This is a genomic window from Prevotella sp. lc2012 (assembly GCF_900107065.1).
Classification (GTDB): Bacteria; Bacteroidota; Bacteroidia; order Bacteroidales; family Bacteroidaceae; genus Prevotella.
Genome location: NZ_FNUF01000003.1, coordinates 230,686 through 461,371 on the forward strand (window position 1 = coordinate 230,686; position 230,686 = coordinate 461,371).

Here is a 230,686-nt window from a genome sequence, read left to right on the forward strand (position 1 = left end):
ACCCGCTGTGTCTGACCATCCACCAGGCCATCTACCCTGTGGGCAAAGGACCGGACAATGTCAATGCCACCTTGCGACAGGCCTACGACTCGGTGATGTCGGCGCTGGTACCTGAATACCAAGGATACGTGGAAAACCCTGACCAGTAATCGCGTTCATGATTGCCAGAGCTCCTTATCTCTTTCTGCTGCTGATCATCGTTCCGGATCTTTATCTGGACTATCATTACTGGCGTCGCAGACACGCCATGTGGCAACGCCTACTACGCTGGTTGCCCACCATCGTACTGGTGGCCTATACGCTGTTCCTCACCTACGAGAAGAGCTTCATCCCCGACAACCCGATCATCGTCTATATATACATCCTGCTGCTAGGTCTGATTGCCATCCCAAAGCTGGTGTTCGTGCTGTTCTCCATGGCAGGCCTAGGACTCTGTAAGCTGCTGCATCGGCGTATCAACATCGGCAATCTGATCGGTGCGCTCTGCGTGCCGCTCATCTGGTATGTGGTCATCTACGGCAGCTTCGTCGGTTTCGGGAAGCTGGAGGTCAACCGCACCGTGTTCGTCGCGCCGGACCTGCCGGAGGCCTTTGACGGTTACCGACTGGTGCTGTTCGCCGACGCCCATGTGGGCACCTACGCGAAAGGGAGGCAGTGGATACTCAAACAGGCCATCGACAGTATCAACGCCCAGCGCCCCGACCTGATCGTGTTCGCCGGCGACCTGCAGAACATTCACCCGCAGGAGGTCTACCAGCACCTGGACATCCTGAGTTCGCTCAAGGCCAAGGACGGTGTCCTCTCGGTGCTAGGCAACCACGACTACGCCGAATACCTGGCGTGTGACGAGGTGACGAAGGTGGCCAACTGCCGTGAGACCAGGAGTCTGGAACAGCAGATGGGGTGGACCCTGCTGCTGAACGAGAACCGTACCATCGCACGAGGCAACGACCAGATCACGATAGCCGGCATGGAGAACGACGGCGACGGGAAGCGGTCGCCACGGAAAGGAGATATCACCAAGACACTGGACGGTGTGGCCGACGGTGCCTTCATCGTCATGGTAGAGCATGACCCTTCGGCCTGGCGACGGAAGATCATCCCTGACCACCGGGCTCAGCTGACCCTCAGCGGTCATACCCACGCCGGACAGATCAAGCTGTTCGGATGGTGTCCGTTGTCACTGACGGGAAAAGAGGTCAACGGCTGGTACCAGGAAGGACGGCAGTCGCTCTTTGTGACAGCCGGTCTGGGCGCTCTCGTCCCCTTCCGTTTCGGAGCCACGGGCGAGATCGTCGTGATCACCCTGAAGAAAGGTTAGAGGTTAGATGCGAGGAAGCGACGGACGACCTCAACAGGAAGACCACGGCGGGAGGCATAGTCGCGGAGCTGGTCTTCGCCGATCTTTCCCAGATTGAAATAGCGGGCCTGGGGATGAGAGAACATGAAACCGCTGACACTGGCATGGGGCTTCATGGCCCCACTCTCTGTGAGACGTATCCCGATCTGTTTCATATCCAACAGTTCATCGAGCATGAAGTTCAGACTGGTATCCGGTAAGGACGGATAACCGACAGCCGGACGGATGCCCTGGAACCTCTCTATCTGCATCTCCGCAATCGTCAGGCACTCGTCCTTGGCATAGCCCCAATACGTCTTTCTCACCTCCTCATGCATACGCTCGGCGGCCGCCTCGGCCAGACGGTCGGCCAGGAGCTGCACCATCATCTTCTGATAGGGATCGTTATCAAAATCGGTCTCCAGTCCCATATCCACGGACGTGGCAAAGACCCCGAGACGGTCTTTCACACCGGAGGAAAGCGGCCGGAGATAATCGGCCAGACAGAGATTAGGTTGTCCGACAGACGTCGGACGTTGTTGGCGCAACAAAGGGATCCGGGAACGCCCGATGACAATATCATCGCCATCGCCATTGGCATCGCATATCTCGAACAAGGCATACACATGATAACGGTCTTCCAACTCGGTGAGACAGGTCTCTGCCTCACGCTGCAAGCGGGCCTTCTCCGTGGGATCCTTCACCTGCCAGGCGAAGAAGAAATAAGGCCAGTTGACATAAGGCGTCAACGTTGAGATATCGTAAACCAGTCTCATCTGTCAACGCCATTGTCACCTCGTTCCCTGGAAAACAGCACCGGTTGACCGATATAATCCGTATCCACCTGACCCTGTCGGTAGACGGTGTGTCCATTACACAGGGTCTGTTCTACACGCCACAGATACATGTGACCTTCCATCGGACTCCAACCGCACTTGCTCTGGATATGCTCTTTCGTCACCGTCCAACCGGTATTCGGACGGACCAGGACGATATCTGCCTGATAGCCCTCGCGCAGGAAGCCCCTGCGCTGCACATCGAAAAGACGTGCGGGACGATGGCACATCAGTTCGACCAGTCGTCCGATACTGAGTATCCCCTGATCCACCAGTTCTAACATGGTGACCAACGAGAACTGGATCATGGGCATGCCACTAGCCGCCTTCACGCAGCCGCCCTCCTTCTGCGAAAGCAGATGAGGCGCATGGTCTGTGCCGATGACGGCGATACGTCCATCGCTCAACGCGTCGCGTAAGGCATCACGGTCACGCTGGGTCTTGACAGCCGGGTTACACTTGATACGTGTTCCAAGAGAGACATAGTCTCTGTCGCAGAAATACAGATGCGAGACCGTGGCCTCGGCGGTGATCTGCGGGCATCGGGCGCTGTTCACCGTCCACGGCTCGAACAGCGACAGCTCCCTGGCCGTCGTCACATGAGCGACATGAAGACGGGTATGATGCTTCCTGGCCAGTTCGACAGCCAGACGGGTACTCTCATAGCAGGCCTCCTCACTACGGATCTCCGGGTGATGGGTCACCTTCGGGTCATCGCCATACTTCTCGACCGCCAGTGCCATATTCCGGTTGATCATCTCTGTATCCTCGCAATGCGTCATGACTGGAAGCGCTGCCGACGTGAAAATACGGTCTAACGCATCCCGACGGTCGACCAGCATATTCCCCGTCGAACTGCCCATAAAGAGTTTGATACCGGGAATCCGGGTCGGGTCAAGACGGTTGAAGAGCTCCACATTATCGTTGGTCGCACCAAAGAAGAACGAATAGTTCACATGACTCTTCGCTGCCGCCAACACGAACTTTTCCTCCAGAGCCTCCAGCGTGGTGGTCTGCGGAACCGTGTTCGGCATATCGAAATAGGTGGTCACCCCGCCCGCTGCTGCCGCACGACTCTCGGTGTCGATATCGGCCTTGGCCGTGAGTCCCGGCTCACGGAAATGGACATGATCGTCGATCACACCGGGCATAACGAAACATCCCGAAGCATCGATCACGTCGTCGAACGATGCTTCGGGAATTGTATGTCCTTGAACAACACGGGCTATCCGCTCATCCTCTATGATTAAGGAGCCTTCGAATATCTTCCCCTCGTTGACGAGGGTTCCCCCGTGTATGAGTATCTTCATTTCTGAGGCAGATTGAGAGACGGCATCTGCAATGAGTCGGGAGTCTGCGGGGGCGTCTGCGACGCCGGAGCCTGAGAAGTAGCAGCATCCTCTACCAGCCCATTCTGACGGGCCTGTATCTCGTTCGCCGTCTGGTAGTACTGCTTCACATATGGGTCGTCCTTGAATTTCTTCGTGGCCTTGCTCATGATATCCTCGATCTGTGGGGTCAGCACAGGATAAGCATAGCTGCTGGTCATCATCATGAAGACTCCAGGACCCAATATGTTGTCAAAGTTCTCTACAATGAAATTCGTCACCAGACTGTCCTCCTGTTGTGACAGGCGGGCTGCCTCGACAGAGAGCTGACGGTTGATGACCTCCTCGTCGACGCCATCGAGTAACATCTGACTCTGCTTATGAGAAAGCTCGTTCATCTCACTGCCCAACTGATCGTGACGGTGGATAAACTCATACAGCTTATCGTTCAGAGGCGTACCACTGACCACCCGACTGGTATTATCAATACGGATCTCGATCTCGCCTTTCTCGATGACTACCGGCATCATCAGCGGTTCGTCATCCATATACAGATTGGCTAACTTGACTGTATCCAGAATACCAGAGAAATGGAACTTGCCATGCACGACATCGCACGAATCCATATTCTTCAACTCCTGATCCTTCACCGTCTTCAGATAAAGCTTACTGCCATCGAGAGACGATACAGAGGAGGAACCCTGGATAGAATAGGACTCAGCACAGGATGCGAACACAACTATGACGACGAATGCATATAGAATCTTGCTCATAAATATTTATTTCGTGGCGCAAATGTACAACGATATATTGAAGTAGAAAAAAAAATTTGCGCATTTTAAAACAAATGCGCAATCTTTTATAGTTTTTTTGCCTCTTTAGCCAGCTCTTGGTCTATTCTGTGCATAGAATACAGCTGCAGGATGGCTGCAATCAGAAGCGTGATGACCCACTTGTTATAAACATACTGGGCATAGACGATCTGACTCAGACCGAAGAAATTCGCGATGTTAGCGAACATCAGAAGGGCAGAAAGCAGGAACAGGAAATCGCTGATAAGCATCATCCGACGCAGACGACGGATCACCAGATTGTTCCCCTCATAGCGCTGCAGCATCTGCATGGACGTAAAACAGATGGCTCCTACCGCATATATGTATGGTGCACTCTTCCATGCCAACAGACTGGTGCCGGCACCGATCACCATCAACACGGCGCCCAACAGGAACACCGCATTCTGTATATTACTCAGTTTCCTCATGATCAACAATGGATTTAGGAGCACGATCGTCATCGCTCAATACAAAGATATCCTCGTCGTCGGCTTTCATGAAATAACGCTCACGGGCGATCTTCTCCATCGCCTTAGGATTGGTCTCCAACTCCCGGATCTGCGCCTGATCGCGCTGGAAGTCAGCATTGTACCTCTCCGTCTCCTCCGTCAGCTCGTCGATACGCTGGAGATTCTTGATGTGACTCCAGACGCTGTTCTCGTCAAGGAAGCCAACGATCAGTACACCAGCGATACACACCACCGAATATTTCAGGAACTGCGACCGCCAGAGACGTAACAGGAAAGTCTTTATACGACCCAATACTTTCATTCTCCTACTATTTTGACGGCAAAGTTACATAAAAATGAGAGCAAAACAAAATAAGTCCACTTATTTTTTTGCCGAATGCATGTAACTTCGCGACTTTTTGTCGCAATGTTACATAAAAAAGAGTGAAATGCAAAAAGGTTTTATCTTTTTTTGCTACATAAATACTAATATGTTTGTTAGTTTAAAAATAAAATACATATCTTTGCACAAGAAACGTCAATTGATAAAAGAAATGAAAATCAGAACGATACTTGGGTATTCTTATCGGGTGATAGAGGTTTTGTTTATACTCTATATTTCCGCTTGTGTGTTTGCTGGGTGCAAAGGCTCTTCGAAAAAGAATCTGTTAAAGATTGCGGCAATGACAGAAGAGGACTACAGACTGAGTGATGAACAAAAGATAATGGTTCGTAACAGCAATGAATTCGCTGTCAATCTTTTCAAGAAAATTTGCGAGGAAAGAGAAGATTCGAATGTCTTCGTCTCGACTACTGGCATGTTATATTCATTGAACATCATCAACAATGGTGCATCAGGTCAAACCCAACAAGAGATATGCCATGCCTTAAACATTGTACCAACTGATGTGGAGCGTATTAATAATCTCTGCCGCAGATTCATGATTGGTCAGGCAAAAGTGACAGAGCACGAATTCCTTGGTCCCACATCGTACATGAGAACCGCCACTCTATTCCAAGCAGGGGAGGACATAGACATCAGCAAATCCTTTCAAGAGGTTTTGGAATATGACTATTTTGCAGGTATCATCAAAGGCAAAATAGATCAAGGCAAACGAATGTCTAGCATCGTTGGGCATCAAGAAGCTGTTTAGTAATGATTCTCAATTGACCCGCATTCAATCACGTCCGATGAAGGTAATAGAAATCTTACAAAGCAGCAAAGTCATTCTGGACGAAGACGGAACGCGAGCTGGTGCCATTACATCTACTTCATTTGCAACTTTGAGTTCGCTCATGCATCCCACAGAGGCTTATTTCTATGCCGACCATCCCTTTGCCTATATCATAGCCGATCCCTTTGGCAACTACTGCTTTATGGGCACCTTCTGGGGAAATGAATAAAAGTACAATCATTATAAGAGCTTATATGAAGAGAATCGGGCTTGTTACTATATCAGTGTTACTGGGCATAGGAATATTTGCCCTTTCATTACAAGGCTGTAAGAATAAAAAGAAATCAGATGAAGCAAATGATCTTGTAGTCAACAAAAAGCCCCAAATAAAGGTAACAAAAACTTTTCATACGATAAAAAATAGTCACGGAGAAATCTCATATCAATGGAAGAAATCCGACAGCTTATATGCCCATGCTTCTACTAAGGAGCTAATAGAACTTGCTGCGAATCATGATGATAAGATCGAACGCTTGGTAGCTTTTCGTGCTCTTTTAATGAAGAATCCACATGAGGCAGTTAACTTGGCCATTTCTGAGATAGATGACACTACTAATGTGACAACGACAGACGGCAATTGCGGACAAGAGGATATTGTATCTAATGTAAGAATCGGTATGATACAATATGAAAGAAATCATTATAAAGTATCTCTGGCAGATTCTATGCGCATTGATAGTGCACTACTGTTTTCAAATCATTCTCCAAAATTTGGTTACATGTCTCATCTTTACCACAAGCTACCTGCAAAGCCAGAATTTGAGAAACGCCTGCTACAATTACACGAGCAGGATCAATATGCATTGATAGCTTTGGCAAGATATCATAGAGAAGATATAAAACAAGAGATTATCCGATTGATTTCCCAAATAGACAAAAAGATTAATATCTCTAATCGTGATACTATCCGCACTGCATTAGATGCTGTTACAGCATGGCCGTCGGAATCATACAAGCAACAAGTACGAAAAAAATGTCAGTATATACTTAATAAAGCTGATACATATGGTTGCTATCGTAGCGCTTTGGGAGCTTTAATGGCCTATAATGATAAGTGGAGCTACAATTTTATAGACAAGACTTTGTCAAAAGCCAAACAAGATAAACAAGTATTCTACGGCATTAGATTGGATTTTCTTATGGCATATAAAGACAATCCTCTTCCATTATTCAAACCATTGATACAGAAATATAACATCACAAAGGATTAGAAATATTTAAAATAAAAAAGGAAAAGGCAAAGTGGTCAAAATGACCATTTTGACCACATTTTATCACCCCCACCCCATGCCCGAAGGAAAATGGAGGTTTGAATAAAATAAAGCAGGACTTTGCTCGGAGGAAACTGTATTCGGGGCCGGATGCCGAGGAATAAAAAGCACCACGACGGCATAACACGCATGATTCAGCCCCAAACATCATAGTGACGGATGGGGTTTGATGGGGAAAGTGAAATAGGTATCGGGGAAAGGCTCGTCCTTCAGGGTAAAGTGCCACCACTCGGTGTCGAAAGGCTTGAAGCCGTGACGGAGCATGGCTTGACGTAGGATCATGCGGTTTCTGAACTGCTGCTCTGTGATGCTGCGTTTCGGATTGGCAGGACTCTTCGAATTGTCGCCTGTGTATTCGCCCGTCTCAGGATTGCCGCAGAAGTCGGGATGACTCTCAGGACCGAACCAGTCGAAGGTGCCGCCCATATCGATTTCTTTCTCCGTATTCATGTCGAAGAGCGTCAGGTCGAGGGTAGAGCCACGGGTATGACCACTCTTCAGACAGATGTAGTCTTGAGGAAAGAGTACGCTCTTGTCGAGGTCGGGATAGAAGTAGGGCTTCATCAGTGTGTCGGCGATGTCCTCTGCCCAGCGCACGAAGTGGTCTACACCCTTCTGCGGGCGGTAGGCATCGTAGATCTTCAGTCGATACCCTAGTTTCATAACGTCATCACTCACAGCCTTCAGACTGTCAGCAGCCTGCTTGGTGAGCAGTGCTATCGGTTCGTCATAGCCATCGATACGGGTACCCACAAAGTTGTACGTTCCAAAATAACGTATCTCCAGAATGGCATCGGGTACCACATCCGTAATTGTCACAAACTGACTGGCATCGTCAGTCGCGCTGACCGTCGTACTTTTCTTCGTGTCCGAAAAGCAGGACACCATCGTCATGCCGCAGATTGTCAGGATGGCGGCGATCATCCATCGCTTTGTCTTATTCATCTCCATATTCTCGCATGCTTTTGTGTGCAAAGATACAAATAAAAATGAGAGAAAAGGCATAAGAAATAAGTGAACTTATTTTGTTCTGCGCTCATTTTTATGCAACTTTGCGACAAAAGTCGCGAAGTTACATGCACTCGGCATAAAAAATAAGTGAACTTATTTTGTTCTGCGCTCGTTTTTATGTAACTTTGCAGGGAAATTAAATCTGCAATTCATGGAATATATCGTTTCTGCCAGGAAATACCGCCCGATGACCTTCGACGCGGTTGTCGGGCAAGCCGCCCTGACAACGACGCTCAAGAATGCCATCAAGAGCGGGAAGTTGGCACACGCCTATCTGTTCTGCGGACCACGAGGCGTGGGTAAGACCACCTGCGCCCGTATCTTCGCCAAGGCCATCAACTGCCAGAACCCGACAGCTGAGGGAGAGGCATGTAATGAATGTGAGAGCTGTCAGTCGTTCAACGAGCAACGCTCACTGAACATCTTTGAGCTCGACGCTGCCAGTAACAACTCCGTGGAGCACATCAAGACGCTCATGGAACAGACCCGGATCCCACCGCAACTGGGCCGTTACAAGGTGTTCATCATTGACGAGGTACATATGCTCTCCACAGCAGCCTTCAACGCTTTTCTGAAAACCCTTGAAGAGCCGCCCGCACACGTCATCTTCATCCTTGCGACGACCGAGAAGCATAAGATTCTGCCAACCATCCTCAGTCGTTGTCAGATATACGACTTTGAGCGGATGACCATCAGGAACACGGTCGACCACCTGAAGCATGTTGCCGAGAAAGAAGGTATCACCTACGAGGAACAGGCCCTGGCCGTCATTGCAGAGAAGGCCGACGGTGGTATGCGCGACGCCCTGTCGATCTTCGACCAGGCCGCCTCTTTCTGTCAGGGTAACATTACCTATGATAAGGTGATCGAAGACCTGAACGTGCTCGACTCGGAGAACTATTTCAAGATCATAGACCTGAGCATCGAGAACAAGGTCAGCGACATCATGATACTGCTCAACAGTGTGATCAACAAAGGCTTTGACGGTGGTCTGCTCATCCAAGGCCTCGCCAAGCACGTGCGTAATGTGCTGATGGCCAAGGATCCACAGACGCTCTCATTACTGGAGGTCAGCGACCAGCAGCGCCAGCGCTATCAGGAGCAGGCCAAACGATGCGAGACACCGTTCCTCTACCAGGCACTCCGACTGATGAACCAGTGCGACATCAACTACCGCCAGTCGTCTAACAAGCGGTTGCTGGTGGAACTGACACTCATAGAGATCGCCCAGATCACACAGTCGGATGACGACGGTGCCAGTGCGGGGCGCCGCCCCAGAAGATTAAAAACCCTGTTTAAGAACCTGATACGACAGTCTCAGTCCAAGGCAGCAGCTCCGCAGGTGGCTGCGGCTGAGCCTGTCGTGTCTCCCCAGACTGTTGTCTCCCAAGTCTCGGAAAAGTCCGAGCAACCCAAGAATGCCGCTAACCCCGTAAAGCCAGGCATCTCCCTGAAAGGGCTCGGTTATTCATGGAGAAACCTTCGTCAGCAAGGTAAGCCGACGAAGATGAATATCATCCCTGGAACCGTTAACACGACCATCAAGCAAGAGACAGATGCCGTCTTCTCTCAGGAAGACCTGGAACTGCAATGGATGTCTATGTGCAATCGCATGCCTCAGAAATACAGCAGCATTGCCACACGCATGAAGAACATGACACCTGTCGTCTCCGACACGTCTCAGGTAACCGTCACCGTTGACAATGATCTCATCAAGGACGAGATGGAGCAATTCAAGAATAGGATTGTCAGAACACTGGCGGATAATCTGCATAACAGTCAGATCACCCTGACCATCCTCGTTGCCGAGCGTCCTGAGCATGTAAAGGTGCTCACCCGTCGTGAGCAGTTCGAGCTGATGAGCAAAGAAAATCCTGCCGTAGAGAAACTACGGCAGGCATTCGGATTGGAACTGGCCTGACAGAGGCCCGTTCCTTATTCCTTCAGATACTTCTTAATAGTCTTCAGACAGACCTCTCCGCTGACAGGCTTTGAGAGGAAATCATCACACCCTGCTGACAAGGCCAACTGACGGTCGCTATCGAAAGCATTAGCCGTCAAGGCGATGATCGGGAGATCAGGATGCTTCTCCTTGATGATCTTCGTGGCCTCCAGACCGTCCATCAAAGGCATCTTCACATCCATCAGCACGATATCGAAACCACCTGCCTCGATCATGTCAACAGCCTCCTGACCATTCTTGGCCCTTTCATACTGATAGTCCTTCTTCAAGATGTACGACATCAGGATGAAGTTGCTGTCATTGTCTTCTGCTACTAATATTCTCTTCATATGGTTTTGCTTTGATTAGTTTTTCTTCCACAACTTGCTCATATCCTCCAAGGTCTTTCCCTTTGTCTCAGGAACAAGACGCCATACGAACAGGGCGGCGATCACACAGATAATGCCATACAAACCATAGGTGAACCAATGGCCGAAGTCATCACCTGCCGTCAGATGCATATTGAACATCGGAACGAACGTCGAGCTGACGATGAAATTGAAGATCCACTGGAAAGCGACGGCAATGGCCACCGCAGCGCCACGAATGGTATTGGGGAAGATCTCTGCGATAAGCACCCAGGTGATGGGGCCCCATGAGAACATAAACGATGCCGAGTAGATAAGCAGTGAGGCGGCAGTCACCAACTCCAGTCCTGCGTGACCAAACGTCACCGCAACACCGAAGGCACCAAGAGCCATACCCAACGAGCCACAGATGAGCAGCGGCTTACGACCCAGCTTCTCAACGGTGAAGATGGCAACCAGCGTAAACAGGATGTTGATAACACCCATGAACACGGTGATAACCATCGGGTTCTCCATACCCATATCGCCGAAGATACGCGGAGCATAATAGAGCACAGCATTAATGCCGACAGCCTGCTGGAACACGCTGAGCATGATACCGATGAAGATACACATGGCACCATAGGTCATCAGCTTCTCGGTCTTCACGACCATCGTATCCTTGATGTCCTGCAGAATCTGGGCAGCCTTAGCCGTACCGTTGATCTTTGCCAGGATTCCCTCAGCCTTCTGGTCCTGACCGATGCTCACGAGGTAACGCGGTGTCTCAGGCACGAAGCAGATGAGCAGGGCGAAGAGTCCGGCGGGAACAGCCTCGGAACCGAACATATAGCGCCAGCCGGTCGTCACGGTCCACTGAGCGGCGGGATTGATGGATGCGAGACCCTTTCCCATCTCCTCTACCAACGGCTGGATATGATCGCCAAGGATGAAGAAGTTCACAAAGTATACCACCAGCTGACCGAAGATGATAGCGAACTGGTTCCAGCTGACAAGCATACCACGTATGTTAGAGGGGGCGACCTCACCGATATACATCGGACAGATGGCCGAAGCCAGACCGACACCGATACCTCCGATCACCCTATATATATTAAAGGTAATAAGCAATGAGTAGGTAGGCTCTCCATGCTTGAAGAACAAGAACTCTGGTTCCATGCTTCCCAAAGCGGAAATGAAGAATAACAGGCCTGCGACGATCAGTGACTTCTTACGTCCCAGGTTAGTAGCCAGGAAGCCAGAGAGGGCAGAACCGATGATACATCCGATGAGTGCCGAAGCCGATGTGAAGCCATGCCATCCGTCTGTATAGGTGAAATCCTTTGATTCCATGAAGAAAGCCTGAAGTCCCTTCTCGGCGCCAGAGATCACCGCCGTATCATATCCGAACAACAGACCGCCCAACACGGCGACCATCACAATTGAAATCAGGTAGGCCTTGCTACCTTGTTCTGTTTTTTGATTAATCATATCTATTTGTTTTAAGTTTATCTTCTCCCCCTCTTCTTTCAATTGTTTGCAAAAATAAGCCTTTTTGATGAAATCACCAAAATAAATCGCCTTTTAACCTTATTTTTTTGATAAAATTTTCGCACATCAGGTTTTTTACGTAATTTTGTAGCCACTAGCAACTAATCGAAAACGAAATGAAGAAATTAACAACAATCTCACTGTTGGCCATCAGTCTGACCGCAGCAGCACAGATACATGTCATAGACGTCAACACTAAAAAACTTGGAGCCCCCATACAGCCGACCATGTACGGACTCTTTTTTGAAGACATCAACTACGCCGCCGACGGAGGTCTTTATGGCGAACTTGTCAAGAACCGTTCTTTCGAATTTCCCGACAGGCTGATGGGCTGGGAGGCTTTCGGAAATTTTGAGATAAAGGACGACGGTCCCTTCGAACGCTGTCCCCACTACATAGAATTACGCCATCCCGGTCACGGTGATCGTCGTTCAGGTCTTAGCAACGACGGATTCTTCGGTATCGGTCTGCACGAAGGAGAAGACTACCGTTTCTCCGTCTGGGCCAAGGCGCCACAAGACAGTGCACGGATCATCGTACAGTTCATCGATCGTGCCACGATGGAGGAGCATCAGGAGTTCGCCGAAGCCAGACTGAGCATCGACGGTAACACATGGAAACAATATGAGATCGTACTGAAGTCGCCCCGTACCATCCAGAAGGCACAACTGCGCATCTTCCTTGACGGAAAGAACACGGTAGACCTAGAGCATATATCACTCTTTCCTGTCAACACCTTCAAGAACCGCAAGAACGGCATGCGCCGTGACCTTGCCCAAGCTCTTGCCGACGAGAAGCCCGGGTTGCTGCGCTTCCCCGGTGGTTGTATTGTAGAGGGTGTTGATCTCGCCACACGCTACCAGTGGAAGAACACCATCGGTCCGGTGGAGAACCGTCCTCTGAACGAGAACCGTTGGGAGTATAGTTTCCCTTATCGTTTCTTTCCTGACTATTTCCAGAGTTATGGCCTCGGTTTCTTCGAGTTCTTTCAGTTGTCAGAAGATATCGGAGCAGAACCGTTGCCCGTGCTCAATGTGGGTATGGCCTGTCAGTTCCAGAACTGGAACGATGAGAGTGCCCATGTTCCCTTGGATCAGTTGCAGCCATACATCCAAGACTGTCTCGACCTGATTGAGTTCGCCAACGGTCCTGTCGATTCTGAATGGGGAAAGAAGCGTGCAGAGATGGGGCACCCGGAACCATTCAACATGAAATACATCGGTGTGGGCAATGAGCAATGGGACGATATGTACTTCAAGCGTCTGGAGCCCTTTGTGGCGGCCATCCGCGCCAAATATCCCCATATCAAGATTATCGGTACCAGCGGTCCCGACTCCGAAGGCAAGATGTTCGAGAAAGGTTGGGAGGCTATGAGGAAACAGAAGGCCGACCTCGTCGACGAGCATTTCTACCGTAACGAAGACTGGTTCCTTGGTAATGCAGCCGGCAAAGCCAGATACGGCGACAATTGCGGCGGTCTGCGTTACGAGAACTACGACCGCAAGGGGCCGAAGGTCTTTGCCGGAGAATATGCCTGCCATGGAAAAGGCAAGAAATGGAACCACTATGAGGCCTCTATCCTTGAGGCTGGTTTCATGACCGATCTGGAGCGCAATGCCGACGTGGTCTATATGACAGCCTATGCCCCACTCTTCGCACATGTAGAGGGCTGGCAATGGCGCCCCGATCTCATCTGGTACGATAACACCCGTATGTTCAAGTCGTGCAGCTACTACGTGCAGCAGATGTATGCGACGAACAAAGGTACCCATGTGTTGACGACGACCATGGACAAGCAGTTTGTGGCCGGTCAGGAGGGACAAGACGGTCTTTTCGCCAGCAGTGTGTTCGATAAGAACACCGGTGAGATCATCGTAAAAGTCATCAATACCTCCAAGCAGACGCAGTCTGTCGCATTGAATCTTCTGGGGCTCAAGGGTGAGCATACCGCGAGAACCATCACCTTATGCCACGATGGTATGGACGACGAGAACACGCTTGACAATCCTGAGTTGATCACCCCCCAGGAAGGCACCATTCTGTGTGAGGCCGGCAAAAAGAACACCATACTCAACGACCATCTGCAACAGATGTCCTTCCGTGTTTACAAGATTAAATAACTTACACTATGAATACTAAGTTTTTTTCTTTACTTCTAAGTCTGCTGTTCTGCTGTGCCGTTGCCCATGCACAGGAAGCGCAGAAGAGTGCCCTGCAGCAACGCGCTGAGGCCGACAATGAGAAAGGCGATATCGCCAGTGCCCGTTTTCATTTCATCCGTGCCTTCGAGGATTATGCCGGCAAGGGACAAATCAGACAAGGTGTAGAGTGTGGAACGAAGGCTACAGCCCTGTACTACAAAGAGAACTATTACAAGGAAGCCTTCGACTTGCTGCAGCGTATCGAACAAGCCATCCAGTCAAAAGAACAGGATGGTTCTAAGAAGGCAGCATTGAAATATCTGACTGTCAAGGAGCGTCTGGAGATGTATATCAGGATGAGGCGCAGCGCCAGCGCACTCGACCAGATTAACGCCATGGAAGTCCTGGCCAACGCGGCAGGGGATGAGAGCGTCAAGAACGACCTGCTCTATAATAAAGCGATCTACTATTACACCTTCGGACAGAATGCACAAGGTAATGCAGTCTTTAAGGAGATGGCCGACAAGTTGACCGCCTCGAAAGAATACGACAAGGTTGATCAGGTTTACCAGACGCTTATCGCCAACGGGCGCAAAGCTGGCAACGCCAATCTCGTGGCACAGTCATATAGCAGTTATCTCGCTTGGAAAGACTCTGCTAATGCCCTGAAGCATGCCGACGAGATCGGTGCTCTGAAGAAACAGATTGCCGACAACGAAGCCGCTATCTCAGAGAAAGACAGTTCGTTGACCTCACGTCAACTGATTATCATCGGACTCTGCATTCTGGCTGCCGCACTGGCTGCCGCATTGGCGATAGGTGCTGTCGTACTCCTCCGTTTCATTGCCTTGACCCGCAAGCAGAAGAAAACGATCCGTCAGGCAAACGAGAACAACGCACTGAAGGCTAAGTTTATCAGTAACATCTCCGCCCAGTTGGACCCGACCCTCCAGAAACTCGACAGTCGAGCTCCAGAAGTAAAGGCACTGATGGACTTCTCCAAACATATCCAGACACTATCGGAGTTGGAGAATACAGCCGGAGAGGTGGAGTTGGAAGAAACCCAGGTTCAACAGTTCTGTGAGAGTCTGGCCGACAAAGTGCGCGACAAGGTTAAGAGTGGAGTCACCCTGACAGTGAACGCGCCAAGCATGAGTGCCATGATCAATCAAGATTACGTATCCCACATCCTGTTGCATCTTCTGAACAATGCCGCCGAATATACGCCAGAGGGCGGAAAGATATGGCTGGACTACAAGAAGCGTGGCGCACATGTACACCAGTTCCTTGTGTCGGACACAGGACAAGGCATACCAGAAGAGAAACGAGAAGAGATATTCAAGCCTTTCCGTGAGATCAGAGACCTGACGACCGGCGACGGTCTTGGGCTACCGATCTGTAAGCAGATGGCTATCAACATGAATGGAGACCTTGATATCGATCCTGAGTTCACCAAAGGAACCCGTTTCGTGCTGAACCTGCACACCTAAGATCTCAGACAGATATTGATATGATACTCGCCAATCAGTCATCTGCTGATTGGCGAGTCTTTATTTATCCAGATTCTTTCTCCTATACTCCCATAGTTCCAGAGAGTTGATAATGTTCTGCCATAACACGTAGCACCCGGCACCGACCGAAGCAACAGGGTTCAGATACATATAGGCCACCCATATACTCAAGGCCGTATTCTTCTGGAAGAGAGCCTGTCCACTATTGATTTCCTCACCAAGATGTCGCCCGATACCACGTCCTACCAGGAACTGTACGAAACAGAGTATCAAGCTGAGCACGGCAATCATCACAAGCAGTGTCAGGGTGGCCTGACTATGAACGATATTACGAACCGTGACGCCCGACGTGATACATAATGAGACCGACCATAGATAAAAGGAGAGATCTGGTATCGAGACAATCCACTGACAAAGCCGTTTGGCGTAATGCTGCACCAGCCAACCAAGGATAAGCGGTAGAACAAGCACGATTGCCACTTTCTCAAGAATCATAGCAAAAGCGCTCCAGAAGTCAACATGAGCCGTATGTTCTAACAACGGGAACACTGCAGGAATCATAACAGCGGAAGTCAGTGAGGAGATAACGACAAACGCCGTCATCGTATTGATATTGCCTCCTAATTTGCCCGTCACAACCGGTGATGCGGAAGCCGTCGGACCAATGATACAGGTAAGCACACTCTCCCATAGGATTTTCTGTTCCGGAACGGCATCGACAAGGAATACGATCCAACAATTTATGGCAACAAGCAGCATTTGGGCCACTAACACACCGACATGCCAACGATGGGGTTTCATCTGATGGAAATCCACCCGGCAGAAAGTAGAAAACAAGGTCAGGAAGACCGCCATGGGAAAGACGGCATCAATGACTGGTCCCATGATGTTACCCACGGTATCGAGTTGAGGAACCCAGTAGAAGGTTAGATAGACCAACGAGCCGACAGCTATCGCCACAGGCAGGGTCCAGTTCTTAATAAATCGTATTATACTCATAAAACCGATTGCAAAAGTACGAAAATTAAAGAACTTACATTCAGAAACAACAGCTTTTTCTTTGTTTTACTATCCTTTTTTAGTAACTCTGCGGTCATTCGACCGCGAAGTTACATGCACTCGGAAATGAAAAGAAAACAAGTTTTTCTTTTGCATTTCTCTCGTTTTTTCGTAACTTTGCACACAAATAGACATTTCCACCAATGAGCGTAACAGGATTTATCCACCAAGATATAGACACTCGGCGTTTTTCTTTTGAAGTGCTTCCACCCCTGAAAGGGACAGGCACGGGAAAGTTGTTTGCCGACATTGATAAGCTAAGGGAATTTGATCCTGCCTATATCAATATCACTACACACCACTCAGAGTTTGTATATAAAGAACTGGCTAACGGACAGTTCGAGCGTCATCGCATTCGTCGTCGACCAGGGACAGTGGCCATTGCTGCTGCCATACAACAGAAATACGGGATCCCCGTACAACCACATGTGATCTGTAGCGGTGCCACCATCGAGGATATCGAATACGAGCTGCTCGACCTGCAATTCCTCGGCATCAGTGATCTGCTGTTGTTAAGAGGCGACAAGGCAAAGGAAGACAGTCGTTTTGTGGTTACCCCCGGTGGTCATGCCCATACGACAGACCTCATACAACAGGTCGTGCGCTTCAACGAGGGTTTCTTCGCAGACGGCACACCTATCAAGAATCCTGGGAAGCCCTTCGATTATGGCGTTGCCTGCTATCCTGAGAAGCATGAAGAAGCGCCCAATCTGGAGATGGACATGCAGTATCTGAAAGAGAAACAGGATCTGGGTGCGCAATACGCGGTAACCCAGTTGTTTTACGATAACGACAAGTTCTTCGCATTTGTGGAGAAAGCCAGAGCCATGGGCATCACCATTCCCATTATCCCCGGTATCAAGCCCTTTGCTAAACTCAGTCAGCTAACGGTTGTGCCCAAGACCTTCCACTGTGACATTCCCGAGCCACTGGCCAGGGAGATTGTGAAGTGTAAGACTGACGAGGATGCCAAACAGTTGGGCATTGAATGGACCACGGCACAATGCAGAGAGTTATATGACCACGGCATCCATAACATACATTTCTATACCGTCTCGGCAGTAGACAGTGTATGTGAGGTCGTCAAGGAATTAAACAAGCGATAAGCCTGATGAAATTCAGTGAGGTAATCGGTCAGGAAGAGGCGCAGAAGCGACTGATACAGATGGTTGAAGAAGGCCATCTGCCACATGCCATGATGCTCTGCGGTCCACAAGGAAGCGGCAAACTGGCGTTGGCGACAGCCTTTGCCTGTTATCTGCTGGAACGGCCGACGGCCAACGGGCAACAGGTCTCTGACAGTACCAAGGCGATGCTGGCAAAGTTGGAGCACCCCGATCTGCACTTCACATACCCCACCATCAAACTGCCCTCGATGAGCACCGAGCACAAGCCCGTGAGCGACGACTTCGCAAAAGAGTGGCATGAGTTGATCATGGAAAGCCCCTATTTCACCATGGATGCATGGATGCAGGCTATGGGTGGCGAGAATCAGCAGGCCATCATCACCGCCGGCGAGAGCGACGATCTTGTACGCAAACTGAGTCTGAAGTCCAGTCAAGGCGGCTATAAGGTGAGCATCATCTGGTTACCAGAACGCATGAACATCGAATGTGCCAACAAACTGTTGAAACTCATTGAAGAGCCACCACAGCAAACCGTATTCATTATGGTCTGCGAGGAACCAGACAAGCTTCTGGAGACCATCCGTAGTCGCGTTCAGCGCATCGACATCCGCAGGACCGATAATGAGGATATCCGTCAGGCACTCATCACGCAAAGAGGCATTGACGAAGAGGCAGCCCTCCGCATCAGTCGGTTGGCTAACGGTGACTGGCTAAAAGCTCTGGAAGCGCTGCAGGCAGGGGCTGAGAACGAACTGTTCCTTGATATGTTTATCACGCTGATGCGACTGGCATACCTGCGTAAGATCAAAGACCTACGCAAATGGAGTGAGCAAATGGCAGGTATGGGGCGTGAGAAACAGAAACGATGGCTCAGTTTCTTCCTTCGCATGACAAGGGAGAATTTCATGTATAACTTCCAGAACGAGGAACTGTGTTACATGACCCAGCGAGAGGAGGAGTTTGCGAAGAATTTCGCACGTTTCATCAACGAGAAGAATATCCTGCCCATCAGCGATCTGGCCAATCTCGCCATCCGTGACATCGGACAGAATGCCAATGCGAAGATCGTGTTTTTCGACTTCGCACTACAGATGATCGTTCTGCTCGTACAAAAGTGATAATATAATTATAGCGATATATATGACAGAAAAGACAAAGGAATTGCCCGTCAAGGTCGGATGTGACCGAGGACTGTGCCACGCGGCAGTTGGTCGCCAGGACCGCCAGTTGAACACTTACGACTGGCTGGCTGATGTACCAGGCAATGCCGATACCACCGATCTGGTGGAAGTACAATTCAAACACACCCGCAAGGGATACTATCATAATGTTAACAACCTGGAGCTGAAGAAAGGCGACATCGTGGCCGTTGAAGCCAGTCCCGGACATGACATCGGTGTGGTGACCCTGACCGGACGACTTGTGAAGTTACAGGTGAAGAAGGCAAATCTCAAGTCGGCCGACGACATCAAACGAATCTACCGTCTGGCCCGTCCTGCCGACATGGAGAAATACCACGAGGCCAAGGCGCGTGAGCATGCAACCATGATCGAGAGTCGCCAGATTGCCAAAGGTCTGGGGCTCGACATGAAAATTGGTGACGTGGAATATCAAGGCGATGGCAATAAAGCGATCTTCTACTATATCGCAGATGAACGAGTGGACTTCCGTCAGCTTATCAAAGATCTGGCAGCCGCCTTCCACGTACGAATTGAGATGAAGCAGATCGGTGCCCGACAGGAAGCTGGTCGTATCGGAGGAACAGGTCCCTGTGGACGTGAACTCTGTTGTGCCACATGGATGAAGAACTTCATCTCTGTAAGCACGAACGCAGCTCGTTTCCAGGATATCTCCTTGAATCCCCAGAAACTGGCGGGTATGTGCGCCAAACTGAAATGCTGTCTGAATTATGAGGTCGATGATTATGTTGAGGCAGGCAAGCGACTTCCCAGCAAAGAAGTGATCCTTCAGACACAGGATGCCGACTACCACCTGTTCAAGAGCGACATTCTCGCAGGGTTGGTCACCTACTCCACCGATAAGAATATCGCCGCAAATCTGGAAACGATTTCTGCACAGCGTGCCAAACAGATTATCGAGATGAACCGCAGAGGTGAGAAACCACTCTCTCTACAGGAAGACGGTGGTAAACCTGCGGAGGTGAAACACCATATTGATCTTGCCGGCGGCGACATCAGCAGATTTGACAAGGCCAAGAAAAAGAAAAAGAAGAAGTCTGGCAACGGCCGTCCTAATAATGGTAACAACGGCAATAACAGAAGAAGAGACGACAGAAGAGAGCACGGGCAGCGTCATGACAACCCATAGATACCGGACGATCTTTCTGATCCTTGCGGTTGCCCTGTGCATGATTGCCTGCAACCGCAGGACAGTCTACAGCCACTATGAGCATACCCCCATCAGCGGCTGGGAAAAGAACGACACGCTCCACTTTAGCATCAATCCTCTGGAGGAACCAGGCACCTATCACGAAGAGATTGGGCTTCGTATCGACAACTCCTATCCATTCATGGGACTCAGTCTTGTTGTCGAAGAAACGATCTTTCCTTTAGGATATACCACCAGGCATGTCGTCAACTGTAACCTGATAGACAAAAACGGCATTATCAAGGGGAACGGTGTCAGCTATTTCCAATACAACTTCCCCGTCAACGACTTACAACTGAACAAAGGCGACTCGCTTCAGATCTGTGTGATGCATAATATGAAGCGTGAGATCATGCCAGGCATCGCCGACATCGGCATCAGTCTGGCAAGGAAATAGCAGAAGAAAGTGTTATGTTCGTATCAGATTCCTGCCCGCATCAATACGTAGGAAGATAAAGAGCAACAACGTGAATCCCCATAGGGAGGAACCGCCATAACTAAAGAATGGCAGTGGAATGCCAATTACCGGCGTCAAGCCCAGCACCATGCCCACATTGATAAAGACATGGAAGAGGAAGATGCTCAAAACACAATAGCCATAGACACGTCCAAAGCGATGGTTCTGTCGCTCTGCCAAATGAATCAGTCGTAGGATCAGAGCCAGGAAGAGCAATAAGACCCCTGCAGACCCAACGAAACCTTCCTCCTCACCTACCGTACAAAAGATAAAGTCTGTATCCTGCTCCGGCACGAACTTTAGTTTCGTCTGCGTTCCATTCAAGAACCCTTTTCCCTCCAGTCCACCAGAGCCGATGGCTATCTCACTCTGATGCACATTATAACCGGCACCTTTCAAGTCTTCCTCCAGACCCAGCAACACGTTGATACGTACACGCTGATGCGGTTCCATGACCTCGTTCAGCATATAATCGGCCAGATTGAAGAACACCATTGAACCAAGGGCAAACAACGCGATCCAGGCGTAGTTCCTGATGCGGGTGGCCAGTGCCATCCAAAGCAGATAGCCAATCAACAGCACACAAACCACCAATTCAATATATGTGACATCAAAAGGTATCACATATATAGAGAAGAGGAGTCCCACAACCGTCACCCCCAAACATATCGAGAAGAGACGGATCGCATGACGGTTCTCCTTACAGTATATCCACACCATAGCGGCAGAGAATAGCTGGATCAAGAGAAGAACGACGAATTTTCCAACTGAAGTAGGTGTCTGCCACAACATCGTATCAGCATATCGGATACCGACCACGAAATAGATCACCATCGCCAATCCTGTGAACAACACACTCCCAGGCATTCCCTCACGGTAGAACATCAGGAAGAAGGCCAGATAGACAAGGGCCGAACCCGTCTCACGCTGCAGCACGATAAAAAGCATCGGCACCAATATCACAGCCAGCGTAGCAGCAAAATGCCGCCAGTTCTGGATATTATAGCCATAGGTACTCATCAACTTCGCCAACGCCAACGCTGTGGCAAACTTGGCAAACTCTGCTGGTTGCAGACGGAGAGGTCCAAGCACCAGCCACGATCGGGATCCCTTGATAGAATGCGGGTTGAAAATTGTGGCAAAGAGGAGTAGTAGCATGAATCCGAAGATGATGAAGGCAAACATATCATAATAACGGTCATCAAGCATCAGCAGTACAAATCCCAGTACGATCGACGTACCAATCCATACAATCTGCATGCCAGAACGGGTGTCAAGACTAAAGATGTCTGCATCGCCATAGGTATAGCTTGCACCACAGACGCTGACCCATCCGAAGGTGAGCAAGGCCATATAGATAATGATTGTCCACCAGTCAAGAGAGCGTAACACCCCTTTCTGCTTATCTGTCCGTTGTACCATATGCTATTCTGCGCTCCTGAATAGACTTCGCCTTTGCTTGCGAGGCCTCTGAGAGCTTACCTTTTAGATATTGTTCCATGATCAGGCCACCGATAGGCACACCATAGGTAGCGCCCCAGCCGCCATTCTCCACATAGACCGCCACGGCAATCTTCGGCTGGTCCATCGGAGCAAAACCCATAAAGACAGAGTGGTCATGCCCACGGTTCTGAGCCGTACCGGTCTTACCACATGCCACAAAATCATACTTACCCAGTTCGTGACATGTACCGCCAAGCACCGACGACCGCATACCCTGTACCACATAGTCGTAGGCTTTACGATCAGCCTTGGTGACATGACGACGCGTGTAGGTCGTATCAAGAGGTTCCCCCTGTACCTTCCGCACAACGTGAGGTACATAGTAATATCCCCGGTTGGCAATGGTAGCACCAAGATTGGCGATCTGCAAGGGGGTTGCCGTCACCTCACCCTGACCGATGGCGATACTGATAATCGTCAGTCCGTTCCAGGAACCCTTATATGCCTTATCGTAGAACATGGCATTAGGAATCATGCCACGCTTCTCACTAGGCAGGTCTATGCCAAGCTTATAACCGAATCCCATGCTCACCATATAGTCACGCCATGTATTCATGGCATTCTGCACTGACCCGTATTTCGCCTTATTGCCAATCATATGATAGAGCCCCCAGCAGAAGAAACCGTTACAAGAGGTACTCAGAGCCGGCACAAGAGGCAGAGGAGCTGCATGACCGTGACAACCGACATGAAGTCCTTTGAAGTTAAAACCATGGGAACAAGGATACATCGTCGACTGAGTGATGATACCCTCCGACATAAATGTCAGTCCTTGTGTCGTCTTGAAAGTAGAACCAGGAGGATACTGACCCATCACACTACGGTTCAGAAGTGGTTTCCACACATTCTGACTGAGTTGACGATGATTCTTACTGCGCTGGCGACCTACCATCATGCGAGGATCATACGACGGCGACGAGACCATACAAAGCACCTCACCAGTAGACGGTTCGATGGCCACGATACTGCCGATCTTGCCCTCCATCAGGCGCTCTCCCAACTCCTGCAGACTGGCATCGATACTAAGCGTTAGGTTCTTTCCTGGTACGGCACGATGATCGAGTTCTCCGTTCTTATATCTTCCTTGGACACGGCCATGCGCATCACGGAGCAGAATCTGGATGCCCTTCTCACCACGCAGTTCCTTTTCATACCTACGCTCCACGCCCGACTTCCCGATATAGTCACCAGGCTGGTAGTAATCGTCCTCCTCGATATCCGCAGGAGAGGCCTCAGCCACGTCGCCCAGCACATGAGCCGCCATGGGATACTGATACTGTCGCACGCTACGCTTCTGCACATAGAAACCAGGAAAGCGGAACATCTTCTCCTGAAAGACACTAAAGTCCTTGTCGCTAAGCTGACTGATAAACAACTGCTGAGTGAAACGCGAGTAACCAGGATTACGGTTACGATCCTTCATGATGGTCATCCGACGATCGAACTCTTCCTTTGTAATGCCCAACGCATGACAGAACTCCGTCGTATCAATTCTGTCCTTTGCCTCGTTCATCACCACCATAATGTCATAGGATGGTTGGTTATACACCAGCAGCTTCCCATGGCGGTCAGTGATATTACCGCGTGAAGGATACTCGATCTTCTTCAGGAAGGCATTGGAGTCGGCACTCTTCTTATAATCGTCGCTCGTAATCTGGAGTGTGAACAGACGGATGATATAGATGACCACAATCAGTACAGCCACCCCGCCAATCACATAACGCCTATACCCAAGACCGTAATCCTTCACTTCGAGCGAACACTTTCAATAGCTACAATCAACACTAACGTCAGGATGGCACTGCCGGCGGCACGCAAAAGCCAATGTGCCCAATTGAAGAAATTGAATGTCTCCAAGGCATAGAACACAAGACAATAAAGCGATACCATGACAGTACAGAGAATAAAAAACTTGCCCACACCTAAGGTTGCTGCCGACGAGGCCAGGTTATCCGCAGAATCCCTCGGGACAAACAGTTCCAACAAGTATGGCTGGACAACGGCCATCAGTGTCATCGTGCCCGCAGCCAGTCCCGGTGTGTTAGAGAACACGTCGATGAGCAGTCCGAGGGCAAAACACCATAGCAAGATCTGCCATTTCGGTGAACTGCGCCGAAAGGTAATGACAAAGAACACGTAGAGCAACGGTGTTGCCACATCAAACAGATGAATACGGTTCAGTATCAGCACCTGAGCCAGCCACAACGCCACAAACATGATCAACCGGTTAAGTAATTCTATGGCCATGTTACTTGTCTATTTCTGTTTGATATTGATAGAATCACGAGCGGCCTGCATCAGTACAGCACGCTCAGCAATACTCTTGTCACTGATAACACAGACATCACGTACACAGCCGAAATCAGTGCTGAGTCGCACCTTCAACTTATACGACAGTCCGTCATGAGAGTTATATACCTGCTCGATCTTACCGACCAGTACGCCGGATGGAAATATCGACGAGAAACCACTGGTGACGACCCATTCACCCAGACTGAACTTCGCATGACGAGGCACATCCTCCACATATGCCACAGAAGGATCGCCGCCATACCAGCGGAGATAACCGAAATAGCCGCGGTTACGGATCGAACAACTGATGCGCGACGAAGAGGCGTTCAACACGGGGATTACCACAGAGTAGTGCTCAGAGACGAGATAGACCACGCCTACCACACCGTTTCCGCAGGCCACTCCCATATCCACCTCCACACCGTCGGCGCGGCCCTTATCGATGGTCATCAGGTTTTCTTCCTTATTCAGGGAGTTGTCAACCACCTTGGCAGGAATCAGTTTATACTGACTCAGGAACTGAAGCTCATCGCGCTCCATCACCGTTGTATCCTTCGTCAGATCCGTATACAGTCGCCGTAACTGGTCTACCTGACGTTCCAGATAGATGTTACGAAGTGCCAGTTCCTTATTGGCCTTTGACATAGAGAAGAACGAGGTCACCTCACTCTCCCACTGATAGATCTTGCCGACCATGGCATTGGCCGACGACAGCCAGACACTACCCTGATAGCTGTTGTACTGAAACAACAGAACACCACTGGCCACTTCCAATAAGATGAAAATAAACCAGTGATGATACTTTCTCAGGAAATCCAGCAGGTTGCGCATTTCCGGATTATCTCATCAAGAACGAGAACCTATCTACATTCTTCAATGCGATACCAGCACCCTTAGCCACGCTGTGGAGAGGATCCTCAGGTACATGGAACTGGATATGCATCTTATCGGTGAGACGCTTGTCAAGACCACGCAACAGAGCGCCACCACCTGCCAGATAGATACCGTTCTTCACGATATCAGCATAAAGCTCGGGAGGTGTGTTCTCCAATGCCGACAGTACAGCGTTCTCAATCTTCGAGACCGTCTTGTCAAGACAGTGAGCAATCTCCTGATAGCATACAGGCACCTCCATAGGCAGGGCTGTGATACGGTTAGGACCGTGTACCACAAAGTCCTCAGGAGCATCCTCACCCAGATCGGTCAAGGCAGAACCCACATGAATCTTGATACGCTCGGCCATACGCTCACTGACCTTCACGTTATGCTGACGATACATATACTCCTGAATGTCGGCTGTCAGGTCGTCGCCAGCCGTACGGATGGAGTTATTGCTGACGATACCACCGAGTGAGATCACGGCGATCTCCGTCGATCCACCACCGATATCGACAATCATATTACCTTCTGGAGCCTCCACGTCGATGCCAATACCGATAGCAGCAGCCATCGGCTCGAAAATCAGATAGACGTCACGCCCATCGGCATGCTCTGCAGAGTCGCGCACAGCACGGAGTTCCACCTCGGTAGAACCAGAGGGGACACCGATTACCATACGGAGTGAAGGTGAGAACAGACGGCTACCCGTGTGCACCATCTTAATCAGGCCACGCATCATCTGCTCACAAGCAGAGAAGTCGGCAATCACACCGTCGCGCAGCGGACGGATGGTACGAATGTTCTCATGAGTCTTCTCATACATCATCTTTGCCTCATTACCGACAGCGATCATCTTATCGGTACGGCGGTCAAGAGCAACGACCGACGGCTCGTCAACTACGATCTTATCATCGCTGATGATGATCGTGTTGGCAGTACCCAAGTCCATTGCAATCTCCTGGACAAAACTAAAAAATCCCATTATAGTCTTTATATTTCTATTCTAAATACTTAATCTCAATTATTTTGCGAACCAGCTATGGATGGCGGTATCGTAATGTGAGCTCACGCCGAAGGCACGGGTGGCAAACATACGGCGATCTTCGATGTCTGTCTGAGCGCCTTTCTTGTTAAGGATATCCAACAGCACACCATACTCAGCCTTGCTCGGCACGATCACCACGTCCTTGAAGTTCTTGGCTCCAGCGCGGATCAGAGAGATACCACCGATATCAATCTTCTCGATGATGTCTGCCTCAGACGCGCCACTGGCAACCGTCTGCTCAAAGGGATAGAGGTCCACGATCACCAAGTCAATCTCAGGAATCTCATACTGCTTCATCTGCTCAATGTCGCCTTCGTTCTCACGACGCGCCAAGATGCCTCCGAACACTTTCGGGTGAAGCGTCTTCACACGTCCGCCGAGGATAGAAGGATAGGTTGTCACATCCTCTACCTTCTGGCACTCATAGCCAAGTGACTCTATAAACTTCTGTGTACCACCGGTTGACAGGAACTTCACGCCCTCATCATTCAGTTTCTTAAGCAACTCATCAAGTCCGTCTTTGTGGAATACCGACACCAATGCGGTCTTAATCTTCTTTGTATCAGCCATATTTTTTCTTATAACGTTATAATAAAATGCGCTATTTTAATTTCGCGTGCAAAGATACAAAAAGAAAACGGATTAATCCTCATTTTCAGTATGAAAAATAGATTAACCCGTGTTAAAAATAAGATACGTCAATCAGGCCACAATGCTAATCAAGATGGAACACCTCCTGAATGGGTATCGTGACAGGCGAATTGTCTGGATTCACCTCCATGATATCGGCCATCATATCCCACCATTTCTGCGTGATGGGATCCACATTATCCGTATCCTGAGAATTACCATCACCACTGCATTCCTGATAGCCGAAGAGGATGTTAGTGTCCTTATCCCAATAGATGGAATAATTGCTCACTCCACCGTCCTTAATCATTCTGACCAGTTCGGGCCAGATGGCCGCATGGCGCCGTTCATACTCTTTCTCACAACCAGGTTTCAAGTACATCTTAAACGCGAATCGTTTCATATCTATTATCTCTTTTGATTGTTTTCTGCTGCCTACAGGCCTCATCTAATTCCCGTCAGGTTTCGTCATATCCATTCTATCGGCAGGGTACCAGATAAAAGCTCTAGGACTGTCAGGATATTTTGGGCTGTAATCTATCCAATCCGACCGAAGATCCCTCACGATAGGGAGCGCCAATTGCCTCATCCCCATCACCACCATCTTCGACACCTCATAGGCACCATAAGGATTAAAATGCGTATTGTCTGCCAAAGCCTGATCCTGCCCCGGGAATGTTCCGGCCGGATAGTGCACCAAGGCCCTTTTGCTGCCCTCGTAACCCAGTGTCTCAAAGAAATCGCGCGTCATCTCATGTAGTTCTATCACCGGAACGCCCTCACGCTGAGCCACAGCACGCATCGCATCAGGATAGTCAAGGTGTGTTTCCAGAATCCGACTTCTGGTCGCCTCGTCAAAGAAACGACGCTGAGTTGGCGTTACGAACACCAGGTGTCCGCCCTTCTCCCTGACCCGATCCACGAAGATCTTCAACAGATAAGAGAAATGGTAATATGCGCCATCGCCCGGCCCTTTCTCCTTCTGGTCATTATGTCCGAACTCACAGAACACATAGTCATCTTTTTTCATCATAGAAAGAACCTTCTCCAGACGATTACCTGCAATAAACGTACGAGCACTCAGTCCACTCTCCGCATGGTTGGATATAGCGACCTTATCTGTAAACCAGCGGGGAATCATCTGTCCCCAACTGGCATATGGCTCCTGCTCCTGATCGACCACCGTGGAGTTTCCACATAGGAAGACGGTGACAGCCGTGGTGTCACGTTCTATACGAACAGATCTTACCGCAGGTCTTGCGCCATTGAACTCCAGCGTCAGCTGGTCGTCCCAGTTCAGATACGTCAGTTCACGAGGCTTCAGTCTCACCCTCATCGCATCCGTAATCCTTGGCGATCGTTTGTTCACGATGAAGCTATAAGTCTCGTATTCCCCTTTCCGCGTTACGGCGCTCTCCACCATCAGACGACGCGACTCAGCCCTTACCACGGTCTGCGCCGCCCTTTTCCGAGAGCCCAGCGTCACCGTCACCTTGTAGTTTCCGTCCTCCACAGGCACGGAGAAGTAGAATGGCTTATCGCTCACCTTATTCAATATGCTATCCACGATTGTCTGAGCATACGTCCCCATCGGACACGCCAATACCAACAGACACAGCATTGCAGGTCGTGTGATCATCCTCACACCCCTACAATGCCGTCTGCCATCAAAACCTAAACGTTTCATTCCGTTATCTCACTCATCATAACAATTCATGGCAAAGATACATCATATCCGCAGAAACGAACTTTGTTTTTTGATATTCTAACTCGAAACTTTGTTCCGATTGACATTTCCTCATGGTTGGCCACTCCACGAAGCATCACAAAAAAAGCCCCACACTCACCAAGGAGTGTGGAGCCTTTCTTCTTTATGGCTTATGTAATTAATATCCAGGATTCTGCATAGCCTGTTTCTGTTCTGCAGTCAGACTAGAACCATCCTCGTTTGTAATATCATTGAGGAACGACTGCGGAATAGGACGATAGTAGTGCTTTGAGGGATCGAAGTTACCAATACCCTGACCTGCGCCATCGTTGAATGCATGCCAACGGGCATCGAGCGTACGAGTACGTACGAGATCCTCATAACGGTGTCCCTCGCCGATCAACTCACGGCTACGCTCGTCGAGCAGGAAGCACATCATCTTCTCGGCATTAGAGTTACAGTTAAGAGCCTTGTAGATACGCTGCTCGTTAGGCATGTTATAGACATCATCAACACTGTTCAGATGCATCACGCTCTTAGTCTCTGCCGTGGTCTCTGCAATATTGTTCGACTCATAGTAGGTATTCTCGTCAGTGTAGATGGCACCATCAAGATTGGCGACACCTGTTCCAAGAGAATTATTCTTATAAGCCTGACCACCATCAGGACTCTTCGAACGATCTTCGCCAGCATAGTATCCAGCACGGTCGCGAAGCATATTCAGATAAACGAGAGCATTAGCATACTGAGCCTCTCCCTGACGGATATAGGCCTCGGCAACCATCAAGGCGTCCTCTGCCGAACGGGCTGTGATGGCATCACGACAACCGAACTGAGAGTTATAACCATTACGAGAACCGTCACGATACTTTGAGAGAGCCACACTGCGGTTATGAGGATAAAGCGTGTAGTAGTTACCTGTACGCTCCTCCTTCTTAACGTTCCAGCTGAACGACTCGTCAGCATAGTAACGGATGAAGGTATGGGTATTCTCCAGCTTACCCTCTTTCAGCACACCGAGTTGAGAACGCGTTCCGTCAATATCGGTGAAACGCTTATCCTCAGGAGCATTGACGATATACTTGATGCCGATCTCGCCACCCTTGAAACGCCCTTCACTGGCCTGAGCACCTTCAGGGAAATAGGCAGCCTGCGAGGCATCCCACTTAGGAGCGTCACCACTCTTGTTGCAGCCGTAGCAAGTGATGAACGACTTCCAGAAGCGAGAGTCGTTCACACGGTCAAACACTTCCATGGCATATTCCGTAGCACTGACATAGCAGAACTCACGACCACCAGAGATATCACGTACACAACCTGCGAGGTTCTGGTAAACAGAAGGATAGCAGAGGCTCATCTGGTTACCGAAACGTCCCCAAGAGTCGCTATTGTCAGAGAACTGGGCAGCCAGCACCACCTCACTGACGCTCTCATTGACATCATTGGGCTTGGTGTAGTTCCACAGATCGAGGAAATTAGCACACAAGGGATGAGCAGCAAGCACCTCCTTACCATACTTGATCACAGCTTCGAGGTCACCACTCTTATAGGCGCCATTCCAACTGTCGCAGCCCTCAGAGGCACGGAAGAGGTGAGCCTTTGCCAGGAAGTGGGCGGCAGCACTCTTGGTGATACGACCGATCTGACTGGCAGTGGTAGGCAACAGATTGTAAGCCTGCTCAAAGTCTGAGATAATCTGTTTGTAGCACTCCTCCTCAGAAGCACGTGTGAAGTAAGTCTGGATCTTTCCGTTGGCTGGTTCCACTTTCAGGGGAACACCACCGAAAAGCTTCACAAGCTCGAAGTAGCCATAGGCACGCAGGAAGTAACCTTCACCCAGACGGGTGTTATAGTTTACGTTCGACTGATTATAATACAGAGGCGTATTCTGAATAACGATGTTAGTCTGCTCTATCAGTCCATAATAGGTGTTCCATACCGTAGCCAGATCACCCTGAGTAGAGTTCAAGGATGAACTATAGTGGTTGTAGTCGGCCATATCGTTGTTACCGCCTGTAAACTCGTCGATACCCATGTGCCACATCTTATAGGCCCACTGGTACTCATAACGGAACTTCAAGGTCTGATAGGCACCTGTCACAAGGGCATCGATGCCATCCTGTGTCTTGAAGTACTCAGTATCGTGCTGAGTAATCTGTGTCTCATCGAGGAAATCCTCCTTACAAGACGACACCCCCACCGTACCGGCAATCAGTGCCGCAAGAAAAACTTTATTGAGTTTCATATCACTATCTTCTTTTAGAATCCAACATTAAGACCAAAAACCCAGCTTCTGATAGTAGTTGTAGTACCAAAGTTTCTGGCATTGTTATCATAGTTCATCATATCTGTATCCAGCCAGTCGCACTTTGAATAAATTGTGAATGGGTTCATGGCCTGGACATAGAGCTTCAAAGAGTTGATGCCAAGAGGAGCCAACTGCTTTCCGGTAAAGTTGTATCCTAAGGAAATGTTACGCATCTTAATGTAAGAGCCATCCTGATAGTTCATCGAGCTGGCATAGGTATCCTCCGACTGACCATTGGTACCTGGGCCATAATACTCGGCATTCTCATTCTCACCGGCTACCCAGTAGTCGAGCTTACGCATCGCATAGCGACCATCCAGATTGACACGTCCAGCAGGCACTGTGAACTTCCAACGGGCAAAGATAAAGCAAGAGAGTTCCCACTCCTTATACGTGAAGGTATTACGCCAACCGCCTGACCAGCGAGGGCGGACCTTACCAACGATCGTGCGGTCGTTGTTTCCATCAATTTTGTCATCTGGATTCAGGTCCTTGACGCGGATCTGACCAGGCTTACGGCCATACACAGCAGCCTGCTCAGCCTCAGAGGTCTTCCAAATGCCATCATAGACATAGTCATAATAGACACCGATTTCCTCACCGACGAACCAGTTCCGGTTGATATTCTCAGTTACGCCGTTAGCCAGTTTCTCGATCTTATTGCGATCAAGCGACCAAGAGAGAATGGTGCTCCACTCGAAGTCCTTGGTCTTCACGGGCAGGGCATTAATCTGCAGGTCGATACCCCAACCAGAAGTCTCACCAACGTTAGCCATTGTAGAAACATAACCATTGAGTGAAGGAATGGTGGTTGCCATCAGCAGGTCCTTTGTCTTCGTGGTATACACGTCAACAGCACCACCCAGACGTCCGGAGAGGAAGCTATAGTCAAGACCGAAGTTCCACTGATAAGTCTTTTCCCAACTCAGGTTTTTGTTAGCCATAAGAGCAGGATTCTTCGCGTTCGGGTCAGAAGGAACATAGCCCACATCCGTCTTATCGCCCCACGTATATGTGAGGTCCTGAACAGAGCCCTTCGTAGCATAAGGAGTAATGGCAGCATTACCAGAGACACCCCAGCCGACACGGAATTTCAACTGGTCAATCCATTTTATGTTCCGCATGAACTTCTCCTGTTCCATGCGCCAACCAAGAGATAGTGATGGGAAGCTAGCCCACTTGTGACCCTCAGACAACTGAGAGGCACCATCCCAACGCATAGAAGCAGTAAGCAGATAACGGTCCATCAACGAATAGTTGATACGAGCCATATAAGAAGTCATCGAAGACTCTGTCAGACCTGTAGAATAGTCAGTAGGATCATTCTTGGAGTGAGCATTGTACCAGAGTTCCTCTGCAGTAGCCACGTTAGCACGGATATTACCTCCCTCATAATGATAGTCGGAAGCCGACTGCAACAGAGTGACACCAATGCTGTGGATGTCGGCGATCGTTTTGTTATAGTTGACGATATTATCAAGCGTCCATGCCACACGCTGATAGGGATTATAGACAATCTGGTTGCGACCTGCGCCGTTAATACCCTCAGCGGCATTTGCTGTACCAAGACGGAAGTACTGGAGTTCAGGTCCGAACTGGATACGATAGTTCAGGCCCTCCAGCGGAGACCAGATCTTTCCGAAGTCAACTTGTGCATAGGCACTACCGTTGATACGGAAGTTCTTTCGCTGGTTCTTGGTATAGTTCAACTCGTCAATGGGGTTCTGGATATTCACATCACCTGTAGGATACTCGATGAAATTGCCATTCGCATCGTAAGGCACAGACCAAGGCAGCATACCACGCAGAGCGTTGTAGTAGTCGCCTGCGCCAGTGGTCGACTTCGTGAAGCTATAACCATACTCCTGCGTACCATAAGAAGCATTCATCGTCACGCCCATGGTGAAGTAAGGCAGGACCTTTCCCTCGAACGAGGTGTTGAATGTGAAGCGCTGATAGCTCTGACCAGGTGTGACACCTTTCTCATTCAGATAGCCAAACGAGCCATAGCCCTTGAACTTATCCGTACCACCTGAAGCACTCAGTGTATGCTCCTGGGCTATACCCGTGCGCTTACCTTCGCTCTCCCAGTCATAAGAACCCACCTTTGAGTAGTCGAAAGAAGAGTGGTCTGCACTCCAGCCCTTCTCGATATTGGCCCAAGAAGCAGGCACATTACCATAGATCTTGTAGTCAAGGTCGTAATTAGGTGTACCGTCACCGTATGCACCACTATTATAATAGGCATAGCGAGAGTACTTCAGCCATTCGGCTGCGTTCATCATCTCAGATACATTATGAAGTGAGGAGACGGTCAGAGTTCCTGAATAGTTCAGAGTCACCTTACCCTCCTTACCTTTCTTGGTCGTCACGAGTACCACACCGTTAGCACCACGGCTACCGTAGATAGCTGTTGACGAAGCGTCCTTCAACACCTCGATCGACTCGATGTCGGCAGGGTTGAGATTCTCGATACCACCATTCTGGATGGTCATACCATCGACCACATAGAGCGGGCCGTTTCCTGCATCGATGGAACGCTGACCGCGAACCGTAATGGAGCCCACCTCACCAGGACGCTGGCTATTGGTGATATCCACACCGGCAGCCTTACCCTGCATAGCCTGCAAAGCATTGCTCACAGGCATCTGGGTCAGTTCCTTGGAATCGATGTGTGCCAGCGCACCTGTCACGTCGCTTTTCTTCTGGACACCGTATCCTACCACGACGACCTCGTCGAGCAGCTGACGGTCTTCCTCAAGCGTCACGTTGATCTGTGTCTTTCCTGCCACGGATATCGTCTGGTTGCGATACCCCACATAGGAGATCAAAAGGTTAGCATTCTCGGGTGTGTTCTTAATGATAAAGTTTCCGTCAAGGTCGGTCACTGTACCAGTAGAAGTTCCCTTCACAATGACGCTGGCTCCGATAATCGGTTCACCGGCAGCATCAACTACAGTTCCCGACACCTGCTTCTGGGCAAATGCACTAGACGTGCAGAGCACCATCAAGGCCAAGAACATCAGTCGGTGGAGCACAGATACGCCCCTCCCGAACTTGTCTGTAACATAAAGTTTTCTCATACAGTTAATGGTTAGTAAAATTAGTAAGAGTTGTTAAAGTGAAGGCAAAGGTAACATTTTCTCCCAATTTCCATATACAATATTTCTGCAAATACCCAAATAAATCAAAAATCAAAGAAGAAAATCAAAAATTAGGGGTCGGCTCCTATGAACCGACCCCATTTGGTCTCTATACCTGATAATGATGATGACTAAATCAGGTTCATACCCAGCTTTTTGCAGGCCTGACGCATGTCGTCGGGCCAGATGCTGGCCTGTATCTCACCGATATGTCCTTTGTGGAGCAACACCATGCACAGGCGACTCTGTCCGATACCGCCGCCGATGGAGAGCGGCAGCTTGTCGTTGAGCAGTTGCTGATGGAAGTAAAGCTGTTCGCGCTCCTCCTTGCCCTCCATCTTCAATTGACGGAGCAGGGAGTCCTTGTCGACACGGATACCCATCGACGACAACTCGAACGAGCGTCCCAGCACAGGATACCATATCAGGATATCACCGTTGAGTCCCTGCTTGCCGTTCTCGGCCACCGTCGACCAGTCGTCATAGTCTGGTGCACGTCCGTCGTGCTTCTCGCCATTCGACAGTTTACCGCCTATACCTATTATAAATACGGCACCGTAAGCCTCACAGATGGCATCCTCACGCTCCTTTGGCGATTTATCCGGATACATCTTCAACAGTTCCTCGGCATGGATGAAGTGGATCTTCTCAGGCAGGAAAGGCTTGATCTGCGGATACGTCTCACAGGTGAGATACTCCGTACGACGGATAGCCGCATAGATACGCTCTACCACATTCTTCAGGAAGGAGAGCGTACGATCCTCCTTGCGTATCACGGCCTCCCAGTCCCACTGATCCACATAGAGCGAGTGCAGGTTGTCGAGTTCCTCATCGGCACGGATAGCATTCATATCTGTATAAATGCCGTAGCCAGGTTCTATCTTGTATTCGGCCAGACTCAGCCGCTTCCATTTGGCCAGCGAGTGAACCACCTCAGCCTGTGCGTCACCCAGATCCTTGATAGGGAACGACACTGCCCGCTCCACGCCATTCAGGTCGTCGTTGATGCCAAGTCCCTTAAGCACGAACAGAGGAGCCGTCACGCGGCGCAGTCTCAGTTCGGTGGAAAGGTTCTGCTGAAAGAATTCCTTGATTAGTTTGATACCCTGCTCAGTCTGCTTCATATCAAGCAGCGCCTCATATTTCACAGGTTTGATGATTTGTCCCATATGTCAGATGATACTTAATTCTAGTTTATAGCTGTGGCATTTGCCGCTGCAAAGGTACACATTTATTATTAAAACGCAAGCGAAAAGAAACAATTATTTTGCAAAATGACACAAATTGATAATATCCGCTAACATTTTGCACGAGCGGAAGCCCGTTAACAAATCATAATTCTTAATTCCTTATTCTTCATTCTTAATTAATAGTCGTACCTTTGCATACGCTTTTCAAAAGCAGGGTCCCGTAGCTTAGCTGAATAGAGCGTCAGATTCCGGTTCTGAAGGTCTTGGGTTTGAATCCCAACGGGATCACAAAGGGAAAAGGAGTTTTAAATATGAAAGTTCACTTTCAGATATTTAAGGCTCCTTTTCCCTTTGTAGGATGGCAGGCGCCAGCCTACGGGAAAGACGAAGTCAATCCCAACGGGATCACAAAAGATAAAGAGTCGCGAACGATGAAAGATTGCTTTCAATCTTCGAGGCTCTTTTTTACTTTCTCTTTCCTTCGTATTGACAGTGCAAAGATACGATAAATCGAGAGCAATACGATATTGCACTTTTAGTCTGTTCGGCGTAGAGACAGGGCCTACTCTGGGTAGAGGGGCCTTCTATCAGTCAAAGAGATTATCTCCACGACTGTAAGGAATGGCACTTACGAGAGAAGGAGATAATCCCTTATAGGGTATAGAGATAATCCCTTTCACTCGTAAACCCTATCTCCACGACTCATAGACCCTATCTCTTTGAGGGAAAGATTCCGCCTCTTTCTTACATAGGCATAATCACCTCATAATCAACTAATTGCCAAAACCGCCCAAAACTCGCACCTACGCCTCCAACTCCGATGTTCCTACCACCACGCAAGTTATGAGCACCACTCTGTCCGGGAAATTCAAAGAAATCATTTCCTTCCCTATGATTTTATGTACACAAAGATTCTTTATAAAGTGCCCAATTATATACGTCACATCATAACTCTTTCCAGTTTTGTCTTCCACTTCTCCCAATGAGGCATCTCTTTGGTAAGTAAAGCATAAAAATCTTTAGTGTGATTACGATAAATGAGATGACACATTTCATGAGTAATCACATATTCAATACAACATCTTGGAGCGCAAATAAGCCGTGGATTGAGAGAAATACGCCCATCAGTGGTACAATATCCCCATCGTTTTTCCATCTTCTTAATGGAAAGACTTTGGGGTTTTACGCCATAGACAGAAAATTGTTCAATGATTGGCTGAGCATACTCTTGAAACTTGACGTTGGCCCGTTGGCGATACCATGTTTGTAACAAGATACCAGCATCTTTCTTATGGCGACACTCTATCTCAATGATGTTATTCTGATAATGGACTGCATTCACATTACTTTCTTTGACTCTGAGCATATACTGACGCCCTAAGTAGAGATGCGACTCTCCACTAATATACAGGCGCTTTGTCGTAGATGTGCCAAACGACTCAAAAAACCGTTTCTGTTTGAGAATCCAACTGGCCCTTTTATGTACTTTCTGTTGAATCTGTTCCAAGGTCGCATCTATAGGCGCTTTCAGGCAGACACGACTATCCGGATTAACACAAATGCTTAGAGTCTTTCTATGGGCAAACTCTATATCATAATCGATGACAGTCGCTCCATATTGTATATGGTCATGGGCAACCGCAAGGGATGCCTCTACAGTTATTTGATCCATATCTTTGCCACATCTACACAACCGTCAATGACGACATCCATATCGTCGAATGAGAAGTCAAGTCCATACTTACGTTTGATGTTGTCAATCAACTCATCTTCCAAATCAATCTTCATCTTTCCGATGATATCACTTTTTAATTGCCAATCCACTAAAACCGCATTGTCAACAACAACTGTTTTACGAATAATCTCATCGAAAGCCTTTGTCGTAGCAAGAGCCATTTCTCTGATAGGCTGATCAGGGAATAGTCGTTTGTAGTTTTCTATGGCAATACCATAATAGGCTTTTGCAGCATTATTATGTTCCAGTTCTGCCGGCAGTTCACTGTCCGTATGGTTCAGTACATCCTCCTTGAACTGCAACATCTTTTCCAGATATTCATTATCGCTAAGTCGTCCCTGCTCATATGCTTCAATCGCCTCACGAATTAATTGTGAGAACTTCTTATAGAAAGCAGGATCAGAATCCATATTCTCCTTAATATATTTAGAGGTACGCGAAGCAATAGTATCAGCCTTAGCTGCTGTTCCAACAATACTGTCGACCTCCTTCTGGAAACTTTCAGTATCGAAGATATTGACCAATTGAGTGATGACTTTTACTTCGTCACTCTCCACATGACGATTGATTAACTTCTCAATTCTTGCCTCGTATTTCTTATAGTCAACAGCATCAGAATAGCGCAACTGGACAGAAGTACGTAGTTTGGCAAACATACGCAAATCTTCTTTGTATCGTTCAATTGTCTTTTCATCGGTATGATCATGAAATTCTTTGGTAGAAAGAGCCAGCTGAAGCACAGACGAGAAAGCCGTCAGACGATCATAGAACTCATGACGCCTGTCTTCCAGTCGCAATGATTGGGCGTAGGCTTCCAAATCACGTTTGTTTGGAATAGCCTTAAACAAATCCCATAGTTCTGCATTCTTCTGAGGCAATTCTGCAATCTTATCACTAACAGGTGCCAGCGTCTCACGGAACACATCTCTATCTTCTTCGTCATACTCAGAATAAATGCTTAACGCATCATCTAACTCTGCTAATACACCATAGTAATCGATGATATAGCCATAGTCTTTCCCATCACAGTTACGATTGACGCGAGCGACAGCCTGCAGAAGTGTATGTCCTGTCAGATGACGGTCAATATACATGACAGCCACTTTGGGCTCGTCAAATCCTGTCAGCAATTTATCCACAACAATCATAATCTCAGGATCCTCCTGACCTTTGAATCTGGCAATCAGATTCTCCTGATATTTATGTGGAGCCCCGTGCTCGTCCATCATCTTTTTCCAGAATGCCTTCACCTCCTCAGAGCTTTCTCCGTAAGCCGTCTCCTCACCCTCGCGGTCGTCAGGTGCTGTGATCAATACATCTGATGTCACCTTACCGATCTCATCCAAATATTTCTTATAGAGGATCGCCACTTTTTTCTTGGGAGTTACTAGCATGGCCTTAAATCCAGTACTCTTCCAGTTGTCTGAGTAATGTTCTGAAATATCTACTGCAATCGAATAGATACGCTGTTCCGTCTGGTTGAGAATATCCGTACGTGAAAACTTTTTCTTGAGATCAACCGATTGCTCTTCTGTTAAGTCATCGCACACACGGTCAAAGAAACTGTCGATGGGCCCTTCCGTTACAAACTGTGGCACGATTCTTCCCTCGTATAACAGGGGTACCACTGCATGGTCTTCTACTGCCTGCTTCACTGTATAGACGGGTTTGATGATTCCACCAAAAGTGCGAGCTGTATTTTTGTCCTTCTTCATCAAAGGCGTACCCGTAAAGGCTATTTTACAAGCATTAGGCAGAACACGATTCATCTGGATAGCCATCTCTTTATACTGGCTACGATGAGCCTCGTCAATCAGAATAAAGATATTCGGATCTGTCAATGGCTGCTTGATTTTCTTGATGGCTGTTGCAAACTTATTGATGATGGTTGTAATCACAGAATCTGTATTGCTTTCCAACAACTCCACCAGTTTGATGCCAGTTGTCGCATTCTCCACATCCTTACCGCATTTACGGAAAGTCTTAGTGATTTGTGCATCCAAGTCTGTGCGGTCTGTTACCAATACGATGCGAGGATTCTGCACGACAGTGGCAATCTTCTGAGCCAACATCACCATCGTCAGAGACTTTCCGCTACCTTGCGTATGCCAAACTACGCCACCATTACGCTTGCCTGCTTCAATGCGTTTTACTCGCTCCACCGTTTCCTTCACGGTGAAGTATTGCTGATAACGGGCCAGTTTCTTGATGCCTGCATCATAAATCGTAAAGTGGTAAATCAATTCTAACAATCGTTTGGGGCGACAGAGGTTATAGATGTATTCATCTTGTATCGTTGGAGTGCGCACTACTTCTTCGTCCTTGTTCACTATATCCAGGAGTCGTTTCTGGTAATCCAATTCCTCTTCCTTATTAATGTGCATCTCATGCCACTTACACCAGAACTTCTGTGCAGAACCCGTTGTGGCATAACTGCCGAAGTTATTTCCAACAGCCAATAACAGCGCACTATAGACATACAGTCCTCTGATGCCATCATCCTGCTGATTACGCAGATGCTGGGAAATAGCCTGTTCTTCCGCTCCTTTGATATCAGGACGCTTACACTCTATTACTACCAACGGAATACCATTCACAAACAAAACAATATCAGGACGATAGGTGTCTGCAGAGCCTGTACGGGTCACAGCAAACTCCTCTGTCACATGATAGACATTATTCTCTAGATGCTCCCAATCGATATATCGCATGGTGTAACTCTTCTTGTCACCATCGATGCTCTGCTCAAAAGCCTTACCTAATGTCAACATGTTATATATGGCCTCATTGCCACTAAGGTATCCACCCTCCATCGGCACATTACGCATGGCTATCACTCCGTTCTCGATGTTCTGCTCTGAGAAACGTTCCTCTTTACGGTTACCTATCCGAATGGAATTCAGTTCCCTCAGTTGCCGTCTCAGCACCTCTTCCAACAGCACGTTGGAAGTCTTTCCACCCCGCATAGCCAATGCCTCTTCTGGCGATAGATACTGATAGCCCAACTTCTGCAACAGCTCCAAAGCCGGCTTCTGGCTTATATCGTTTTCTTTGAATGATATTCTATCCATATTTGCCCTATTTTTCTATTTCCCAGTGCCCACTATAACCACTTTCAGTATCACCTTGAGTATCATCTTGAGTGACATCTTGAGTGACATCTTGGGTGACATCATCAACAGTTGAGAAAACATTGACTTCAAAAACGGTTAACATACTATCCATTTTTTGACCACCTATTTGACCACCTATTTGACCACCTATTTGACCACCTGCATTATAATTGTTTCAAAATAATGAAGTAACTTCCACGAGTGCGTCCTTTCCTAGCAATATTACCATTATTAATAAGCACTTCAATATGTTTTTGAATAGCAGATTGATTAATTCCAATGGTATCAGCTAGCTCTCGGCGAGTAATATGAGTATTATCCATAATTAAATCAAATATTCGTTTCCTAATATCAACTGCAGTTGCAACAGACAGTTTACGCTCACGAATATGTCCGTCATCATCAACGACTAGTTCCTTGCAGACGAAGTCTTTGTGGCATGGAATGGATACATAAAAATAGGTTCTATCTTCGTCTGACTCGTATGATGCATCATCTGAGCCGTTCTTTTCCAACTCTTTCTTGACGGTTGGGATTCCTGTTCCGCGTCCTTCTGTCAAATCCAGTTCTTTCAGGAAATCACCTAATCGCCTGTTCCTATATCTTCTTGCATGGATTCGTTTGCCTGCACGAAGGTCTTCCAGTCTGATACTTCTATCGGCACCACTGTAACTGATAATTTCTATTTGCTCTGGCATAATAGAGATCTCAACAGGCTCCCGTTCCTGGTAGGAGCGATGGTATAAAGCATTTACGATAACTTCTTCCAGAGCCTGATAAGGGTAATTGAAAGTTCTATCAGCCTCTGCTTTTGTTGCTACTTTGGCAACTTTCTGCCTAATCACCATTGTCTTTACATAGTCAAGAGTCCGTCTGATAATCTGATGCACAGGTCCTTTTATGGGATCTATTTCTATGAAATTATCTGGGTCTGCATCCTTGCCTTTAGGATAAATGACAATATCCACTTGGGTACTAGGGAAAAACTTCTCAGGATGATATGAGAACAGCATCAAGGCTATATTTTTGATTCTTACATTCTCATTTGGACCCTCTACCAAATCCATTTGTCGAAGAATTTGTAGAGGAGAGCTTGTTTCAAGTTGCTCAACTAATTTGCTGCCTGTTTGTGTCAGGAAGTCCCTTACCAGTAGCATCGACACATCTTTTATGGAAGCTGATGTGTTCCCCCTGTCATCGAAAGGAACGCGGTTGGCCATATTCAACAGCTCCACCTCATAATCCCCTTTTGCTACGATTGAGCTGGAGTTATATCGAATATAGTAATTATACTCTTTATGCTTGGCTGTTACATTATCAGGAACTTTGTAGGGGCGTCTGTCGCCTGCTGTTACCCATATTACAAACACTTTCTTCCCGTCAACATCTTCAATGGCAGTTCGTGGCTGGTAGTAGGGCATGATGAGATTATTGAAGCCAATCATAGATTTCTGAATATCATCCAGATCATCTATGTCAACTCCGCAGACGGGTCTTTTTGCTCTGCCGTTTTCTTCTTCTACTCCCACTACGACATAACCGCCACTAATGTCTTCGAAATCATTGGCAAAGGCACAAATGGTCCTATAGATGGCATCAGGATTCCACCCTTTCTTAAACTCGATTCTGTCACTCTCAACGACTCTTCCGTCAATCAGCGACTCAATGTTTATGGGTAGTGTCATATGTTACTGATTTTTATCTTTAAAAAAACATAGTGAATTCAATATCAGAGCTTTCCCGTTATGAGATAATTGCCAATAAATGGATTTGCACTCCGGTATCGTACACATCTCTATTAATCCCAATAACTTCAGATGAAGTCTTATCTGCTGATATGTTTTTAATTCTATCTGACAATTGTCGTTTCTGTCAAAATTCTTACCAGTAGATTCAAATGATATTCTAGCAATTCTATTCCTAACTTGGGTATCAGACAAGCTATTATCTATCATGTAAAGAGCTAATTTTTCAAAAATCTCTTTTATAGATAATTGCGCTTTCCATGTTGTAACAGCATCTTTATGTTTTTTATAATCAAAGTGTTTGTTTTGGCCTGGAATAGTAGCAATTGTTTCTAATCCTGCAATTCTGTCTTTCAGATTATTTTCTAATTGACTTAAGTCCTGATCCTGTTTTGCTTTAAATTCACGAAGTTCCGATAATTCTTTTTGTAATTGGTTTATCTCTTGTAAGGATTCCGCATTAGTCTGCAAATTTGCTCGAACCCATCCTGTTCTTGGGAACATCTTTATTGTTTTGGGTAAGCTAATTGCGACTAATGCATTAAGTTCATCTGCATTATCCCAATATTTTACAAGTTTTCCTGTCTCCACTTTTTTACGGAAGTTCTCCAATTTTTGTTTTAATACTGCATCAGTATCTGCTTTTCCTAAAGGAATAGAAGAAATATCCTTATGAAGGAAAGCCATTACAGGAATACCCTTTTCTTTTGCATAATCATATTCCTTTTCTGTATAGCTAACACCATTATCATCCATACTACCATAGCGAGCACCTACAATTAGTAGATAGTAGTCACAATCATCTATAACTCTCTTTATGAAATCAAATTGTTCTTCATCCATCGCTGGAAACAACTCCATACCAGCAGGAATGCAATCCAAACTCATAATAGTCTGCATCACTTTGTTACGTTCTTCTTTCAGATCAGAGAACGTGGAACTGATAAATATCTGATATCGTTTATCCATAGATTATCATATTAGAAAAAAGAAAGGACTATATCTAAATATGAACGTAATGTCTCCGGACTTTTACAAAGTCTCCTTAATTCCTCATTCTCTTCTAAATATGTAAAAAGTCTATCTGCAAAGAAACTTGGATCTTCTTTTAAAGCCCGATATGGTACGTCTTTCTCTTTGCAGAATTGTCCAATACCAGAATGTATAATAGATTTAATTTTCTCGTTCTCCAAAGTACTTACCATAACATTTTCTCTTGTATTTATGCGTCGCTCCATTCTTGATAAATGGTAAGCCATTTCCTCTATTTTAGATAATAAGACTTCATTCATAGAGCCTTCTTTTTTCTCCACATGTGCCACTTCGAATTCTCCGAAGTTTTTCAGAAACGTAGTGTAATTCGGATCATTTTTTGCTTTTTCGACAGTAGCAATGATCTTTGTTTTTAATTGTTCTTTGAAATTAAGAATGTTGTAGTATCGTAGATCACGAGGATATGATAGATGTTCTATGGGGGAAGTATCAAATGAGTAATCTGTTTTATCGTCTATAACAATAATTGCAGGCTTGTCAAAAGCCAAACGCATGCCCAACTCAAACATTACGTTAGGATTTTTGCCACTCACATCACAGACAACAATGTCGTTGTCATAGATATTCTGAATGATTCTTTTTTGTATAATACCTATATCATCAGCATTGCTTACGAGATTAGGTTTATAACCAGCATCGCAGATGGCTTCTGATATGATTTTTTTTACTTCTGCCCAATGTTCCATCGAACAATTGTCTATTGATGAAATCGGCATAATGATACCACATACAGGCTTCTCGTTAATTGCTTCGACTTTGTTTTCTTCTTTTTTCATACTATTCAATTTTTGTTTATTCGTTTTTTACCAGTTAATAATTGCTGCATTAAGCCTCTCTTTTGAGATAGAAGATTTGCTAATTTCTTTTCGGCGAGTTCTATTTCTTTGTCTGCGCTATTTAGAACATTTGCAATCGCCTCCTGTTCTTCAATAATAGGATAAGGCATTTTGAGTGACATAAAGTCCTCTGAATTCACATTTAATAATCCGTCGCCTCGTGCCCCTGATGTGATGATCCGTTTTAATTGTGAATCCAACCCATGATTGATAAAGAAGTGTTTGTAAAACTCACTACAAGTATTATCTTTAGTCCTAAAACAAATATATACAAACGGGACCACCGCAGATTCTTCTTTGAGTCGGTAGATACACCCCATCTCATAAAGATTTGAGTTCCCTTTATTATATGCGAAATCCCCTTTTCTTAAAAGAGTATATTTCTCCAAACTATTTCCTGCAACAACTCGATCAAATTTATCCTTTTGTGACACTAAACCATATTTAGCAGAAATGGTCATAGGGATGTGTCCCTTGCCGTCATTTCTGTCTTCGATTTGCATAAAATGATCTTTGATCCTTTGCACTTTCCACTCTTCACTAAATCCTGGCAGGCGTTTTTTGCCAGTAAGGAGTTGCTGCATCAATGCGCGTTTGCGCAATTTGAGCTTTTCAATCAATTCTGATTGTTTCTCTATGGCGGTGTCCCAAAGCTTTAAGACACTATTAATTAGTTCTTGTTCCTCATAAGGTGGATAAATGACAAACATACGCTTTAGCATTCCTGCTGTTATTAGAGGTTGTCCTGAACCAAATACCATTTTGTTAAGATTAGCGGCAATCAATTGTTGATATGCAAAATATAGTGAATAATAATCTTTGTTTTCAACAATAATGGTATTATCCGAAACGTCATATTTACCTGAGGCCAAACCAACTTGTCCGGCATGAGCCCCAACACGAGCTACAAGAACTTTCTCCCCCTCATATTGATATTCGTTAGTTTTTCCAATAATTCCAGTAGATCCGTAAACGGGATAAGTTCCAGAATCAATACGTGTTTTATTTCTTCCAGAATATATATCAAGACATAAGTCTCCCAGCCTCTTCACTTCCCATCCCTCTGGAATGATGCCAAGTGGAGATTCTTTATATCCTTGTGGTATATGTTTATCCATTGCCAACCTTTACTTTTGCGTTGAAATTTATATAGATTTCCTCATATCGATCTTTTATGAGATTATAACCAGATGATATTTTAATATCATTATTATAGGTGGAAATTTCCTCTGTTTTCGAAGGTTTAAAATCATTCTCTTTACTTATGTTTTTATTAATTTGCTCCAACCCTTTTAACAATAATTCGACATTTAGTGGAGAATCCAATTGCATACTATATCTCAATGATGACATAAAAAAACGAAAGGCATCTAAATATCTTTTTTCTTTATACGCTTCGTTTCCCAGTATATATGATATTAAGTGTTGAGACTTTCCTGTTACCTGATTAATATTTTTTTCTTGAACATTTATTATTTCTTTTAAGGCACTTAACTCTTCAATCTTTCCCTTTATTTCTATACTATTATATATCTGCCACCCAACAACAAAGGCTACGATAATCGCAAGCAAGGCAACAATGACTCCAACAAAGGAATCAAGGCTAACTACAGTAAACCCACCAACATTGCAACACCATAAAACCAATAAAGTGATGGATATGGCTAATGATAAATATGCACAAAAATGTGCTAAACTCCATTTCTTCATACTGCCGTTTTTTTCGTTATTCTTCAGTTCCTTCTTTCTTTGAATTGAGCAGCTTTTGCTTCTTTTTCTCAACGGCCTTGATGCTCTCTGCTGTTGGAAGGTCTTCGGGCATAGTGCCACCAAGTTCCTTGATGGTCTGACGGACTTTCGCACCAACTTCGTAGTGGGTCATGTTTGCCTGCTGTTTACCTTTGATATTCTCTCGTCGAAGCTTTTCTTCAGTCTGGGTTGCACGGAACAGGTTAGCAGCTAATTCTGTGCTTCCCATATGATCCAGTATCTTCTGGCTTTTCTTCAGGCCTTTCTTAGCATGAATGTCTTTTGCCGTCATTCCACCATAAAGGCCTTGATACCCATAGTTTTGGAAAATAGCATAATCTCTTGAGTCTATGACACCAGCATCCTTCGCAGCACTTGCTAATTGAGAATTGTGCTTCTGAAGTTCTGTGCGAAGGAACAAACGTTTCTCTTCTTCGCTGGAAAGTTCCTGGTACTCTTTCATCTGCTGAACCTCAGCGATACGGGTCTGAATGGCGAAATAGGTCTGACCCTGTGCCACAATCGGCTTGCTTGGGTCTGCATTTTGCACTATCAGGTAGCAAGCATATCTTGAGAGTTTGACGGAATCGAGGGGACGTCCTGCACCTGATCCTATTTCAACCATTTCGAGGATATCCTCGAAATGGTCTTCAATATTCTGACCACTATTTTGGCAAGCAATTTTAGCTTTTTCTATAACAGGGAGGAAATGCCTGTATTCTGTGTATTCTAAGATTTTCCATAAAGTTCGTGCTGTCCAATATTCATTTCCGTTTGGATCAACATGTTTAATACTCTCGAATAAAGACATTGTCTTTTTTGTAAGTCTTTTACTCATATTTTTCTTGATTTTAAATCGTTTACGCTTTTATACCATTTCGAGGATGTCCTCGAAATGGTTGTTTAATACCCTAACTGTTTCAAATACTCTTTCATCTTGGCTTGAACCTCTGCCAGTTCTCCCTCTAACTGCTCTATTTCTTTTTGCACAGCAGGGATGTCGATTTCTGCTTCTTCCTCGTATGTATCAACATAGCGAGGGATGTTGAGGTTGAAATCATTCTCGCGGATATCACCAGGAGTGGCGACAAAGGCATATTTGTCTTCGGCTACACCTGGCGTGAATTCACCATCGACAAACTTCTGATAGGTCGTTACGATATGCTCGATATCTTTTTCACGAAGTTTATTCTGATTCTTGCCGTTCTCATACTCTCGGCTGGCATCGATGAACAAAACGTTTTCTGAATTACGCCCTTTACGAAAAATGGCAATAGCGGCAGGGATGCCTGTTCCATAGAAAAGGTTGGCAGGTAAGCCAATGACAGCCTCCAACGTGTGTTCGTTTTCAAGGATATATTGACGAATCTTTCCTTCACTGCCTCCACGAAAAAGAACACCATGAGGAATAATGACACCAACCTTGCCACCATTATCGTCTGCTACTTCCAGCATGTGACTGATAAAAGCCCAGTCGCCCTTACTCTTAGGAGGTATGCCGCGCCAGAAACGGTTGAAGGGATCACTGGCAGCTTCTTCTGCTCCCCATTTATCAAGAGAGAAAGGAGGATTAGCTACTACGGTATCAAACTTCATCAACTTGTCGTTAACTTTCAGCTTGGGGTTACGCAACGTGTCGCCCCAACGGATAACGGCATTATCGAATCCATGCAGGAACATATTCATCATGGCTAATGCCCATGTACTACCGTTTACCTCTTGGCCATAGAGTGAGAAGTTATTGTTGCCCACTTCTTTGCCTGCCTTAATCAACAAAGAGCCTGAACCACAAGTGACATCACAGATACGTGCACCTGGCTTGCTTTTGGTCAACTTTGCGAGTAGCGTAGAAACTTCTGCTGGCGTGAAGAAATCTCCCGCCTTCTTACCTGCCTCCCCTGCAAAAGTGGAGACAAGGTACATATAGGCATCGCCAATAATATCGTTGTTCTCTAAATGGGACTCATCCAAATCCAATTCGTGGAAATCCTGCAACAGATTCTTCAAACGGGCATTCTTTTCTTTGGGCTCGCCCAAATTGGCACTATTGAAGCTGATGTTGCGGAAGATACTGCTGCCATCCTCGCTACTCATCTTCTCGCGGTTGGCATCTTCAAGGTCTGCCAGTGCCTCGTCAATAAGCTCACCAATATTGGTCGCATTCCTATTCTTGTACAGAAAATCAAATGAACTCTTTTCTGGCACCACAAAACGCTCATGGCGCATAGCACGTTCTGAACGCTCTATATCACTATTATATTTAATAAGGTAGTCGTTCAATTTAGACTTATATACGTCACTTACATACTTCAGGAAAAGCATGGTAAGGATGTAGTCTTTGTACTGACTCGGATCAATCACACCTCGGAAGGTGTCACATGCCTTCCAAACTGTGCGGTTAATGTCTTCTTGAGCAATCTTCTTAATCTCCATATCTATTATTTTTTTATTTCGTTGATAAGTATCTGATTGGTGACTTGCATGCGTTTTTCTGCAATTACCTTCATAAGGTGGGTTTCTTGTTTCTGAAGTTCTGCCACCTCAACGATACACTTTTGTGTCTCCTTGTCTGGAACAATTATTTCCAAGTTCTCTAATGTTGGCTTATGAATCAATGGTGTTCCAGAGCCTACCTGAACAGTTTTAATGGCAGCCACGACACTTGGATGATTCATATACCAACAAAGGTATTCAGGACTAACGACATCCGTATGTAGTCTTATATAATATAAGGTGGTAGAAGGTACAGCTGCAATATCATAGTCAAAGACCTGACACAGATACGTAGTACCCTTCCCTGCAAACAACAAATCACCCTTTCTGAGCAAATAGCTATCCAATTTGGGAGTATACTCTATACGGGTGGCTGTTGTTTCCGGCGAAGACATCTGCAAATCCCTTACCTGCAGACATGCTATAGCTCCTGCCGGCGACCCTTTTGCGTATATACCAGACTGGATATCCGCAATACACCTTAGAGGTGTTTTTATCCTAGTAAATCTATTACTATTTAAATTCATACCGCAAATATAAAGAGATTATTTTATATTTCCAAACTTTTTGGTTATTTTTTAGTAATACGTGTACCTTTATACGTCAAAACTATAACACACGCGTTCTAAAATAAGGATAACATATTGTTTATCAATAATAAAAAAAGATCTTTCCTTTACTTTTCCAGAAAAAACTGAATCAGCAAGGAAAGATTTTGTGTTTGGGGAATCATTCAGGCGGCCGATAGGCACTGCCAAGACTGTGTCAGTTCTTCGCTCCCGTCAGGCGAAGGAACTCGGCACGGGCCTTGGCCAACTGGTCGAGGAAGTCCCGACTGGTGTGGAGGGCGACACAGGCGGCACCTGCGGCCAGACGGCCTGCATCGACGTCGCTCTGCCAGTGGGCGCCGACGATGACACGGCTGTCACCATACATCATGCCACGGGCCAGGATGGTGTCGGCTGCTGCCGGATTGATCTCGGAGAGCAACAGGGCGGCACTCCATCCGCGGATGGTATGACCAGAGGGATAGGAGCCGTTGTGGACGAGGCCGGGCTCCTCGTGGCGGGTGAGCATATGCTCGTGCATGCGCTGGAACGGACGCTTACGTCTGTAGAACCACTTGGCCTTGCCGCCTATCTGGTCGCAGGTCTTGATGCTTCTCTCCATCAGGGTATAGATCTCGGGGGTCTTCTCCTTGGTGATCTCCATACCGAAGGGCACATCATAGTCTGTTTCGGGGTCATTTGGCAGTCGGCCGAGGTGAAGGCTTCAAGCCCCCATACGTACTTCTCTCATCGAGAGAGAAGGTAGTATGAGGGGCGGTTTGAAGCGACCTTCACCGAGGCCCCAACCAACGAGAACGGCTAAAAAGCGTTTTTTATCATTCGACGACGGTTTTCCTATGACTTGGCCGGTTTCAACACCCCGACAGGGGCTCTTGGAGGGGGTCAGAAGGGGTCCAATTGTTAAACTTTGCTAACAGAAATGAAAGTTTTCGGGTTTCTTGCCATTTTCCGTGATAACTGTTGTCACGGACCCTATTTTTGTTTGTTGTATCTTTGCAGCGTGAACAGAATAGCTATGCTGTCTGACAACAAAAAATGGGGGTGATGACAACCGGGGCAGAAAAGCGATGTTTGACATTCTGAGACAATATCCATATGACTTAGGGGATGCAACCCTATGACTTAGCACGCCTAAACCTATGACTTAGGGGACGCAACCCTATGACATAGCTGGCCTGACCCTATGACTTAGGGAGCGCACCCCTATGGCATAGCAGGCCAATACGCGACGGCTACAATCATTTCATTCCATTGACGAATCACAACATGCGCTCCGAGCACGAGCCTCGTCGTTCCCACGCTCATCTGCCTGCTGTTCTTCGCCCTGCTGAACCACTGGCTGGCACGACAGTACCACCAGAAGGGTCACGCCTGATGTCAAGAAAAAGTTCATTTTCAGTTCAGTCGCAATAGACTTTTAGTTTGCCCGGAGTAACGATTGGGTTTACTCCGACCAAACCCGCCTCTTTATAGTTGACGAGATAATCTCCAAGACTGTAAGGAATGGCACTTACGAGAGAAAGAGATAATCCCTTATAGGGTATAGAGATAATCCCTTTCACTCGTAAACCCTATCTCCACGACTCATAGACCCTATCTCTTTGAGGGAAAGACCCCCCCTTCTTACATAGGCATAACCGCCTCATTATCAAGCTAATAGCAAAATCACCCCAAACTCGCGCCTACGCTCTCATCTCCGATGTTCTTGACCTCGGCCCAAGTCATAAGCAACACTTTGTCGGGGAAATTCTAAGTAATTTCCCCTTTCCTAAGATATTATGTACACAAAGATTCTTTATTTCACCAAAAAATTTGTATATTTGCGATGATTTTCACGAGTTGATCCTAAAACATATATCATAACACATGTCAACAGAAGATTTACAGAAACGAACAACCGTCAATATACAGGAGAAGGCCAACCTCATTTGGGCCATAGCCGATAAACTGGTGGGAACCTATAAACCCCACGAGTATGGCAATGTCATCTTGCCCATGTGTGTCATCAAGCGCTTCTCTGATACGCTGGCCCCCACCAAGGAGGCGGTGCTGAAGGCCAATGACCTTTGCGAGCAGCGGGGACTGGCCGTAAGAAAGGGCTTTCTGACTACTGCCTCCGGCTATGACTTTTATAATGTCTCTCCCTTTACGTTTGAGGGGTTGCTGTCAGATGCAGATAATATTGCCGACAACTTCCGCAGTTACCTGAACCATTTTTCTGAGAATGTGGTGGATATCATCGAGAAGTTCGATTTCGACAAGGAAATCACAAAACTCGACCACAACGGCATCCTCTACAATGTGATTCAGGAGTTCTGCTCAAAGAAAGCCTATATGGGTGCCGACGAGATCAGCGCGGTCGATATGGGATACATCTTCGAAGAACTGGTACGTAAGTTCTCTGAGAGTTATGACGAGCAGGCAGGAGCCCACTTCACCGCTCGCGACATCATCTATCTGATGGCAGAGATGCTGGTGGCTCCGCAACGCGACCAACTTGAAAAAGAGGGTGTAACGGCTACTGTCTACGATATGGCGATGGGTACCAGTCAGATGCTCGACTGTCTCTCTGAAAAGTTGTTGGCGATCGACCCTGAGGCACAGATCACCGAGTTCGGACAGGAGCTAAACGAGCAGACCTTCGCCATTGCCAAGGCCAATGTGCTGATCAAGGGTGGCGATGCAGAAAATATGCGTCACGGCAACACCCTGAGCGATGATAAATTCGAGGGCTACACCTTCGATTATATCATCTCGAATCCGCCCTTTGGCATTGAGTGGAAGAACGAGAAGAGCAAGGTGGAGGAAGAGCACAAGCGTGGCGATGCAGGTCGCTTTGCCCCTGGCTTGCCTGCCATTGGCGACAGTCAGCAGTTGTTTATGCTCAATGGCATTGCCAAGCTGAAAGATACGGGGCGTATGGCGATTATTCAGAACGGTTCACCATTATTCAAGGGTGATGCTGGTAGTGGCGAAAGCAATATCCGTGGTTATCTGCTCGACAACGACTGGCTGGAAGCCATCGTGCAGATTCCCAACGATATGTTCTACAACACGGGTATTGCCACCTACATCTGGATTGTCACTAAGGACAAGCAGCCAAAGCGTACAGGCAAGGTGCAACTGATTGACGCCAGCAAGTGCTGCGAGAAGCGTCGCAAGTCGTTGGGCAACAAGCGCAATGAGTTTACCGACCGCTGCATCGACCTGATAGCCAATGCTTATATGGCTTTTGAGGATGGCGTGTATGAAGACGGTGAACTGACTGTAGAAAGCAAGGTGAAGGACTGCGACGACTTCAAGTTCACCAAGGTGGCTATCAAACTGCCCAACAAGGGAAAAGACACAGAGAATGTGCCCTTCAAGGAAGACATCGAGGCCTATATACAGAAGAATGTCTATCCCTATGCGCCAGAGGCGAAGGTGGATATGAAGGCCAGCAAGATAGGCCACGAGATTCCCTTCACTCGCGAGTTCTATAAATATGAGGCACCTCGCAAGAGCGAAGAAATCTTTGCCCACCTGCAGGAGTTGGAGCAGCAGGAGAGTGCGTTAATGGCTAAAATCATGGGACGATGAGCAAGAAGTCAATACGTTTTTTCAACGACCGCGAGGTGCGTGCCGTGTGGGACGATGAGAACAACAAATGGTGGTTCTCAGCCACAGACATCGTGCGTGCCATCAACGATGAGGATGATTATGTGAAGGCTGGTAACTATTGGCGTTGGCTCAAAAGGAAACTTAATACAGAGGGCATTCAACTCGTGAGTGTCACTCACGAGTTGAAATTCCAAGCCCCCGACGGCAAACAGCGTGCAGCTGATGCGCTTGATGCCGATTGTGTTCAGACATTAGCCAAGCACTATCCCAACAACCGTGCCCATGCATTCCTGGAATGGTTCACCTATAGCGATACCACCATCGACGGACAGAGTCAGAAGAAGGCCTATACACTGTTTGAGAGTGGACTGATGGAAACGCTAAAGCCTGGCACCATCAAAGCACTACAGCAGATTCATGCTTATCTGTTTGGCGGTCTCTACGACTTTGCAGGTAAGATTCGCACAAAGACCATTTCGAAAGGCAACACTCTGTTCTGCCTGGCAGAACATCTGCATAACTATTTACAAACCGTTGAGCAGATGCCAGAGAACACGTTCGAAGAGATAATCGATAAATATGTGGAGATGAATGCGGCCCATCCGTTTATGGAAGGCAATGGCCGCTCTACGCGTATTTGGCTCGATTTAATCCTAAAAAAACGAATAGGATTATGCGTGGATTGGAGTAAGGTTGGGAAGAAGGAATACCTGAACGCCATGATTGAAAGTCAGACGGATAGCACCCATATCAAGCAACTGCTCAAGCAGGCCCTGACAGATAAGATTAATGACCGTGAGACATTCATGAAGGGTATCGATTATTCTTATTATTATGAACAAGCCGATTAAGAGAGAGCAAAGCCAAACTCGTTTGAGCTTTGCCGAACGAGAGGTTTGTCGAATAAAAATTCAACAGAAGGATTAAGACGATGAGCAGAGAGATGCGACATAGCGGCATAGAGTGGATTGGCGAGATTCCAAAGGAGTGGGAAGTGATGCCTTTCAAGCAGATGTATGAGTTAAGCAAAGGTTTATCTATCACAAAATCCGATTTGGTTGAAGAAGGTATTCCTGTGATTAGTTATGGCCAAATACACTCAAAAACAAATACAGGGACGACCATTAAAGATGAATTAATTAGGTATGTTCCTGATAGATTCCTTGATGGCAATGCATCCTCATTGGTGAAAAAGGGTGATGTGATTTTTGCAGACACATCAGAGGATCTGGATGGTTGTGGTAATTGCGTATATATTGATAGGGATAATGCCATATTCGCAGGCTATCATACAATTATCGCAAAATACCAATCTTCAACGCCAAATAATTATCTTAGTTATCTCTTTAAAACAGATTGCTGGAGGTCACAGATTCGTTCTAGTGTTAATGGCGTGAAGTTGTTTAGTGTTCCGCAAAGACTTCTAGGAAGTACTACAATTATTTTTCCTCCTCTCTCCGAGCAGCAAAAGATAGCCAACTATTTGGATAAGGTATGTGGAGAGGTGGATGAGATGATAGCCCTGCAAGAGCATATGATAGAGGAATTGAAAGCGTATAAGCAATCTGTTATCACAGAGGCTGTCACCAAAGGCCTAAATCCTGATGTGCCTATGAAGGATAGTGGGATTGATTGGATTGGAGAAGTGCCAGAGCATTGGAACCTACATCAATTTAGAAGAATCTTTGTGATTAAGAAAATCATAGCGGGCACATTGGGATATGATGTTTTATCTGTAACTCAAAATGGTATAAAAGTTAAAGACCTTACAAAGAACGAGGGACAAATAGCTCAAGACTATTCAAAATATCAGTTAGTAGATGTACATGATTATGTTATGAATCACATGGACTTATTGACTGGTTACGTTGATTGTTCAAAACAAGTTGGAGTGACGAGTCCTGATTATCGTGTCTTTAGAGCAATAGATAAAACTCAAATATCCCTGTCTTATTACTTGAAAATTTTCCAAACATGCTATAAAGAAAAGATCTTTTATCATCTTGGACAAGGTGTTTCTGGTATGGGAAGATGGAGACTTCCAGCAGACCAATTGAAGTTGTTTTATTTACCAATGCCTCCTCTCTCCGAGCAACAATCCATCGCCTCCTATCTTGACACTAAATGCGCAGAAATCGATGCTCTGATAGCTATTAAGCAAGCGAAGATAGAGGAGCTGAAGGACTATAAGAAATCTGTCATCTACGAGTACGTAACTGGTAAAAAGGAGGTGATATGAATACGGAAACGGTTATAGTCTTGGGAAACGGCTTTGATCTGGATTTAGGCTGGGATACTAGCTATAAATCTTTCTATGAAAAGCATGATGGATGGAGAGCATTCCGTACTAATGAAGATGATTTGTTCCAATTTGTAGTTGAGAAAGTTCCAGGCAATTGGTTTGATTTTGAACGCACTCTACATGAGTATGCTTTGCTTAGAGCTGAGAAACCATACCTCAAATATAAAACTAGTAAAATAGAGAGAGATATTCAAGATTATAATACTTTTAAGACCCAATTGGCAAGTTTTATTGCGGAGGGTTCAAAGTCGTCTGTCAAGAAGGATTCATATGCTTATAGGCTACTAGAAGCATACGTCGGAGCGAAAAAAGATAAAACATCGGATAGATATTTCCCTATTAAACTGTTTTCATATAATTACACACCATTATCGAGAATTCTTTCGGATATAGACCCAAATTTCAAGGCAGGCTATATCCCTGTGCATGGAACGGTTGAAAGAAATAATATCATATTTGGCTTTCATGATGATCCTAATATACCCAAAGAATATCGATCCCTCCAAAAGTCAATGGATGAAAACTACAAATCAAGCGCAATCGTTACTGAATCATTACAGGCTAAAACCATAATATTTTTTGGCTTATCATTAGGATATATTGATGGTGTGTATTTTAAAAATCTATTTGAGCAAATATCAAATTTTGCTAATCCACAAATGATTAACAAACGCATCGTTTTCATTACTCTAAATACAGCTACAGGGAGTGATGTCAAGAATAATTTGCTTGATATGGGAATAAACTTGCAGCTTCTTTATAATTCCAATCGTATAGATTTTATATATACTGATAAAGAACAAAGAGAAAAAAATGAGAGTATTTTTGAAGGCCTACTAAATAACCTCGCAACATAACCATATTATTTCTAAAACGGACAATAAATATGAGCAATAATCCCCAGATATTTCATGGTGAATGGTGGGTTCCAGCAGTGGCAGACCACGACACCCGTATGACGTTCCTTCAACCAGAAGGAATGATGGGCCATGAGCGTAAATATACTGGCACTTTGACGTATTATGGGGATAAAAACAGCACATTGGAATTATACCATACACCCAGTAACTTTCATTCGAGGCATTACCATCAAAATGCTGTAATTTGGGGAAAAGATGCCAACGGGCATATCTTTACGCTATTCAACGTGATGATGAATGAACAGCAGTTGGATGACTTTAGCTGTTCAAAATTTGTTGTAGATATGATACTTATGGGCGAACATGTCCTATCTTTGGATTACAACAAATATAGTCGGTGTATTGTTACATATTCGCATTTAGTAAATTGGACTTTTTACGAAACACAAAATGTAATAAATACTTATTATCACCATGAGGACAAGTTTTTCTATTTAACAATTCCTTTTCAGACAATCAACATTTTTGAAGCTTCTGTTGATAAAGCCTCACTATGGGTGTTGAACCAAAACAATTCAATTGTTAATGATATTCGAGGTTATCAGATTAAGCCATCGCCCTATTTCGAAATTCGTGCTACAGAGCCTATTCCTTTGAAATCATATATTAGACAGATTAAAGAATTTACGCAATTCTTGTCTATTGCATTATTTGGTATACAAGACCCTCAAAATGTTGAATTTGTTATTGAAGGCGATAATAATACGCGAAAGTTACTATTCAAGAAAGAAGCGTCATATGATCCGGGATTCCGTTCAGTAATAAAATTAAAGGAACTGAAGGTAAAACTTCCATCAATGCTACAACTATGGCATTCAAATTTTGAGGAAGTGGCTCCTATAAGTCATTACTTAATTAACTCGCTCAAAAATAACAATAGGTTTGACATCCCTGATTTCTTGATAATAGCACAAGCATTAGATGGTTATCATAAGAGGTTCATAAATAAGAAAGACGGGAAAAACATTAAAAAATATGAAGACCAAATTAATGTCTTGCTTAATCAGTTTAATGACATAGAAGCAATACGAAAATGTAATATCAATGCCAAAGTACTAACAGACTCTCGGCACAAGTATTCACATTTATTCCCTGACGAAGAAAAGTCTTTGGCCGTAGAAGGCGAAGATCTTTATTGGCTGACAGAGAAATGCAAGATACTGCTTACTTGCTGTATATTAAATATGTTGGGGCTGACGAACGAAGAGATTAATCTTTGCTGTGAGCAATCGCCAATATCACAGATAATAGATTCATTTCCTCTTGAAATAGATTAGCGTATGGAAACGAAAGAGAAGAACTTCGAACAGGATATTGAGAGCTGGCTGCTGGGTGAAGGCGGCTATGTGAAGGGCAATATGTGGACCTATGACAAGAAAAAGGCCATAGACATGTCTACCCTTATTGAGTTTATCGAGAAGACACAACCCAAACAATGGGAACGCTATATGAATATCTATGGCGAACAGGCTCGACAGCAGCTCTATAAGATATTCCAGAGCAATGTGGCGCAAAATGGTTTGATATATGTGCTGCGAAATGGTATCAAAGACCGCGGCATCGGATTGAAGTTCGTCTATTTCGAGCCTGCATCAGGACTGAATGAGGAGTTGGTTGAGAAATACAAGGCCAATATCCTGACAGAAACCCGTCAGTTCTTTTATTCGGCAGAGAACAAAAACTCCATCGATATGGTGCTGTCTGTAAACGGAATCCCCCTCGTGGCCTTGGAACTGAAAAACCAGTTCACTAATCAGACGGTGGAGAACTCCAAACACCAATATATGTACGATCGCGACCCCAAAGAACCCTTGTTCCAGTTCAACAACCGCATACTGGCTTACTTCGGCGTGGATCTGGAGGAGGTGATTATGACCACCGAGTTGAAAGGCGAAAACACGTTCTTCCTGCCATTCAATCAGGGCAGTAATGGTGCTGGTAATATTGGTGATGGTGGCAATCCAGCCAATCCTGATGGCTATCCAACAAGTTATTTGTGGGAAAAGGTGCTGCGTAGGGATATGCTGCTGGCACTGCTGCAACGCTATATCAGTCTGCAGGTAGAGAAGAAGGTGAAGTTGGTGAATGGCAAGAAGGTAACCACAGAATCGAAGAAGATCATCTTCCCACGTTATCATCAGTTGGATGTTGTAGAAAAGCTGATTGCCGACACGAAGGCCCAGAAGGAGGGCAAGAGTTGGTTGCTCCAGCATAGTGCCGGTAGTGGAAAGTCGAACTCCATTGCCTGGCTCACCTACAGGTTGGCATCGCTGCATAACCTGGAAGATAAAGAGATGTTCCAGTCGGTGTTTGTGGTGACAGACCGAAGGATTCTGAACAATCAGTTGCAAGACACCATCCTGGGCTTCGACCATAAGTTGGGACAGATAGAGACCATCACGGATAGCGATAACTCTTCGAAACTGAAGGATGCCATCAACGACAAGAAACGTATCATCATTACGACTATTCATCGTTTCCCACTCATCTATAAAGAACTGGACGGACATGCTCAGAAGAATTTTGCTATTGTGATTGACGAGGCTCACAGTTCGCAGAGCGGTAAGAGTGCAGAGAAACTGAAAGAGGCGCTGGCCGATACTGACGAGGCGCTGAGAGAGATGGCGGCATGGGAAGAGAAGACGGAAGAAGAGCTGAAGGACAGCATGGATGTGATGACAGAAACGCTGTTGGCACAGGGCAAGCACAAGAACCTCTATTTCTACGCCTTCACGGCTACGCCCAAGCCAAAGACGCTACAGACCTTTGGCGTGATGAAAACTGATGGTACCTATGATGCCTTCCATCATTATTCCATGCGTCAGGCCATCGACGAGGGCTTTATCCTTGATGTATTAAAGTACTATACCACCATCGAGACGAGTTACGAGATAGCCAAAGCCATATCGGAGAATCCTGAGTATGAGGAAATGCCAGCTACGAGGGCCATCAAGAACTATCACGACACGCACGGCTTTGTGTTGCAGCAGAAAATAGAAGTAATGGTGGAGAAGTTGCGTGATATTACGCTTTCGAAGATTGACGGCCAGGCCAAAGCCATGATTGTGTCGCCATCGAGAGCTCATGCGGTGAGGTATCTGTTCCTACTGAAGGAGTATTGCAAGAAGATGGGCTACGATGATGTGCGTCCGCTGATTGCATTCTCTGGTACTGTGAAATATCAGGGCGAGGAATATACGGAGAGCAAACTGAACAGCACGGATGAGCAGAAGATATCGGAGAAGCAGTTGCCGCTGTTCTTCAATAGCGATATGTATAATGTGTTGATTGTGGCTGATAAGTACCAGACGGGCTTTGATGAGCCGTTGCTGCATACGATGTTCGTGGATAAGAAACTGCGAGGCGTAAAGGCCGTGCAGACGCTGTCACGACTGAATCGGAGTCATAAGGGAAAGACGGACACTTATATTCTGGACTTTATCAATACGGCTGATGACATCAAGAAGTCGTTCCAGCCGTTCTATGAGGAAACCCTGCTGAGCGATGCCGTGGATGTGAACGTGGTGTATGAATACGACACGGAGTTGAAGAAATATCATCTGTGGAACACTGACGATGAGGAGAAGGTCTATCAGATCTACGCCAAGCGCAAGCAAGGCGACAAGGATATGGGTAAACTGGCTTCGGCTCTGAAACCAGCCCTGCAAGCGTATGAAACTCTGGTGGAGGACGAACAGTTTAAGGTCCGCTCGTTGCTGAAGAACTTCATCCGCTTCTATGCCTATATGGCGCAGGTGGTGCGCACGTTCGATAGAGAACTGTATAAGTCTTATATCTTTGCGGAGTTCTTCTATCGGATTATTCCAAAGAAAGCGCACGAGAAAGTGGATCTGAGCAACAAACTGGCACTGATCAATAACAAACTGACTGAGACCTTTTCTGGATCCATTGAACTGAAGCCAACGGAGAAAGACAAGACGGTGAATCCTGAAAAGGGCACACAAGGTAAGAAACCTGAAGAAAAGACAGACTTGCTGGCAAATATCATCGAGAAGATTAACATCATGTATGCCGGCAAGTTCACGGAGGCCGACAGGGTGATTGTGGAAACCATCTACGACAAGATGGTGAGATCTGGCAAGGCCCTGAAGAAACAGGCCAAGAACAACGACGCCCAGATGTTCGAGACCAGCATTTTCCCCAAAGAGTTCGACAAGGTGGCGCAGAAGTGCTATATGGAACAGATGGATGCCTTCTCGAAACTCTTCGAGGATGAACAGTTCTATAAGCGTGTGATGAGCGAAATGGCCAAGGCCATGTATCTGAACTACAGGAACACTCCTATCGGAGAGGTGAAGGAGATCAACATGCAGGATGTTGAAGAAGACTCTCTTCAAGGAATGGCTGCAGAGCCACTCTCTAAACCCAAAGAGGATTAATGAGATTGATTGCTCAAGAGATATAGTGCCCCCGAAAGATAAATCACAATCTTTCGGGGGCACTATATAGATTAAAGAATACTAATCTTTCTTGCCCGTCAGGCGAAGGAACTCGGCACGGGCCTTGGCCAACTGGTCGAGGAACTCCCGACTGGTGTGGAGGGCGGCACAGGCGGCACCTGCGGCCAGGCGGCCTGCGTCGATATCGCTCTGCCAGTGGGCGCCGACGATGACGCGGCTGTCGCCATACATCATACCACGGGCCAGGATGGTGTCGGCTGCTGCCGGATTGATCTCGGAGAGCAACAGGGCGGCACTCCATCCGCGGATGGTATGACCAGAGGGATAGGAGCCGTTGTGGACGAGTCCGGGCTCCTCGTGGCGGGTGAGCATATGCTCGTGCATGCGCTGGAACGGACGCTTACGTCTGTAGAACCACTTGGCCTTGCCGCCAATCTGGTCGCAGGTCTTGATGCTTCTCTCCATCAGGGTATAGATCTCGGGGGTCTTCTCCTTGGTGATCTCCATACCGAAGGGCACATAATAGGCTGCAAGGGTGGAGTCGATATCCCAGACGGCATCGCGGATGGCGATGGCAGCACGGACGGAGTCGAGACGCTGGGTCTTGCCCCACATATAACGCATGATATCGTGAACGAACGCCTCGCTGGTAGTATCAGGAGGGGCAGGCAACCACTTCAGAAGGTCGGGCAACTGTCTCACTGACAGATAGGGCTTGGATTCTTGTTTGTCGGCACTCTGGGCCTGAGCCGTCATACCGCAGAAAAGAAGGATGACAATAAGCATCCAGAGAGGTTTCTGTTTCATCGTTATTGTTTTTGTTGTTTTAATATTTAATAGTTGACTGTGAGTTGCAAAGATACGACAAAAAAAGATCTTATTTCACTTTTCCCCCAAAAAACAGATAAAAAGAGGATTTTCCTCGTTTATCTGATTCCTTTTTCGTATTTTTGCAACCGATATGGATATTACTGAACGTTTTTTAAACTATACGAAGTTCGACACGCAGTCATCGGAAGAGAGCGACAGCGTGCCCAGTACCCCCAAACAACTTGTTTTCGCAGAATACCTGAAGAAAGAGCTTGAGGACGAGGGTCTCAGCAACGTAGAGATGGATGAGAAAGGTTATATCTACGCCACACTGAAGGCCAACACCAAGGACGACATCCCTACCATCGGCTTCATCTCCCACTATGATACCAGTCCCGACTGTTCTGGTGCCGACATCAGACCCAGCATCGTCAGAGCCTACGACGGCTCAGACATCCTGCTCTCCGAGGGCATCATCAGCAGTCCGAAGAGATTCCCGGAGCTGCTGAAGCACGTGGGCGAAGACCTGATCGTCACCGACGGACACACGCTGCTGGGAGCCGACGACAAGGCCGGCATCGCCGAGATCGTTCAGGCGATGTGCTACCTGCGCGACCATCCGGAGATCAGACACGGCAATATCCGCATCGCCTTCAACCCCGACGAGGAGATAGGCATGGGCGCCCACCATTTCGACGTGGAGAAGTTCGGCTGTGAGTGGGCCTACACGATGGACGGCGGCGACGTGGGCGAGCTGGAGTTCGAGAACTTCAACGCTGCCAGCGCGAAGATTCATATCAAGGGCGTGAGCGTGCACCCGGGCTATGCCAAGGGGAAGATGGTGAATGCCAACAACCTGGCTGCCGAGTTTGCCAATCTGCTGCCCGAGGACGAGACGCCAGAGGCCACAGAGGGCTATCAGGGCTTCTACCATCTGCTGGGCATCCAGTCGAACGTCGAGGGGGCCAAGCTGAGCTATATCATCCGTGACCACGACCGTGAGCAGTTCGAGGACCGTAAGCGCATGATGCTGTGCTGCGTCAACCAGATGAACGAGAAATACGGTGAGGGAACGGTGACAGCCGAGATCAAGGACCAATATTACAATATGAAGGAGAAGATCGATCCACAGATGCATGTGATTGACCTGGTGTTACACGCCATGCAGGACTGTGGTGTGGCGCCTAAGGTGAAACCTATCCGTGGCGGTACGGATGGTGCCCAACTGTCCTTCAAGGGCCTGCCCTGCCCCAACATCTTCGCTGGAGGCGTGAACTTTCACGGGCCTTATGAGTTTGTGAGCATCCAATCGATGGAGAAAGCCATGCAGGTCATCGTGAAGATCTGCGAGCTGACGGCTGGCTTCAACGACTGATCGTCAGGTGTCGAGGAGGGCGGCCAACGAGTCGCGCTCTCCTACCACCCAGATGATATCGCCTACCTGGAACTTCCTGTTGGGTCTGTAGGCCGAAAGACTTTCCTTTCCCTCTTCAAGACCCACGACCATACAACTGTAGGTCTCACGGATACCACTCTCGATGAGTGTCTTTCCGATAAACGGACTATCGCTGGCAATGATCAGTTGGCGTAGCTTCATCTCGCGCTTCTCCAACTCAGGGTCAACGCCCCACTGCTCTCTCTCCATGGCTTCGCGGAAGGCCGTAAACTGCGCATCACTACCAATCACCTGAAGGACATCACCAGGGAAGATGACACAGTCGCCATCAGGGATATTGATGCGACGACCACCACGCAGAATGCTACTCACATGGACACCATACTTCTGACCGAAGTTCAGCTGCTTCAGCGTACTACCCATCCAGGTCGAGTTAGACGGCACCTCGAAGTCGGCGATGTGAATATCACGATCCAGCAGGCGCCCCTCATAGAGCGGACGTTTCTTTCCATGCACCTGGGCCTCGATATCACGTGAACGGAGGTTCTGGATAAAGAGCCGCTCCAGAGCGATGCTACGATGCTTGATGCGGCGCGACAAGATGATCAGGATGATGACCACGAAGCCGATGGTGATCATCAGAGCGTTGGTGAAACGACTCAGATAGTTACAGATATAGAAGATGAAACTGACGGCAATCAGTATGCGCACCAGTATCGTGAACAGCAACGGGAAATAGTTGCGGCTGCTCTCCTTCCACAAACCCTTGAACTCCTCGCTATGATTCTTCTTCATGACCATGGCACGGAGGAAGGGAGAGATCATAAGTACGGTGAGGATGCCTGTGATGGCATTGGCATACCAATGCAGTTCCCATCCTGGCAGCAGTTTCCGCATAAAGGGCAGCACGAAGGTGAACATCAGGACGATGGTGGCCGACGACAGGATGGAATAGATCAGTGTGTTGATAGTCATCTGCGTGAGCAAACGCTTCCACTTGCTCTGCTCCTGGGTATGAGGATGACTCATCGACATATGGTTAAGCGAACGGACCATTCGTTCGGACAGATGATGCTCCAGATGGTTATAGGCTGGGGTGGCCAAGCGTATCATATATGGGGTGAGGAACGTGGTGATGACGGAGACGGCCACGACCACAGGATATAGGAAATGACTGATCACACCCAACGACAAGCCCAACGAGGCGATGATAAACGAGAACTCACCGATCTGCGACATGGAGAAGCCACAACGCATGGCCGACTTCAGCGACTCACCGCCCAGCATGAAGGAGAAGGTGCCGAACACGGCCTGACCGATCAGGATCGTCAGCACCAGCACGACTATCGGCAGGGCATAGTCGACCAGGATCCTCGGATCGACAAGCATACCCACCGACACGAAGAACACAGCACCGAAGAGGTTCTTCACTGGCTCGACCAGGCGCTCGATACGCTCGGCCTCGACGGTCTCGGCCAAGATGCTTCCCATGATGAACGCACCAAAGGCGGAACTGAAGCCGACCTTCGTGGAGAAGACGGCCATGGCACAGCACAGTCCTAAGGAGACGACCAACAGCACCTCGCCATTGATCAGACGACGGACAGAACGCAGGAACAACGGTACGGCGAAGATGCCCACGACCAGCCATAGCACCAGGAAGAAACCGATACGCACCACGGCCTCAAGCATCTGACCACCCTCGAGGTCCTGTCCTCGGGCGATGGCACTAAGCATCACCATCATCACGATGGCCAGAATATCCTCGAGTATCAGCACACTCATTACCAGTCCAGCAAACTGCTGCTGGCGCAGACCCAGATCGTCGAAGGCCTTATAGATAATCGTCGTCGACGACATGGCCAGCATACCGCCCAGGAAGATACAGTCCATCTTCTCCCAGCCGAAGGAATGTCCCACACAGACTCCAAGTATCGACATACAGAAGATGATGGTACAGGTAGAGATGACAGGCGAGGCGCCCATCTTCAGGATCTTCTTAAACGAGAAGTCCAGTCCTAAGGAGAACAAGAGGAACATCACACCGATGTCGGCCCACAGATGGATATTGGCAGAGTCGACCACAGAGGTCGTATAAGGCATGTTAGGACTCACCAGGAAGCCGGCCACGATATAGCCCAGCACAAGCGGCTGTCTTAACTTCTTGAATATAAGCGTCACGATACCGGCCACCATCAGGATCAGGGCCAGGTCTTGAATCATCGTCGGGAGTGCTGCCATTCTTATCAGCTATCAAGTAGGATCTATCAATACCACTGCACGGCGTTCGAGAAGCCACTGCGCTTGTCGTACTTCAGAGCATCGGTGAGCGTCGAAGCGTTACACCTGAACGAGAAGTTATAGCTGGTAATAGGAGCCAGCGTAACACTACACGACATGTTGAAGCAATGCAGGTCGCGGTTCAACGAGGCCGTGGTCATGGATATCTTCTTATAGTCAAAGTCATAACCTGAGGAGAAAGAGATGTTCCATCCATCACTGATTCGCAGACTACCGCTGATGTTCAGGTTCTGGGAGAACGTATATGGATAGCGCATCGTCTTCTTGTTGAATCGCTTCACGTCGGTATCCTCACGCATGGTCACACCATAACTGAGGCTGATATTCCATGGCATCTTGAATGCCAGATAGCCATCCTCGTCGGTCTCGGCCTTGGACGACTCTTTCGACTGGACGTGCTTGGCTCGCTCCATCTCCTTGTCGATGTTGGAGTCGAGGTCGTCAAGATCGTCGTCGTCCTCTTCTTCCGCCTTTTTCTTCTTCTCTACCTTCTCGCCTCTCAGCCATTTGAAGAGGTTGCCCACCTTCTCGTTGTTGAGCGTATAGCTGATATTCTGCGATATACCCTGGAAACGACCGATCTTTCCACGCTCCCAATAGGTCCTGGTGTCGCTCAACCGGGGATTGCCCACACTGTCGAGTTCATAGACATACGAAGCGAATGAACCTTTCAGACTCAAGGTATAACTCTTCGAGAGCTTCAGGCGCAGGGAGACATCAAGCGGACTCAAGGGTTGGATCTTGGAAGAGAAGTTATAACTCATACCAAGACCGAACTCGTCGATCAGACTGATCTTCTTATAACCCGTAGAATCATCATCAGACTTGACCTTCATCTCCAGATTGTTCGACAGATTCACGGAAAGAGAACCGCTCTTACCTTTACCCGGCACACCGTAGAGACCATTCTGGAAAGGCGAATACTCCACCTCCGTCACATTACCGTCCAAGTCGGTCTTCATGTATTTCTTGTAGTAACCATAACGACTGGCACTGAAGTCGGGAGCATGACTATAGCTGATGGTCGGTGTAAACACATGGCGGATAGCCTGGACCTTATCTCCGAAGAGCTTACGGTTGGGAATCCAGAAGCCGTACACATCGGTCGTCGCAGTCACATTGAAGTTCCAGTTGTATACGTTATAGAAACCGCTCAACGTATCCGTGACCTCTCGCTGATGCTCCGTATCCCACGACTTATGTATCTTATTGAGATAGGTACGGTCGGTCAGGTTGAACGAAGGACTGATATTCAGGAAACCGAAGAGCGTGAGATCGGCCTTGATAGGTATCGAGTGCGACATGCCATTCTTCCAGTCCTTACTCAGACTGGAGTTCAACAACAGGTCTTCCTTGGTGAGAATCTTGTTCTCCAAGCGCCCGGTATATGACATCGAGATCTTCTCGTACCATCGTTGTGCGCCTGCCGCCTTCTTCCGTTTGAAGGGATAGAAGCGCGAGATGAAGATATCCAGACCAGGCAGTGTCACACCGATAGTAGAGTCACGCATATTCTGTTCAAGGTTCATCGTCGAGCTGAGTGTCATGCCAATGCTGGAGAAGCCCGTGCTCCACGCTACAGAAGAGGTGCGCTTCGACTGTGCCAGTCTCTGCGGGTTATACAGCGATGTCAGGTTATTCCGCTCATAGCCGACAGAAGAGAAATTGACGTTTGCAGAGAGCGTGCTGAAGGGGTTGGCCTTCGGATCCTGCTGATGCCGCCAAGTCAGCTTGAAGCTGTTCGTCTTCATATAATCCGGCATATTCTTCTCGCCAGTGACCGTCGATTGATAACTGGCAAAGAAGGATCCTGAATAGCGATAGCGCTTCTTATAGTTCGAGGCTGCCGACAGGCCCCATGAGCCTTTCGTATAGATCTCGCCCAAGAGCTTCAGGTCCACCTTATCGCTCAGCGCAAGGTAATAACCGCCATCGCGCAGATAGAAACCTCGCGACATCTCATCGCCATAGGTCGGCATGATGATACCACTGGAATAGCTCTTCGTAAAGGGGAAGAAACCGTAAGGGATGGCCAACGGCAGCGGCACATCGGCCACCACGAGATAAGCCGGACCGAACACCACGTCCTTGCCCGGACGTACCTTGGCCCTCGACAAGGCCAGATAGAAGTCGGGATGGGGATCGTCACAGGTCGTATAACGGCCATGTTCGAGGAACATCTCGCCATTGGCACCACGTTTCGACAACTTACTGGTCAGGTAACCTTCCTCCTGCTGGGTATACACCTCGGTAATCAGGCCCTTCTTCGTCTTGAAGTTGAAGGCCATGGTATCGCTCTCATATTCGTCGCTGCCCATCTTGAAGACCGGTGTCTTGGCCAACTGGTGTGTCGTGCTGTCTATCGAGCCCGTCGCATGCACCAGGCTACTGTCGAGGCTCATATAGATCTTATCGCTCGAGAGGTCCATATTCTGGTATTTCACCGTCGACTCTCCAAAAAGGTGAGCCAGACCAGACTCCGCCTCATAGGTCAGGGAATCGTTGGCCGAATACTCTACAGGAGAGTCGATACCACTCTTCCGGCTCCGGTTGATACTGTCAAGCGCCAACGAGTCGTCTATAGCCTTGTTATGCCTGTAAATAGCCAATTCCAGAGAGTCCATCGTGGTGGTATCGCGTTTCATCCTGGCTGCGGCGGCGGCACTCCGCCTCAACAGGGTATCAACAGGAACGGACACCGTCGTATCAGTCGGGATGCTGTCATTGGTCCCATAGACAGGTGCCTTGGAGACAAAAGACAACGATCCTTCCGCCATCACCACGATGATGACGAAAAGCATCAGAATCAGGGCTGATTTCCTTTTCACGGTGCAAAGGTACTAATAAAATAAGAATTAAGAATTAAGAGTTAAGAAAAATTGCCTCAGCAGTTGTAAATTTCTTAATTCTTAACTCTTACCTCTCGACTATTCGAACATGTCTACCCAACGGAAGAAACGCTTCAAGCCGGCCTCACCAAACTTCTCCAGACTACGGGCCGTCTGCTCTACCGTGCGTTCCATCTCAGGATGACTCTTGGAATAGAACTTGTCTGCATAGCAGACCACTTGCTCCTCCAAGGTCTCGGGCTCATAGCAGCCGTCCAAGGGAAGGGGCAGCTGCTGACGGATGATCTGCTCCCTACTGATGCCTGTTCCTGTATGGCGCTCACAGACCTGAGCGTGGCGCACGAATCCCTCTTCACGTAACATCCGTCCACCGATAATACCATGACAGATATAGGGCTCCGGACCAAAACACTCGATGGCAGGCGCATCACAAGCCAGAATACCAATGTCATGGAGCATGGCAGCCTCGTACAGGAAATCCACGTCGAGCTTCAGCTCCGGATGGGCACTGGCGATACGCCGACAACGATCGGCCACCTGTCGGCTATGTGTAAGCAATATCCGCCGGAGTTCATTCTCCGACGGATAATACTTGTCAATGATTTTCTGATAGTCCATATTTTCTGCTTAACACAGATCACGCCTCACGCTCTATCCAAGCGATGGTGTCACCCTGACGGATATTCTGTCCGGGCTTCACACTGATGTCAACCAGCTTACCGCCAAGGGCTGCGGGAATCTCAACGATTTCACCCCATTTCGTCTGCAGGTAGCAGAAGGTATCTCCCTCCTTGTATTTCTGACCGATGAACGGCTCCACGCACGGTGCCATCACACCTTCACCACCGAAGCTCCAGAAGAGCTGTCCGGCCAGAGGCGACTTCACGGCATCGGCCTTGGCATGCTTCAGGGCATCGATCTCTTCCTTCGAGATCTTACCACCACCAAGCTTCGCATCCTTCGCCTTCTGCAGGTCGGCCAGGAACTGCTTCTTAGCCTGTCCGCTCTTGAAGGCACGATACTGTTCGGGGTGCATAGCCAACTCGAAGAGTTCCTCGTTGTCTTTGCCGTAGTCCCATCCGTTCTCGTCCATCTCCTTCTTGAAGTCGTCAAGGGCATTGCTGAGCAGAGTATGGGCATCGACATCGGTAAACTCGCGACCCTGCTTCTTAGCCAGTTCCACAAGCTCCGGATCGATGGTACCAGGAATCTTTCCGCTCTTACCGAGGATCATACCCCACATGGCATCGTCCATCATCACGAAACGCCCCTTGCCCTGTTCGATGGTGAGCAGGTTCATCAGCGCGATGTTCTTCACATACTGAGAGAACGGTGTCACCAATGGGGGATAACCCACGCGCGGCCAAACATATTCCACCTCGTTGAAGAGCTTCACGAGCATATCGTCCATCGTCAACTCGGCCTCACCCTTCTGCTGGCGCAGCTTGTTGATCATAGACTGGATGCCTCCCAGGTCGGCCATCATCGATCCCATCATACCACCGGGGAGTCCGCAGCCGAGCAGCAGGCTCGACATATGCTTGTTGGCAGGATTGATGAAGTAGCCAAGCCATTCGTCGATGAACTCCTGGGTCAGCGTACGGGCCTGCATATAGGCATTCATATTCAGATCAGCCACCTCGAAGCCTTCGTTCTTCAGCATCGACTGTACTGAGATGATATCCGGATGAACCTTACCCCAAGAGAGCGGCTCAATGGCGGTATCGATGATGTCGGCACCGTTATTGCACACCTCCAGGATACTAGCCATAGAAAGGCCAGGACCAGAATGACCATGATACTGGATGATGATATCGGGATGGTTGGTCTTGATAGCCTTCGTCAGTGCGCCCAGCATGGCAGGCTGACCGATACCGGCCATATCCTTCAGACAGATCTCCTCTGCGCCTGCGGCAATCACCTCATCGGCGATCCTGCTGTAGTACTCTACCGTATGTACAGGTGAAGTGGTGATGCAGAGCGTAGCCTGCGGTGTCATACCACCCTCCTTGGCCCACTTGATACTTGGGATAATGTTTCGGGTGTCGTTCAGACCACAGAAAATACGGGTGATATCCACGCCCTGTGCGTGCTTTACCTTGTACATCAAGGCACGTACATCATCGGGCACAGGATACATACGCAGTGCGTTCAGACCACGATCGAGCATGTGGGTCTTGATGCCCACCTCGTTGAATGGTTTACAGAATGTGCGCACGGCATCATTAGGATTCTCACCGGCCATCAGGTTCACCTGCTCGAAGGCACCACCATTAGTCTCAACGCGACTAAAGCAGCCCATATCAATGATTACCGGAGCGATGCGCTCCAACTGATCCTTACGTGGCTGGAACTTACCTGAAGACTGCCACATGTCCCGATATACGAGACTGAACTGTATTTTCTTCTTAGCCATAATTATACTGACAATAGTTTTTTGAGGTGCAAAAATAACAAATAAAATCGAATTGGGCGAATTTTAGTCATTTTTTTTTTCAAATATCGCTCTTTTTCAGGCACAGACAGAAAAACGGCCTCCCTTCTTTCGGGAGACCGTCTGTCTGTCTTAGCGAGCCTGATAGTTGAGCAGGCGCTGCTCTGCCATCTGTTCGTATTTTGTGCCTGGACGTCCGTAGTTGGCATAGGGATAGATGCTGATGCCACCACGGGGTGTGAAGAGTCCTATCACCTCTATATACTTCGGATCCATCAAGCGCACCAGATCTTTCATAATGATATTCACACAGTCTTCGTGGAAGTCGCCATGGTTCCTGAAACTGAACAGATAGAGCTTCAAGCTCTTCGACTCCACCATCCGCTCACCCGGGATATACATGATCTTGATTTCCGCGAAGTCGGGCTGTCCCGTGATAGGACAGAGCGAAGTGAACTCCGGACAGTTGAACTGAACCCAATAGTCGTTATCCGGATGCTTGTTGACAAAGGTCTCTAACACCTCTGGTGCATAGTCCATCCGATAGGTCGTATTCTTACCTAATGCCTGTAACTTGTCTTCTCTCATATCAGCTCTTGATCTTGAAAATATTGTAGTTGATATCCTTGTCGTACACATCCTCATGGTCGTGGGCCTTCGTGAACTTCACGACACGGATGGTCATAGGCAGAGCCACGATCTCATAAGAGGTCTTGAGCAACACCTGCGAGATGACCAGCGACGGCATCTCCTCCCAGGGAATCACCCACCCCAGAGCCAGAGGGAAGAAGATAAGGGAGTCGGTCAGCTCACCGAACACCGTACTTAAGATGGCACGGGCCGAGAAGTCTCTGATGAATCCATTCGAGTCGGCAGACCGTCTTTCCTTGGCCGACAGCTTCATCCGGCTCATCACATACGCATTGATAAACGAGCCTGCCAGGAAGGCGATAAACGATGCGGCCGCGATACGGGGTGCCAATCCGAAGATCTGATGGAACCCCTCCTGACCATCCCAATAGGAGGCACCGGGGATGGCATCGGCAATGGCTCCGAACAGCACAAACAGGAAGTTCATGGCGAACCCGAGCCAGATGAGCAGACGCGTACGACTATAGCCCCACACCTCGCATACGACATCGTTAATGATATAACTCACGGGGAACACAATCAGTCCCGCCGTCACATTCACCGGACCAAACGAGATTTGCTTGGTCTCTAACACGTTTGCCGTGATCAGGCAAACGCAGAACAGTATGCCGTAAGACATGAACAGCACACTGACCTTCTGATCATTCTTTTGTTTCATTATTCTTGTTTTGTTTAAGGGGGTTCTACAAGTACCCCTGTGTTTTTTTTACAACAGATAGAGCAGCCAAGCCATATAGGCAAGGAATCCCAATACCAGCAAGGCACCCTCACGGCGCGAGACGGCATACTTTGTATAAGCGAACAGCCAGAGGATGCCGACACTCACCAGCATCATCATCAGATCGACAATCGTGATACCCATGATGCGCATCGGGTGAACCACTGCCGTCGTTCCCAGAATCAGCAGGATATTAAACACGTTGGAGCCTATCACATTACCAATGGCAATAGACGAGCGTCCCTTGTAGGCTGCGACGACACTCGTGGCCAACTCAGGCAACGATGTACCGCCTGCCACGATGGTCAGACCGATAACACTCTGACGAACACCATAGCGATGAGCCACATACGAGGCCGCATCGACAAACAGGTTACTGCCGATAATCAGACAGGCAAGTCCCAATGCGATGAAGGCAAGATTCCGCCATAGTTTGGAATAGTCCTTGGGCAGTTCACTGTTCTCGTCCAGTTCCTCGGGAGTAGGCATCAGACCGTCGTTCTTCGCTGCCCGGAACGTATAAATCATGAAGACCAGGAAACCTGCCAGCAGGATGATTCCGTCGGAACGGCTGATATCGTTTCCCCACAGGTGAGGAGAGTCCATATCGTCAAAGCACAACGCAAACAGCATAAAAGAGGCCACCACAGCAAACGGGATATCCTTCTTGACTGTTGTCTTCGACACGACCATCGGAGCCACCAGCGCCGAACAGCCTACGATGAGCATGGTGTTGAATATGTTCGAACCGATCACATTACCCACAGCCAGATCGGACGTGCCTTTCAAGGCAGACACCAGACTGACAAAGAGTTCGGGTGCCGACGTACCGGCAGCCACGATCGTCAGACCAATCACGATCTCCGGCACACGCATACCACGGGCCAAGGATGAGGCTCCCTCCGTCAGACGGTCCGCACCCCAGAGCACAAGAGCCACACCAACAATAATGTACACAATATTCAGCAACATACCCTATTCCATTTCGTTGATAAACGCATCCATCGCACGACGGTCTTTCTTGGTTGGCCGTCCCGTGCCCCTTGCACGATCCACAAAACCACTGATACGATTCATCTCCAGTAGTTCGTACTGATCAGGGGGCGTCACATTCTCATAGATCTCAGGCAAGAGTTTTGCACCTACCCGCTGTTCTATCGTCTTCAGAATCTTAAAAGAGTAAGTCACCGGCGGCTTACGCACAGAGACTGTCTCACCAGCCTTCACCATATGCGAGGGCTTTACATTCACACCTCCAATTGTGACCCGACCGTTCTTACACGCATCGGCAGCAATAGAACGTGTCTTAAAGATCCGTGCGGCCCATAGCCACTTGTCAACTCTGGCCTCGTCCATGCTTTCCCAATTTATTAAACTGGTTCATGGTGATATCTATGCCTGCCAAGACAAAACTACGGATAATCTCCACGCCCAGATCGATGGCAGGCTGAAGCTCCTTGAGCTCATCCTCGCTATAACGCCCCAGAACCCAGTCGACCTGCATGCCACGGGGAAAATCGTTTCCGATACCCATACGAAGGCGCGCATAGTTCTGTCCGATTAACTGTTGGATATGTCCTAAGCCGTTATGACCACCGTTTGAGCCATTGCCCTTCAAACGGAACTCTCCCAACGGGAGCGCTACGTCATCACTGATGACCAGCAGACGGTTCTGTTCGATGTTTTCCTTATTCAGCCAGTACCTGACTGCATTCCCACTGAGGTTCATGAACGTAGAGGGCTTGAGCAGAAACACTTTACGCCCCTTGACCGACGTCTCGGCCACAAAACCGTACCGACGGTCTTCAAAATGAATATTGGATGCCTTCGCAAAAGCATCCAATACCATAAATCCCGTATTGTGGCGGGTCAGTTCGTATTCATCACCGACATTGCCCAGACCAACAATCAAGTATTTGTCCATTCCCTACAGTACTAAGGAATTCACACTTAACCAGCGTTCTCAGCTGCGGCAGCTGCAGAACGTGAAGCACGTGTAGCCTTCACAGAGCATACAACAACCTGTGCAGGAGTAGCAATCTCCAGACCCTCGAACGACAGGTCGGCAACCTTAATGGCCTTACCCAGGTTCAAGTTGGTCACGTCGATATTAAGTACCTCGGGGATCTGCTTGTAAGGAGCGGTAACGTTCAGCTTACGCTCAGCCAGATTCAGCTTACCACCGTCACGAACACCCTGTGCCAGACCATTGAGCTTAACAGGAATACCAATGGTGATGGGCTTCTCCTCGCTTACCTCATAGAAATCCACATGGAGCAGAGCATCGCTTGTGGGATGGAACTGAAGCTCCTTCATAACAGCCTTGTGGGCCTCACCGTCGATGGTCAGGTTCACAACATAGACATGAGGAGTGTAGACAGCCTTGCGGAGCTGGGATGCAGGGATAGCAAATGCCAGAGCCTCAGGCAGACCATTCTCGCCTTTCTTCTCACCATAGAGGTTACAGGGAACAAGACCCTCCTTACGCAACTCTTTCGTTGCCTTCTTACCGGTAGTGGCACGCTTCTGACCACTTACGCTAATTTCTTTCATAATTGTGTTACTCTAAATTAAGTTTAAAACTGTTTTGCTTAATTCGCCATCACACGAGCATATCGTAGTGCTTTGAGAAAAAGCGGTGCAAAGGTAGCACTTTTTTGCTTACCAACCAAATATTTGCCTAAAAAACAACATTTTTACTCTATTTTATGGTATCTTTCTTGCATGGTAGCGGAAAAATAACTATCTTTGCACTTAGATTCAATCATTTTAAAGGTAAAAAACTAAATAAAAAGCATCAAGTGAGATGATTAATAGGGAAATTATTAGAATTAAGATTGTTCAGTTAACCTATGCTTACTATCAAAACGGTAACAAGAACATCGACTCGGCTGAAAAGGAACTTTTCTTCAGTCTCTCAAAGGCATATGACCTTTACAACTATCTGCTAGCTTTGATTGTCGCTGTCACTAAAGAAGCCGGACGCAGGTTGGAGGTGGCACAGGCGCGCGCCAAGCGTGAAGGGACAAAAGAGCCGTCGCAGAAATTCGTATACAACCGATTCGCACTGCAGTTGAGTGAGATCAAAGCTCTTAACGACTTCATGAGTACTCAGAAGATGACGTGGGAAGACTCTGCCATGTTCTTGGGACAACTTTTCGAGCAGATTGAGTCTAGCGACATCTATCAGGAATATATGAACAGCGAGGAGGACAGCTACGAGGCCGACCGCGAGTTGTGGCGCAAGTTGTATCGTACCTTCATCCAAGACAACCAGGATCTGGATTCACTCCTGGAAGACCAGAGCCTGTACTGGAACGACGACAAGGAGATCGTCGACACCTTCGTCCTGAAGACCATCAAGCGCTTCAATGAGCAAAACGGTGCCAAGGAGGAACTCCTGCCGGAATGGGACAGCGAGGAAGAGAAGGAGTTCGCACGCAAACTATTCCGTTCGGCCATCCTCAACGCAGACGAATACCAGCACTACATGAGTGAAGCCTCTCGCAACTGGGACTTCTCCCGTCTCGCCTATATGGACGTGATCCTCATGCAGATTGCCATTGCTGAGATGATGACCCTTCCCAATATTCCCATCAGTGTCACCATCAACGAATATGTAGACATTGCCAAGTTGTATTCTACCTACAAGAGCGGCGGCTACATCAACGGTATGCTCGACAGCATCGCACGTAACCTGATTCGCACCGGTCGACTGATGAAACACATTGATCCGATCAAGAACCAGAAATACGGCAAGGAGAAGACGGTCAGCGCAAGGGCACCTCACAAGCAGGGCAAGCCCACCAAGACAAGACCCCGCATCAAGAAAGAAGAGCCAACGGGAGAGACGATCTCTGATGTCACAGACATTCAGGAGATCAAAAAAGAGATTGAAGAACTCAAAAACAATAAATAAAAACAAAAAACATGACAAGTATTGTATTAGCCGCACAGGCATCACAGGGAGGTGGTATGAGTTTTATCATCATGATGGTCGCTATCTTCGCTATCATGTGGTTTTTCATGATCAGACCTCAGCAGAAGAAACAGAAAGAGATCCAGAAGTTCCAGAACGAACTGGCAGAGGGTCAGCAGGTCATCACTGGCGGTGGCATCTATGGCACTGTCAAGAGCATCGACCTCGCCAAGAACACTGTTGAAGTGAAGATCGCACGTGATGTCGTCATCACGGTCGACAAGAGCTATGTCTTCAAAGACACAGCCAACACGCCTGTGCAGAAATAACACAAGCAAGGGATGAGAATCGGCAAGATATGGCGGTTCATCAGAGGTTTCCTGTTTAGTAACACCAACAGGGAATTTCTGGTATTCTGCTTCTTTCTCGCATTGTCGGGCGTCTTCTGGCTATCACAGACGCTGAGCGATACCTACGAGAAAGAGTTCGCCATTCCCGTGTCTGTCATCGGCATCCCCAAGAACGCCGTGCTTACCTCCGACGAGACTGACACCGTCAAGGTCACCATCCGTGATAAGGGTATCACACTCCTTACCTACCAATATAGTGACTTGTTCAAGAAGCTGAACTTCGACTTCAAGACGTTCTCTCACAACAACGGCAAAGGCAACGTGACCGCCTCAGACATCCAGAAGGTTGTATATAAACAACTGAACGCCAGTTCCAAAATCATCAGCATCAAACCTGAGAAGTTGGAATTCTATTACAACTATGGCAGTAAGAAAAGGGTACCTGTCAGATGGAGCGGACGTGTCATTCCTGAAGAGCTCTACTTCATCTCTGGAGTAGAGTATTCTCCTGACAGCATTACCATCTATGCGGCCAACGAGAAGCTCGACAGCATCAACATGGTATACACCGAGTCGTTGAACTATGCGAACTTCCGCGACACGCTTGTCGTGAACTGTCAGTTGGCTAAGATGAAAGGGGTCAAGATGGTGCCCGACCACATCAAGGTTAGTTTCCTGACCGATGTACTGACGGAAGAGCGTATCGAGGGTATTCCCGTCAAAGGCATCAATATGCCGGAGGGAAAGACCCTGCGTACTTTCCCAGCGAAAGTCGCAGTCAGCTTTGTTACAGGTGTAAGCGTCTATCGGAATCTTCGTCCAGAAGACTTCACCGTTGTCGCCGACTATCGTGATCTGACGAAACACCCTTCGGAGAAATGTCACATCTATCTGAAGAACGTGCCCAACGGCATCTCACGCGCTCATCTGGAGACGACACTTGTTGACTACCTCATCGAATCGCAGGAAGAATGAAGATCGGGATCGCCGGAGGGATCGGAAGTGGAAAAAGCTACGTATGTAGCCGTTTACAAGAGAGAGGCATCACTGTCTATGACTGCGATCGGGCTGCCAAGCATCTGATTCGCACATCACCAGATATCCGTCAGAGACTCTCAGCCCTCATCGGACCAGAGACCTACGGCACAGAAGGACAACTGAACAAGGCGGTCGTCGCCAAGTTCCTGTTAGCCTCCGAGGAGAATGCCAAAGCCATTGACAGCATCGTGCATCCTGCCGTATTTCAGGACTACTTAGCCAGTGGAATACAGTGGATGGAAAGCGCACTGATGTATGAGTCTGGCATAGCGCACCTCGTCGACCGCGTCGTAGTAGTCACAGCACCTAAGGAGGTCCGTATCCGACGTGTGATGAAACGCGACGGCATCTCACGACAGAAAGTGCTGGAGTGGATGGGAAGACAGATGTCACAGAAAGAGGTGCGCAGATTGGCCGACTACGAGATCATCAATGACGGAAAGGCAGACGTAGATGCACAACTGGACCATCTCCTGTCTGACCTTCAGATTCAAACAGATTATTAACAACAACTAATTAGAGAATACATGCAACAGACAATTTTAGCAATTTCCGGGAAGCCCGGTCTTTACAAACTCGTATCAAGAGGAAAGAACAACCTGATTGTCGAGGCGCTCGATGCGACACACCGTCGTCTGCCAGCCTTTGCCACCGACAGGATCACATCACTGGCCGACATTGCCATGTTCACTGAGACAGACGATGTTCCCTTGATGGACGTACTTGAGAACCTCAAGACACTCGAAGGCGGAAAGAAAGCCAGCATCAACGAGAAGAAAGCCTCTGGCGCTGAGTTGCAGGACTACTTCACGAAGGTTCTGCCGGAGTGGGATCGTGATCGCGTGCATAACAGCGATATCAAGAAGCTCATCACCTGGTATAATATCCTTGTGGAAAATGGTGTCACAGACTTCAAGGAAGAGATGTCACCCACAGAAGGCGACAACGTCGACGACAGGAAATAAAGAACAGAAACAGATTACAAAAAGAATCCCACCAATTGGTGGGATTCTTTGTTTATATTAGAAGTTAGAAGCGTCCTGGGCCACCGAAGCCGCCACCACGAGGACCGCCGCCACGAGGACCTGCACCGCCACGAGGACCTGCGCCAGGAGCACCGCCACGAGGACCGCCACCGAAGGGACCGCCAAAGCCACCACGGGCTCCTCTTCCGCCGAAGACATTCAGACGATAGATCACGTGCACCATGCCATAGCTGGTGATAGCATTATACTCCGTATCACTACGCTGCATCTCAGAGATCATACGACTCACGGTAGACTGCTGCTTCAAGATATCATAGAGCTGCAGCGAGATGGTCAGTGCATTTCCCTTAAGGAAGCTCTGTGAGATCTGTGCATTCCATATCAGCTCATTGGTGTTCATCGACTTGTCACTATAACCACGACGGCTCTGCATATTCATGTTGGTTGTGAGCGACGTACCCCAAGGAGCCGTCACGCCTACCATACCGCCATAAGAGAACATCCAAGTATCGAGGTTGTTGTTCGGCTGGAGCTTACTGCGAGAGTGGTTGTAGTTCAAAGAACCGTTCAGCTCCACCTCCAACCATTCGTTACGATAGCTACCTGCCAGACGCTCACCGATGCCCATCGTATTAGTAGAGCTCTTCTGAGAATCAGACTTCATATCGACACTGACGAATCCCACACGACGATTATAGCTCAGATTCGTGAAGGTGTTCATATTGAAGAAGCCGGCAGAGTCGATAGCCGTATTGAACATGAAGCCCATATTACCATTCCAGTTACCATTCACATTCACCGGTTGTGTGATCGTAGCACCTCTTAACTTGTCAAGCGTCGTCTTGTTGGCAATAGAATTGCTGGTTGTCGAGAAGTTCACGAAGGTCATCACGGCCCGCTGGTGCTTCTGGAAATAGTCATTATAGAAGAGGGTGAAGTTCTGGGTGAACGAGGGTTTCAGACCAGGGTTACCCTTTGTGACACGCAGATTGTCGCTGTCGTCCTCGATATCAAGCAGATCGCTCATCGACGGCTGCTGACTACGTCCACGATAGGTGAAGCGCAACTGACCCGTCATAGACTTCTTCCAACGGAAGTCAAGAGTCGGCGTGAAGTTGACCACCGTACGCGTCGTATCTGCATGAACGCCCTGATAGTCTTGCATGAAATGTGTCTTCTGAGGAATCACCTGGAAACCGATATTGAAATTATAGGCAGGACGAACGATGCGCAGCATCACCTCACCAGTATGAATATAGTTCTTATATTCCGACTTACGACTCAGTTTCACATCCTCATACATATCAAGAGGATTAACCAGACGACCCAGATATGCATCCCAGTTACGATAGGAAGGAGTAATACCGGAATAGTCGACACCAGTCAGACTATAGGTAGCACGGTCGCTCTTCGTAAAGCTGTACTGGTATGTATAGCTGAACTGCAAGTACACCTGACGCATGATAGGCTCACTGTAGGTCATTCTCGCACTATAGCCCCAGCGATCCTCTGGCGTCACACTATAGCGGTTAGTCTGTTTGATAGAGTCGCTCGTACCCAAATAGTTCATCAGTTGGAACATCTCCGTGAAGTCATTGCTCATCGACTTGCTCCTACCCTCGCTCCAGTTACCATTCAACTGCAAGGTGATGTTACGCCCCTTGTTATTCAGACGTCTGTTGAACTGCAACATACCACCGAGGTTCTTCGATTCATCATAGCTGATACCATCCTGCTCACTGAAGTTCTTCACGAAGCCATACTTCTGTACAAGTTCCTTCACCGATGCCAAAGGATCGTCAACATAGTCATAGGGGTTCTTGTCGAAAGTAGCTGTCGTGCTGGAGTTAGCGCCATCACTGACGTTATATCTGAAGTTCGGACGGAACAAGATGTTCGTCATTGAGTCGGGCTGCCACTCCAGACGCATCTGCGCATTCCAGCCGTCTGAGCGCGAATACTGGTTCCGTCGGCTGTTACCAAACTGAGACACTTTCTCGCCGAAGATATCTTCCGTAGAACTCTTGGAGAACACGTCACCATCACTGTGGTTCCAGCGCACACTACCATCCAACCTCAGCTTATTGGTCTTCTCGTAGTTGATATTGACACCTGTCATCTTCATGGCAGTCAGTCCCTGACGTCCCATGCCGAAACGTCCACCTCCTCCACCACCAGGGAAGCCCATATCGTTGGTGTTATTGGCATTGGTCATCATCATCAGGTTCAAGCCGTCACTCATCAAGCCACCGAAGATACGACCTGCATAACGATGCTCCGTACCAGCTCCCAGGTCGGCGTTCAACATGAATCCCTTGTTCATACCCGGTTTAACGCCGAAGTCGAGCACGGTCTCCTCCTCACCGTCCTCAATGCCTGATACACGAGCAAGGTCACTCTGTCTGTCGTAGGCCTTGATACGATCGATGATGTTAGTGGGCAGGTTCTTCAAGGCCGTCTTGGTGTCGCCCGTCATGAACTCTTTACCCTCCACGAGGATTTTCTTCACCTCCTTACCATTAATCTTAATAGAACCGTCGTCGCTGACCTCGGCACCAGGCAGTCGTCTCACCAGTTCCTCAACCACCGATCCCTCTGGAGTACGGAAGGCATTGGCATTATAGACAAAGGTATCGGCCTTCAGTGTCACCTTCGATGCATGAGCCGTCACTGTGGCACCCTTCAACATGATGGCATCCGGAGCCAGTGAGATAGTGCCGGCATGATAGTCCTTACCATCCTTGATGGATATCTTCTTCGTATAGGTCTTGAAGCCCACGAATGTTACTCTCAGCGTATATGTACCATCGCCAGGGGCTGTAATGGAAAAATAACCTTCTGTGTTGGTTAATGCATTGGATACTACTTTCTCACCACTCAACAGAGATGCGGTCGCCTGTATAACGGCTTCTTTTGTGTCTTGTTCAATAACCTTTCCCGTTACCTTGTGCTGGGCGAACAGCGTGACTGTCATCGACAGAAAGACAGTCAGAATCATTAGTTTTCTCATTCTATCTTTAGTTTTTTTTGAACTTTTGACGCAACCCGCAACGGAAAGTTTAATAAGCGAGTTGCATTTTTTTCTTAAATATGATGTAATTTATGAAAATTTATCGTATCTTTGTCGGCGAATCAATAAAGACAGACCCGAACCATTAAAAGATGACCCGACAAGAAGTCGTTATATCCGATCAGCTTGAACAAGCACTCACAACAGCCATGAAAAAATGTGAGTACGACCGTGTGTTTATTCTTGCAGACGAAACGACGGAAAGACTCTGTGTCCCCGCCATCGAGAAGGTCGACGGTCTGGGGAGTGCTTACCATATCGTGATCGGAGCTACCGATGCCTGTAAGACACTCAGTTCACTGACGCACGTGTGGGAGGAACTGGGCAAGGGCGGCGGCACACGTCACTCCTTATTAATAAATATAGGTGGAGGTATGGTGACGGATCTTGGAGGTTTTGCAGCCTCAACCTTCAAACGAGGTATCAGCTATATCAACATCCCTACCACGCTTCTTGCCATGGTTGATGCCTCTGTCGGCGGAAAGACAGGCATCAACTTCGGAGGACTGAAAAACGAGATCGGCGTATTCGGCAATGCGCATACCGTCATTCTCGACACTCAGTTCCTTCAGACACTCGACAGAGAGAATATCTGTTCCGGCTATGCAGAAATGCTTAAGCACGGTCTGATCTCTGGCGAACAGATGTGGGCAGAACTCATCACCTTCGATCTGGAGCAGCCAGATCTTGCAAAGCTCAGACAGATGGTGGCCGACAGCGTTGCTGTGAAGGAGCGCATCGTCGAGGAAGACCCCACAGAACAGGGCATCCGTAAGGCTCTGAACCTCGGCCACACCGCAGGTCATGCCTTTGAGTCTTTCGCCCTCAGGCATAAGCCTGTACTCCATGGCTACGCCGTTGCCTGGGGCCTGATATGCGAGCTCTACCTGAGTACTGTCAAGACAGGATTCCCTTCGGACAAGATGCGGCAGACGGTCAGCTTCATCAAAGAGCACTATGGTAAGATGACCATCACCTGCGACGACTACCCCGATCTCTTCGAGCTCATGACTCACGACAAGAAGAACACCTCGGGCATCATCAACTTCACGCTGCTTGGAGGTATCGGAGACATCCGCATCAACCAGACGGCCACAAAAGAAGAAATATTCGAGGCACTCGACTTCTACAGAGAGTGCTGACAACCCGATAAGTTACCAATCAACTTAATAATAGACCTAATCATATTACTAACTAATCGCAGATAGGGTTGCTCGTGAGAGTGACCCTATCTCACTTTATATCATGTAACCTTTTCTTTTGCAAAGTATCGTTTTTCTGCCTTCTGATACAGAGATGAGACAAAACCCACTATTTTTGAGCCCATTTTGAAAGTCGTTTACCAACCTTTATTGTATTTTTGTGGTCATAAGCACAACCATATCTTTTCATTCACTTAAAAACCAAGACTTATGAAGAAACTTCCTACCCTTACCCTCGTGCTACTCACCTGCTTAGGAGCATCAGCACAGGTTCTCTCACCTCTAAGCGGCAAGACAAGAACAGCCACAGACATCCCCCTTGTTTACGAGGTGGAGAACACAGGTGAGAATGTTCATCCCGTCCTGCCGACCAAGGCTGAGGGACGCAGGATTGACCCTCTGCCAGACCCTCTGGAGTGGTCTGACGGCAGCGGACGTGCCACAGACTTTTCCGACTGGGCACAGCGAAGAGGCGAGATTGCCAAGGAGATCCAGCATTACGAGATCGGCACCAAGCCTGCCGTCGCTTCCTCGGCCGTCACTGCCAAGATGGATGTCGACACACTCAGGGTGACAGTCACCATCAATGGCGAAGCACTGGAGCTCAGTGCGACCATCCACTACCCCTCGACAGGAGAGGCCCCCTATCCTTTGATGATCGGCATGGATAATATCAGTCTGACGAACACGCTCATCACGTCAAGACCTATCGCCTACATGAACTTCTCGTCGTCACAGGTCAATGGCTACAGTCAGTTCTTCGACTCTGGCAAGCGCGAGTTCGAGCGCCTCTATCCTGAGCTGGTAGGAAATGGAGCCTACAGCGAGTGGGCATGGGGACTGAGTCGTCTGATCGACGGTCTCCAACAGCTTAGTCCTGAGGTCTCCAAGATCGATACCAAGCATATCGGCGTTACAGGATGCTCCTATGCTGGTAAGATGGCCCTTTTCTGCGGAGCCTTCGACGAGCGAATCGCCCTGACCATCGCCCAAGAGCCAGGAGGTGGCGGTGCCGCCGCATGGCGTTTCTCACGCGTACTCAACAAGGATGTTCTCGATGCTGGTGATTCTGGTGTGGAGAGTCTTGACCGTACCGACTACCACTGGTTCATGGAGAAGCTGAAGAACGAATACGGAGGCAAGGATGTCTCCTACCTTCCCTACGACCATCATGAGCTGGCTGCGATGGTGTGCCCACGTGCTCTGTTGATGCTTGGCAACCCCACACAGATATGGCTGGCCGACCAGTCGGGTTTTGTCTCCATGAATGCCGCAGCAAAGGTATGGGAGCAATACGGCATCGGCGACCGTGTAGGCTATTCCTTCGTTAGCGACCACGGCCATTGTCAGTTGCCGGAGACTCAAGAGCCTGAGGTCGAGGCCTATCTAGACCGTTTCCTGCTCGGCAAAGAAGATGTCAACACAAACGTACGTATCGCCTCCGACTTCTACCTGTCTACTGCCAACGGCACAAAGGTGGTTGCACCAGAAGCCGATCTCGACTGGTGGATGGGCTGGTGGGGCATCCGTGAACCAGGAGAGTTTGTGGAGCAGACCTACGTGCCCAACGGTCCTGCCATCGGCACCAAGGAGCAACTGCCACTACTCACGAACTGGTCGAGTTCCGTCACAGGTGATGCTGCCGCCGATGGCAAGATCTACAGCGGCACCGCCACGTTCTCTGGCCAATGGGGCGAGATCGGAGGTTCCGGCTGGGGCTGCGATGTCAACCAAGGCACCAAGCACATCATCACCGTCAAGACCTCAGAGCCACTGCCAGAAGGTCTGCAATGGAAGATCTCGCTCAGAGACGAGTTCGGGGAAGCACAGGCAGAGATGTATCCACCCATCCAGGCAGGTGTCAACGAACTGGTCTATGAGTTGACCACCAGCTACTCCTATTTTGCCATTCAGCGCTATGGACAGGAACGGCTCACCGTTCCCTTCGAGAGCGTCACACGTGAGGTCGTGGAGAACACAGAAAGCAGTATCCGCACCATCGACAACGACGATCAGAAGAAGGTCGTCAGTCGACAGATCTATTCTGTCGCAGGCATGCCCCGTAAGAGTCTCGCCAAAGGAGTTAACATCTGCAACGAGCAGTTAGAAGACGGGCATACGCGCACTAAGAAAGTTATTGTAAAGTAGAGTGTCTCGCAATCTCTAATATCCGCTGGCGGGCAGGCTTTCCAGTCTCCGTCAGCGGAATTTTGTCTACATGGATATAACCACGAGGACGGAGATATCCGCTCAGCACCGTCTCACAGACGGCGCGCGCCTCGTCAGCCGGCCCTTCTGTCAGCAGTACCACGATCTCGCCGAACTTTGTATCCGCGCGCTTGGTGATGATATAAGGCGCCGAGAGATGAGGGCGCAAAAGACGCTCCACCTCCTCCGCCTGGATCTTGATACCACCAGAGCAGATTACGTTATCCTTCCTTCCGAGGATACGGAAGCGAGTCCCCTGTTCCGTCTGTACCAGTTCGACGATATCATGGGTCACAAGACATTCCGCACACACCTCTGGCGCATCGATGACCAGACAGTCGTCGGCCGAGACACTGACACCCACCGAAGGGAACGGCGTATACCAGTCTGACGCCTCAGGCCCGTTGATGCGACGGAGTGCGATATGCGAGAGGGTCTCCGTCATACCATAGGTGCTCCACACGGCATTGGGGAAGTCCTTCAGTCCTTCAGTCAACGACACGTCGATAGCCCCACCTCCGATAATCAGATGTCGTATCCTTCTCAGACGCTCGCGCTCCTCGTCAACCTGTAATGCGTTGTAAACCTGCAAGGGCACCATGGCAGCGAAGGTGAGCACATCCTCCTCAGCGACAGCCTTCTGGAGCGGATGTCCCGAGGGTGGAACCGTCACCAGTCGCAGACCGCGTTCCAAGGCACGCACCACCATCATCTTACCAGCGATATAGTCAAGCGACATACAGAGCAGGGCCGTGTCACCTTTGCGCAGACCGAGGAAATCGTTCGTGCGACGGGCCGAGGCCAGCATCCGTTGCTTCTCCACGAGCATCGGCTTCGGTGCGCCCGTACTACCACTGGTCTGCACGTGCACATAAGGTGAGGCGTTATTCCACTCCTCGAGGAACTGCTCTAACGACATCGCCACAGTCTGTCGCCACGTATCTCGAGTGGCATCGGGATATTATCCGTGAACAACTGGCCCGTACCCAACCCCTGCGGCATACCGATATGGTCGCCATACACCTCCGAAGCAAACTGAGCGATGGCGTTCAGACCGACATTACTCTCCAGCGCCGAGGTGATCCATGAGCCGATACCCAGGTCGGCCGCGATGTCGATCCACTCCCTGCACCCCATCATACCACCGTGGAGCGAGGGTTTAAGGATGATATATCGTGGTTTGATCATCCCAAGCATATGACGCTTCATTTCCGGATCATTCATACCTATCAGCTCCTCGTCGAGCGCGATGGGCAGGGGCGACTCCCTACAGAGGTCAGCCATATACCCCCACTGTCCGGCCTTGATGGGCTGCTCGATGGAATGGATATTATACTGCGACAACAGCTCCAGCTTATAGAGCGCCTCCTGATAAGGGAAGGCCCCGTTGGCATCCAGTCGCAACTCCACCTCATGATGCGTGAAGCGAGTCCGTATTCGTCTCACCAGATCCAGCTCCTGCTCGAAGTCGATGGCTCCGATCTTCAGCTTCACACAATGGAAGCCCTGTTCGAGCTTCTCCTCCATCCGACGGAGCATCTCTTCATAATTACCCATCCAGACCAGTCCGTTGATGGGTATGCCCTCCTCACCCCGACTGAAGGACGTGTCAAAGAGTCTGTCTCCCAACTTCAGATTGAGCAAGGCCGTCTCCAGTCCGAAGAGCATCGAGGGGTAGTCGCGCAGGTAGTCGTAGTTCACGATACCCGTGTCGCAGACCTCCTCGCACACCTTACTCAATATACTCTGATACCTCTCATCCTCCAAGGCATCACAACTCAGATCAGGCAGGGGCGCACACTCCCCTACTCCCTGACGCTCCCCGTCAGAGAGCAGCACCAGCCAGATTTTACGCGTGGTATACACACCTCTGGATGTCCCTGCTGGCTGCTTAAAATGCAGCACTCTTTTCTCTATTCTGTATTTCATTGTTATAAGTTTTCTGGAGTCGGGAGACAGCTCCCTGAGATCAACATCCTATGGCAGCTTCGGATATTTCTTGAAGTCAGGCTTCCGCTTCTCGAGGAACGCCTTTCCTCCCTCCTGCGCCTCGTCGAGGAAGTAGTACAGCATCGTACAGTCGCCAGCCAGCTCCTGGATGCCCGCCTGTCCGTCGAGCTCGGCGTTCAGTCCGGCCTTGATCATACGCAATGCCAGCGGCGAGCGCTCCATCATAATCTCCGCCCACTCCACGCACTCGTCCTCGAGACGCTCGATGGGTACCACCTTGTTCACCATCCCCATCTCCTCGGCCTCCTTGGCCGTGTACTGCCTACAGAGGAACCATATCTCGCGGGCTTTCTTCTGTCCCACGATCCGCGCGAGGTACGACGAGCCGAAGCCCGCATCAAACGAGCCCACCTTAGGTCCCGTCTGTCCGAAGATGGCATTCTCCGAGGCGATGGTCAGGTCGCACACCAGATGCAGCACATGACCGCCGCCGATGGCATAGCCGTTCACCATGGCAATGACGGGCTTGGGCAGGCGCCGTATCTGCATCTGCACGTCGAGCACACTCAGACGTGGTACACCCTCCTCGTCGACATAGCCGCCCCGTCCCTTCACATGCATATCGCCCCCCGAGCAGAAGGCATGCTTCACGTCGGCGAGCTGCTGTCCCTCTGGCACCTCCGACATGGCACCTGTCAACAGCACCACACTGATGTCCTGCATCTCCCTGCACAACGAGAAGGCCTGCGATAGCTCCCAGGTGGTCTTCGGCGTAAAAGCGTTGCGGTAACGCGGTCTGTTGATGGTGATCTTCGCGATACCGTTATATTCCTCGAACAGTATTTCCTTAAACTCCTTGATAGTTTTCCACTGTCTCATAGCTTCAAATTTTTACTTGTTTCAATGATTCATAATAGTCCTTGACGACACGCGTATCCTCATCGACATCCGTGAACACCTCCAGCAGCATGGGGCGTCTGCTCTTCGAGTCGACCAACTTTTCGATACCCTTCTTCAGATCCCTCATGCTTTTTACCTTCATGTAGTCCACCTTGTTCTGCGCACAGATACCCTCTGCCGTGGTGTGGTGCTTGGCAGCCACGAGCGTGTCGCGCGCCTCACTGTTCTCCAGACCCTTCAGCGTGTTGAAGATACCCCCACGTCCGTTGTTCAGCAAAAGGATACGCAGGTTCCCGCGCAGGTTCTGGTTCCACAGCGCATTCTGGTCGTAGAAGAAACTCAGGTCGCCGATGACACAGAACACCTTCTTGTCCGTCACGCACGAGAAGCCAGCCGCCGTCGACAGCGACCCGTCGATGCCGTTCACGCCCCGATTACAGAACACCTCATGCTCGGCATAGGTGTTCGCCAGACGGATGGCCGTCGAGTTCGCGTAATGCACGTACATATCCTCAGCCTGGCCGATCTTCTTCTCAAACAGTTTCACGGCCGCCATCTGCGAATAGTCAGGCTGGTAGGCATTCACGTGATCCCTGATCCTGTCCAACAAATCTTTCCACTTCTCCACGAAGTCAATCTTCCGCACTTCCAGCACCGTAGTCAGATAGTCCTCCACATCACTGCGGCAACCCTCGATGACATATGTCAGGTTCATGAATGGGTCGGCCATCGTTCCCGCCTCGTTCACCAGCCAGCTCTCCTTGGCCCTTCTCAGGTATTGCTTCAGGCGCTTGCTCACGACAGAGCCACCCATGTTCAGCACGAAGTCGGGTGTGTAGCTCTCATCATCGGCCACGAGATACACGGCCTCGTCCATCAGCGCGTTCAACGGCTGCCCACTAAGCAGCAGCGGTCGTTCGGCCTGCAGGAAGTGCAGGGTGACAGCGGCAGCCTCGTCTTCCGAGAGTTCGTTGGCTGTGCAGTCGATCTCCCGTTCCTCAGGCAACTTCTTGACGGTGAACTCGAACAACGGCTCCGTAATGGGCACGTTGATATGTACGGGGCCACCGCCGTGATGCAATGTCTCCAGCAGCGCCTCGTTCACCAAACGGTTACAATACCAGTGTTCTTCCTCATTGTGCGGCTCAGGCAGCGTCACCGCCTTGCGCACGAACCGTCCGAGAGCATCAGGCTGTGGCAACGTCTGTCCGTCCAACTGGTCTATCCACTGCGGCGGACGGTCGGCCGATATCACGATCAGCGGCGCGCACTGGTAATACGCCTCCGCAACGGCAGGTATCAGGTTTAACAAGGCTGTGCCACTGGTCACACACACGATCACAGGCAAGTTCTCACCGAGCGCCATGCCCAAGGCATAGAAGCCCGCTGAGCGCTCGTCAGTCACAGGGATGCACGTGATCTCAGGGCACTCGTTGAGGTTGTGCACGATGGCTGCGTTCCTACTACCTGGGCACACTACGGCGTGCCTCACTCCAAACGTCGACAGCAGTGACGTCAGGATGTTCACATTTTCTTTATTGCTATACATAGTATCACAATTTAAAATTTAACAATAAAATGAATTAATATGATAATTGATTATCCAATATTCGTCTCATGGTCTCCATCTTCGCCTCTGTCTCCTGCCACTCCAGTTCCTCGGAGCTCTCCTTCAGCAGTCCACCACCGGCATAAAGCCGATAGCCGTCCCTCGCGATGTTCATGCACCGCAGCGACACATAGAGGTGTGTCTCCATCTCACCGATCATCCCCATGAATCCCGAGTAGTAGCGCCGAGGGGTATGCTCGTTATGGGTGATGAAACGGAAGGCCTCGCGCTTGGGCAGTCCGCAGACCGCCGGAGTGGGATGGAGCACCTGCAACAGGTCGCCGATATGCTGGTTGTCAGGGAGCGTAAACGTGAAGTCGCTCCTCAGGTGCACCAGGTCGGCCGCCCGAACCGTCCGAGGCCCCTCCTCGTGGAATTCGCTGGTAAACTGCTCCAGGCACTCCGTGATATATGTGGTCACGATACGCTGCTCCTGGATGTTCTTCGTGGTCCACGTGGCTGTCTCTCCCTCGCCTGCCAGACTCTCGCCTTCCAGTCGCATGGTACCAGCCAGAGCGATGGTGCGCCAGTGGTTATCCTGTCCTTCCAACAAGATCTCAGGCGTGGCCGTCAGCCAACAGCCGCTCTTGGCCGTCCAGACAAGGGCGATGAACATACGCGGATAGCGCTCACAGGCCCTCATGAACAGCGCCTCGGGCGACAGCGCCTCTGTCTGCGGCTCGTCGGCACACCGTGCCAGCACGATCTTCTGGAAAGTGCCCATGCACAGCTGCGCGTGGAAATTAGCAAAGTCGATAGCGTACGAGTCTCTGCTACCCCCGGCCGTCGGAACTGCGTCCAAAGGCGGTATCGCCCCTTGCAGTCCCGTGATGCCCTCGCGCAGATCGACGATCGTCACCTCGTCAGGCTGTATCAGCAGGATGGGCTGCCCCGTCTTCACCTCAAAGGGCGCCATCACGAACCCCTGTCGCCCGTTCAGCTCCTGACAGGCCTTCAACTCCGTGGGCTCCCCTGTCGTCTGACGGACGCAGGTTGCCTCCATGGCATAAGGCAGTCGGAAAAGTGCGAATCCTGTCATCCCTTCTTCTGTCTGATGATATAGTTCGTCACTCGGACATTCGAGATCAACTCTCCCGAGGTATCTTTGATATCCACGTTCCACACATGCAGGGTCTTGCCTTTATGCAACATCCGCGCATAGGCCGTCACGGTATCCCCTTCGGCTACGGCCTTCACATGACTGCCGCTGACCTCTATGCCCACACAAGCGCAGTGCGGACAGAGCGCCGACGAGCCCACGCCCGCCACGTTCTCCGCCAATGCCAGCGATGCACCGCCGCTCAGGAAGCCGAAAGGCTGCCTGTTGCGCTCGTCGACTCTCATCCTTGCCATACAAGTATCAACCTCGGGAGTGGAGATGAACTCCATCCCGAGGGCGGTACTCAGATTCGGTTTCTGCTCTATGATTTCTTTGATTCTATCTACGTTCATTCTTATTTAAACAGTGAATATTCTGGTACGCTCCATGCCAGAGCACTCGCTCCCAGCACATCGCGCTCACGATCGTCCAGTTTCGATGTCAGCAACTTCACCTTTCCGCGAAGGTTGCCAAACACATGTTCCTCCATCGACTCATAAGCCGGATCCGTCAGCCATCTGCCAGCCTTCGAGATGCCACCCGTCAGGATGAACGCCTCAGGGTCGATGAGCGAGGCATAGTTGGCCAGTCCGATGCCCAGCATGTAACCCGTGCGCCGGAACACCTCGATGGCCATTTCGTCGCCCTTGTTACAGCAGTCGCAGATGGTACGCGGCGACAATTTCTCCAACTCGCGCAACATTGACGGACCACTGTTCTCGGCCAACACCTCCTGGGCGGTGTTCACGATGCCTGCAGCACCCACATACGACTCCAGACAGCCCTCGTGCCCACAAGCACACTTTCGTCCGTGATCCACGATACACGTATGACCGAACTCACCCGCGAAGCCCAGATGCCCCTGATGGTCCCTACCCGACGAGAAGAAACAGCTGCCCACACCCACGCCCAGGCTCACCAATACGAAGTTCGACATGCCGTGCGCATTGCCGAAGGTATACTCGCCCAGCGCCGATATATGCGCGTCGTTCGATAGTCCCACGGCCAGTCCCAGTCTGTCGCGCAGCATCGCTGCCAGAGGTATCATCCCCTTCCACGGCAGGTTGGCCGCATTCTCGATACAGCCCGATACCGGACTGGCACTCGGCGAGCTCACGCCGATCGAGCGGATGGTCTCATAGCCTCCGTTCTCCTCGACCTGCATCACGATGCGCTCACTGAGCACTGTCACAAATTGGTTAATGTCAGGATAGTCTTCCGTAGAGAAGGAATTCTCCGCCAGGATATTCCCGCGGATATCCACGATTGCATAGGTAGTACGTTCATTGCTGATATCGACACCAACAACTCTTGTCTTGATATTAAACTCTTCCACAGTTTTAGTAAAGTATTATGATATAGTTGACTTATTTGAACAGCGAGTACTCCTTCACGTCCCATGCCAGAGCACTGGCGCCCAGCACGTCGCGCTCGCCTTCCTTGAGGATCGAGACGAGTATTCGTGTCTTGTTTTTGATATTCTGGAAAACGTGCTCATCAAACGAGGCGCGCATGGGCTTGAGCAGCCATTTGCCTGCCGCCGTCATGTCGCCCGTCAGAATGATGGCTTCCGGATTCAGTATCGAGGCATAGTTAGCCAGTCCGAGTCCCAGCATATCACCCACGCGACGGAAGGCCTCGATGGCCAGTTTGTCACCCTTGTCGCAGCAGGCCGCTATCGAGGCAATATCCTTCTGGCACAAATCGCTCAGCATCGTGGGCTCGTCGGCCTCCGCCATCAGCTCGTCGATGGTGGTCAGCAGTCCCCTGACCGAGCAGTAGGTCTCCAGACAGCCCTTGCGCCCGCAGCCGCACTGGCGTCCGTTCACCTCGACACAAGTATGTCCGAACTCACCTGCAAAGCCGTTATATCCCAAGTGCGGATGCCCGTTACTGAAGAAGCAACTTCCCAGTCCGCCGTGACTAATCGACACCACGACGAAGTCCTGCATCCCATGCGCACTGCCGTAGGCCTTCTCGCCCAGGGCCGTGATATGCGCATCGTTGGCCACAGCCACCGCCAGTCCCAGTCTGTCGCGCAGCATCGCTGCCAGTGGTATCACGCCCTTCCATGGCATGTTCGCCGCGTTCTCTATACAGCCCGTCACCGAACTGGCGCTAGGCACGCTCACGCCGATGGAGCGCACCGTCTCGTAGCCGCCGTTCTCCTCGACCAGCATCATCACCTTGTCGCTCAACACCTTCACATAGTCGTTGATATCCGGATAATCAGCGGTGACAAACCGATCCTGAGCCACAATTTCTCCCCTGACATCCACCACCGCGAAGGTAGTCCTTGAAAGACGGATATCGATACCTACCACACGTGTCTTAATCTGATCCACGATCTCAACACCATCTACTTGATCCATTGCCACCATAACTGAATTAGATTACTGTTTACTACTTAAATAATGAATACTCTTTCGCCTCCCATGCCAGCACACTGGCGCCCAGTACGTCGTGGGTCTCGTCGTCTAGCTCCGAGAGGAGGAACTGCACATGTCCAGAGATATTGGGGAAAACATACGATTCAAACGCCTTCTTGGCCGGCTCGAGCAGCCAGTCGCCCGCCTTCGACACGCCCCCTGCGAAGATAAACGCCTCGGGGTCTACGAGCGACGCATAGTTGGCCAGGCCCATGCCCAGCACCTCGCCTGTACGACGATACACCTCCTGTGCCAGTTTGTCACCCTGCTCACAGAAGGCTGTGATCATCTTGGGTGTCAGCTCTTCCACGCCCCTCATCAGCGAGGGCTCAGCGGTCTCGCTCATCAACTCACGAGCCGTCTGCACGATCCCACGCGCACCCGTGTACGTCTCTAGACACCCGTGGTTGCCGCAGCCGCACTGTCGACCGTCCAGCGCCACACACGTATGTCCGATCTCACCGCCCATACCGTCGTTGCCCTGGTGCGCTACACCGTTCGAGAAGAAGCAGCTGCCCATGCCACTACCCAGCGTGATCAGCACGAAGTTCTGCATGCCGTGAGCGCAGCCGAAAGCATGCTCACCTAAGGCTATCGCGTGCGCATCGTTGGCCACGGCCACAGCCAGTCCTAGTCGTCCGCGCAGCATCGCTGCCAAGGGTATCACCCCTTTCCACGGCAGGTTGGCTGAGTTGATGATACACCCCGTCATATAACTAGCACTGGGTGCACTGATGCCCACCGCGCGGATGGTCTCATAGCCCCCATTCTGTTCCACCAGATCGAGGATATGTCCGCTCAATGCGCTCACGAACCCATGCACGTCAGGATAGTCATTGGTAGGAAAACTCTTCTTGGCGAAGATATCCCCTTTGGCATCCACGACAGCATAGGTTGTCTCCTCCAGACTGATGTCTACGCCGACAACACGCTTTTTGACCGCTGCTTGATCCATTATGATTTTTTAGTTACTGTTTGGCAAATATATACATTTTTCACAAACCCACCAAATCTTTCGTCTATTTTTTTTATTTTTCACAAATATCTTCCCGCTTCCTAAGCCTGTCGTGCTCATCCTCAGGTCGCTCGCGACCAACGGGATGCCATATCCGAATCATGATTTCGGACGAGCAAGAAAAAACGGATATATTTTTTTGAAAAAGATTATTTCTAGGGAAGTACATTCCGCCTTGATTGGACAATTGGACAATTGGACAAAATGTTTTTTCTTTGTCGTAACCAAGACAAAGAAAGGATATAATTAATATTATATATATATTATATTAATTATATTATATATTATAATATATAATATAATTAAATTATTGTCATTATTACTGTCTATTCCAATCGAATTTTAGTTTTGTCCAATTGTCCAATTTTGATTCAACGTTTTTCAGGGCAAGACGGTCTAAGGCCTCAGTAAAGCAAATATTGGTAGAATAAATTTACAAAATCGTCACTTCCGAAGGTGCGGCTACAGAAGGCTCCCTGCAGCGTCGCAGTTGGCTCGGAGGAAAACGGGTGTTTCATCGGTGGAGATTCCTACTTTCCCCGAAGGAAACTCCGAGGGCGCTGAAACGCCCTGAAATCGGGGCCTTACGCTCCTCCAAGCACCTGATAAATTTTGTTTACTTCCGTTAGGAACGTACGATTATTTTCCTTCGCGGTCATGTTTATAATATAAAAATGTTTGGTACTTACCCTGGAAAAATGTATCTTTATGATAGAAATCGCGAAGTTACTTGTACTCGGCATAAAAAATAAGTGAACTTATTTTGTTCTGCGCTCGTTTTTTCGTAACCTTGCCATCAAAGATGGCGAAGTTACCCCGTCTCGGCAAAAAAAAGAAACGAGTTTCTTTGTTTTGCGCTCGACTTTTCGTAACTTTGCACCCAAATAGCAAATATTCGAATATTAGACATGAACGTTTTAGAGTTAAGTGAACAAGAAATCGGCAGGCGACAGAGCCTGCAAGAACTACGTAACATGGGTATCGACCCGTACCCTGCCGCAGAATATCCCACCAACGCCTTCAGCACCGACATCAAGGAGGAGTTCAAGGACGACGAGGAGCGCGAGGTGGTGATCGCTGGTCGTATGATGAGCCGTCGTGTGATGGGCAAGGCCAGTTTCGTGGAGATTCAGGATAGCAAGGGGCGTATTCAGGTGTATATCACGCGCGATGACATCTGTCCCGGAGAAAACAAGGATCTTTATAACAATGTATTCAAGCGCCTGCTCGACATCGGTGACTTCATCGGTGTGAAGGGTAAGGTGTTCCGCACTCAGACGGGTGAGATCAGTGTACACGCCGCAGAGCTGACACTGCTCTCGAAAAGCCTGAAGCCGCTGCCGATCGTGAAATACAAGGACGGGGTGGCATACGATAAGTTTGACGACCCAGAACTGCGCTACCGTCAACGCTATGTGGACCTCGTGGTGAACGATGGTGTGAAGGACACGTTCCTGCAGCGTGCCACCGTGCTGCGCACCCTGCGCCGTGTGCTCGACGAGGCTGGATACACCGAGGTGGAGACACCGACGCTGCAGATGATTGCCGGTGGTGCTTCTGCCCGTCCGTTTATCACCCATTTCAATGCCCTTGATCAGGATATGTATATGCGTATCGCGACGGAGCTCTACCTGAAGCGTCTGATCGTGGGCGGCTTCGAGGGCGTGTACGAGATCGGCAAGAACTTCCGCAACGAGGGTATGGACCGTAACCATAATCCCGAGTTCACTTGCATGGAGCTGTATGTGCAGTATAAGGACTACAACTGGATGATGTCGTTCACCGAGAAACTGCTCGAGACCATCTGCATCGCCGTGAACGGTAAGCCCGAGCGCGAGATCGACGGGAACATCGTGAGCTTCAAGGCGCCCTACCGCCGACTGCCGATCCTCGAGGCCATCGAGGAGAAGACGGGCTTCGACTGCAATGGTAAGAGCGAGGAGGAGATCCGTGACTTCTGCAAGTCGAAGGGCATGGACGTGGATGAGACCATGGGTAAGGGTAAGCTGATCGACGAGCTGTTCGGCGAGTTCTGCGAGGGCACGTTCATCCAGCCGACGTTCATCACCGACTACCCCGTGGAGATGTCGCCGCTGACGAAGATGCACCGCAGTAAGCCGGGACTGACCGAGCGTTTCGAGCTGATGGTAAACGGTAAGGAGCTGGCTAACGCCTACTCGGAGCTGAACGACCCCATCGACCAGGAGGAGCGCTTCGTGGAACAGATGAGACTGGCCGACAAGGGCGACGACGAGGCGATGATCATCGATCAGGACTTCCTGCGCGCACTGCAGTACGGCATGCCTCCTACCAGTGGTATCGGCATCGGCATCGACCGTCTGGTAATGCTCATGACGGGTAAGACATTCATCCAGGAGGTGCTGTTCTTCCCGCAGATGAAGCCGGAGAAGAAGATGCCGCAGAGCAGCGTGGCCGAGTGGGCCGAGATCGGCGTAGGCGAGGACTGGGTGCCCGTACTGCGCAAGGCGGGCTTCAACCTGATCTCGAACATCAAGGACGAGAAGGCACAGGGCCTGCAGCAGAAGATCGGCGACATCGTGAAGAAATACAAGCTGGAACTGCAGAAGCCTTCTGTCGATGATATCGCCAAGTGGATCGAAGCCGCAAATAAGTAATCATAAGTTCAAAGTTTAAAGATCAAAGTTCAAAGTGTTTGACTGTGGGAAGATAGCGATTATCGGAGGCGGTAGCTGGGCTACGGCGATTGCCAAGATCGTGGTGGGACATACGCACCACATCGGCTGGTATATGCGACGCGACGACCGTATCGACGACTTCCGTCGACTGGGTCATAACCCGGCCTACCTGACCAGTGTGCACTTCAACATCGACGAGATTGCCTTCGACAGCGACCTGAACCGTATCGCCCAGCAATACGACACACTGGTGTTCGTGACACCGTCACCCTACCTGAAGAGTCATCTGAAGAAGTTGAGAACGCGACTGCGCGATAAGTTCATACTGACGGCCATCAAGGGTATCGTGCCCGACGAGAACCTGGTATGCTCGGAATACTTCCATCAGGTGTACGACGTGCCCTACGAAAACCTGGCATGCATCGGTGGACCGTCGCATGCCGAGGAGGTGGCCATGGACCGTCTGAGTTACCTCACCGTGGGTTGTGCCGACAGAGAGAAGGCACAGGCGTTCTGCGACGTGCTCTCGAGCGATGTGATCAAGACGAAGACATCGACGGACGTGATCGGCATCGAGTACTCGTCGGTACTGAAGAACGTGTATGCCATCGCTGCGGGTATCTGCAGCGGACTGAAATACGGTGACAACTTCCAGGCGGTGCTCATGTCGAACGCCGTACAGGAGATGAGCCGTTTCCTGACAGCCGTACACCCCATCGAGCGTAATCCTTACGACTCGGTGTACCTAGGCGACCTGCTCGTGACGGGCTACTCGAACTTCTCGCGTAACCGCACCTTCGGAACGATGATCGGAAAGGGCTACAGCGTGAAGTCGGCACAGATCGAGATGGAGATGATCGCGGAGGGCTACTTCGGCACAAAGTGCATGAAGGAGATCAACCGTCACTACCATGTGAACATGCCGATACTCGACGCGGTGTATAACATCCTCTACGAGCGAATCTCGCCACAGATAGAGATCAAGCTGCTGACAGACAGTTTCAGATAGCTTATTAACACACAAAATATAACTAAATTCAATAATTTGACGAAACAATGAAGAATATCAGTCTTGACATCACAAAGGCAGCCTGTTTCCTTGAGGCTGGCGCAGTAAAGGCTTTCGAGCCCAAAGTGAAGGCCGCTCAGCAGGCCCTCGAGGACGGAACGTGTCCTGGTAACGATTTCCTGGGATGGCTCCACCTGCCCTCGAGCATCACACCTGCCTTCATCGACGAACTGCAGCAGTGTGCCAACACGCTCCGCGATAACTGCGAGGTGGTGGTGGTGGCCGGCATCGGTGGCTCTTATCTGGGCGCACGTGCCGTCATCGAGGCACTGAGCAACAGCTTCGCTTGGCTGGTGAAGGATCAGAAGAACCCCACCATCCTCTATGCAGGCAATAATATCGGTGAGGACTACCTGTTTGAGCTCACTGAGTATCTGAAGGACAAGAAGTTCGGTGTTATCAATATCTCCAAGAGTGGTACGACCACGGAGACTGCTCTGACATTCCGTCTGCTGAAGAAGCAGTGCGAGGCACAGCGCGGTAAGGACGAGGCCAAGAAGGTGATCGTGGCCATCACAGACGCTAAGCGTGGCGCTGCCCGCTCGTGCGCCGACAAGGAGGGTTACAAGAGCTTCATCATCCCCGACAACGTGGGTGGCCGTTTCTCGGTACTCACACCAGTGGGTCTGCTGCCCATCGCTTGTGCTGGCTTCGACATCAAGGAGTTGGTGGCTGGTGCCCAGGACATGGAGAAGGCTTGTGGTAAGGACGTGCCCTTCGAGGAGAACCCTGCCGCCCAGTATGCCGCCGTGCGCAACGGTCTGTACCAGAACGGTAAGAAGATCGAGATCATGGTGAACTTCCAGCCGAAGCTCCACTTCATGAGTGAGTGGTGGAAGCAGCTCTACGGCGAGAGCGAGGGTAAGGACAAGAAGGGTATCTTCCCCGCCAGCGTCGACTTCACCACCGACCTGCACTCGATGGGCCAGTGGATACAGGACGGCGAGCGCACCATCTTCGAGACGGTGATCAGCGTGGAGGAGCCTGAGAAGAAACTGTTGTTCCCCAGCGACGAGGAGAACCTGGACGGACTGAACTTCCTCGCTGGCAAGCGTGTAGACGAGGTGAACAAGATGGCTGAGTTGGGAACTCGTCTGGCTCACGTCGACGGTGGTGTGCCTAACATCCGTATCACCATGCCGCGCCTGAACGAGCGTTACCTCGGACAGCTGATCTACTTCTTCGAGATCGGTTGTGGCATCAGCGGAAACGTGCTGGGTGTGAACCCGTTCAACCAGCCTGGTGTGGAGGCGTATAAGAAGAATATGTTCGCTCTGCTCGACAAGCCCGGATATGAGGCTGACAGCAAGGCTATCAAAGAACGTCTCGCTGCAGAGTAATGTACGAACTGGCGAAAAAGAAATACTTAGAGGAACACGGCTTTGAGGCACTCCGCCCCAAAGCCGTGCTCTTTGACATGGACGGGGTTCTCTACGACTCTATGCCTAACCATGCCATCGCCTGGCAGGAATCGATGGCGCAACTGGGACTGCAGATGACGGCCGACGATGCGTATGCCACGGAGGGCGCACGTGGCATCGACACGATCCGCGTAATGGTGAGTCTGCAACAGAAACGGGAGATCGACGAGGCGGAGGCACAACGGATGTACGACGTGAAGAGTCGTATATTCCACAGTCTGCCTGAGGCCCCCATCATGCCTGGCATCCTGGAACTGATGGGTAAGATCAAGGCGGCAGGACTACAGATCGGCATCGTGACAGGCAGTGGACAGCGGCCGCTCATCCAACGGATACTCAAGGACTTCGACGGATTTGTGGACGAGGCGCACATCACCACGGCCTACGACGTGAAACGGGGAAAGCCCAATGCTGACCCGTATCTCGTGGGACTGCAGAAGGCGGGAGGACTCATGCCCTACGAGGCTATCGTCGTGGAGAACGCACCGCTGGGCGTAAGGGCCGGCTATGCAGCTCGCATCTTCACCGTGGCCGTGAACACGGGACCGTTGGCCGACGAGATACTGCTTGAGGCGGGGGCGAACCTTCTGTTCCCCTCGATGCAGACGTTCTGCGACCACTGGCACGAGCTGGTGGCCGAAGAGCTATAAAAGAATAAGGTGAAGGATCAGATCTCTTCGTCGTCATCACCGTTGGTGTCCAACTGACTGTCGCGACGGATGGCGACCTCGCCCTGACTGCTCACAGTGACCACCAAGGGGATATACTCATCGGTCTGAGGAAGACACACGCTGCTGGCGAAGACCAGACGAGCACCGTCGACCTTGTCGAAGACAAAACCTTCGAGGATGCCGCCCTCACGATAGTCGCCATCGAGATAGGCATCGAATGTGGATTTGGTAAAACTACGACTGAAGAACACACTGCCGTCGGCACGGATGACACGGAGACTGACATGATTGTCGACATATTTCTGACCCGTCTCGTCGACGGCCATGCGCAGACTGTCGTCGGGGGTACGGTCGATGACCACCTGATAGCTCTTGTCGAGCCACATCACATCCTTGGTCTGGCGATAGGACTGCATCTTAACAGGTCCCTTGGGCTTTGGAGCCTCTGTCGTCGTGACAATGATATCCTTGGTCTCACTCTTCTTTCCTCCGCAGCCCACAAGCACTAACGTGCCTAATACGACTGCCACTAATACGCTATTCTTCATACTGTCTTAGTCTGTTTACTGAGCGCAAAGGTACACCTTTTTTTTATATTACACAAAAAAAGCCCACCTTTTTCGGGGTGGGCCTTTAGGTTCGCTTACCTAAATAAAAAATTAACGAATTATCACTATTTATCACCGTTCTTGATATCAGATTCTTTTATAACAGTAACCACTCTTTTGACGGAAGGAAACCACAAAAAGTTTAATCGTTTTAGAAAAAAACATGCTCGTATTTAATAATTTGACATTTTTTTACTACCTTTGCCTTTGTTTTCGATGTTAAATCAAAACAAAAGATGAAAAAATTCATCCTATCTAGTTTAGTTGTAGTGGCGGTCGTCGCCCTCGTCTCCTGTCAGGGTCATTCAGAACAGGAGAACGGGAGCGGCGACCCCGTCACATCCTACCAGGGAGTGGACACGGTGCCGATGCTCATCATGCAGATACAGAAATGCGCCAGACTCTACACGGCGGAGTATCATGTGCACAAGATCGTGACGCACGACGACGTGCTGCGACTGAAGGGCTCGATCCTGCAGCGCTCGTTCAACATACCGCTGCCGTTGGGCGACAGGAAGATCGCCATTCCCATCGACGCGAAGCTGAAGGCATATATCGACTTAAGCGCGTTCTCAGAGAAGAACATCGAGCGCCATGGAGAGAGGATCACGGTGACACTGCCTGACCCTCAGGTGGTGATGACGAGCTCGAAGATAGACCAGGAGAACATCAAACAGTATGTGGCACTGGCAAGGGCGCACTTCAGCGACAGGGAAATGACGAACTACGAGCAACAGGGACGGGCGGCCATCATAGAGAGCATCCCACAACTGGGAATACTCGAGACGGCTCGGGCCAACACGGCGAAAGTGCTGGTACCCATGCTCACGGAGATGGGATTCAAGGAGGAGAACATCACCATCGCCTTCCGCAAACAGTATAACACTGGCGACATGATACAGTTGCTGAAGATGGAGGATTAAAGACAACTCGGTATGAAAGAATTCATGAAGACTTTGAATTTACTCAGGATGGGGTTGGTGCTCTTCGTGGCGGCCCTCCTCATCGTGGCGATCTTCTGGCTGAGGAGTCTGAGCAAGGACAACCATATAGACTTCGGCACAGACGACCAGATAGACGTGACACCCACACAGATACAAAGCATCAAGGCCATCGGCGAATGGGAGTTCCTGGCCGTGAGCACGGAGGAGATGGTGGATACCATACGCAAGGGTTTCCTAAGCAATGACGAGTTGGTGCGTATCTACTACGGAACGGCGCGTCTGGGGGTGAACATGCACCAGGTGGAGCCGGGATGGATCAGAACCAGTGGCGACACAGTGGTGATGACACTGCCGAAGATAGGACTGCTGGACAAGGACTTCATCGACGAGGCGCGCACGAAATCGTTCTACGAAAGCGGCAAATGGAAGCCAGCCGACCGTGAGGCGCTCTACAGGAAGGCCTACGCACGGATGGTGAAGCACTGTATGACGAAAGAGAACATCCGTACGGCGGAGTTGAACGCCCAGAGACAGATGGAGAACATGATGCGCTCAATGGGGTTCAACCATATCGCCATCACATTCAAGAAATAGAAACGACAACCACGAACAACCAACATAAGACTAGATAATGCAATGCCTGAATGATTTCCTGACGGAGGTGAGCGGACTGCTCTGGGGATGGCCGATGATCATCCTGTTGCTGGGCACACACTTGTTTCTGACCATCCGTCTGCGATTCCCACAGAGACATATCTTCAAGGCCATACGACTGTCAGTAAAGAGAGACCCTGACGCCACAGGCGACGTGTCGCAGTTCGGGGCCCTGGCCACGGCACTGGCGGCCACCATCGGCACTGGTAACATCATTGGTGTGGCCACGGCCATTGCCCTGGGAGGTCCTGGGGCCGTTCTATGGTGCTGGCTGACGGGTGTATTCGGCATCGCCACGAAATACGCAGAGGGACTGCTCGCCATCAAGTATCGCGTGAAGACCAAGAACGGAAAGATGCTGGGCGGTCCGATGTATGCTCTAGAGCGTGGACTGGGTTGGCGATGGCTCGCCATCCTTTTTGCAGTCTTCACGGCCTTAGCAGCATTCGGCATCGGCAACACGGTTCAGGCAAATGCCATCGCTACGGTGGCTCAGGAGTCGTACGGGGTGTCGCCTTACATCACAGGAGCCATCGTATGTCTGCTCACGGGGGCCGTGGTGCTTGGAGGTGTAAAGAGCATCGCCCGTGTGTGTGGGATGCTCGTGCCTGTGATGGCATTCTTCTACGTGGCAGGCTGTTTGTATATTCTCTTCGTGAATGCGGACTATCTGGGGGCTGCGCTCCGCATGATCGTGTTGTCGGCCTTCAGTCCGGAAGCGGCAGGCGGCGGTTTCGTAGGCTCGACGGTGATGATGGCCGCTCGCTTCGGCATAGCCAGAGGCTTGTTCTCGAACGAGTCGGGCATGGGATCAGCTCCCATTGTGGCAGCCGCGGCACAGACCAAGAACCCTGTGCGACAAGCGCTCGTCTCGTCGAGCGGCACATTCTGGGACACGGTGGTGATATGCGCCCTCACAGGACTGGTAATCGTGAGCAGCGTGATCGCATACCCTGATATCGACTTCTCCAACGGGGCCACTCTGACGAAGGCGGCCTTCTCGAAGATACCTTATGTGGGAACGCCCCTACTGACGTTCGGACTGCTGACGTTCTCGTTCTCGACCATCCTCGGATGGTGCTACTACGGCGAACGGGCCGTCGAGTATTTCAAAGGAAGACAATGGGTCAAGGGCTATCGCGTGATCTATATAACGGCCGTTTTCGTGGGTAGCGTGATGAACCTCGCACTGGTATGGAACCTGGCCGACTGCATGAACGCACTTATGGCCATACCCAATCTGATATCTCTATTGTGTCTCAATGGCATCATTGTCCACGAGACGCGCAAATACCTCTGGAAAGGAAGACTGGATAAGGCGATGTAACAGACTCGTCAGATCTGTTTGTTACGATCGATTCGTCAGAGTCTGACGCACTCAACGACGGTCAAAACGTCGCCCAAGACCTTGAAACGGACGTCAAGGTTGAGGAAGGGCATGCCATAGACACGCTCAGGATCGTCGTGGTACTGAGGACGGGGGTCTTGTGCCAGCGTGGCCTTTAGCACCGCCAAATCGGCAGATGAGAACAAGGTGGCCACAGCATCGGGCACACAGACCTGCAGTTCGCGCCAGACCTCACGATCGACGAAGCCACTGCGAGCATCGGGGTGGGCATCAGCATAGGCGACATAGGGTTTGATGTCGTAGATAGGGGTTCCATCCATCAGGTCAGCACCTCGCACATGGATTACGGGACCGAGATGGGGATTATCCTCCACCCTATCGAGACGAACACAAGAGAGTCCGAGGTTATTGGGACGGAAGGGGGAACGGGTGGCAAAGACACCCATACGACGGTTGCCACCCAGACGCGGGGGACGGACGGTGAGGCGCTGGGCGGAGGCTTTGTGACCGTTCTCTGAGAATTCCCAGATGAGCCACAGGAAATCGAAATCCTCAAGTCCTCTGACGGCCTCCGCCTGACGATAGTCTGGGGTAAAGACGATACGTCCCGGCAAGTCACTGACGAGGCCACTCTGACGGGGAATGCCGAACTTCGACTTCAACGGAGAGTGGAAATGGGCTATGGGACGGATTTCCATGAGTGGCCAAAATTACGGTAAATTATGGAGAAAGAGAAAAAAAATTCCGATTTTCCTTCTCTCTTTAAAATATTTTTGTATTTTTGTCCCAACAATCTAAGGAAAAATTATGAGAAAGGTACTACTATTAGCCTTATTGACGTTGTGCCTTAACATCGAGAGTGCAGGTGTGGATCGCACGAAGGATGCGGTTTATCTGGCCTTGCGCGACTCCGTTCATCATTCTTTCAATGATGGCGACTGTGACCGTTTCTTTCATGCCGTGAGTAAACTGGAGGATTACCTACTTAGTCAGAACGACCTGCACGAGTATTACACCCAGCGGTGTAATGAAATCGTCTTCCTCATGAATCAACAGAAGATCTATGAGGCATACAGGAAAGCCAGACAGCTATCGAAGGAACTGAGGGAGCGTAAGCTCGATAAAGAGATGTATATGGCCGTCAACATGATGGGACATATCAACAGATACTGTGGTAACAACGAGGCGGCCAAACAATGTTTCTACCAAGTTATCGACATGATGGAGAAGGAGGGCTATCAAGCCAGTATACCACCCATCTACATGAACATCGTCAATGTGGAAATCGGCGACGACCCAGAGGAGGCTCAGCTGCTGATGGACAAGGCCAAGAAGATTGCTGAGGAATACGCACCAGAGAGGGTGTTCGACATCGAGACGCGTAAGTCGGTAAGCTACTTCAATAATGGCGACATCAAGACCTTCTTGAAAGGCTACCAGGCATACAGGGAGGGCGTGGCGAAAGGACTGTCATCTGTACACGGCCGACTGATGGAGGTCTATTACCTCGCTGCACAAGGACGTACGGACGAGGCGGTGAAGATGGCCAAGGAGGAATTGAGTGACGACGGCTACGATGTCATCACGATGATCTACGAGAAGGCGGGACGATGGAAAGATGCCTATCAGACACTGAGGAAGGGTAATGTGGTCAACGATTCCATCGACAACGTGGTGCTAATCAACAGCATGCAGGGTATCGAGGACGAGATGGAGCTCTACGAGGCCAAACGACAGACTGATCGGAACAGGTTCCTCGGACTATCGCTGATCATCCTACTCTTGCTATTACTCTCGGCTGCCCTCACCTACATCGTACTGGCACGTCGTCGCCACATGAGCCAGTTGAAGAGTGCCTACAACCACGCCTTAGAGTCGGACAAGATGAAGACGGCCTTCATACAGAACGTGAGTCACGAGGTGCGCACCCCCCTGAACATCATCAGTGGCTTTGCCCAGGTGATCGCCGACCCAGAGTTGGCCCCTAGCACCAAGGATCGTCAGGAGATTGCGAAGATGATGCGCAAGAACACGAAACTCATCACTTCGCTCGTCGATGAGATGCTGATGCTTTCGCTTAATGAGGCTGAGGGCAATGCCAGAAAGGACGACAAGGTCGAGGTGAACGACTTGCTGCGCGACCTGTTGCAGGAGAACCAAAGTATCGTCCAGTACGGGGTAGCGCTGCACTTTGAGACTCAGGTGGATGATGACTTCGCATTCATGACCAACGAGAATATGCTGAAGAATATCGTTAACGCCCTGATTGACAATGCCGCCAAGAACACGGAGAAAGGCTCGATCACCCTGAAGGCCGACGCCAACGAAGAGGTGTTCACGCTCACCGTTGAGGACACTGGCTGTGGCATACCGCCCAACGAGGCCGAACGTGTATTCGAACGGTTCGTGAAACTCAATACGTTCAAGGAAGGTATCGGACTGGGGCTGTCACTCTGTAGGACGCTCGCAGAACGACTGAGTGGTAGCATCCGACTGGACACCACCTACACCCAAGGGGCGCGCTTCGTCGTCACGATTCCCATCCCTGTCGTACAGGATTAGACAAAGGCCCGTAAGAGTTATCGTAGCAGGAGAGAGAGATGATATGAGGCCAACAAAAAATCCCACCGTCTGGTGGGATTATTTTATCCAAGATATTTCATCAGGATTTTCGCATGCCCGCTGTCGTGCAGCTTGGCGATGCTCTTCTCACGGATCTGGCGCACACGCTCACGGGTCAAGCCCATCTCGGCACCAATCTCCTCCAGACCACGCTCCTGACAACCAATGCCGAAACACTCCTTGACAATCTTCAGCTCACGGTCTTTCAACACGTTGCGAAGCACATTGTCCAAGTCGGATGTCAGCGACTCGTAATCGACATGCTTGTCTGTACGCGAGTCCTCACCAGAGCTGAGCATGTCAGCCATAGAATTGTCGTCGTCCTCGCCAAAGGGCGCGTCAATACTCATGTGGTGACTGTCTGCTTTAGCGGTCTGCTCAATTTTCGACTCATCAATCTGAGTCAGTTCTGCCAACTCTGTCACAGAGGGGCGACGCTGATGAATCTGCTCGAAACGGTTAATCTCTTGATTAATCTTGCTCAGGGCTCCACTCTGGTTCAACGGAAGACGTACAATACGACTCTGCTCCGCGATAGCCTGCAGGATGCTCTGGCGAATCCACCATACGGCATAAGAGATAAACTTAAATCCGCGCGTTTCGTCAAACTTCTCAGCAGCTTTTACCAGTCCGATATTTCCCTCGTCAATCAGGTCGGTCAGTGTCAGACCCTGATGCTGATACTGCTTGGCTACGGAAACGACGAAACGGAGGTTGGCTGTCACCAGACGCTCCTTCGCACGCTCACCCTCAGGACCACCCCTACGGATAGCCTGGGCCAATTCAATCTCCTCATCAATGGTCACAAGGGGCTGACGACCGATCTCTACAAGGTATTTATCAAGTGCTTCACTCGATCGGTTGGTAATGCTCTTTTGAATCTTTAATTGCCTCATATAATCCTTGTTACTCTGAAAAAGTGCGCAAAAGTACAAAAAAAATCGACAAGTTTCGCTTTTCTACCGCTACGATACGTATTATTTATATTTATTTAACCAAAATCACTGTTCTATAGTCTCAATATGAGGATATCCTGGCTTAAAAATGTAACCTTTACAGGTTTTTGCCGTCGCCTTGTAGACTTTCAGTTCGATCGCATTCCAGTCGATTTCATCAGTACACTGCGCCAAGGGAGCATGGGGTATCAGGGAGCCGTCGCGCACAAGGATGACTGCCGGGATCTCACCAGCCTCGATAGTCTGATAACCACTCTCATAGATCTTCCCACTCTGGTAGTCGATCCACTTGTCACCACCCATAGAGGGAAGGTAAACCGTACGACTATTACCCGACTCCAGAAGTGGTGCCACGAGAATCTGAGAACCGAACATATACTCGTCCTCGACAAGCCAGGCACCCTGATCGTGGGGGAACTCCACTAGTAGAGCACGTACCATCGGAAGACCACGCTCGGAACAATCCTTCGCTTGGGCATAGACATATGGCATCAGTTTATACTTCATCTCTGCACAAGCACGGAAAGCATCGGTGAAACTCTCACTGATGAGCCAGGGTTCAGTAGGAGGCGCACCATGGGCACGGGTATGGCTGGAGAGGAAGCCAAAAGGCAGCCAACGGCGATAGATATCCTCTGGCGAGGCCGTCACGAAACCACCCATGTCGTGGCTCCAGAAGGAGAAACCGCTCAAGCCGAACGAAAGCCCGCCTCGTAGGTCGCCCAGCATACCTGTGTTCGTGGTGGCAGCATCCCCTCCCCAATGAAGGGCATAACGCTGGGATCCTGCCCATGCCGAGCGTGCCCAAATGATACCCTCACCAGGATGATGTCGCTCTACCACCTCCCAAAGGGCTTTATTATAGCGCAGAGGATAGAGGTTATGTTCGTAGAGACCGCCTTTACCACTATAATAGAAACCGTTATAGGGAGCAGCCTCGCCAAAATCGCACTTGATGGTGGAGACACCCTGCTTCAGAAGTCCTTCAATCTTCTGCTGGTACCAGTCGACCGTCTCTGGATTGGAGAAGTCGAGGATGGCATCCTCGACGGGCATACCACCTGCTGCGTTTTTCACATGCATACCTTTTTCGATAATCTCAGGGAAGAAGCGGTTCTTCGGGGTGAAATAAGGCAACTGCCACAGACAGGTATGGAAGCCATCCTTCGAGAGTTGTCTGAGCATCTTCACGGGATCTTTGAAACGATCCTTGGCAAATTGGTAGTCACACTGCCAATCGACGCCAAACCAGCCGGTATCGAAATGGATGACGTCAGAAGGGATGCGATGGGCACGCAACTGACGAGCGATCTCCAGTCCCTCCTCCTGTGAGAAATAGGTGATACGACTCATCCACGTACCAAAGCTCCACAGAGGAAGCATAGGCGATTTTCCCGTGATATTCGTGTACTCATCAAGTATCTCCTTAGGTTCGCCGAGGAACACGAAGATATCCATCTGCTCATCATCCATGAACAGGCGGTCGGCACCGATATAGGATGTCCCGAAGTCGCAAGTCACAGGAGCCGATGTATGCATGAAGATGCCATAGCCACGATTCGAGAAGAAGAAAGGCACGGGTTTATACTGTCCATCCGTCTCAGGTCCCTGAGGATCAGTCACACTGAGGTGCACTTTTTGTCCCACCTTATTTAAAGAGGTGAACGACTCACCGCATCCATAGATACGCTCGCCAGGAGCCAGCGTGAGCACGGGATTAACGCTACGAGAATTGTCGGAACCTCGTTTGATAAACGAGAAGGGCAGCAGTTTCACTTGACTCGAATCGTTGTCGATCAGATGGCGTGTCTGTGTGAGTAGCCTACCCTTCGCATCTCTCACCACGAGGCGCCACGGGTATTTTTGGATCTCGACGGAACCATAGTCACTACGATATACAACCCTCTTTGCATCCTGCGAGCCTTTCCACTTCGCACCCTGCGTCCTGTTTTTGAACCCATCACAAAACATCACATCGTCGGTATCCGCGCTCTTGTCCTCTACAGGAGTTGTCAGCATGCGGATGCGAACAGTCCTGGGTGTGATAAACTCGATACTGATCCTCAACTCGGGGTCATTCTCATAAGCTGCATCAGGAAAGTCTAACATCTGCATCCGCACAGGCCAATAGCCGTTCAGATTAAAGGCCTGACGAGGCGACAATCTGTAACGTTTCCACTGCACCAATCCCTCACCCCTCACCACATCGAAGTCAACGAGTGAGTCAGCAAGGAAATAGGTGTTTGACAGATCATAGAAGTCTGTCGATACATCCTTCTGCATCGCCTGTAAATACTGTACACCAGCATTCGTCTGTATCTGAGCATAAGCAGCCGTCATACTGCCAAGCATCCATATCGCACATAAAACTTTTCTCATCTTTATATATTTATATCTTATTTCCGACAGTAAATGTGACTACACCAGGCTGCAACGTGGCCGACTTGGCCGTGATGGAGCCATTGCCTGTAGCCACCACCATGCACTTACCGAAGAAAGCCTTGCGATGGGGCGTTGGAAGGCGACCGTCGACAGACGGAACAACGCGAAATCTATCCATCGAGGTCTGACAGCCGTTGTCTGTTCCCAGCACCTCACCATCACCCTCATAAATGAAACAGATCTGATCCTCTGCCCAAGGACAGAGGTTACCATCCCTATCCACCACCTCGGCCATGATGAATATGGTCGATTGCCCCTGATAGTCGACAGACAGTCGGATATGATCAGGTGCGCCAGCCGTCTTGATGATCTGCTCGCATACCACCTTCCCGTCTTTCCGCGATACAGCCTTCACCTCACCAGGATCAAATGTCACACGCCATCCCACATGATACGCTGTACAGAGAGGATCATCCTTGCTGGCGGTCTTCCTCTTCACACCCTGGCTCTTGCCATTGACGAATAGTTCCACTTCATCGGCATTATTGTAGTAGCACCACATATCAATCTCATCGCCAGGCACCCAGTTCCAGTGGGGAAAGAGATGCAGCACGGGCTTGGTGGTCCACTCACTCTGATACATATAATAGGTATCCTTGGGGAAGCCGGCGAGGTCGATCAGTCCGAAATACGAGCTACGAGCAGGGAAGCCATAGGGCGTAGGTTCACCGATATAATCGAAGCCCGTCCAAATGAACTGTCCACCCACATAAGGTGTGTGCTTCACCACGTCCCACGTCTCCTCGTGCGTCGAGCTCCACGAGGCATGCATGTTATCGTAGGCCGAGCACATATACGACGGATCGGTATAAGGCAACCACCACTCCTTCGGCGCTACATAGACAGAGTCGGAGGGCATCATATAGTTGCCTCGTGTCTGTAGGGCGCTCACACTCTCGGAGAAGATAAAGGGCTTACCAGGGAAGTTCTGGGGCACATCCCTCACCCACTGGTGGTGGTAGTTAAAGCCGATGATGTCGATAGCACCACTCTTGAAAAGGTGGTTGTTGGGCGAGGGCTCGTTGCAGCCAGCCGTGATGGGACGCGAAGTGTCGTAGCGTTTCACGATCTCAGCAAGGTGCTGGGTGAGTAGGCTCTGCACCGAGAGCTCGCCGTCCTTGGCCAGCGTCGACTCATCATGGCCCGCATTCAGTATCAGGTTAGCCTGCTCGAGAGTCAGCGTGTCGGCCTCAGCCGAGCTCCACTGTTCGAGCACCTCGTTGCCGATGCTCCACATCAGGATCGATGGATGGTTCCTGTCGCGCATGACGAGGTCGGAGAGATCGCGCTCATGCCACTCGTCGAAGAAACGCGCATAGTCGTTCTGTGTCTTCCTGCGTCGCCACATATCGAAGCTCTCGTCCATCACGATGAGCCCCATCGTATCGCACATGTTTAACAATTCAGGGGTTGGGGGATTATGCGAGGAACGGATGGCGTTCACACCCATCGCCTTCAGTTTCGTGAGCTTACGATGCAGGGCATCCTCGTTGAGGGCAGCCCCCAGACAACCGAAGTCATGATGCTCGCACACGCCGTTGAGCTTGAAGTTTTTACCGTTGAGCCAAAAGCCTGTCTGAGGGTCGAAGCGGAAATCACGAAAGCCCGTCGTGGTCTCATAGATATCTACCACCTTTCCTCTCACTTTCACCTCCGTACGCACCTTGTATGTATTAGGGGCATCGCACGACCAGAGCAGGGGTTTGGTAACTGTTATGGTCGACCTCAAACCCCTCGACCTACCGACAACACGTCCGTTGGAATCCAACAGCGTGTTCTCAACTGTCCCCGCACCATCAAGCGATACCCCAATATCGAGACGCCCCTTTCCCTTGACCACACGGGCATCGGCATATACGCCCCAGTGCTTCACGTGGACAGGATGGGTCTGTGTAAGCCACACATGACGATAGATACCACAGCCAGAGTACCAGCGGGAGTTGGGCTGATCGGAGTTGTCGACACGCACGGCCACCACATTCTCCCCCTGATGCACATAGGGGGTGATATCATACTCGAAGGTCGAATAACCATAAGGCCGGAATCCCACCTCCTGTCCATTGACATAGACCGTGGAGTTCATATATACCCCATCGAACTCCAGAAAGAATCGGCTCCCCTTAGGAGACGGATCGGTAGAGATCTGGAAGTGCTTGCGATACCACCCTATCCCACCAGGCAGGGCACCGCCACTTGCGCCACTAGGGTTTCCCACATAAAAGTCACCCTCTATCGCCCAGTCGTGAGGCACATTAAGATGACGCCAAGCGCTATCGTCGTAATCCACCTCCGACATCTGGACAGAGTCGGCCAAAAGAAAAAGCCAGTCAGCATCAAAAATCTGACGCTGACGGGCTTGTATCGTTGTCAGTCCACAAAGGACACAGACAAGACAAAAGAGTCTTCTCATAATTTCACACTAACGGCCTTACCATGATATTGCACGATCTTTCCTTCAGGAGCATCAAGATCCAAAGGCTTCGGAGCGTCCTTAGAGACCAGCACCACATTGAAACGGCGATTCTTCAGCATACCAGGGAAGCTACCCTTACGAGTGCCGAACGATACGGTCTTGGAAGCATCATCATAGGTAATATCGATCGTGGCATACTTCCCCTTCTCGTAATTGTAGTTCGTCCCCTCATCCTCATAAAGTTGGAACGAACCGTCCTGTCCCGCATAGACGTAGAGGTTGATAAGCTCGGCAGACTTCTCGTCGCTCCACTCCATCTCTGGTCCGAAGGGGATGATAGCACCCTCGCGCACGAAGACAGGTATCTGCTCGTAAGGCGCATCAACCACCAGGCGCTGTCCACCATCGACATACTCGTTGGTGTAGAGGTTATACCAACCACACTGCTTAGGGAAGTAGACAGAACGGTTGCGCGCCTTATAATATCCCACAGGACAAGCCATCAGCACAGGTCCGAACATCCACTGGTTTCCGATATTCTCCACCTCACGATCGCCATTGAAGTCCATCACCAATGCACGCATTAAAGTATAATCCTTGAAGTGAGCCCATCCAGCCATCGAGTACAGATAAGGCATCAGACGATAGCGCAGACGATCGTAATAGACGAACGACTTGTAAGCAGGATGCTCGTCAGGAGCGATATTCCATATCTCGCGCAAAGGCCACTGACCATGAGAGCGGAAGAGCGGGATAAAGGTACCAAACTGATTCCATCGTGTCTGCAGTTCGCGCCACTCCTTCAGGTCTTCGTTCTCTACCTTGGTGCGGTCATAGAGTTGTTGGGCAGCCACATAACGGTTCTCCACACAGAATCCGCCCTGATCCATTCCCCAGAAGGGGATACCAGAGATCGAATAATTCAGACCAGCCGTCATCTGAGCACGCATATCCTCCCAACGAGTACCTATATCACCACTCCATGTGGCTGTCGAGAAGCGCTGTTCACCAGCGAAACCGCTACGAGTAAGCAGGAACACACGCGGCTCATTCTTCTTACCCTTCCATACAGAGCGCTGACCATGATAGATGGCATCTGCATTCACTGTCGAATAGGCATTGAAGTATTCTGTGGATGTTCCTAAGGCAGTAGGACCACTGAGCGCCTTACGATACCACATCGGGGTACAGTCGCGCACATTAGGCTCTGAGGCATCCATCCACCAGGCATCGACACCAGGCACGCCATTCTTATTATATTTCGTATACAGGTTCTCGTCCATCTGACGCCAGAACATCTTCCGTGCCCCCTCGTCGTAAGCATCGTAGAAGCCATTCGTATAACCAGGTCCCACCCAGTCGTGGATATCGTCCGTAGGCGACTGGACATACATCCATCCCTTAGCATCCAATTCCTTGTAATGATCTGTATTCACATAGAACTTCGGCCATACGCTGATCATAAAGCGGCCATGCATCGCATGTACGCTGTCAAGCATCGCCTGCGGATCAGGGAAGCGCGAAGCCTCAAACTGATGACTGCCCCACTGGTCCTCTGGCCAGTAGTTCCAGTCTTGTACGATATTGTCAATGGGGATATGACGTTTACGGAACTCTGCCAATGTCCCCTCGATCTCATCAGAGGTTTTGTAGCGCTCCCGACTCTGCCAGAAGCCCAAGACCCACTTGGGATAGAGAGTGGCCTTACCTGTCAGGGTGCGATAGCCTGAAACCACCTGGTCGAGGTTCTCACCAGCAATGAAGTAATAGTCCATATCCTTGGCCATCTCACTCCATACAGAGAGCTGCTCGCGATCCTCCTTGCTACGGGGTTCTGCCACACGCAGACCGCAATAGGCCTCACCACCATCAGGGCGCCACTCTATGCGCAACTGCACCCGCTTGCCTTTTTGCAGCTCGACAGCAAACTTATAGGCATTGGGGTTCCAGGCTGTGCGCCAACGCTCCGGCACCACCTCCTTGCCATCAATATACACCTTCACATAACCAGAGTAGTAAAGGATAAACTGATAAAGTTGTGACTTACCTTTGCACTTACCACAACACTCAGGCTCGATAAAACCTTCGTAGGTGACGTTAGCTCCCAACAGGTTGATACCCTTGGGGAAATTCTTGATCCCCCCCTGATCTGTCTTGAGGGCGATGGCCGATTTCTCTGGCGTACCATATTCATAATAAATGCTGTCCTCATCGCGAACCAGTCGCTTTCCGAGAGCATCGACATAGGTTCCTGTCAGATGACCTTCCTTGCCCGTACGATCATAGAGCTTAAAGGCACGGTTCAGTTGCAGATAATCGTTAGGGTTACCAAAACGGCAGTAGCTATAGCTGTCCCAAAGCAGACCGTAGTTCTTGTTAGAGAGCACAAAAGGTATCGACACCTTGGTGTTATACTGGAACAAATCCTCGTTCTTACCTTTCATATTGAACTCCTCACTCTGGTGCTGACCAAGACCATAAAAAGCCTCATCCTCTGGGCTGTCAAACTTCATCTGCCACGACAAACCATGTTTCTGTTCCTCAGGTACAGTATAGCCCGTTTTCATACCTAACTCGCGCTCAGGCACAGTAAAATCCCAGAACTTCTTGCCATCCTTGGCTTCCTTCAACAATGGTTTGTCGTTGGCATCAAAGAAAGCTACTTCGCCCGTGGCCTTTGACACCACAGCCGTCACGTTCTTGGCTTTAACGACCACCGTCTCGCCCTCTTCGCTCACAGAATAAGACCCTTTAGGAGGAGCTGTTTGCGGCACAATCATCAACGAGGCAGGCTTCTCGGGCAGCACATCCTTCGACGTAGCACGCACCCGGATGATATGGTTGTTAATTACTTCCAGACAGATCACCTTTGCCTGACCTCCGTCAGGACGGATTGTCACACCATGAGCGGTTGTCTGCACCGTTGCCGCTATCATCTCGGCAGTCATCAACAGTGCAGCCGTCATCATCAAAAATTTCTTCATAAAATAATTTCGTAGTTTATAGTTAATCTTTATTCTCTTCTTCATCCATGAGCACAGCTTCCTCAACATCCGCATTCTCTAACGGCAGGGTGATCGTGAACACAGAACCACCTCCGGCATTATTGTCGCCTGTGACAGTACCACCATGAGCCGTCACGATATCCTTCACGACAGAAAGACATACGCCAGGATCATCATCGCTCACCACAGGATCGAACATATGCTCCTTGGCACCCTCTGGCAGTCCGACACCATTATCCGAGATTCGGATAGTACCGTGAGAAGGTGTCTTATCGACAAACACCTTGATGCGGCAGTCCTTAGGCGAGAACATCACCGAGTTGTTCAGCAGGATCTGTACAGCCTGGCCCAACTGCTCACGGTCAAACTCAACCATCAGATCTTGTGCCAAGGGAAAGAACGAGAACTTCAGGCGTTTGCCTGCTGGGGCCTTGAACTGTGCGCACTGCTCTTTCATGAACGCCTGCAGGTCGGCAGGCTCCTTGTGCAGTTCACCGAGTCCCCAAGACTGAGGTTCTGGTTCTGATGCCGTCTCCTGCTCCTGAACGATGCTGTTCTGCATCTGAGCCTTCATCTCATTCATCCACTGTTTCTTCATCATCTCCATGCGTAACTGCTCGCGCTCCATCTGGTCGGCATGGCGACCCAAGAAGCGGCGGCGCCACAGGTAGACACCTAGTCCTACACAGAACAAGAAGAGTAGCAGTATCCAACGGTTACGCAATAGTGGTGGTGTGATGGTAATCTCCAGGGTCGACTCGATGCCTCCCATCGTACCGTCCTCGTTGAGCATCCTCACGTGCAGTGTATAACTGCCATGATGCAGCGACATATAGGTGATATTAGGGTCGTTCTCCTCTGTCTTGATCCAGCGGTCACTGAAGCCTTCGAGCATATAGACGAAACGGGAGGGGTTGTGTATCTCACCTTTGTCGGTAGCCAACTGGATGGTAAAATGATTCTCGTCATAACGCAACGTGAGCTCACGACATTCGTTGAGCGCCTTCTTCAAGATGACACGCCCATCGTACTCCTGTCCGACACCCATCTCTTGTCCAAAGAGCTTCAGCCCACTGAAGATCGGCTTCTCCGTGTTGTCGACATTTGCAACGAGTTTGGGGTTGATGACATCCACGCCTCCAAGTCCACCCACGAGTATAAGACCGTCCTTCGTACAACTGATGGAACGCTGGTTATACGGTCCCTGCTGGAGACCATCCTTATTGCTGAAGCTCCGCACGGAGAAAGTCCACTCGCCATCATCCTCCTTCACGGCTACGACATTCGAGATACCATGCTCCGTCACAACCCACATATTATGCTGGTTATCCTCAACAAGACCCACCACACTGGAGCCGAACAGACCCGTGTTCATATCGAGCATGGTCTGCTTACCCGTCTTCGGATTGACGATACAACAGCCCGCTGTAGAACCATGCCACACCAGTCCACGACTGTCCTCCAACAGACAGGTGGTTGTGGCCATGGCTGCCGGCTGTCCAGGAACAGTAGGTATTGTCATGTTGATGATCTTTCCGCTCACAGGGTTTATCAGCGAGTAGAAAGCAGAATGCCCTACCATCAGCCAACCCTTATTGTTCCATACGGCGGAGGTCATAAAGTTCTCTGGCAGGATGGAGTTATACGAGTTGAAGGTCTCAAACTTTCCCGATCTCAGGTCCAGCTTCTGCACACCGCTACCTAAGGTACCGATCCAGATATTCCCCCACTTATCCTCCGTGACCGACCACACGTTATTATTCAGTAGTCCGCCATCAGCATTCGAAGCCTGGTAATTGTGTATTTGATCACCAGCGATATGTATCAGTCCTCCGTTATAAGTTCCGAGCCATACAGACCCATCCTTGGCTGCACACGATGACACCATGATGTCGGAAGCGAAACCGTTGTGCGCCTTGTCGTAGACCACACTCTCACCTGTCTGCGGGTTATACTTGATCACACCTCTGTTGTCGGAACCCAGCCAGTAGTTACCCAGCATGTCTTCCGCCGTGGTGTTGATATCACCCATCTCGAGGGTGTTGAAGCCCAGAAGCTTCTCGATATACTGGTTCAGACCACTACGGTAGGAGGCGATCCACATACTGCCGTTCTTGTCGAGCAGCAGTCGCTTGACGGTGTTCTCGCTGAGCGAAGTCTGGTCGTACTTATTGTTCAGGAACTGCTTCACCATCTTTGTCTCCGGATCAATCACGAACAAGCCCTCATGGTCGGTAGCCACCCAGAGCCAACCGCGCTGGTCCATGCACACGTCCCACACCTGCAGGTTTTCCGGCAGTGAGCCGATGCCCATAGCATTGAGATAGCCGTTAAGCGAGTTATACCACTTCTTTTCTTTCTGGTGGTAGACGAACACCCTCGTCGATATCACCCAGATATTACTGCGCTTATCCACATAGACATTGTATGCCTGACTCGTCTGTCCACCGTTCTGTCGCATCCAATTGTCCTTCTTCACCACGGTGCCGTTATCACCATCGAGCACCACCAACTCACCGTCGCTGGAAGTAGCTACCAGTCTGTCGCCCCACTCGCCAAACGACGACAGCCAGAACTCCTTAGGCATCTCACCCTCACCATAGCCATATCTGATCAGCTTCAGTTTGTTGTTCTTGGGATTCAGACAGTAGATACCCTCGTCGTAGGTCTTTACCCAGATACGCTTTCTGGAGTCGATATAGAAACGGTCGATACCGCCTTTGATGCGCCACTTGGTCAGCTCCGTCATCGGGTTTCTGTTCACGCGCTCAGTCACGGGGTCGAAGATACTATAGTTCATACCCTGCTTCAGCCACAGTCTGCCCTTGGCATCCTCCCATATTTGGTCCACATAGTTGTTGCGGAGCGTCGTCGTGTCGTTCGGATCAGAGTAATAGGTATGGAAGCGGTAGCCATCGTAGCGGTTCAGTCCGTACGATGTTCCCATCCATATAAAACCTTTGGAATCCTGGAACAGACAGTTGATCGTGGAGTTCGACAGACCGTCGCGCGTATCGAGGCGACGAAACTTCATATCTGGTATCATCGTGGAGCCTGCTGTCATTATCAGGCACCACCCTAGCAGTAAGACGGTCAACAGTTTCTTCATACAAAAAGCATTAGGTCGTTAATTCGCTACAAATTTAGGAATTTTTTGCGAAACGCACAAATAATTAAGAGAAAAAGCGCTTATATATGAGAGAAAATGTGTACCTTTGCACCAGCAAAAACAGGAAAAGACAAACACAAGAGTAATGAATAGTTGATAATAAGTTAGTTAGAAAACATGGAAGCCAAGACTGTCGTGAGACACTCTTGGTTTTTTTGTTCCCCCTGACCACAAAAGACCTATTTTACCTGTGATCTGATATAGTCGAGCAGATAGAGCACTTCGGTCTGGTTGTCGAAATGATAACGCTTATAATCGTCGCAGGTTATCAGAATATCAGGTATTACTTGTTTGGCGTTCGGATCGTTGGCAGGCAGGAACAGTTGCATGGAGTTGGATATCGACCCTTCGAGCTTCGTCCGTGGAAGAGAAAAGTGTGTCACCTCCATATAGGTGTTTGGAGCCTGACCACTGGGAACACCCACGATCTTCGCTCCCATCTTCCATAGGTAGAACATATAATGGAAGGCAGCACTGAACGTGTTGGCATCAGTCAGCACATACACCTGCTTAGGGGTATAGACAGGTCGTCCATTCTGTTTGGCGAGTTTGTCTTTCACACAGCTCATACTACTATTAACGAACTGCGCACGCCGCTCGTCGGTCACCGTCTGAGTCTCCTCGTAGCTCTCATAGAAGGTATAGTCGCCATACTCATAGTCCGCATGGTTCTCGGCATTGAACTGTTCGAGCGTCATGTTGATCTTCTGCAGATAGAGTGGCGACACCAGTCGATAGAAATAGTTCTGGAAGTTTTTCTGCAGATAGTCGTCGCCCCACAGCTGATAGAGTGTAGGTAGCGTGATGGGCGTCCACCCGCCACCATTGCCTCTCAGGTCGATGATCAGGTTCTCGCTCTGGTGATGCTTCATCTGCAGGAGCATCTTCTCAAACTCCTCCGAGAACGACGGCATACTGGCGATGGCCTCGAGGGTGTCAGTAGGCATCTTCTGATGGAACACGTTATCATAGCAGTATTTCAGGTCGTCGTAGAAGTCCATCCCCGTCTGACGCATATATTCTATGTTGTCACGAGCCATGATACTGCTCGCGCGGAAGTACATCGTGTTCTTCTGCTTGTCCACGAAGGCGAATGCCAGGTTATCCGTTGGGAAGCGATGGTCCTGCGTCGTCTTCTCGTTATGCCATTCCTTCCACTGTTCAACGGGGATGGGCGCCAATGGCAGTCGCACAACCTTTCCTTCCGGACTCATCAGATGATAGGTGATGGTATCCTGACGAAGATTCGGAATGATCCTGCCGAGCACCACAGGCTGATGACCGCGCGTACAGATGTTTGCCAACTTACCGATCTCGTTCTCAGCAGGGTACAGCTTCAGCATCTCCTCGCCCAGCACCTTCGTCTGGATGTTCTCAATGGCCATGAGTCTGCTGCCAATCAGGTGCTGGTATTCCCGAGGCAGACGACTGACGATCACACCATCGCCGGCCGCCTTGAAACGGATGGGAACAAGTCTGTCAAAACTCTGTCGCCCTGGATAGTAGATCTGCGTATGACCATCCCTCAGCGGTGCGAGGAAAGCCCTGATGCGCCAACACAGTTCCTCACTACTCGTCACACTGTCTTGTTCCAGATCCCAGAGCGTCTCAGCGGCAGTCCGATGGAAGTACACCTTACCGCCATAATTGGTATAAGGGTCAGGGTGCGTGGTCTCCAGTTGGTGAACGAAACAGCGGAAGTCTGCTACGATGGAGTCATTGGGTAGTTGTGCTTTCACGAGAGTCACTGCCAACAGCATGGTCAGCAGGAGCAGGGCACGTCTGCTCTGTCTTACGTTATTCATATCGTTTCTTTGTTAGTTTAATCATCTTGTCTGTCTTTTAGACCCAGAAAACGATCAAACCCAAACCCCAAAGCCCTGTTTTTTTTGATTTTTTCACAGACCAGCGTCCAGAAACTTCTCTGGCGGACGCGTCAGATATAGTATTCGGCAGCGTCGACCAGACCAGCCCTCAGGGCGTACCTCGTGGCCTCGTGCACCGTGTTCACGCCGATCTTCCTGAAGATGTTCTTTCTGTGTGTGTTCACCGTATGGAAGCTCGAGAAGCGCTTCTCGGCAATCTCCCTGGTGGTCATGCCGAGGGCGATATCCTTCAGAATCTCCAGTTCCGTGGGTGTGAGCTTCACATCCTCCGACGAGTGACTGACCACAGGTGTCAGCAGGATCTCCGTCATACGCTGACAGATATAGCGTTGCCGCCGCATGGCATACTGTATACACTCTCTGATCTCCTGCAGGGGCGACTCCTTCATCAGTACACTGAAACGGGTACTCACAGCAATGGCGCGCCTCACGAACTCCGTCGACAGGTCGACACTGAACAAGATCCAGTGCACCTGTGGGAAGCGCTCGTGCAGGATCTCCAGCTCTTCGATGTCGTTAATATCGAAGAGCGTATAGTCAAGCACTACGACGGCATCGCCCGCCTGCCTCAGTCGTTCGATGAGTTCCGTCTTGTCCGTCGCCTGTTTCCATGCGGCGCCAAGACTGTCGCACAGGTACATCAGTCCTGCCCTTGTGATATCCTGGTTGTCTGCTAATACGATCTGCATACGTTTGATGATTGTTGTTTAGAACGAGGCACGGAAGGTCAGTCTCACGCCATGCTTATGGGCCGTTGGCAACTCGAGATAGTTCAGTCGCCGCACATACTCCACGTGCAGGATCTTGAAGATATTATGCACGCCGAGCGACAGCTCCCAGTAGGGACGGTTCTTGTCCATGATATAACAGCCCTCAGGGAACATCATAAGCACGTCACTGCCCTGGTTCTCGGCCAAGTAGGGGTTATTCTTATCCGTGAGCATACCCCACAGGCATTTCACGCCGATGAACTCGCGCCATTTCAGGCGCTGCAGCAGAGGTATGCGGTTGAATATCTTTCCGTTGAGGTCCCATCGTATCTCGGCCGAGGCATAACGGTCGTTCAGGAACTCCATGTTGTTGATGAGGTTGAACGTCTCGTCCTCAAGGATATACGAGAGGTTGGCCACAGGCATGATAAGCAGCGGATAGGGCACGCGGTCCCATTGAGCGCCGAACTTGATGCGCGCATCAAACTTTCCCCAGTTCATGGGCAGCCACAGACGCTTGTACACCTCACCCTCGGTGAAGTTGTACTTGTACTCGCCCCCTAGCACGTTCTTGAAGCCCATCGTGTGCTGGAGACGGAACACGGGGTTATCGAGGTTCAGCGGCCAACGGTGCTTCTTCGTGTTGATATAGCTCTCGCCAGGAGCATAGCGGAATCCCACCGTCGCTTCCGTATAACGGATATGTCCGAGCTGGCGGTGGTCGGAGAGCCGTTCGAGGGCGATATTGCCGATAGGTGCCACCTCTTCCGTCTTCACGTTGGCAAACCAGTAGGTGCCAAACTCCTGCTCGAAGTCGAAACTGAGCTGCTGACGGTTGTAGAGGAACATCTTGTCGACCTTGCTCCACTTGAACGAGGTGAACATGTTATCCTTGTCCGTACGGATGAACTTATCACTGGGCATGGCCACGTCGCGCATGGTACTGAAGCAGAAGGCCTGTCGCGGGAACTCACGGGGCAGGTATCCCGGCTTGTTAAGCGTCCATGTGATGTCGGCACCGTAGTAGTTCTGGTGGTGCTCCAAGCCATAGGCGTAATAGCCCTTCAGGAAGAGGTGCGGATGCAGGAAGGCCGTCGACTGGGCACTGGCACGCAGGCGCAGCTTATCATAGAAGTTCTGCGACACGATGGTGTTCACAGGTCCGATGTCGACCTTACTGGGGTTGGCCGTCTCGACGAAGTTCTCGATGAGCGACTTGATGCCGAAGACCACGAGCTTGAAACCCTTGATGTTCGACAGGTTCTTCACGAACTGATCCATGTCGTTCTCGCCCTTAGTGAGCTCCACCTGTCGGTACTCGTTCCAGAAGTCGTCGCCCCGCATCTCGGCATAGGCGTCCTTCAGCTCCGTGCGCTTGCCGCGCAACAACTGTTTAGGAATCTCGTCGAAGGCAAAGTCGGTACGACGGTTGGTGCGTATCACCACCACCTTTCCGAGCGACTTCGTCACCTGAAGCTCACAGATCATGTCGTCAACAGAGAGCACCCACTCGCCCGTAGGCAACTTGCTATACTCCTGGAAGCACTGCAGATTATCCACCCAGTTCACCTCACTGGTCTTGGGGATGGTCAGGTTCACGCGTTTCACCTGGTACGACGAGTCGGCCAGCACGAACAACTGTCCGCGGAAGCCCATGTCTATCTGGTTGTTAGGGGTAAAGTCGAGCTGTATGCAGCGCTCGCCGCTGATCTCGAGAGTATCTGTGATATAGAAGCGGTAGAAGGCGATGGCATCACGCCCGATAGGACTGGTGAAGGGATATTGGAACAATCGTACGTTGTCCTCGTAGATATCGATGTCCGTGAACACCTCCTTCAGCACCGACGTGAGGATGTCACCCGTCTGGAAATAGTCGTTCACACCTGAGGAGTTCTCACCCTTGATGATGGTCTTCTCCGTATGCGGATCCTTGCGGTAGAGCTTCTGCGACACCTTCTCCTCCACCGATACGGGCAGGATGAGTTTGTCGTTATACTGACACATCTCCACCTGATTCAGTAGCCACGGGTGTTTCTTAAACATGCCCGTCTCCATGGCCTCCGGCTTCAGGTCGTTCAGTCCCAGCGTGATCTTCTCGTAGTGGTTATACTGGTAGTAGTCGTGCGTCCTGAGATCGCTTTTCTTCTTGGCAGCGATCACTTTCCGCATCAGCTCCACGGCCGGATTATTCTTCCTGCTGTAGCGCGACTTCCGCTTGGAGTTGATCACCACCTCCTTCAGTTTCTTCGTGTCGGGCTTCAGACGTATCACCAGGTGATTGGGTGTGCTCGAGGTGATGGTGATCACCTGCGACACATAGCCCACCGAACTGATGGTCAGTCGCCATCCGTTGTGACGTTCAATCTTGAATTTGCCCTCCGCATTGCTCGGCACGGCCACCTTACCGCGATATACGGCGCTGGCGTAAGGCACAGGTCCACCGTCCGTCGCATCGAGTATCTCACCCGTGATCTGGGCCCGCATGCCCACGACGGTCATCAGCAACACTATAATAATCAGTAAGAATCTTTTATTCTCCAATCTTCTGTCCACTAAAATCATATACCTATTTACAACCAAGGTGCAAAGGTACGCAATCGCCATCTAAAAAACGCTGATACTCAAAATAGTTTTGCCATTTTTATATTTTTTTATGTCTAAAAAGAGCTTTATTCAAATTAATATCGTAATTTTGCAAACTATATGAAGCAACCGCCATTACTACCCGTCATCATCGCAACAGGCTTCGGAGCCGGCTTCTGGCCGTGGGGACCTGGCACGGCTGGTGCCGTGGTAGCCACCGTTATCTGGTGGGCGCTGGGCTTGGTGCTCAGTCCCGTTGCTCTCACCGTCGTCACGGCCCTGCTCATCATTCTGTTCACCGTTCTCGGTACCTGGGCCACAGCCCGTCTGCAGCCCATTTGGGGCGACGACCCCAGTCGGGTGGTCGTCGACGAGATGGTGGGTGTATGGATCCCTCTGCTGCTGGCAGCCGATCCTCTACACCGCCTGTGGTGGGCGCTGGCAGCACTACTGCTGTTCCGTGTCTTCGACATCGTCAAGCCCTTCGGCATCCGCCGCCTCGACCGTCGTCGCGGTGCGCTTTGGGTGATGCTCGACGATGTGGCGGCAGGCCTCTGTTCCGCCCTTGTGCTGGGCCTCATCATCCTGATCACCTATGCCTATACGTCGTGAGCTCTGGACCTTCTGTAAAGCGCAACTGACGGCCCAATTGGCCTCGGCAGTCGACTTCTGCGTGTCGCTGTTCCTGGCCGAGGTATGCGGGGTGTGGTATCTCTACTCCACCTTTCTCGGCGCACTGAGCGGCGGTGTGGTCAACTGCATCACCAACTACCGTTGGGTGTTCCATGCCGAGGGCCTGAAGAAACGCAACGTGGCCGGTAAGTACTTCCTGGTGTGGACGGGCAGCATCCTGCTCAACACCGCTGGCACCTATCTGCTTACCGAACTGTCAGGTCAGCACTTCGTCTATGCCAAACTGGTGGTGGCCGTGGCCGTGGGGTTCCTGTGGAACTACCAGTTGCAGCGGCTCTTCGTCTACCGCGACACCCACCTCATCGACCGTATCAAGAGAAGACCATATAACAAACAAGACATACAAGCATGAACTACAGAGACTTCCTTCAGAAAGTGATCTACCATGTGATCAACCCGCTCATCAGCGCCCTGATCAAGTTGCACATCACCCCTAACATCATCACCTTCGTCGGTCTGCTGCTCAACCTGCTGGCTACGGCCCTGTTCATCTATGCCGCCGTCTATGCACCGCAGCAGCTCAATCTAATAGGCTGGGGCGGAGCCGTCATCCTCTTCGCCGGCCTGTTCGACATGATCGACGGCCGTCTGGCCCGCGTGGGAGGCATGCAGAGCACCTTCGGTGCCCTGTGGGACTCCACCCTCGACCGCTACAGCGAGTTGTTCACCCTGTTCGGCATCGCTATCTACCTGCTGCTCAACGGCTATGTATGGAGCGGTGTCGTCACCTTCGCGGCCATGGTAGGCTCCGTCATGGTGAGCTATGTGCGTGCCCGTGCCGAGGGACTCGCCATCGAGTGTAAGGTAGGGTTCATGCAGCGTCCCGAGCGCGTGGTCGTCACCAGTGTCGGTGCCCTGCTCTGCGGCTGCTGCGCTGACGGTGTGTCGTTCGATCCACTGTGGCTGCTCATCGTACCCATGTACCTCATCGCCATCCTGGCCAATATCACGGCTTTCTGGCGCATCGCCCACTGCTACCGAGTGTTGAACGAGCGCGACCATCAGAAGGCATGAAGTGGTTCGACCTACATAGTCTCTCCCGTGGTGAGGCGCTCACCTGTGTGGTGCTCGCCCTGCTGTTCCTGACAGCCACTGGCCTGTTCATCGGCCTGCGCCCCGAGCACCTGCTCATCACGGGTCTGTTCGTCGTCCTGTTCTTCGCCGCCCCCGCCACGCGCCGCCTGGCCGTGGCCCTGTTGCCCTTCGTGCTCTTCGGCATCTCCTACGACTGGATGCGACTCGTACCCAACTACGAGGTGAACCCCATCGACACCCGTCCTCTCTACGAGGCCGAGCGTGCTCTCTTCGGGATCACCGCTGACGGTCAGTGCCTCATCCCAGGCGAGTACTTCAACGCCCACCACTGGTCCGTGGCCGATCTGCTGGCCGGTCTCTTCTACCTCTGTTGGGTGCCCGTGCCCATCGCCTTCGGCCTGTGGCTTTATTTCAGTGGCCAGCGCCGTCACTACCTGCGCTTCGCCGTCGCCTTCCTGTTCGTCAACCTACTGGGATTCCTCTTCTACTACGTGCACCCTGCGGCACCACCCTGGTATGTGCTCAACTACGGCTTCGAGCCCATCCTCAGCACCCCCGGCAACGTCGCCGGTCTGTCGCGCTTCCAGGACCTCACCGGCCTCTACGTCTTCGACGGTCTGTATAGTAAGAATGCCAACATCTTCGCCGCCGTGCCCTCACTGCACGCCGCCTATATGCTCATCGCGTTCGTCTATGCCGTCATCAGTCGCCAGCGCAAGACCCTCCTGGTGGTCTTCGCCATCATCACGGTGGGCATCTGGGCCACGGCCGTCTACACCTGCCACCACTACATCATCGACGTGCTGTTAGGCATCGCCTGTGCCCTGATTGGCATCGCCCTCTTCGAATGGGTGCTTTTGCGCATCCCCCCCATCACCCGTTTCTTCCACCGCTATGTCCGCTACATCGCTGTCCCTGAGCCTGTCAAAGGGACACCACACAATAATTAGATTTACTAACCATTAACAAACAGATTCACACAATGAAAAAGAATCAGAACATTAACTTTAACGATTCAAAGAAGAAGCAACAGTACGCTAAGCCATCGATGCAAACCGTCAACACGAGCCCAACAGGTTTTCTCTGCATCAGCGGCGAATGGGGACTTATAGATTAGGAAGCCTCATCTGTAACAGAAGTCATTAGAGACACCCTTCGATATATCTTTACAAACGACCGCTCATAACTCGCGTGGTGATCAGGAACATGATAATGAGCACCGTACACACGAGTTATGGACGGTTTTTCGTATATAACTGATAGCAAGCACGTTATACTGTTTCAGCATAGAGGGTAGGATTTTACACCCAAAGAGATAGGGTCTATGAGTCGTGGAGATAGGGTTTACGAGTGAAAGAGATAATCCCTATACCCTATAAGAGATTATCTCCTTCTCTCGTAAGTGCCATTCCTTACGGTTGTGGAGATCATCTCTTTGACTGTAAAGAGGCGGGGGTACCCGGAGTAGGGCCTTTCTCTATTCCGAGTGGACCAAAAGTTCATTGTAATGGGACTAAAAGGAACAAAAGAGACCCCCTCGTTTTTCTAGTTTGCAACTTTAGGCGAACACTTTTTTAGGCACTTTTTTAGGACAAAACGGAGAGAAGGAGTTGGGTACACGCTCTTCGGCTTGTCCTTCGACAAGCGCAGGAGGCACTCAAGGATCATGGAGGAAGGGATTATCATAGAGGCCGCTTGGGAGCTGCCCTTCGACAAGCTCAGGGACCGCCTTTGACGGGATTGGAGGCGCCCTTCGACAGGCTTTGGGGCGCACTTCGACAGGCTCAGGGACCGCCGTCGACGGGATCAAGGGGCATAAATAAAAGGGGCCGGCTCTCACGAGTCAGCCCTTTCATCAATCATGAAATGTAAACATTAATCTTACAATAAGTATTATTAACAGTATTTTCTAAACTCCAAATATCTCTCTTCTCGTTTGCAAATATACTCAAAACAATTGAAGTACACAAGTTTTGAGCCGTTTTTTTTCTTATCAACATCATTTTTTATCTGAGACCCGCAAGAATATACAGGAAAAACAACAGCTGCAAACGGAGAAACGCGAAAGCAGACACCAATAACACAACTGGCTCAGCGACAGAAAAAGAAAAAGGGGCAGGCTCTCACGAGTCCACCCCTCTCCAACAAAATTGTATTGTTTACTATTTACTCCTGTTTATTTTTTTTATTATTCTTAGTCAATCTCCTCGTCGGCCTCGTAGCCGCCCATCTCACGGATGGCATTCTTCAGCATTGTGTACTGCTGGTAGAGATGGTTCACGGCCTCCTCGCCCTGCGTGTAGTCGTGCATGGGCGATTTGAGGAAGAACGACAGGAAGCGTTGCGTGCCGTAACGGCCGGCACGGGCGGCCAGGTCGCTCAGCAGACAGAGATCGAGGCAGAGCGGCGCAGCGAGGATGGAATCGCGGCAGAGGAAGTTGATCTTGATCTGCATGGGATAGCCCATCCATCCGAAGATATCGATATTGTCCCATCCCTCCTTGTTGTCGTTGCGCGGGGGATAGTAGTTGATTCGTACCTTATGATAGTACTGAGTATCCTCGTCATTGCCATGACCGTAGAGGTCGGGCTGTACGTCGGGCTTAAGGATAGTCTCGAGAGTGGAGAGCTTCGACACTTCCTTGGTGCGGAAGTTAGCGGGCTCGTCGAGTACCAGTCCGTCGCGGTTACCGAGGATATTGGTAGAGAACCAGCCGCTGAGTCCCAGGCAACGGGTGCCGATGATCGGGGCGAAGCCCGACTTCACGAGGGTCTGTCCGGTCTTGAAGTCCTTGCCGGCAATCGGCATACGGGTCTTCTCGGCCAACTCCCACATGGCGGGGATGTCGACGGTGGTGTTAGGAGCACCCATGATGAAGGGGGCACCCTCACTCAGGGCGGCGTAGGCGTAGCACATCGACGGAGCGATATGGGCACGGTCGTCGGCCTTCATGGCGGCCTCGAGGTCGCTCAGGCGGTAGTGCACCTGCTCGTCGACGGGCACGTATATCTCGGTGGAAGCGGCCCAGAGCACGACGATGCGCGCACAGCCGTTCTGCTGCTTGAAGCTACGGATATCCTCGCGCAGCGCCTCGACCATCTCCCAACGGGTCTTGCAGTCTTTCACGTTGTCGCCGTCAAGACGCTTGGCGTAGTTCTTATCGAAAGCGGCCTTCATCGGCACGATCTTCTCCAGTTCGTCGCGCACAGGCTCGATGTCCTTCTCCTTGAGCACCTCGGCATACATGGCAGCCTGGTAGGCATTCTGGGGATAGACATCCCAGCATCCGAAGACGATGTCGCTCAGCTTGGCGAGGGGAACGATATCCTTGTAGGGCAGATACTGCTTGTCGGCACCACGACCGATGCGGATCTTATCGTACTGGGTCATCGACCCCACGGGCTTTGCCAACCCCTTACGGGTCATCAGGACTCCTGTCATAAACGTAGTGGCAACAGCACCGTTACCGACCACCATGATTCCCAGCTTTCCTTCTGCTGGCTTCACATTTGTCTTTACCATTTTATAATATCTTAGTTTTACGTTTGGTTAATTCAGCATAACAAGGACCTTAAAAGGTTATTGCCCACCTTTGACACGGCAAAGATAGGCAATAATTATGAGAAACCAAAACTTTTTCGGGAAATTTATTTTCCAACATACAATTTATCGATGTCGATGTCGCCTGAACCACGCTTCTGACTGGAGAGATGCCGCAGGCTTCCCTTGAGATCGATATCGCCAGAACCATACAGTTCGCAGTTGGCACTGTTGCAGCCGTCAGCAAAGTCGACCTTGATGTCGCCAGAGCCCTTCAGCAAGAGCGACGTGGTGTCCACCTTATGCTGTCTGATGTCGATGTCGCCAGAGCCGACGAGCTCGGCCGTCGTAGCCTGTGCCTCAAGACGTTTGATGTCGATGTCGCCTGAACCGACAAGCTCGACACGGCAACGGTCGCAGAGCAGTTCATCGATATCGATGTCGCCAGAACCGCGCAGGTCGACATTGATGATGTCGGTATCGATGCGGTGCTCGCTGATGAAGTCGCCAGAGCCTTTCAAGTGGATGCCCACGAGGTCGGGCGAGGTGACGTGGACAACGGGCTGCGAGCCTGTGGTGATGACGACATTGACGGGGCCCACCTTACTGCGGTTACGGATGCGGAGGGTACCGTATTCGACCTCGGTGATGATACGCTCCACGGCATCTGCCTTACCCTCGACCCGCACGGAGAAGGTGTCGGCCTGGGTGTAATATACGGTGGGCGAGCCACTGATCTCTATCTCCTCGAAGCCCTTCAGGTTTCTGGTCTCCACGACTTTCTTGCCATCGAACGCCAGTGTCCTCGTTACCTCTACGCATGAGCTCAAACTCATGGCCATCAGCAGCAATGCACTGACCTGTAGTATTCTTACTTGTTTCATTTCTTTCTCTTTTAGGGGTTACTTTGTATGTTTGACGCAGGCGGCGTCGGAAAAGTTGCAAGACACATCGTTTATTTTCATCACATCAGAGGCAGACGTACCCAGAACGTGGAACCATGTCCCAGACGCGTCTCCACACCGATGGTGCCGCCCAGACTCTTGGCATAGGTCCTGGCCATGGCCAGACCGAGGCCCGTACCTGGCACGTACTCGTCGAGCTTGACGAAACGCTCGAAGATACGATCTTTGTCCTCTTCGGGGATGCCCTTACCTGTGTCACGCACCCAGATACGTACATGCTCGCCGTCCTGGAGTTCGTAGCCCAGGGTGATACTACCGCTCTCGGTGAACTTCACGGCATTCTGCATGAAGTGGTTGATGATCTCGGTGAGCTTGGAGACATCGGTGGTGAGCATCAGCTCGGCATAGGGGAACTCGGTGGCCACGACCACGGCCGTACGGTCGACGATGGGAGCCGTATGGTCGGCGATACGGCGCAGAAGGGCGTTCAGCTCCGTCTGCGAACGCACCAGACTCTGTCCCTCGGCTTCGACCTTCGACATACTGACCAGTCCGTCGATGACGCGCAGCAGTTTCTGGTTGTTGTTCTGTATCTCGCGGATGAGATGGTTACGGTCCTCGGCATTATCGACCATCGGTAATACATCGGCAAAGCCTACGATGGCATTCAGCGGCGTACGGATCTCATGACCCATATTGGCCAGGAAGGCCGTCTTCAAGCGGTCGCTCTCCTCGGCTTTGTTACGGGCACTAATAAGAGCCTCTTCCAACTGTTTCCTGCGGTCGATGCGCATCGTGGCGCCCAGGATTCGTGAGGGGTTGCCTTCCTCGTCGCGCTCGACGACGGTGCCGTAGCTCTCTTCCCAATAGGTAAGTCCTGCGATACTGGTCTTCACCTGATATTGCTCATGATAGGAGGTGCTGCGACCCGTGCAGAGGTCGTCGAGGGCCACTCGCACACGCTGGCGGTCGGCTCTGCCCACCATGGCCATGATGATCTCGACAGGGGTGTCGGGAGCCGGCACGTAATTGTCCTGCCCCTCGCGGAAATCGCTCTCAATGGTGAGCGTACGACTGGCAGCATCGATATGCCATGTGCAGAGCTTCATGGCGCGCAAGATGAACTCGTACTCGATATTGCCCTGACGCACCTTCTCCAGCTCAGCCAGCTCACTACGGATCTTCTTGCCCGTACGCAGCTGAACGAACACGGCAATGACCAAAGCGATAAACAATAGGATTCCTACCACCCACACCAGGGGGTACAGGTACATGTCTTCCCAGGAGACCATCAGCAGCATTCTAAGCATAGTTTTAAGTTATTCTTCGCAAAAATACAACTTAATTTCGAATAATATCACTTTTCGACGACGATTTTTACTATTTTCCTCCTATTTTTAATAATTAACAAACAAAATGCGCTGTTTTCCATTAACTTGTATTAACTTTGCAGTCGGAATTCCCAAAACGGTCACGGAAGTGATGCCGGACCGCGACAAGGTACTAAGAAATCATGAAACAGAATTATGAAGCAAACCCTGCTCACACAGATGAGCAGGAACTGATCGCCAAGACGTTTATGGGACTGGAACCTGTACTGGCGAAGGAGCTGACCCAACTGGGGGCTAACAATGTGAAGATTGGTAGACGAATGGTCTCGTTTACTGGTGACAAGGAAATGATGTATCGTGCCAACTTTCAGTTGCACACCGCAATCAGAATTCTCAAACCCATCCGCCACTTCAAGGCAAGAAGCGCTGATGATGTGTATGAGGAAATCAAGAAAATAGACTGGACAGAATTCCTGACGACGGAGAAGACCTTCGCCGTCGATGCTGTGGTGTTCTCCGAGGAGTTCCGCCACTCGAAGTTCGTGTCATACAAGGTGAAGGATGCCATCGTGGACCAGTTCCGCGAGGCTACGGGCAAGCGGCCTAACATCTCGGTGGCAAACCCCGACATTCGCCTGAACATACACGTGGCCGAGGACAAGTGTACGCTGAGTCTCGACTCCAGCGGTGAGTCGCTGCATCGCAGAGGCTACCGTCAGGAGAGCGTGGAGGCACCACTCAACGAGGTGCTGGCCGCCGGCATGATCCTCATGTCGGGATGGCAGGGCGACACCGACTTCATCGACCCAATGTGCGGATCGGGCACACTGCTCATCGAGGCAGCCCTCATCGCCAAGAACATGGCTCCTGGTCTGTTCAGGAAAGAATACGCTTTCGAGAAATGGCCCGACTTCGACTCTGAGCTCTTCGACCGCATCTACAACGACGAGAGTCAGGAGCGTGAGTTCAACCACCATATCTACGGCTACGATATCGACATGAAGGCCGTGAACACGGCCCTGCTCAACGTGAAAGCGGCGGGACTGACCAGCGTCATCACCGTGAAGCAGCAGGACTTCAAGGCATTCACACAGCCTGCCAACAAAAGCATCATCATCACCAACCCACCCTACGGCGAGCGTATCTCAACGCCCGATCTGCTGGGCACCTATAAGATGATCGGCGAACGACTGAAGCACCAGTTCCTGAATAATGACGCCTGGGTGCTCTCCTATCGTGAGGAGTGCTTCGACCAGATAGGCCTGAAACCCAGCATCAAGATTCCACTCTACAACGGATCGCTGGAGTGCGAGTTCCGCAAATACCAGATCTTCGACGGTAAGCTGAAGAACTTCCGTCAGGAGGGCGGTGTCGTGAAGACGGAGGACGAGAAACGGCAGATGGCCGAGAAGCACCGCTTCAAGAAGAACCGTGAGTTCAAGCAGCGTCTGGAGGAGACTGAGCAGAACGAGGAGAGCGATATCCGCTCGTTCACCTTCCACCGTCACGACCTGGAAAACGACAAGCGTAATGAGCGCAGAAGTCGCAGGGAGGGTGGCCGTGAGGACCGCGAAGAGCGCAGAGACCGCAAGGGCGGCTATAAGAGCAGTCCGAACAGAGGCGGTCATGAGCGTTTCGACCGCAGCGGCAAGAGCCGTTCGTTCGGCAAGGGCAAAGATTTCGGAAAGAAAAGGAGATTCAACGATGACGAGGATTAAGCAACTGCTGACCATGGCCCTGCTCCTGGCAGTCGCAACAACAATGAGTGCACAAGACAAACTATTCACCCTTGAGGACCTGAACTTCGGAGGTACGAACTACCGTCGCATGCTACCCAAGAACATGTGGCTGACATGGTGGGGCGAGCAGCTGATGTATCAGGATGCTGAGGAGGGCGGCTCCATCGATGCCAAGGGCAACAGGAAGGTGCTCTTCACGCTTGAGGAGATCAACAAGATCACAGCCGACAACGGCATCACGTTCCACAGCGCGATGAATGCCAGCTATCCTTATCCGGACCAGTCGCTTGTACTTCTGGACAACGGTACGGAGCGTGTGCTCTACGACTTCAAGAAGAAGAGCGTGGCATGGCGACAGGACAGCAAGGGACAGTTGTATGCCGACTGGAACAAGGTGTCCAGAGCGGTGGCCTATGTAAGCGACGACCAACTTTATGTCACTGACGGACAGGGACAGACCTGTCATATCAGCGATGACGGCAGCAGGGAGATTGTATATGGACAGTCCGTACACCGTAATGAGTTCGGTATCGAGAAGGGCACGTTCTGGAGTCCTGACGGACAACGGCTGGCTTTTTACCGTATGGACCAGTCGATGGTGACGGACTATCCACAGGTGAATATCTTCCCAAGGACGGCGACCTATGAGCCCGACAAATATCCGATGGCTGGTATGACCAGTCACGAGGTGACCGTCGGCGTCTATGATACAGCTACCCACAAGACCATCTACCTTAAGACGCCTTCTTCGGAGGAAACTGGAGAGGCATGCTACTTCACGAACATCGCGTGGAGCCCCGATGCCAAGACCATCTATATGTTCGAATTGAACAGAGCACAGAACGATTGTCGTCTGGTAGCCTACAACGCTGTGACAGGTGAGCGTCTCGGTGAACTGTATCGCGAAGTATCCGACAGATACGTAGAGCCGCTGCATCCCATCAGTTTCCTGCCATGGGATAACACGAAGTTTGTTATGCAGAGTCAGAAAGACGGCTACAACCATCTCTATCTGTTCGACACCAAAGGACGGGAGCTGAGACAGCTCACCGCTGGTCCTTGGGTGGTCACTGACGTACTGGGATTCAACCAGAAAGGCAAAAGCATTATCTATATATCCAACGAGAAAGACCCGCTACAGAGAAACATCTACAGCGTGAACGTAGCCAACGGTAAGCGCACCCTACTCGACAAAGGCATCGGCGCCGTGCAGTCGGCCCAGCTCTCTGCCGCAGGTGAACAGGTGGTCGACAAATACTCGGCTCCCGACATCCCGCGGAACATCGAGGTGATAGCCACAGCTAAAGGAAAGGGCTACCAACTGCTCGCTGCCGAGGATCCATGGAAAGGTTACCAGCAGCCGCTCTTCGAATGCGGAAGCATCAAGGCGGCCGATGGGGTAACGGACCTTTACTACCGCATGGTGAAGCCAGCCGACTTCGACCCTGCGAAGAAATATCCGACGGTGGTCTACGTATACGGCGGACCGCACGCCCATAACGTCGAGGCCTCATGGCACTGGTACAGTCGCTCGTGGGAGACGTACATGGCACAGAAGGGTTATGTGCTCTTCATCCTCGACAACAGAGGATCGGAGGATCGCGGACGTGACTTCGAGCAGGCGACCTTCCACCGCTTAGGACAGGTGGAGATGCAAGACCAGATGAAGGGTGTGGAGTTCCTGAAGAGCCTGCCCTATGTCGATGCCGACCGTCTGGGCGTACATGGTTGGTCGTACGGCGGTTTTATGACCATCTCACTGATGACCCACTACCCGGATGTGTTCAAGGTGGGTGTGGCAGGCGGACCTGTTATCGATTGGAAATGGTACGAAGTGATGTACGGCGAGCGCTATATGGGTACGCCTGAGAGCAACCCTGAGGGCTATGCGACCTGCAGCCTCATCCCACAGGCGAAGAACCTGAAAGGGAAACTGCAGATCATTGTGGGTTACAACGACCCCACGGTGGTGCCTCAGCATGCCCTGTCGTTCCTCGACGCTTGCGTGAAGGCCGGCACCCAGCCCGATTTCTTCGCCTACCCTGGTGAGGAGCATAATATGCGCGGCCACGCCAGTGTGCATCTACATGAGCGCATCACCCAGTATTTCGAGGACTACCTGAAGTAGTCTGCCTGTTTGTAGTTGATAGTTTATAGTAAAATGAAGATATTATTGTTAGGAAGTGGCGGACGTGAGCACGCCTTAGCATGGAAAATCGCTCAGAGCAACAAGTGTGAGAAACTGTATATCGCCCCAGGCAACGCGGGCACCTCTGACTGCGGCGAGAACATCGCCATGAAGGCCGATGATTTCGAGGCCATCAAGCAGTTCGTGGCAGAGAAGCGCGTCGACATGGTGGTGGTAGGTCCTGAAGATCCATTGGTAAAGGGTATCTACGACGACCTGAAGAACGACCCGCGCACCAAAGACGTGCCTGTGATAGGTCCTTCGAAGGCTGGTGCCGTGCTCGAGGGCTCGAAGGATTTCGCTAAGGGTTTCATGCAGCGTCACAACATCCCTACAGCCCGCTATCAGACTTTCGACGGTGAGCATCTGGAGGAGGGACTGCGGTTCCTGGAGACGCTCGAGGCACCTTACGTGCTGAAGGCCGACGGTCTCTGCGCTGGTAAGGGTGTTCTCATCCTCCCCACCCTCGAGGAGGCCAGGAAAGAGCTGAAGGAGATGCTGGGCGGTATGTTCGGCACAGCCTCGGCACAGGTGGTCATCGAGGAGTTCCTCAGCGGTATCGAATGCTCAGTGTTCGTACTGACTGACGGACAGCACTATAAGATACTACCCGAAGCTAAGGACTATAAGCGTATCGGTGAGCACGACACAGGTCTGAACACTGGCGGCATGGGCAGCGTCACCCCCGTACCTTTCGCCACGAAGGAGTGGATGCAGAAGGTGGAGGACCGTATCATCCGTCCTACCGTCGAGGGTCTGGCCGCTGAGCATATCGACTATAAGGGCTTCATCTTCTTCGGACTGATCAACGTGAAGGGCGAGCCGATGGTCATCGAATACAACTGTCGTATGGGCGACCCTGAGACGGAGAGTGTGATGCTCCGTCTGAAGAGCGACATCGTCGACCTGTTCGAGGGTGTGGCCGAAGGGAACCTCGACCAGCGCACCATCGAGTTTGATCCGCGCTCGGCCGTATGTGTTATGATGGTGAGCGGCGGTTATCCGCAGGCATACCAAAAGGGCTATCCCATCACGGGCATCGACCAGGTGAAAGGCTCTATCGTCTTCCACAGCGGCACGGCCATGAAGGACGGACAGGTGGTGACTGCCGGTGGGCGCGTCATCGCGGTATCTTCATACGGCAAGGACAAGGCCGAGGCATTGCAGAAATCCTTCGAGGAAGCACAGAAGATACAATTTACAGACAAGTATTTCCGTCGTGACATCGGAGCCGACCTGTAGACCATGAAACGGTTACAGAACCAGATAGCAGGAAGCCGCTATACCCTTCCCGTCACCATGATCTACGGGGCGTTGGTATGGTTGTTGGCAGGACTCATACAGCATCAGTGGTGGTTACAGTTCGCCCTCTTCAACGTGGCGGCACTGCTCATGTTGGAGTTTACCAACATCAACGTGCTGATTCGTATCTACAGTCGTTCGGTATCCTCGGCATTCGTCATGCTGTCGTGCGCGGCTGTCTTCCTGTTTCCCTCAACGGCAGGAGCCGCCATACAACTTATCCTCATCGCGTCGCTGATTACCTTGTTCAGATGCTATCAGGACAAGGTGTCGACGGGCTGGACGTTTTACGCGTTCCTTTGTCTCGGACTGGCTAGCGTCATCGACATCCACGTCGTCTATCTGCTGCCTGCCTACTGGATCATCATGGCATGGCATCTCTATTCCATGAGCTGGCGCACGTTTCTGGCATCTATCCTCGGACTGATCGCGCCCTACTGGTTCATGCTGGCATGGCTGTTCTTCCTGGGCGAGGAAGGGTGGCTGTTAGCAGGGGCACACTTCGCTGCTCTCGGCGATGTGATGTTCCCCATCGACTACACAGTGCTGTCGCTGCCGAGAATCTTGTTCTTCGTCCTGATGGTGGGACTGGGCATCACGGGGACAGTGCACTTCGTACGCACCAGTTCACGTGATAAGATCAGAACCCGTCAGTTGTACTATAGCTTTATCCTGTTGGGAACGGTGGCCATCCTCCTGTTGGCGCTACAGCCTCAACTCTACGATCTCATGATACGCGTCCTGCTGATCACGACCAGTCCGCTGATAGGACACTTCGTGGCACTGACCTCCACTAAGGTGACCAACATCGCGTTCCTCACTATCGTCGCTGTGGTACTGGCACTCACCGTCTACTGTCTATGGATGTAATCATCACCTTCCTGAGCCAGTACGGCTACTGGGGCATGCTACTGGCGGCCTTCCTGGCTGGCAGTTTCTTTCCGTTCTCCAGTGAGGCCGTCATGATAGGCTTGATGGCCACAGGACTCGACCCCTGGGGACTGATGGTCTATGGCACTATCGGCAACGTGCTGGGCAGCATCCTCAACTACAGCGTGGGAAGGATGGGAAGGATGGAATGGATAGAGAGATACCTGCACGTGAAGAAGGAAAGTCTGGAGAAGGCGCATCGCATGCTGGCAGGCCGCGGTGCCTGGATGGGCTTCTTCGCATTCCTGCCTGTGCTGGGCAGTGCCATCACCATCGCATTGGGACTGATGCGCTCGAACATCGTCATCACGTTCATAGCCATCACATTGGGTAAGATATTCCGCTATATCCTCCTGATCGAGGGCGCTGGTTTGTTTATGTAAGTTAATTATCAGTATCCGTTCTATATTTTCGATAATAATTCGTACCTTTGCCCGTAATTTTATGAATAAACGATAAAACAAGAAATCAATCATATGAGACAATTCTTTGCAGAGCAAAACAGTCGTGCCAGCTATAGACTGGTGGACAATGTGCTTGGATGGCTCACATTTCTGATAGCAGCCGTCGTCTATTGCTCTACGATCGAACCGACAGCCAGCTTCTGGGACTGTCCGGAGTTTATCACAACAGGTTATAAACTGGAGATCGGCCATCCCCCTGGGGCTCCTTTCTTCATGCTGACGGCCAACCTCTTCTCGCAGTTTGCCAGTGACGCCACTCAAGTGGCACGCATGGTGAACACGATGAGCGCCCTGCTCTCGGCCACCTGTATCCTGTTCCTGTTCTGGAGTATCACCCATCTGACACGTCGTCTGCTCATCAGCAACTGGAATGAGCTGACATTGCCCAAGATGATAGCCATCGAGGCCTCTGGTCTTGTGGGAGCATTGATCTACACCTTCAGTGACACGTTCTGGTTCTCTGCTGTCGAAGGCGAGGTTTATGCTTACTCCTCCGCTTTCACGGCCGTTGTATTCTGGCTGATCCTCAAATGGGACGACCATGCCGACGAGCCTCACTCAGACCGTTGGCTGATTCTCATCATGTACATGACAGGACTCTCTATCGGTGTACACCTGCTGAACCTACTGTGTGTGCCTGCCATCGGCCTCGTATGGTACTATCGCCGATTCCCGAATGCCAACCTCAAGGGCTCGCTGATTGCACTGGCCATCTCGCTCGTCATCCTGGCAGCCGTGCTGTATGGTGTCGTACCTGGTATTATCACCGTAGGCGGCTGGTTCGAGCTGTTCTTCGTCAACACCCTCGGCCTACCGTTCAATACTGGTGAGATCATCTATATTATCCTGCTCGTCGCCTGCGTCATCTGGGCCGTCTACGAGACACAGACCCAGAAGCACAGTCTGAAGATACAGAACATCGCCTTCCTGCTGGCCGTTGGTATGCTCGGCATCCCGTTCTACGGCTGGGGCTGGTCGGCATTCATCATCGGCGTCATCGTATTGGCAGTCCTGTGGTTCGTCCTGCAGATGAAGAGAGACAAGGTCGCCCTCATCAGCGCACGTATCAAGAACACCACGCTACTCTGTATGCTGATGCTGATGATCGGCTACTCGACATACGCCCTGATTGTGATCCGCTCCTCGGCTAACCCGCCGATGGACCAGAACTCGCCAGAGGATATCTTCACTCTGGGCGACTACCTCGGACGCGACCAGTATGGACAGCGCCCACTGCTCTACGGACAGGCCTACACCTCACAGGTGGCCCTGACTACCGACGGTCAGTACTGTCGGCCCGTCATGTCGAAGGGCAAGCCCGTCTACCAACGTAAGGAGAAGGCATCGGCCAATGAGAAGGACTCATACTTCGTGGTACGTACGAAGGATGAATACAAATACGCCCAGAACATGCTCTTCCCACGTATGTATGATGCAGGTCATGCCTCAGCATACGAGTCATGGATGGGCGGTGTCGACGGTACGGAAGTGCCTTACGACCGCTGCGGCGAACCCATGACCGTGAAGATGCCCACACAACTGGAGAACATCCGATTCTTCCTGAGCTACCAGTGTAACTTCATGTACTGGCGTTACTTCATGTGGAACTTCGCTGGTCGACAGAACGATATCCAGGGCAACGGAGAACTGGAGCACGGCAACTGGATCACTGGTATCCCCTTCATCGACAACGCACGTCTGGGCGACCAGTCATTGCTACCTGACGACCTGAAGGAGAACAAGGGTCATAACGTGTTCTACTGCTTGCCGCTCATCCTGGGTCTCCTCGGCCTCTTCTGGCAGGCATGGTACACCCGCAGGCGCAAGGAGATGGTCAACGGCACGGAGAAGACGGTGGACGACCCCATCGGCATCCGCCAGTTCTGGGTGGTGTTCTTCCTCTTCTTCATGACAGGACTCGCCATCGTCATCTACCTGAACCAGACACCGATGCAGCCACGTGAGCGCGACTACGCCTATGCAGGCTCGTTCTATGCCTTCGCGATCTGGTGCGGTATGGGTGTGGCCGCCATCATCAACTGGCTCACGAGAAAGCTCCAGCTGACAGGTAAACAGGGAGAGACCATCATCGCCGCTATTGTAGGTATCGTCTGCCTCATCGTCCCCATCCAGATGGCCTCCCAGACATGGGATGACCACGACCGCTCTGGTCGCTACTGCTGCCGTGACTTCGGACAGAACTACCTGATGACGCTCCAGGAAGAAGGTAACCCCGTCATTTTCACCAATGGCGACAACGACACCTTCCCCCTGTGGTATAACCAGGATACGGAGGGTGTACGCACGGATGCCCGTGTCTGCAACCTCTCCTATCTGCAGACAGATTGGTACATCGACCAGATGGTCCGTCCTGCATACAACTCGCCATCGCTGCCTATCACATGGAACCGTCTCGAATACTGTGCAGGCACCAACGAATATGTACAGGTAGACCCGTCGCTCAAGGAACAGGTGCTCCAGCTCTATCGTGAGCAGCCTGAGGCAGCCCGCAAGCAGTTTGGCGACGAGCCCTTCGAGCTGAAGAACATCCTGAAGAACTGGGTGCGCGCCAAGGAGAAAGAGTTCCACGTCATCCCCACCGATACCGTCTATGTGACCATCGACAAGGAGGCTGTGCGTAAGAGTAAGATGATGATGGCCAGCGACTCTATCCCCGACCGCATGGTGATCTCGTTGAAAGGAAAGGGCGCGCTCTACAAAGGCGACCTGATGATGCTCGAGATCATCGCCAATGCCAACTGGACTCGTCCCATCTACGTAGCCACCACCGTAGGTTCTGAGAACTATATGAACCTGGGCGACAACTTCGTACAGGAGGGTCTTGCCAACCGCATCACGCCTTTCACCACGAACGCGCCAGGAGCGAAGAACTTCGACACAGAGAAGACCTATAACAACGTGATGAAGAAGTTCAAGTTCGGCGGCATCGAGCAGCCAGGTATCTACCTCGACGAGACCGTCATGCGTATGTGCTACACCCACCGCCGCCTGATGGCCTCCCTGGCCTTGAACCTAATTCAGGAGGGACAGGACGAGAAGGCCAAAGAGGTGCTCGCCAAGAGCGAGAAGGCGATCCCCGACTATAATGTGCCACACGATTTCCAGAGCGGCTCGCTCGATCTGGCACGCGGCTATGCGCTGACAGGTCAGGAAAAGAAAGCCCAGCAGCTGATCGACATCCTGTGGAAGAAAGCGTCGCAGTATCTGACATGGTACTACTCGCTCGACGGCATGCGCTTCGAGAGCTCACAGCACGACTGTCTGATACAGCTCTATATCGCAGAACAGCTGCTGCAAGTGCAGGAGACCATCGACAGCGAGAAGGCTAAGAAGATGGATCTGCGTATCCAGCAGCTCACCAAGCAGTTCCATGCCAAGGGTGGCAGATTCGAATATTAAGAGGAAACCAGCATGTTCATAGAACAACCAGCCATCTATCTCCGCTGGCTATATCCCAAAGCCTTCTGGAGGATGAACCGTCGTGAAAGGGCAGTCTATCTGACCTTTGACGACGGTCCTATCCCAGAGGCCACCCCCTTCATCCTTGATACGCTCAAGCAGTTTGATATCAAGGCCACCTTCTTTATGGTGGGCGACAACGTACGGAAATATCCCGACCTGTATGAGCGGATCGTTGCAGAAGGTCATCAGGTAGGCAACCACACCCATAACCATATCAGTGGGTTCCGTCATACCATCAAAGAGTACAACTACAATATCGAGAAGGCCAACGCCTATATCAAGAGCCGCTATTTCCGTCCGCCTCATGGTTGGATGCGCACTGGTCAGTACGCATGGGTCAGCAGGAAGTTCAAGGTGGTCATGTGGGATCTTGTGACACGCGACTATTCTAAGTGGATGACTGCCGAGGATGTGGTGAACAACGTGAAGCACTACGCCCGCAATGGCTCTATCATCACCTTCCACGACTCCCTGAAATCGATAGATAAGCTTCGTACGGCCCTACCAGAGAGTCTTCAGTGGCTGAAGGAAGAGGGCTACATCTTCAAGGTCTTCCCTTAGTCGACCCCAACCCAAGCTAAACTTCTAAACACTATTATAAAAATGAAAAAACTACTTACCATTTCCTTATTAGTATCATTCGCTATGACAATGAATGCCCAGCCCAAGCTAAGTGCCAACAACATCGACGAGGTGCTTCAGGCTATGACCCTTGAAGAGAAAGCCAAACTGCTCGTCGGAGGAGCCAACAATTTCTTTGGTGCAGGAGCCGTCGTAGGCGGTGAGGCCGACCTCGTGGCAGGTGCCGCAGGTACCTCGCCAGCCATTCCCCGTCTTGGCATCCCTGCCACGGTATTGACAGACGGTCCTGCTGGCGTACGTATCGACCCCACCCGTAAGGGCACAGACAAGACTTATTATGCCACGGCCTTCCCTATCGGTAGTTGTCTTGCTTCCACCTGGAACACCGAGCTTGTGGGCAAGGTGGGCGAAGCCATCGGCAACGAGACCAAGGAGTACCGTTGCGACGTCATCCTCGGCCCTGGCATGAACCTACACCGCAACCCCCTCTGCGGTCGTAACTTCGAGTATTACTCCGAGGACCCTCTTCTGACAGGTAAGATCGCCGCCGCCTATATCAACGGCGTGCAGAGTCAGGGCGCAGGTGTCTCTGCCAAGCATTTCGCCGTAAACTCCCAGGAGACAGACCGTACGAGCGTCGACGAGCGCGTCAGTCAACGTGCAGCCCGTGAGCTCTACCTCCGCGGCTTCGAGATTGCCGTCCGCGAGAGTAATCCTTGGACCATTATGGCCTCATACAACAAGATCAACGGTGAGTTCTCTATGGGCAATCACGATCTGCTCACCAAGATCCTCCGTGAGGACTGGGGCTTCAAGGGTATCGTGATGACTGACTGGATCGGTATCCGCGAGGGACTGCCCACCACCCGTGAGGTACATGCAGGCAATGATCTCATGGAACCTGGTCAGCCGGCTCAGGTACAGGAGATCATCGACGGTGTAAAAAACGGTAGTCTCGACATCGCCGATGTCGATCGTAACGTGCGCCGCATGCTTGAGTACATTGTCAAAACCCCGAGTTTCCACCAGTATCCCGCCAGCAATGCCCCCGACTTCAAGGCTCATGCTGCCATCACCCGACAGACAGCCGCCGAAGGTATCGTTCTTCTGAAGAATAACGGCACACTGCCTTGGAAGAAAGATGTAATCAAAACGGTTGCCCTGTTTGGCGAGAACTCCTACGATTTCCTCTCTGGCGGAACAGGTTCTGGCTGTGTCCACCCCCCTTATGTGGTTGACATGCTGGAAGGACTGCAGAATGTAGGCATCAGCTCTTCGCCCACACTCACTGATATCTATCGCAAATACATCGAATATGCCAAGGTGAAGTTCCAAGCCGAGCGCCACCCCGCCAAATGGTACCAGAGTGAGTATTTCGGTCAGCAGAAATATCCTGAGATCGGTATCTCACCCATCGCCGTCAACAATGAAGTGAAGCATGCCGACGCTGCCATCATCACCATCGGACGCCAGGCTGGTGAAGGTGTCGACCGCGACATCGACACGGAGTTCAACCTCATCCCTGAGGAGCGTGCCCTGATCACGGATGTCTGCAACGCTTTCCATGCTGCTGGCAAGCCTGTCATCGTAATCATCAACTCAGGAAGTGTCATCGAGACAGCCTCTTGGAGCGCCTATCCTGATGCTATTCTCTGTGCATGGCAACCTGGCATGGAAGGTGGCAACTCGATTGCCGATCTGCTCACAGGTAAGGTGAACCCCTCTGGAAAGCTTACCATGACATGGCCCATCTCTGCCACTGATCATGCCTCTACGAAGGATTTCCCTGGCAATATTGACTTTTATACTTTCAAGGATATGGCCGCCAACAAGCGTCCTATCCCAGGACATGCCTACACAAACCATGAGGAAGACATCTATGTGGGCTACCGCTATTTCGACACTTTCCAGAAGAATGTAGCCTATCCCTTCGGTTTCGGACTGAGCTACACAACGTTCAGTTTTGCTAAACCTGTGGTGAAGGCCAAAGGAAAAGATGCCGTCGAAGTGTGTGTCACCGTTAAGAATACAGGAAGTGTAACGGGTAAAGAGGTGGCTCAGGTCTATGTTCAGGCTCCCAAAGGAAAGCTTGCGAAACCTACTCAAGAACTGAAAGCCTTTGCCAAGACACGTGAGTTGAAGCCTGGCGAGAGCCAGGTTCTCACCATGGTGATTCCTGTGCGCGACCTAGCCAGTTTCGACGAGGCAGGTTCGCAGTGGCTCACAGAAGCTGGCACCTATACGTTCCGTATCGGCAATAGCAGCCGTGACATTACTGCCACAGCGACACTGAAGCTCTCGGAATACACAGAGAAGACAACGAATGCTCTTGCTCCTCAACAGTCACTCAATCTGTTGAAGCAATAAGCATCTGTTCCTATCGTCTGTCGCGTTAATACACGAACAGACGATAGGAACGGATAGAACCAGGTGCCGACTGTTCGGCACGAGGGAGATAATCAAAACCCGTCAGGATCTGTTCACTGCCAAGGTCGATGACCATCAAGTGCGGAAGAGCAGATCCTTTTTCTGTGCGCCAATACGTAGACTCCTGCAGGTCGAACACCTTGTCGGCCGTGTTGTTCCCACGAAGGATATCCTCGCTGTCGGCATACTTCACCGTCCACGCCTCACGACTGATTCGAGCCCCCTGGGCATTGAGGGCATAGACCTCTGCCACGGCCACCTCGTCACCACCCGTCTGGGTGGAGAGCGCCTGAAGAGCGATATAACGTCCCCGTACTGGCTGGTCGAAACGTACGGTCTGCCAACCGTTGCCAGCCACGAACTGACCCTCGGCCACAGGCGTGGCAGAGTTCAGGTCTGGCTTGTCGCCAGGGTTATTATGCGTGCGTGTCTTCTCTATATTCAACTTATCCAGTTCCGGACGGTTCTGTCCGAACAACGTCGGATAGACAGACATCTGTTCCGCCTTGGCCTCCTTCGGCCTCCGGAGAAAACGTCCTGCGCGCTTTTTCTTGTTCGCCTTATCCAGAGCCTTCAGAGCCGACGGATAGTAAGCCCGCAGCGATGGCCCCACCACGTCGAGGACGATCACCTCATTCTTTCCCTTCTTAAGCCAGCAGCCAGGCACATAGAGCGTCTGCTGCGGGCCGATAGACCAGAACCGTCCGATGGGATGTCCGTTGACATAGACCTGTCCTTTTCCGAAAGCCTCCATATTCAGATACGTATCACCCACCCTGTTCAACTGGAAATAACCCCGATAGTAGCCAGAGCCTTTGTAAGGAGCAGGCAGCTCGGTCACCTGACCGTTCCCTGCCATCTCATTTCTCATGGCCTTGGCGGTGGCCAGCGCCTTGACAGCCGTCTGATAGTCATCAGGTATCGTCATGATGGTCCAACGGCGCAGGTCCCATGTCAGCTCATGGCCGTCAACCTCGGCAGTGATGGTCACACTCTTAGTGATACCTTTATAGTCCTTGATAGCCCGTCCAAAGTTGATACGCCCCATCGCCTCCAGGAGGATCTTCAGCTCCTGACCTTTCCTGACAGCCGGCAGACGGAGACTCTTCTCATTACGCACACGATCGATCTTGCCGATATAAGTCGTATCGATGAACACCTGAGCATAGTCATGACAATCGTTCAGCGTGAGCATACTCTCCTGCGGAATCTCAGGCAGCACCGTCTGGTAGATCATCGAGCCCCAGCCCTGATCCATCTCCTCCATGGTACGCAGCTCACTGTCCATCACCAGCGAGTCGACACCCAACAGGATGTCAGCCCGTTCCGTCAACTCAAACGGCGGGATACTGATAAGACCGTTAGGGAACGGCGGTCGCTTGGGCAGTGGCACGTCACTGTATTTCTGCAGCACCTCACGCAACTTGACGAACTTCTCCGTCTGAGCACCATGCTCGTTGATGGGCGCATCATAGTCGTAAGAGGTGACATCCGGTGCGAAACCCGGACTGTTGGCCCCCGCCCAGTGTCCGAACGAGGTACCCCCATGAGTCATATAAAGAGAGAAGCTGATGCCCTTCGACAACATCTCGTCGATACCGTCGACCATATCCTTGGCAGGACGCGTCTCATGCCGTGCTCCCCACTTATCGAACCAGCCGCTCCAGAACTCCGAGCACATCTTCGGTGCATCAGGACGGAGTTCACCCAGACGACGGAACTGCTCGTCGATGTTCGCGCCCGTGCCGAAATTCATTGTCCACACCAGATCGTCGAGCCCGTTCTTCTCGAAGTTACTGCTCCAATCGCACTGGAACATCACAGGCGCGCCAGAGCCCCAGGCATCGCGCACCATGTCACGTATCGCAGAGATATAAGGCTTGTCCTCACCATAAGAGCCATATTCGTTCTCCACCTGTACCATGATGATAGGTCCCCCGTTACGGATGCTCAGCGGTGCCAACTGGCGTGCCACCTGCTGCTCGAAGAGCCTGACACGCTCCATGAAGTAAGGATCCTGCTCCCTCAGTCGGATATCCTTCTTCTTCAGCAGCCACCAGGGCAGACCGCCCATCTCCCACTCCGCACAGACATACGGTCCGGGACGCACGATGACATACATCCCGTTCTGCTGGGCCAATCGACAGAACGCTGCCACATCATTATTCTCGGAGAAGTCGAACTGTCCCTCGCGCTGTTCATGGATATTCCAGAACACATAGATGCAGAGCGTGTTCATGCCCAGCGACTTACACAGTTGGATACGATGCTCCCAGTAGGCACGCGGGATACGTGGGTAATGCACCTCCGCTGCCTTGATAACGAAAGGCTTGCCGTCAAGGAGGAAGGTCTTGTGGCCCACGGTGAAGTCGGCGGCCCTCATGGTCTGGGGTACGAAGAACATGCCGGCCATCACAACCGACAGTAACACATTTCTGATAAAGAACTTACACGTCATATATTTGTCTTAGCTACAGTTTTCGCTTGCAAATTTAGCGTAAAAAAATGACATTGCAGGGAAATTATCAATCATTTATGGTCTTTGATGATGATTTTTGAAGATTTTATTGTACTTTTGCCATACATATGAAGAAACTGACATTACTGATCATGACCTGCCTCGTCATGGGCCAAGTCCAGGCCGAGGACGGTAGTCGACTGTGGCTGCGCTACCAATCTGTCGACAAAGCAAAAGTGAACGGACCCGCATGTATCGCTGCCGACGAGCTGCGGAAGTATTTCCGAGGCGACGAGGTGACCCTTGCCATCGATCCCACCATCGAGGCCGAGGCCTTCAAGATAGAAGGGACGACCATCTCCGCCAAGGACGAGACAGGCCTGCTGTACGGTGCCTACACCCTACTGAGGGAGCCTGCCACCCAAGGCTATCAGAAGCCCTACTTCAAGTACCGTATCCTGAACCACTGGGACAACCTCGACGGCACGATCGAGCGCGGCTATGCTGGTCGTAGCATCTTCTGGGACCTCGACGGCGACCAACCGAAGGCCATCGATGCCGCCCTCGTCAGAGCCTATGCCAGAGCCAACGCCTCGATAGGCATCAACGGCACCGTGCTCAACAATGTCAATGCCTCCCCAAGAATTCTGTCGCCTCTATATATAAATAAGGTGAAAGAGATAGCCGCCATCCTGCGCCCCTATGGTATCAAGGTCTATCTGTCCGTCAATTTCGCCTCGCCGATGGCCCTAGGCGGTCTGAAGACCGCCGACCCCCTGAACGCGAAGGTGAAAACCTGGTGGAAAGCCAAGGCCAAGGAGATTTATCGTGAGATTCCCGACTTCGGCGGCTTCCTCGTGAAAGCCAACTCCGAGGGTCAGCCTGGTCCTGGCGACTACCATAGAACCCATGCCCAGGGTGCCAATATGCTGGCCGATGCCGTGGCCCCCTACGGCGGCATCATCATGTGGCGCTCGTTTGTCTATGGTGCCAACCACAAGGGCGAGGACCGTGTGAAGCAAGCCGTTTCCGAGTTCATCAACGACGACGGACTGTTCCGCTCGAACGTGATCCTCCAGTCTAAGAACGGACCGCTCGACTTCCAGCCGCGCGAGCCCTATGCCCCCATCTTCGACAATATGCACAAGACCCCCCAGATGGCCGAGCTGCAGATCACCCAGGAGTATCTCGGACAGTCGCGCCACCTGGTGTACCTCGCCCCGATGTGGCGCGAGTTCTTCGGCTATGTAGCCCCCGCCCGTCTGGTGGGCGTCGCAGGTGTGGCGAATATCGGCTTAGACAAGAACTGGTGCGGTCATCATTTCTCGCAGGCCAACTGGTACGCCTTTGGTCGTCTGGCCTGGGACCCTGCCCTGAGAAGCGAGCAGATCGCCGACGAATGGCTCTCCGCCACGTTCGATATCGACGACAGTCACCGCACCCCGTTGCTCAGCATGATGCTACGCAGTCGTGAGGCCTGCGTCGACTACATGATGCCCTTGGGTCTGCACCATATCTTCAAGTTCGACCACCACTACGGTCCCGAGCCCGACGGCTACATCGCCCACTACCCCCTCGAGTGGTGCCCCGTGTACTACCATCAGGCCGACTCCGCAGGCATCGGTTTCGACCGCAGTCATACCGGCACCGATGCCACCTCGCAGTACCGTGAGCCCTACTGCTCGCTCTACGACGACCTGACCACCTGTCCTGAGCGCTACCTGCTCTGGTTCCATCATGTGCCATGGACCTACCGCACCAACAGCGGCCGCACCCTCATCGACGAGCTGACCTACCGTTACGGCCGTGGAGTCAAAGAGGTGGAGAGCTTCATCGATATCTGGCACAACAGCAAGCCGACTATCGACGAGCAGCGCTGGCAGGAGGTCGACGAGCGCCTGCAGCACCAGTTGGATAATGCCCGTGAATGGCAGAAGACCTGTCTCGACTACTTCGGCAGCTTCGCCAGGAAATAAAGCCAAGGAATAAAGTCAGGAAATAACACAAAGCCATCAAAACAAACATCCCGCCAGCAACGCTGAGCGGGATGTTTTATTCTCAGATGGTTATCTCCCCAGAGCCTAAGCAACGGTGGTGATGCTCATCGTAGACCACACAGAACTGTCCCGGGGCCACCCCGTGTATCCGTTCCTTGGCATGCACGATATAGCTGCCAGCGCCCGTCTGCTCCAGTGTCGCCGCCAGATAGCCAGGCGTATGCCGGATCTTGAACGTGATCGCCGCCCCCGTTGTCTGCGCACCGAACACCTCGTCCAACGGTCGTGTCAGTGCATGGAAGTCATGGATGGGGAAGTCCTGCTTATAAGCTGTCTCGGGGTCGTAGCCATGAGACACGTAGAGGATGTTCCTCTCCACATCCTTCTTGACCACGAACCACGGTCCGCCGCCGAATCCCATACCCTTGCGCTGACCGATGGTATGGAACCACAGACCCTTGTGCTCGCCGATACGCCTGCCTGTCTCCAGCTCTATCACGTCGCCAGGGTTCTCACCCAGGTAGCGCCGTATATAGTCGTTGTAGTTGATCTTCCCTAAGAAGCATATCCCCTGCGAGTCCTTACGCTTGGCATTGACCAGATGCTCGCGTTCGGCTATCTGGCGCACCTCGTCCTTCACATAATGACCGATGGGAAAGAGCGCCTTCCTCAGTTGCCAGTCGTATATCTGCGCCAGGAAGTCCGTCTGGTCCTTCACCGGATCCGGACTGGTCACCAGCCATTTCCGTCCCTCATCGTCTATCTCCGTCTGCGCATAGTGGCCCGTGGCAAAGAGATCGTAGTCGTGTCCGCGCTTCTCCTCGAAGGCACCGAACTTAATCAGTCTGTTGCACATCACATCCGGGTTGGGGGTCAGTCCGGCCCTCACCTTGTCCATCGTGTATCTCGTCACCTGGTCCCAATACTCACGGTGACAGTCTATCACCTCCAGCTTACAGCCGTACTTATGCGCCACGGCCGTGGCCATCTCCAGGTCCTCCTCACTGGAACAGTCCCATTCCTCTTCCTCCTCCGGACCTATCTTGATATAGAAGCAGTCGGGATGCAGTCCGAGTCGTGCGAACTCGTACACCACCACACTGCTGTCCACGCCGCCCGAGAGCAGCACCGCTATCCGCTTACCTTCCAGTTCGTTGATATTCATGGTGGCAAAGGTACGAACTTTTTTCGTAATTCTTGTTAAAAAACACAAGAAATCCATTGTCCATTCAAAAACAATACATATCTTTGCGATATTAAAATGATATCACATAACAAATAACTAAACGCATAGAATTATGGATCAAAAAGAGTTTACTTTCAAAGGAAGCGTACAGAACGGTTTCCTGATGCTTTTCGCCAACATCGCCATCACAGTCCTGTCAATCATAGGTATCGTCCGTGGCATCATCCTGCTCGACAGCACCAGCGGTGCCACAGGCGGTTGGATGCTTGTCAGCAGCATCATCCTGCTCATCATCAGCCTCATCATGTGGTTCGGCTTCCTGATGCTGGAACCCAACGAGGCCAAGGTGACCACTTGGTTCGGCAAGTACAGCGGCACGTTCGCACAGACGGGTTTCTTCTGGATCAACCCCTTCTACGGCACGAAGAAGGTGTCGCTCCGCGCTCGTAACCTCGACGCCGAGCCCATCAAGGTCAACGACAAGACGGGCAACCCCGTCATGATCGGTCTAGTGCTCGTATGGAAGCTGAAAGACACCTACAAGGCCCTCTTCGAGGTCGACTCGCAGACGATGGCCTCGAACCCCAACACCGTCGGCTCAGACACCAAGGGACTGATGAACGCCCTCGAGAACTTCGTACGTGTGCAGAGCGACGCTGCCCTGCGCCAGGTGGCGGGCCAGTATGCCTACGACGACGAGGACACGAAGATCGGCGAGCCCACGTTGCGCTCGAGTGCCAACGAGGTGAACGAGCAACTGGAGCAGAAACTCGACGAACGCCTGGCCCTTGCCGGCATCGAGGTGGTCGAGGCACGTATCAACTACCTGGCCTATGCCCCTGAGATCGCTGCCGTGATGCTGCGCCGCCAACAGGCGTCGGCCATCATCACCGCCCGTGAGAAGATCGTCGAGGGTGCTGTCTCGATGGTGAAGATGGCGCTCGACAAACTCTCCAACGAGGCTATCGTCGACCTCGACGACGACAAGAAGGCTGCCATGGTCAGCAACCTGCTCGTGGTGCTCTGTGGCGACGATGCCGCTCAGCCGGTCGTGAACACGGGAACGTTGAATCATTGATCTTTGAACTTTATGGGGGAGAAGAAGAAATCCACGAAGAGCTTTATCCTACGTGTCGATGCCGACACGATGGACGCGATAGAGGCCTGGGCTGCGGACGAGTTCCGCAGCACCAACGGCCAACTGCAGTGGATCATCACCGAGGCCCTGCGCAAGGCCAAGCGCCTACCTAAGAAGAAACCAACAAACCCGGAAAACCATGAACATGAATAAATTACTTACCCTCTTCCTGAGAGGTCAACACACAAATAACACCACCTCTGAGAGGATCCGAGTCGGCAGAACCCTCGAGGGTACCGTCTTCGAACTGACGTTCGTCGTGCTGCTCATCATCGTGTGGGCCCTGCTTATCTATTTCCTCAGACAGACCCCCGACATCGTGCCCACCCATTTCGGTCCGTCAGGCAAGGCCGATGCCCACGGCTCTAAGTACATCATCCTGGTCATCTGCATCATCATGTCACTGATGGGTGTCGGACTGATGATCGGTGCCTACCATCCCCAGAAAGGCACGTCGCTGAAGATCGAGACCCCGCGACAAGTATTGCTGGTCACCCGTATGCTGCGCCTCTTAGGCCTGATGTCCCCAGTCCTCTCGTTCGCCATCGGTTGGACCTCACTGGCATCCGTCCGTCATGGTGGTCCAAATGTCATGCCCATCCTCATCGTGGTAGGCATCATGGTCGCCATCTCCCTCATCTTCCCTTTCCTGATCCTCAGGTCCAAGTCGTAACCCCACGTTGCTTCGACAAGCCCCATATATCTTGACAAATGGACGCTCATAACTCGCACGGAGATCAAGACCACAAGAATGAGACCCATATACGCGAGTTTTGAGCCTCTTTTATATTCAACTGATATTAAACAAGTTACGCATCTACAAAATAGGGGTAGGATCTTACGCTCAAAGAGATAGGGTCTATGAGTCGTGGAGATAGGGTTCACGAGTGAAGGAGATAATCTCTTATAGGGTATAGGGATTATCTCCTTCTCTCGTAAGTGCCATTCCTTACCGTCATGGAGATAAACTCTTTGACTGTAAAGAGACGGGGGTAGTCGGACTACCCACCTACTCCATACCGAACAGGTCAAAAGTACGTTATAAACAAGTAAAAAGGGGCTTAGAAAGCCCCTTTATTTTTCTAGTTAGTGCCTTCTGGCGAACGTTTTTTCAATCACTTTTTCACGACAAAACACGTGAGGGCCCTTCGATAGGCATTGTCCCTTCGACAGGCTCAGGGACCGTATATTCCTTAAAGATGCTTCTTGGGATAGAGGGCGTTCCACCAAGTGGAGTCGCCCTTAAGCCAGCGGGCGAACCAGGCCATTTGCGTGGCAAGCCACTTCTCGCGCTTAGCATAGTCGAGGATATGGTGGTTCTCGCCTTCGACCTCGACGAGGGCTACCTCGCGGCCAAGGAGCTTCAGAGCCGTGAACATCTGAAGACTCTCAATCAGGGGCACATTGGTGTCGGCATTGCCATGCAGCAACAGCAACGGGGTGTGGATCTTGTCGGCATTGAAGAGAGGACTCTGGTCGACATAGAGCTGACGATGACTCCAGGGGTAGCTGTTGGCCATCGACACCTCGCTGTAGTTATAACCCCAGTAGCCCTCGCCCCAGTAGCTGGTGTGGTTGGCGATGCCAGCATGGCTGACGGCGGCTGCGAAGAGGTCGGTCTGGGTCTGGAGGTACTGGGTCATGAAACCGCCATAGCTGGCACCCATGCAGCCGATCTTCGTGGCGTCGATGAAGGGGTGTGTCTCACAGATCTTCTTGGTGCCTTCGATGATGTCCTCGGCAGGTCCACGGCCGGCGGTGTTCACATGGCGTGAGGCCCACTCCTGTCCGAAGCCCGTGGCACCGCTGGGCTGGAGGATATAGGCGACATAGCCGAGGGTGTTCCAGTACTGCGGGGCATAAGGCGACTCGAAGTAGCGTGACACGGGTGAGCAGCCACCATAGTAATAGACAATCATCGGGTATTTCTTCGTGGCATCGAAATCCTTCGGAAGGTAGAGGCGACCATAGACCTTGTCGCCGCGTGAGTTCACGAAGTCCCAGTCCTGACAGGTGCCCACCTGGGCATCGCCCAGGGCCGTCCGTCCGTCGAACATGGTGTGGTTCTTCTTCGTCTTCAGGTTCATGACATAGCCAGAGGCGGGCTCCATGGTCTTATACGACAGGTAAGCGATCATGGGAGCATGCTCGGCCATGTCGAAACGATAGGTGTCATCGCCGGAGATGGGAAGCTGACGGATGGCACCGCTCTTGGGGTTCAGTGCGAACAGGTTGACATAGTCGCGGTCCTCGGCCGTGAAATAGATCTGGCCGTCGTGCTTCGACCAGGTGGCAGTCCCCACTGAGGGGTCGAAATCCTTCGTCAGGGGGGTTATCTTCTTAGTGGCGATATCGTAGAGGAAGAACTCGTTCTCCGTCATGCTCGGCGTGACACTGTCGGGCAACTGACAGCCGATGCGGTCGAAGGCCTCGGGTGTGCCAGAGAAGAGGATCTGGGAGCCATCGGGAGAGAAGCAGCCGCTGCCGATAAAGCCCTCGTTGACGAAGAGGGTGTCGGCAGCGAGGGTCTTGGCATCCACCACCATGACGTCGCACACCTCGGTGGGGCGGCGGCTCAGACGGGTATAGGCCGCACCGACCAACAGCTTCGTACCGTCGGCTGAGATGTCCTGCAGACTGGTGGTCTTATGACCGAAGGTGACACGCTGGGAGATGCCTGTGGCGAGGTCGTAACGGCTCAGGTAGGTGCGATCGCGCCAGCCTGGCTGACGGTCGTCCATCTCAAGCACCTCGAACACGCCAGGGTCTTCCTTGGGACCTTCTTCCTTCACGGAGAGAATGAGATAGTCCTCCGTCGGACTAACGGTGAAGTCGCCCTCAGGGATATCGCTGGCGAAACGACTCTGACAACCCGTGAGGGGATCCACCTGATAGAGGTTGCGCTGGCCATTCTCCTTGCGCTCCTCGAGCCAGGCTACCGTACGGGGCATCCATCTGACACTATGGGGGAGCATGGAGAGCAGGCGCCCTGTCTTGGTGTCGCGCAGCTCATAACTCCAGCGCGACGTGCCGCCACGGTCGGCGGTCTGGTAGGCCACCATAACATAGGCACCATCGGCCGAGAGGCGCATGTCGCGCACACGCTTTCCGTCGAAGAGGTCGTGCGACATATAGGGGTGGCTCTTGTCGAGGGTAGCGACGACAGGGATATTGGCATCGATCGACACACGGATAGAGTCGGTATCGTTGGGCTCGACCAGGTATCTGATGGCGAAGGTATGATGCTCGGGAGACAGGCTCAGGTCGCCTGAGGCCTCGGCACCGTCGATGAACAGCTGGTGGTTGCGGGGCCCTTTCACCTCGATCTTTCCTTTCAGATAGTCGGTGTTGTTCACGTAGAACGTAAGTAGGCCGACACTCTTGCTGTCGGTCAGAGACGGGAGGACAGCGCCTGAAAAGGTCTTGTCAGTGGGCGACGTCAGTGAGAGCGCACTGAGCCATGACGACTCGGCGAACGCTTTCCCCTGCACATCGACGGTGTCGAGGACTACGGGTTGTGACACGGCATAGGGGCCTGCCAGATTAAACTGACGGATCTCGCTCTTGGTCTGGCCATAGACGGGGGCTGTGCAGAAGACGCCAACAGCTACCATCGTGAGAAAAGATAATTTCATCATAGTTCGTTTCCTGTAAATTTTTGCCTGCAAAGATACAAAATCTTTTCCTTTATCCTTCATTCTTCTGAAAGAAAAGTTGTACCTTTGTGCCGCTATTTAACGACGAACCTAAATGCACTGTATAAAACATCTTTTCGCTATCGCACTGACACTGACTGCCCAGACATCATGGGCACAAGAACAGCACGGCCACTTGGTGATCAACGAACTGATGCAGTCGAACATCGACGGTATCATGGACGATCTGAGAGAGTTTCCCGACTCTTGGGTCGAGGTGTATAACCCTGACTCGGTGGCCGTGAACCTGAAAGACTACAAGATAGGGATTACCAGTCGCCCGCAACAGGCCTACCAGTTGCCCGACAAGGTGGTCGAAGCGAAGCAGCATGTGGTCATCTACTGCGACAAGGAGGGACAGAAGCTGCACACCAACTTCCGACTGGAGTCGGGGAAGAACGGCGAGGTGTACCTGTTCAAGGACGGACAGGTGGTGGACCAGGTGAGCGGACTGAAGAAGCAGCCGGCTCCTGGCATCGCCTACGGACGGAAGGACGACGGTGGCGAGGAGTGGGGCTACCAGCTCACCCCTAGCCCTGAGGCGGCCAACTGCGGCAGGGTCTGTGCCCACGACCATATCCTCGGGCAGCCTGTGTTCAGCAGGGCGGGACAGGTGTTTACGAGTCAGCAACAGGTACAGCTCACCCTGACAGTGCCGGAGGGGTCGCCTGAAGGGACGATCATCTGCTATACCACTGACGGGACGGAGCCTGACACGACAAGCACAAGATATGTGGCACCGATAGACATCAACGACAACAAGGTGATACGGGCCAGACTGTTCTGTGACGGATGGCTGTCGCCACGCTCGACCACCCACTCGTACCTCTTCTTTACACGACGACTGACACTGCCTGTGGTCTCGATAGTCACCAACAGCAGGTACCTGGACGGCTCGTATATGGGCATCTTCGCCAATAACTCCAGCGAGAACAGGAAGAACTGGCGGCGACCTATCAACATCGAGTACTTCACGGAGGGGAACACACCAAGTCGACTGAACCAGTTGTGCGAGACAAGGGTCGCTGGAGGGGCCACGCGCAGCGCCGCCAAGAAATCGATGGCGATCTACGCCCACAAGCGGTTTGGCACGAAACGGTTCGAGCATGAGTTCTTCCCGGATCAGCGCCCTGGCATGACTGACTATAAGTCGCTCGTGCTCCGGAATGCCGGCAACGACTTCGACTACCTGTATATGCGGGATGCCATCGTACAGCGTACCATGGCCGAGCATGCCGACCTGGACTGGCAGGCGTGGCAGCCCGCCATCGTCTATATCAACGGCAACTACCACGGCATACTGAACATCCGTGAACGGGGCAACGAGGATAATGTGTACACGAACCATGACGGTCTGGAGGATATCGACCTCATAGAGAACTGGAGCGACCTGAAGGAGGGCTCGTGGGAGAACTACAACCAGTTCAAGGCTTTCTACTCGCAGGATGGACATACGATGGAGGAATACGAGCAGTGGATGGACTGTCAAGAGTTCATCAACCTGATGGCCATGAACCTGTACTTCAACAATCTCGACTTTCCTGGCAATAACATCATCATGTGGCGACCTAGGGCCGAAGGTGGGCGCTGGCGCTGGATTGCCAAGGATGCCGACTTCACGCTGGGACTGTACGACGAGAAGGTGGGCTACAAGATTCTGGAATGGTTGTATACCCCCCACTACGACTATGCCCATAACTGGGGTGCCAACAGTGAGAAATCCACGCTGCTGTTCCGTCAGCTGATGGAAGACTCGGACTTCCGTCGGGAGTTCATCGACCGCTGTGCCATCTATATGGGCGACTTCATGAACGAGAAGGGAATACGGGCCATCTGGGATCCGATGTACGAAAAGATCAGGTACGAGTATCCTAACCACCGGAAGCTGATCAACCAGTGGTGGCCTGTGTACAATGACGAACTGACTCATGCCCGTAACTGGCTGGAAAAACGCACGAACGAGTTCTACACGCAGCTCGGCAACTTCTATCATCTGGGTAATGCCATCCCCCTGATCATCAACAAAGACGGGGAGGCGACGCAGGACATCCGGCTCTCGTTCAATGGTGTGCGCCTGTCGAAGGAGGTGTTCAACGGACGGTTCTATGCCGACAGGGTGATCTCGCTCGAGGGCGAGGAGGGCGAAGGCCAGATGATCAGCGGCTGGCGTATCATGAAGGTCGTGGGTAGCTCGGTGACGGAGGAGTTCGTGGCAGGCGAGAAACTGTCGATGGTGATGCCGGCATGTAACAGTCTGACGATCACGGCTGCCATCGTACCTGGGCAGACAGGCATCAGCACACTCAGGAGCGATGCGACGTACCCGCAGGGCATCTACGACCTGAGCGGCAGGAAGGTGCGTACAGGTACGACCTCTCTCGACGGACTGCCGAGGGGTATCTATATCGTCAACGGAAGAAAGGTGGTCAAGACAAGATAATGAGAAAACAAATATCGCGAGACTTAATAGGCCTCGCGATATTTGCCTTCTTCTTTGTCGTTCAGCATAGAGAGGTAACTCTGATAACGGCTCTGGGCGATGTAATGGTTCTCGAGGGCCTGAAGAACAGCACAGCCTGGCTCATGGGTGTGGGTGCAGTTCGAGAAGCGGCACTCCTTCGAGAAACGGAAGATCTCCTTGAAATAGCTCGTCAGCTCCTCAGGCTCCATGTCAAACGTGCCGAAGCCCTTGATGCCTGGAGTGTCGATCAGATAAGACGGCTTCTGGTCGTCTAACGAGATCATCTCAGAGAAGGTGGTTGTGTGCTGACCAGTATTATGGGCATCGCTGATCTCTGCCGTACGCAGACAGACGCCAGGGACCAGACGGTTGATCAGGGTCGACTTGCCCACACCGCTGTTGCCACTGAGCAGGGTGATCTTTCCGTCGAGCAGGGGCCGCAAAGCCTCCACGCCCTCGCCCGTCTCGGCCGAGATGGCGAAGCACTGGTAGCCCACATTCTCATACAGCGCGATCATCATCTCCTGATAGCGCCGCTCGTCGGCATCCAACAGGTCGGTCTTATTGAAGACCAGCATGACGGGAACACGATAGGCCTCAGCCGAGGCAAGGAAACGGTCGATAAATGTCGTGGACGTCTGGGGACGGTTCACCGTGACAACCAGGAACGCCTGGTCGACATTTGCCGCGATGATATGACTCTGCTTGGAGAGGTTCTGGGATTTCCGGATAATATAGTTACGGCGATCATCAATCGATGTGATGAACGCCGTACCTTCTTGGTTGGGTACCAACTCCACATGGTCGCCCACCGCCACAGGGTTAGTGCTACGAATGCCCTTGAGTCGGAAATTACCCTTTATCTTACTCTCGATCAGCTGTCCGTCGTCTGTGCGGACGGTGTACCAGCTTCCGGTATTCTTGACGACGAGGCCTTTCATCCTACACCGTCATGATCTCCTTGTTCTTAGCGGCAATCAGCTCGTCAATCCTCTTAATGTACTTATCGTGGATCTTCTGGAGTTCCTGCTCTGCGTCTTTCTCATTGTCTTCAGAAAGACCGTCCTTTACCGCTTTCTTCAGCTTATCCTTGATGTCGGCACGCACATTACGAACCTCCACCTTGGCCTTCTCAGCAATCTTATTACACTGCTTGGCCAGCTCTCGACGACGCTCCTCTGTAGGAACGGGGATGTTCAGGCGTATCACCTCGCCGTTATTCTCGGGCGTGATACCCACATCGGAGTCCATGATGGCTTTCTCGATGTTACGGATCTCCTTACGGTCCCAAGGCTTGATGGCGATGGTACGCGCATCGGGCACGCTGACGTTTGCCACCTGATTCAGGGGCACCCTACTGCCATAAACCTCCACACGAACGGCGTCGAGAATGGCGACATTGGCACGACCAGCGCGGATACGATTCAACTCTTCCTCGAGGTACATGGCGGCCATCTCCATCCTCTCCTCACTCGACTTCAAAGTTTCTTTTACATCTAACATAATCTTAATACGTTCTAGTTTTTCTGTTGACAAAGATATGCTTTTTCCCCGATATCTCCAAGCGTTTTACACTTTTTATCATCATTTTCGCTATTATATAAATAGGTGGAAAGTGCCAGAACAACGAAATACCATCATTGTGGTATATGATTTAACCCACTTGTGCTATTACAGAGAACGATTTTTCGTCGTACCTTTGCACCAGAATAATAAACCAATACAGTTAAGAATATGGCTAAAATCGCAAAGAAACTGACCGATCTGATCGGCAACACCCCTCTGCTGGAGCTCACGAAGTTCTCAGAGGCCAAGGGACTCAAGAATCCTGTCATCGCTAAGATTGAGTACTTCAATCCTGGTGGTAGTGTAAAAGACCGCATCGCACTGGCGATGATCGAAGATGCAGAACAGAAGGGACTGCTGAAGCCTGGGGCTACCATCATCGAGCCTACCAGCGGAAACACGGGTGTAGGACTGGCATTGGTAGCGGCTGTGAAAGGTTATAAGCTGATTCTGACCATGCCTGAGACCATGAGCATCGAGCGCAGAAACCTGGTAAAAGCCTACGGGGCTGAGGTACGTCTGACCAGTGGCAAGGACGGTATGCCTGGTGCCATCAAGGCCGCAGAGGAGTTGCGCGACTCGATACCCGGAAGCATCATCCTGCAGCAGTTCGAGAATCCAGCTAACCCCGCCAAGCACTACGCCACGACGGGTCCGGAGGTATGGGCACAGACTGACGGAAAGGTGGACATCTTCGTTGCTGGTGTAGGTACTGGCGGCACAGTCTCTGGTATCGCGAAATATCTCAAGGAGCAGAATCCGAACATCAAGGTGATCGCCGTAGAGCCTAAGTCGTCGCCTGTGCTGAACGGCGGCCAGAGCGGTCCTCATAAGATCCAGGGTATCGGTGCCGGCTTCATCCCCAAGACCTACAACGGCACACTGATCGACGAGGTGTTCGATGTAGAGAACGACGATGCCATCCGCGCTGGTCGTGAGCTGGCCAAATACGACGGTCTGCTGGTAGGCATCTCTTCCGGAGCCGCCGCCTATGCCGCCTCGGAAATCGCCAAACGCCCAGAAAACAAGGATAAGACCATTGTCACCTTGCTCCCCGACACGGGTGAGAGATACCTGTCGACCGTTCTCTACGCTTTTGAGGAATACCCACTTTAGCCTTTATATATCAAAGATTTGAGCACAATTTGCCCCTTTGCTAGGCAAATTGTGCTTTTTTTTATATAAATATTCTTTTTTTCAATCAGATTATATTATCTTTGCAGCTATTACTACAAGACCAGCCAATAATATGCGTATTCACATATATCTCGCCAGGATAAGCATGTGCAGCGTCTTCTTACTAGAAGGCATAACAGCAAGGGCACAGTCTGAAAAAATCCTGGATGCTTTCGATATTCACCATACACTCGCCTACCTGATAGCCATCTTCCTGATCATGCTCTTTGTCATGATCTTCGCCAATCGGCTTTATTACTACCGTGAACAGGAAGCAGGCGCAGAAGCCAGGCGGATCAATGCCCAATTGTCTATGATCCTCGCCTCGAACAAGACACAGACATGGGTATACGACATCTCACAACACGTATTCAAGGTTTATACCGACGATAATAAGGAGATCAGCTACTTCCCCTTTGACTTCACACAGAACTACGACCCCAGTGATGTGGGCGCCATCAGGAACACGATTAAGTCGATGACGGCTGGCGAGACCCTGTCGGAGTCTTTCCTCATCAAAGGACCTATACCAAAAGATGCAGAGACAGAGCAACGGATCTACGATGTCAACGTGTCTGTGTTGCGCCATGACAAGCATCATCGTCCAACTGCCTTGCTGGGTATCCAGCACGATATCACCGAAGAGAAAAAGAACGGCGAGAAAGTCAGGAAACTGATGCTACGCTACCACAATGTCTTCAACTCCTCGCTGGTCGACATGATCTTCTATGATGCCGACGGATATCTGACGGAGATCAACGATAAGGCCTGTGAGACGTTCTGCATATCAGACCGCGACTCACTACTGAGAAGGAGGATCAAGATTACCGACATCCCTGCCTACAAGGACCTGGACATTGAGCACTTGGATCATCTGCTGTGCTCATCCATCACCAATATCGACAAGGTGAAGAGAGAGGACGAGAAGGTTCCGGAGGTTCTGCTAAGAGGCACGATCTATTATGAGGTATCGGTGAGAGCCCTCCGCAACGAGGACGGCAGTCTGAGGGGTATCGTCACAGCCGGACGAAATATCACGGAGATGGTGGAGTCACACCATCACGAGCGTCAGGTGAGCAGACAGCTGAAGACGACGACCAAAGATATTCAGACTTATATAGACAATATCAACTACTCGTTGAAGGTAAGCAATGTCCAACTGATGAGCTACGACCCTGACACGCATATTCTGGAACTCTTCAGTGACCTGAGCAAGGCTCAGTATCGGTTGACGGAACTGCGCGCCATCGCTTTGCTCAAAGAGGACAGCCATCGAAGAGCCAGAGGCTACTTCCGTCGCATGGACCAACGGCAGAAGCAGACTTTCACTTGTACGTTCCCAACGATCATGCGCGACAGCCGAGGAAGAGACATCTATCTGTCTTTCCATATCATGCCAATCTTTGATGCCGACGGACACGTAACCCATTATTTCGGCATGTGTCGTAACGAGACAGAGATCACCTATACAGAACTGCAACTGCAGGAGGAAACGGCCAAGGCACAGGATGCCGAGCAACTGAAGAACACCTTTCTGCTCAATATGAGCTATGAGTTAAGGACGCCATTGAATGCCGTTCTCGGCTTCGCGGAACTTTACAACAATGAGCATAGCATCGAGGATGAGCCTATCTTTGCAGAAGAGATCAGGAAGAATACCAACGTGCTGTTACGGCTGATCGATGATATCCTGTTCATATCACGGCTGGATGCTCATATGATTGAGCTTAATTATCAGGAATGTGATTTCGTGCCACTGTTCGAAGGCTGGTGCTATATGGGATGGAGCGCCCTATCTCCCGAGGTAAAGGTCAGCGTGGATAATCCCTATAACCACCTGAACGTCATCATAGACCAACAGAATCTCGGGATGGTCGTCCAAAAGCTCTGTGCCAATGCGCTCTATACGACTCACGAAGGAAGAGTAAGGGCTAAATGCGAATACCGCCATGGTGAGCTGATGATTACCATCGAGGATACTGGCACAGGTTTTACTGCCGAGGCTAAAGAACGGCTCTTCAATCGCTTTGAGCGAGAAACGGAGCACGGGCATCCTGGTACAGGGCTCGATCTGCCCATCGTCAAGGAACTTCTGCAACAGATGGGGGGAACGATAGAACTGCAAACAGCGCCAGGCAAGGGTAGCACCTTCTATGTCAGTGTACCTTGCGAGATGACCAGTCTGGAGAAGAAGGCCGAAATAATCATATAAGGACCAGAAAAAAGATGATGACACTACTAACAAACATATTACTGTATATCCACCATAACCCTGGCATCGAAGGCGTATCCCTGCTGATGGTTATATCGGCCGTCGTCGCCTTCCTGCTTGTATGGGCGGTCACCCATATCAGCATCATGCGAATACGGCATAATGCCCGACGAGTAAAGGATCTGGCGTTAATCATGCAACAGACGCTGAACGTCAGCAGGAACGATGTGATCCGATTATCCATACAAGAGAGGTATGCGTATAACATGCATGGTAACTTCTTGCCAGAAAAAGGACTCAGCTATCAAGAGAGCCTCGAGTACATTCATCCTGATGACCGTCAGATATACATCGACTTTCTACAGCGACTGATAAAGAATGGCCATACCGAGGAATGTATGTTCCGATGGGATCTTAACAGAGGTGACGGACAACCCTACTGGCGATTTATCCAAGATATCGGTATTGTAGAGTTTGCCGACAAAAGGAGAAGGATGCCTACCAATATCTTCTGCACGCTCACCGACAAGACGGATCAGGTGTTGCTGGAACGCCAGGAGAACCAGATGACTGACAAGTACCGTATGATCTTTGAGCAGCCTATCGCCGGACTGGCCTTCTACGACAAAGAAGGCCACTTGATAACAGCCAATCGTAAGATGCGGGAGATCCTGAGGTTCCAATCCGAGGACGATCCTTTCTATTTCAACCGTACCATCTACGACATGCCCACTTTCAGGGAGGTGCTGAACAACCGTCATGTGGAGGAGCTGTATTTCTGCACCAAGAGCGTTATCATTGAACGGGGTGTCAACTGCTACACGGAGCTTCGACTACACCCTATCTACGATGAGAAGAAAGAACTTGTCTATATCACGTTCTCCATCCGAGACATCACACAGGAAAGAGAGCTCTACCTGCAAAACAAGAAGAACGACAAGGAGATACGTGACACCAACGAGAAGATCCAACAATATGAGGGAGAGCTGCAGTATCTGATGGACAACTGCGACATGCGCTTCTGGCGCTGTTCTTTTGTCAACAATGAAGTGACCTTCTATAGAGGACTCAGCAGACCAGAGAGAAAGATCACACTTGAGCACTTCCAGAGTTGTCTTATCACAACATCCGACACCAGCAAGCTGCTGTTCGAACATCCGGAGGCCGCCTTCAATAAACCACGGAACTTCCTCTGCAATACACGTCCGCTCTTCCACGAAAGCGATGAGCCTCAGTGGAACATCATCGATAGCGTACCTTATTATGATGGAAACAATCAATTCGTAGGTTGCTACGGCATCATCCGCAACGTCACTGTTCTCATCAAGAAACAAGAACAACTGAAACAGGAGACAGAACGGGCCAACGATTCCGGCAGGAGGAAAAGCGTATTCATGGCGAATATGACACATGAGATTCGTACGCCACTCAACGCCATCGTAGGTTTCTCGGATGTGCTCCCCATGCTGACGACCCCAGAAGAGAAGAAAGAGATCACACGAGTCATCATGAACAACTGTGATATTCTGCTCCGTCTGATCAACGATATCCTTGCGGTATCGTCTCTGGAGACAAACGGTATCCATGTGCAGCCAACGACTACCGACTTCGCTAAGGACTTCAACGACATCTGCAACTCTCTGGCACAACGAGTACAGGAGCCAAAGGTGCAATACATCATAGACAACCCATACAAGTCGTTCATCACCAAGATTGACAAAGGACGTATACAGCAGGTCATCACGAACTTTGTGACAAACGCCATCAAATATACCCATGAAGGGCATATCAAGGTGGGATATGAATATCAAGAGAAAGACGGCGGTGGACTGTATATCTATTGTGAAGATACTGGAGTTGGCATTCCAAAGGAATATCAGGAAAAGGTATTCGACCGTTTTGTCAAACTCAACGACTTTATTCAGGGAACGGGCTTAGGCCTTAGTATCTGCAAGGCTATTGCCGAGGGATGCCACGGAGATATCGGCATCCTTTCGGAAGGAGAAGGACAAGGATCCACATTCTGGCTGTGGATTCCATGTCAACGGGAAGAGACCATCAAAGAAAGCGACCAAGCATCCGACAATACATGAAGAAACTCACGATTCTGATACTGCTTCTGTGCACTCTGTCTGCTATAGCTGAAGAGAAAGCCGATTATGCTAGATCCTACTCGACAGAACGTCCGTTGATCTACGAAGACGCATGGGATCTGTGGCCTTATGTTTTCCTAAACGAGAACGGTGAGCCTGACGGTTATAATGTCGATCTACTGAAACTAATCTTTAAAGAACTGGACATACCCTATATTATCAAGCTGAAGCCTACGTTGGAAGCCCAGAAAGACTTACAGGAAGGGAGATCAGACCTGATGCTCCGAATGGATGCGAGCTTCTCAAGGGGAAACTCCTCGTACAGCAAGTCTATCGTCCAACTTTTCACTCACAGTATCGTATCGCCAAAGGGCAAGAACTTAGGTATCAGAAACGAGCACGATCTGGCGGGACACACCATCATTGTACACGAAGGGAGTTTCAGTCACCACTATATCAAGGACCACAACCTGGCCAAAGAGATTGAGGCGTACAACGACATGAAAGAAGCCACCCAGAAGGTCAGCGCCAAGAGAGAGGGTGTCATCCTGTGGAACACGATGTCGTTGAAATGGTTACTCTGGAGATATCACCTGGACAACCTTGAGATTACACCTATTGATCTTCCTTACGGAGAGTATAAGTTCATGTCGAAAGACCTGAACCTGCTTGCCCGTATCGACAGTGTTTTCTCTGTCCTCCGTGCCACAGAACGGTTACAGCCAATCCAGAATAAGTGGTTCTACCCTAACAGGAAAGAGACAGGTATCCCCTCTTGGATATGGCAACTCATCTCTGCCTTGGCACTCTTCGCCGTCCTCGTACTTGGCTACTATATCTTCTACAGACTACAGGAACGTAAGATGACCAGGAATGTGCAAAGGAACAACGAACGGCTCACCCTGATTATGCGAACCAGTCGTGTCAGATTCTGGACCTACCATGTTGCCACGCAGATATTCACGGTCATGGACCAGCACGGAAAGCCGCAACGAGAATACTCCTCTCTTGAGTTCTCACGCCGATACAGTGCTGATGACTTCCTCCATCTGAACCAAGCCTTGAAACAAGTTATAGAAGACAAGGTACACACCATAGCCCTTGACATCAGGTCCAGACAGGATGATGGAGAAGAACGCGACTACAGCATCAAGCTCTCTGTCTTCCAACGTGACAAGGACAAGAAACCAACGGTTATTATCTGCTCAGGGAACGACAAGACTGACGAGCACACCCGCATGCGGAAGATTCAGGATACAAAGCTACGATATCAGTCAATCTTTGAGACGGCTATGGTTGATATGGTATATTACGATAGCAACGGTATTCTCTATGACCTAAATAACAAAGCATGCGAGACCTTCGGCACCAACCGCAAGGAGTTGTTAGCCAAGCGGATATCCATTGCCGACGTAACAGGTATTCACGACCTTCAAGCTGACGATCTCGATTATTTCTATGCCACACAGATCATTCCGCCAGATGAAGAAGGACACAACGGTAAACTGTGGAGACGCAAGGAGAAAAGCTATTATGAACAGCAGCTGATTCCTGTTCATGACGATGACGGTCAGTTGCTCGGTATCTATGGTACAGGCCGCGACATCACAGAGGTTGCGAACTCCTACCATCAACAACAGGAGAACATCAAACTATTGCAGGAAGCTAATGACGAGGTAAGAGGATATATACAAAACATCGACTATGCCATGAGTGTAGGCGGTATCCGCATTGGCAGATACCAGCCGACCACCCATACACTCACCATCTACCGAGAAGCCGAGTCGCCTGAGTTTACGCTCACACAGACCCGTCTGCTGGCACTTGTTCACGAACAGTCCAGAAAACTCGTTCAGCAAGCTCTCCACAGTATGGATAATCAGGCCGCGACAGTCATCCATGCGGATGTCAAGACCATTCTCAGGAAGAACGGTTCTCCTCTATATCTGCAGTTCCATTTCATCCCTCTCCACGAGACCGGTCACGGTGTTAACGAGTATTTTGGTGTCTGCCGCGACATCAGCGAACTAAAATCAGCAGAGGCCAAACTTGCGGAAGAGACACTCCGTGCACAAGAGGTGGAAGTAATCAAGAACGCCTTCCTGCGGAACATGAGCTACGAGATTCGAACACCACTCAATACGGTGGTAGGCTTCTCCGAACTCTTTGAGATGGAGCATTCCGAGGAAGATGAAGCCGTGTTCATTCATGAGATCAAGACCAACTCCGACAAACTGCTCCAATTGATAAACGATATCCTGTTCATCTCTCGCCTGGATGCAGACATGGTCGCCATCACCCCTGCTCCCATCGACTTTGCGGCCGTCTTTGACGGAAAATGCGAGTCGGCATGGGCCAGTGATCGTAAGCCAGGTGTGGAGTATGTTGTCCAGAATCCCTACAAACGGTTGATTATCGATATTGATGACACGAACTTCTCAATGATTCTGGAGAAGATTATCAAGAATGCCGTCCAGCATACCGCCTCAGGAAAGGTGTTGGCACGCTATGATTATATCGGCGACCGACTAGTCGTATCGATAGAAGATAACGGAAGTGGCATCCCCGAGTCTCTTCAAAAGCACATCTTCGAACGATTTGTTACAGGAGGCGACATGGGAACAGGCCTTGGCCTAAGCATCTGTCACGAATTGACCCAACGCATGGGTGGAGCCATTCGCCTCAAATCTGTCGAGGGCAAAGGAACAACGGTCTGGTTCTCTATACCATGTAAGGCCTCGGAAATTGAAAGGAAGTAGAAAGAAGGAGGAAGAAGACATGACAAGAAAACCATTCATACGTTACATCACAGTATTAGTGCTGCTCCTCGGTTGCACTCATATCGCTCATGCGCAATTAAAAAAAGCATACGACGCCGAGACCCCTCTGGTCATCGCCTGTAACTGGGACATGGCTCCTTACGAATTCAATAATGAAGGAGAACCTGACGGCTATAACATCCAACTACTGGGAACCATCCTCGACAAGCTTCAGATTCAATACAAGGTACTGATGACAGAAGGGGAAGAGGCTATGGCCGCCTTCGAGAGGCACGAGGCAGACATTATCATTGATCCGGGTTACCGATATCATGGACGTCCCTATGTTCTCTCGCATAGTATCATAGATTATTACCGCGTCAAGGTGGCTACTTACAAAAAGGTCCAACCACTTGTTGCACTCAGTCATCTGACGAAGAAAGATACTGTCATCTTAAAAGAGAATGATTATGCCTCCAACCAGATTGTCACGGACAACTTACTTGAATCACCCTACAAGTATCTCTCGCCCAAAACCGCTCTAGCAGACATCAGCAAAGGAGAGCACAAATACTTCATTTGGAGTGAAGCACAGCTGAAATGGACCATCAGGAAACTGACACTCGATAATATCGTACTCAGCGATGTTGACATTCCAGACGGAGAGTTCCACATCGTGGGCTATGACAAAGAGCTGATAAATGCCATCGACGATGAATACGCACGACTAGAACAGTTAGGAGAACTGGAGAAAATCCACGACCAGTGGTTCCATCCGGAACGTGTACATAACGACACGTCGCCCTTGGCTCTGATCATCCTAACTGGTATTATCATTGTCACTGTTATCGCCCTGTTACTGAGTCGACTGATCCATGCCCGCGTCAGAGCCGCAGTACGCCAATCCGTTGAGATCAACCAGATGATGGAGCAGGCTCTCAACATGGGAAACTTCTACATCATAGAGTATGATCTCCACACAAGACACGCCAAGAATATCTACGGTGACCATCTGCCGGAGGAAGGCATGGATATAGAAGAACTCATCAAGCATTTCCACCCTGACGACAGAAAGGGATCAGGACACGATGCCATGGTGAAAAAAGCAGAGCGCAGTCGACAGTGGGCCGTCAGTCGCCGTTGGAATGCCGGAACAGAGGCGGCACCTATCTGGAGATACCTGCGTGGCAATACTGTTGTTGAATACGAAGACGGAAAGCCGCGCTACATCGTATATTCCATTAAAGATATCAGTAAGGAAATCGAGGAGGAGCGTGTGAACAGTGAGACAGCAAGTAAATACTTGAAGATGTTCGGTACGAACCTCGTCGCCATGTCGATCTACGACAAGAATGGAATCCTTCTTGACACCAATGAGAATATGAAGCGCCTCTGCGATTTCGACGAGCAGATTGAAGCATACTTTCATCAGGTGTGTCTGTTTGATGTTCCACTTCTCAAAGGTCAGTTCGACCCTAAAAGTCATGAGAATTTCCACGTATGTCAGAAAATGCACTACCCAGAGTATGGCATTGACAAGTATATCGAGTTCAAGGTACGTCCTACCTTTGACAACAATGATGAACTGCGATTCTATGTGGTGACAGCACGCGATCTGTCAGAAGAGCGTATTATGTATCTGGAGCAGCGTCGTCACGATGCAAATATACAAAAAGCCAATGAGACCATCAGTCACTACGAGAAGCAGTTAAACTACTTGTTGGAGAACAGTCAGATGTTCATCTGGCATTTTGATCCGGAAAAGAATGTCATCAACTTCACCCGCACTACTCACAAGACAGAATATCATGAGACGCTTGAAGAGTTTTTCAAAGGTGTTGATGAGAAAGATCGTGAGACGCTCCTCAACGGTATCAAGGAGTGTGTGGCGACTAAGAAGCCCTATAATGCCATCCACCGTTACAAGTATACCCCACTTGAGGAAGAAACGGTGTGGTATTCCATCAGTGGTGTTCCGACCTTTGACAAAGATGGTACATTAATCAAATACTTCGGCATCGCACGTAATATCACGAATCTGATGGTTACACAACAGAAACTCATAGAAGAAACGAAACGTGCGGAAGACTCTGGCAAGATGAAGAGTGCGTTCCTTGCCAATATGACCCATGAGATCCGGACACCATTGAATGCCATTGTGGGCTTCAGTGACCTGTTACCCGTGGTTGACAGTTCTGAGGAACGGATGGAGTTCATTCGCATCATCCGTAATAACTGTGAGATGCTCATGCGCCTGATCAATGATATTCTTGAAGCATCTAACATGGGACAATCATTAGCCATCAAACCTACAAAGGTGGATTTTGCGACGGCATTTGATGACATCTGTCAGACACTGGCGCAACGAGTACAAGGTCCTCATGTGAAGTTCATCAAAGACAACCCATACACGACTTATCCTGCGACCCTTGATATCGGACGAATTCAACAGGTACTTACGAACTTCGTGACAAATGCCGTAAAATATACTCGCGAAGGATATATTAAAGTGGGCTATCATGAAGAGGATGGAGGCATCTATTACTATTGCGAGGATACAGGTGCCGGCATCCCCAAAGAAAAACAGGACTCGGTCTTCGAACGATTTGTCAAACTCAACGACTTTGTTCAAGGTACGGGCCTTGGACTCAGTATCTGCAAAGCCATCGCTGAACACTGTGGTGGAAAGATCGGTGTCACATCAGAAGGTTCTGGACAAGGTTCCAGGTTCTGGCTGTGGACACCGCGAGATATCACATCTTAAAAAGAAACAGCCATGCAAACAAGTAAATATCTTCTTGCAAACGAGCGTGATGCCCAATGGGGACTCTCTGTCAGCACCGTTGGCTACGAGGAGATTGCACCAGATGATTCCTATCCAACGATAGGACATGCCGACGGCTACTACTTCAACGTGGAGAAAGGTCGTATACTGAATGAATACCAGTTGCTCTATAACCCTGAAGGAAGTGGGATCTTCGAAAGTGCCCATTGCCCCCCTACCCGTCTGAAGGCCGGCGATATGTTCTTGCTATTCCCGGGAGAGTGGCACACCTACCATCCCGATGCCAGAACAGGCTGGAAAAGTCACTGGATAGGATTCAAGGGAAGAAATATGGACGACCGTGTCAAAGCGGGCTTCCTTACTGTGGAAAAGCCCATCTATCACATCGGCTACTCCGCAGAGATCGAACATCTCTATAGACGAGCCTATGAGGCCGCCATTGAAGAGGCGGCCTACTCCCAGCAGGTCATGGCAGGTATCGTCAACAACCTCATCGGACTTATGTACTCGCTCGAAAGAAATATCGAGTTAGGCAAGAACCAGACGCAGGTGAACATGGTCAACAAAGCACGTCTTCGAATCCGTGAATCGCTGGAAAGCAATCTCACCATTCAGCAAGTGGCAGAGGAGATGGGGGTCAGCTACAGCAACTTCCGTAAACTCTTCAAAGAATATACTGGTCTTTCGCCGGCAACTTACCAACAAGAACTCAGACTACAACGTGCCAAGGAACTTCTGACGACCACCGATTATAGCATCAAGGAGATCGCCTACCGTCTGAACTTCGAGAGTCCAGATTATTTCTCCGCCAAATTTAAGGCAAAGATGGGCTGTAAGCCCAGCGAAGTCAAAAGCAAATAGGCTTCAGAACAGAAGCATACGCTGCAGCCAGTAAACAAGAATACCCGCGAGATAGCCCACAAAGGCAATCCACGTAATCTTCTTCATATACCAGCCAAAGGTAATCTTCTCCAGTCCCATGACGACGACACCTGCGGCAGAGCCGATAATCAGCATGGAACCGCCGACACCTGCGCAATAGGCCAACAGTTGCCAGAAGATACCGTCGACAGCCATCGCCCCTTCTGCTACTACGGGATACATACCCATACAACCCGCCACCAACGGCACATTGTCGACAATCGAAGATAAGATTCCGATAATACCGTTAATAACATAGTAGTTACCTGCGAATGCCTCGTTAAGTCCCTCACCTAGGGCAGTAAGAACGCCAACCTCTTGCAGCACAGCCACCGCCATAAGAATGCCAAGGAAGAACATGATCGTTGAGAGGTCGATCTTCGATAACAGGTCACTAACGCGCTTTGCCATCGTATCGTCTTCGGCAGTATTATAGTGGAAGATCTCCGTCACAGTCCACAGAACACCAAGGACCAGAAGGATACCCATAAATGGTGGCAGGTGAGTAATTGTCTTAAAGACCGGTACGAAGCAGAGACCACCCACGCCAAGCCAGAAAATGGTATAACGTTGTTTCTTCGTGAACAGACTTACATCGGCTTTCGGCAGGTTCTGCTCTTTGTCGAATTTTCCTTGGAGTTGATACTGAAGGATAAAAGCCGGCACCAACATAGAAACAAGCGAAGGAATAAATATCTCAGTAAGCACCCCTTGCGTGGTAATCACCCCTTTAATCCATAGCATGATAGTCGTGACATCTCCAATAGGCGAGAATGCACCTCCAGAATTGGCTGATATAATAACCAACGCGGCATAGATCATGCGGTCCTCTCGACTCTGTACAAGTTTTCGCAAAACCATAATCATAACGATCGATGTCGTCAGATTATCAAGAATGGCAGAGAGAAAGAAGGTCATAAAGGCCATCCGCCACATGAGTTTCCGCTTGGAGCGTGTTTTCATCGTATCACGAACGAAGTTGAAGCCCCCATTCGAATCAACGATTTCAACAATAGTCATGGCTCCCATCAGGAAGAAAAGCGTACCAGCAGCATCACCCAGATGATGTTCTATCACCTCACTGATATGATGCATTATCTCACATCCTCCGACCTCTGGATAATATGATGCTGGTCCCATCATCAGCAGAGTCCAGCAGCACACACACATCAGCAGCGCAATAGCTGCCTTATTAATTCTTGTCAGACTTTCCAAAGCGATACAGAGGTATCCTATACAGAAAATAACGACGATCAATACTGTTAATGTCGACATAGCGTTTTTATGATATTTAAAATGACGGTGCAAAGGTACGAAAAAGACATGAGAAATAAAAGGTATAAAGTAAAAAAAAGCTGTTTATCAAAAATTCATGTGCAAAAATCAAATAGTCATGGTAGGCTGATTGAAAATCCTGTACCTTTGCCATCAATTCATCCAACTGCTAATCAAATCAGGAAACAAAATGAAAAGCAAGAATTATTTCTTTGCGGTCGACTTGGGTGCTACCAGTGGCAGAACCATCATCGGAAGTATAGAAAACGGTTCTCTCACTCTGGAAGAGATTACCCGTTTTCATAATCACCTTATTGAACAGGGTGGGCATTTTTATTGGGACATCCATGCGCTCTACCTTGAAATGATAAGTGGTCTGAGAGAGGTGGTTAGACGAGACATCAAGATTACCAGTATCGGAATTGACACCTGGGGCGTAGATTTTGTGATGATCGGTGACGACGACGCCATCCTCAGGAATCCTCGTGCATACCGAGATCCTATCACCTTTAATGCCATGAACGATTACCTCAGGCAGGTTATATCGAAGAGAGAAATATACGACATCACGGGTATCCAGCTCATGAACTTCAACACGCTTTTCCAACTCTATGCCATGAGACAGGAAAAGAACTCCGCCTTGAATAGCACAAAAGAAATCCTATTCATGCCTGACGCTCTAAGTTGGATGCTTACTGGCAAGAAGGTCTGCGAGTATACTATCGCCTCAACGTCTCAGTTGTTGGATCCAAGGACGAAACAGTTTGACGAGCGGCTTCTGGACAGTCTTGCACTGGCCCAAAACACGTTTGGGAAGATGGTGGATCCCGGTACTGTTATTGGTACACTGACCGAAGAGGCACAACGACTGACCGGACTTGGTCCTGTGCCCGTGATTGCCGTTGCTGGTCATGACACAGGAAGTGCCGTTGCAGCTGTTCCTGCTAAGAATGAACGGTTTGCCTATCTTTCCAGTGGCACTTGGAGCCTGATGGGCATCGAAACAAAAGCCCCCATCATTAATGACCTGAGTTATGAACGTAATTTTACCAATGAAGGAGGTATAGAAGGAACGACTCGTTTTCTGAAGAACATCTGTGGAATGTGGCTCTATGAGTGTTGCCGTAAGGAATGGCCCGATGCCGTGAGAAGCCTCTCTCATCCCGAGTTACAGGGTTCTGCCATGAAAGCAGAGGCGTTCCGCTCTCTCATCAACCCTGATGATATCATGTTTGCTAATCCTACTTCGATGATTGAAGCCATCCAGAGCTATTGTCGCCAAACAAGGCAACCTATTCCAGAGACGCCGGCAGAGATCTGCCGTTGTATCTTCGACTCACTGGCCTTACGTTACCGTCAAGTGTTTCTGTGGCTGCGAGAGTTTGCCAATCAAAAATCGACGGCCGATGGCCATAAGTTAGATACCATTGATGTACTTCACATTATCGGTGGTGGGTCACAGAACAAATATCTAAACCAGTTCACCGCAAATGCCACAGGTACGACCGTCTTGGCCGGACCTCAAGAAGGCACCGCCATTGGCAACATCATGCTCCAGGCCAAAACCGCTGGACTGGTCAAAGACATCTGGGAAATGCGCCAGATTATCGCCAACAGTATTGAACTTGTGAGGTTCGAACCTACAGATAAGGACATTTGGGATCTTGCCTATGACAAATATCTCAGGGTCACAAAACGATAAGAATTCATTAATACATTATAAGAAACAAACTCTATGAAAGCAGATCTAATTGAAAAAGCGTATGCCGTAGCGAAAGAGCGCTATGCCGCTATCGGTATCGACACCGACGCCGTACTTGACAAGCTTCAGAAGCAACAGATATCCCTGCACTGCTGGCAAACCGACGATGTTGTCGGTTTTGAGCGTAATGAGGCACTCAGCGGCGGAATACAGACTACGGGAAACTATCCTGGTCGTGCCCGCAATATTGATGAGGTACGCCAGGACATTGAGTTCGTAAAGACCCTAATTGCTGGCAATCACCGTTTGAACCTCCATGAAATCTACGGTGACTTCGGAGGGCAATTCGTTGATCGCGACCAGGTGGAAGTAAAACATTTCCAAAGTTGGATTGACTGGGCAAAAGAGAATAACATGAAACTCGATTTCAATTCCACCTCATTCTCACATCCTAAGAGCGGCGAACTGACCCTCTCAAATCCCGACAAAGGTATTCGTGATTTCTGGATTGAACACACAAAGCGCTGCCGACATATCGCTGATGCGATGGGTAAGGCCCAGAACGATCCCTGTATCATGAACATCTGGGTACACGATGGTTCCAAGGACATCCCCGTTCAGCGCAAGAAATACCGTGAGATTCTAGCCTCATCACTCGATGAGATTATGACGGAGAAACTTGATGGTGTCAAAAACTGCTTCGAAGCAAAATTGTTCGGCATTGGACTTGAAAGCTATACTGTTGGGTCGCACGACTTCTACACAGCCTATTGCGCTACCCGCAAACAGATGTACACCCTTGACACCGGGCACTACGAGCCGACCGAAAACGTTAGCGATTTTGTTTCCACTCTGCTGATGTACGTACCCGAACTCATGCTGCATGTATCACGTCCTGTACGTTGGGACTCGGACCACGTTACCATCATGAACGACCAGACCCTCGACCTCTTCAAGGAGCTTGTCCGTTGCGACGCTCTTGACCGCGCCCATGTTGGCTTGGATTATTTTGACGCCAGCATCAATCGCATCGGTGCATACATCATCGGTACTCGTGCCACACAGAAATGCATCCTGCAGGCACTACTTGAGCCAAAAGCTAAGTTATGCGAGTATGAGGACAACGGCCAGAATTTTGAGCGTCTTGCTCTAATGGAGGAGGCCAAGAGCATGCCATTCGGTGCTGTATTCGACTACTTCAACCTGAAGAATAATGTACCTGTTGGCGAAGAATACATCGCAGCCATTCAACAATACGAGAAAAATGTTACTTCAAAAAGATAACAATTACGACGACTAAAACGATGATGTTATGAATATTATCATTGGTTTGTTCATCATTGCCATCGGTGCATTCTGCCAAAGCAGTTGTTACGTTCCCATCAACAAGATCAAAGATTGGTCATGGGAGTCGTATTGGGTTATACAAGGTGTGTTTGCTTGGCTAATACTGCCTTTTCTCGGTGCACTGTTGGCCGTACCGGCAGGGCACTCCCTTTGGGAACTGTTCACTACAGAACAGTCGTTCAACATATGGATGACCATCTTCTTTGGTGTGCTTTGGGGTATAGGTGGACTGACATTTGGTCTCTCCATGCGTTACCTTGGTGTAGCTCTCGGACAGTCGATAGCCCTCGGCACCTGTGCTGGTCTTGGGACTATTCTCGGACCTGTTTTACTCAACATTTTCTTCCCGGATCTCAATGCGTTGGAATCGTTGACATTCGCCGTCATTCTCGGTGTTGTTGTAACCCTTATTGGCATTGCCATCATTGGCATTGCCGGCTCAATGAAAGCGGCCACGCTTTCGGAGGAAGAGAAGAAAGCCGCCGTAAAAGACTTCAATTTCCCAAAAGGACTTGCGATTGCTTTGTTGGCAGGTTTCATGAGCGGATGCTTCAATGTTGGATTGGAGTTCGGCAAGGGCATTAATTTCGGTGAGTTGACAGCCCCCATGTATCGCACACTACCAGCTACGCTACTCGTCACCTTAGGAGGTTTCATCACCAATGCCATTTATTGTTTCTGGCAGAACCAGAAGAATGGCACATGGGGCGACTACAAGAAGACTGCCGTTTGGGGCAATAACCTATTGTTCTGTCTGTTGGCCGGCACATTATGGTACTCGCAGTTCTTTGGGCTAGCTCTTGGCAAAGGCTTTCTCGCCGAGTCGCCAACACTACTTACACTTGCGTTCTGTATTCTGATGGCTCTCAACGTTGTCTTCTCCAATGTCTGGGGCATCATCCTTAAGGAATGGAAGGGTTGTTCACAGAAGACGATCATCGTACTCACCATTGGTATTGTGGTGCTTGTCATCTCCTGTTTTCTTCCCCAACTAATCTGATATACAACCAGTTCATAAAAAAATCCTGAAATATTTGTATGTTTCAGGATTTTTTCATACCTTTGCAAACGGGATTATAGGATTCCCATGCGTTGCTAACATTATCTCTAAACTAAAAAACGAAAGACCAATGAAATCATTTCTTGTATCTTTTCTCACCATCGTATATGGTTTATTGACCTTGTGCAGTTGCGGCAAGGAAGTATTAATCGAGGATTCGGATGAAGCGAATAGTCGTCTGACAATCCAGACACGTGGAATCGACGATTCGGAAGATACCTTCATCGCGACCCCCGTCAGACTCTATGTATTCGCCTCTGATGGGAAATGTGTTACAATCCAGACACTTGAGGATGAGGAGACACCTTTCTCCATTGACCTGCCAGTAGGCGTATATGACATATATGCCATTGGTGGGGCAGAAGATAGTCGACTAGTCCTACCAACACAAGAAAATGCATCCAAGACATCCATCATCCGCCCCCAGGAAGGAAAAATGCTTGACGATCTGATGACAGGGCATGCTACGGTCACACTTTCTGCCAATGACACCAATCTATTGACATTGGGTATGGAGCGTAAGGTCATACGCATCAAAAGCATTGTCATCAAAGACGTACCAGACATGGTTACAGATGTCAGCGTGAGCATCTCACCCCTCTATGAGTCACTTTTGCTGAACAGAAGTTGGCAGGGAGAGAACGGCAGTATTACTATACCTTTGAAGAGACAGACGGACGGAAGCACCTGGAAAGAAAGGATAGCTGATATCTATGCCATGCCGTCAGTCGGTAAACCAACCATCACCGTAAACATCGGTAACAACCACTACTCATACACCTGTGCCGAGGAACTGACTGCCAACTACAAGATCAACATTGAAGGTCAGTATGCCGATAACCACTATGGCTCTAACGTGAGACTCAGCGGGACGATGACAGGGGTGACCTGGGCTGGAGAAAAATCTATTAAATTCCGTTTCGACGAGACAGGCAGCAAAAACCTGACAGACGACGATGATGAAGAAGAAGAAACAACAGTCTCGAACAACACTCTCAAAGCTGGTTCTTTCTACAAAGAATGCTATGTGCTAGCAGTGAATGGCAACCAAGTTACACTATTATCTCCGCTAAAAGAAAACAGGTTTCTAGAGACCAACGACTCCCAAAACGTTAAGGAAGAAAAAATAAAGGCAAGACTTGCAGAATGGACCGTTGACGGAATTGATGCAACGTGGAGGCTTCCGACCCTTTCAGAAGCGATACTTCTCTATGCCGCGAAAGACGCGAGGTATCCAAACGGTGCAAAAGTCATCTTCTTTATGAATAGTGCCAATAAAGCCAGTTACCTATATGACAACGGCAACTCCTATGCATGTTTCAGCGATAATTCTGGGGAAATAGAACTCAATAAGGACATCGCATCAATTGCATATCTCCGTCCCGTGACCACAATCACTTTCTAAGGACAATATATCTCAAAAAAGATCCTCAGAACATCACTGCTCCGAGGATCATCTTGATTATATATATTTAGTAGTTGTTTGTTTCCTTACCTCGGCAAGTTAAATGCCCGTGTCATCTCTGCCATCTGTTCATCACTCATACCCTCAGGCTCAAAACCCATGGCACGGGCATTGATATAGATCTTGGCACTCTTCGAGAGCACATCTATCTGATCAAAAGCATCCATGACATCAAGTCCCTTAGCGAAAACGCCATGTTTTTCCCACATTACGACATCATAGTCCTCCAACTCCTTCAATGTTGCATCCGCCAATTCTTTAGAACCTGGTAAGGTGTAGGGAACAATACCTAGACCTAATGGACAGAATGCCTTCGTCTCAGGAATCATGGACCACAAGATTTTGGTCAGCACATCCTTAGCGAGAAAAGTCCTATTGTGGCTCATCGCAACCAACTCGATAGGATGTGTATGAACTGTTGCCTTATAACTGCTTCCTGTTTCTATCAGACGGGCATGGACAGTCAAATGACTAGGTAACTCGCTCGTAGGCATGACCATCTGATCGGCAACAATCACATAGGAGGCGCAATCGTCGAGAATACGGATGATACTACCATTAGCCATTGGCCAACGAGCCAAATCACGCATACGCTTACCCGTTCCTTTACAATAGAAATAACATCCCTTCAAGGCAGGGAGCGTAACACCAATCGGCTTCACATCGCTGATTGCCGGCAGCCGGGCTATCTCATCATCGGCATACGCTGTGACGTTAACTGTGATATTACCACCGTTACGTTCAGCCCAACCATTCTGCCACAGATATCCTGCCACCTCTGCGACTTTATCTATCTCCGCCTTCAAAGACGGACGTCTTTCCAATATACTCTTCATGCCTCTATAAATATAAAAGGTGATGCAAAGGTAGTCCGAATTATAGGCAACCGACCACAATATTTGATATTTGAGCCCCAATTTATGATTTTTCATTTGATTTAAATCAATCTCCGAGGAAAAACTGGAAAAAATTTGGAGTTCCGCTCAAATTGCACTATCTTTGTAGCCACATATGAACAACAACCTACAAGAGACCAAGTGGAGTGAGAATGTGATATTGGTTGACGCTGATTACGTTGATAAAGTTGCATTTGACCTTATTGTGAACTTCGAGCGGATGATAGGACGTCGGATACCCAAAGCCGACTTTGCCAGATGGATAGACTGTGTCGCTCTTGATGGAGGAATCCGCGAAGGAGAGCATGAAACATTGGTTGTATTGATTCATCGGAAAGGAAGAGGAAATATGGAGAACTTTACACCAGGCAACTATGCTGAAGAGTTGAATGGAAAAGCATTCAAGGATCACCTCGGTGAGTTCTCCATTAGCGCCTATCCCATAGAGGATATCGCCGGAGGGGAAGATTTTTTCACGGAAATCTTGCAACTGACAGCCGCTCAGAAAGAGGTGCGTAGGATCATGGTCATACCCAATGCCGAAGATAACACCTTTCAGCAGGTACGTGAAGCACTCAACCGACTGGATGACGACGAAAAACGAATTACAGTCTTCGCCATGCAGCCAATGCCTGGAGGAAATTATCGTCAGGAAATACTTGGGTATTCGCTGATGGCTGCATTAGGGATTTCCTCTGCGGAGCTGAACGAAGTCAGTTAGTGGTTAGATGTTTTGAACTAACCAAGAACGGGATGCAAGAGAACTGAGTGAAAGAATCGTTGGATTAATACAGAGTAGACATAAATGGGAAAAGAATACAGACTTGACAGAGATTTTCGAGAGGATTTAGCTTCCAAAAAGACTGGGGAGCAAACGGACACCTTCCGTGACTTCTGACTTGCTCGGCGAAATAATCCTGTACAACAAACTATTAAAGATGAGGAATTAACAATGGGAAGAGTATTAATGATTGGCGCCGGAGGCGTTGCTACGGTGGCGGCATTCAAGATTGCGCAGAATGCTGACGTTTTTACAGACTTCATGATAGCTAGCCGTCGTAAGGCTAAGTGTGATAAGATTGTGGCGGATATCCATAAGGCAGGCTACGATATGGACATCAAGACAGCACAGGTTGATGCCGATGATGTGGAACAACTGAAGGCTCTCTTCTGTGACTACAAGCCAGAACTTGTTATCAACCTGGCCCTACCCTATCAGGATCTCACCATTATGGATGCCTGTCTCGCATGTGGTTGCAACTACCTTGATACGGCCAACTACGAGCCGAAGGATGAGGCACACTTCGAATACTCCTGGCAATGGGCTTACAAAGACCGCTTCGAGCAGGCTGGTCTGACAGCGATTCTTGGCTGTGGTTTCGACCCAGGTGTCAGTGGTGTATATACGGCCTATGCCGCCAAGCATCATTTCGACGAGATCCATTATCTCGACATCGTCGATTGTAACGCAGGTGATCATCATCATGCCTTCGCAACGAACTTCAATCCGGAAATCAACATCCGGGAAATCACCCAGAAAGGACTCTATTATAAGGACGGGCAGTGGATTGAGACCGAGCCACTTGAGATTCACAAGCCCCTGACTTACCCCAATATCGGTCCGCGTGAGAGTTATCTGTTGCACCATGAGGAGCTGGAATCGCTTGTCAAAAACTATCCGACCATTAAGCAAGGACGTTTCTGGATGACCTTCGGCGAACAATACTTGAAGCATCTTGACGTGATTCAGAACATCGGTATGAGTCGTATTGATGAGATTGAATATGAGGCGCCACTCGCTGATGGCTCAGGAAAAACTGCCAAGGTAAAAATAGTACCCCTGCAGTTCCTAAAGGCCGTTCTGCCAAATCCGCAAGACCTAGGTGAGAATTACGAGGGAGAGACCTCTATCGGTTGCCGCATCCGTGGTATCAAAGACGGGAAAGAACACACCTACTACGTATACAACAACTGTAAGCATCAGGAGGCATATAAGGAAACTGGTATGCAGGGTGTAAGCTATACCACTGGCGTACCTGCCATGATTGGTGCCATGATGTTTATCAAAGGCATCTGGAAGAAGCCTGGTGTTTGGAACGTAGAGGATTTCGATCCCGATCCTTTCATGGAGCAACTCAACAAGCAAGGACTCCCTTGGCACGAAGTGTTCGACGGAGACCTGGAACTATAATTTATAACGCTTAAATTTAAAAAACTATGGCAAAAGAAGAAACGATGAGCCCTCAGGAGGGCAAGTTAAAAGCCTTACAGGCAGCCATGTCGAAGATTGAAAAAGACTTCGGCAAAGGCTCCATCATGAGAATGGGTGACGAACAGATTGAAAACGTAGAGGTAATCCCAACAGGAAGTATTGGTCTGAATGCTGCACTTGGTGTAGGTGGTTATCCCAAGGGAAGAATCATTGAGATCTTTGGCCCTGAGTCATCTGGTAAGACCACGCTTGCTATTCATGCTATCGCTGAGGCGCAGAAAGCCGGTGGTATCGCTGCCTTCATTGATGCAGAGCATGCCTTCGACCGTTTCTATGCAGAGAAATTGGGCGTAGACATCAAAAACCTGTATGTCTCACAGCCAGACAATGGTGAGCAGGCTTTGGAGATTGCCGATCAACTAATCCGATCATCGGCCATTGATATTATCGTCATCGACTCCGTTGCCGCCCTGACACCAAAGAAAGAGATTGAGGGTGACATGGGTGACTCTGCCGTCGGTCTACAAGCGCGACTGATGAGTCAGGCGCTTAGGAAGCTGACATCAACCATTTCAAAGACGAATACCACATGTATCTTCATCAACCAGTTGCGCGAGAAGATTGGTATCATGTTTGGTAACCCGGAGACGACTACAGGTGGTAATGCACTGAAGTTCTATGCTTCCGTCCGTCTGGATATCCGCAAGTCATCTGTCATCAAAGATGGTGATGAAGTGATAGGAAGCCTCACCAAGGTAAAGGTCGTTAAGAACAAGGTGGCACCTCCCTTCCGTCGCTGTGAATTTGAGATTCTCTTCGGAGAAGGCATCTCAAAGATTGGTGAGATCGTTGATCTCGGCGTCGAATATGGTCTCATCAAGAAGAGCGGTTCGTGGTTCTTCTATCAGGATTCCAAACTGGCACAGGGTCGTGATGCCACAAAAGAATTGCTGAAAGACAATCCTGAACTTTGCGAAGAGTTGGAGGCACAGATTATGCAAGCCATCTCCGACAAAAAGTAAAAGTCCGTTAATAAGCAAATAATAATCAGAGCCGCCCTTATAGGACGGCTCTGATTATTATCGTATAGATTAAGAGCTTTTCTCTCGCACAAAGCCTGACTATTTGCGTCTAACGACTTTACGCTTATTACCAGTTACCTTCTTGGCTACAGGGAGATCCTTGGTCGTAGTCTTGAACACAGCACCAGATCCATCGAAGTCAACATGCAACTGTTTGTTATTTGAGCGATTATATATCCAACGATACTGACCATTATCAAAATGCTCTACCTTATCAGGCTCACCTGCAGCCAGCATCGTCTCATCCTCAGAGAAGCCGATACCCACATGCCCGACACGAATCATGCTACGGCTCGTCTCCGTGGTCTGTACATTCTTACCAGGACCTGGAGCAAAGAGATATGAGAAGTAATCATCAGGCTCTTCCACGAAATCATCTGAGCTACCAGCCAATCCCTTCCTGTCAAGAGTCACATCCTTATAGAAATAAGTACCTAGGATGGTGCTCTTCAACTTCACAGTAAACTTGGTATCAGCCTTATGAGGTGTAATTGACTCAATCTGATAACCTGTCAGGCGCGGGATATTCTGAGTTTTCTTTGTAGTCTCGTTAAGCATCTTCGTTGGGAACTTCGTATGAATGACACGGCCAACAAAAGCTTTGTAATTATAGCTGTTGACTGCCATAATGTCATCCACCAACTCGAAGGAGTTTCCAAACAGATGTTTTGTGTTATCCATGATGAACTCATCATCACGCATACCACTATTGGTTTTCGAGATAGCCACATTCTGAAAGAACTCATTACCGTTCTTGTCCTCAACGATAATTTTCACGGGGAAGCTACGCGTCCCGACTCCAACAGCTGTCACTTTCACCTCCATATCCTTATCGACTGTCACCTCTTGGAATCCGTCGCCATCGACTTCCGTATCAACGAAGAAATGCTGTGTCTTGGTGTAAAGCGTCTTGCCCATCAGTTTCTCTCGGGCTATATCCACATCACCCAGATAAGCCAGCGTCGGCACACCGAGCTTGCCATAGCAATAGTCCTCAAAGGAACCGTTCGGTATTTCGTAATAATACTCTTTGTTATTATCTGGACAGAAGAAGTTGATCCGCGAATGACCATCTAGACTCTCACTGTGACCTTTGTAAATCATGATCTTATGCTTCAAAGGCATACTGCTCACATCCTTACCTGTAGCGACATCTGTGAAAGTCTTCACCACTAAATCATATTTCTCTGGCAGAACCATAAACTTCATGCCCTCCTCCCAATCACAGAGGCTATAGAACCTAAAATTCTGACTAATAAAGTCGCGAGCGGCCTCATCCTCCTCTTGCATACCAAGCTGTCCGCCCTCCATCTGAGTCTGAGCCTTTTTCTTAGCACCACGGGTCTTCACGATGTAAGGGTTTTCCTGAGCCGTAGCTGCCAAAAACAGGAAAGCCATACAGGTTGTCAAAAAAGTCTTCTTCATTTTTATCTATAGTTTTAAATGTAGAATTATGGTTGCAAAGATAAGTCAAATCATGCGAATATCCAAATTTTATGTGCCAAAATGACGTGACAAAAAACATTTTTCCTGAAAAAAGTCATTTTGGCACATGCTTTGCAATCAAATCTGTGACATCTTATTGGCTATCAGCCTGAGATTAACAAACATGTAACATTAAATAATATTAGAATATGGGAAAGATTATTGGAATTGACTTAGGAACAACAAACAGTTGCGTTGCCGTTTTCGAGGGTAACGAGCCTGTTGTGATTGCCAACAGCGAAGGTAAGCGTACGACTCCTTCTGTTGTAGGTTTTGTTGAGAACGGCGAGCGTAAGATCGGTGACCCTGCCAAGCGTCAGGCCATCACCAATCCAAAGAACACCGTTTACAGTATCAAGCGTTTCATGGGTGAGAACTGGCAGCAGACAGAGAAAGAGATTTCTCGTGTGCCTTATACCGTTGTCAACGAGGGTGGCTATCCCCGTGTCGACATCAACGGCCGTAAGTACACGCCACAGGAGATTTCCGCTATGGTACTGCAGAAGATGAAGAAGACCGCCGAGGACTATCTTGGTCAGGAGGTGACAGATGCAGTGATTACCGTACCTGCCTACTTCTCCGACTCTCAGCGTCAGGCCACCAAAGAGGCTGGTCAAATTGCCGGTCTTAACGTAAAGCGTATCGTCAATGAGCCCACAGCAGCCGCTCTGGCTTATGGTGTAGATAAGGCTAACAAGGATATGAAGATTGCCGTATTCGACCTCGGTGGTGGTACATTCGATATCTCCATCCTCGAGTTCGGTGGTGGCGTTTTCGAGGTGCTCTCTACCAATGGTGACACACATCTTGGTGGTGACGACTTCGACCAAGTGATTATCGACTGGTTGGTTCAGGAGTTCAAGAACGACGAGGGTGCCAATCTGAAAGATGACCCCATGGCCATGCAGCGCCTGAAGGAGGCTGCCGAGAAGGCTAAGATCGAGTTGTCTTCAAGCACCTCTACCGAGATTAACCTGCCTTATATCATGCCTGTGGCTGGTGTACCTAAGCACCTGGTGAAGACTCTCACACGTGCGAAGTTCGAGCAGTTGGCTCACGACCTCATCCAGGCCTGTCTGGCTCCATGTCAGAAGGCAATGGCTGATGCAAAGTTGAGTACAGCCGATATCGACGAGGTGATTCTCGTAGGTGGTTCAAGCCGTATCCCCGCTGTGCAGACGCTGGTGAAGAACTATTTCGGCAAGGAGCCCTCAAAGGGTGTGAACCCTGATGAGGTGGTAGCCGTTGGTGCTTCGATCCAGGGTGCCATCCTGAATAAGGAAGGTGGCGTAGGCGACATCGTACTGCTCGATGTGACTCCGCTGACACTGGGTATCGAGACCATGGGTGGTGTAATGACCAAGTTGATCGAGGCCAACACAACCATTCCTTGCAAGAAGAGCGAGGTATTCTCTACCGCAGCTGACAACCAGACAGAGGTGACCATCCACGTACTGCAGGGTGAGCGTCCGATGGCTGCTCAGAACAAGAGTATCGGCCAGTTCAATCTGACAGGCATCGCTCCTGCCCGTCGTGGTATTCCTCAGATTGAGGTGACCTTCGACATCGATGCCAACGGTATTCTGAAAGTATCTGCCAAGGATAAGGCTACAGGCAAGGAGCAGGCTATCCGCATCGAGGCTTCATCAGGTCTGTCACAGGACGAGATCAATCGCATGAAGGCAGAGGCCGAGCAGAACGCAGAAAACGATAAGAAAGAGCGTGAACGTGTCGACAAACTGAATCAGGCTGACTCTATGATCTTCCAGACCGAGAATCAGTTGAACGAGTTGGGCGACAAGATCCCTGCTGATCACAAGCCCGCTATCGAGCAGGCTCTCCAGCAGTTGAAGGATGCCCACAAGGCAGGTGACGTGGCAGCTATCGACGCCGCCATCGCAGCCCTCAACACGGCATGGCAGACCGCCTCACAGCAGATGTACCAGCAGGCAGGTCCTCAGCCTGGAGCCGACGCAGGTCAGCAGCAGGCCAACAACCAGCAGACTGGTGGTACCGACGAAACCATTCAAGACGCTGATTTCGAGGAGGTTAAGTAAACTAACAATTAAGTTGGAATTCACATTCCTACGATATAACAGAAAGCGTGCAGTCTTTTGACTACACGCTTTTTTTTGCTTCATAACACTGGACTACAACTTAATCCCATATTTTACAATCCGCTCTTCCATCATCTTATCTGGCATGAATCGGAGAAGTGTCTTCGTAATAGTATTGAGCATCGACTGACGAATGTAGTCCTCACGAATATAAAGCGACACTCGACGTTGCGACAAATAGTCGCCTTCTATTCGACGCACGTTTTCGCGTTGCTTGTCAGACAGAAAAGGCAGATGCATCTCTGGGATAATCGTAAAACCACCATTCTCATCAACGATGCGAATAAGTGTATCTATACTCCCAGCCTCATAGACATGCCGCCCTTTGGTTCTGGCCTTGCAGAAGCTGAAAGCGCTCTCACGAAGACACTGCGCTTCTTTCATCACCCACATCTTCTCATGCTCTAGGTTCTCTGGTCTGAAGACAGGTAGTTTGCGCCAACAGTGCTCTGACAGATACACCATGAATCGCTCCGTATAAAGTGGTATCTCCAACACACCCTGTCGCATATTCCCACTGATAGCGATACCTGCATCCAGATGCCCTAACAACAATTCGTTTAGCATCGCATCTGTCTTCAGTTCCATGACACGAAGCTTGACTGACGGATAGTCCTCCACATAATGCCTAATAAACTTCGGCAGGATATAAGGGGCGATGGTTGGTCCTATAGCCAACAACAGTTCTCCCGCTATGCTACCTTTGTCCTCGTTGACCAACCATGTTATACGCTCGGCCTCCGCAATGGTGCGCTCGGCTTGCCGTATGATTTTCTCGCCACTAGATGTTGGTTGCACACTTTTGTTGCTGCGCTCGAAGATACGGACATCAAGTTCTTCTTCCAGCTTCACCAGCATAGCACTCAGCGTAGGCTGTGAGATACCACAAGCATCTGCAGCTTTGGCAAAATTGCGATAGCGGTTGATCGCCACGATGTATTTCAGCTGTTGTAATGTCATGTTTCCTTGTTTTACAATAGACAATATCGATGCAAAGATAGAAAAATTAGTTCATGTATCTATCATTTTCTTCGTATTTTTGCAATCGCATTAGAAATCATTCACATAAGTGGGTTCAAATGAAAACCAAATCAGAAAACATTATGGAACAGAAGAATAACAAGAAACTATTTCATCGTCATTTCGAGACTCCAGGACGGCCGCTCTACTGGATTCTCTTCGCATATCTCGTCGTGGGTTGGTTCTATCCAGCGATCGGACTGGTTGCCCTCATCTGCATGATCGGCCCCGTACTGACATCCATCTGGCGAGGACGTTTCTGGTGCGGTCACGTATGCCCTCGTGGCAGCATGTACGACCGTCTGCTCTCAAGATACTCGCCCCACAAGCCCATCCCCCAGTTTGTACGCTCCTCTGGTTTCCGGCTGTTTATGGTACTTTTTATTTTCACGATGTTTGGTATCCAGTTGAGCTTCGCCAAGAGCTGGAGTGACGTAGGACGCGTGTTTTGGACCATCATCCTCACGACCACCATCGTTGGCATCATTTTGTCGTTCATCTACGCACCTCGTACATGGTGCAGTTTCTGTCCGATGGGCACCATCTCCAGATGGGTAGCGCCCAAGAAGCTACCACTGCCAAAAGCATTCACCAACATCCATGTCAGCAGTGCCTGTCAGATGAAGTGCAAAAGCTGCGCTCGCGTCTGTCCGATGCAGCTCACCCCCTACGACTCTCGTGGCGAGGCCGTAGGCTATCTGCATCCCGATTGCATCAAGTGCGGCAAGTGCACAATGGCCTGTCCTTCGAAGATTATGGAATTACGCAAATAAACAGCAATCATCAGGAGTCCGCATAAGCGATATGCTTATGCGGACTCTTTTCGCACATCTGAGATGTGTACCTCCACTGCTTCCCCTGAGAGCAACAATATAGCCCAAGCCTTTACGAAAATAAAACATTTTTCAAAAAAGCGTCACGTATTTGGAGCAACTCGACAAATAATCCGTATCTTTGTAGCCGCTATGAAGATGGTTAAGAACAGCGAGCTGCTCCTTTCCTATATCCGTGAGGGACGCACGATGACTCGGCGCGAGAAGCTCTGGCTCATCGTGAGCCTGAGTATTCCCTCAATCCTTGCACAGATATCAGCCACGGTGATGTTCTTCATCGATGCCTCGATGGTAGGTCATCTGGGTGCGAAGGCATCGGCAGCCATCGGTCTGGTGGAGTCGACCGGATGGCTGTTGGGAGGACTGGCTTCGGCGGCAAACATGGGTTTCTCTGTTCAGGTGGCTCACTTCATAGGCGCCAACGACTTTGAGGCTGCGAGGAGAGTGTTACGCCAGTCGCTCGTCTGCTGTCTCGTATGGAGCCTCATCATCTCTGTCACGGCTATCGGTATCGCCCCCTTCCTCCCCTATTGGATCGGAGGATCAGAGGAGATCGCGCACGATGCCTCACTTTACTTCGCCATCATCGGACTGGCAGGGATTTTCTTCCAAATGGAAGGACTGGCGGGCTCGATGCTGAAGTGTTCTGGCAATATGAAGATTCCAAGCATCCTAAACATCGGTATGTGCCTGATGGACGTGGTGTTTAACTTCTTCTTCATCTATGTGCTCGACATGGGAGTGAAGGGTGCAGCCATGGGAACAGGACTGGCAGAACTGGTCACTGCTGCCTTGATGCTGTACTTCCTACTCTACCGATCGAAGATGCTCTCGCTCATAGGACGACCAGGCTCCTTCAAACCAAGGTCCAACACTGTACGGACAGCCTTTAAGATAGGAGCTCCGATGGGACTCCAGCACCTGCTGATGGGCTCAGCCCAGATCGTGAGCACTCTCATCGTGGCTCCTCTGGGAACAGTGGCCATCGCAGCCCACTCACTGGCCATCACAGTCGAGAGCCTCTGTTATATGCCAGGCTACGGCACTGCCGAGGCCGCCACGACGCTGGTGGGACAAGGCATCGGAGCCGGACAGAAGGCGCTGACACGCTCATTCGCCAGAATGTCTGTAGGACTGGGTATCACGGTGATGACGGTCATGGGCATGCTGATGTGGCTCTTCGCCCCAGAGTTGATGGCATTGATGTCGCCTGTCGAAGAAGTCATCAATCTCGGTTCCCATATTCTCCGCATCGAGGCATGGGCTGAGCCGATGTTCGCTGCTGCCATCGTTATCAACGGCGTGTTTATCGGGGCTGGCGACACGCTGATCCCTGCTGTGATGAGCCTCTGCTCGATGTGGTTCGTGCGCCTGACCCTCGCGGCCTCGTTCGCGCCCAAGTATGGACTGAAGGGTGTGTGGACTGCCATGGCCATCGAACTGACCTTCCGGGGTAGTATCTTCCTAGCCCGTCTCTTCAAAGGCGGATGGGCTGACAAGCTGAATCTACATAAAAACGAAAACAAATAGCCCAAACCATTAGAGTATGACAACTAAAGTACAAAGACTATTAGGAGCCCTGTCGATCATGACGCTACTGTCACCATCGACAGTCCTCGCACAGACCAAGAACACAGAAGTGCTTCTCGAGACAACCGCAGGTAACATCCGCATCGCTCTCTACGATGAGACCCCACAGACACGCGACAACTTCCTAAAGGTTACCAAGATGGGCACCTATGACTCTCTGCTCGTTCATCGAGTGATCAAGGACTTCATGATGCAGAGCGGCGATATCAACAGCAAGCATGCCAAGCCAGGAGAACTTCTCGGCACAGGCGACTACGACTACACCACAGAAGCTGAGTTCCGTCTGCCACAGATATTCCACCGTCGAGGGGTCGTGGCCATGGCTCGTGAGGGTGACAAGGAAAACCCAGAGAGGCGCAGCGCTGCCTGTCAGTTCTATATCGTTTGGGGAAAGATCTGCGACGACAAACGTCTGGACTATATCCAACAGAAACTAGATTCCATAACACAAGGAGAAGTGATACTGACACCAGAGATGCGGGAAGTCTACAAGACCATTGGAGGCACGCCCCATCTCGATGGGCAATACACAGTGTTCGGCGAGGTGACGGAAGGCATGGACGTGGTGGAAAAAATTCTGAAGACAGAGACAGACAAGAACGATCGCCCGTTGGAGGATATCCGTATCCTAAAAGCCTCTGTGACAAAGGATCTGCCACAGGCAGCACCTCAGAAGAAGAGAACGACCACCAGAGCCGTCGTCAGAAGAAATACACGGAAAAAATAGAAACAAAAAAAAAGCCGCTCAAGGGTCATCAACGACTCAGGGGCGGCACCAACAATCTATGAATAACTAAAAACCTTTTCTAAAAAAACGGAGTGTCACCACTACGTTTGTTATCCTTACTTACAAACCTTTTCTAACACCTTAGAAATACCTATCTCCAATCAAATTCAATAAACCTAAAACCTAAATTCTAACTAACTATTAACTCTAACTAACCTAAACCAATCTTTTACCTAAACTAATACCACTGTATCGTGTCTGTGTTTCTATTAAAGAGTCATCATCTCTGATTGACAATGCAAAGGTACGACGATTTTTGCAACCCACAATGGATTGCTATGCACTTTTGGCGAAAAAACGCATTTCTTTTGATGTATGTCAAGCGGTTGTGTGCGAACACAATCAATTTGTGTTCGATAACAGAACTTTTTTCACCTTATTCGTCAGTTCAATGAACTGGGGAATAGACAATTGCTCAGGGCGCAGAGTCATCATCTGATCCTCAAAGAAAGATGCAGGAGCAGGATGAGCTGCGTCGAACAACTGACGGAGGGAGACGCGCAGCATCTTACGCCTCTGGTTGAACACCGTCTTGACTACACGCTTGAAGAGCTGTTCATCACATCCCAGGTCGGTCACCTCGTTACGCGTCATACGGATGACTGCCGACTTCACCTTTGGCGGTGGATTGAACACATTCTCGTCAACCGTGAAGAGATACTCAACATGGTACCATGCCTGAATAAGTACAGAAAGGATACCATACTGTTTGTTACCTGGCTGCGAAGCGATACGGAGGGCGACCTCACGCTGGATCATACCTGTACAACAAGGTATCAGGTCTTTGTTGTCGAGCATTTTGAAAAAGATCTGCGAGGAGATGTCGTAAGGATAGTTACCCGTCAGCACAAACTGCTGTCCGTCAAAGACCTCACGTAGATCCATCCTCAGGAAATCGCCACCTATTATATTATTAATAAGACGCGGGAAGTTCTCATGCAGATAGGCCACAGACTCGCGGTCAATCTCGACCACCTTGAAAGGTCGAGGTTTCTCCACAAGATACTGTGTCATCACGCCCATACCTGGACCAACCTCCAAGACTGGCAGTTCTGGACAGGCGTCCACAGTATCGGCAATCGCCTTGGCGATATTCAGGTCAGTCAGAAAATGCTGACCAAGATTCTTCTTAGGTCTTACTTGTTTCATGGGTGCAAATTTAAGATAATTCGTGCGGAATACCAAACAAAAGCAGAAAAAAGACGGGCGGAGCTCACGCCCTACCCGTCTCTTCTATGCTTTCTTTGTTACGCTCTCAAGTTATTTTATGCCTAAGTTAATGTCGTTGTTCACCTTCACGGCTTCAGCAATACATACAGCAACAACAAATGTTACCAAAAATAATACTGTCATAATTAATTTCCTTTCTTTTAATTCTATATATGTTATCCTAAAACGATGCAAAGGTACAACTGTTTACGCACACAGCCAAGCTTTCCAAACACAAAAGCCAGGAAAACAGGCATTTAGTTGACAAGTATCAAGTGAGGCAAGATCTATCACCCCATGAAACGACCGTTCGGAAATATCCAAATAAATTTGGAATTTCGATCTCTTATTCGTACCTTTGCAGCTATGGAAACAAAGACCGTCGTCACCAATACTACAAAGATTGTCTTCCCCATCCTACTGGGTGGGGTCATTCTGTATTGGATGTATCGGGGTGAAGACTTCACCCGTCTTCAGCATGTGCTGACAGACGAGATGAATTGGGCATGGATGCTGTTGTCTTTTCCCTTCGGCATACTCGCACAGATGTTCCGTGGATGGCGATGGCGACAGACCCTGGAGCCGCTCGGCGAGCGCCCCAGGACCTCAACGAGCCTCTATGCCGTGTTCCTCTCTTATGCCGTGAGTCTGGTCATACCCCGTATCGGTGAGTTTACGCGTTGCGGCATCCTCAAACGCTACGATGGCATCTCGTTCTCCAAGGCCTTAGGGACCGTTGTGACAGAACGTGCCATCGACACCCTCTTGATTGGCGGCATCACAGGACTGACGTTACTGTTCCAACTGAGTGTGTTCGGCACCTTCTTCGACCAGACAGGTACCAGTCTGGACTCCATACTCCACAATTTCTCATTGACAGGTTACCTCGTCACTGCCGTCTGTATCGTGGCCATTCTGATCCTTCTGCATATCCTGCTTAGGAGTCTTAATATATATAGTAAGGTGAAAGCCACCGCCGGAGGTATCTGGCAAGGCATCATCTCACTGAAGGATGTCAAGAACCTGCCGTTGTTCATCTTCTACACGATAGGCATCTGGGGCAGTTATTTTCTGCACTACTACCTGACATTCTTCTGCTTCGACTTTACGGCACACCTGGGACTGGCCTGTGCGATGGTGACCTTCGTGGTCGGATCCATCGCCGTCATCGTGCCGACCCCCAATGGCGCAGGACCGTGGCACTTCGCGGTGAAGACCATGCTGATACTTTATGGCGTGGTCGACGAGCACGCGCTCTACTTTGTACTGATCGTGCACACCGTACAGACCATGCTGGTCGTGGCTCTTGGCATCTATGGCTGGGCCGCCCTCTCATTCACAAAACGTATAACCCCAAAAACAACATAGCTATGAGCGAAATCAAGAACCTGAAGCCGGAATGCATCTGGCGCAATTTCTACAAATTGACACAAGTACCCCGTCCGAGCGGACACCTGGAAAAGATCCAGCAGTTCCTGCTCGAGTTCGGAAAAGAGGCCGACGTTGAGGTCTTCAAGGATCCCGCCAATAATATCGTGATGCGCAAGGCTGCATCACCAGGAATGGAGAATCGCAAAGGAGTCATCTTACAGGCCCATATGGACATGGTACCCCAGAAGACACCTGAGTCGAAGCACAACTTCGAGACCGATCCCATAGAGCCATGGATCGACGGTGAGTGGGTAAAGGCCAAAGGCACAACCCTCGGCGCCGACAATGGTCTGGGCGTGGCCGCCATCATGGCCGTCATGGAAGATAAGACCCTGAAGCACGGTCCTATCGACGCACTGATCACTGCCGACGAGGAGACTGGCATGTATGGTGCCAACGACCTGCCCGAGAACGAGCTGCAGGGCGATATCCTGATGAACCTTGACTCCGAGACCTGGGGCAAGTTCGTCATCGGTAGTGCAGGAGGTATTGACGTGACAGCCACACTCGAATATAAGGAGGCAGAGACCGACCCTGAGGACGTAGCTGTGAAGGTAACCTTGAAAGGATTGCGCGGTGGTCACTCCGGACTGGAGATCCACGAAGGGCGCGCCAATGCCAACAAGCAGATGGCACGCTTCGTCCGTGAGGTCATCGAGACCGAAGAGGCCCGCCTCGTCAGTTGGCACGGCGGCAACATGCGCAATGCCATCCCCTTCAAAGCGGAGGTCGTGCTGACCCTGCCGAAGGAGAATGTAGACGATCTGAAGCAGACCGTCGCAGACTGGAAGGAACTCCTCATCGATGAGTTCAAGGGTATCGAGAGCGGTATCGAGTTCTACGTGGAAGACGTGGAGACACCGAAGACGGAGGTACCAGAAGAGATCCAGGACAATCTGATCAATGCGATCCACGCCTGTCACGATGGGGTGGTACGTATGATACCCAGCTATCCCGACGTTGTGGAAACCTCCAGCAATCTCGCCATCATCGATATCGAGAATGGCAAGGCTGCGCTGAAGATCCTTGCTCGCAGCAGTCGTGAGGATATGAAGGACTATATCGTCGACACCTTAGACAGTTGTTTCTCTATGGCCGGCATGAAGGTAGAGACGGCCGGAAGCTACGGCGGTTGGGATCCGAACCCCGACTCAGAGATTCTGAACCTGTTGCTGAAAGAGTATAAGGAACTGTTCGGTGAAGACGGCATCGTACAGGTGGACCATGCTGGTCTGGAATGCTCAGTCATCCTCGGCAAGTATCCTTGGTTGGATGTGGTCAGTCTCGGTCCCACGATGAAGTCGCCTCATACGACTACCGAGCGCGCCCTCATCAAGACCGTTGAACCCTTCTGGACGCTTTTGAAGAAGACACTTGAGGATATCCCGGTGAAATAAGAGAGCATATTAAGAGTTAAGGAAAAATGCACGACTCATGCATTTTCTTTAACTCTTAACTTTATTTTTCTTCGAATTTCTTTGTTTTGCGCTCGACTTTTCGTAACTTTGTCATCACGGATGACGAAATTACTCCGTCTTAGCAAAAAAAGAAAAGATTTTCTTTGTTTTGCGCTCGACTTTTCGTAACTTTGCACCCGATTAAACCAAATTATTAACAAAAATGGACGACTACCCGGCGGATAATTACAATTTGTAAAGGCGGGGGATAGCGAGCAAAGCAGCTAATCCCTTTGCCGCTAAATTGGCTAACAGCTTAAAAAGGATTAGCAAAATGAAGACTTACTGGAACACTGCAGGTGGACTGACCCAGCTCAACGAGTGGCAGCCCAATTGTTGGATACAGGTGACGTGTCCGACAGAGGAAGACCAGCATATGCTGGAGAAGCAATTCAATATTCCCGACTATTTCATGAGCGACATCAGCGATACCGATGAGCGTGCCCGTTACGAGTACGACGACGGATGGATGCTGATCATCCTCCGTATCCCCTATGTCAAGGAGATACGATCCAGGACGCCATATACCACCGTACCGTTGGGAATCATCCACAAACGCGACGTCACCATCACCGTCTGCTATTACGAGACGAACATGATGATCGACTTCGTCAGCTTCCAACAGAAACGCAACGTGGGTTTTACCGACCATGTGGACATGATCTTCCGACTGTTCCTCAGCAGTGCCGTCTGGTACCTGAAGCGCCTGAAGCAGATCTCCATGCTCATCGATAAGGCCAAGCGCAACCTCGACCGTGAGGTGAACAACGAGAGCCTCATCGGCCTGAGTCGTCTGCAAGACTCGCTCACCTACTTCCAGACATCCATCCGTGGTAACGAGAATCTGCTGTCGAAGCTGAAGTTCAAACTGCAGATCGACGAGCTCGATGCCGACCTGATCGAAGACGTGAACATCGAGATGTCGCAGGCCCGTGAGACCACCAGCATCTATTCTGACATTCTGGAGTCGACCATGGACACCTACAGCAGCATCATTAATAATAATATGAATACCGTGATGCGTACGCTGACGTCCGTCACCATCATCATGATGATACCGACCCTGATTACCTCTATGTTCGGTATGAACCTTATCAACGGCATGGAAGCGAAATCATGGGGATTCATATTCGCCATCCTGATTTCCGGAGCCATCTCTGGCATCGCGTGGTGGATTTTCCGACATAAGCGACTTGTATAAAAAGTGACTGAAAACGAGGAGTGAAGCGTAAATAGTAAATAGTTAAAAAAGTAAAAAACGTTGCAACTTTTTACGCTTCACTCTTCGCTTTTCACTTCTTTTTAGTAATTTTGAGCCCAAATGCGATGATGCGCCGCATCATTATACTGAATGTCAATAACTAAAAAGTTAAATGATGGACTCTCAAGAAAATGCCCTCGAACTGGGCAAAAACGAAGTAATCAAGGAAGAAGTTACCCCTCAGCAGGCTGAAGAGCCAGTAGCAGAGAACGCTTCTCAAGTAGCAACCGAGGAAGTATCCACACTTGCGGAAGAGCCAGCGGAACAGCCCCAGAAGGTCTATGAGACCAAGGCCGAGGTTCTGGCCCGTATCCAGGAGATTGCCCACGGCGACGAGGCGCCTCAGAAGGAGGAGGTAGACTATCTGAAGACTGTGTTCTACAAGTTGCACATTGCCGAGCGCGAAGCCAACCTGAAGGCGTATATCGACGCAGGCGGCGACCCCGAGCTGTATCAGATCTCCCCTGATGAAAAAGAAGAGGCCTTCAAGGCAGAGATGGGCATCATCAAGGAAAAACGCGCCAAAATCTTCAAAGAGCAGGAAGCTGAGAAGCAGGAGAACCTGACAAAGAAGCTTGACATCATCGAGAAGATCAAATCAATGATCACCACACCCGAGGAAGCCAACAAGAGCTATCAGGAGTTCAAGGCGCTTCAGCAGCAATGGCGTGAGATCAAGAACGTACCCGCAGAAAAGGCTAACGAGCTGTGGCGTAACTACCAGCTCTATGTCGAGCAGTTCTACGACATGCTCCGTCTGAACAGTGAGGCACGCGAATATGATTTCAAGAAGAACCTCGAACTGAAGACCGGTCTGTGCGAGGCAGCAGAGAAGTTGGCCGAGGAGGAAGATGTGATCAGTGCCTTCCACCAGCTACAGAAGCTGCATCAGGAATATCGCGAGATCGGTCCGGTATCCAAGGAACTGCGCGAGGAGATATGGAACCGCTTCAAGGCCGCCTCGACAGTCATCAACAAGCGTCACCAGCAGCACTTCGAGGGCATCCGTGCCAAGGAGGAAGAGAACCTGGCCCGTAAGACAGCTCTCTGCGAGAAGGTAGAGGCTATTGCCGCAGAAGAGAACAAGGGCAGCGGCGACTGGGAGAAGCACACCAAGGCCATTATCGATATCCAGGCCGAGTGGAAGACCATCGGCTTCGCACCGCAGAAGATGAACGTGAAGATCTTCGAGCGCTTCCGTGCCGCCTGCGATGATTTCTTCGGTCGTAAGGCAGAATATTTCAAGTCACTGAAAGATACGTTCAAGGAAAACGCAGACAAGAAACGCGCACTCATCGAGAAGGCCAAGGCCCTGCAGGATTCCACGGAATGGAAATCGACCAGCGACAAGCTCATCGCCCTGCAGAAAGAATGGAAGACCATCGGCATGGTTCCCAAGAAGTTGGGCGACCAACTGTGGGAGGAGTTCCTCGGAGCCTGCAACAAGTTCTTTGAGGCTCGTAATGCCGCCGGAGCCGGACAGCGTGGAGAAGAGCATACCAACCTCAGCAAGAAACGTGAGGTCATCGAGAAGCTCAAGGCTGTGGCCGAGGAGACGGGTGAGGATATCCAAGAGAAGGTGCAGAAACTCGTTGAAGAGTATAATGCCATCGGTCATGTGCCCTATAAAGAGAAGGATAAGATCTACGAGGAGTATCATGCCGTTCTCGACAAGCTGTATAAGGAACTGAACATCAGTGTGGCCAAGCGCCGTCTGAGCAACTTCAAGCAGACCATCAAGCAGGTGGCCGAGCGTGGCGAGAACGCCCTCGACAACGAGCGTTCACGTCTGTTCCGTCAGTACGAGGCCCTCAAGCAGGAGATACAGACCTATGAGAACAACCTCGGTTTCCTGAATGCCTCCTCCAAGAAAGGCAACAGTCTTATTGACGAGATGAACCGGAAGGTGCAGAAACTCAAGGATGACATGAATCTCGTCAAGGAGAAGATCAAAGCCATCGACGCAGAGAACAAGCAATAAGATAAAAGAAAAAGAGATTTCCAAAATGGAAATCTCTTTTCTTTTGTTGGGGTACTCGGACTCGAACCAAGAATGACAGGACCAGAATCTGTAGTGTTACCATTACACCATACCCCAAAATCAGCGCATCAGGACATCCTCGTCCCGTTTTGCGGATGCAAAGGTACTACTTTTTCTGGAACCGACAAAATTTTTAGCCGTTTTTTTATCAAAAAGAGATAAAAAGGTACTTTTCCACCCGTGTTTGCCCCCGCCGACCTTCCCATGACCAGTAAGCCTTGGATTGTAGCCGTATCCAGGAAATGAAAATAAATCCTAATTTATTTTGCATTTCACTCGATTTGCTGTACCTTTGTCGAATAAATCACATAATCATATTTAATGGAGCAAACAAAACCATCAGGGCGTAAAGCCACCTCACCCAGCGAGGAACTTGTCAAGACGATCACAGAAGCCATCCAGGAAAAGAAAGGAAGTAGCATTGTCGTTGCAGACCTCAGGAAAATAGAAGGAACCATCTGCCAATATTTCATTATCTGTCAAGGCAACTCGCCATCACAGGTCGAGGCCATCACAGAGTCTGTCAGCGACTTTGCCCGTGAGCGCCTGCATGAGAAGCCAGTCCATGTGGTAGGACTGGAGAACGCGCAGTGGGTCGCCATGGACTACAGCGATGTACTGGTTCACATCTTCCTGCCCGACGTACGCGAATACTATGATCTGGAACATCTCTGGGAAGATGCACCTCTGACCAGGATTCCCGACCTAGACTAAACAAACCATCCAAAACAATAACACAACAAAGAAAGAGCATATGGACAATAGGAACAATCAGATACCCGGAAACAACGGACCGAAGATGAACATGCCCAGATTCAACATGACCTGGATCTACATCCTCGCATTCGTTGTGCTGGGCCTACTCTATTTTTCCAGTGGCGGTCCCACCAACAGTAGCATCGCCAAGAACACCTCATACTCCGACTTCAAGGACATGGTCAACCACGGCTATGCCTCAAAGATCGTGATCAACAAGAGCGAGAGCGTCCTCAAGATGTATGTCAAGCCCGAACATATCCGCGATGTGTTCCATCAGGGCACCCAACAGACAGGCACCGACCCGTATCTGGAGGTGGAGTTCGGCTCCGTCGACCAGATAGAGCCGTTCATCGAGAAGGCCAAGGAAGAGAAGAAGTTCACCGGCGACCTGGTCTATGAGAACCAGAAAGACAACGGTCTGTTCACAACACTCCTCTACAACTTCCTGCCCATCCTATTCATTGTAGGATTATGGATCTTCCTCATGCGCCGTATGGGCAGTGGAGGCATGGGTGGCGGAGGCGGTGTCTTCAACGTCGGCAAGTCGAAAGCCAAGATGTACGAGAAAGGTGGCGAATTGGGTATCACCTTCAAGGATGTGGCTGGTCAGGCCGGAGCCAAGCAAGAAATCCAAGAGATTGTGGAGTTCCTGAAGAACCCGCAGAAATATACCGAACTGGGTGGTAAGATCCCCAAGGGCGCCTTGCTCGTCGGTCCTCCGGGAACAGGAAAGACCCTGCTTGCCAAGGCCGTGGCCGGTGAGGCCGGCGTTCCCTTCTTCTCGATGTCGGGTTCCGACTTCGTGGAGATGTTCGTTGGTGTCGGTGCCAGTCGTGTGCGCGACCTCTTCCAACAAGCGAAGACCAAGTCGCCCTGTATCATCTTCATCGACGAGATCGATGCCGTAGGCCGTGCCCGTAGCAAGAACCCCGCCATGGGCGGTAACGACGAGCGAGAGAACACACTGAACGCCCTGCTCACGGAGATGGACGGTTTCGGAACGAACAGCGGTGTGATCATCCTGGCGGCCACCAACCGTGCCGACATGCTCGACTCCGCCCTGCTGCGTGCCGGACGCTTCGATCGACAGATCCATGTCGACCTGCCCGACCTCAACGAGCGAAAGGAAGTGTTCAAGGTTCACCTGAAGCCCGTCAAGATCGACGACAGTGTCGACATCGACTTCCTGGCCCGTCAGACCCCGGGATTCTCAGGTGCCGATATCGCCAACGTATGTAACGAGGCAGCCCTGATAGCCGCCCGCCACGATAGTAAGTCGGTCAAGAAACAAGACTTCCTCGATGCCGTCGACCGTATCATCGGTGGACTGGAGAAGAAGACGAAGGTGATGACTGAGGCCGAGAAGCGCTCTATCGCCATCCACGAGGCTGGTCATGCCACCATCTCATGGTTTACCGAGCATGCCAACCCACTGGTGAAGGTCAGCATCGTACCGAGAGGTCAGGCCCTTGGTGCTGCCTGGTACCTGCCCGAGGAGCGTGTCATCCAGACCAAGGAGGCCATGCTCGACGAGATGTGCTCACTGCTTGGCGGTCGTGCCGCCGAAGACCTGTTCATCGGCAGCATCTCCACCGGTGCCATGAACGACCTGGAGCGCGTCACCAAACAAGCATACGGTATGATCGCCTATGCCGGCATGAGCGATAAGCTGCCGAACGTCTGCTACTACAACAACACAGAGTACCAGTTCCAGCGCCCCTATTCCGAGACGACAGCCAAGACGATGGACGATGAAGTGCTGAAGATGATCAACTCGCAATACGAGCGTGCCAAGAGCATCCTGAGCGAGCATGCCGAGGGCCATGCCCAACTGGCACAGCTGCTGATCGACCGTGAGGTAATCTTCGCCGACGACGTGGAGAAGATCTTCGGCAAGCGTCCCTGGACCAGTCGTGCCGAGGAGCTGCTCGAGGCTCAGCAGCGCGCCGACGCCGAGCGCATGGCCGAGGAGCGCGCCCGTCAGTTGGAGGCCGAGGCCGCCAAGAAGCAAGAGACGGAAGCAGGCGAAGAGAACAACGAAGAAACCAACAGTAAGGAGTAAGATATGAGGAATTTTATCGTCAGAACCATCACGGCGGTATTTTTCGTGGCCGCCATCGTAACATGTTTCCTACGTCCGGAGGCCATGGCGTTTCTCTTTGCCGTTGTCACCGGACTCACCATCTGGGAGTTCACCGGACTGGTCAACGAGAGAGAGCACGTCGCCATCAACCGTCTGATCTGCACCGTAGCCGGCGTCTACTTCTTCCTGGCCATGATGGGCTACAATAGCGGCATCACATCCTCCGGCGTGTTCATCCCCTACCTCATCTCCATCATCTACCTGTTGATTGCCGAGCTCTATCTGAAACAAGAGGATCCCGTCAGCAACTGGGCCTATACGATGATGAGTCAGCTTTACATCGCCCTGCCGTTCTCCCTGTTGAATGTGCTGGCCTTCCGTGCCGTGGGCGATGGCATCTGCTACACCTATCTGATACCCCTCTCCGTGTTCGTCTTCCTCTGGATCAACGACACCGGCGCCTACCTCTGCGGTTCCCTTCTGGGCAAGCACAAGCTGTTTCCGCGCATCTCACCGGGAAAGAGCTGGGAAGGCTCCGTCGGCGGCGGCATCCTCGTGATGGTCATCGCCGTATTGGTGTGGTACCTCACAGAGCAGTATGGTGTCAACGACCTCCAGCTGAGCGCCGTCGAATGGGCCGGTCTCGGACTGACGGTGGTTGTTTTCGGCACCTGGGGCGACCTTGTGGAGTCGCTCTTCAAGCGTACCCTCGGCATCAAGGACAGTGGTCACATCCTTCCCGGTCACGGTGGAATGCTCGACCGCTTCGACTCGTCCTTGTTGGCCATCCCCGCAGCCGTGGTCTATCTCTACACACTGGCCATCCTATAAGACGACACACATACCAGAATAAGCAGGCGGTTTCTCTTGAGTGAGAAGCCACCTGTTTTTCATATGATTACCTATATGCCCTGCTGTGATATATCTTTACAAATGGGTGCACATAGCTTGCGTGGTGGGCAGGAACATGGGAATGTGGGGCGTAGACGCGAGTTTTGGGTTGTTTTTATAATTAACTGATAATAAGATGATTACGTCTACACGAGAAAGGGGTGGGATTTTACGGTCATGGAGATAGGGTCTATGAGTCGTGGAGATAGGGTTCACGAGTGTAAGAGATAATCTCTATACCCTATAAGGGATTATCTCTTTCTCTCGTAAGTGCCATTCCTTACAGTCGTGGAACCTATCTCTTCAACTGTAAAGAGGCATCCCTACCCGGAGTAGGGTCGTTCTCCACTCCAGATAGGTCGAAAGTATACCATAATAGGGCAAAAAGGGACTATAAGAGGCCCCTTGGTTTTTCTAGTTCGCAACTTCTGACGAACACTTTTTTAGGCACTTTTTTAGGACAAAACGCCACCGAAGACTTACTTCCTGTCGTAGCGGACAGCAAATGTCGGCTTATAGGTGTTCTCCACGGTGAGCGTGATGAAACCACCGTCGGTCTCAAACTTCGCCACCTTATGATCATCGCCATGCTTCGGCATGTTAGGCCAGCTGCCCAGCTCTTTCTCGAACTGGTCGCGCATCTGCTGCCAGAGTTTCCGGGTACTGTCGTTGGTAGAGATCTTGTAGTTCTCCTGCAACGCCACCAGCTGTCCCTCCTTCTGGGCAATCGATATGCGATAGTTCGTGCTGGGGTTGGCCATCACGACCAGACCACTCGCAGAGTCCGACTTGGCGGAGTCTACATAAAAACCACGAGCCTGCATAGAGTCGCAGAAGGTCTGGAACGGCAGTCCCATGGACAGACCACGATACGACAGTTCTTTCTTCTCCCCACTACAAGCGCACAAGGCGGCAAATGCCACGATCGCAAAAATAATCTTCTTCATCGTTGTCAATCATTTGTGATTTCGCGACAAATTTACAATATTTTTTTTATTTCCGTTTATTCTTGACAACTATTTCTATTTTTTTCATACCTTTGCACACATGTTTTCAGCAGGTATACTATTATCCGCACTTTTCATGCTGTCCTCGGCAGAGGAAGACTCCATCCGTACAGAACGGTTGGAGGAGGTAGTGATCACCTCGAACTCAGCCCGGCAACGCATACAGAACGTGCAGACGGGTGCCGAGGTGCTGCAACTGGAGAACCTGACATCGGCGCCGCAACTGTTTGGCGAGAACGATATCATGCGCTCCATCCAACTGTTGCCCGGTGTCAAGGCCGAGAGCGATGCCTCCAGCGGCTTCCAGGTACGAGGCGGCACATCGGCACAGAACCAGGTGCTGTTCGACAACGCCCCCGTCTACAACGTAGGACATATGGGCGGTCTCTTCTCCGCCTTCAACGACGATGCCCTGGCAGCCGGCACACTCTACAAAGGACTGCTGCCCGCCCAGTACGGCGGCGCCTCGTCGGCCGTGCTCGACATCACGGGACGAACAGGCAACAAGAACGGCTGGCACGGTAGTGCCACCATCGGTCTGCTCTCCGCCAAAGGGACCGTCGAAGGTCCGATCGTCAAGAACAAGGCCTCGTTCCTGGTGACCGCCAGACGCACCTATATGGATATGTTCCTGAAGTTGTCGGACGACTATAAGAACAACACACTGTACTTCTACGATGTCAACGCAAAGCTCGACTGGACGTTGAACGCCCGCAACCAACTCTTCCTGACCTTCTTCACCGGTTACGACAAGACCGCCATAGACAAGATGGTCGATATCCGTTGGGGGAACAGGAGTGCCAGTCTGAAGTGGCTGCACCATTTCAACGGAGGCTCCAACGCACAGACCACCTTATATTATAGTGACTACCAGACGGACAACGGGGTGGACTTCGAAGGGTTCAACCTCACCTACAAAGGACATATCCGACAAGGGAGCATCCGACAAGACTTCCACCTCGCGCTGGGCGAGCATCAGCTCAAGGCAGGCATCCAGAGTTCGCTGCTCAACGTGAAGTCGGCCGAGTGGGTGATCGTCAGCAAGCACGACAAGGAAGAGCGGCGTGCATGGGAGAACGCCGCATGGCTCAACGGCACACTGAACATCTCCGAGGCGCTCTCCGCCTCCCTCGGTCTGCGCCTGTCGACCTTCTCTCCCCTCGGCGGTTCGCTGTATTACGACATCGCCCCCGACGGCACCATCGACTGGTACTACAACTACGGCAGGAACGAGATCGTAAAGACCTACGCCACCCTGGAGCCACGCGCCAGCATCAGCTACCAGGCCACAGGACAGACCAGTATCAAACTGGGCTATGCCAGGACCTCGCAGCATATCCACGCCCTGCGCAACCAGAGCACGTCGACACCCTTCGACCGCTACACCATCAGCAGTAATATCGTGAAGCCCGAGGTGGCCGATCAGGTCAGTGCCGGTCTCTATACGATGACTGCGACACAAGACTACGACTTCTCACTGGAGGCCTACTACCGTAAGACAGACCATGTGATCGACTACCGCGACGGGAAATCGTTCGGCAGTGAGATCGAGATCGAACGACTGGTGCTGCCCGGCGAGGGGAAGAGCTACGGCATGGAGCTGTGCGCCCGAAAGAACAACGGGAAACTGACGGGATGGCTGGCCTATACCCTGTCGTGGTCGAAGACCCGCATCGACGGCATCAACGGCGGCCGATGGTACGACGCGAGCAACGACCGTCGGCACGACGTCAACCTCGTGGCGTCGTACAGACTCTCGGACCGATGGACGTTCAACGCCGCCTGGGTGTTCAACAGCGGACAGGCCTTCACCGCCCCCAGTGGTAAGTACCAGATCATGGACAACTGGGTGTACTACTATGCCGAGCGCAACGGCTACCGTGCCCCCGACTACCATCGTCTGGACGTGAGTGCCATCTGGACCAGGAAACGGTCGTGGTGCACCCAACAGTGGGTGTTCGGCATCTACAACCTCTACAACAGGTATAACCCCTACCTCATCAACTTCGAGGACAGTCAGGATGGCAACCGTACCCGGGCCGTCCAGTATTCGCTCTTCGGCATCATCCCTTCAGTATCACTCAATATCAAATTCTGACCCTATGCGTAATCTTCCACTTCTGTTCTTCCTTATCGGCCTGCTCTGCTCCTGTGAGAAAGAGATTGCGATAGACTATCATCAGGTCGATCCGCTCTACGTCGTAGAGGCTTCGGTCTCGGATGAAGGGATGACAGCTCGCATCACTCAGACGTGTGACATGAACGACAACACGACGAGCAGTCATGTCAGTCAGGCCACCGTCACCATATCCGGCAGCGACGGAACGACGACGGCACTCAGATACACACAGAACGGCTACTACAAGGCTGGCGCCACAGGCACGCCCGGGGTGACCTACCGGATAGACATCGACCTCGACGGCCATCACTTCTCCTCCACATCGACCATGCAGAAGAAGCCTCAGATGAACCAGTTCCGCTTTCTCTGGAAGAAGATCATGACAGAGAGGATCTTGATGAGCGAGCTACTCTTCCAGGATATCCCCAACGAGGCGAACTGGTACTTCATTCATCTCTACCGGAACAACATCGCATACAGATGGTCGGTATGCCGCGACGATATGGATCCCAACAAGGAACTGCAACAGTTCTTCAGCTTCGACCGGGAAGGAAGTACCAGCGATGACATGCTACAGGAGGGTGACCGTCTTCATCTGGAGATACGAGCTATCGACCAGCGTGCCTACGACTACCTGTACTCCATGCAACTGATGGAGAACACCGGCACGAATCCCATACAGAACTTCACCGGCGGTTGTCTGGGCTACTTCTCCGCCTACAGTCAGGTGAGCTACGACTGTGTGTACCATGCCACAGACGTGGAAGAAGCAGAATAAGTATCAGTCTGTGGTCTTGCGGAGTACCAGCGTGACCGTCAGACGACCGTCATCACCGACGAACTGCAACTGCATCGTATCGTCTGTGAACGACAGCACCTGTGCGGTAAGGACCAGCTGATAGCCATCGCCGCCCTCCAGCTTCAGGTTATGGTTGTCGCACTGATAACGCCCCTCAAGGATGATGTCGCCCGTCTCGTCTGTAGAGAAGAACGTGCCCTTGCGCATCATCCCATTATAGCTTCCGTCAGCACGGAAAACGAACTTGTCGAAGGCGAACTCCATCGTCAGATCGCCTTCGACAAGCATATCGCCCTCATTCGTCCCTAACTGCCAGGTACCGACGATCACCTCGCCCAGACGGCGCCCGTCATCATCGCCACCACTGCACGACAGTAGCAGGAGAAAGAAGAGCAGAGAACAAACGGCTCTCAGTCTCATTTCACATTGCCGACCTTCACCAGATACTCGGCGATCTGCACGGCATTCAGGGCAGCACCCTTACGGATCTGGTCGCCAGAAAGCCAGAAGGTAAGACCACAGTCATCGCTCAGGTCCTTACGCACACGACCGACGTAGATATCGTCCTTACCGGCTGTCTCCAGCGGCATCGGATAAGTGAGGGTGGCGGGATCGTCCTTCAGCGTACAACCGGGAGCAGCGGCGATGGCCTTCTGAGCCTCCTCGACGCTGATGGGCTTCTCGGTCTCGATCCATACAGACTCAGAGTGAGAACGCAACGACGACACACGGACACACATGGCCGAGCACTTGGCATCGGTGTGCATGATCTTACGGGTCTCGTTGAACATCTTCATCTCTTCCTTCGTGTAACCATTGGGCTGGAACACGTCGATCTGAGGAATCACGTTATAGGCGAGCTGATGGGCGAACTTCTTGACGGTCTTCACCTCACCCTCTTCAACCATCTCCTTATACTGCTGCTGCAGCTCTGCCATAGCAGCTGCACCGGCTCCTGAGGCACTCTGATAAGAGGCCACGTGGATACGCTTGATATGACTGATCTGCTCCAACGGCTGAAGCACCACCACCATCATGATGGTCGTACAGTTCGGGTTGGCGATAATACCACGAGGACGCTTCAGGGCATCCTCGGCATTGCACTCGGGCACTACCAAGGGTACATCATCATCCATACGGAAAGCACTGGAATTGTCGATCATCACGGCACCATACTTAGTGATGGTCTCCGCGAACTCCTTCGACGTGCCGGCGCCGGCACTGGTGAACGCGATGTCCACATCCTTGAAATCATCGTTATGCTGAAGTAACTTAACCTCAATCTCCTTTCCCTTAAAGGTGTACTTTCGACCAGCGCTACGCTCTGATCCGAACAATACCAACTCATCCATCGGGAAGTTTCTCTCATCAAGGATTCGCAGGAACTCCTGTCCTACGGCACCGCTTGCACCTACAATTGCTACTTTCATCTTGCCTAATTCTATCTTTTGTTGATTACTAGGCTGCAAAATTACGAAAAGTCGAGCGCAATACAAAAGAAATACATTTCTTTTTTTGCCGAGACGGAGTAATTTCGCCATCTTTGATGGCAATATTACGAAAAGTCGAGCGCAATACAAAAGAATTTATTCTTTTTTTATTTCCTAATTATTTTTTATTCGTACCTTTGCAGACAGAATGACCCTACTAGCGACATATTTCCCAATAACCGACCCTACACTGATTTTCTTTGTAGTCCTGTTGATCATTCTGCTTGCCCCGATCGTCATGAGCAAGCTCCGTATCCCACACATCATCGGAATGGTGCTGGCAGGTGTGCTGATCGGACAGTACGGTCTTAACATCCTGGAGCGCGACAACTCGTTTGAGCTCTTCGGACGTGTCGGTCTGTATTATATCATGTTCCTCGCCGGACTGGAGATGGACACGGACGGTGTCAGGAAGCGTTCAAAGCATTTCGTCCTCTTCGGACTGTTCACCTTCCTCGTTCCCTTCGTGATGACATACGTCATGGCGCTGACCATCCTGGACTACTCTTCGTCGGCGTCGTTTCTTCTGGGATGTATCATGGCATCGAACACACTGATTGCCTATCCCATCGTATGCCGCTACGGTCTTCAGAAACATACGAGTGTCACGCTGAGTGTCGGCTCTTCCATGATATCGCTGTTCATGGCCCTCGTCATGCTGGCCGCCCTGTCCGGCTCGTTCGACGGGGATAGCGGGTGGCAGTTCTGGCTGCTGTTCCTTCTGAAGTTCGCGGCGTTCTGTGTGGGTAGCGTGGTTCTGATTCCTAAACTGACACGTTACTTCCTGCGCCGTTACAGCGATGCCGTCATGCAGTATATCTTCGTGCTCGGCGTGATGTTCCTGAGTGCGTCGCTGACCTCATTGATCGGCATCGAGGGGGTGTTCGGAGCATTCTTCTCCGGACTGATCCTGAACAGATACATCCCCCACGTGTCGCCACTGATGAACCGCATCGAGTTCATCGGTAATGCCCTGTTCATTCCCTATTTCCTGATCGGTGTGGGCATGCTCATCAACGTGCGCACCCTGTTCTCAGGTATAGAGATGGCGTGGATCGTGTTCCTCATCGTTTTCTTCGGTACCTTCGGCAAGGCTGTCGCAGCCTACCTGTCGAGTCTGATACTACGACTCTCGAAAGCCGACGGTAACATGATGTTCGGTCTGACCTCCGCCCATGCGGCAGGTGCCATCGCCATGGTCATGGTCGGCATGCGTCTGGAAGTTGCCCCCGGTGAATACCTGATCAATAACGACATGCTGAACGGTGTCGTGATGATGATACTCTTCACCTGCATCATCAGTACGATGATGACCGAGCATGCATCCAAACAGATTATCCTGCAAGAGAAGAGTCACCTCACCTCGGAAGCCCCGAAGGACGATGACGAGAAGATTCTGCTCTGCGTGAAATATCCGGATATCGCACCACAGTTGCTCGACCTCTCCACGCTGATGCGTAACCAACGGTTGAAGCGCGACCTGGTGGCACTCAACGTGGTCTACGACGACCAGAACAGTAGTACGGCCCGGGCTCAGGGTCTCCGTCTGCTGGAGCATCTGCAACAGCAGGCCAGTGCCGCTGATGTCGGTATGCAGACACAGGTCCGTCTTGCCACCAACATCGCCAACGGCATCAAGCACGCCTTCCGGGAGTTCGCCTGCTCGGAGATCATCATGGGTATGCACGTCCATACCGACATCAACCCTCGTTTCTGGGGTGAGTTCATCCAGAGTCTGTATAACGGTCTGAACCGACAGATCGTCCTGACCCGTTTCGTGCAACCGATGTCCACGCTCCGACGTATCCAGGTGGCCGTCCCCTCGCGGGCAGAGTTCGAGCCCGGTTTCCACCGGTGGCTGGAACGACTGAGTCGACTGGCCGGCCAGTTAGACTGCCGCATCCAGTTCCATGGTCGTAACGAGTCGCTCGCGCTGATTGCAGAGTATATCAACAACCGGCATCCGAACGTACGGGCGGAGTATACGTCTATGGGGCACTGGAACGAACTGCCCCAGTTGGCTTCCGGCATCGCGAAGGATCATCTCTTCGTGGTGGTGACCGCCCGAAAGGGTACTATCTCCTATAAGACGGCCTTGGAGCGTCTGCCTGATGAGCTGCAGAAGTTCTTCTCCGGCAAGAACCTCATGATCATCTTCCCCGACCAGTTCGGCAACACGAAGGATGACCGCATGAGCTTCACCGAGGCGCAGCACCATGAGGAGAAGAGTATCTATGATACTATCCTACGTTGGATCCATAGAAAGAAATGAAAGATATGATTGACATCAGAAATATCACCAAAAGCTTCGGATCGCTACAAGTACTGAAAGGTATCGATCTGCATATCGACAAAGGTGAGGTGGTGAGCATCGTCGGCCCCAGTGGTGCCGGCAAGACCACACTGCTTCAGATCATCGGCACGCTCGACCGCCCCGACACCGGCTCTGTGACGGTTGACGGTATCGACGTGACCTCGCTCTCGTCGAAGAAGCTCTCTGACTTCCGGAACCAGCATCTCGGCTTCGTGTTCCAGTTCCATCAGTTGCTCCCTGAGTTCACGGCCATCGAGAACATCATGATCCCGGCTTATATCGCCGGCATGTCGCATAAACAGGCGAGACAACGGGCAAAGGAACTGCTCGAGTTCATGGGACTGGCCGACCGTGCCAGTCATAAACCCAACGAGCTGTCGGGTGGAGAGAAGCAGCGCGTAGCCGTGGCTCGCGCACTGGTCAACCACCCGGCCGTGATCCTTGCCGACGAGCCTTCCGGCTCTCTCGACACGAAGAACAAGGAAGAGCTGCACCAGTTGTTCTTTGACCTTCGCGACAAGTTCGGACAGACCTTTGTCATCGTCACACACGACGAGCAACTGGCGGCCATCACCGACCGCACCATTCACCTAAAAGACGGACTCATATGCTCAGACTCGGAGACTACAACACCCTCAGAATAGTCAAGTCGGTAGACTTCGGACTTTATCTCGACGGTGGAGAAGAAGGTGAGATCCTGCTTCCCCAGCGTTATGTGACCAAGAACATGCATATCGGCGACGATATCGAAGTGTTCATCTACCTCGACCAGGAGGAGCGACCTGTGGCTACCACGGAGCATCCCTATGCCAAGGTGGGCCAGTTTGCCAGTCTTGAGGTGGCTTGGGTGAACCAGTTTGGCGCCTTCCTGAACTGGGGACTGATGAAAGACCTCTTCTGTCCTTTCCGCGAACAGAAGAAAAGGATGGAACAGGGGAACCATTATATCGTATATATTAAGGTGGATGAGGATAGCTACCGCTTGATGGCTACCGCGAAGATCGACAAGTATCTCGAGATACCAACCATCAACGACCTGCCGGCGCTGACTCATGGTACGGAGGTGGACATTCTGATATGGCAGAAGACCGACCTCGGCTTCAAGGTGATCGTCAACAACCGCTTTCAGGGACAGATCTATGAGAACCAGATCTTCCAACCCCTGCACAGCGGCATGCGCTTAAAAGCCTATGTGGACCATGTACGTGAAGACGGGAAGATCGACCTGACCCTTCACCAGAGCGGCAGACAGCACACCCTCGACTTCGCCGAGGTGTTGCTGCGCTACCTCTATGAGAACGATGGTTATTGCAACCTGGGCGACAAGTCGCCTGCCGAGCTTATCTACGACCGCTTCCAGGTTTCCAAGAAAGCATTCAAGAAGGCCATCGGCGACCTGTATAAGCGTCGTCTGATCACGATTGAAGAGGATGGGAATGGCATCCGTCTCGCTTAGTCGGGCCGCCTTCAGATCTTACCTCTCATGATAGCACTCTCACTTGAGTTCAGGTTGTACTTAGGCGACTTGTTCACTTTCTTGCCATAATCAATCGTCAGGATCACCTTCGCTGTCAGATACTGTTTTTGCAGACCACTGATAAGAGAGGACTGGTAATCATAAATGTCTGTATCGATTCTCCTGACAGTTTTGCTGTTCCGTAGGAATATATGATTGGCGACGACCTCGACAGCCATGTTCTTATGCGACCACTCCACGCCCATATCATATTCCCAGGGGACGTGGACGTATATCTGGTTATTCAGGATCTCCTTATAGGGGGTGTTGCACGACATCGAGAATAAGAAATCCTTCACATACCAGTTTGCCAACAGCCCCATCTTCAACGTGTTCTGATGTATATTGGCAGGTCCACTTATAGACGTATATTGGTAGTCGCCATTGACGCGCAGATTAAAAGAGGATGTCGGCTTATAGGTGGTGGACAGACTGAAAGCTGTAGTACGATAACGGGCATCACTTGAGTAAGTATTGATCATCCTGTTTCCTTCCGTCAGATAATCATTGACTATCGCATGGTTAAGATACATATAGGAACCCGTCAGACCGACGGTCACCTTCTTGTGATTGTACATATAAGTCAACATAGGTTGCAGGATAACGGAGTTATCCATATCCACATTTCCCCGACGAATCATAAAGCGGTCTATCTGTTGACTCGTATGATTAACTGTATTCAATGAAGGATGGGTGTTGCCCAAAGCAAAACGTAACTGTAGTCTTTGAGATTTGTCAATCAGGTAGGCGGCCGAAAGGTTGATCCTTGGGGTAACATGCTTGATGGCATCATACCCCTGCAACTGATAAACAAGATAGGACACCCCCGGATTGGCATTGAGCATGAACTGAGTTCCGAAGCGTTTCCCATAATTAGCAAACAGAATGGTTTCTGAGGAATGGAGTTTCTGCTTGCCACTTTCGTTCACATCGTTTGACAACTGACTGATATGTATATATTCATGGAGACTGAATGTAAGCTGTGCCTTATGCGGAAGCATGGTCGTGTAGTTGGCATTCAGTTTCACATAGTAATAATCTTCCTTCGAGTGGTATGGGTAACTGGCATCTTGTTCTGTATAGCTTCTATCATACTTGTTGCGCGAGTAGTAACTATCAAGCATGACTTCAAAGTTCCTTTTAGGAGACATCGTTCGCTGGTAATACACAGACAAGGTTGGCTTCACGCTGCGAAAGAGATCCTTCTGCGCAAAACGAACGGAAGAAAGAAGTCCATCCGAATAGGTAATACGACCTTGGTCGACAAAATCGGAAGACGAGCTGCTCTCTATACCACCACGCAACATCCATGTACGTTCTTTTGTTGACTGACTGATGCTGGCGATGCCGTATTTGTTGATCGTACGGTCTCCCCCATCCTGATAGCGGCTCTCTTTGTTGACAACATAATCCGGGAAGGAATACGTTTCCTTTTCCTCTGCCTCGTTTTTAGGACTTTTGATATTATATCCAGCCCAGAGGTTCAGGTTGTAGTCTTTAAAAGAATACTTAGAGATCCCGTTATAATCGCCCAACAAGAAGCCCAGCCCTTGTCTGGCATCTAGCTGCGTATAACCTCCATCATGATAGTCTTTCAAGATATAGTTGATAGAGGCGGCATCTTTGGCGAACTTACCTGTCGGCATATCATAATACTCAATACGGGCTATATCCTTGGGACGCAATGATTCCACCTCTCGTGGGCTCACCTCCCGACCATTGATATAAAGGGTGGCATCACCAGCAGGGGTGCTTACCCTTCCCTCTTTTCTGATGACGGTTACCCCAGATAGCATCATATGACGTAACAGATCATATCCCGTATGGGCATGCCTACGCTGTTGTTGCGTAGGCACGCCAACGATATGATTGTCCTTCACAGAAAGGTAACTTGCATGGACTACGACCTCTTGCAGATATTGTTCTCGAGCGATGGAGTCCGTGTCTGCTCTTACCTCTTGGGCATTTAGACATGTACATATGTGTAAAAACAATGCACTAATATAAAATGCCTTATTAATCATTTGATCTTTGTATCGATATATCTTACCAAGAAATCCTTCAGATTCTGCTTCATGACTATGCACTGGTTATTTGACGTGAATATCCTATTGTAGGGACATCCGCCATTGCATATAGGGAAATAGAAACACTGCTTGCACTCCTCAGACTCCAACGGGTCATTATCCAACAGGTACTTCAATACGAGCCTGTTTGAGAACGAGAAGTCCGTCACACTTCCTACCGACTTTTCCTTGACGCCGATATCATTCCAGCATTTATATAGTTCTCCCTCCGGGCCAATCACGAAGCTGTTGATATGCCGTGCACTGCACTCGCCAAAGGAAGAACTGGGGTATAACGAGATAGGTATCTTATATTGATCGTATTGCTTCAGAACGAACTTCACCTTGTCACACTGCATCATGCATTTATTATTGGACACTTCTGAAAAATCATCTGTCACATAACCGGGATGAATATTTATATGATAATCCCCAAACCTGTCTTTAAGAAAATGATATAGCTCGTGGTATTCATCTTCGTTAGATTTGTCTACATTAACCCTTAATGATACCCTAACCTCAGGATACTCTTGAAACAAAGTCGTGAGGTTCTTTATAATAACCTGGAAGCTGTCTTTATTTGTACAATGCGGACGGCGCTGGTTATGGGTTTCCTCCAAACCATCTATGGTTATCTGAACGCCCTTGACCTTATACCGTTTAAATGCCTGGACGACCTCTGAGTTCATGAGATAACCATTGGTGATGATAAACGCCTCATAATTATCAAACATTTCCATGAACTTCTCAGATAACTGTTTGATAAAATCAAACATGAGTAGCGGTTCCCCACCATACCATGTCACACGCAGATATTTCGTGTTCTTGAACGACTTCACGAAACCAAGAATATCAGAAATCGACTGATCGACCGATTTTGATATCTTTTTCTCTATACCGCCTTCGTAACAATATCCACATCGGAAATTACATGCAGTAGTTGGAGCAATGGTCAGTGAAAGGTATTTGTTATTATATCTCGATAGCGATCTTTCCAGTTTTATCTGATTATAGATATCTGCGTTGTCTTCGACTACGATACATTCTTTTTGGAGTTGATCCTGGACAGTCTGCGGTACAGCATCGAAATCGCCCCTTTGACATGCCTCCAAGATCGCCTTCTTATCCTCCTTCACTTCCATCAAGTTATTTGTATACGAATTATACAAATAAGTAGTATTGTCTTTATCAAAAAGATAATTATAAATTGACCAAACCATGATAATCAAAAAAAATAAGGTAAGAGCATCTTCCGGCTTTAACCCTTCAACGCCCTTACCTCTGTAAGTGAATTTAGCAGAGATTGCTTTTGCAAGTACAGTCAGGACCGCAATGCCATGCGTCGCAATCTGACCAAGGATCGCAGAAATCTCTTCCTGCGTAATCGATCATTTTAAACTTTTCTCTACCACCCAAAATCTGCCCCATAGCATCTTTTGCAAGACGCAGATCAAACTCATTCTGTGCATCATTTTTCTCAATGATGTTAAAAATAGAATCTTTCATAGATCTATAGAAACTAATAAACACCTACTCTTTTAGCTTTTCGGTTTCCGCTATTGTTTTCGCAATTGACAGCAAAAATAGTTATTTTGTTTCAAACTTACAAATTTTTAAAGGTCATATTTGAGTTATTCACGAGAATAACCAACCATTTCATGTTATCTGGCATAGGAAAGCAGAATCTCGTCGTCAGCGATGTGGCCCAACAGCTTTTTCAGGATTTCCCTTGCCTTCAGTTTCTCCGATGGGCGCAACAGGTTATAATCGTGAATGATTTCCTTCACTTCCGTCAGTTCTTCAATCAGCTGCGGGTCAACGGCGGAATAAAAATTGATACGAAGAGTTTTCCCTACTCACAAATAGGGGAAAATCCCCTCCATATTATGATTTTTCCTTTGTAAACCTCGCTAAAAGTTCCGAACTTTGCACTGTGAACAAGAAACAAAATGTCAAACTCTAAAGTATACTGGCAGTTCGACAAGCCATTCCATTTTGAATTAGAACGATAAAACATGGGAACAATGAAGCATGTATTTTTACTCTTGGCGTTTCTGATTTCTGGAGCCCTTCCCCAGCAGGCGCAAACACCAAAGCCGGAGATCAAGATACTGATGGAGATTCGGCCTGAGGTGAACTACGTGACACATCTCTACACGCTGGCGGAACTGGGATTCTCTGACTCAGCGTATGCTGCGAAATATGGCAACACATTTCCGCAGGCAGCTATCGACACCTTGCAGAAGTACAAGGACTACCTGACCTTCGGACAAGGCGAGGGAGGCATGTTGGCCTGGCCATTCTTCTTTGGTGTTTCGGCAGAAAACATACCCAATGTCGACTCAATGCGAGTGGCCATGAATATAGTGATGAACGAAGGTAGGAAAGCAAATGCACCAGCCGACGTGATGGCTGCTGTCCGTGCTATCGCCGACGTGTATGTAACTCACTACGACGCTTATCTCAAGAACGTCTATCCACAAGTGAAGGCTGACATGGAGGAGCGTCGGCAACTGCTGAGCCAGAAGATGCAGGAGCTGTCGTTCGTCAAGGATTGGGAACGGGTGACGGGCTATACTTGGCGTCGTGGCGATTATCACTGGCTGCTCTATCGTGCAGGCCATAAAGGTCCTTCGTACAATAATCTGAACGACAGCACCAACACCGTCTGGTATAATCAGGACATCGACTACCAGCTGGCGATGTTCAGTCATGAGTTCGGCATCTTCCTGATGCAGGACAGCATCGACCCCATCGTGGAGGAAATGAAAGTCTACACACGGAAGCTCGATTCAAAGCGCGACCTGACCTACGTGCCCTGGAGTGCCTTCGAGAGTCTGGCCTGCTGGTACAACTGCAAAATTGCAGGCCGTGAGACTGCCGACTATCGTTCCTTCGGCAAGGCCGACGTGCAGACATTCTGCCAGATATTCGATCGCCTGTCGAAGGAGGGCATCAACGATCCCGCAGAAGTCTATCGCAAGGGAATTATGGAGTATTTAAAAATAAATGAATAAAAAACGGCTTTTATATCTGGACAATCTGAAGGTGTGCCTGACGGTGCTAGTGATATTCCACCACGCCGGTCAGGCATACGGCGATGGTGGCGACTGGGCCTATCAGGGGAGCCAAGGTGTTTGTGCAGAAGAAACTCATCCGCCTGGGTATTCCGCTTTTGTTGATGGGTGGACTGATATCTATTTTATCAGGCAAGCCGGAGATTGGGCACATGTGGTTTTGCTTGGCTCGAAAAGATGGGTAACACAACGGGAATCATTTCGCTTGCAATAGGATGTGCCTTGGCATTAGGCATCTATCTTCGTGATGGCGGAGCATGGAACGCTTTCGTTACAGAGTGGTTTGGTATCTACATTACATGCAGTAGTTGGAGCAATGGTCAGTGAAAGGTATTTGTTATTATATCTCGATAGCGATCTTTCCAGTTTTATCTGATTATAGATATCTGCGTTGTCTTCGACTACTTATCCTCCTTCACTTCCATCAAGTTATTTGTATACGAATTATACAAATAAGTCGTATTGTCTTTATCAAAAAGATAATTATAAATTGACCAAACCATGATAATCAAAAAAAGATAAGGTAAGAGCATCTTCCGGCTTTACCCCTTCAACGCCCTTACCTCTGTAAGTGAATTTAGCAGAGATTGCTTCTGCAAGTACAGTCAGGACCGCAATGCCATGCGTCGCAATCTGACCAAGGACCGCAAGGTTTTTGCATCCTACCGCCCATAATCTGTCCCATAGCATCGTTTGTCAGATGCTGATCAAATTTCTCATGAGCATCATTCTGCTCGATGAACTTGAAAATAGAATCTTTCATAAATCTAAAATTAATAAACACCTACTCTTTTAGCTTTTCGGTTTCCGCTAATGTTTTCGCAATTGACAGCAAAAATAGTCACTTTTTTTCAAACTCACAAATTATTAAAGGTCTTATTTGAGCTATTCACGAGAATAACCAACCGTTTCATGTTATCTGGCATAGGAAAGCAGAATCCCCCGATGCTTTTGTGCATCGAGGGATTCTATATAGGTTCAAACTTACGTTGATATTCTTAGAACTCAGCGCTCTTCGGTGTTCTCGGGAACGGGATGACGTCGCGGATGTTCTGCATACCTGTTACAAACAGAATCAGACGCTCGAAGCCAAGACCGAAGCCGGCATGCGGACAGGTTCCCCAACGACGGGTATCGATGTACCACCACAGATGGGTCTTATCCATCTGGCGACGCTCAATCTCACCCATCAGTTTGTCGTAACTCTCCTCACGCACCGAACCACCGATAATCTCACCGATCTGCGGGAACAGCACGTCGGTACCCTGCATGGTAGGACCAGGAGCCACAGCACCCTTGTAACCCACAGAACCGCCATCGGCCGTATCCTGGTTCTGTTTCATATAGAACGACTTGAAAGCACGGGGGTAGTCGGTCATGATGACGGGCTTCTTGAAGTGCTCCTCCACGAGGTAGCGCTCATGCTCACTGGCCAGGTCGTCGCCCCAGTTACAGGGGAACTCAAACTTCTTACCATTCTTAATAGCCTCCTGCAGGATATTGATACCCTCAGTGTAAGGCAGACGAACAAAGGTATCCTTCAAAACACCCTCCAGACGTTCAATCAGGGTCTTGTCGATCATCTGGTTCAGGAACTGCAGATCGTCCTTGCAGTTATCGAGAGCCCAACGGACACAGTACTTGATGAAGTCTTCTTCAAGATCCATCAACTCTTCCTGATCGATGAATGCCACCTCGGGTTCTACCATCCAGAACTCTGCCAGATGGCGCGGGGTGTTGGAGTTTTCTGCACGGAAAGTGGGACCGAAGGTATAGATAGCGCCCAGTGCTGTAGCGCCCAGCTCACCCTCTAACTGTCCAGACACCGTCAGTGAGGTCTGCTCGCCAAAGAAATCATCATCATAGATGATCTTACCGTTCTCGTCCTTCTTCAGGTCGTAGAGGTTCTTTGTGGTAACCTGGAACATGTTGCCTGCGCCCTCACAGTCGCTTGCTGTGATCAGCGGTGTATGGAAATAGAAGAATCCATGCTCATGGAAATAGGTATGGATAGCCATCGCCATGTTATGACGGATACGCATCACAGCCCCGAAGGTATTGGTACGCAGACGCATGTGAGCGTTCTTACGCATCACCTCAAAGCTCTGACCCTTCTTCTGCATCGGGTAGTCGTTGCCACAAAGACCATACACCTCCAGGCGTGTAGCCTGTATCTCACTCGACTGTCCGGCACCCTGGCTCTCTACCAGTGTTCCCTCAGCACAAATACAGCTACCTGTTGTAATCTGTTTCAAGTCCTCCTCGTCAAACTTTGTCGGATCAACCACGATCTGCACGTTCTTGATAGTTGAACCGTCGTTCAGGGCGATAAAGTCAACGGCCTTCGAGCTGCGGTGCGTACGCACCCAACCTTTCACACAGATGTCCTTACCATATTCCGTGCTCTTCAGCACATCGATAATCTTTGTTCGTTTCATCGTTTTTTTGTTATCTTTAATGCAGCGGACTACAGTTTTCAAGTCCTGTAGTCCGCTGCTAAATATCCTTATTCATATGCACCCATGCGAAGGCGATCGACCTCCTCCTCTGTGAGGTAACGCCAGTCGCCACGGCGCAGGTTCTTCTTGGTCAGACCGGCAAACTGCACACGATCGAGTTTCTGCACGCGATAGCCAAGTGCCTCGAAGATACGGCGTACGATACGGTTCTTGCCGCTGTGGATCTCAATGCCCACCTGCTTTTTGTCTGTCGGACTGGCATACTGCACATCGTCGGCCTTGATCTCACCATCCTCGAGCTGCACGCCCTCGGCAATCTGCTGAAGATCACGGGCTGTGACATTCTTATCGAGATATACATGATAGATCTTCTTCTTCAGATACTTCGGATGTGTCAACTTCGAAGCGAGATCACCATCGTTGGTCAACAAGAGCACACCTGTCGTGTTACGGTCAAGACGACCTACAGGATAGATACGCTCCGGACATGCGTTCTTCACAAGATCCATCACAGTCTTGCGCTGCTGGGGATCATCGCTGGTGGTCACATAATCCTTCGGTTTGTTAAGCAACACATACACCTTCTTCTCGATGGTTACAGGCTGATCGTGGAACTTCACCTCATCGGTACGCAGGATCTTGGTTCCCAGTTCTGTGACGATCTCACCATTCACGGTTACGACACCTGCCTGGATGAACTCATCAGCCTCACGACGACTGCAGATACCTGCGTTTGCCAAGAACTTATTCAGACGCAACGGCTCATTGGGATCATAGTTGACCTCCTTGTACTCAATGCGTTTCTTCATGCTATACTTAGCATTCGGATCATAGTCGGCTGAGTGCTGGCGCGGTCCTTTCTTATAAGCTGAACCGTACGGTTTGCTGTAGGGTTTCTGATAATTTGGGTTATAACCGCCCTGACGAGGCTGATAGCCACCCTCCTGACGGGGACGGTAGCCACCCTGACGGGGTTGATAGCCACCTTCTTGACGAGGACGATAACCACCCTGACGAGGCTGATAGCCACCTTCCTGACGAGGCTGATAGCCACCCTCCTGACGGGGACGATAGCCACCCTGCCCTTGACGAGGCTGATAGCCACCCTCCTGACGAGGACGATAACCACCCTCCTGACGAGGCTGATAACCGCCGTTATAGTTGTTGCGGGGACGGTAACCGCCGCGCTGTGTATTTGCGCTCTGCAGACCGGCACCGAAGCCCTCCGGACGGAAGCCACCTTCATCGTTGTCGTGGTTGTTGAAACTTGGACGCTCAAAAGTTGGGCGCTGTCCTGTATGTATACGCGGGCGTGGTGAACGGCCCGTGCGGTATTCTTTCTGGAAGCCTTCCTGATTCTGTGTTTCTTCCTGCTTTTTCTCGTTGTTCTCGAAATCCATGCTAATAACTTTGTTTAAATACTTATTAATAAATTGTTGGTTGATTAGATTCCCGTATAAGAGGATGGCGTAATCGCGCGAAGCTCCTCTTTGACATCCTCACTGACTTCCAGTGTCTCAATAAAGTGACGGATCTTCTCGCCAGTCAGTTTCTCATTCGTTCTCGTCAGTGCTTTCAGCGTCTCATAAGGATTCGGATATGCCTCACGGCGGAGAATCGTCTGAATAGCCTCAGCCACAACAGCCCAGGTATTGTCAAGATCTTCCTGCAATTTCTCCTCGTTAAGGATCAGCTTACGCAGTCCCTTCAGGGTGCTCTGGAAAGCAATAAGCGCATGTCCCATAGGTACTCCGACATTACGCAGTACAGTCGAGTCGGTGAGGTCACGCTGCAGTCGGCTTACAGGCAGTTTGGCTGCCAGGAACTGCAAGATAGCATTCGCAATACCCAGATTACCCTCGGAGTTCTCATAGTCGATCGGGTTTACCTTATGCGGCATGGCACTACTACCCACCTCACCGGCTTTGATTTTCTGCTTGAAGTAATCCATGGAGATATACATCCAGAAATCACGATCCAGATCAATCACGATCGTATTGATACGACGCATCGCATCGAAGATGGCGCCCAGCCAGTCATAATTGGAGATCTGAGTGGTGTACTGCTCGCGCTCAAGACCGAGCTTCTCGCTGACGAAACTGTTGCCGAACTCACGCCAGTCATATTGCGGATAGGCCACATGATGGGCATTGTAATTACCAGTAGCACCACCGAACTTTGCCGTGACAGGAATCTCCTTCAGAGAGCGTAACTGCTCCTCCAGACGATAGACATAGACCATGATCTCTTTTCCCAGACGGGTTGGAGATGCCGGTTGACCGTGGGTCTTGGCAAGCATCGGGATATTCTTCCACTGCTCAGCATAATCGTGCAATTGCTCAATCAGTTCACTGACAAGCGGATAATATACGTCCTCCAAGGCCTCTTTCACGGAAAGAGGAACACTGGTATTATTAATATCTTGGGAAGTCAGACCAAAATGAATAAACTCCTTATACCGTTCAAAGCCACCGATAGCATCGAGCCTTTCCTTGATAAAGTACTCTACGGCTTTCACATCATGATTGGTTACCTTCTCAATTTCCTTCACACGCTGGGCATCAGCGGGTGAGAACTGGCGGTATATGTCACGGAGTTGGTCAAACAGTTGATGGTTGATGTCCTGCAGCTGTGGTAAAGGTAACTCGCAAAGGGTAATGAAGTATTCTATTTCAACACGCACTCTATAGCGAATCAACGCATACTCTGAGAAATACTCTGCCAACGGCTCTGTCTTACTCCTATAACGGCCATCAATAGGCGAAATGGCTGTCAACAAACTTAAATCCATTCTTAAACTAAACCAAAAATTCGATAATTATCTATTCAATAAAAGCGCTTCGGCCCAAACCGCAACCTCCACGGCTGCAGAAGGACCTGTTTTGTGTCGTGGGCGTTGACGGATTCGAACCGCCGACCCTCTGCTTGTAAGGCAGATGCTCTAAACCAGCTGAGCTAAACGCCCTTCGTGCCTCCACACACATGCATTTTTATGCGGATGCAAAGGTACACTAAAAAAACGAAACCGCAAAATTTCCCGAAAGAAATTTCACGGTTTCACCTATATTATAACTGATACAGGTCGCTATCGGCCATCAACTCCACTTTTTTCTCTGCCAATATCCTCTCACAAGCCTCCAGATCCGTAGGACGAATGACGACTGTTGCCACATCACCATTGGCGAAAGAGTACATATACTCAATGAATACACCATTATCGGACAAATGTTTCAGGACAACAGCCAGCGAACCACTGGTGTTCGGACAGATAAAACCAATGACATCCGTAAGTTTTACGGCGAAATGAGCCTCTTTCAACACCTGATAGGCCTTGTCTGGATCTGACACGATACAGCGCAGGATTCCGAAGTCGCTATTGTCGGCGATACTCATGGCAGACAGATTGATACCTGCAGCTCCCAAGACCTCTGTCACCTCAGTCAGTCGTCCAGACTTGTTCTCAAGGAAAACGGATAATTGTTTTGCTTTCATACTCTTTATAGTTTAAGTTTCTTATCAGATTTTTCTATTATCTATCACACGCTTGGCCTTTCCTGTTGAGCGCTCAATACCCTTCGGCTCAACAAGTTTCACCTTGAAGCCAAGGCCGATCACACTGCGCAGCTCACCTTCCAACTTCTTCTGCAGACCAACCATCGTCGCCATGTCATCGGTGAAGTATTCTTCCTTCACCTCGACCTTCAACTCTGACGTGTCCGTATTGTTGACACGGTCAACGGTCAACAGGAAGTGAGGCTCATACTCAGGCAGCTTCAGGATGACATCCTCGATCTGCGACGGGAACACGTTCACACCACGGATAATCAGCATATCATCGCATCTGCCAAGGATGCGGTCCATGCGAACGAGCGTGCGCCCGCACTCACATTTCTCATAATGAAGGGCCGTCAGATCGTGAGTCCGATAACGGAGAAGCGGCATACCCTCTTTCGTCAGATGGGTAAAGGTCAGCTCACCAAAAGAGCCCTCCGGCAGTGGCTCGCCCGTATTCGGATCCAAGATCTCAGGATAGAAATAGTCTTCATTGAGGTGTGTTCCATGCTGACATTCACACTCATAGCCGACGCCAGGACCGGCAATCTCGCTCAGTCCATAGATATCATAAGCCTTGATGCCCAAGGTCTGTTCCAGCTTTACACGCATCTTCTCCGTCCACGGCTCAGCACCGAAGACGCCAACCTTCAGCTTAAACTCATCACGAGGCCATTCACACTCCTGCATGGCTTCACCAAGGAACATCGCATACGAAGGAGTACAACACAGGATCGTCGTACCGAAATCATGCATCAGCGTCATCTGCTTCTGGGTGTTTCCAGAAGAGATAGGGATTACACTGGCACCGATATTCGTCGCACCATCGTGAGCACCCAGACCTCCCGTAAAGAGACCATAGCCATAAGCCACCTGGAAGATATCATCTTTTCCTGCGCCATAGGCCGTGAAAGCACGACTAATGGCCTCTGCCCACATGGCCAGATCCTTCCTGGTATAAAGCACGACCACAGGTTTTCCCGTAGTACCTGAAGAGGCATGAATGCGTACGATTTGACTCATCGGCACAGCCGCCAGACCGAAAGGATAGTTGTCACGCAAGTCCAACTTGTTGGTAAACGGCAATTTAACGATATCGTCAATACCCTTGATATCACCGGGCTCCAGTCCCATCTCCTGGAACTTCTTCCGGTAAAAGGGGGTGTTGTGATATACATACTCCGCCATCTTTACCAAACGGCGACTCTGGATTTCACGAAGCTGTTCGCGATCCATGCATTCTACGCTTTCATTCCAAATCATTGTCTTTAATTTAGTATTTGTTGATGTTCTCGTATGACCTCCATTCCTTTCAAGGTGTAAAGGTAATGCAAAACGCGCAAAATACAAAATAAAAGCCCATTTATTTTTTACATTCCATATTATTACATTATTTATGCAACATAAAAAAGAGAATCCATGGCATCATTCAAAGTGACCAATAAAAAAACGCTTCACCCTTTCAAGTGAAGCGTTATGTCTTTTTGTGGGCGTTGACGGATTCGAACCGCCGACCCTCTGCTTGTAAGGCAGATGCTCTAAACCAGCTGAGCTAAACGCCCTCATTTCATTTTTGCGGGTGCAAAGGTACTACTATTTATTGAGAATACGAAAAGAATAGGAATAAATCTTTCCCGTTTTAACTCTTTTTAAGTATTCAACCTAAAAGATGCTCAATATCTGCCTGAGGAAGAATACACAGGATAGCCTTCCCGTCGGGTGTGTAGTTTACGTTAGAACAGGTGAAGAGCTCATTGATAACGGTCTCCATCTCCTCGTTACTCAGAATCTGACCATAAGGAATGGCAGCACTACGTGCCAAGCTCAATGCCAGTTGTGCATTCAGTGTCGACAACTGTCCACGGACACCATTCACGTCTTCTACCATCTGACATAGGAGGCGGACCGGGTCGACACCCTCTATACCTGCAGGAACACCGTTGATAGCGAAACTGTTACCGCCAAGATCACTCAGATCGAAGCCGACATTTGTAAGATCAGGCATAATCTTAGTCAGGACCACCGCATCAGAAGGAGCCAGCCGGACTGTTTCCGGGAAGAGCAGTTTCTGTGTACTGGCGGCATGCTTATCCAGCTGTTCCATATACCGGTCATATAAGATACGGATATCTGCACGGTGCTGATCGATAATCATCAGTCCAGACTTTACCGCCGTCATCAGGTACTTCCCTTTATACTGATAATGGACCGGTGACTTCTCAGAAAGGAAATCCGAGGAGACGAGCGGCATTTCAGACGTCTCTGGGACATCAAAAACGTTTCCCTCTTCTGACATCCCCTCAAGATCATACTCTGCTTTCGCGCCCTCATAAAGTGCCTCCCAGTTATCTGGAACTCGGGAAGCAACACGCGACCCGAAAGTCTCTGTCCCACCCGTATGTTTCCCCTTTCCTTGGTTAAAAGGATTATAGTCGGGATTATATTGGGGCTGCGGAGGAGCAATCTGACTGGCAGGATCATACACGGGAATATCAGGACATCCCTGTGTGTCAAAATCGATCGTCGGGACCTCACAGAACTTTCCGATAGCATCGCGGACGGCAGCCGTCAGAATCTGCCATATTGCCTGTTCGTTCTCAAACTTGATCTCGGTCTTCGTCGGATGGATGTTCACATCAATATCGGAAGGCTCGACCTCGAAATAGAGGAAATAAGGAACCTGCATCCCTTCCGGAATCAGACGACCATAAGCAGAGAGCACCGCCTTATGGAAATAGGGATGCTTCATATACCGGCCGTTGACAAAGAAATAGTCATGTCCGCTTTTCTTTCTCGCTGCCTCAGGTTTACCGACAAAGCCCGTAACGGTACACATGGCAGTATGGACGTCAACGGGCAGGAGATCTTGATTATATTGCTTGCCAAACACATCCAAGATACGCTGACGCAGACTGCCGGGTTTCAGATTCAGCATCTCCGTACCATTATGATGTAGCGTGAAATGGATCTCTGGATAAACGAGTACGATCCGCTCAAAAGCGACAAGAATGTTACTCAGCTCCGTCGCATTCGACTTCAGGAATTTCCGACGAGCCGGGACATTGAAGAACAGGTTCTCCACCTTGAAGTTACTACCGACTGGGCAAGAGACGGGTTCCTGACCGGTCACTTTTGAGCCTGCGATCAGCAGACGAGTGCCTATCTCATCCTCCTGTCTTCTTGTCTGAAGCTCCACCTGAGCCACAGCTGCGATTGAGGCCAGGGCCTCACCGCGGAAGCCCATCGTATGTAAGGCGAAGAGGTCGTCTGCCTGTCTGATCTTAGAGGTGGCATGACGTTCGAAGCTCATACGAGCGTCGATCTCGGACATGCCTTTTCCGTCATCAATAACCTGAATACAAGTTCTGCCAGCATCAACAACCATCACATGGATGGTCTTGGCGCCAGCGTCCACAGCGTTCTCGACCAACTCCTTGATGACAGAAGCCGGTCGCTGGATTACCTCACCAGCAGCAATCTGGTTGGCTACACTATCTGGAAGCAGACGAATCAGGTCACTCATGTTTACTCCTCCAATGAAAGATATCGTCACGGTTAAGCGGACGAACGCCATCGTACCACATAAAGCCCGGAAGACGCTTACGGTTCGCAGGTATCTGATTCAACGGATACATCGTACCACTGGTCTTAGGCGTCCATACACGTTGGAGCTTCCGGTCCTTCAGGAACATCCGCAACTCGGTGGTCTCCTGATAATTATAGATAATCGGAATGGAGTCGCCCTCCTCAAAATAATAGCCGATGAGCACATTATCCTTGGCACGTGCCTCATGGATATTCCCATCAACGAAGAAGGCGAACATCTCTTTCGACGACACCTGATTATAACAGGTCGTATCCGTCCGTAACTGTTGTATAGAGAAACAGTTGCCAATGATATGAGCACGATCGATAACGGAGTCTCTCAGGAACACCTCAATCTTATCACCGACAAGTTGCTGGTTGTTGTTCCAGACAATCGGGTCATAATACATCGTCATACAGGAATCCTGCGAGTTGTAGACTAAGGAATCGCAGACGGCCTGTACATCGGTACGATAAGCACGTACATGATGGAAGGCATGTATCTTCCGATATACGGAATCTGTCTCTATATTAAAGGTCACCACCTTAAATGTATCGGCATGCATGAAAAGCGAGTCACCCTGGGAATAGTCAATTGCCACGGCGCTATCGGTACATAAGGCATAGCCTGTATTCTCGTAATACTCGCCATAGTTGCCTGTCAGTTTATTCTTATTGAGCGAATCAACATAGACGACGTGACGGAATGCCTGACTGACTCCTTCCTTACTATCGTAATAGACGCTATCCCCCACCAGCATCTTACCACCATTGGTCAATATCGAACGGTTCATCAGACGGGCGCGGTCATTTTTCGTATCATAGTAGCCTTGTTCAGAGTAGATATGACTCTCACCGGAAGTGATATCAGACGGACCGACGATATGAGCCATCGAGAGACGGGTATCATAATAAAGCGTATCGGTAGTGAGATAGAACTTCGGACTCTTCATCTTGACGTCGTAGTTGAACACCGACATCTTACTCTTGGTATTATACTCTCCCCAATCTGAGGTCAGCGTCGTCGCACCGTCTATCATCTTACCGCCTTCGAAGAAATAAGCGTTATCATAGAGCCGGTCGAAATCGAGACTATCCGTATAAAGTGTCGTCTTACGGTGCTTGAGGATCACATTATACCGAGCCCGAGCCATCTGCTCGTTCCCGTCATAATAGGCATAATCGCTCAGCAAGGAAAGGGTATCCCCCTGATACATTCTCACATGTCCGAAGGCTTCAAAGGAATTGCTTGCCTCATAGAAATAGGCGCTATCACAATAGAGCCGGGCGCCTCGATGAGTAAAATGCACCTTCCCGTTCAGGATAGTCGCATCAGGATTCTTCATCTGGTCGAAATGCAGCAGATCAGCGTGGACAAGATAGACACGCGTGTCCTGCGCTCTGGCTTTCCGAACCGGGCGCCTCCGCTGTTTCGTCGGCGCGGCAATACTGGCCAGACAAAGAATAGCGAGCAAAGCAATAACTATGGTCTTCGTTTTGGGCATTGTCATTTAATCCATCCCTCATATTCAAACTGACAGTCCTTATAATCGTCATTCAAACGGGTATAGATACTTTTAATCTTGTTGACAACCCACTGATGGATGCAATCATTCTGGCGGCGCTGTAGTACCACATCCTTCAACGTCTGGAAGTCTTCAGAGATAGAAGCCTTATGACCATCTATGCGGTTCTTCAACTTAACCACCACACAGACCGTCTTTCCGCGCTGGTTGATCATCTGGAAGGCACGAGATACCTGACCGACCTGCATCGTATCCACCACCTTGGCCACCTCGGGCGGCAGGTCTTGCATACGGAAACGAGATGTAATGCGCCCCGTCTGTACGTCGTTATTCGACATCAGGCCCTTGTTATTACGGGTATCCTTATCATCAGACAAGTGCGCTGCAGCATCCTCAAAAGTAAACTTACCATCCCGAATATCTACAGCCATGGAATCCAGACGAACAAGTGCCTTCTCAATAGACTCCTGGGAGACGATCGGTTTACGGAGGATATGTCGGACATTCACTTTCTCACCACGTTTCTCTACCAACTGAATAATATGGAATCCGAATTCCGACTCCACGATTTTTGACACTTTCTTCGGGTCTGTCAGATTGAATGCCACAGTCGCAAAGGCAGGATCAAGCGTTCCTCGTCCCGCAAATCCGATCTCACCACCACGACGTGCCGATTCCGGGTCCTCGGAATAGAGGCGTGCCAACGTCTGGAATGTGGCATCACCACGATTCACACGATCGGTATATTCACGAAGTTCCTCTTTGACACGATTCAGTTCTTCCGCCTCCACACGTGGGGTCTGTTGGATAATCTGCACCTCCACCTCCGTAGGAACGAAGGGGATGCTATCCTGGGGCATATCCTTGAAATAACGACGGACCTCCGCAGGAGTCACTGCGATATCCTCCACCAGTTTACGCTTCATCTTCTGAACCATCTGACGGTCTTTCATCTCTTCGCGCAGTTCATTACGGATCTGCGTAAGAGTCTGGTGCTTGTACTCTTCCAGGCGTTCACGTGAGCCATCAACCATATCCAACCAACCGTTAATGGTATATTCAACCTGCTGCGCCACCTCGGCATCAGTCACCTCGATACTATCGATTTCTGCTTGATGCTTAAACAATTTCTGTACAGCGATCTGCTCTGGTATAGCACAATCAGGGTCTCCGTTCCACTTCACGCCTTCCATCGATGCTTGTATGCGCATAGCCTCAACATCAGACTTCAAGATGGCCTCGTCGCCAACGACCCAAATCACTTCATCGACAACGGTTCCTATGGAATCGTTTTTTTCTTGACTATGAATACCTGGAATGGCCGGCATGGCGATACCAATCAAGGGAGTCGCCACAATCACTATGGGAAAAACTTTCTTGAATAAATTCATGGATGTTGGTTTATTGTTTTCAATACTTCATAATCTATCTGTACAGGATAATGCCGACGCAGGGATGCCACCCATTCGCTTTCCAACATATCCTGATAATCTTCAACAACTTTCTCACGCACATCAGTATAGTCATCCGGATACTTCTTCAGTTTCTTACCGTAGACAGCATCAATCGGATAGTCAGGAAAAGCCTCTTGAGAGTGAGAACGGAGCTTGAACACCATCTTGTCCACAACCGGATTATCGCCAGGTTTAAAAATCCCCTTTTCAACCCGGATACGAATCACGGAATCAGGATTAAACGTCTGGCGCAGTACTTCCTCCCATTGCTCAAATGGCAGGTCCTTTACACACCGTTTGACCGCCTTAACATCGCTCTTGGTCTTAACATGATAAGCCATACCCTTATAGCGGGGTTCACTCCATGCATAGTCCTTCTTATGCTTTCTGAACCATGTGCGCAAGCCTTCTTCATCCTCTGCAGCCCGTTTCCACACCTTCTGATTGCTGATCTCATAAAGCAAAAGACCATCATGATACTCTTGCATGAGGTACTTCATATCTGAATCAGCAGTAGCCAGAGAGTCGGCGCGCATGTCCATCAGCTGTGCCTCCGTCAGTGTGCCCTTTGAGTCTCTCACAGTCTGCGCCACCTTCTGTGCTGCTATCGCATCACGAATGCCCTGTTGCTCAATGGCATAAACGATATCTTCTTTCAAGGAGTCGAAAGGTTCCAATTGTTTCCGATCCCTCATCAACACGATATGATAGCCCTCAGGCGAGAGGAAAGGACGACTCATCTCCCCTTTCTGTAACGAGTACGCCACTTCTTCAAACTCCTTGAAGGTCTGATGAGGCGCCATCCACGGCAGCAGTCCCCCTTGTCGGGCGGAACCAGGATCCTGCGACACCTTACCTGCCATTTCTGCGAAGTCAGCACCCGCCAGCAAAGCACGATAGACAGAATCCGCACGCAGACTCGCCATCTCCTGCTCACGCACAGACGCTTTGGTAGAAAGACGTATCAGGATATGAGCAGGTCGTACCAATCCACGAGGTCCGACCATCTCCTTGGTATCGATGTAAATACGTTTTGCCTCTTCCAAGACATCCGCATCGGTCACAAGTGTGGGACGTACCTGCTGATTCCTATACATGGCATATTCTTCCTTGAAGGAAGACAAAGTATCCAGTCTCGCGTCCAAAGCTGCGGCGACCTTCAACTTATAATTCACAAACAGTTCCACATACTCCTCTACCGTCAACTTATCAGCGATCCCTTCCCCATTGTTCTTGTTATAAGAGTATTCAAACTCAGAACGGGTAACAGGTACACCATTCACCGTCATCACGATCGGCTCTTTCTGAGCCATGGCGACGACAGCGGTTAACAGTATGGCGACAAGCAGCGGAAGTTTTCTCATCAATCGTTGGGTCTTGAGTAATTCGGAGCCTCACTTGTGATCGTAATGTCATGCGGATGGCTCTCGTTCACACCTGCATTAGTGATACGGGTGAACTTCGCATCATGCAGCTTCTCGATGGTAGCAGCACCACAATAGCCCATACCCGAGCGCAAGCCACCCACCATCTGGTAGATCACCTCCTGAACCGTTCCTTTATAAGGCACACGACCAGCAATACCCTCAGGTACCAGTTTCTTCACCTCTTTGGTCTCACCCTGGAAATAGCGGTCCTTTGAACCATGCTTCTGCTCCATCGCCTCCAGAGAGCCCATACCACGATAGCTCTTGAACTTACGTCCATTATAAATAATCGTGTCACCAGGACTCTCTTCTGTGCCTGCGACAAGCGATCCGATCATGACACAGCTTCCTCCCGCAGCCAGAGCCTTTACGATATCTCCCGAATAGCGCAAACCGCCATCGGCGATAAGAGGAACACCCGTTCCCTTCAAGGCGCTATATACATCATAGACAGCACTCAACTGAGGTACACCTACACCAGCCACAACACGCGTCGTGCAGATAGAGCCCGGGCCAATACCCACCTTTACACTATCTGCGCCATTAGCGACCAGCATCTTGGCGGCCTCACCGGTAGCCACATTACCCACTACGATGTCAATGTTGGGGAAACATTTCTTAGCCTCGACAAGTTTCTCTATCACAGACTTAGAATGACCGTGAGCCGTGTCAATCACGATGGCATCAGCACCGGCATCGACCAAGGCCTGCATGCGCTCCAGTGTGTCTGCAGTAACGCCGACACCGGCAGCGACGCGCAAACGCCCCTTCTCATCCTTACAGGCCATCGGCTTATCCTTAGCCTTCGTGATATCCTTATACGTGATCAGACCAATCAGATGGTTATCCTTATCGACAACGGGCAGCTTCTCAATCTTGTTCTCCTGAAGAATCTGCGCAGCCGCTGTTAAGTCGGTCTGCTGATGAGTCGTCACCAAGTTATCCTTCGACATAATCTCCTCCACGGGACGGTCCAGACGACGCTCGAAACGCAAGTCACGATTTGTCACAATACCCACGAGATGTTTATCCTCATCTACGACAGGGATACCGCCGATATGATACTCCGACATGATATCCATTGCCTGAGACACTGTAGAGCCCAGAGGGATAGTGACCGGATCATAGATCATTCCATTTTCCGCACGCTTCACAATAGCCACCTGGCGAGCCTGATCTTCTATCGACATATTCTTATGAATGACACCGATACCTCCTTCACGGGCAATGGCTATAGCCATCTGCGACTCCGTAACCGTATCCATCGCCGCTGTAACAAACGGGATGTTCAACTCGATATTCCGAGAAAAACGGGTTTTCAACTCTACTGTTTTGGGCAGCACTTCAGAATAAGCGGGGATTAACAGGACGTCGTCGAATGTCAGTCCGTCCATGACGATTTTGTCTGCAATAAATGAAGCCATAAATACACTTTCTTTAAAATATTGCATGCAAAGGTAGTCATTTTCCACCACATCGCATTCGCTTTTTAGGAAAAAGTCACCTTATTAATGCAAATTAACCAAAAAGGGAGAGGCCAGACACCTTTTAGAGAATCAATTTGCCATCTCGGAAAGGAATTTGATGCGTACCAATCGGATCTCGTCTTCCGAATATTCGCCACCCAATTCTTTCTGCGCAATACTCAATTTATCTGTATCTGATTCACTAAAATAATCATAGATGTCGTCAATATGATCTTCATCCATCACGTCTTCCAGGAAATAGTCGATATTCAATTTCGTACCACTATAGACGATCGCCTCTATCTCATCTAGAAGTGCATCAAACTCGATGCCCTGTGCCGCAGCGATATCATCAAGAGCCACTTGACGATCTATGCTCTGGATGATCTTCACTTTCAGCATAGACTTCTTGGCAACAGTGCGAACCCGCATGTCAGCCTGACGCTCAATACTGTTTTCCTCACAATACGTCTTGATGAGATCCACGAACTCCTGAGCATACGGTTGCTTCACCTTTCCTTCACCGACACCCTGGATATTCTTCAGTTCATCCAGCGTGACAGGATAATCCGTAGCCATCTGTTCTAATGACACATCCTGGAAAATCACATATGGCGGACGCTGCATACGTTTGGAAACTTTCTTCCGAAGATCTCGCAGCATTGCGCTCAATGTCGGATCAAGCGCACTGATGCCACTTTCATGGTCAATCGTATCCTCATCATCAACGAACTCAACATCCTTCACAATCATAAACGACTGAGGAGACTTCAGATACTTCTTTCCTGCCGAGGTAACCTTCAGCAGTCCGTAGTTCTCGACTTCCTTCTTCAGATATCCAGCAATCAAAGCCTGACGAATCACTGGGTTCCATATCTTCTCATCTTCATCAGACCCTGCGCCGAACAAATCCAACTCCTCATGATGGTGTGCCAGAATCTCTTCCGTCTCCTTGCCTATGATAAAATCTATGATATAGTCTGCCCGGAATCGCTCTTTCACCGATAAGACAGCATTCAAGACTATCACCAACTGCTTCTGCGCCTCTATCTTCGTCTTCGGGTGGAGACAGTTGTCACAGTTACCACAGTTGTCCTTTGGATACACCTCTCCGAAATAATGCAATAGCATTTTTCGGCGACAGACCGAAGTTTCGGCATACGCCGCAGTCTCCGCTAAAAGCTGCCGCCCGATATCCTGTTCTGCGACAGGCTTTCCCTCCATAAACTTATCCAGCTTCTGAAGATCCTTATATGAATAGAACGCGATACACAAGCCCTCGCCTCCATCACGGCCGGCACGTCCGGTCTCCTGATAATATCCTTCCAAGGACTTCGGGATATCATAGTGGATAACGAAACGTACATCCGGCTTGTCAATCCCCATGCCAAAGGCAATTGTTGCTACAATGACATCGATATTTTCCATCAAGAACTCATCTTGTGTCGTAGAACGGGTGACCGAGTCCAGACCTGCATGATAGGCTGCCGCTTTGATGTCGTTTGCCTGTAAGACGGCGGCCAGCTCCTCAACCTTCTTCCTGGAAAGGCAATAGATAATACCACTCTTTCCCGGATGTTGTTTGATAAACTTGATGATATCCTTGTC

At 50.2% G+C, this 230,686-nt stretch carries 179 protein-coding genes and 4 tRNA genes (2 of these 183 running past the window's edge); 84 read left to right on the top strand and 99 right to left on the bottom strand.

Going from position 1 to position 230,686, the window contains the following annotated elements; translation table 11 throughout:
• Positions 1-149: the 3' end of a lysophospholipid acyltransferase family protein gene (locus BLU99_RS07610; RefSeq protein ID WP_091901129.1), read on the top strand. It extends 610 nt beyond the left edge of the window; only the last 149 of its 759 coding nucleotides appear in the window; the start codon falls outside the window, past its left edge; it ends in the stop codon at positions 147-149.
• Positions 150-157: 8 nt separating this feature from the next.
• Entirely contained in the window at positions 158-1,321 is a 1,164-nt protein-coding gene (locus BLU99_RS07615) for a metallophosphoesterase (RefSeq protein ID WP_091900768.1), read from the top strand.
• Here BLU99_RS07615 and BLU99_RS07620 read toward each other — a convergent pair.
• From BLU99_RS07620 to BLU99_RS07640, 5 genes are all read right to left on the bottom strand, one after another.
• Positions 1,318-2,115, bottom strand: a complete 798-nt coding sequence (locus BLU99_RS07620; protein ID WP_091900770.1) for a vitamin B12 dependent-methionine synthase activation domain-containing protein — start codon at positions 2,113-2,115, stop codon at positions 1,318-1,320. The genes BLU99_RS07615 and BLU99_RS07620 overlap by 4 nt on opposite strands.
• Positions 2,112-3,485 carry a dihydroorotase gene (locus BLU99_RS07625; RefSeq protein WP_091900772.1) on the bottom strand — a complete coding sequence of 458 codons (1,374 nt, stop codon included), beginning with the start codon at positions 3,483-3,485 and terminating at the stop codon, positions 2,112-2,114. Before BLU99_RS07625 ends, BLU99_RS07620 begins: the two co-directional genes overlap by 4 nt.
• Positions 3,482-4,276: a DUF4369 domain-containing protein gene (locus BLU99_RS07630; RefSeq protein WP_091900775.1), complete on the bottom strand. Its 795-nt coding sequence runs from the start codon at positions 4,274-4,276 to the stop codon at positions 3,482-3,484. The genes BLU99_RS07625 and BLU99_RS07630 overlap by 4 nt, the downstream gene beginning before the upstream one ends.
• Before the next feature lie 86 nt (positions 4,277-4,362).
• Positions 4,363-4,764: a hypothetical protein gene (locus tag BLU99_RS07635; protein ID WP_091901131.1), complete on the bottom strand. Its 402-nt coding sequence runs from the start codon at positions 4,762-4,764 to the stop codon at positions 4,363-4,365.
• Positions 4,748-5,107: an FtsB family cell division protein gene (locus tag BLU99_RS07640; protein ID WP_091900777.1), complete on the bottom strand. Its 360-nt coding sequence runs from the start codon at positions 5,105-5,107 to the stop codon at positions 4,748-4,750. Before BLU99_RS07640 ends, BLU99_RS07635 begins: the two co-directional genes overlap by 17 nt.
• Before the next feature lie 232 nt (positions 5,108-5,339).
• On the opposite strand from BLU99_RS07640, the gene BLU99_RS07645 reads away from it, so the two are divergent.
• The 3 genes from BLU99_RS07645 to BLU99_RS07655 are packed head-to-tail and all read left to right on the top strand — an operon-like array spanning position 5,340 to position 7,231.
• On the top strand, positions 5,340-5,939 hold the full coding sequence (locus BLU99_RS07645) for a serpin family protein (protein WP_176771082.1): 600 nt from the start codon (positions 5,340-5,342) through the stop codon (positions 5,937-5,939).
• 13 nt (positions 5,940-5,952) lie between these two features.
• Positions 5,953-6,189, top strand: coding sequence for a serpin family protein (locus BLU99_RS07650; RefSeq protein ID WP_255397496.1), 237 nt, complete (start codon positions 5,953-5,955; stop codon positions 6,187-6,189).
• Positions 6,182-7,231, top strand: coding sequence for a hypothetical protein (locus BLU99_RS07655; RefSeq protein ID WP_091900783.1), 1,050 nt, complete (start codon positions 6,182-6,184; stop codon positions 7,229-7,231). Before BLU99_RS07650 ends, BLU99_RS07655 begins: the two co-directional genes overlap by 8 nt.
• A gap of 207 nt (positions 7,232-7,438) precedes the next feature.
• On the opposite strand, the gene BLU99_RS07660 is transcribed toward BLU99_RS07655, so the two are convergent.
• Positions 7,439-8,236, bottom strand: coding sequence for a M15 family metallopeptidase (locus tag BLU99_RS07660; protein ID WP_091901133.1), 798 nt, complete (start codon positions 8,234-8,236; stop codon positions 7,439-7,441).
• 217 nt (positions 8,237-8,453) lie between these two features.
• On the opposite strand from BLU99_RS07660, the gene BLU99_RS07665 reads away from it, so the two are divergent.
• Positions 8,454-10,223: a DNA polymerase III subunit gamma/tau gene (locus BLU99_RS07665; protein WP_091900785.1), complete on the top strand. Its 1,770-nt coding sequence runs from the start codon at positions 8,454-8,456 to the stop codon at positions 10,221-10,223.
• Positions 10,224-10,237: 14 nt separating this feature from the next.
• On the opposite strand, the gene BLU99_RS07670 is transcribed toward BLU99_RS07665, so the two are convergent.
• On the bottom strand, positions 10,238-10,594 hold the full coding sequence (locus tag BLU99_RS07670; protein WP_091900787.1) for a response regulator: 357 nt from the start codon (positions 10,592-10,594) through the stop codon (positions 10,238-10,240).
• Between the two features lie 15 nt (positions 10,595-10,609).
• Positions 10,610-12,082: a D-xylose transporter XylE gene (xylE, locus tag BLU99_RS07675; RefSeq protein WP_091901135.1), complete on the bottom strand. Its 1,473-nt coding sequence runs from the start codon at positions 12,080-12,082 to the stop codon at positions 10,610-10,612.
• Positions 12,083-12,258: 176 nt separating this feature from the next.
• On the opposite strand from xylE, the gene BLU99_RS07680 reads away from it, so the two are divergent.
• Positions 12,259-14,262, top strand: a complete 2,004-nt coding sequence (locus tag BLU99_RS07680; protein WP_091900789.1) for an alpha-L-arabinofuranosidase C-terminal domain-containing protein — start codon at positions 12,259-12,261, stop codon at positions 14,260-14,262.
• An 8-nt stretch (positions 14,263-14,270) separates the two neighbouring features.
• Entirely contained in the window at positions 14,271-15,773 is a 1,503-nt protein-coding gene (locus BLU99_RS07685) for a sensor histidine kinase (RefSeq protein WP_091900791.1), read from the top strand.
• A 60-nt stretch (positions 15,774-15,833) separates the two neighbouring features.
• Here the strand turns inward: BLU99_RS07685 and BLU99_RS07690 are convergent, their stop codons facing one another.
• Positions 15,834-16,793: a bile acid:sodium symporter gene (locus BLU99_RS07690; protein ID WP_091900793.1), complete on the bottom strand. Its 960-nt coding sequence runs from the start codon at positions 16,791-16,793 to the stop codon at positions 15,834-15,836.
• 203 nt (positions 16,794-16,996) lie between these two features.
• On the opposite strand from BLU99_RS07690, the gene BLU99_RS07695 reads away from it, so the two are divergent.
• From BLU99_RS07695 to BLU99_RS07710, 4 genes are read left to right on the top strand one after another with little or no spacing between them, the layout of a single operon-like run.
• Positions 16,997-17,959, top strand: a complete 963-nt coding sequence (locus BLU99_RS07695; RefSeq protein WP_091900795.1) for a methylenetetrahydrofolate reductase — start codon at positions 16,997-16,999, stop codon at positions 17,957-17,959.
• Between the two features lie 5 nt (positions 17,960-17,964).
• The gene (locus tag BLU99_RS07700; RefSeq protein ID WP_091900797.1) at positions 17,965-19,098 is read left to right on the top strand and encodes a DNA polymerase III subunit; all 1,134 of its coding nucleotides are present in this window, start codon (positions 17,965-17,967) and stop codon (positions 19,096-19,098) included.
• A 22-nt stretch (positions 19,099-19,120) separates the two neighbouring features.
• On the top strand, positions 19,121-20,308 hold the full coding sequence (locus BLU99_RS07705; protein WP_091900799.1) for a PSP1 domain-containing protein: 1,188 nt from the start codon (positions 19,121-19,123) through the stop codon (positions 20,306-20,308).
• Positions 20,295-20,765: a gliding motility lipoprotein GldH gene (locus BLU99_RS07710; protein WP_091900800.1), complete on the top strand. Its 471-nt coding sequence runs from the start codon at positions 20,295-20,297 to the stop codon at positions 20,763-20,765. Before BLU99_RS07705 ends, BLU99_RS07710 begins: the two co-directional genes overlap by 14 nt.
• Positions 20,766-20,777: 12 nt before the next feature.
• Here the strand turns inward: BLU99_RS07710 and rodA are convergent, their stop codons facing one another.
• From rodA to asnA, 11 genes are all read right to left on the bottom strand, one after another.
• Positions 20,778-22,247, bottom strand: a complete 1,470-nt coding sequence (rodA, locus tag BLU99_RS07715; RefSeq protein ID WP_091900804.1) for a rod shape-determining protein RodA — start codon at positions 22,245-22,247, stop codon at positions 20,778-20,780.
• Complete coding sequence (gene mrdA, locus BLU99_RS07720) at positions 22,228-24,078, bottom strand: penicillin-binding protein 2 (protein WP_091900806.1); 1,851 nt, start codon at positions 24,076-24,078, stop codon at positions 22,228-22,230. The genes rodA and mrdA overlap by 20 nt, the downstream gene beginning before the upstream one ends.
• Positions 24,075-24,575, bottom strand: a complete 501-nt coding sequence (mreD, locus tag BLU99_RS07725; RefSeq protein WP_091900809.1) for a rod shape-determining protein MreD — start codon at positions 24,573-24,575, stop codon at positions 24,075-24,077. Before mreD ends, mrdA begins: the two co-directional genes overlap by 4 nt.
• Positions 24,576-24,584: 9 nt before the next feature.
• The gene (gene mreC / locus BLU99_RS07730) at positions 24,585-25,451 is read right to left on the bottom strand and encodes a rod shape-determining protein MreC (protein WP_091900812.1); all 867 of its coding nucleotides are present in this window, start codon (positions 25,449-25,451) and stop codon (positions 24,585-24,587) included.
• Between the two features lie 7 nt (positions 25,452-25,458).
• The gene (locus BLU99_RS07735; protein ID WP_091900814.1) at positions 25,459-26,481 is read right to left on the bottom strand and encodes a rod shape-determining protein; all 1,023 of its coding nucleotides are present in this window, start codon (positions 26,479-26,481) and stop codon (positions 25,459-25,461) included.
• 39 nt (positions 26,482-26,520) lie between these two features.
• Positions 26,521-27,114, bottom strand: a complete 594-nt coding sequence (locus BLU99_RS07740) for an IMP cyclohydrolase (protein ID WP_091900816.1) — start codon at positions 27,112-27,114, stop codon at positions 26,521-26,523.
• Positions 27,115-27,259: 145 nt separating this feature from the next.
• On the bottom strand, positions 27,260-27,577 hold the full coding sequence (gene rhaM / locus BLU99_RS07745) for an L-rhamnose mutarotase (RefSeq protein WP_091901137.1): 318 nt from the start codon (positions 27,575-27,577) through the stop codon (positions 27,260-27,262).
• Between the two features lie 45 nt (positions 27,578-27,622).
• Complete coding sequence (locus tag BLU99_RS07750; RefSeq protein ID WP_255397512.1) at positions 27,623-28,765, bottom strand: rhamnogalacturonan acetylesterase; 1,143 nt, start codon at positions 28,763-28,765, stop codon at positions 27,623-27,625.
• Positions 28,766-29,060: 295 nt separating this feature from the next.
• On the bottom strand, positions 29,061-31,127 hold the full coding sequence (locus BLU99_RS07755; RefSeq protein WP_091900821.1) for a RagB/SusD family nutrient uptake outer membrane protein: 2,067 nt from the start codon (positions 31,125-31,127) through the stop codon (positions 29,061-29,063).
• Positions 31,128-31,141: 14 nt separating this feature from the next.
• Positions 31,142-34,273 carry a SusC/RagA family TonB-linked outer membrane protein gene (locus BLU99_RS07760; RefSeq protein ID WP_091900823.1) on the bottom strand — a complete coding sequence of 1,044 codons (3,132 nt, stop codon included), beginning with the start codon at positions 34,271-34,273 and terminating at the stop codon, positions 31,142-31,144.
• A 191-nt stretch (positions 34,274-34,464) separates the two neighbouring features.
• A complete protein-coding gene (asnA, locus tag BLU99_RS07765) occupies positions 34,465-35,502 on the bottom strand; it encodes an aspartate--ammonia ligase (RefSeq protein WP_091900825.1) in 1,038 nt (345 codons plus the stop codon).
• A 235-nt stretch (positions 35,503-35,737) separates the two neighbouring features.
• On the opposite strand from asnA, the gene BLU99_RS07770 reads away from it, so the two are divergent.
• A tRNA-Arg gene (locus tag BLU99_RS07770) sits at positions 35,738-35,811 on the top strand.
• Positions 35,812-36,463: 652 nt separating this feature from the next.
• Here the strand turns inward: BLU99_RS07770 and BLU99_RS07780 are convergent.
• The 13 genes from BLU99_RS07780 to BLU99_RS12280 form a co-directional block, all read right to left on the bottom strand.
• Entirely contained in the window at positions 36,464-37,195 is a 732-nt protein-coding gene (locus BLU99_RS07780) for a M48 family metallopeptidase (RefSeq protein WP_091900828.1), read from the bottom strand.
• Positions 37,183-40,329 (bottom strand): type I restriction endonuclease subunit R, encoded by a 3,147-nt coding sequence (locus tag BLU99_RS07785; protein WP_091900830.1) that lies wholly within the window; start codon positions 40,327-40,329, stop codon positions 37,183-37,185. Before BLU99_RS07785 ends, BLU99_RS07780 begins: the two co-directional genes overlap by 13 nt.
• Before the next feature lie 7 nt (positions 40,330-40,336).
• Positions 40,337-40,483 carry a hypothetical protein gene (locus BLU99_RS12275; protein ID WP_176771084.1) on the bottom strand — a complete coding sequence of 49 codons (147 nt, stop codon included), beginning with the start codon at positions 40,481-40,483 and terminating at the stop codon, positions 40,337-40,339.
• A gap of 52 nt (positions 40,484-40,535) precedes the next feature.
• Positions 40,536-42,056 (bottom strand): RNA-binding domain-containing protein, encoded by a 1,521-nt coding sequence (locus BLU99_RS07790; RefSeq protein WP_091900832.1) that lies wholly within the window; start codon positions 42,054-42,056, stop codon positions 40,536-40,538.
• Between the two features lie 3 nt (positions 42,057-42,059).
• Positions 42,060-43,085 carry a DUF4062 domain-containing protein gene (locus BLU99_RS07795; protein WP_091900834.1) on the bottom strand — a complete coding sequence of 342 codons (1,026 nt, stop codon included), beginning with the start codon at positions 43,083-43,085 and terminating at the stop codon, positions 42,060-42,062.
• Between the two features lie 11 nt (positions 43,086-43,096).
• Entirely contained in the window at positions 43,097-43,945 is an 849-nt protein-coding gene (locus tag BLU99_RS07800) for a hypothetical protein (protein WP_091900836.1), read from the bottom strand.
• 5 nt (positions 43,946-43,950) lie between these two features.
• The gene (locus tag BLU99_RS07805; protein WP_091900838.1) at positions 43,951-45,123 is read right to left on the bottom strand and encodes a restriction endonuclease subunit S; all 1,173 of its coding nucleotides are present in this window, start codon (positions 45,121-45,123) and stop codon (positions 43,951-43,953) included.
• A complete protein-coding gene (locus BLU99_RS07810) occupies positions 45,116-45,715 on the bottom strand; it encodes a hypothetical protein (protein WP_144006115.1) in 600 nt (199 codons plus the stop codon). Before BLU99_RS07810 ends, BLU99_RS07805 begins: the two co-directional genes overlap by 8 nt.
• Positions 45,716-45,731: 16 nt before the next feature.
• Complete coding sequence (gene dinD, locus BLU99_RS07815) at positions 45,732-46,592, bottom strand: DNA damage-inducible protein D (RefSeq protein ID WP_091900842.1); 861 nt, start codon at positions 46,590-46,592, stop codon at positions 45,732-45,734.
• 65 nt (positions 46,593-46,657) lie between these two features.
• On the bottom strand, positions 46,658-48,187 hold the full coding sequence (locus tag BLU99_RS07820) for a type I restriction-modification system subunit M (protein WP_091900844.1): 1,530 nt from the start codon (positions 48,185-48,187) through the stop codon (positions 46,658-46,660).
• A gap of 5 nt (positions 48,188-48,192) precedes the next feature.
• A complete protein-coding gene (locus BLU99_RS07825; protein ID WP_091900846.1) occupies positions 48,193-48,774 on the bottom strand; it encodes a restriction endonuclease subunit S in 582 nt (193 codons plus the stop codon).
• A gap of 238 nt (positions 48,775-49,012) precedes the next feature.
• On the bottom strand, positions 49,013-49,459 hold the full coding sequence (locus BLU99_RS07830; protein ID WP_091900848.1) for an acid phosphatase: 447 nt from the start codon (positions 49,457-49,459) through the stop codon (positions 49,013-49,015).
• A gap of 600 nt (positions 49,460-50,059) precedes the next feature.
• The gene (locus tag BLU99_RS12280; RefSeq protein ID WP_176771085.1) at positions 50,060-50,209 is read right to left on the bottom strand and encodes a hypothetical protein; all 150 of its coding nucleotides are present in this window, start codon (positions 50,207-50,209) and stop codon (positions 50,060-50,062) included.
• Between the two features lie 473 nt (positions 50,210-50,682).
• Between BLU99_RS12280 and BLU99_RS07835 the strand changes: the two genes are divergently transcribed.
• The 6 genes from BLU99_RS07835 to BLU99_RS07860 all read left to right on the top strand — a co-directional run bounded on the left by BLU99_RS07835 (position 50,683) and on the right by BLU99_RS07860 (position 60,038).
• Complete coding sequence (locus BLU99_RS07835) at positions 50,683-52,395, top strand: type I restriction-modification system subunit M (protein WP_091900850.1); 1,713 nt, start codon at positions 50,683-50,685, stop codon at positions 52,393-52,395.
• Positions 52,392-53,267 (top strand): protein adenylyltransferase Fic, encoded by an 876-nt coding sequence (gene fic, locus BLU99_RS07840; protein WP_091900852.1) that lies wholly within the window; start codon positions 52,392-52,394, stop codon positions 53,265-53,267. The genes BLU99_RS07835 and fic overlap by 4 nt, the downstream gene beginning before the upstream one ends.
• Before the next feature lie 80 nt (positions 53,268-53,347).
• Entirely contained in the window at positions 53,348-54,655 is a 1,308-nt protein-coding gene (locus BLU99_RS07845) for a restriction endonuclease subunit S (RefSeq protein ID WP_091900854.1), read from the top strand.
• Entirely contained in the window at positions 54,652-55,575 is a 924-nt protein-coding gene (locus BLU99_RS07850; RefSeq protein ID WP_091900856.1) for an AbiH family protein, read from the top strand. Before BLU99_RS07845 ends, BLU99_RS07850 begins: the two co-directional genes overlap by 4 nt.
• A 29-nt stretch (positions 55,576-55,604) precedes the next feature.
• Entirely contained in the window at positions 55,605-56,915 is a 1,311-nt protein-coding gene (locus BLU99_RS07855) for an ApeA N-terminal domain 1-containing protein (protein WP_091900858.1), read from the top strand.
• Positions 56,916-56,918: 3 nt separating this feature from the next.
• Complete coding sequence (locus BLU99_RS07860; protein ID WP_091900860.1) at positions 56,919-60,038, top strand: type I restriction endonuclease subunit R; 3,120 nt, start codon at positions 56,919-56,921, stop codon at positions 60,036-60,038.
• A gap of 81 nt (positions 60,039-60,119) precedes the next feature.
• Here the strand turns inward: BLU99_RS07860 and BLU99_RS07865 are convergent, their stop codons facing one another.
• Positions 60,120-60,866: an acid phosphatase gene (locus BLU99_RS07865; protein WP_091900862.1), complete on the bottom strand. Its 747-nt coding sequence runs from the start codon at positions 60,864-60,866 to the stop codon at positions 60,120-60,122.
• Positions 60,867-61,020: 154 nt separating this feature from the next.
• On the opposite strand from BLU99_RS07865, the gene pepT reads away from it, so the two are divergent.
• Positions 61,021-62,244 carry a peptidase T gene (gene pepT, locus BLU99_RS07870; protein WP_091900864.1) on the top strand — a complete coding sequence of 408 codons (1,224 nt, stop codon included), beginning with the start codon at positions 61,021-61,023 and terminating at the stop codon, positions 62,242-62,244.
• Positions 62,245-62,247: 3 nt separating this feature from the next.
• Here pepT and BLU99_RS07875 read toward each other — a convergent pair whose 3' ends face one another.
• The 10 genes from BLU99_RS07875 to BLU99_RS07920 all read right to left on the bottom strand — a co-directional run bounded on the left by BLU99_RS07875 (position 62,248) and on the right by BLU99_RS07920 (position 73,771).
• Positions 62,248-64,506: a cation:proton antiporter gene (locus BLU99_RS07875; protein ID WP_091900866.1), complete on the bottom strand. Its 2,259-nt coding sequence runs from the start codon at positions 64,504-64,506 to the stop codon at positions 62,248-62,250.
• A 26-nt stretch (positions 64,507-64,532) separates the two neighbouring features.
• Positions 64,533-67,394, bottom strand: a complete 2,862-nt coding sequence (locus BLU99_RS07880) for a putative LPS assembly protein LptD (protein ID WP_091900869.1) — start codon at positions 67,392-67,394, stop codon at positions 64,533-64,535.
• A gap of 99 nt (positions 67,395-67,493) precedes the next feature.
• A complete protein-coding gene (locus BLU99_RS07885) occupies positions 67,494-68,033 on the bottom strand; it encodes an HD domain-containing protein (protein ID WP_091900871.1) in 540 nt (179 codons plus the stop codon).
• Positions 68,034-68,052: 19 nt separating this feature from the next.
• Positions 68,053-69,831, bottom strand: a complete 1,779-nt coding sequence (locus BLU99_RS07890) for an oxaloacetate decarboxylase (protein WP_091900873.1) — start codon at positions 69,829-69,831, stop codon at positions 68,053-68,055.
• Between the two features lie 150 nt (positions 69,832-69,981).
• Positions 69,982-70,437: a preQ(1) synthase gene (queF, locus tag BLU99_RS07895; RefSeq protein ID WP_091900875.1), complete on the bottom strand. Its 456-nt coding sequence runs from the start codon at positions 70,435-70,437 to the stop codon at positions 69,982-69,984.
• 1 nt (position 70,438) lies between these two features.
• Positions 70,439-71,158 carry a queuosine precursor transporter gene (locus tag BLU99_RS07900; RefSeq protein WP_091900877.1) on the bottom strand — a complete coding sequence of 240 codons (720 nt, stop codon included), beginning with the start codon at positions 71,156-71,158 and terminating at the stop codon, positions 70,439-70,441.
• Positions 71,159-71,206: 48 nt separating this feature from the next.
• The gene (locus tag BLU99_RS07905) at positions 71,207-72,190 is read right to left on the bottom strand and encodes a calcium/sodium antiporter (RefSeq protein ID WP_091900879.1); all 984 of its coding nucleotides are present in this window, start codon (positions 72,188-72,190) and stop codon (positions 71,207-71,209) included.
• Between the two features lie 3 nt (positions 72,191-72,193).
• Positions 72,194-72,574, bottom strand: coding sequence for an RNA-binding S4 domain-containing protein (locus tag BLU99_RS07910; protein WP_091900881.1), 381 nt, complete (start codon positions 72,572-72,574; stop codon positions 72,194-72,196).
• Positions 72,555-73,142, bottom strand: coding sequence for an aminoacyl-tRNA hydrolase (pth, locus tag BLU99_RS07915; RefSeq protein ID WP_091900884.1), 588 nt, complete (start codon positions 73,140-73,142; stop codon positions 72,555-72,557). The genes BLU99_RS07910 and pth overlap by 20 nt, the downstream gene beginning before the upstream one ends.
• A gap of 26 nt (positions 73,143-73,168) precedes the next feature.
• Positions 73,169-73,771 (bottom strand): 50S ribosomal protein L25/general stress protein Ctc, encoded by a 603-nt coding sequence (locus tag BLU99_RS07920; protein ID WP_091900886.1) that lies wholly within the window; start codon positions 73,769-73,771, stop codon positions 73,169-73,171.
• Between the two features lie 253 nt (positions 73,772-74,024).
• Between BLU99_RS07920 and nusB the strand changes: the two genes are divergently transcribed.
• From nusB to BLU99_RS07945, 5 genes are read left to right on the top strand one after another with little or no spacing between them, the layout of a single operon-like run.
• Positions 74,025-75,137 (top strand): transcription antitermination factor NusB, encoded by a 1,113-nt coding sequence (gene nusB / locus BLU99_RS07925; protein WP_091900888.1) that lies wholly within the window; start codon positions 74,025-74,027, stop codon positions 75,135-75,137.
• An 11-nt stretch (positions 75,138-75,148) separates the two neighbouring features.
• Positions 75,149-75,466 carry a preprotein translocase subunit YajC gene (yajC, locus tag BLU99_RS07930; protein ID WP_091900890.1) on the top strand — a complete coding sequence of 106 codons (318 nt, stop codon included), beginning with the start codon at positions 75,149-75,151 and terminating at the stop codon, positions 75,464-75,466.
• Between the two features lie 12 nt (positions 75,467-75,478).
• Complete coding sequence (locus tag BLU99_RS07935) at positions 75,479-76,462, top strand: CdaR family protein (RefSeq protein ID WP_091900892.1); 984 nt, start codon at positions 75,479-75,481, stop codon at positions 76,460-76,462.
• Positions 76,459-77,031, top strand: coding sequence for a dephospho-CoA kinase (gene coaE / locus BLU99_RS07940; RefSeq protein WP_091900893.1), 573 nt, complete (start codon positions 76,459-76,461; stop codon positions 77,029-77,031). The genes BLU99_RS07935 and coaE overlap by 4 nt, the downstream gene beginning before the upstream one ends.
• A gap of 21 nt (positions 77,032-77,052) precedes the next feature.
• Positions 77,053-77,490: a DUF5606 family protein gene (locus BLU99_RS07945; RefSeq protein ID WP_091900894.1), complete on the top strand. Its 438-nt coding sequence runs from the start codon at positions 77,053-77,055 to the stop codon at positions 77,488-77,490.
• A 64-nt stretch (positions 77,491-77,554) separates the two neighbouring features.
• Here the strand turns inward: BLU99_RS07945 and BLU99_RS07950 are convergent, their stop codons facing one another.
• Positions 77,555-80,521 carry a TonB-dependent receptor gene (locus tag BLU99_RS07950; RefSeq protein ID WP_091900895.1) on the bottom strand — a complete coding sequence of 989 codons (2,967 nt, stop codon included), beginning with the start codon at positions 80,519-80,521 and terminating at the stop codon, positions 77,555-77,557.
• A gap of 152 nt (positions 80,522-80,673) precedes the next feature.
• Here BLU99_RS07950 and aroB point away from each other — a divergent pair, with 152 nt between their 5' ends.
• Positions 80,674-81,723, top strand: a complete 1,050-nt coding sequence (gene aroB, locus BLU99_RS07955; RefSeq protein ID WP_091900896.1) for a 3-dehydroquinate synthase — start codon at positions 80,674-80,676, stop codon at positions 81,721-81,723.
• A gap of 270 nt (positions 81,724-81,993) precedes the next feature.
• A complete protein-coding gene (locus BLU99_RS12285; RefSeq protein WP_176771086.1) occupies positions 81,994-83,931 on the top strand; it encodes a glucuronyl esterase domain-containing protein in 1,938 nt (645 codons plus the stop codon).
• Here BLU99_RS12285 and BLU99_RS07965 read toward each other — a convergent pair.
• Genes BLU99_RS07965 through BLU99_RS08005 form a run of 9 tightly spaced genes read right to left on the bottom strand, consistent with a single transcriptional unit; the run spans position 83,918 to position 92,933 of the window.
• On the bottom strand, positions 83,918-84,910 hold the full coding sequence (locus tag BLU99_RS07965) for an AMP-binding protein (protein ID WP_091900897.1): 993 nt from the start codon (positions 84,908-84,910) through the stop codon (positions 83,918-83,920). The two genes, BLU99_RS12285 and BLU99_RS07965, sit on opposite strands and share 14 nt — an antisense overlap.
• Positions 84,901-85,920 carry an o-succinylbenzoate synthase gene (gene menC, locus BLU99_RS07970; protein WP_091900898.1) on the bottom strand — a complete coding sequence of 340 codons (1,020 nt, stop codon included), beginning with the start codon at positions 85,918-85,920 and terminating at the stop codon, positions 84,901-84,903. The genes BLU99_RS07965 and menC overlap by 10 nt, the downstream gene beginning before the upstream one ends.
• A gap of 48 nt (positions 85,921-85,968) precedes the next feature.
• Complete coding sequence (menB, locus tag BLU99_RS07975; RefSeq protein WP_091900899.1) at positions 85,969-86,820, bottom strand: 1,4-dihydroxy-2-naphthoyl-CoA synthase; 852 nt, start codon at positions 86,818-86,820, stop codon at positions 85,969-85,971.
• A gap of 4 nt (positions 86,821-86,824) precedes the next feature.
• Complete coding sequence (gene menD, locus BLU99_RS07980; RefSeq protein ID WP_091900900.1) at positions 86,825-88,390, bottom strand: 2-succinyl-5-enolpyruvyl-6-hydroxy-3-cyclohexene-1-carboxylate synthase; 1,566 nt, start codon at positions 88,388-88,390, stop codon at positions 86,825-86,827.
• Positions 88,391-88,424: 34 nt separating this feature from the next.
• On the bottom strand, positions 88,425-89,489 hold the full coding sequence (locus BLU99_RS07985) for an isochorismate synthase (protein ID WP_091900901.1): 1,065 nt from the start codon (positions 89,487-89,489) through the stop codon (positions 88,425-88,427).
• Positions 89,486-89,902: a PaaI family thioesterase gene (locus BLU99_RS07990; protein WP_091900902.1), complete on the bottom strand. Its 417-nt coding sequence runs from the start codon at positions 89,900-89,902 to the stop codon at positions 89,486-89,488. The genes BLU99_RS07985 and BLU99_RS07990 overlap by 4 nt, the downstream gene beginning before the upstream one ends.
• 2 nt (positions 89,903-89,904) lie before the next feature.
• Positions 89,905-90,885: an ROK family protein gene (locus tag BLU99_RS07995; protein WP_091900903.1), complete on the bottom strand. Its 981-nt coding sequence runs from the start codon at positions 90,883-90,885 to the stop codon at positions 89,905-89,907.
• A 31-nt stretch (positions 90,886-90,916) separates the two neighbouring features.
• Entirely contained in the window at positions 90,917-91,921 is a 1,005-nt protein-coding gene (locus BLU99_RS08000) for an ROK family protein (protein ID WP_091901139.1), read from the bottom strand.
• Positions 91,922-91,952: 31 nt separating this feature from the next.
• On the bottom strand, positions 91,953-92,933 hold the full coding sequence (locus BLU99_RS08005; protein ID WP_091900904.1) for an ROK family protein: 981 nt from the start codon (positions 92,931-92,933) through the stop codon (positions 91,953-91,955).
• 968 nt (positions 92,934-93,901) lie between these two features.
• Here BLU99_RS08005 and lysS point away from each other — a divergent pair.
• Genes lysS through BLU99_RS08025 form a run of 4 tightly spaced genes read left to right on the top strand, consistent with a single transcriptional unit; the run spans position 93,902 to position 98,790 of the window.
• Entirely contained in the window at positions 93,902-95,629 is a 1,728-nt protein-coding gene (lysS, locus tag BLU99_RS08010; RefSeq protein ID WP_091900905.1) for a lysine--tRNA ligase, read from the top strand.
• Between the two features lie 34 nt (positions 95,630-95,663).
• Complete coding sequence (locus BLU99_RS08015; protein WP_091900906.1) at positions 95,664-96,659, top strand: NAD(P)H-dependent glycerol-3-phosphate dehydrogenase; 996 nt, start codon at positions 95,664-95,666, stop codon at positions 96,657-96,659.
• 47 nt (positions 96,660-96,706) lie between these two features.
• A complete protein-coding gene (locus BLU99_RS08020) occupies positions 96,707-98,059 on the top strand; it encodes a glucose-6-phosphate isomerase (RefSeq protein WP_091900907.1) in 1,353 nt (450 codons plus the stop codon).
• Positions 98,059-98,790: an HAD family hydrolase gene (locus BLU99_RS08025; protein ID WP_091900908.1), complete on the top strand. Its 732-nt coding sequence runs from the start codon at positions 98,059-98,061 to the stop codon at positions 98,788-98,790. Before BLU99_RS08020 ends, BLU99_RS08025 begins: the two co-directional genes overlap by 1 nt.
• A gap of 17 nt (positions 98,791-98,807) precedes the next feature.
• Here BLU99_RS08025 and BLU99_RS08030 read toward each other — a convergent pair whose 3' ends face one another.
• Positions 98,808-99,359 (bottom strand): DUF4738 domain-containing protein, encoded by a 552-nt coding sequence (locus BLU99_RS08030; protein ID WP_091900909.1) that lies wholly within the window; start codon positions 99,357-99,359, stop codon positions 98,808-98,810.
• Positions 99,360-99,655: 296 nt separating this feature from the next.
• Between BLU99_RS08030 and BLU99_RS08035 the strand changes: the two genes are divergently transcribed.
• From BLU99_RS08035 to BLU99_RS08045, 3 genes are read left to right on the top strand one after another with little or no spacing between them, the layout of a single operon-like run.
• The gene (locus BLU99_RS08035; protein ID WP_091900910.1) at positions 99,656-100,342 is read left to right on the top strand and encodes a DUF4230 domain-containing protein; all 687 of its coding nucleotides are present in this window, start codon (positions 99,656-99,658) and stop codon (positions 100,340-100,342) included.
• Positions 100,343-100,354: 12 nt separating this feature from the next.
• A complete protein-coding gene (locus BLU99_RS08040; RefSeq protein ID WP_091900911.1) occupies positions 100,355-100,957 on the top strand; it encodes a DUF4230 domain-containing protein in 603 nt (200 codons plus the stop codon).
• Positions 100,958-100,994: 37 nt separating this feature from the next.
• A complete protein-coding gene (locus tag BLU99_RS08045) occupies positions 100,995-102,344 on the top strand; it encodes an alanine/glycine:cation symporter family protein (RefSeq protein ID WP_091900912.1) in 1,350 nt (449 codons plus the stop codon).
• A 35-nt stretch (positions 102,345-102,379) separates the two neighbouring features.
• On the opposite strand, the gene tsaA is transcribed toward BLU99_RS08045, so the two are convergent.
• The gene (gene tsaA / locus BLU99_RS08050; protein WP_091900913.1) at positions 102,380-103,063 is read right to left on the bottom strand and encodes a tRNA (N6-threonylcarbamoyladenosine(37)-N6)-methyltransferase TrmO; all 684 of its coding nucleotides are present in this window, start codon (positions 103,061-103,063) and stop codon (positions 102,380-102,382) included.
• 109 nt (positions 103,064-103,172) lie between these two features.
• Between tsaA and BLU99_RS08055 the strand changes: the two genes are divergently transcribed.
• Positions 103,173-104,927 (top strand): sensor histidine kinase, encoded by a 1,755-nt coding sequence (locus tag BLU99_RS08055; RefSeq protein ID WP_091900914.1) that lies wholly within the window; start codon positions 103,173-103,175, stop codon positions 104,925-104,927.
• 83 nt (positions 104,928-105,010) lie between these two features.
• On the opposite strand, the gene BLU99_RS08060 is transcribed toward BLU99_RS08055, so the two are convergent.
• The 8 genes from BLU99_RS08060 to BLU99_RS08095 all read right to left on the bottom strand — a co-directional run bounded on the left by BLU99_RS08060 (position 105,011) and on the right by BLU99_RS08095 (position 122,109).
• Entirely contained in the window at positions 105,011-105,883 is an 873-nt protein-coding gene (locus tag BLU99_RS08060) for a sigma-70 family RNA polymerase sigma factor (RefSeq protein ID WP_091900915.1), read from the bottom strand.
• Between the two features lie 105 nt (positions 105,884-105,988).
• A complete protein-coding gene (locus BLU99_RS08065) occupies positions 105,989-108,322 on the bottom strand; it encodes a glycoside hydrolase family 31 protein (RefSeq protein ID WP_255397501.1) in 2,334 nt (777 codons plus the stop codon).
• Positions 108,323-108,332: 10 nt separating this feature from the next.
• On the bottom strand, positions 108,333-110,795 hold the full coding sequence (locus BLU99_RS08070) for a glycoside hydrolase family 2 TIM barrel-domain containing protein (protein ID WP_091900917.1): 2,463 nt from the start codon (positions 110,793-110,795) through the stop codon (positions 108,333-108,335).
• Entirely contained in the window at positions 110,792-113,782 is a 2,991-nt protein-coding gene (locus tag BLU99_RS08075) for a TIM-barrel domain-containing protein (protein ID WP_091901141.1), read from the bottom strand. The genes BLU99_RS08070 and BLU99_RS08075 overlap by 4 nt, the downstream gene beginning before the upstream one ends.
• 22 nt (positions 113,783-113,804) lie before the next feature.
• Positions 113,805-116,912 (bottom strand): two-component regulator propeller domain-containing protein, encoded by a 3,108-nt coding sequence (locus BLU99_RS08080; RefSeq protein WP_091900918.1) that lies wholly within the window; start codon positions 116,910-116,912, stop codon positions 113,805-113,807.
• 239 nt (positions 116,913-117,151) lie between these two features.
• Positions 117,152-118,777, bottom strand: a complete 1,626-nt coding sequence (locus BLU99_RS08085) for a S41 family peptidase (RefSeq protein ID WP_091900919.1) — start codon at positions 118,775-118,777, stop codon at positions 117,152-117,154.
• Between the two features lie 131 nt (positions 118,778-118,908).
• A complete protein-coding gene (locus tag BLU99_RS08090) occupies positions 118,909-119,547 on the bottom strand; it encodes a LuxR C-terminal-related transcriptional regulator (RefSeq protein WP_091900920.1) in 639 nt (212 codons plus the stop codon).
• Between the two features lie 18 nt (positions 119,548-119,565).
• Positions 119,566-122,109: a DUF5686 family protein gene (locus BLU99_RS08095; protein ID WP_091901143.1), complete on the bottom strand. Its 2,544-nt coding sequence runs from the start codon at positions 122,107-122,109 to the stop codon at positions 119,566-119,568.
• A 162-nt stretch (positions 122,110-122,271) separates the two neighbouring features.
• Here BLU99_RS08095 and BLU99_RS08100 point away from each other — a divergent pair, with 162 nt between their 5' ends.
• The 5 genes from BLU99_RS08100 to BLU99_RS12400 all read left to right on the top strand — a co-directional run bounded on the left by BLU99_RS08100 (position 122,272) and on the right by BLU99_RS12400 (position 124,996).
• Positions 122,272-122,763, top strand: coding sequence for a phosphatidylglycerophosphatase A family protein (locus BLU99_RS08100; RefSeq protein ID WP_091900921.1), 492 nt, complete (start codon positions 122,272-122,274; stop codon positions 122,761-122,763).
• Positions 122,747-123,196, top strand: coding sequence for a GtrA family protein (locus BLU99_RS08105; RefSeq protein WP_091900922.1), 450 nt, complete (start codon positions 122,747-122,749; stop codon positions 123,194-123,196). Before BLU99_RS08100 ends, BLU99_RS08105 begins: the two co-directional genes overlap by 17 nt.
• Complete coding sequence (locus BLU99_RS08110) at positions 123,193-123,858, top strand: CDP-alcohol phosphatidyltransferase family protein (RefSeq protein ID WP_091900923.1); 666 nt, start codon at positions 123,193-123,195, stop codon at positions 123,856-123,858. Before BLU99_RS08105 ends, BLU99_RS08110 begins: the two co-directional genes overlap by 4 nt.
• Before the next feature lie 173 nt (positions 123,859-124,031).
• Positions 124,032-124,829, top strand: a complete 798-nt coding sequence (locus tag BLU99_RS08115) for a phosphatase PAP2 family protein (protein ID WP_255397504.1) — start codon at positions 124,032-124,034, stop codon at positions 124,827-124,829.
• Positions 124,830-124,861: 32 nt separating this feature from the next.
• Positions 124,862-124,996, top strand: a complete 135-nt coding sequence (locus BLU99_RS12400; protein ID WP_255397505.1) for a hypothetical protein — start codon at positions 124,862-124,864, stop codon at positions 124,994-124,996.
• A 1,077-nt stretch (positions 124,997-126,073) separates the two neighbouring features.
• On the opposite strand, the gene BLU99_RS08120 is transcribed toward BLU99_RS12400, so the two are convergent.
• The 3 genes from BLU99_RS08120 to BLU99_RS08130 form a co-directional block, all read right to left on the bottom strand.
• Entirely contained in the window at positions 126,074-127,402 is a 1,329-nt protein-coding gene (locus BLU99_RS08120) for an inositol-3-phosphate synthase (RefSeq protein ID WP_091900925.1), read from the bottom strand.
• A 125-nt stretch (positions 127,403-127,527) separates the two neighbouring features.
• The gene (locus BLU99_RS08125) at positions 127,528-128,304 is read right to left on the bottom strand and encodes a head GIN domain-containing protein (RefSeq protein WP_091900926.1); all 777 of its coding nucleotides are present in this window, start codon (positions 128,302-128,304) and stop codon (positions 127,528-127,530) included.
• An 80-nt stretch (positions 128,305-128,384) separates the two neighbouring features.
• Positions 128,385-129,635, bottom strand: coding sequence for a sensor histidine kinase (locus BLU99_RS08130; protein WP_091900927.1), 1,251 nt, complete (start codon positions 129,633-129,635; stop codon positions 128,385-128,387).
• 203 nt (positions 129,636-129,838) lie between these two features.
• On the opposite strand from BLU99_RS08130, the gene BLU99_RS08135 reads away from it, so the two are divergent.
• The 8 genes from BLU99_RS08135 to BLU99_RS08170 all read left to right on the top strand — a co-directional run bounded on the left by BLU99_RS08135 (position 129,839) and on the right by BLU99_RS08170 (position 142,711).
• On the top strand, positions 129,839-131,374 hold the full coding sequence (locus BLU99_RS08135; RefSeq protein WP_091900928.1) for a THUMP domain-containing class I SAM-dependent RNA methyltransferase: 1,536 nt from the start codon (positions 129,839-129,841) through the stop codon (positions 131,372-131,374).
• Complete coding sequence (locus BLU99_RS08140) at positions 131,361-133,523, top strand: S9 family peptidase (protein WP_091900929.1); 2,163 nt, start codon at positions 131,361-131,363, stop codon at positions 133,521-133,523. The genes BLU99_RS08135 and BLU99_RS08140 overlap by 14 nt, the downstream gene beginning before the upstream one ends.
• A 33-nt stretch (positions 133,524-133,556) precedes the next feature.
• On the top strand, positions 133,557-134,825 hold the full coding sequence (gene purD / locus BLU99_RS08145; RefSeq protein WP_091900930.1) for a phosphoribosylamine--glycine ligase: 1,269 nt from the start codon (positions 133,557-133,559) through the stop codon (positions 134,823-134,825).
• Between the two features lie 3 nt (positions 134,826-134,828).
• Entirely contained in the window at positions 134,829-135,755 is a 927-nt protein-coding gene (locus tag BLU99_RS08150; RefSeq protein WP_091900931.1) for a hypothetical protein, read from the top strand.
• Positions 135,746-136,198, top strand: coding sequence for a YqaA family protein (locus tag BLU99_RS08155; RefSeq protein WP_091900932.1), 453 nt, complete (start codon positions 135,746-135,748; stop codon positions 136,196-136,198). The genes BLU99_RS08150 and BLU99_RS08155 overlap by 10 nt, the downstream gene beginning before the upstream one ends.
• A gap of 93 nt (positions 136,199-136,291) precedes the next feature.
• Positions 136,292-139,699, top strand: coding sequence for a glycosyltransferase family 117 protein (locus BLU99_RS08160; RefSeq protein ID WP_091900933.1), 3,408 nt, complete (start codon positions 136,292-136,294; stop codon positions 139,697-139,699).
• Positions 139,700-139,711: 12 nt separating this feature from the next.
• Positions 139,712-140,323, top strand: a complete 612-nt coding sequence (locus BLU99_RS08165; RefSeq protein ID WP_091900934.1) for a polysaccharide deacetylase family protein — start codon at positions 139,712-139,714, stop codon at positions 140,321-140,323.
• 42 nt (positions 140,324-140,365) lie between these two features.
• Positions 140,366-142,711 (top strand): glycoside hydrolase family 3 C-terminal domain-containing protein, encoded by a 2,346-nt coding sequence (locus BLU99_RS08170; protein ID WP_255397506.1) that lies wholly within the window; start codon positions 140,366-140,368, stop codon positions 142,709-142,711.
• A gap of 25 nt (positions 142,712-142,736) precedes the next feature.
• On the opposite strand, the gene BLU99_RS08175 is transcribed toward BLU99_RS08170, so the two are convergent.
• Positions 142,737-145,184, bottom strand: a complete 2,448-nt coding sequence (locus tag BLU99_RS08175; protein WP_369807715.1) for a beta-galactosidase — start codon at positions 145,182-145,184, stop codon at positions 142,737-142,739.
• Positions 145,185-145,357: 173 nt separating this feature from the next.
• Here BLU99_RS08175 and BLU99_RS08180 point away from each other — a divergent pair, with 173 nt between their 5' ends.
• A complete protein-coding gene (locus tag BLU99_RS08180) occupies positions 145,358-147,205 on the top strand; it encodes an alpha-glucuronidase (RefSeq protein ID WP_091900937.1) in 1,848 nt (615 codons plus the stop codon).
• A gap of 82 nt (positions 147,206-147,287) precedes the next feature.
• Here BLU99_RS08180 and mnmA read toward each other — a convergent pair whose 3' ends face one another.
• Positions 147,288-148,391: a tRNA 2-thiouridine(34) synthase MnmA gene (mnmA, locus tag BLU99_RS08185; protein WP_091900938.1), complete on the bottom strand. Its 1,104-nt coding sequence runs from the start codon at positions 148,389-148,391 to the stop codon at positions 147,288-147,290.
• A 133-nt stretch (positions 148,392-148,524) separates the two neighbouring features.
• Between mnmA and BLU99_RS08190 the strand changes: the two genes are divergently transcribed.
• The 3 genes from BLU99_RS08190 to BLU99_RS08200 are packed head-to-tail and all read left to right on the top strand — an operon-like array spanning position 148,525 to position 150,223.
• Positions 148,525-149,490, top strand: a complete 966-nt coding sequence (locus BLU99_RS08190; RefSeq protein ID WP_091900939.1) for an SPFH domain-containing protein — start codon at positions 148,525-148,527, stop codon at positions 149,488-149,490.
• 12 nt (positions 149,491-149,502) lie between these two features.
• On the top strand, positions 149,503-149,703 hold the full coding sequence (locus BLU99_RS08195; protein WP_091900940.1) for a type II toxin-antitoxin system antitoxin: 201 nt from the start codon (positions 149,503-149,505) through the stop codon (positions 149,701-149,703).
• Positions 149,696-150,223, top strand: a complete 528-nt coding sequence (locus tag BLU99_RS08200) for a DUF1648 domain-containing protein (protein ID WP_176771088.1) — start codon at positions 149,696-149,698, stop codon at positions 150,221-150,223. The genes BLU99_RS08195 and BLU99_RS08200 overlap by 8 nt, the downstream gene beginning before the upstream one ends.
• Positions 150,224-150,743: 520 nt before the next feature.
• On the opposite strand, the gene BLU99_RS08205 is transcribed toward BLU99_RS08200, so the two are convergent.
• Complete coding sequence (locus BLU99_RS08205; protein ID WP_176771089.1) at positions 150,744-153,188, bottom strand: alpha/beta hydrolase family protein; 2,445 nt, start codon at positions 153,186-153,188, stop codon at positions 150,744-150,746.
• Between the two features lie 112 nt (positions 153,189-153,300).
• Here BLU99_RS08205 and BLU99_RS08210 point away from each other — a divergent pair, with 112 nt between their 5' ends.
• Complete coding sequence (locus BLU99_RS08210; RefSeq protein WP_091900943.1) at positions 153,301-155,685, top strand: CotH kinase family protein; 2,385 nt, start codon at positions 153,301-153,303, stop codon at positions 155,683-155,685.
• Positions 155,686-155,708: 23 nt separating this feature from the next.
• Here the strand turns inward: BLU99_RS08210 and rsgA are convergent, their stop codons facing one another.
• Entirely contained in the window at positions 155,709-156,647 is a 939-nt protein-coding gene (gene rsgA / locus BLU99_RS08215) for a ribosome small subunit-dependent GTPase A (RefSeq protein WP_091900944.1), read from the bottom strand.
• Between the two features lies 1 nt (position 156,648).
• Positions 156,649-157,209 carry a ribosome recycling factor gene (frr, locus tag BLU99_RS08220; protein WP_091900945.1) on the bottom strand — a complete coding sequence of 187 codons (561 nt, stop codon included), beginning with the start codon at positions 157,207-157,209 and terminating at the stop codon, positions 156,649-156,651.
• A 231-nt stretch (positions 157,210-157,440) separates the two neighbouring features.
• On the opposite strand from frr, the gene cysK reads away from it, so the two are divergent.
• From cysK to BLU99_RS08250, 6 genes are all read left to right on the top strand, one after another.
• Positions 157,441-158,388 (top strand): cysteine synthase A, encoded by a 948-nt coding sequence (gene cysK / locus BLU99_RS08225; protein WP_091900946.1) that lies wholly within the window; start codon positions 157,441-157,443, stop codon positions 158,386-158,388.
• A 133-nt stretch (positions 158,389-158,521) separates the two neighbouring features.
• Positions 158,522-160,660, top strand: coding sequence for a sensor histidine kinase (locus BLU99_RS08230; protein ID WP_091900947.1), 2,139 nt, complete (start codon positions 158,522-158,524; stop codon positions 160,658-160,660).
• A 14-nt stretch (positions 160,661-160,674) separates the two neighbouring features.
• On the top strand, positions 160,675-162,753 hold the full coding sequence (locus tag BLU99_RS08235; protein ID WP_091900948.1) for an ATP-binding protein: 2,079 nt from the start codon (positions 160,675-160,677) through the stop codon (positions 162,751-162,753).
• On the top strand, positions 162,750-165,512 hold the full coding sequence (locus BLU99_RS08240) for an ATP-binding protein (RefSeq protein ID WP_176771090.1): 2,763 nt from the start codon (positions 162,750-162,752) through the stop codon (positions 165,510-165,512). The genes BLU99_RS08235 and BLU99_RS08240 overlap by 4 nt, the downstream gene beginning before the upstream one ends.
• Positions 165,513-165,531: 19 nt before the next feature.
• Complete coding sequence (locus BLU99_RS08245; protein ID WP_091900950.1) at positions 165,532-168,276, top strand: ATP-binding protein; 2,745 nt, start codon at positions 165,532-165,534, stop codon at positions 168,274-168,276.
• Between the two features lie 12 nt (positions 168,277-168,288).
• The gene (locus tag BLU99_RS08250; protein WP_091900951.1) at positions 168,289-169,158 is read left to right on the top strand and encodes an AraC family transcriptional regulator; all 870 of its coding nucleotides are present in this window, start codon (positions 168,289-168,291) and stop codon (positions 169,156-169,158) included.
• A 3-nt stretch (positions 169,159-169,161) separates the two neighbouring features.
• Here the strand turns inward: BLU99_RS08250 and nhaD are convergent, their stop codons facing one another.
• On the bottom strand, positions 169,162-170,493 hold the full coding sequence (gene nhaD, locus BLU99_RS08255) for a sodium:proton antiporter NhaD (protein ID WP_091900952.1): 1,332 nt from the start codon (positions 170,491-170,493) through the stop codon (positions 169,162-169,164).
• A 190-nt stretch (positions 170,494-170,683) separates the two neighbouring features.
• Between nhaD and BLU99_RS08260 the strand changes: the two genes are divergently transcribed.
• From BLU99_RS08260 to BLU99_RS08275, 4 genes are all read left to right on the top strand, one after another.
• Positions 170,684-172,195 (top strand): rhamnulokinase, encoded by a 1,512-nt coding sequence (locus BLU99_RS08260; RefSeq protein ID WP_091900953.1) that lies wholly within the window; start codon positions 170,684-170,686, stop codon positions 172,193-172,195.
• A gap of 33 nt (positions 172,196-172,228) precedes the next feature.
• Positions 172,229-173,479, top strand: a complete 1,251-nt coding sequence (locus BLU99_RS08265) for an L-rhamnose isomerase (RefSeq protein ID WP_091900954.1) — start codon at positions 172,229-172,231, stop codon at positions 173,477-173,479.
• A gap of 28 nt (positions 173,480-173,507) precedes the next feature.
• On the top strand, positions 173,508-174,542 hold the full coding sequence (locus tag BLU99_RS08270; RefSeq protein ID WP_091900955.1) for an L-rhamnose/proton symporter RhaT: 1,035 nt from the start codon (positions 173,508-173,510) through the stop codon (positions 174,540-174,542).
• 130 nt (positions 174,543-174,672) lie between these two features.
• Positions 174,673-176,007, top strand: coding sequence for a FimB/Mfa2 family fimbrial subunit (locus BLU99_RS08275; RefSeq protein WP_091900956.1), 1,335 nt, complete (start codon positions 174,673-174,675; stop codon positions 176,005-176,007).
• Between the two features lie 86 nt (positions 176,008-176,093).
• Here the strand turns inward: BLU99_RS08275 and rhaD are convergent, their stop codons facing one another.
• Positions 176,094-176,903: a rhamnulose-1-phosphate aldolase gene (gene rhaD, locus BLU99_RS08280; RefSeq protein WP_091900958.1), complete on the bottom strand. Its 810-nt coding sequence runs from the start codon at positions 176,901-176,903 to the stop codon at positions 176,094-176,096.
• A gap of 175 nt (positions 176,904-177,078) precedes the next feature.
• Here rhaD and BLU99_RS08285 point away from each other — a divergent pair, with 175 nt between their 5' ends.
• The 3 genes from BLU99_RS08285 (at position 177,079) to recA (ending at position 180,197) form a co-directional block, all read left to right on the top strand.
• Positions 177,079-177,684, top strand: a complete 606-nt coding sequence (locus BLU99_RS08285; RefSeq protein ID WP_091900959.1) for a DUF6621 family protein — start codon at positions 177,079-177,081, stop codon at positions 177,682-177,684.
• Between the two features lie 231 nt (positions 177,685-177,915).
• Positions 177,916-179,154, top strand: a complete 1,239-nt coding sequence (locus BLU99_RS08290) for a saccharopine dehydrogenase family protein (RefSeq protein ID WP_091900960.1) — start codon at positions 177,916-177,918, stop codon at positions 179,152-179,154.
• Between the two features lie 26 nt (positions 179,155-179,180).
• Positions 179,181-180,197, top strand: a complete 1,017-nt coding sequence (gene recA / locus BLU99_RS08295; RefSeq protein WP_091900961.1) for a recombinase RecA — start codon at positions 179,181-179,183, stop codon at positions 180,195-180,197.
• A gap of 99 nt (positions 180,198-180,296) precedes the next feature.
• Here the strand turns inward: recA and BLU99_RS08300 are convergent, their stop codons facing one another.
• Positions 180,297-181,682: a hypothetical protein gene (locus BLU99_RS08300; protein WP_091900963.1), complete on the bottom strand. Its 1,386-nt coding sequence runs from the start codon at positions 181,680-181,682 to the stop codon at positions 180,297-180,299.
• A gap of 209 nt (positions 181,683-181,891) precedes the next feature.
• Between BLU99_RS08300 and dnaK the strand changes: the two genes are divergently transcribed.
• On the top strand, positions 181,892-183,799 hold the full coding sequence (dnaK, locus tag BLU99_RS08305) for a molecular chaperone DnaK (protein WP_091900964.1): 1,908 nt from the start codon (positions 181,892-181,894) through the stop codon (positions 183,797-183,799).
• Between the two features lie 93 nt (positions 183,800-183,892).
• Here dnaK and BLU99_RS08310 read toward each other — a convergent pair whose 3' ends face one another.
• On the bottom strand, positions 183,893-184,819 hold the full coding sequence (locus BLU99_RS08310; RefSeq protein ID WP_091900966.1) for a LysR substrate-binding domain-containing protein: 927 nt from the start codon (positions 184,817-184,819) through the stop codon (positions 183,893-183,895).
• A gap of 143 nt (positions 184,820-184,962) precedes the next feature.
• Between BLU99_RS08310 and BLU99_RS08315 the strand changes: the two genes are divergently transcribed.
• From BLU99_RS08315 to BLU99_RS08325, 3 genes are all read left to right on the top strand, one after another.
• Complete coding sequence (locus BLU99_RS08315; protein ID WP_091901145.1) at positions 184,963-185,652, top strand: 4Fe-4S binding protein; 690 nt, start codon at positions 184,963-184,965, stop codon at positions 185,650-185,652.
• A gap of 192 nt (positions 185,653-185,844) precedes the next feature.
• The gene (locus BLU99_RS08320) at positions 185,845-187,242 is read left to right on the top strand and encodes an MATE family efflux transporter (RefSeq protein WP_091900968.1); all 1,398 of its coding nucleotides are present in this window, start codon (positions 185,845-185,847) and stop codon (positions 187,240-187,242) included.
• A gap of 16 nt (positions 187,243-187,258) precedes the next feature.
• Positions 187,259-188,029 (top strand): peptidylprolyl isomerase, encoded by a 771-nt coding sequence (locus tag BLU99_RS08325; RefSeq protein WP_091900970.1) that lies wholly within the window; start codon positions 187,259-187,261, stop codon positions 188,027-188,029.
• A 402-nt stretch (positions 188,030-188,431) separates the two neighbouring features.
• On the opposite strand, the gene rsmA is transcribed toward BLU99_RS08325, so the two are convergent.
• Complete coding sequence (rsmA, locus tag BLU99_RS08330) at positions 188,432-189,238, bottom strand: 16S rRNA (adenine(1518)-N(6)/adenine(1519)-N(6))-dimethyltransferase RsmA (protein WP_091900972.1); 807 nt, start codon at positions 189,236-189,238, stop codon at positions 188,432-188,434.
• Positions 189,239-189,664: 426 nt separating this feature from the next.
• Here rsmA and BLU99_RS08335 point away from each other — a divergent pair, with 426 nt between their 5' ends.
• The 4 genes from BLU99_RS08335 to BLU99_RS08350 all read left to right on the top strand — a co-directional run bounded on the left by BLU99_RS08335 (position 189,665) and on the right by BLU99_RS08350 (position 195,428).
• Positions 189,665-190,666 carry a lysylphosphatidylglycerol synthase transmembrane domain-containing protein gene (locus BLU99_RS08335; protein WP_091900974.1) on the top strand — a complete coding sequence of 334 codons (1,002 nt, stop codon included), beginning with the start codon at positions 189,665-189,667 and terminating at the stop codon, positions 190,664-190,666.
• Positions 190,667-190,668: 2 nt separating this feature from the next.
• On the top strand, positions 190,669-192,126 hold the full coding sequence (locus BLU99_RS08340) for an aminoacyl-histidine dipeptidase (RefSeq protein WP_091900976.1): 1,458 nt from the start codon (positions 190,669-190,671) through the stop codon (positions 192,124-192,126).
• A gap of 334 nt (positions 192,127-192,460) precedes the next feature.
• Positions 192,461-193,387 carry a magnesium transporter CorA family protein gene (locus tag BLU99_RS08345; protein ID WP_091900978.1) on the top strand — a complete coding sequence of 309 codons (927 nt, stop codon included), beginning with the start codon at positions 192,461-192,463 and terminating at the stop codon, positions 193,385-193,387.
• 172 nt (positions 193,388-193,559) lie between these two features.
• On the top strand, positions 193,560-195,428 hold the full coding sequence (locus BLU99_RS08350) for a DUF349 domain-containing protein (protein ID WP_091900980.1): 1,869 nt from the start codon (positions 193,560-193,562) through the stop codon (positions 195,426-195,428).
• A 46-nt stretch (positions 195,429-195,474) separates the two neighbouring features.
• On the opposite strand, the gene BLU99_RS08355 is transcribed toward BLU99_RS08350, so the two are convergent.
• A tRNA-Gln gene (locus tag BLU99_RS08355) sits at positions 195,475-195,545 on the bottom strand.
• A gap of 264 nt (positions 195,546-195,809) precedes the next feature.
• Here BLU99_RS08355 and rsfS point away from each other — a divergent pair.
• The 3 genes from rsfS to BLU99_RS08370 are packed head-to-tail and all read left to right on the top strand — an operon-like array spanning position 195,810 to position 199,161.
• Entirely contained in the window at positions 195,810-196,202 is a 393-nt protein-coding gene (rsfS, locus tag BLU99_RS08360; RefSeq protein WP_091900982.1) for a ribosome silencing factor, read from the top strand.
• Between the two features lie 40 nt (positions 196,203-196,242).
• The gene (gene ftsH, locus BLU99_RS08365) at positions 196,243-198,309 is read left to right on the top strand and encodes an ATP-dependent zinc metalloprotease FtsH (RefSeq protein WP_091900984.1); all 2,067 of its coding nucleotides are present in this window, start codon (positions 196,243-196,245) and stop codon (positions 198,307-198,309) included.
• A gap of 3 nt (positions 198,310-198,312) precedes the next feature.
• On the top strand, positions 198,313-199,161 hold the full coding sequence (locus tag BLU99_RS08370; RefSeq protein ID WP_091900986.1) for a phosphatidate cytidylyltransferase: 849 nt from the start codon (positions 198,313-198,315) through the stop codon (positions 199,159-199,161).
• 539 nt (positions 199,162-199,700) lie between these two features.
• On the opposite strand, the gene BLU99_RS08375 is transcribed toward BLU99_RS08370, so the two are convergent.
• On the bottom strand, positions 199,701-200,168 hold the full coding sequence (locus tag BLU99_RS08375; RefSeq protein WP_091900988.1) for a membrane lipoprotein lipid attachment site-containing protein: 468 nt from the start codon (positions 200,166-200,168) through the stop codon (positions 199,701-199,703).
• Between the two features lie 100 nt (positions 200,169-200,268).
• Between BLU99_RS08375 and BLU99_RS08380 the strand changes: the two genes are divergently transcribed.
• Both BLU99_RS08380 and BLU99_RS08385 read left to right on the top strand, forming a co-directional pair.
• Positions 200,269-202,326: a TonB-dependent receptor plug domain-containing protein gene (locus tag BLU99_RS08380; RefSeq protein ID WP_091900989.1), complete on the top strand. Its 2,058-nt coding sequence runs from the start codon at positions 200,269-200,271 to the stop codon at positions 202,324-202,326.
• 4 nt (positions 202,327-202,330) lie between these two features.
• Positions 202,331-203,125: a DUF4249 domain-containing protein gene (locus BLU99_RS08385; RefSeq protein WP_176771091.1), complete on the top strand. Its 795-nt coding sequence runs from the start codon at positions 202,331-202,333 to the stop codon at positions 203,123-203,125.
• Between the two features lie 3 nt (positions 203,126-203,128).
• On the opposite strand, the gene BLU99_RS08390 is transcribed toward BLU99_RS08385, so the two are convergent.
• Complete coding sequence (locus tag BLU99_RS08390; RefSeq protein ID WP_091900993.1) at positions 203,129-203,566, bottom strand: lipocalin-like domain-containing protein; 438 nt, start codon at positions 203,564-203,566, stop codon at positions 203,129-203,131.
• Complete coding sequence (locus BLU99_RS08395) at positions 203,563-204,576, bottom strand: aspartate-semialdehyde dehydrogenase (protein WP_091900995.1); 1,014 nt, start codon at positions 204,574-204,576, stop codon at positions 203,563-203,565. Before BLU99_RS08395 ends, BLU99_RS08390 begins: the two co-directional genes overlap by 4 nt.
• A 208-nt stretch (positions 204,577-204,784) precedes the next feature.
• Here BLU99_RS08395 and BLU99_RS08400 point away from each other — a divergent pair, with 208 nt between their 5' ends.
• From BLU99_RS08400 to BLU99_RS08410, 3 genes are read left to right on the top strand one after another with little or no spacing between them, the layout of a single operon-like run.
• A complete protein-coding gene (locus BLU99_RS08400; RefSeq protein WP_091900997.1) occupies positions 204,785-206,908 on the top strand; it encodes a cation:proton antiporter in 2,124 nt (707 codons plus the stop codon).
• Between the two features lie 5 nt (positions 206,909-206,913).
• Complete coding sequence (locus tag BLU99_RS08405; protein ID WP_091901147.1) at positions 206,914-207,594, top strand: ABC transporter ATP-binding protein; 681 nt, start codon at positions 206,914-206,916, stop codon at positions 207,592-207,594.
• On the top strand, positions 207,558-208,406 hold the full coding sequence (locus tag BLU99_RS08410) for a CvfB family protein (protein WP_091900999.1): 849 nt from the start codon (positions 207,558-207,560) through the stop codon (positions 208,404-208,406). Before BLU99_RS08405 ends, BLU99_RS08410 begins: the two co-directional genes overlap by 37 nt.
• An 11-nt stretch (positions 208,407-208,417) precedes the next feature.
• On the opposite strand, the gene BLU99_RS08415 is transcribed toward BLU99_RS08410, so the two are convergent.
• From BLU99_RS08415 to BLU99_RS08430, 4 genes are all read right to left on the bottom strand, one after another.
• Positions 208,418-210,346 carry a TonB-dependent receptor gene (locus BLU99_RS08415; RefSeq protein ID WP_091901001.1) on the bottom strand — a complete coding sequence of 643 codons (1,929 nt, stop codon included), beginning with the start codon at positions 210,344-210,346 and terminating at the stop codon, positions 208,418-208,420.
• Between the two features lie 140 nt (positions 210,347-210,486).
• Positions 210,487-211,674, bottom strand: coding sequence for a radical SAM/SPASM domain-containing protein (locus BLU99_RS08420; protein WP_255397514.1), 1,188 nt, complete (start codon positions 211,672-211,674; stop codon positions 210,487-210,489).
• A 151-nt stretch (positions 211,675-211,825) separates the two neighbouring features.
• Complete coding sequence (locus tag BLU99_RS08425; RefSeq protein WP_091901005.1) at positions 211,826-212,038, bottom strand: hypothetical protein; 213 nt, start codon at positions 212,036-212,038, stop codon at positions 211,826-211,828.
• A gap of 155 nt (positions 212,039-212,193) precedes the next feature.
• Positions 212,194-212,370 (bottom strand): maltose acetyltransferase domain-containing protein, encoded by a 177-nt coding sequence (locus BLU99_RS08430; protein ID WP_255397515.1) that lies wholly within the window; start codon positions 212,368-212,370, stop codon positions 212,194-212,196.
• A gap of 186 nt (positions 212,371-212,556) precedes the next feature.
• On the opposite strand from BLU99_RS08430, the gene BLU99_RS08435 reads away from it, so the two are divergent.
• Together BLU99_RS08435 and BLU99_RS12295 are read left to right on the top strand one after the other, a co-directional pair.
• Positions 212,557-213,549, top strand: coding sequence for a hypothetical protein (locus BLU99_RS08435; RefSeq protein ID WP_091901007.1), 993 nt, complete (start codon positions 212,557-212,559; stop codon positions 213,547-213,549).
• A gap of 237 nt (positions 213,550-213,786) precedes the next feature.
• Complete coding sequence (locus tag BLU99_RS12295) at positions 213,787-213,936, top strand: hypothetical protein (protein ID WP_176771093.1); 150 nt, start codon at positions 213,787-213,789, stop codon at positions 213,934-213,936.
• Between the two features lie 250 nt (positions 213,937-214,186).
• On the opposite strand, the gene BLU99_RS12165 is transcribed toward BLU99_RS12295, so the two are convergent.
• From BLU99_RS12165 to recQ, 14 genes are all read right to left on the bottom strand, one after another.
• Positions 214,187-214,372: a hypothetical protein gene (locus BLU99_RS12165; RefSeq protein WP_143065760.1), complete on the bottom strand. Its 186-nt coding sequence runs from the start codon at positions 214,370-214,372 to the stop codon at positions 214,187-214,189.
• Positions 214,373-214,607: 235 nt separating this feature from the next.
• Positions 214,608-216,047 (bottom strand): asparagine--tRNA ligase, encoded by a 1,440-nt coding sequence (asnS, locus tag BLU99_RS08450; RefSeq protein ID WP_091901012.1) that lies wholly within the window; start codon positions 216,045-216,047, stop codon positions 214,608-214,610.
• A 68-nt stretch (positions 216,048-216,115) separates the two neighbouring features.
• Positions 216,116-217,468: a pseudouridine synthase gene (locus tag BLU99_RS08455; RefSeq protein WP_176771094.1), complete on the bottom strand. Its 1,353-nt coding sequence runs from the start codon at positions 217,466-217,468 to the stop codon at positions 216,116-216,118.
• 44 nt (positions 217,469-217,512) lie between these two features.
• Positions 217,513-218,859, bottom strand: a complete 1,347-nt coding sequence (gene purB, locus BLU99_RS08460; protein ID WP_091901016.1) for an adenylosuccinate lyase — start codon at positions 218,857-218,859, stop codon at positions 217,513-217,515.
• Between the two features lie 99 nt (positions 218,860-218,958).
• Positions 218,959-219,033: transfer RNA gene (locus tag BLU99_RS08465), tRNA-Val, on the bottom strand.
• Between the two features lie 101 nt (positions 219,034-219,134).
• Positions 219,135-219,560: an ACT domain-containing protein gene (locus BLU99_RS08470; RefSeq protein ID WP_091901018.1), complete on the bottom strand. Its 426-nt coding sequence runs from the start codon at positions 219,558-219,560 to the stop codon at positions 219,135-219,137.
• Between the two features lie 24 nt (positions 219,561-219,584).
• Complete coding sequence (locus BLU99_RS08475; protein WP_091901021.1) at positions 219,585-220,883, bottom strand: phenylacetate--CoA ligase family protein; 1,299 nt, start codon at positions 220,881-220,883, stop codon at positions 219,585-219,587.
• Positions 220,884-221,107: 224 nt separating this feature from the next.
• A tRNA-Val gene (locus tag BLU99_RS08480) sits at positions 221,108-221,182 on the bottom strand.
• Between the two features lie 95 nt (positions 221,183-221,277).
• Positions 221,278-223,143 (bottom strand): DNA mismatch repair endonuclease MutL, encoded by a 1,866-nt coding sequence (gene mutL, locus BLU99_RS08485; protein WP_091901024.1) that lies wholly within the window; start codon positions 223,141-223,143, stop codon positions 221,278-221,280.
• Positions 223,136-224,710, bottom strand: a complete 1,575-nt coding sequence (locus tag BLU99_RS08490) for an OstA-like protein (protein ID WP_091901026.1) — start codon at positions 224,708-224,710, stop codon at positions 223,136-223,138. The genes mutL and BLU99_RS08490 overlap by 8 nt, the downstream gene beginning before the upstream one ends.
• Positions 224,711-224,712: 2 nt before the next feature.
• Complete coding sequence (locus tag BLU99_RS08495) at positions 224,713-226,122, bottom strand: peptidylprolyl isomerase (protein ID WP_091901028.1); 1,410 nt, start codon at positions 226,120-226,122, stop codon at positions 224,713-224,715.
• Positions 226,119-227,549: a peptidylprolyl isomerase gene (locus BLU99_RS08500; protein WP_091901030.1), complete on the bottom strand. Its 1,431-nt coding sequence runs from the start codon at positions 227,547-227,549 to the stop codon at positions 226,119-226,121. Before BLU99_RS08500 ends, BLU99_RS08495 begins: the two co-directional genes overlap by 4 nt.
• Entirely contained in the window at positions 227,549-229,036 is a 1,488-nt protein-coding gene (gene guaB / locus BLU99_RS08505; RefSeq protein WP_091901032.1) for an IMP dehydrogenase, read from the bottom strand. Before guaB ends, BLU99_RS08500 begins: the two co-directional genes overlap by 1 nt.
• A 132-nt stretch (positions 229,037-229,168) precedes the next feature.
• Positions 229,169-230,686: the 3' portion of a DNA helicase RecQ gene (gene recQ, locus BLU99_RS08510; protein ID WP_091901035.1), read on the bottom strand. The gene runs 663 nt beyond the window's last position; the window shows 1,518 of its 2,181 coding nt (coding positions 664-2,181); the start codon falls outside the window, past its right edge; it ends in the stop codon at positions 229,169-229,171.

Coding starts and splice junctions, on each gene's coding strand:
- BLU99_RS08035 (WP_091900910.1), top strand. CDS start 99,656: ATGAAAAAATTCATCCTATCTAGTTTAGTTGTAGTGGCGGTCGTCGCC.
- BLU99_RS08060 (WP_091900915.1), bottom strand. CDS start 105,883: ATGAGGCAATTAAAGATTCAAAAGAGCATTACCAACCGATCGAGTGAA.
- BLU99_RS08265 (WP_091900954.1), top strand. CDS start 172,229: ATGAAAGCAGATCTAATTGAAAAAGCGTATGCCGTAGCGAAAGAGCGC.
- purD (WP_091900930.1), top strand. CDS start 133,557: ATGAAGATATTATTGTTAGGAAGTGGCGGACGTGAGCACGCCTTAGCA.
- BLU99_RS08390 (WP_091900993.1), bottom strand. CDS start 203,566: ATGAGACTGAGAGCCGTTTGTTCTCTGCTCTTCTTTCTCCTGCTACTG.
- mutL (WP_091901024.1), bottom strand. CDS start 223,143: ATGAGTGACCTGATTCGTCTGCTTCCAGATAGTGTAGCCAACCAGATT.
- BLU99_RS08150 (WP_091900931.1), top strand. CDS start 134,829: ATGAAACGGTTACAGAACCAGATAGCAGGAAGCCGCTATACCCTTCCC.
- BLU99_RS07860 (WP_091900860.1), top strand. CDS start 56,919: ATGGAAACGAAAGAGAAGAACTTCGAACAGGATATTGAGAGCTGGCTG.
- BLU99_RS07685 (WP_091900791.1), top strand. CDS start 14,271: ATGAATACTAAGTTTTTTTCTTTACTTCTAAGTCTGCTGTTCTGCTGT.
- BLU99_RS07935 (WP_091900892.1), top strand. CDS start 75,479: ATGAGAATCGGCAAGATATGGCGGTTCATCAGAGGTTTCCTGTTTAGT.
- rsgA (WP_091900944.1), bottom strand. CDS start 156,647: ATGAAAGGCCTCGTCGTCAAGAATACCGGAAGCTGGTACACCGTCCGC.
- BLU99_RS07680 (WP_091900789.1), top strand. CDS start 12,259: ATGAAGAAATTAACAACAATCTCACTGTTGGCCATCAGTCTGACCGCA.
- BLU99_RS07660 (WP_091901133.1), bottom strand. CDS start 8,236: ATGAATAAGACAAAGCGATGGATGATCGCCGCCATCCTGACAATCTGC.
- menD (WP_091900900.1), bottom strand. CDS start 88,390: ATGTATAGCAATAAAGAAAATGTGAACATCCTGACGTCACTGCTGTCG.
- BLU99_RS08105 (WP_091900922.1), top strand. CDS start 122,747: ATGCCTATACGTCGTGAGCTCTGGACCTTCTGTAAAGCGCAACTGACG.
- BLU99_RS07800 (WP_091900836.1), bottom strand. CDS start 43,945: ATGAAAAAAGAAGAAAACAAAGTCGAAGCAATTAACGAGAAGCCTGTA.
- BLU99_RS07945 (WP_091900894.1), top strand. CDS start 77,053: ATGCAACAGACAATTTTAGCAATTTCCGGGAAGCCCGGTCTTTACAAA.
- aroB (WP_091900896.1), top strand. CDS start 80,674: ATGACCCGACAAGAAGTCGTTATATCCGATCAGCTTGAACAAGCACTC.
- BLU99_RS12400 (WP_255397505.1), top strand. CDS start 124,862: ATGAAAAAGAATCAGAACATTAACTTTAACGATTCAAAGAAGAAGCAA.
- BLU99_RS07785 (WP_091900830.1), bottom strand. CDS start 40,329: ATGGATAGAATATCATTCAAAGAAAACGATATAAGCCAGAAGCCGGCT.
- BLU99_RS08025 (WP_091900908.1), top strand. CDS start 98,059: ATGTACGAACTGGCGAAAAAGAAATACTTAGAGGAACACGGCTTTGAG.
- BLU99_RS07920 (WP_091900886.1), bottom strand. CDS start 73,771: ATGAAAGAAATTAGCGTAAGTGGTCAGAAGCGTGCCACTACCGGTAAG.
- BLU99_RS07845 (WP_091900854.1), top strand. CDS start 53,348: ATGAGCAGAGAGATGCGACATAGCGGCATAGAGTGGATTGGCGAGATT.
- rhaM (WP_091901137.1), bottom strand. CDS start 27,577: ATGAAACGATTCGCGTTTAAGATGTACTTGAAACCTGGTTGTGAGAAA.
- pepT (WP_091900864.1), top strand. CDS start 61,021: ATGGATATTACTGAACGTTTTTTAAACTATACGAAGTTCGACACGCAG.
- nusB (WP_091900888.1), top strand. CDS start 74,025: ATGATTAATAGGGAAATTATTAGAATTAAGATTGTTCAGTTAACCTAT.
- coaE (WP_091900893.1), top strand. CDS start 76,459: ATGAAGATCGGGATCGCCGGAGGGATCGGAAGTGGAAAAAGCTACGTA.
- BLU99_RS07630 (WP_091900775.1), bottom strand. CDS start 4,276: ATGAGCAAGATTCTATATGCATTCGTCGTCATAGTTGTGTTCGCATCC.
- BLU99_RS08070 (WP_091900917.1), bottom strand. CDS start 110,795: ATGAGAAGACTCTTTTGTCTTGTCTGTGTCCTTTGTGGACTGACAACG.
- cysK (WP_091900946.1), top strand. CDS start 157,441: ATGGCTAAAATCGCAAAGAAACTGACCGATCTGATCGGCAACACCCCT.
- BLU99_RS08075 (WP_091901141.1), bottom strand. CDS start 113,782: ATGAAGAAATTTTTGATGATGACGGCTGCACTGTTGATGACTGCCGAG.
- BLU99_RS08065 (WP_255397501.1), bottom strand. CDS start 108,322: ATGAGAAAAGTTTTATGTGCGATATGGATGCTTGGCAGTATGACGGCT.
- BLU99_RS07900 (WP_091900877.1), bottom strand. CDS start 71,158: ATGAAACAAAAGAATGATCAGAAGGTCAGTGTGCTGTTCATGTCTTAC.
- BLU99_RS08435 (WP_091901007.1), top strand. CDS start 212,557: ATGAAGCATGTATTTTTACTCTTGGCGTTTCTGATTTCTGGAGCCCTT.
- BLU99_RS08250 (WP_091900951.1), top strand. CDS start 168,289: ATGCAAACAAGTAAATATCTTCTTGCAAACGAGCGTGATGCCCAATGG.
- BLU99_RS08005 (WP_091900904.1), bottom strand. CDS start 92,933: ATGGATCAAGCAGCGGTCAAAAAGCGTGTTGTCGGCGTAGACATCAGT.
- BLU99_RS07810 (WP_144006115.1), bottom strand. CDS start 45,715: ATGAAGAAATGGAGTTTAGCACATTTTTGTGCATATTTATCATTAGCC.
- nhaD (WP_091900952.1), bottom strand. CDS start 170,493: ATGTCGACATTAACAGTATTGATCGTCGTTATTTTCTGTATAGGATAC.
- BLU99_RS08080 (WP_091900918.1), bottom strand. CDS start 116,912: ATGAAGAAACTGTTGACCGTCTTACTGCTAGGGTGGTGCCTGATAATG.
- BLU99_RS07825 (WP_091900846.1), bottom strand. CDS start 48,774: ATGAATTTAAATAGTAATAGATTTACTAGGATAAAAACACCTCTAAGG.
- BLU99_RS07780 (WP_091900828.1), bottom strand. CDS start 37,195: ATGGATCAAATAACTGTAGAGGCATCCCTTGCGGTTGCCCATGACCAT.
- yajC (WP_091900890.1), top strand. CDS start 75,149: ATGACAAGTATTGTATTAGCCGCACAGGCATCACAGGGAGGTGGTATG.
- BLU99_RS07670 (WP_091900787.1), bottom strand. CDS start 10,594: ATGAAGAGAATATTAGTAGCAGAAGACAATGACAGCAACTTCATCCTG.
- BLU99_RS08135 (WP_091900928.1), top strand. CDS start 129,839: ATGAAACAGAATTATGAAGCAAACCCTGCTCACACAGATGAGCAGGAA.
- menB (WP_091900899.1), bottom strand. CDS start 86,820: ATGAGACAGTGGAAAACTATCAAGGAGTTTAAGGAAATACTGTTCGAG.
- BLU99_RS08455 (WP_176771094.1), bottom strand. CDS start 217,468: ATGGATTTCGAGAACAACGAGAAAAAGCAGGAAGAAACACAGAATCAG.
- pth (WP_091900884.1), bottom strand. CDS start 73,142: ATGGACAAATACTTGATTGTTGGTCTGGGCAATGTCGGTGATGAATAC.
- BLU99_RS12285 (WP_176771086.1), top strand. CDS start 81,994: ATGAAGAAACTTCCTACCCTTACCCTCGTGCTACTCACCTGCTTAGGA.
- BLU99_RS08380 (WP_091900989.1), top strand. CDS start 200,269: ATGTTTTCAGCAGGTATACTATTATCCGCACTTTTCATGCTGTCCTCG.
- BLU99_RS08195 (WP_091900940.1), top strand. CDS start 149,503: ATGGGGGAGAAGAAGAAATCCACGAAGAGCTTTATCCTACGTGTCGAT.
- BLU99_RS07655 (WP_091900783.1), top strand. CDS start 6,182: ATGAATAAAAGTACAATCATTATAAGAGCTTATATGAAGAGAATCGGG.
- BLU99_RS08160 (WP_091900933.1), top strand. CDS start 136,292: ATGAGACAATTCTTTGCAGAGCAAAACAGTCGTGCCAGCTATAGACTG.
- BLU99_RS08335 (WP_091900974.1), top strand. CDS start 189,665: ATGGAAACAAAGACCGTCGTCACCAATACTACAAAGATTGTCTTCCCC.
- BLU99_RS08120 (WP_091900925.1), bottom strand. CDS start 127,402: ATGGTAAAGACAAATGTGAAGCCAGCAGAAGGAAAGCTGGGAATCATG.
- BLU99_RS08045 (WP_091900912.1), top strand. CDS start 100,995: ATGCAATGCCTGAATGATTTCCTGACGGAGGTGAGCGGACTGCTCTGG.
- rhaD (WP_091900958.1), bottom strand. CDS start 176,903: ATGAAGAGTATATTGGAAAGACGTCCGTCTTTGAAGGCGGAGATAGAT.
- BLU99_RS08500 (WP_091901030.1), bottom strand. CDS start 227,549: ATGAGAAAACTTCCGCTGCTTGTCGCCATACTGTTAACCGCTGTCGTC.
- BLU99_RS12165 (WP_143065760.1), bottom strand. CDS start 214,372: ATGAAAGATTCTATTTTCAAGTTCATCGAGCAGAATGATGCTCATGAG.
- BLU99_RS07850 (WP_091900856.1), top strand. CDS start 54,652: ATGAATACGGAAACGGTTATAGTCTTGGGAAACGGCTTTGATCTGGAT.
- BLU99_RS08130 (WP_091900927.1), bottom strand. CDS start 129,635: ATGCTTAGAATGCTGCTGATGGTCTCCTGGGAAGACATGTACCTGTAC.
- BLU99_RS08000 (WP_091901139.1), bottom strand. CDS start 91,921: ATGGATCAAGTAGATGGTGTTGAGATCGTGGATCAGATTAAGACACGT.
- lysS (WP_091900905.1), top strand. CDS start 93,902: ATGAACGTTTTAGAGTTAAGTGAACAAGAAATCGGCAGGCGACAGAGC.
- BLU99_RS08030 (WP_091900909.1), bottom strand. CDS start 99,359: ATGAAGAATAGCGTATTAGTGGCAGTCGTATTAGGCACGTTAGTGCTT.
- BLU99_RS08420 (WP_255397514.1), bottom strand. CDS start 211,674: ATGGAAGTGAAGGAGGATAAGAAGGCGATCTTGGAGGCATGTCAAAGG.
- BLU99_RS07790 (WP_091900832.1), bottom strand. CDS start 42,056: ATGACACTACCCATAAACATTGAGTCGCTGATTGACGGAAGAGTCGTT.
- mreC (WP_091900812.1), bottom strand. CDS start 25,451: ATGCGCAACCTGCTGGATTTCCTGAGAAAGTATCATCACTGGTTTATT.
- fic (WP_091900852.1), top strand. CDS start 52,392: ATGAGCAAGAAGTCAATACGTTTTTTCAACGACCGCGAGGTGCGTGCC.
- BLU99_RS08230 (WP_091900947.1), top strand. CDS start 158,522: ATGCGTATTCACATATATCTCGCCAGGATAAGCATGTGCAGCGTCTTC.
- BLU99_RS08040 (WP_091900911.1), top strand. CDS start 100,355: ATGAAAGAATTCATGAAGACTTTGAATTTACTCAGGATGGGGTTGGTG.
- BLU99_RS07950 (WP_091900895.1), bottom strand. CDS start 80,521: ATGAGAAAACTAATGATTCTGACTGTCTTTCTGTCGATGACAGTCACG.
- rsfS (WP_091900982.1), top strand. CDS start 195,810: ATGGAGCAAACAAAACCATCAGGGCGTAAAGCCACCTCACCCAGCGAG.
- BLU99_RS08200 (WP_176771088.1), top strand. CDS start 149,696: ATGAATAAATTACTTACCCTCTTCCTGAGAGGTCAACACACAAATAAC.
- BLU99_RS07820 (WP_091900844.1), bottom strand. CDS start 48,187: ATGGAGATTAAGAAGATTGCTCAAGAAGACATTAACCGCACAGTTTGG.
- BLU99_RS08020 (WP_091900907.1), top strand. CDS start 96,707: ATGAAGAATATCAGTCTTGACATCACAAAGGCAGCCTGTTTCCTTGAG.
- menC (WP_091900898.1), bottom strand. CDS start 85,920: ATGAAATACAGAATAGAGAAAAGAGTGCTGCATTTTAAGCAGCCAGCA.
- BLU99_RS08470 (WP_091901018.1), bottom strand. CDS start 219,560: ATGAAAGCAAAACAATTATCCGTTTTCCTTGAGAACAAGTCTGGACGA.
- BLU99_RS12280 (WP_176771085.1), bottom strand. CDS start 50,209: ATGAACTTTTTCTTGACATCAGGCGTGACCCTTCTGGTGGTACTGTCG.
- BLU99_RS08190 (WP_091900939.1), top strand. CDS start 148,525: ATGGATCAAAAAGAGTTTACTTTCAAAGGAAGCGTACAGAACGGTTTC.
- BLU99_RS08325 (WP_091900970.1), top strand. CDS start 187,259: ATGACAACTAAAGTACAAAGACTATTAGGAGCCCTGTCGATCATGACG.
- BLU99_RS07910 (WP_091900881.1), bottom strand. CDS start 72,574: ATGGACGAGGCCAGAGTTGACAAGTGGCTATGGGCCGCACGGATCTTT.
- BLU99_RS07875 (WP_091900866.1), bottom strand. CDS start 64,506: ATGGCAGCACTCCCGACGATGATTCAAGACCTGGCCCTGATCCTGATG.
- BLU99_RS07750 (WP_255397512.1), bottom strand. CDS start 28,765: ATGGGGACGTATGCTCAGACAATCGTGGATAGCATATTGAATAAGGTG.
- BLU99_RS08140 (WP_091900929.1), top strand. CDS start 131,361: ATGACGAGGATTAAGCAACTGCTGACCATGGCCCTGCTCCTGGCAGTC.
- BLU99_RS07695 (WP_091900795.1), top strand. CDS start 16,997: ATGAGCGTAACAGGATTTATCCACCAAGATATAGACACTCGGCGTTTT.
- BLU99_RS08165 (WP_091900934.1), top strand. CDS start 139,712: ATGTTCATAGAACAACCAGCCATCTATCTCCGCTGGCTATATCCCAAA.
- BLU99_RS07735 (WP_091900814.1), bottom strand. CDS start 26,481: ATGGGATTTTTTAGTTTTGTCCAGGAGATTGCAATGGACTTGGGTACT.
- BLU99_RS08310 (WP_091900966.1), bottom strand. CDS start 184,819: ATGACATTACAACAGCTGAAATACATCGTGGCGATCAACCGCTATCGC.
- BLU99_RS08340 (WP_091900976.1), top strand. CDS start 190,669: ATGAGCGAAATCAAGAACCTGAAGCCGGAATGCATCTGGCGCAATTTC.
- BLU99_RS07625 (WP_091900772.1), bottom strand. CDS start 3,485: ATGAAGATACTCATACACGGGGGAACCCTCGTCAACGAGGGGAAGATA.
- BLU99_RS07990 (WP_091900902.1), bottom strand. CDS start 89,902: ATGAACGTAGATAGAATCAAAGAAATCATAGAGCAGAAACCGAATCTG.
- rsmA (WP_091900972.1), bottom strand. CDS start 189,238: ATGAAACAAGTAAGACCTAAGAAGAATCTTGGTCAGCATTTTCTGACT.
- guaB (WP_091901032.1), bottom strand. CDS start 229,036: ATGGCTTCATTTATTGCAGACAAAATCGTCATGGACGGACTGACATTC.
- BLU99_RS07705 (WP_091900799.1), top strand. CDS start 19,121: ATGACAGAAAAGACAAAGGAATTGCCCGTCAAGGTCGGATGTGACCGA.
- BLU99_RS08285 (WP_091900959.1), top strand. CDS start 177,079: ATGAACAACAACCTACAAGAGACCAAGTGGAGTGAGAATGTGATATTG.
- BLU99_RS08495 (WP_091901028.1), bottom strand. CDS start 226,122: ATGAATTTATTCAAGAAAGTTTTTCCCATAGTGATTGTGGCGACTCCC.
- BLU99_RS08125 (WP_091900926.1), bottom strand. CDS start 128,304: ATGAAACAAGTAAGAATACTACAGGTCAGTGCATTGCTGCTGATGGCC.
- BLU99_RS08180 (WP_091900937.1), top strand. CDS start 145,358: ATGAAGAAACTGACATTACTGATCATGACCTGCCTCGTCATGGGCCAA.
- BLU99_RS07635 (WP_091901131.1), bottom strand. CDS start 4,764: ATGAGGAAACTGAGTAATATACAGAATGCGGTGTTCCTGTTGGGCGCC.
- BLU99_RS08085 (WP_091900919.1), bottom strand. CDS start 118,777: ATGAATAACGTAAGACAGAGCAGACGTGCCCTGCTCCTGCTGACCATG.
- BLU99_RS08170 (WP_255397506.1), top strand. CDS start 140,366: ATGAAAAAACTACTTACCATTTCCTTATTAGTATCATTCGCTATGACA.
- BLU99_RS08245 (WP_091900950.1), top strand. CDS start 165,532: ATGACAAGAAAACCATTCATACGTTACATCACAGTATTAGTGCTGCTC.
- BLU99_RS07885 (WP_091900871.1), bottom strand. CDS start 68,033: ATGGACTATCAGAAAATCATTGACAAGTATTATCCGTCGGAGAATGAA.
- BLU99_RS08275 (WP_091900956.1), top strand. CDS start 174,673: ATGAAATCATTTCTTGTATCTTTTCTCACCATCGTATATGGTTTATTG.
- BLU99_RS12275 (WP_176771084.1), bottom strand. CDS start 40,483: ATGGATAGTATGTTAACCGTTTTTGAAGTCAATGTTTTCTCAACTGTT.
- BLU99_RS07710 (WP_091900800.1), top strand. CDS start 20,295: ATGACAACCCATAGATACCGGACGATCTTTCTGATCCTTGCGGTTGCC.
- BLU99_RS08375 (WP_091900988.1), bottom strand. CDS start 200,168: ATGAAGAAGATTATTTTTGCGATCGTGGCATTTGCCGCCTTGTGCGCT.
- BLU99_RS08205 (WP_176771089.1), bottom strand. CDS start 153,188: ATGATGAAATTATCTTTTCTCACGATGGTAGCTGTTGGCGTCTTCTGC.
- BLU99_RS08345 (WP_091900978.1), top strand. CDS start 192,461: ATGAAGACTTACTGGAACACTGCAGGTGGACTGACCCAGCTCAACGAG.
- BLU99_RS07645 (WP_176771082.1), top strand. CDS start 5,340: ATGAAAATCAGAACGATACTTGGGTATTCTTATCGGGTGATAGAGGTT.
- recA (WP_091900961.1), top strand. CDS start 179,181: ATGGCAAAAGAAGAAACGATGAGCCCTCAGGAGGGCAAGTTAAAAGCC.
- mreD (WP_091900809.1), bottom strand. CDS start 24,575: ATGGCCATAGAATTACTTAACCGGTTGATCATGTTTGTGGCGTTGTGG.
- BLU99_RS08350 (WP_091900980.1), top strand. CDS start 193,560: ATGATGGACTCTCAAGAAAATGCCCTCGAACTGGGCAAAAACGAAGTA.
- BLU99_RS08055 (WP_091900914.1), top strand. CDS start 103,173: ATGAGAAAGGTACTACTATTAGCCTTATTGACGTTGTGCCTTAACATC.
- frr (WP_091900945.1), bottom strand. CDS start 157,209: ATGTTAGATGTAAAAGAAACTTTGAAGTCGAGTGAGGAGAGGATGGAG.
- BLU99_RS08370 (WP_091900986.1), top strand. CDS start 198,313: ATGAGGAATTTTATCGTCAGAACCATCACGGCGGTATTTTTCGTGGCC.
- BLU99_RS08300 (WP_091900963.1), bottom strand. CDS start 181,682: ATGAAGAAGACTTTTTTGACAACCTGTATGGCTTTCCTGTTTTTGGCA.
- BLU99_RS07700 (WP_091900797.1), top strand. CDS start 17,965: ATGAAATTCAGTGAGGTAATCGGTCAGGAAGAGGCGCAGAAGCGACTG.
- rodA (WP_091900804.1), bottom strand. CDS start 22,247: ATGGTACAACGGACAGATAAGCAGAAAGGGGTGTTACGCTCTCTTGAC.
- dinD (WP_091900842.1), bottom strand. CDS start 46,592: ATGAGTAAAAGACTTACAAAAAAGACAATGTCTTTATTCGAGAGTATT.
- BLU99_RS07865 (WP_091900862.1), bottom strand. CDS start 60,866: ATGAAACAGAAACCTCTCTGGATGCTTATTGTCATCCTTCTTTTCTGC.
- BLU99_RS08090 (WP_091900920.1), bottom strand. CDS start 119,547: ATGCAGATCGTATTAGCAGACAACCAGGATATCACAAGGGCAGGACTG.
- BLU99_RS07740 (WP_091900816.1), bottom strand. CDS start 27,114: ATGGCTGATACAAAGAAGATTAAGACCGCATTGGTGTCGGTATTCCAC.
- BLU99_RS08175 (WP_369807715.1), bottom strand. CDS start 145,184: ATGGCCGGCATGTTCTTCGTACCCCAGACCATGAGGGCCGCCGACTTC.
- BLU99_RS07905 (WP_091900879.1), bottom strand. CDS start 72,190: ATGTTGCTGAATATTGTGTACATTATTGTTGGTGTGGCTCTTGTGCTC.
- dnaK (WP_091900964.1), top strand. CDS start 181,892: ATGGGAAAGATTATTGGAATTGACTTAGGAACAACAAACAGTTGCGTT.
- mnmA (WP_091900938.1), bottom strand. CDS start 148,391: ATGAATATCAACGAACTGGAAGGTAAGCGGATAGCGGTGCTGCTCTCG.
- BLU99_RS07965 (WP_091900897.1), bottom strand. CDS start 84,910: ATGTCGTTAGAGCAGTTCCTCGAGGAGTGGAATAACGCCTCACCTTAT.
- BLU99_RS07760 (WP_091900823.1), bottom strand. CDS start 34,273: ATGAGAAAACTTTATGTTACAGACAAGTTCGGGAGGGGCGTATCTGTG.
- BLU99_RS07615 (WP_091900768.1), top strand. CDS start 158: ATGATTGCCAGAGCTCCTTATCTCTTTCTGCTGCTGATCATCGTTCCG.
- BLU99_RS07830 (WP_091900848.1), bottom strand. CDS start 49,459: ATGGAGATCACCAAGGAGAAGACCCCCGAGATCTATACCCTGATGGAG.
- BLU99_RS08260 (WP_091900953.1), top strand. CDS start 170,684: ATGAAAAGCAAGAATTATTTCTTTGCGGTCGACTTGGGTGCTACCAGT.
- BLU99_RS07755 (WP_091900821.1), bottom strand. CDS start 31,127: ATGAAACTCAATAAAGTTTTTCTTGCGGCACTGATTGCCGGTACGGTG.
- BLU99_RS07855 (WP_091900858.1), top strand. CDS start 55,605: ATGAGCAATAATCCCCAGATATTTCATGGTGAATGGTGGGTTCCAGCA.
- queF (WP_091900875.1), bottom strand. CDS start 70,437: ATGAGAGAAGACAAGTTACAGGCATTAGGTAAGAATACGACCTATCGG.
- BLU99_RS08110 (WP_091900923.1), top strand. CDS start 123,193: ATGAACTACAGAGACTTCCTTCAGAAAGTGATCTACCATGTGATCAAC.
- BLU99_RS07620 (WP_091900770.1), bottom strand. CDS start 2,115: ATGAGACTGGTTTACGATATCTCAACGTTGACGCCTTATGTCAACTGG.
- ftsH (WP_091900984.1), top strand. CDS start 196,243: ATGGACAATAGGAACAATCAGATACCCGGAAACAACGGACCGAAGATG.
- BLU99_RS08315 (WP_091901145.1), top strand. CDS start 184,963: ATGGAACAGAAGAATAACAAGAAACTATTTCATCGTCATTTCGAGACT.
- BLU99_RS08385 (WP_176771091.1), top strand. CDS start 202,331: ATGCGTAATCTTCCACTTCTGTTCTTCCTTATCGGCCTGCTCTGCTCC.
- BLU99_RS08100 (WP_091900921.1), top strand. CDS start 122,272: ATGAAGCAACCGCCATTACTACCCGTCATCATCGCAACAGGCTTCGGA.
- BLU99_RS08475 (WP_091901021.1), bottom strand. CDS start 220,883: ATGATTTGGAATGAAAGCGTAGAATGCATGGATCGCGAACAGCTTCGT.
- BLU99_RS07985 (WP_091900901.1), bottom strand. CDS start 89,489: ATGACAGGATTCGCACTTTTCCGACTGCCTTATGCCATGGAGGCAACC.
- BLU99_RS12295 (WP_176771093.1), top strand. CDS start 213,787: ATGGGTAACACAACGGGAATCATTTCGCTTGCAATAGGATGTGCCTTG.
- BLU99_RS08155 (WP_091900932.1), top strand. CDS start 135,746: ATGGATGTAATCATCACCTTCCTGAGCCAGTACGGCTACTGGGGCATG.
- BLU99_RS08405 (WP_091901147.1), top strand. CDS start 206,914: ATGATTGACATCAGAAATATCACCAAAAGCTTCGGATCGCTACAAGTA.
- BLU99_RS07795 (WP_091900834.1), bottom strand. CDS start 43,085: ATGGATAAACGATATCAGATATTTATCAGTTCCACGTTCTCTGATCTG.
- BLU99_RS07890 (WP_091900873.1), bottom strand. CDS start 69,831: ATGGCTAAGAAGAAAATACAGTTCAGTCTCGTATATCGGGACATGTGG.
- BLU99_RS08270 (WP_091900955.1), top strand. CDS start 173,508: ATGAATATTATCATTGGTTTGTTCATCATTGCCATCGGTGCATTCTGC.
- BLU99_RS07835 (WP_091900850.1), top strand. CDS start 50,683: ATGTCAACAGAAGATTTACAGAAACGAACAACCGTCAATATACAGGAG.
- BLU99_RS08410 (WP_091900999.1), top strand. CDS start 207,558: ATGCTCAGACTCGGAGACTACAACACCCTCAGAATAGTCAAGTCGGTA.
- BLU99_RS08290 (WP_091900960.1), top strand. CDS start 177,916: ATGGGAAGAGTATTAATGATTGGCGCCGGAGGCGTTGCTACGGTGGCG.
- tsaA (WP_091900913.1), bottom strand. CDS start 103,063: ATGGAAATCCGTCCCATAGCCCATTTCCACTCTCCGTTGAAGTCGAAG.
- BLU99_RS08235 (WP_091900948.1), top strand. CDS start 160,675: ATGATGACACTACTAACAAACATATTACTGTATATCCACCATAACCCT.
- BLU99_RS08490 (WP_091901026.1), bottom strand. CDS start 224,710: ATGCCCAAAACGAAGACCATAGTTATTGCTTTGCTCGCTATTCTTTGT.
- BLU99_RS07805 (WP_091900838.1), bottom strand. CDS start 45,123: ATGGATAAACATATACCACAAGGATATAAAGAATCTCCACTTGGCATC.
- asnA (WP_091900825.1), bottom strand. CDS start 35,502: ATGGGACAAATCATCAAACCTGTGAAATATGAGGCGCTGCTTGATATG.
- BLU99_RS08400 (WP_091900997.1), top strand. CDS start 204,785: ATGACCCTACTAGCGACATATTTCCCAATAACCGACCCTACACTGATT.
- asnS (WP_091901012.1), bottom strand. CDS start 216,047: ATGAAACGAACAAAGATTATCGATGTGCTGAAGAGCACGGAATATGGT.
- BLU99_RS08240 (WP_176771090.1), top strand. CDS start 162,750: ATGAAGAAACTCACGATTCTGATACTGCTTCTGTGCACTCTGTCTGCT.
- BLU99_RS07640 (WP_091900777.1), bottom strand. CDS start 5,107: ATGAAAGTATTGGGTCGTATAAAGACTTTCCTGTTACGTCTCTGGCGG.
- BLU99_RS08210 (WP_091900943.1), top strand. CDS start 153,301: ATGCACTGTATAAAACATCTTTTCGCTATCGCACTGACACTGACTGCC.
- BLU99_RS08395 (WP_091900995.1), bottom strand. CDS start 204,576: ATGAAAGTAGCAATTGTAGGTGCAAGCGGTGCCGTAGGACAGGAGTTC.
- BLU99_RS07665 (WP_091900785.1), top strand. CDS start 8,454: ATGGAATATATCGTTTCTGCCAGGAAATACCGCCCGATGACCTTCGAC.
- purB (WP_091901016.1), bottom strand. CDS start 218,859: ATGGATTTAAGTTTGTTGACAGCCATTTCGCCTATTGATGGCCGTTAT.
- xylE (WP_091901135.1), bottom strand. CDS start 12,082: ATGATTAATCAAAAAACAGAACAAGGTAGCAAGGCCTACCTGATTTCA.
- BLU99_RS08320 (WP_091900968.1), top strand. CDS start 185,845: ATGAAGATGGTTAAGAACAGCGAGCTGCTCCTTTCCTATATCCGTGAG.
- BLU99_RS07690 (WP_091900793.1), bottom strand. CDS start 16,793: ATGAGTATAATACGATTTATTAAGAACTGGACCCTGCCTGTGGCGATA.
- BLU99_RS08425 (WP_091901005.1), bottom strand. CDS start 212,038: ATGAAAGATTCTATTTTTAACATCATTGAGAAAAATGATGCACAGAAT.